The organism is Serratia sp. CC22-02, assembly GCF_900182895.1.
Classification (GTDB): Bacteria; Pseudomonadota; Gammaproteobacteria; order Enterobacterales; family Enterobacteriaceae; genus Serratia; species Serratia nevei.
Map to the genome: position 1 here is coordinate 160222 of NZ_FXUD01000003.1, position 228623 is coordinate 388844.

214 protein-coding genes, 4 tRNA genes and 1 other annotated feature (1 of these 219 running past the window's edge) are annotated in these 228623 nt (G+C 60.6%); of the genes, 121 read left to right on the top strand and 97 right to left on the bottom strand.

Annotation, left to right across the window (positions count from 1 at the left end):
* Nucleotides 1–6 precede the first annotated feature (6 nt).
* From potE to speFL, 3 genes are all read right to left on the bottom strand, one after another.
* Complete coding sequence (potE, locus tag QOL81_RS12710) at nt 7–1323, bottom strand: putrescine-ornithine antiporter (protein WP_047571695.1); 1317 nt, start codon at nt 1321–1323, stop codon at nt 7–9.
* Nucleotides 1324–1385: 62 nt separating this feature from the next.
* Entirely contained in the window at nt 1386–3548 is a 2163-nt protein-coding gene (gene speF / locus QOL81_RS12715) for an ornithine decarboxylase SpeF (RefSeq protein ID WP_048232506.1), read from the bottom strand.
* A gap of 273 nt (nt 3549–3821) precedes the next feature.
* Complete coding sequence (gene speFL, locus QOL81_RS12720; protein WP_004933443.1) at nt 3822–3926, bottom strand: leader peptide SpeFL; 105 nt, start codon at nt 3924–3926, stop codon at nt 3822–3824.
* A gap of 433 nt (nt 3927–4359) precedes the next feature.
* On the opposite strand from speFL, the gene QOL81_RS12725 reads away from it, so the two are divergent.
* The gene (locus tag QOL81_RS12725; RefSeq protein WP_015376428.1) at nt 4360–4800 is read left to right on the top strand and encodes a YhbP family protein; all 441 of its coding nucleotides are present in this window, start codon (nt 4360–4362) and stop codon (nt 4798–4800) included.
* A gap of 30 nt (nt 4801–4830) precedes the next feature.
* Nucleotides 4831–5463, top strand: a complete 633-nt coding sequence (locus QOL81_RS12730; RefSeq protein ID WP_197658043.1) for an NAD(P)H-binding protein — start codon at nt 4831–4833, stop codon at nt 5461–5463.
* Here QOL81_RS12730 and phnP read toward each other — a convergent pair.
* The 11 genes from phnP to phnF are packed head-to-tail and all read right to left on the bottom strand — an operon-like array spanning nt 5420 to nt 13724.
* Nucleotides 5420–6202 (bottom strand): phosphonate metabolism protein PhnP, encoded by a 783-nt coding sequence (gene phnP / locus QOL81_RS12735; protein ID WP_033636842.1) that lies wholly within the window; start codon nt 6200–6202, stop codon nt 5420–5422. The two genes, QOL81_RS12730 and phnP, sit on opposite strands and share 44 nt — an antisense overlap.
* Nucleotides 6203–6215: 13 nt before the next feature.
* On the bottom strand, nt 6216–6818 hold the full coding sequence (locus QOL81_RS12740; protein ID WP_187321960.1) for a DapH/DapD/GlmU-related protein: 603 nt from the start codon (nt 6816–6818) through the stop codon (nt 6216–6218).
* Nucleotides 6815–7384: a ribose 1,5-bisphosphokinase gene (phnN, locus tag QOL81_RS12745; protein WP_197658042.1), complete on the bottom strand. Its 570-nt coding sequence runs from the start codon at nt 7382–7384 to the stop codon at nt 6815–6817. Before phnN ends, QOL81_RS12740 begins: the two co-directional genes overlap by 4 nt.
* The gene (gene phnM, locus QOL81_RS12750) at nt 7384–8520 is read right to left on the bottom strand and encodes an alpha-D-ribose 1-methylphosphonate 5-triphosphate diphosphatase (RefSeq protein WP_015376433.1); all 1137 of its coding nucleotides are present in this window, start codon (nt 8518–8520) and stop codon (nt 7384–7386) included. Before phnM ends, phnN begins: the two co-directional genes overlap by 1 nt.
* Nucleotides 8520–9224, bottom strand: a complete 705-nt coding sequence (phnL, locus tag QOL81_RS12755; protein WP_197658041.1) for a phosphonate C-P lyase system protein PhnL — start codon at nt 9222–9224, stop codon at nt 8520–8522. Before phnL ends, phnM begins: the two co-directional genes overlap by 1 nt.
* A gap of 16 nt (nt 9225–9240) precedes the next feature.
* A complete protein-coding gene (phnK, locus tag QOL81_RS12760; protein WP_197658040.1) occupies nt 9241–10029 on the bottom strand; it encodes a phosphonate C-P lyase system protein PhnK in 789 nt (262 codons plus the stop codon).
* Nucleotides 10029–10889, bottom strand: a complete 861-nt coding sequence (locus QOL81_RS12765; protein WP_016929301.1) for an alpha-D-ribose 1-methylphosphonate 5-phosphate C-P-lyase PhnJ — start codon at nt 10887–10889, stop codon at nt 10029–10031. Before QOL81_RS12765 ends, phnK begins: the two co-directional genes overlap by 1 nt.
* Nucleotides 10882–11967, bottom strand: coding sequence for a carbon-phosphorus lyase complex subunit (locus tag QOL81_RS12770; RefSeq protein WP_283439859.1), 1086 nt, complete (start codon nt 11965–11967; stop codon nt 10882–10884). The genes QOL81_RS12765 and QOL81_RS12770 overlap by 8 nt, the downstream gene beginning before the upstream one ends.
* Nucleotides 11967–12548: a phosphonate C-P lyase system protein PhnH gene (gene phnH, locus QOL81_RS12775; RefSeq protein ID WP_101427679.1), complete on the bottom strand. Its 582-nt coding sequence runs from the start codon at nt 12546–12548 to the stop codon at nt 11967–11969. Before phnH ends, QOL81_RS12770 begins: the two co-directional genes overlap by 1 nt.
* Nucleotides 12549–12551: 3 nt before the next feature.
* Nucleotides 12552–12995, bottom strand: coding sequence for a phosphonate C-P lyase system protein PhnG (gene phnG / locus QOL81_RS12780; protein ID WP_019453314.1), 444 nt, complete (start codon nt 12993–12995; stop codon nt 12552–12554).
* Entirely contained in the window at nt 12996–13724 is a 729-nt protein-coding gene (phnF, locus tag QOL81_RS12785; protein ID WP_015376439.1) for a phosphonate metabolism transcriptional regulator PhnF, read from the bottom strand.
* Between the two features lie 227 nt (nt 13725–13951).
* Between phnF and QOL81_RS12790 the strand changes: the two genes are divergently transcribed.
* Nucleotides 13952–15007 carry a permease gene (locus QOL81_RS12790; RefSeq protein WP_197757307.1) on the top strand — a complete coding sequence of 352 codons (1056 nt, stop codon included), beginning with the start codon at nt 13952–13954 and terminating at the stop codon, nt 15005–15007.
* A gap of 68 nt (nt 15008–15075) precedes the next feature.
* On the opposite strand, the gene QOL81_RS12795 is transcribed toward QOL81_RS12790, so the two are convergent.
* The 4 genes from QOL81_RS12795 to QOL81_RS12810 form a co-directional block, all read right to left on the bottom strand.
* Nucleotides 15076–16788, bottom strand: a complete 1713-nt coding sequence (locus QOL81_RS12795) for an HNH endonuclease (RefSeq protein ID WP_197757305.1) — start codon at nt 16786–16788, stop codon at nt 15076–15078.
* Nucleotides 16789–17269: 481 nt separating this feature from the next.
* Nucleotides 17270–17734, bottom strand: coding sequence for an anaerobic ribonucleoside-triphosphate reductase-activating protein (gene nrdG, locus QOL81_RS12800; RefSeq protein ID WP_197757303.1), 465 nt, complete (start codon nt 17732–17734; stop codon nt 17270–17272).
* 168 nt (nt 17735–17902) lie between these two features.
* Nucleotides 17903–20041 (bottom strand): anaerobic ribonucleoside-triphosphate reductase, encoded by a 2139-nt coding sequence (nrdD, locus tag QOL81_RS12805; protein WP_015376445.1) that lies wholly within the window; start codon nt 20039–20041, stop codon nt 17903–17905.
* A 244-nt stretch (nt 20042–20285) separates the two neighbouring features.
* Entirely contained in the window at nt 20286–21200 is a 915-nt protein-coding gene (locus tag QOL81_RS12810; RefSeq protein WP_049198755.1) for a LysR family transcriptional regulator, read from the bottom strand.
* 106 nt (nt 21201–21306) lie between these two features.
* Between QOL81_RS12810 and QOL81_RS12815 the strand changes: the two genes are divergently transcribed.
* A complete protein-coding gene (locus QOL81_RS12815; protein WP_047729213.1) occupies nt 21307–21831 on the top strand; it encodes an NAD(P)H-dependent oxidoreductase in 525 nt (174 codons plus the stop codon).
* A gap of 28 nt (nt 21832–21859) precedes the next feature.
* Here QOL81_RS12815 and treC read toward each other — a convergent pair whose 3' ends face one another.
* From treC to treR, 3 genes are all read right to left on the bottom strand, one after another.
* Entirely contained in the window at nt 21860–23524 is a 1665-nt protein-coding gene (gene treC, locus QOL81_RS12820; RefSeq protein WP_197757301.1) for an alpha,alpha-phosphotrehalase, read from the bottom strand.
* Nucleotides 23525–23591: 67 nt separating this feature from the next.
* The gene (treB, locus tag QOL81_RS12825; RefSeq protein ID WP_019453304.1) at nt 23592–25007 is read right to left on the bottom strand and encodes a PTS trehalose transporter subunit IIBC; all 1416 of its coding nucleotides are present in this window, start codon (nt 25005–25007) and stop codon (nt 23592–23594) included.
* 137 nt (nt 25008–25144) lie between these two features.
* Nucleotides 25145–26092 carry a trehalose operon repressor TreR gene (treR, locus tag QOL81_RS12830; protein ID WP_038879034.1) on the bottom strand — a complete coding sequence of 316 codons (948 nt, stop codon included), beginning with the start codon at nt 26090–26092 and terminating at the stop codon, nt 25145–25147.
* Nucleotides 26093–26514: 422 nt separating this feature from the next.
* On the opposite strand from treR, the gene mgtA reads away from it, so the two are divergent.
* Both mgtA and QOL81_RS12840 read left to right on the top strand, forming a co-directional pair.
* A complete protein-coding gene (gene mgtA / locus QOL81_RS12835; protein WP_197658037.1) occupies nt 26515–29223 on the top strand; it encodes a magnesium-translocating P-type ATPase in 2709 nt (902 codons plus the stop codon).
* A gap of 267 nt (nt 29224–29490) precedes the next feature.
* Nucleotides 29491–31881 carry a beta-N-acetylhexosaminidase gene (locus QOL81_RS12840; RefSeq protein WP_283439860.1) on the top strand — a complete coding sequence of 797 codons (2391 nt, stop codon included), beginning with the start codon at nt 29491–29493 and terminating at the stop codon, nt 31879–31881.
* 52 nt (nt 31882–31933) lie between these two features.
* Here the strand turns inward: QOL81_RS12840 and ridA are convergent, their stop codons facing one another.
* The 5 genes from ridA to argF all read right to left on the bottom strand — a co-directional run bounded on the left by ridA (nt 31934) and on the right by argF (nt 36971).
* On the bottom strand, nt 31934–32320 hold the full coding sequence (gene ridA, locus QOL81_RS12845) for a 2-iminobutanoate/2-iminopropanoate deaminase (protein ID WP_004933379.1): 387 nt from the start codon (nt 32318–32320) through the stop codon (nt 31934–31936).
* A 157-nt stretch (nt 32321–32477) separates the two neighbouring features.
* Nucleotides 32478–32942: an aspartate carbamoyltransferase regulatory subunit gene (gene pyrI, locus QOL81_RS12850; protein ID WP_038879023.1), complete on the bottom strand. Its 465-nt coding sequence runs from the start codon at nt 32940–32942 to the stop codon at nt 32478–32480.
* A 12-nt stretch (nt 32943–32954) separates the two neighbouring features.
* Nucleotides 32955–33890 carry an aspartate carbamoyltransferase gene (gene pyrB, locus QOL81_RS12855; protein ID WP_038879020.1) on the bottom strand — a complete coding sequence of 312 codons (936 nt, stop codon included), beginning with the start codon at nt 33888–33890 and terminating at the stop codon, nt 32955–32957.
* Nucleotides 33891–34188: 298 nt separating this feature from the next.
* On the bottom strand, nt 34189–35757 hold the full coding sequence (locus QOL81_RS12860; protein ID WP_283439861.1) for an ABC transporter substrate-binding protein: 1569 nt from the start codon (nt 35755–35757) through the stop codon (nt 34189–34191).
* A gap of 194 nt (nt 35758–35951) precedes the next feature.
* A complete protein-coding gene (argF, locus tag QOL81_RS12865) occupies nt 35952–36971 on the bottom strand; it encodes an ornithine carbamoyltransferase (RefSeq protein WP_197658034.1) in 1020 nt (339 codons plus the stop codon).
* Nucleotides 36972–37133: 162 nt separating this feature from the next.
* Between argF and rraB the strand changes: the two genes are divergently transcribed.
* Nucleotides 37134–37559, top strand: coding sequence for a ribonuclease E inhibitor RraB (gene rraB / locus QOL81_RS12870; protein WP_025305115.1), 426 nt, complete (start codon nt 37134–37136; stop codon nt 37557–37559).
* Nucleotides 37560–37736: 177 nt separating this feature from the next.
* Entirely contained in the window at nt 37737–38501 is a 765-nt protein-coding gene (gene miaE / locus QOL81_RS12875) for a tRNA isopentenyl-2-thiomethyl-A-37 hydroxylase MiaE (protein ID WP_015376459.1), read from the top strand.
* Between the two features lie 83 nt (nt 38502–38584).
* Here the strand turns inward: miaE and QOL81_RS12880 are convergent, their stop codons facing one another.
* The 6 genes from QOL81_RS12880 to pepA all read right to left on the bottom strand — a co-directional run bounded on the left by QOL81_RS12880 (nt 38585) and on the right by pepA (nt 47420).
* Entirely contained in the window at nt 38585–39706 is a 1122-nt protein-coding gene (locus tag QOL81_RS12880; protein ID WP_197658033.1) for a hypothetical protein, read from the bottom strand.
* A 96-nt stretch (nt 39707–39802) separates the two neighbouring features.
* Nucleotides 39803–41407 carry a GMC family oxidoreductase gene (locus QOL81_RS12885; protein WP_197658032.1) on the bottom strand — a complete coding sequence of 535 codons (1605 nt, stop codon included), beginning with the start codon at nt 41405–41407 and terminating at the stop codon, nt 39803–39805.
* Between the two features lie 226 nt (nt 41408–41633).
* Nucleotides 41634–42137: a GNAT family N-acetyltransferase gene (locus QOL81_RS12890; protein ID WP_004933360.1), complete on the bottom strand. Its 504-nt coding sequence runs from the start codon at nt 42135–42137 to the stop codon at nt 41634–41636.
* A gap of 200 nt (nt 42138–42337) precedes the next feature.
* On the bottom strand, nt 42338–45214 hold the full coding sequence (locus QOL81_RS12895; protein WP_060440856.1) for a valine--tRNA ligase: 2877 nt from the start codon (nt 45212–45214) through the stop codon (nt 42338–42340).
* Nucleotides 45215–45226: 12 nt separating this feature from the next.
* A complete protein-coding gene (locus QOL81_RS12900; protein WP_019453292.1) occupies nt 45227–45676 on the bottom strand; it encodes a DNA polymerase III subunit chi in 450 nt (149 codons plus the stop codon).
* A gap of 232 nt (nt 45677–45908) precedes the next feature.
* Nucleotides 45909–47420: a leucyl aminopeptidase gene (pepA, locus tag QOL81_RS12905; RefSeq protein WP_004933352.1), complete on the bottom strand. Its 1512-nt coding sequence runs from the start codon at nt 47418–47420 to the stop codon at nt 45909–45911.
* A 282-nt stretch (nt 47421–47702) separates the two neighbouring features.
* Between pepA and lptF the strand changes: the two genes are divergently transcribed.
* Nucleotides 47703–48797 (top strand): LPS export ABC transporter permease LptF, encoded by a 1095-nt coding sequence (lptF, locus tag QOL81_RS12910; protein WP_019453291.1) that lies wholly within the window; start codon nt 47703–47705, stop codon nt 48795–48797.
* Nucleotides 48797–49867: an LPS export ABC transporter permease LptG gene (gene lptG, locus QOL81_RS12915; protein ID WP_019453290.1), complete on the top strand. Its 1071-nt coding sequence runs from the start codon at nt 48797–48799 to the stop codon at nt 49865–49867. Before lptF ends, lptG begins: the two co-directional genes overlap by 1 nt.
* 61 nt (nt 49868–49928) lie before the next feature.
* On the opposite strand, the gene QOL81_RS12920 is transcribed toward lptG, so the two are convergent.
* Entirely contained in the window at nt 49929–50687 is a 759-nt protein-coding gene (locus QOL81_RS12920; RefSeq protein WP_049271167.1) for a DeoR/GlpR family DNA-binding transcription regulator, read from the bottom strand.
* Between the two features lie 214 nt (nt 50688–50901).
* On the opposite strand from QOL81_RS12920, the gene QOL81_RS12925 reads away from it, so the two are divergent.
* Nucleotides 50902–51618, top strand: a complete 717-nt coding sequence (locus QOL81_RS12925) for a helix-turn-helix transcriptional regulator (protein ID WP_060422019.1) — start codon at nt 50902–50904, stop codon at nt 51616–51618.
* Here the strand turns inward: QOL81_RS12925 and QOL81_RS12930 are convergent, their stop codons facing one another.
* From QOL81_RS12930 to deoC (QOL81_RS12950), 5 genes are all read right to left on the bottom strand, one after another.
* On the bottom strand, nt 51619–52263 hold the full coding sequence (locus QOL81_RS12930) for an acyl-homoserine-lactone synthase (protein WP_283439862.1): 645 nt from the start codon (nt 52261–52263) through the stop codon (nt 51619–51621).
* A 1250-nt stretch (nt 52264–53513) separates the two neighbouring features.
* On the bottom strand, nt 53514–53906 hold the full coding sequence (locus QOL81_RS12935) for a VOC family protein (RefSeq protein ID WP_283439863.1): 393 nt from the start codon (nt 53904–53906) through the stop codon (nt 53514–53516).
* A 1-nt stretch (nt 53907) separates the two neighbouring features.
* Nucleotides 53908–55239: an L-fucose:H+ symporter permease gene (gene fucP, locus QOL81_RS12940; protein WP_283439864.1), complete on the bottom strand. Its 1332-nt coding sequence runs from the start codon at nt 55237–55239 to the stop codon at nt 53908–53910.
* Nucleotides 55236–56765: a xylulokinase gene (locus tag QOL81_RS12945; protein ID WP_283439865.1), complete on the bottom strand. Its 1530-nt coding sequence runs from the start codon at nt 56763–56765 to the stop codon at nt 55236–55238. The genes fucP (QOL81_RS12940) and QOL81_RS12945 overlap by 4 nt, the downstream gene beginning before the upstream one ends.
* A 65-nt stretch (nt 56766–56830) precedes the next feature.
* Nucleotides 56831–57544: a deoxyribose-phosphate aldolase gene (deoC, locus tag QOL81_RS12950; protein WP_502950664.1), complete on the bottom strand. Its 714-nt coding sequence runs from the start codon at nt 57542–57544 to the stop codon at nt 56831–56833.
* Between the two features lie 279 nt (nt 57545–57823).
* On the opposite strand from deoC (QOL81_RS12950), the gene QOL81_RS12955 reads away from it, so the two are divergent.
* From QOL81_RS12955 to QOL81_RS12965, 3 genes are all read left to right on the top strand, one after another.
* Nucleotides 57824–57908, top strand: a tRNA-Leu gene (locus QOL81_RS12955).
* A gap of 213 nt (nt 57909–58121) precedes the next feature.
* Complete coding sequence (locus QOL81_RS12960; protein WP_060422040.1) at nt 58122–58646, top strand: hypothetical protein; 525 nt, start codon at nt 58122–58124, stop codon at nt 58644–58646.
* A complete protein-coding gene (locus QOL81_RS12965) occupies nt 58643–59023 on the top strand; it encodes a putative T6SS immunity periplasmic lipoprotein (RefSeq protein WP_283439866.1) in 381 nt (126 codons plus the stop codon). The genes QOL81_RS12960 and QOL81_RS12965 overlap by 4 nt, the downstream gene beginning before the upstream one ends.
* A 276-nt stretch (nt 59024–59299) precedes the next feature.
* On the opposite strand, the gene QOL81_RS12970 is transcribed toward QOL81_RS12965, so the two are convergent.
* The 3 genes from QOL81_RS12970 to QOL81_RS12980 all read right to left on the bottom strand — a co-directional run bounded on the left by QOL81_RS12970 (nt 59300) and on the right by QOL81_RS12980 (nt 61094).
* Nucleotides 59300–60418: an HNH endonuclease gene (locus QOL81_RS12970; protein ID WP_283439867.1), complete on the bottom strand. Its 1119-nt coding sequence runs from the start codon at nt 60416–60418 to the stop codon at nt 59300–59302.
* A 230-nt stretch (nt 60419–60648) separates the two neighbouring features.
* Nucleotides 60649–60957: a hypothetical protein gene (locus tag QOL81_RS12975; protein ID WP_283439868.1), complete on the bottom strand. Its 309-nt coding sequence runs from the start codon at nt 60955–60957 to the stop codon at nt 60649–60651.
* On the bottom strand, nt 60852–61094 hold the full coding sequence (locus QOL81_RS12980; protein WP_283439869.1) for an ash family protein: 243 nt from the start codon (nt 61092–61094) through the stop codon (nt 60852–60854). Before QOL81_RS12980 ends, QOL81_RS12975 begins: the two co-directional genes overlap by 106 nt.
* A gap of 401 nt (nt 61095–61495) precedes the next feature.
* On the opposite strand from QOL81_RS12980, the gene QOL81_RS12985 reads away from it, so the two are divergent.
* The 3 genes from QOL81_RS12985 to QOL81_RS12995 are packed head-to-tail and all read left to right on the top strand — an operon-like array spanning nt 61496 to nt 62898.
* On the top strand, nt 61496–62029 hold the full coding sequence (locus tag QOL81_RS12985; protein ID WP_048232555.1) for a hypothetical protein: 534 nt from the start codon (nt 61496–61498) through the stop codon (nt 62027–62029).
* An 11-nt stretch (nt 62030–62040) separates the two neighbouring features.
* Nucleotides 62041–62466, top strand: coding sequence for a putative T6SS immunity periplasmic lipoprotein (locus QOL81_RS12990; RefSeq protein WP_283439870.1), 426 nt, complete (start codon nt 62041–62043; stop codon nt 62464–62466).
* A 12-nt stretch (nt 62467–62478) separates the two neighbouring features.
* Complete coding sequence (locus QOL81_RS12995) at nt 62479–62898, top strand: putative T6SS immunity periplasmic lipoprotein (protein WP_283439871.1); 420 nt, start codon at nt 62479–62481, stop codon at nt 62896–62898.
* A gap of 54 nt (nt 62899–62952) precedes the next feature.
* Here the strand turns inward: QOL81_RS12995 and yjiA are convergent, their stop codons facing one another.
* From yjiA to QOL81_RS13010, 3 genes are all read right to left on the bottom strand, one after another.
* Nucleotides 62953–63915, bottom strand: a complete 963-nt coding sequence (gene yjiA, locus QOL81_RS13000) for a GTPase (RefSeq protein ID WP_283439872.1) — start codon at nt 63913–63915, stop codon at nt 62953–62955.
* A gap of 21 nt (nt 63916–63936) precedes the next feature.
* Nucleotides 63937–64140 carry a YbdD/YjiX family protein gene (locus tag QOL81_RS13005; RefSeq protein WP_004953088.1) on the bottom strand — a complete coding sequence of 68 codons (204 nt, stop codon included), beginning with the start codon at nt 64138–64140 and terminating at the stop codon, nt 63937–63939.
* 218 nt (nt 64141–64358) lie between these two features.
* Entirely contained in the window at nt 64359–66539 is a 2181-nt protein-coding gene (locus tag QOL81_RS13010) for a carbon starvation CstA family protein (RefSeq protein WP_060426423.1), read from the bottom strand.
* A gap of 311 nt (nt 66540–66850) precedes the next feature.
* Between QOL81_RS13010 and QOL81_RS13015 the strand changes: the two genes are divergently transcribed.
* Nucleotides 66851–67642 carry a nucleotidyltransferase domain-containing protein gene (locus tag QOL81_RS13015; RefSeq protein ID WP_060422081.1) on the top strand — a complete coding sequence of 264 codons (792 nt, stop codon included), beginning with the start codon at nt 66851–66853 and terminating at the stop codon, nt 67640–67642.
* A 186-nt stretch (nt 67643–67828) separates the two neighbouring features.
* Here the strand turns inward: QOL81_RS13015 and QOL81_RS13020 are convergent, their stop codons facing one another.
* The 9 genes from QOL81_RS13020 to QOL81_RS13060 all read right to left on the bottom strand — a co-directional run bounded on the left by QOL81_RS13020 (nt 67829) and on the right by QOL81_RS13060 (nt 77552).
* Nucleotides 67829–68713 (bottom strand): LysR family transcriptional regulator, encoded by an 885-nt coding sequence (locus QOL81_RS13020; RefSeq protein ID WP_038878288.1) that lies wholly within the window; start codon nt 68711–68713, stop codon nt 67829–67831.
* A gap of 27 nt (nt 68714–68740) precedes the next feature.
* On the bottom strand, nt 68741–69433 hold the full coding sequence (locus tag QOL81_RS13025; protein ID WP_019453282.1) for an MgtC/SapB family protein: 693 nt from the start codon (nt 69431–69433) through the stop codon (nt 68741–68743).
* A gap of 112 nt (nt 69434–69545) precedes the next feature.
* Nucleotides 69546–70325 (bottom strand): ABC transporter ATP-binding protein, encoded by a 780-nt coding sequence (locus tag QOL81_RS13030; RefSeq protein WP_084826908.1) that lies wholly within the window; start codon nt 70323–70325, stop codon nt 69546–69548.
* A gap of 585 nt (nt 70326–70910) precedes the next feature.
* Entirely contained in the window at nt 70911–71993 is a 1083-nt protein-coding gene (locus QOL81_RS13035; protein ID WP_283439873.1) for a porin, read from the bottom strand.
* Between the two features lie 32 nt (nt 71994–72025).
* A complete protein-coding gene (locus tag QOL81_RS13040; RefSeq protein WP_283439874.1) occupies nt 72026–72817 on the bottom strand; it encodes an ABC transporter ATP-binding protein in 792 nt (263 codons plus the stop codon).
* A 15-nt stretch (nt 72818–72832) separates the two neighbouring features.
* The gene (locus QOL81_RS13045; protein WP_232734406.1) at nt 72833–74443 is read right to left on the bottom strand and encodes an ABC transporter permease; all 1611 of its coding nucleotides are present in this window, start codon (nt 74441–74443) and stop codon (nt 72833–72835) included.
* Nucleotides 74444–75038: 595 nt separating this feature from the next.
* Entirely contained in the window at nt 75039–75728 is a 690-nt protein-coding gene (locus tag QOL81_RS13050) for a trehalose-6-phosphate synthase (protein WP_060422105.1), read from the bottom strand.
* A gap of 13 nt (nt 75729–75741) precedes the next feature.
* Nucleotides 75742–76152: a GNAT family N-acetyltransferase gene (locus QOL81_RS13055; RefSeq protein WP_060440842.1), complete on the bottom strand. Its 411-nt coding sequence runs from the start codon at nt 76150–76152 to the stop codon at nt 75742–75744.
* 29 nt (nt 76153–76181) lie between these two features.
* Nucleotides 76182–77552, bottom strand: a complete 1371-nt coding sequence (locus QOL81_RS13060) for a glutamine synthetase family protein (RefSeq protein ID WP_060440841.1) — start codon at nt 77550–77552, stop codon at nt 76182–76184.
* 245 nt (nt 77553–77797) lie between these two features.
* Between QOL81_RS13060 and QOL81_RS13065 the strand changes: the two genes are divergently transcribed.
* Nucleotides 77798–78115 carry a hypothetical protein gene (locus tag QOL81_RS13065; RefSeq protein ID WP_041037744.1) on the top strand — a complete coding sequence of 106 codons (318 nt, stop codon included), beginning with the start codon at nt 77798–77800 and terminating at the stop codon, nt 78113–78115.
* On the opposite strand, the gene QOL81_RS13070 is transcribed toward QOL81_RS13065, so the two are convergent.
* The 4 genes from QOL81_RS13070 to QOL81_RS13085 all read right to left on the bottom strand — a co-directional run bounded on the left by QOL81_RS13070 (nt 78106) and on the right by QOL81_RS13085 (nt 80923).
* Nucleotides 78106–78501: a hypothetical protein gene (locus QOL81_RS13070; protein ID WP_070915072.1), complete on the bottom strand. Its 396-nt coding sequence runs from the start codon at nt 78499–78501 to the stop codon at nt 78106–78108. The two genes, QOL81_RS13065 and QOL81_RS13070, sit on opposite strands and share 10 nt — an antisense overlap.
* A 13-nt stretch (nt 78502–78514) precedes the next feature.
* Nucleotides 78515–78907: a hypothetical protein gene (locus QOL81_RS13075; RefSeq protein ID WP_141957856.1), complete on the bottom strand. Its 393-nt coding sequence runs from the start codon at nt 78905–78907 to the stop codon at nt 78515–78517.
* A gap of 3 nt (nt 78908–78910) precedes the next feature.
* Nucleotides 78911–79915 (bottom strand): hypothetical protein, encoded by a 1005-nt coding sequence (locus QOL81_RS13080; RefSeq protein ID WP_283439875.1) that lies wholly within the window; start codon nt 79913–79915, stop codon nt 78911–78913.
* Between the two features lie 108 nt (nt 79916–80023).
* A complete protein-coding gene (locus QOL81_RS13085) occupies nt 80024–80923 on the bottom strand; it encodes a LysR family transcriptional regulator (RefSeq protein ID WP_038878327.1) in 900 nt (299 codons plus the stop codon).
* A 168-nt stretch (nt 80924–81091) separates the two neighbouring features.
* On the opposite strand from QOL81_RS13085, the gene QOL81_RS13090 reads away from it, so the two are divergent.
* The 8 genes from QOL81_RS13090 (at nt 81092) to QOL81_RS13125 (ending at nt 88321) form a co-directional block, all read left to right on the top strand.
* Nucleotides 81092–81790, top strand: coding sequence for a CoA transferase subunit A (locus QOL81_RS13090; protein ID WP_197786104.1), 699 nt, complete (start codon nt 81092–81094; stop codon nt 81788–81790).
* A gap of 11 nt (nt 81791–81801) precedes the next feature.
* Nucleotides 81802–82455, top strand: a complete 654-nt coding sequence (locus tag QOL81_RS13095; RefSeq protein WP_019453268.1) for a CoA transferase subunit B — start codon at nt 81802–81804, stop codon at nt 82453–82455.
* Between the two features lie 13 nt (nt 82456–82468).
* Nucleotides 82469–83653, top strand: a complete 1185-nt coding sequence (locus QOL81_RS13100; protein ID WP_197827138.1) for an acetyl-CoA C-acetyltransferase — start codon at nt 82469–82471, stop codon at nt 83651–83653.
* Between the two features lie 18 nt (nt 83654–83671).
* Nucleotides 83672–84595 carry a 3-hydroxyacyl-CoA dehydrogenase family protein gene (locus QOL81_RS13105; protein WP_197827139.1) on the top strand — a complete coding sequence of 308 codons (924 nt, stop codon included), beginning with the start codon at nt 83672–83674 and terminating at the stop codon, nt 84593–84595.
* 45 nt (nt 84596–84640) lie between these two features.
* Complete coding sequence (locus QOL81_RS13110) at nt 84641–86032, top strand: GntP family permease (RefSeq protein WP_089186807.1); 1392 nt, start codon at nt 84641–84643, stop codon at nt 86030–86032.
* Between the two features lie 12 nt (nt 86033–86044).
* Nucleotides 86045–86815, top strand: a complete 771-nt coding sequence (locus tag QOL81_RS13115; RefSeq protein WP_169318019.1) for a 3-hydroxybutyrate dehydrogenase — start codon at nt 86045–86047, stop codon at nt 86813–86815.
* Nucleotides 86800–87066 carry a hypothetical protein gene (locus QOL81_RS13120; RefSeq protein ID WP_197658017.1) on the top strand — a complete coding sequence of 89 codons (267 nt, stop codon included), beginning with the start codon at nt 86800–86802 and terminating at the stop codon, nt 87064–87066. The genes QOL81_RS13115 and QOL81_RS13120 overlap by 16 nt, the downstream gene beginning before the upstream one ends.
* Nucleotides 87067–87184: 118 nt before the next feature.
* Nucleotides 87185–88321 (top strand): porin, encoded by a 1137-nt coding sequence (locus QOL81_RS13125; protein WP_038878347.1) that lies wholly within the window; start codon nt 87185–87187, stop codon nt 88319–88321.
* Nucleotides 88322–88359: 38 nt separating this feature from the next.
* On the opposite strand, the gene QOL81_RS13130 is transcribed toward QOL81_RS13125, so the two are convergent.
* Nucleotides 88360–89181: an AraC family transcriptional regulator gene (locus tag QOL81_RS13130; RefSeq protein ID WP_019453262.1), complete on the bottom strand. Its 822-nt coding sequence runs from the start codon at nt 89179–89181 to the stop codon at nt 88360–88362.
* Between the two features lie 120 nt (nt 89182–89301).
* Here QOL81_RS13130 and QOL81_RS13135 point away from each other — a divergent pair, with 120 nt between their 5' ends.
* From QOL81_RS13135 to QOL81_RS13145, 3 genes are all read left to right on the top strand, one after another.
* Nucleotides 89302–89679: a hypothetical protein gene (locus QOL81_RS13135; protein WP_084826896.1), complete on the top strand. Its 378-nt coding sequence runs from the start codon at nt 89302–89304 to the stop codon at nt 89677–89679.
* A gap of 10 nt (nt 89680–89689) precedes the next feature.
* The gene (locus QOL81_RS13140) at nt 89690–90565 is read left to right on the top strand and encodes a helix-turn-helix domain-containing protein (RefSeq protein ID WP_033652832.1); all 876 of its coding nucleotides are present in this window, start codon (nt 89690–89692) and stop codon (nt 90563–90565) included.
* A gap of 233 nt (nt 90566–90798) precedes the next feature.
* Nucleotides 90799–91719 (top strand): L,D-transpeptidase family protein, encoded by a 921-nt coding sequence (locus QOL81_RS13145; RefSeq protein ID WP_038878352.1) that lies wholly within the window; start codon nt 90799–90801, stop codon nt 91717–91719.
* Between the two features lie 92 nt (nt 91720–91811).
* Here QOL81_RS13145 and QOL81_RS13150 read toward each other — a convergent pair whose 3' ends face one another.
* The gene (locus QOL81_RS13150) at nt 91812–92228 is read right to left on the bottom strand and encodes a MarR family winged helix-turn-helix transcriptional regulator (RefSeq protein WP_060422158.1); all 417 of its coding nucleotides are present in this window, start codon (nt 92226–92228) and stop codon (nt 91812–91814) included.
* A 183-nt stretch (nt 92229–92411) separates the two neighbouring features.
* On the opposite strand from QOL81_RS13150, the gene QOL81_RS13155 reads away from it, so the two are divergent.
* The 4 genes from QOL81_RS13155 to idi are packed head-to-tail and all read left to right on the top strand — an operon-like array spanning nt 92412 to nt 95302.
* Nucleotides 92412–92999, top strand: coding sequence for a non-oxidative hydroxyarylic acid decarboxylases subunit B (locus tag QOL81_RS13155; protein WP_070915065.1), 588 nt, complete (start codon nt 92412–92414; stop codon nt 92997–92999).
* Nucleotides 93000–93001: 2 nt separating this feature from the next.
* Complete coding sequence (locus tag QOL81_RS13160; protein WP_060422164.1) at nt 93002–94429, top strand: non-oxidative hydroxyarylic acid decarboxylases subunit C; 1428 nt, start codon at nt 93002–93004, stop codon at nt 94427–94429.
* 9 nt (nt 94430–94438) lie between these two features.
* A complete protein-coding gene (locus tag QOL81_RS13165; RefSeq protein ID WP_072265380.1) occupies nt 94439–94666 on the top strand; it encodes a non-oxidative hydroxyarylic acid decarboxylases subunit D in 228 nt (75 codons plus the stop codon).
* A 42-nt stretch (nt 94667–94708) separates the two neighbouring features.
* Nucleotides 94709–95302 carry an isopentenyl-diphosphate Delta-isomerase gene (idi, locus tag QOL81_RS13170; RefSeq protein WP_060422167.1) on the top strand — a complete coding sequence of 198 codons (594 nt, stop codon included), beginning with the start codon at nt 94709–94711 and terminating at the stop codon, nt 95300–95302.
* A 38-nt stretch (nt 95303–95340) separates the two neighbouring features.
* Here the strand turns inward: idi and QOL81_RS13175 are convergent, their stop codons facing one another.
* Nucleotides 95341–95643, bottom strand: a complete 303-nt coding sequence (locus QOL81_RS13175; RefSeq protein ID WP_060422170.1) for a DUF5862 family protein — start codon at nt 95641–95643, stop codon at nt 95341–95343.
* A 529-nt stretch (nt 95644–96172) separates the two neighbouring features.
* On the opposite strand from QOL81_RS13175, the gene QOL81_RS13180 reads away from it, so the two are divergent.
* Genes QOL81_RS13180 through QOL81_RS13200 form a run of 5 tightly spaced genes read left to right on the top strand, consistent with a single transcriptional unit; the run spans nt 96173 to nt 101551 of the window.
* Nucleotides 96173–96580 carry an ExbD/TolR family protein gene (locus QOL81_RS13180; protein ID WP_038878355.1) on the top strand — a complete coding sequence of 136 codons (408 nt, stop codon included), beginning with the start codon at nt 96173–96175 and terminating at the stop codon, nt 96578–96580.
* 1 nt (nt 96581) lies between these two features.
* The gene (locus QOL81_RS13185; RefSeq protein ID WP_060422172.1) at nt 96582–97328 is read left to right on the top strand and encodes an energy transducer TonB family protein; all 747 of its coding nucleotides are present in this window, start codon (nt 96582–96584) and stop codon (nt 97326–97328) included.
* 39 nt (nt 97329–97367) lie between these two features.
* A complete protein-coding gene (locus QOL81_RS13190) occupies nt 97368–99611 on the top strand; it encodes a TonB-dependent receptor family protein (RefSeq protein WP_060422175.1) in 2244 nt (747 codons plus the stop codon).
* Between the two features lie 46 nt (nt 99612–99657).
* A complete protein-coding gene (locus QOL81_RS13195; RefSeq protein ID WP_019454931.1) occupies nt 99658–100308 on the top strand; it encodes a MotA/TolQ/ExbB proton channel family protein in 651 nt (216 codons plus the stop codon).
* Nucleotides 100301–101551 carry a phospholipase D-like domain-containing protein gene (locus QOL81_RS13200; protein WP_060422178.1) on the top strand — a complete coding sequence of 417 codons (1251 nt, stop codon included), beginning with the start codon at nt 100301–100303 and terminating at the stop codon, nt 101549–101551. Before QOL81_RS13195 ends, QOL81_RS13200 begins: the two co-directional genes overlap by 8 nt.
* A gap of 36 nt (nt 101552–101587) precedes the next feature.
* Here the strand turns inward: QOL81_RS13200 and QOL81_RS13205 are convergent, their stop codons facing one another.
* The 4 genes from QOL81_RS13205 to aptA all read right to left on the bottom strand — a co-directional run bounded on the left by QOL81_RS13205 (nt 101588) and on the right by aptA (nt 107063).
* Entirely contained in the window at nt 101588–102697 is a 1110-nt protein-coding gene (locus QOL81_RS13205; protein WP_060422181.1) for a DmpA family aminopeptidase, read from the bottom strand.
* Nucleotides 102698–102699: 2 nt separating this feature from the next.
* On the bottom strand, nt 102700–104076 hold the full coding sequence (locus tag QOL81_RS13210; RefSeq protein ID WP_197827142.1) for an APC family permease: 1377 nt from the start codon (nt 104074–104076) through the stop codon (nt 102700–102702).
* A gap of 127 nt (nt 104077–104203) precedes the next feature.
* Complete coding sequence (locus QOL81_RS13215; RefSeq protein WP_060422187.1) at nt 104204–105712, bottom strand: CoA-acylating methylmalonate-semialdehyde dehydrogenase; 1509 nt, start codon at nt 105710–105712, stop codon at nt 104204–104206.
* A 10-nt stretch (nt 105713–105722) separates the two neighbouring features.
* A complete protein-coding gene (aptA, locus tag QOL81_RS13220) occupies nt 105723–107063 on the bottom strand; it encodes an omega-aminotransferase AptA (RefSeq protein ID WP_047729079.1) in 1341 nt (446 codons plus the stop codon).
* A gap of 135 nt (nt 107064–107198) precedes the next feature.
* Here aptA and QOL81_RS13225 point away from each other — a divergent pair, with 135 nt between their 5' ends.
* A complete protein-coding gene (locus tag QOL81_RS13225) occupies nt 107199–108128 on the top strand; it encodes a LysR family transcriptional regulator (RefSeq protein WP_038878382.1) in 930 nt (309 codons plus the stop codon).
* 259 nt (nt 108129–108387) lie between these two features.
* Here the strand turns inward: QOL81_RS13225 and QOL81_RS13230 are convergent, their stop codons facing one another.
* Nucleotides 108388–109515 (bottom strand): iron-containing alcohol dehydrogenase, encoded by a 1128-nt coding sequence (locus QOL81_RS13230; protein ID WP_142109222.1) that lies wholly within the window; start codon nt 109513–109515, stop codon nt 108388–108390.
* Between the two features lie 386 nt (nt 109516–109901).
* Here QOL81_RS13230 and QOL81_RS13235 point away from each other — a divergent pair, with 386 nt between their 5' ends.
* Nucleotides 109902–111680: a colicin-like pore-forming protein gene (locus tag QOL81_RS13235; RefSeq protein WP_060422193.1), complete on the top strand. Its 1779-nt coding sequence runs from the start codon at nt 109902–109904 to the stop codon at nt 111678–111680.
* An 18-nt stretch (nt 111681–111698) separates the two neighbouring features.
* Here QOL81_RS13235 and QOL81_RS13240 read toward each other — a convergent pair whose 3' ends face one another.
* On the bottom strand, nt 111699–112202 hold the full coding sequence (locus QOL81_RS13240) for a colicin E1 family microcin immunity protein (protein ID WP_169318020.1): 504 nt from the start codon (nt 112200–112202) through the stop codon (nt 111699–111701).
* A 123-nt stretch (nt 112203–112325) separates the two neighbouring features.
* Here QOL81_RS13240 and QOL81_RS13245 point away from each other — a divergent pair, with 123 nt between their 5' ends.
* The 3 genes from QOL81_RS13245 (at nt 112326) to QOL81_RS13255 (ending at nt 114871) form a co-directional block, all read left to right on the top strand.
* Nucleotides 112326–113084, top strand: a complete 759-nt coding sequence (locus QOL81_RS13245; protein WP_047729076.1) for a helix-turn-helix transcriptional regulator — start codon at nt 112326–112328, stop codon at nt 113082–113084.
* A 101-nt stretch (nt 113085–113185) separates the two neighbouring features.
* Entirely contained in the window at nt 113186–114487 is a 1302-nt protein-coding gene (locus QOL81_RS13250; protein WP_033636959.1) for an NAD(P)/FAD-dependent oxidoreductase, read from the top strand.
* Nucleotides 114488–114505: 18 nt separating this feature from the next.
* Complete coding sequence (locus tag QOL81_RS13255; protein ID WP_015376517.1) at nt 114506–114871, top strand: cupin domain-containing protein; 366 nt, start codon at nt 114506–114508, stop codon at nt 114869–114871.
* 39 nt (nt 114872–114910) lie between these two features.
* On the opposite strand, the gene QOL81_RS13260 is transcribed toward QOL81_RS13255, so the two are convergent.
* The 4 genes from QOL81_RS13260 to QOL81_RS13275 all read right to left on the bottom strand — a co-directional run bounded on the left by QOL81_RS13260 (nt 114911) and on the right by QOL81_RS13275 (nt 118896).
* The gene (locus QOL81_RS13260; RefSeq protein ID WP_283439876.1) at nt 114911–115717 is read right to left on the bottom strand and encodes an alpha/beta hydrolase; all 807 of its coding nucleotides are present in this window, start codon (nt 115715–115717) and stop codon (nt 114911–114913) included.
* Nucleotides 115718–115812: 95 nt separating this feature from the next.
* Nucleotides 115813–116925, bottom strand: coding sequence for a histone deacetylase-like amidohydrolase (locus QOL81_RS13265; RefSeq protein WP_283439877.1), 1113 nt, complete (start codon nt 116923–116925; stop codon nt 115813–115815).
* Nucleotides 116922–118109, bottom strand: coding sequence for an MFS transporter (locus tag QOL81_RS13270; protein ID WP_283439878.1), 1188 nt, complete (start codon nt 118107–118109; stop codon nt 116922–116924). Before QOL81_RS13270 ends, QOL81_RS13265 begins: the two co-directional genes overlap by 4 nt.
* 139 nt (nt 118110–118248) lie before the next feature.
* A complete protein-coding gene (locus QOL81_RS13275; protein WP_038878402.1) occupies nt 118249–118896 on the bottom strand; it encodes a helix-turn-helix transcriptional regulator in 648 nt (215 codons plus the stop codon).
* Nucleotides 118897–119378: 482 nt separating this feature from the next.
* Between QOL81_RS13275 and QOL81_RS13280 the strand changes: the two genes are divergently transcribed.
* The 7 genes from QOL81_RS13280 (at nt 119379) to QOL81_RS13310 (ending at nt 126840) form a co-directional block, all read left to right on the top strand.
* The gene (locus QOL81_RS13280) at nt 119379–121091 is read left to right on the top strand and encodes an arylsulfatase (RefSeq protein ID WP_283439879.1); all 1713 of its coding nucleotides are present in this window, start codon (nt 119379–119381) and stop codon (nt 121089–121091) included.
* On the top strand, nt 121088–122272 hold the full coding sequence (locus QOL81_RS13285; RefSeq protein ID WP_283439880.1) for an anaerobic sulfatase maturase: 1185 nt from the start codon (nt 121088–121090) through the stop codon (nt 122270–122272). Before QOL81_RS13280 ends, QOL81_RS13285 begins: the two co-directional genes overlap by 4 nt.
* A gap of 129 nt (nt 122273–122401) precedes the next feature.
* On the top strand, nt 122402–123895 hold the full coding sequence (locus QOL81_RS13290) for an APC family permease (RefSeq protein WP_033648536.1): 1494 nt from the start codon (nt 122402–122404) through the stop codon (nt 123893–123895).
* On the top strand, nt 123870–124460 hold the full coding sequence (locus QOL81_RS13295) for a DUF3156 family protein (RefSeq protein WP_060422218.1): 591 nt from the start codon (nt 123870–123872) through the stop codon (nt 124458–124460). The genes QOL81_RS13290 and QOL81_RS13295 overlap by 26 nt, the downstream gene beginning before the upstream one ends.
* Nucleotides 124453–125235 carry an SDR family NAD(P)-dependent oxidoreductase gene (locus tag QOL81_RS13300; RefSeq protein ID WP_070915046.1) on the top strand — a complete coding sequence of 261 codons (783 nt, stop codon included), beginning with the start codon at nt 124453–124455 and terminating at the stop codon, nt 125233–125235. The genes QOL81_RS13295 and QOL81_RS13300 overlap by 8 nt, the downstream gene beginning before the upstream one ends.
* An 11-nt stretch (nt 125236–125246) precedes the next feature.
* Nucleotides 125247–126044 (top strand): molybdenum cofactor biosynthesis F family protein, encoded by a 798-nt coding sequence (locus QOL81_RS13305; protein WP_038878408.1) that lies wholly within the window; start codon nt 125247–125249, stop codon nt 126042–126044.
* 4 nt (nt 126045–126048) lie between these two features.
* Nucleotides 126049–126840: an SDR family oxidoreductase gene (locus QOL81_RS13310; RefSeq protein WP_283439881.1), complete on the top strand. Its 792-nt coding sequence runs from the start codon at nt 126049–126051 to the stop codon at nt 126838–126840.
* 56 nt (nt 126841–126896) lie between these two features.
* Here the strand turns inward: QOL81_RS13310 and hpaR are convergent, their stop codons facing one another.
* Nucleotides 126897–127349, bottom strand: a complete 453-nt coding sequence (gene hpaR, locus QOL81_RS13315) for a homoprotocatechuate degradation operon regulator HpaR (RefSeq protein WP_004933183.1) — start codon at nt 127347–127349, stop codon at nt 126897–126899.
* 327 nt (nt 127350–127676) lie between these two features.
* Between hpaR and QOL81_RS13320 the strand changes: the two genes are divergently transcribed.
* The 11 genes from QOL81_RS13320 (at nt 127677) to hpaC (ending at nt 138336) form a co-directional block, all read left to right on the top strand.
* Nucleotides 127677–128309, top strand: coding sequence for a fumarylacetoacetate hydrolase family protein (locus QOL81_RS13320; RefSeq protein ID WP_087762957.1), 633 nt, complete (start codon nt 127677–127679; stop codon nt 128307–128309).
* A complete protein-coding gene (locus QOL81_RS13325; protein WP_049202355.1) occupies nt 128306–129070 on the top strand; it encodes a fumarylacetoacetate hydrolase family protein in 765 nt (254 codons plus the stop codon). Before QOL81_RS13320 ends, QOL81_RS13325 begins: the two co-directional genes overlap by 4 nt.
* Nucleotides 129067–130521, top strand: a complete 1455-nt coding sequence (hpaE, locus tag QOL81_RS13330; RefSeq protein WP_033636981.1) for a 5-carboxymethyl-2-hydroxymuconate semialdehyde dehydrogenase — start codon at nt 129067–129069, stop codon at nt 130519–130521. Before QOL81_RS13325 ends, hpaE begins: the two co-directional genes overlap by 4 nt.
* 37 nt (nt 130522–130558) lie before the next feature.
* Nucleotides 130559–131632, top strand: a complete 1074-nt coding sequence (hpaD, locus tag QOL81_RS13335; RefSeq protein ID WP_087762955.1) for a 3,4-dihydroxyphenylacetate 2,3-dioxygenase — start codon at nt 130559–130561, stop codon at nt 131630–131632.
* 50 nt (nt 131633–131682) lie between these two features.
* Nucleotides 131683–132069, top strand: a complete 387-nt coding sequence (locus QOL81_RS13340; RefSeq protein WP_004933172.1) for a 5-carboxymethyl-2-hydroxymuconate Delta-isomerase — start codon at nt 131683–131685, stop codon at nt 132067–132069.
* A 14-nt stretch (nt 132070–132083) separates the two neighbouring features.
* A complete protein-coding gene (gene hpaH, locus QOL81_RS13345) occupies nt 132084–132887 on the top strand; it encodes a 2-oxo-hept-4-ene-1,7-dioate hydratase (RefSeq protein ID WP_004933170.1) in 804 nt (267 codons plus the stop codon).
* A 76-nt stretch (nt 132888–132963) separates the two neighbouring features.
* Nucleotides 132964–133758 (top strand): 4-hydroxy-2-oxoheptanedioate aldolase, encoded by a 795-nt coding sequence (gene hpaI, locus QOL81_RS13350; RefSeq protein WP_283439882.1) that lies wholly within the window; start codon nt 132964–132966, stop codon nt 133756–133758.
* Between the two features lie 3 nt (nt 133759–133761).
* Nucleotides 133762–135132: a 4-hydroxyphenylacetate permease gene (hpaX, locus tag QOL81_RS13355; protein WP_038878424.1), complete on the top strand. Its 1371-nt coding sequence runs from the start codon at nt 133762–133764 to the stop codon at nt 135130–135132.
* 34 nt (nt 135133–135166) lie between these two features.
* Nucleotides 135167–136063 carry a 4-hydroxyphenylacetate catabolism regulatory protein HpaA gene (gene hpaA / locus QOL81_RS13360; protein WP_060422240.1) on the top strand — a complete coding sequence of 299 codons (897 nt, stop codon included), beginning with the start codon at nt 135167–135169 and terminating at the stop codon, nt 136061–136063.
* A gap of 178 nt (nt 136064–136241) precedes the next feature.
* Complete coding sequence (gene hpaB, locus QOL81_RS13365; RefSeq protein WP_019454961.1) at nt 136242–137804, top strand: 4-hydroxyphenylacetate 3-monooxygenase, oxygenase component; 1563 nt, start codon at nt 136242–136244, stop codon at nt 137802–137804.
* 16 nt (nt 137805–137820) lie between these two features.
* Entirely contained in the window at nt 137821–138336 is a 516-nt protein-coding gene (hpaC, locus tag QOL81_RS13370) for a 4-hydroxyphenylacetate 3-monooxygenase, reductase component (protein ID WP_033636989.1), read from the top strand.
* Nucleotides 138337–138369: 33 nt separating this feature from the next.
* Here hpaC and ampH read toward each other — a convergent pair whose 3' ends face one another.
* Together ampH and QOL81_RS13380 are read right to left on the bottom strand one after the other, a co-directional pair.
* Nucleotides 138370–139512, bottom strand: coding sequence for a D-alanyl-D-alanine-carboxypeptidase/endopeptidase AmpH (ampH, locus tag QOL81_RS13375; RefSeq protein ID WP_060440812.1), 1143 nt, complete (start codon nt 139510–139512; stop codon nt 138370–138372).
* 126 nt (nt 139513–139638) lie between these two features.
* Nucleotides 139639–140397: a FadR/GntR family transcriptional regulator gene (locus QOL81_RS13380; RefSeq protein ID WP_060422250.1), complete on the bottom strand. Its 759-nt coding sequence runs from the start codon at nt 140395–140397 to the stop codon at nt 139639–139641.
* 235 nt (nt 140398–140632) lie between these two features.
* On the opposite strand from QOL81_RS13380, the gene QOL81_RS13385 reads away from it, so the two are divergent.
* From QOL81_RS13385 to fucP (QOL81_RS13415), 7 genes are read left to right on the top strand one after another with little or no spacing between them, the layout of a single operon-like run.
* Nucleotides 140633–141373, top strand: a complete 741-nt coding sequence (locus QOL81_RS13385; RefSeq protein WP_283439883.1) for an SDR family oxidoreductase — start codon at nt 140633–140635, stop codon at nt 141371–141373.
* A 25-nt stretch (nt 141374–141398) separates the two neighbouring features.
* On the top strand, nt 141399–142244 hold the full coding sequence (locus tag QOL81_RS13390; protein ID WP_049202360.1) for a fumarylacetoacetate hydrolase family protein: 846 nt from the start codon (nt 141399–141401) through the stop codon (nt 142242–142244).
* 14 nt (nt 142245–142258) lie between these two features.
* Complete coding sequence (locus tag QOL81_RS13395) at nt 142259–143536, top strand: L-fuconate dehydratase (RefSeq protein WP_060440810.1); 1278 nt, start codon at nt 142259–142261, stop codon at nt 143534–143536.
* A 14-nt stretch (nt 143537–143550) separates the two neighbouring features.
* Nucleotides 143551–144414, top strand: a complete 864-nt coding sequence (locus QOL81_RS13400) for an amidohydrolase family protein (RefSeq protein WP_169318029.1) — start codon at nt 143551–143553, stop codon at nt 144412–144414.
* Nucleotides 144392–145168, top strand: a complete 777-nt coding sequence (locus QOL81_RS13405; protein WP_033636997.1) for an L-fucose dehydrogenase — start codon at nt 144392–144394, stop codon at nt 145166–145168. The genes QOL81_RS13400 and QOL81_RS13405 overlap by 23 nt, the downstream gene beginning before the upstream one ends.
* The gene (locus tag QOL81_RS13410) at nt 145165–145524 is read left to right on the top strand and encodes an L-rhamnose mutarotase (protein WP_015376547.1); all 360 of its coding nucleotides are present in this window, start codon (nt 145165–145167) and stop codon (nt 145522–145524) included. The genes QOL81_RS13405 and QOL81_RS13410 overlap by 4 nt, the downstream gene beginning before the upstream one ends.
* Before the next feature lie 40 nt (nt 145525–145564).
* A complete protein-coding gene (gene fucP, locus QOL81_RS13415) occupies nt 145565–146794 on the top strand; it encodes an L-fucose:H+ symporter permease (protein WP_159318924.1) in 1230 nt (409 codons plus the stop codon).
* Between the two features lies 1 nt (nt 146795).
* Here the strand turns inward: fucP (QOL81_RS13415) and QOL81_RS13420 are convergent, their stop codons facing one another.
* Nucleotides 146796–147998 carry an MFS transporter gene (locus QOL81_RS13420; RefSeq protein WP_283439884.1) on the bottom strand — a complete coding sequence of 401 codons (1203 nt, stop codon included), beginning with the start codon at nt 147996–147998 and terminating at the stop codon, nt 146796–146798.
* A 108-nt stretch (nt 147999–148106) separates the two neighbouring features.
* On the opposite strand from QOL81_RS13420, the gene QOL81_RS13425 reads away from it, so the two are divergent.
* Nucleotides 148107–149018: a LysR family transcriptional regulator gene (locus QOL81_RS13425; protein WP_349361517.1), complete on the top strand. Its 912-nt coding sequence runs from the start codon at nt 148107–148109 to the stop codon at nt 149016–149018.
* A 10-nt stretch (nt 149019–149028) separates the two neighbouring features.
* On the opposite strand, the gene QOL81_RS13430 is transcribed toward QOL81_RS13425, so the two are convergent.
* The gene (locus tag QOL81_RS13430; protein WP_060422285.1) at nt 149029–150225 is read right to left on the bottom strand and encodes an MFS transporter; all 1197 of its coding nucleotides are present in this window, start codon (nt 150223–150225) and stop codon (nt 149029–149031) included.
* 136 nt (nt 150226–150361) lie between these two features.
* Here QOL81_RS13430 and QOL81_RS13435 point away from each other — a divergent pair, with 136 nt between their 5' ends.
* On the top strand, nt 150362–150958 hold the full coding sequence (locus QOL81_RS13435) for a TetR/AcrR family transcriptional regulator (RefSeq protein WP_060422288.1): 597 nt from the start codon (nt 150362–150364) through the stop codon (nt 150956–150958).
* 13 nt (nt 150959–150971) lie between these two features.
* On the opposite strand, the gene QOL81_RS13440 is transcribed toward QOL81_RS13435, so the two are convergent.
* A complete protein-coding gene (locus tag QOL81_RS13440) occupies nt 150972–152057 on the bottom strand; it encodes a GGDEF domain-containing protein (RefSeq protein WP_060422291.1) in 1086 nt (361 codons plus the stop codon).
* A 261-nt stretch (nt 152058–152318) separates the two neighbouring features.
* Here QOL81_RS13440 and QOL81_RS13445 point away from each other — a divergent pair, with 261 nt between their 5' ends.
* A complete protein-coding gene (locus QOL81_RS13445) occupies nt 152319–152603 on the top strand; it encodes a DUF1435 domain-containing protein (protein WP_048233751.1) in 285 nt (94 codons plus the stop codon).
* Nucleotides 152604–152691: 88 nt separating this feature from the next.
* Here the strand turns inward: QOL81_RS13445 and QOL81_RS13450 are convergent.
* From QOL81_RS13450 to QOL81_RS13465, 4 genes are all read right to left on the bottom strand, one after another.
* Nucleotides 152692–152778: transfer RNA gene (locus QOL81_RS13450), tRNA-Leu, on the bottom strand.
* Nucleotides 152779–152820: 42 nt separating this feature from the next.
* Nucleotides 152821–152907 (bottom strand) — tRNA-Leu (locus tag QOL81_RS13455).
* A 36-nt stretch (nt 152908–152943) separates the two neighbouring features.
* A tRNA-Leu gene (locus tag QOL81_RS13460) sits at nt 152944–153030 on the bottom strand.
* A 72-nt stretch (nt 153031–153102) separates the two neighbouring features.
* Nucleotides 153103–154047: a LysR family transcriptional regulator gene (locus tag QOL81_RS13465; RefSeq protein WP_102985477.1), complete on the bottom strand. Its 945-nt coding sequence runs from the start codon at nt 154045–154047 to the stop codon at nt 153103–153105.
* A gap of 118 nt (nt 154048–154165) precedes the next feature.
* Between QOL81_RS13465 and QOL81_RS13470 the strand changes: the two genes are divergently transcribed.
* The gene (locus QOL81_RS13470) at nt 154166–155158 is read left to right on the top strand and encodes an aldo/keto reductase (RefSeq protein ID WP_049272812.1); all 993 of its coding nucleotides are present in this window, start codon (nt 154166–154168) and stop codon (nt 155156–155158) included.
* 50 nt (nt 155159–155208) lie between these two features.
* On the opposite strand, the gene rsmC is transcribed toward QOL81_RS13470, so the two are convergent.
* The gene (gene rsmC / locus QOL81_RS13475; RefSeq protein WP_049198058.1) at nt 155209–156249 is read right to left on the bottom strand and encodes a 16S rRNA (guanine(1207)-N(2))-methyltransferase RsmC; all 1041 of its coding nucleotides are present in this window, start codon (nt 156247–156249) and stop codon (nt 155209–155211) included.
* A 146-nt stretch (nt 156250–156395) separates the two neighbouring features.
* Here rsmC and QOL81_RS13480 point away from each other — a divergent pair, with 146 nt between their 5' ends.
* The 14 genes from QOL81_RS13480 (at nt 156396) to yjjJ (ending at nt 170253) form a co-directional block, all read left to right on the top strand.
* The gene (locus tag QOL81_RS13480) at nt 156396–156833 is read left to right on the top strand and encodes a DNA polymerase III subunit psi (RefSeq protein WP_283439886.1); all 438 of its coding nucleotides are present in this window, start codon (nt 156396–156398) and stop codon (nt 156831–156833) included.
* Nucleotides 156778–157221, top strand: a complete 444-nt coding sequence (gene rimI, locus QOL81_RS13485) for a ribosomal protein S18-alanine N-acetyltransferase (RefSeq protein ID WP_060422302.1) — start codon at nt 156778–156780, stop codon at nt 157219–157221. Before QOL81_RS13480 ends, rimI begins: the two co-directional genes overlap by 56 nt.
* Before the next feature lie 151 nt (nt 157222–157372).
* The gene (gene prfC, locus QOL81_RS13490) at nt 157373–158962 is read left to right on the top strand and encodes a peptide chain release factor 3 (RefSeq protein ID WP_038878480.1); all 1590 of its coding nucleotides are present in this window, start codon (nt 157373–157375) and stop codon (nt 158960–158962) included.
* Between the two features lie 517 nt (nt 158963–159479).
* Nucleotides 159480–160094 (top strand): molecular chaperone OsmY, encoded by a 615-nt coding sequence (gene osmY, locus QOL81_RS13495; protein WP_060440799.1) that lies wholly within the window; start codon nt 159480–159482, stop codon nt 160092–160094.
* Between the two features lie 161 nt (nt 160095–160255).
* Entirely contained in the window at nt 160256–160417 is a 162-nt protein-coding gene (locus QOL81_RS13500; RefSeq protein WP_004857650.1) for a DUF1328 domain-containing protein, read from the top strand.
* Between the two features lie 68 nt (nt 160418–160485).
* Nucleotides 160486–160671: a CsbD family protein gene (locus tag QOL81_RS13505; protein ID WP_060422311.1), complete on the top strand. Its 186-nt coding sequence runs from the start codon at nt 160486–160488 to the stop codon at nt 160669–160671.
* Between the two features lie 10 nt (nt 160672–160681).
* Entirely contained in the window at nt 160682–161800 is a 1119-nt protein-coding gene (locus QOL81_RS13510; RefSeq protein ID WP_060422316.1) for a patatin-like phospholipase family protein, read from the top strand.
* Nucleotides 161797–162579, top strand: a complete 783-nt coding sequence (locus QOL81_RS13515; protein ID WP_142109244.1) for a TatD family hydrolase — start codon at nt 161797–161799, stop codon at nt 162577–162579. The genes QOL81_RS13510 and QOL81_RS13515 overlap by 4 nt, the downstream gene beginning before the upstream one ends.
* A 184-nt stretch (nt 162580–162763) precedes the next feature.
* Entirely contained in the window at nt 162764–164041 is a 1278-nt protein-coding gene (locus tag QOL81_RS13520; RefSeq protein WP_055312699.1) for a NupC/NupG family nucleoside CNT transporter, read from the top strand.
* Between the two features lie 370 nt (nt 164042–164411).
* On the top strand, nt 164412–165191 hold the full coding sequence (deoC, locus tag QOL81_RS13525) for a deoxyribose-phosphate aldolase (protein ID WP_283439887.1): 780 nt from the start codon (nt 164412–164414) through the stop codon (nt 165189–165191).
* A gap of 66 nt (nt 165192–165257) precedes the next feature.
* Nucleotides 165258–166580: a thymidine phosphorylase gene (gene deoA / locus QOL81_RS13530; protein WP_019454991.1), complete on the top strand. Its 1323-nt coding sequence runs from the start codon at nt 165258–165260 to the stop codon at nt 166578–166580.
* Between the two features lie 70 nt (nt 166581–166650).
* Complete coding sequence (gene deoB, locus QOL81_RS13535; RefSeq protein WP_049198074.1) at nt 166651–167874, top strand: phosphopentomutase; 1224 nt, start codon at nt 166651–166653, stop codon at nt 167872–167874.
* Between the two features lie 166 nt (nt 167875–168040).
* Nucleotides 168041–168772: a purine-nucleoside phosphorylase gene (gene deoD / locus QOL81_RS13540; protein ID WP_004933059.1), complete on the top strand. Its 732-nt coding sequence runs from the start codon at nt 168041–168043 to the stop codon at nt 168770–168772.
* A 137-nt stretch (nt 168773–168909) separates the two neighbouring features.
* Complete coding sequence (gene yjjJ / locus QOL81_RS13545; RefSeq protein WP_060422325.1) at nt 168910–170253, top strand: type II toxin-antitoxin system HipA family toxin YjjJ; 1344 nt, start codon at nt 168910–168912, stop codon at nt 170251–170253.
* A gap of 1 nt (nt 170254) precedes the next feature.
* On the opposite strand, the gene QOL81_RS13550 is transcribed toward yjjJ, so the two are convergent.
* Nucleotides 170255–170938 carry a YtjB family periplasmic protein gene (locus tag QOL81_RS13550; RefSeq protein WP_060422328.1) on the bottom strand — a complete coding sequence of 228 codons (684 nt, stop codon included), beginning with the start codon at nt 170936–170938 and terminating at the stop codon, nt 170255–170257.
* A gap of 110 nt (nt 170939–171048) precedes the next feature.
* On the opposite strand from QOL81_RS13550, the gene serB reads away from it, so the two are divergent.
* The 4 genes from serB (at nt 171049) to QOL81_RS13570 (ending at nt 176328) form a co-directional block, all read left to right on the top strand.
* Nucleotides 171049–172026 (top strand): phosphoserine phosphatase, encoded by a 978-nt coding sequence (gene serB / locus QOL81_RS13555; RefSeq protein WP_016929162.1) that lies wholly within the window; start codon nt 171049–171051, stop codon nt 172024–172026.
* 19 nt (nt 172027–172045) lie between these two features.
* Nucleotides 172046–173431: a DNA repair protein RadA gene (radA, locus tag QOL81_RS13560; RefSeq protein WP_025159617.1), complete on the top strand. Its 1386-nt coding sequence runs from the start codon at nt 172046–172048 to the stop codon at nt 173429–173431.
* Nucleotides 173432–173489: 58 nt separating this feature from the next.
* Complete coding sequence (gene nadR / locus QOL81_RS13565; protein ID WP_049198077.1) at nt 173490–174761, top strand: multifunctional transcriptional regulator/nicotinamide-nucleotide adenylyltransferase/ribosylnicotinamide kinase NadR; 1272 nt, start codon at nt 173490–173492, stop codon at nt 174759–174761.
* 133 nt (nt 174762–174894) lie between these two features.
* Nucleotides 174895–176328: a glycosyltransferase family 39 protein gene (locus QOL81_RS13570; RefSeq protein ID WP_197757219.1), complete on the top strand. Its 1434-nt coding sequence runs from the start codon at nt 174895–174897 to the stop codon at nt 176326–176328.
* 31 nt (nt 176329–176359) lie between these two features.
* On the opposite strand, the gene QOL81_RS13575 is transcribed toward QOL81_RS13570, so the two are convergent.
* Nucleotides 176360–177361 (bottom strand): zinc-binding alcohol dehydrogenase family protein, encoded by a 1002-nt coding sequence (locus QOL81_RS13575; protein WP_283439888.1) that lies wholly within the window; start codon nt 177359–177361, stop codon nt 176360–176362.
* 97 nt (nt 177362–177458) lie between these two features.
* Between QOL81_RS13575 and QOL81_RS13580 the strand changes: the two genes are divergently transcribed.
* On the top strand, nt 177459–178370 hold the full coding sequence (locus QOL81_RS13580) for a LysR family transcriptional regulator (RefSeq protein WP_070915040.1): 912 nt from the start codon (nt 177459–177461) through the stop codon (nt 178368–178370).
* Between the two features lie 28 nt (nt 178371–178398).
* Here the strand turns inward: QOL81_RS13580 and QOL81_RS13585 are convergent, their stop codons facing one another.
* Together QOL81_RS13585 and QOL81_RS13590 are read right to left on the bottom strand one after the other, a co-directional pair.
* A complete protein-coding gene (locus QOL81_RS13585; RefSeq protein WP_070915039.1) occupies nt 178399–179406 on the bottom strand; it encodes an NADP-dependent oxidoreductase in 1008 nt (335 codons plus the stop codon).
* Nucleotides 179407–179420: 14 nt separating this feature from the next.
* Complete coding sequence (locus QOL81_RS13590; protein ID WP_070915037.1) at nt 179421–180389, bottom strand: SDR family NAD(P)-dependent oxidoreductase; 969 nt, start codon at nt 180387–180389, stop codon at nt 179421–179423.
* Between the two features lie 162 nt (nt 180390–180551).
* Here QOL81_RS13590 and QOL81_RS13595 point away from each other — a divergent pair, with 162 nt between their 5' ends.
* Nucleotides 180552–181457, top strand: coding sequence for an AraC family transcriptional regulator (locus tag QOL81_RS13595; protein WP_060422351.1), 906 nt, complete (start codon nt 180552–180554; stop codon nt 181455–181457).
* Nucleotides 181458–181488: 31 nt separating this feature from the next.
* On the opposite strand, the gene ettA is transcribed toward QOL81_RS13595, so the two are convergent.
* The 4 genes from ettA to yfiR all read right to left on the bottom strand — a co-directional run bounded on the left by ettA (nt 181489) and on the right by yfiR (nt 185690).
* On the bottom strand, nt 181489–183156 hold the full coding sequence (gene ettA / locus QOL81_RS13600; protein ID WP_025159620.1) for an energy-dependent translational throttle protein EttA: 1668 nt from the start codon (nt 183154–183156) through the stop codon (nt 181489–181491).
* Nucleotides 183157–183298: 142 nt separating this feature from the next.
* Nucleotides 183299–183796, bottom strand: a complete 498-nt coding sequence (yfiB, locus tag QOL81_RS13605; protein WP_033649136.1) for an outer membrane lipoprotein YfiB — start codon at nt 183794–183796, stop codon at nt 183299–183301.
* 38 nt (nt 183797–183834) lie between these two features.
* Nucleotides 183835–185082, bottom strand: a complete 1248-nt coding sequence (dgcN, locus tag QOL81_RS13610; protein WP_038878524.1) for a diguanylate cyclase DgcN/YfiN — start codon at nt 185080–185082, stop codon at nt 183835–183837.
* Nucleotides 185079–185690: a regulatory sequestration protein YfiR gene (yfiR, locus tag QOL81_RS13615; protein ID WP_373270222.1), complete on the bottom strand. Its 612-nt coding sequence runs from the start codon at nt 185688–185690 to the stop codon at nt 185079–185081. The genes dgcN and yfiR overlap by 4 nt, the downstream gene beginning before the upstream one ends.
* Before the next feature lie 633 nt (nt 185691–186323).
* Here yfiR and sltY point away from each other — a divergent pair.
* Nucleotides 186324–188252: a murein transglycosylase gene (gene sltY / locus QOL81_RS13620; protein ID WP_060440795.1), complete on the top strand. Its 1929-nt coding sequence runs from the start codon at nt 186324–186326 to the stop codon at nt 188250–188252.
* 54 nt (nt 188253–188306) lie between these two features.
* Entirely contained in the window at nt 188307–188636 is a 330-nt protein-coding gene (trpR, locus tag QOL81_RS13625) for a trp operon repressor (RefSeq protein ID WP_016929152.1), read from the top strand.
* Nucleotides 188637–188647: 11 nt separating this feature from the next.
* Here the strand turns inward: trpR and yjjX are convergent, their stop codons facing one another.
* On the bottom strand, nt 188648–189166 hold the full coding sequence (gene yjjX / locus QOL81_RS13630; RefSeq protein WP_060422361.1) for an inosine/xanthosine triphosphatase: 519 nt from the start codon (nt 189164–189166) through the stop codon (nt 188648–188650).
* 101 nt (nt 189167–189267) lie between these two features.
* Between yjjX and gpmB the strand changes: the two genes are divergently transcribed.
* Nucleotides 189268–189915 (top strand): 2,3-diphosphoglycerate-dependent phosphoglycerate mutase GpmB, encoded by a 648-nt coding sequence (gpmB, locus tag QOL81_RS13635; RefSeq protein WP_060422364.1) that lies wholly within the window; start codon nt 189268–189270, stop codon nt 189913–189915.
* Here gpmB and robA read toward each other — a convergent pair.
* On the bottom strand, nt 189912–190781 hold the full coding sequence (gene robA, locus QOL81_RS13640) for an MDR efflux pump AcrAB transcriptional activator RobA (protein WP_038878537.1): 870 nt from the start codon (nt 190779–190781) through the stop codon (nt 189912–189914). The two genes, gpmB and robA, sit on opposite strands and share 4 nt — an antisense overlap.
* A gap of 342 nt (nt 190782–191123) precedes the next feature.
* Between robA and creA the strand changes: the two genes are divergently transcribed.
* Nucleotides 191124–191603, top strand: coding sequence for a protein CreA (gene creA, locus QOL81_RS13645; RefSeq protein WP_038878540.1), 480 nt, complete (start codon nt 191124–191126; stop codon nt 191601–191603).
* Nucleotides 191604–191655: 52 nt separating this feature from the next.
* Here creA and arcA read toward each other — a convergent pair whose 3' ends face one another.
* Nucleotides 191656–192372: a two-component system response regulator ArcA gene (arcA, locus tag QOL81_RS13650; RefSeq protein WP_004933003.1), complete on the bottom strand. Its 717-nt coding sequence runs from the start codon at nt 192370–192372 to the stop codon at nt 191656–191658.
* Nucleotides 192373–193002: 630 nt separating this feature from the next.
* On the opposite strand from arcA, the gene QOL81_RS13655 reads away from it, so the two are divergent.
* The 5 genes from QOL81_RS13655 to thrC all read left to right on the top strand — a co-directional run bounded on the left by QOL81_RS13655 (nt 193003) and on the right by thrC (nt 198734).
* Nucleotides 193003–193689 (top strand): tRNA/rRNA methyltransferase, encoded by a 687-nt coding sequence (locus QOL81_RS13655; RefSeq protein WP_060422374.1) that lies wholly within the window; start codon nt 193003–193005, stop codon nt 193687–193689.
* A 212-nt stretch (nt 193690–193901) separates the two neighbouring features.
* Nucleotides 193902–193970 (top strand): thr operon leader peptide, encoded by a 69-nt coding sequence (thrL, locus tag QOL81_RS13660; protein ID WP_071998276.1) that lies wholly within the window; start codon nt 193902–193904, stop codon nt 193968–193970.
* Nucleotides 193909–194026 (top strand) — a sequence feature (Thr leader region). It overlaps the preceding gene by 62 nt.
* A 24-nt stretch (nt 194027–194050) precedes the next feature.
* Nucleotides 194051–196510 carry a bifunctional aspartate kinase/homoserine dehydrogenase I gene (thrA, locus tag QOL81_RS13665; protein ID WP_060422379.1) on the top strand — a complete coding sequence of 820 codons (2460 nt, stop codon included), beginning with the start codon at nt 194051–194053 and terminating at the stop codon, nt 196508–196510.
* Between the two features lies 1 nt (nt 196511).
* Entirely contained in the window at nt 196512–197441 is a 930-nt protein-coding gene (thrB, locus tag QOL81_RS13670) for a homoserine kinase (RefSeq protein ID WP_070915031.1), read from the top strand.
* Between the two features lie 3 nt (nt 197442–197444).
* On the top strand, nt 197445–198734 hold the full coding sequence (gene thrC / locus QOL81_RS13675; RefSeq protein ID WP_070915029.1) for a threonine synthase: 1290 nt from the start codon (nt 197445–197447) through the stop codon (nt 198732–198734).
* Nucleotides 198735–198780: 46 nt separating this feature from the next.
* Here thrC and yaaA read toward each other — a convergent pair whose 3' ends face one another.
* Both yaaA and QOL81_RS13685 read right to left on the bottom strand, forming a co-directional pair.
* Nucleotides 198781–199557 carry a peroxide stress protein YaaA gene (gene yaaA / locus QOL81_RS13680; RefSeq protein ID WP_064290779.1) on the bottom strand — a complete coding sequence of 259 codons (777 nt, stop codon included), beginning with the start codon at nt 199555–199557 and terminating at the stop codon, nt 198781–198783.
* Between the two features lie 106 nt (nt 199558–199663).
* Entirely contained in the window at nt 199664–201100 is a 1437-nt protein-coding gene (locus QOL81_RS13685) for an alanine/glycine:cation symporter family protein (RefSeq protein WP_060422389.1), read from the bottom strand.
* A 383-nt stretch (nt 201101–201483) separates the two neighbouring features.
* On the opposite strand from QOL81_RS13685, the gene tal reads away from it, so the two are divergent.
* The 3 genes from tal to QOL81_RS13700 all read left to right on the top strand — a co-directional run bounded on the left by tal (nt 201484) and on the right by QOL81_RS13700 (nt 204608).
* Nucleotides 201484–202437 carry a transaldolase gene (gene tal, locus QOL81_RS13690; RefSeq protein ID WP_004932982.1) on the top strand — a complete coding sequence of 318 codons (954 nt, stop codon included), beginning with the start codon at nt 201484–201486 and terminating at the stop codon, nt 202435–202437.
* A gap of 151 nt (nt 202438–202588) precedes the next feature.
* On the top strand, nt 202589–203176 hold the full coding sequence (mog, locus tag QOL81_RS13695) for a molybdopterin adenylyltransferase (RefSeq protein WP_004932980.1): 588 nt from the start codon (nt 202589–202591) through the stop codon (nt 203174–203176).
* 124 nt (nt 203177–203300) lie between these two features.
* Nucleotides 203301–204608, top strand: a complete 1308-nt coding sequence (locus tag QOL81_RS13700) for an MFS transporter (RefSeq protein ID WP_060422391.1) — start codon at nt 203301–203303, stop codon at nt 204606–204608.
* Nucleotides 204609–204652: 44 nt separating this feature from the next.
* Here QOL81_RS13700 and satP read toward each other — a convergent pair whose 3' ends face one another.
* On the bottom strand, nt 204653–205252 hold the full coding sequence (gene satP / locus QOL81_RS13705) for an acetate uptake transporter (RefSeq protein WP_070915133.1): 600 nt from the start codon (nt 205250–205252) through the stop codon (nt 204653–204655).
* A gap of 324 nt (nt 205253–205576) precedes the next feature.
* On the opposite strand from satP, the gene dnaK reads away from it, so the two are divergent.
* The 4 genes from dnaK (at nt 205577) to nhaR (ending at nt 211216) form a co-directional block, all read left to right on the top strand.
* Nucleotides 205577–207490, top strand: coding sequence for a molecular chaperone DnaK (gene dnaK / locus QOL81_RS13710; RefSeq protein WP_004932972.1), 1914 nt, complete (start codon nt 205577–205579; stop codon nt 207488–207490).
* Nucleotides 207491–207596: 106 nt separating this feature from the next.
* Nucleotides 207597–208721: a molecular chaperone DnaJ gene (gene dnaJ / locus QOL81_RS13715; RefSeq protein WP_004932969.1), complete on the top strand. Its 1125-nt coding sequence runs from the start codon at nt 207597–207599 to the stop codon at nt 208719–208721.
* A 236-nt stretch (nt 208722–208957) separates the two neighbouring features.
* A complete protein-coding gene (gene nhaA / locus QOL81_RS13720) occupies nt 208958–210124 on the top strand; it encodes a Na+/H+ antiporter NhaA (RefSeq protein ID WP_038873350.1) in 1167 nt (388 codons plus the stop codon).
* 192 nt (nt 210125–210316) lie between these two features.
* The gene (nhaR, locus tag QOL81_RS13725; RefSeq protein ID WP_004932962.1) at nt 210317–211216 is read left to right on the top strand and encodes a transcriptional activator NhaR; all 900 of its coding nucleotides are present in this window, start codon (nt 210317–210319) and stop codon (nt 211214–211216) included.
* Nucleotides 211217–211287: 71 nt separating this feature from the next.
* Here nhaR and rpsT read toward each other — a convergent pair whose 3' ends face one another.
* Nucleotides 211288–211551 (bottom strand): 30S ribosomal protein S20, encoded by a 264-nt coding sequence (rpsT, locus tag QOL81_RS13730; protein ID WP_033637053.1) that lies wholly within the window; start codon nt 211549–211551, stop codon nt 211288–211290.
* A 390-nt stretch (nt 211552–211941) separates the two neighbouring features.
* On the opposite strand from rpsT, the gene ribF reads away from it, so the two are divergent.
* Genes ribF through ispH form a run of 5 tightly spaced genes read left to right on the top strand, consistent with a single transcriptional unit; the run spans nt 211942 to nt 217658 of the window.
* Nucleotides 211942–212880, top strand: a complete 939-nt coding sequence (gene ribF, locus QOL81_RS13735) for a bifunctional riboflavin kinase/FAD synthetase (protein WP_033637054.1) — start codon at nt 211942–211944, stop codon at nt 212878–212880.
* 32 nt (nt 212881–212912) lie between these two features.
* On the top strand, nt 212913–215729 hold the full coding sequence (ileS, locus tag QOL81_RS13740; RefSeq protein ID WP_060422395.1) for an isoleucine--tRNA ligase: 2817 nt from the start codon (nt 212913–212915) through the stop codon (nt 215727–215729).
* A 13-nt stretch (nt 215730–215742) separates the two neighbouring features.
* A complete protein-coding gene (gene lspA / locus QOL81_RS13745) occupies nt 215743–216252 on the top strand; it encodes a signal peptidase II (protein WP_038873364.1) in 510 nt (169 codons plus the stop codon).
* 1 nt (nt 216253) lies between these two features.
* The gene (fkpB, locus tag QOL81_RS13750) at nt 216254–216724 is read left to right on the top strand and encodes an FKBP-type peptidyl-prolyl cis-trans isomerase (protein ID WP_033637057.1); all 471 of its coding nucleotides are present in this window, start codon (nt 216254–216256) and stop codon (nt 216722–216724) included.
* Nucleotides 216705–217658: a 4-hydroxy-3-methylbut-2-enyl diphosphate reductase gene (gene ispH / locus QOL81_RS13755; RefSeq protein ID WP_038873368.1), complete on the top strand. Its 954-nt coding sequence runs from the start codon at nt 216705–216707 to the stop codon at nt 217656–217658. The genes fkpB and ispH overlap by 20 nt, the downstream gene beginning before the upstream one ends.
* A gap of 274 nt (nt 217659–217932) precedes the next feature.
* Here ispH and QOL81_RS13760 read toward each other — a convergent pair whose 3' ends face one another.
* Nucleotides 217933–218859 (bottom strand): LysR family transcriptional regulator, encoded by a 927-nt coding sequence (locus QOL81_RS13760; protein ID WP_060422398.1) that lies wholly within the window; start codon nt 218857–218859, stop codon nt 217933–217935.
* Between the two features lie 191 nt (nt 218860–219050).
* Here QOL81_RS13760 and pvcA point away from each other — a divergent pair, with 191 nt between their 5' ends.
* From pvcA to kefF, 7 genes are all read left to right on the top strand, one after another.
* The gene (pvcA, locus tag QOL81_RS13765) at nt 219051–220016 is read left to right on the top strand and encodes an L-tyrosine isonitrile synthase (RefSeq protein ID WP_060422401.1); all 966 of its coding nucleotides are present in this window, start codon (nt 219051–219053) and stop codon (nt 220014–220016) included.
* Nucleotides 220017–220112: 96 nt separating this feature from the next.
* Nucleotides 220113–220976, top strand: coding sequence for a TauD/TfdA dioxygenase family protein (locus tag QOL81_RS13770; protein ID WP_049272798.1), 864 nt, complete (start codon nt 220113–220115; stop codon nt 220974–220976).
* 24 nt (nt 220977–221000) lie between these two features.
* Nucleotides 221001–222260 carry a glycosyltransferase gene (locus QOL81_RS13775; RefSeq protein WP_060440791.1) on the top strand — a complete coding sequence of 420 codons (1260 nt, stop codon included), beginning with the start codon at nt 221001–221003 and terminating at the stop codon, nt 222258–222260.
* Nucleotides 222261–222523: 263 nt separating this feature from the next.
* Nucleotides 222524–223345, top strand: coding sequence for a 4-hydroxy-tetrahydrodipicolinate reductase (gene dapB / locus QOL81_RS13780; protein WP_060440790.1), 822 nt, complete (start codon nt 222524–222526; stop codon nt 223343–223345).
* A 470-nt stretch (nt 223346–223815) separates the two neighbouring features.
* Complete coding sequence (gene carA, locus QOL81_RS13785; RefSeq protein ID WP_048232622.1) at nt 223816–224964, top strand: glutamine-hydrolyzing carbamoyl-phosphate synthase small subunit; 1149 nt, start codon at nt 223816–223818, stop codon at nt 224962–224964.
* A gap of 16 nt (nt 224965–224980) precedes the next feature.
* Complete coding sequence (gene carB, locus QOL81_RS13790; protein WP_033649161.1) at nt 224981–228205, top strand: carbamoyl-phosphate synthase large subunit; 3225 nt, start codon at nt 224981–224983, stop codon at nt 228203–228205.
* A 171-nt stretch (nt 228206–228376) separates the two neighbouring features.
* Nucleotides 228377–228623 carry the beginning of a glutathione-regulated potassium-efflux system oxidoreductase KefF gene (gene kefF / locus QOL81_RS13795; protein ID WP_060422413.1) on the top strand. Its footprint extends 311 nt past the window's final position, so only the first 247 of its 558 coding nucleotides appear in the window; its start codon is at nt 228377–228379; its stop codon lies beyond the right edge, outside the window.

Consider the following 228623-nt stretch of genomic DNA (forward strand, 5'->3'; position numbering starts at 1 on the left):
ACCGCTTTACCCCTTTTTTCCCGCCAGCTCGAAGCGCGGCGAGACGATGCCGTACAGCGTCCAGCCGAGGAAGGTGGCGATGGCGCCCCACATCATCGCTTCCTCACCGGAGCTGTAGAGCGCATAGAAGCTGTACAGCGCGCCGATACCTGCGATGATATTGGCGATACGCGCCTTGTTGTCCGGCACCTTCGCCACTTTCTGAATAATGACCAGCGCCGCCATCGACAGGATGTAAGGAATGATGTTGGTCACCACCGCCAGGTTCACCAGCACGTTGAACTGCTTGTTCAGCGACGGGCTGATGGTCATCAGCGACAGGCCGCTCTGGATGACGACGATGGTCAGCATGCCTTTAACCGGCGCGTCGGCCTTGCTCAGCTTGGAGAAGATTTTCGGGAAGAATCCGCTGTCGGCGGAGGATTTGAACACCTGAGCGATGGTGAACTGCCAGCCGAGCAGCGAGCCGACGCAGGACATCACCATCAACGCCATGATGATCTTGCCGACCGTTGGGTTGAACATGTGGGAGAACGCCAGCCCGAACGGGGCGGTGGAGTTGGCCAGATCCATGTTCGGCACGATGCCGGCGATCACGTTGGTCGAAATGATATAGATCACCGCCGCGCTGAGGGTGCCGCCCAGTACGGCGATCGGCACGTTGCGCTCCGGATTTTCCACCACGTCGGTGTTGGCGCAGGCGGATTCCAGCCCCAGAAACGCCCACAGGGTCATTGAGATGGAGGCGCCGATGGCTTCGAAGGTCGGCACCTGATGCGGGTTCCAGGCGGCGACGTAGGCGCTGCCGCTGAACCAGTACCAGCCGATGACCGAGATGCCCACCACCGGAATGATCACGCCCCAGACGGTGATGCCGCTGATTTTACCGGTGATGCGCGCACCGCCGAAGTTGGCGACGGTCGCAAGCCACAGCACGCCGATGGTGGCGATACAGATCCCGAGCGGGCTGAGCGTAGCGCCAAATAGCTCGGTGCCGTAGCCGACGGCGGAAATGGCGATGGCGATGTTGGCGATCAGCAGCGAAACGCCGTAGGTGTAGTTCGCCATAAAGTTGCCCGATTTGCCGAAGGCGTATTCGGCGTAGCCGCCCATGCCGCCGGATTTACGGCTGAACATGCCGCATTTGGCGAACGCGTAGGCCAGCGCCATCGAGCCGACGGCGGTCACCAGCCAGGAAACGATCGAAATCGTGCCCACTTCGGCCAGCTTGGTTGGCAGCATAATTATGCCGGAACCCATCATATTCACGGCGGTCAGGATCGTTAATTGTACGACCCCCATTTTATTATTGGACTTACTCATGATCATTTTCTCTTTTAGGATGCGATCCGGGCGGCGAGAATCATCGCCGCCCCGTAAGGTGATTAATTTTTCATGACGTAGCCGTAAGCGCGGTTCCAGCCATCCTCATCCTGTTGGATATAAACGCCCTGCAATTCCGGCGCGAATCCCGGCAATAAGTTGATGCCTTCTTCCAATGCCAGGAAATAACGCTGCGCGGCGCCGCCCCAAATTTCACCGGGCACCACGCACAGCACGCCCGGCGGGTAAGGCAGGGCGCCTTCGGCGGCGATGCGGCCCTCGGCTTTAGCCAGCGAGACCAATTCCACATTGCCGCGTACGAACTCGGTATTGGCGTCCTGCGGATTCATCACCACGCGCGGGAAATAACTTTTGCGGAACATCTCTTTTTGCAGCTCTTTAACGTCGTAGCTGACGTAAAGGTCGTGCATTTCCTGGCACAGCTGGCGGATGGTGTAGTTTTTGTAGCGCTGCTGGTGGTTTTTATAGACCGCAGGCAGCACCTCGCTGAGCAGGGAGTTCTGCTCGATGTGCTTCTCGAAGCGGGCGATCAGGGCCACCAGATGCTGCATCTTGGCGATGTCTTCCGCCGGCGTCAGCAGGAACAGGATCGAGTTGAGATCGCATTTTTCCGGCACGATACCGTTTTCGCGCAGGTAGTTGGCCAGAATGGTCGCCGGGATGCCGAATTCGCTGTAGCTGCCGGTGGCGGTATCGATGCCCGGCGTGGTGAGCAGCAGTTTGCACGGATCGACGAAGTACTGCGATTCGGCATAGCCCTCAAAGGCGTGCCATTTTTCGCCGGGCACGAAGTTGAAGAAGCGCAGATCGTTGGCCATCGCCGCGGTGTCATAGGCCTGCCACGGTTTGCCGTCGATCTGATCCGGCACGAACGGTTTGATCATCGTGCAGGTGTCCAGCAGCATTTTGCGCGCTTCGATCCCCACGCGCACACACTCCTGCCACAGGCGCTGGCCGCTTTTGCCCTCATGCATCTTGGCATTGACGTCCAGCGCGGCGAACAGCGGATAGAACGGGCTGGTGGAGGCGTGCAGCATAAAGGCGTTGTTGAAGCGCTTGTGGTTGCAGTAGCGGCTCTGGCCCTTGATGTGCTTATCTTTTTTGTGGATCTGCGAGGTCTGCGAGAAACCGGCCTGCTGTTTGTGCACCGACTGGGTGACGATGATGCCGGGATCGTTTTCGTTCAGCTCCAGCAGCAGCGGCGAGCAGTCTTTCATCATCGGAATGAACTGCTCATAGCCTACCCAGGCGGAGTCGAACAGGATGTAGTCGCACAGGTGGCCAATCTTGTCGACCACCTGGCGGGCGTTGTAGATGGTGCCGTCGTAGGTGCCGAGCTGGATGATCGCCAGGCGGAACGGGCGGGCTTCGTTGGCGCGTTCCGGCGCCACTTCGCGGATCTGTTGGCGCAGGTAGCGTTCGTCGAAGCAGTGCGCGTCGATGCCGCCGATAAAGCCGAACGGGTTGCGGGCGGTCTCCAGATACACCGGCGTGGCACCGGCCTGGATCAACGCGCCGTGGTGGTTGGATTTATGGTTGTTGCGGTCGAACAGCACCAGATCGCCGCGCGTCAGCAGGGCGTTGGTCGCCACCTTGTTCGAGGCCGAGGTGCCGTTGAGCACGAAGTAGGTCTTGTCGGCGTTGAACACCTTGGCGGCGTGCTGCTGCGCGGCGCAAGGCGCGCCTTCGTGGATCAACAGATCGCCCAGTTTGACGTCGGCGTTGCACATGTCGGAGCGGAAAAGCGTTTCGCCGTAGAAGTCGAAGAACTGGCGGCCCGCCGGGTGTTTGCGGAAGAACTCGCCGCCCTGGTGGCCGGGGCAGGCAAAGGTGGCGTTGCCCATTTCTACGTATTGCGTCAGCGTGTTGAAGAACGGTGGCAGCAGCTCGCTCTCATATTTGGCGGCGGCGGCCTCCAGCTGTTTGCCGTAGAACTGGGTATTCTTGCCGCACAGCTCAAACACGCCGTGCAGCGCCGGCAATACGGCGTTATCCAGCTCTTCTTCGCAGCAGACGGCGACGAACAGCGGAATGTTCAGACCGTGCTCTTCGATGCGCGCCAACATACCTTGCGTGACGTCGTCTACCGACAGCACGATGGCGGCGACGTCATTGAAATCGCTGTGATGCACATCGACGATGTCGCGTTCAGTTTCAAAGCAGCCGAGGGTTTGGGTGTTGGCGGCAATTTTTAATTTTTTCATTTTTCTCATTCTTCAGGCAAAGGCAGTCCGCCGGCAAATAATTCCATTTGCCGTTAACGCCTTCACGAAAATAAAGGTGTGCGAGAACCCAGCGATGCCGAAAGGCATTAACTGTGTTCGCTGTTTTATTTAGCTTGGATGCGCTTGGCCGAAATTAAAAATGAATTGCGTGTCCTTCCCGGTTAGCGAGAAAGCGATATTATCACCGGCGTGCGGAGAATAAATAAAAACGCAATGACACTCTTATCAACGGCGTAAGAGCGAGGGGGAGGGTTATCTGTAGTTGAAGAATGCGAAGCTAAAGCAGCTGCGATGAGCCATCATCATAATATGGGTTGTGCGCCTGATATGCGCCATTTTTCGGTTATTGTTTTCCATTTTCTAATCCACCTTGCTGAGTGAAAAGATGGCGCTATTTTAACGCAAGGCGGGCTAAAAATCGTGATGAAAGTCACATAAATGCCGGTGTTTATAAATAACTATTCACCTGTTATGCAGTAGATTGCATAAACAGCGTTCAGGCGAGCTAACGGGCATGTAAACGAATTGCTAATCGGTACCGGGGCGGTGCGTTAATTTTGCATGCCGTCAGGATAGGAAAAATAAAATCGCGCGATTAACCGGTTGCATAACGATCAAATAAATCCGTCTTGTATTTTTTATGTTATAAATCCGCTTCGGGCTTAAATTAATAAAAATGCATTTATTGTGTTTTTATATTCACTTTTGGTTTTTGATGATTATCGTTATTTGTGACTCGCCTCAACAACGCAGGGTAAGATGAAGTGAGTGAACAGGGAGGCGAGTAACCTTGAATACCCCAGAACAACGGCAGCAGATTGCGGATTTCATCGGCAAACAACACGTCTTGACGCTGTGCGCCGGCGACGGCCTCGACATGTGGTGCGCCAACTGTTTTTACGTGTTCGACGCCGCGACGATGGCGCTGTGGCTGATGACCGAACCGCACACCCGCCACGGCGGGCTGATGCTGAACAACGGCCGGGTGGTTGGCACCATCGCGCCGAAGCCGAAAAGCATCGCGCTGATCCGCGGCGTGCAGTATCGCGCCGAGGCGGTGCTGCTGAGCGGCGAAGAAGCCGAGGCGGCGCGCGCGCGTTACTGCAAGCGCTTCCCGATCGCCAGGGCGATGAAGGCCTCGGTTTGGCGGCTGGATCTGCACGAGGTGAAGATGACCGACAACACCCTCGGCTTCGGCAAGAAGCTGCACTGGGCGCGGTCTATACTTTAAGTCGACGTATTGATTACAACGGGAGATTGCATGGCGCGAGCACTGTTAGTCGGCGCAACCGGGCTGGTGGGGCGCGAGTTGCTGCAGCTGTTGCAAAGCGATCCGCAGGTAACGGCCATCGTGGCGCCGACGCGCACGCCGCTGCCGCCGCACGGCAAGCTGACCAACCCGGTCGGCGATGCGTTGTTCGAGCTGCTGAGTAGCCTGCAGCAGCCGGTCGATCTGGTGTTCTGCTGCCTGGGCACCACCCGCCGGGCGGCGGGCAGCGCCGATGCCTTCCGCTACGTCGATTATCAACTGGTGGTGGAGAGCGCGCTGACCGGCCGCCGCTTGGGGGCGCAGCACTGTCTGGTGGTAAGCGCGCTGGGCGCCAACGCGGATTCCACCTTCCTGTATAACCGCACCAAAGGCGAGATGGAGCAGGCGCTGCGCGAACAGCACTGGCCGCGCCTGACGCTGGTGCGGCCTTCTATGCTGGTGGGGAATCGCCCTGCGCCGCGCCTGATGGAGCGCCTCACGCTGCCGCTGTTCAGGCTGCTGCCCGGCAAATGGCGCGCCGTCTCCGCCAAAGACGTGGCGCAAACGCTGCTGCAGCAGGCGTTCACGCCGGGCGAAGGGGTCAGGGTGCTGGAGTCGGATCGGCTGCACTGCTACCGAGGCTGACGCTGAGGTGATCGAACGCCAGCTCCAGCTCGGCGGGCAGTTCGTTGTCCAGCAGCCACAGATCGAGATGATGGCTGATGTGCGTCAGCAGCGTGCGTTTGGGCTGCAGCAACCGCTGCGTCTCCTGCGCGCGGGTCAGATCGTTGTGGTTGCGCGGCGCCTGCGGCTGCGGCGGCAGGCTGCAATCGAGCACCAGCAGATCCAGCGCCACGTTTTGCAGATAGTCGGCGGTGGCCGGCGGCAGGCCGACGGTGTCGGTCAGGTAGGCCAGCGCAGCGCCCGCCGCCTGGATCAGATAGCCGTGGGTCAGCTTGGAGTGTTGCAGCGGCAGCGGGGTGATGCGCATGCCGCCCAGCTCGACGGTGGCAAAGGGCGCCAGCGGCGGCTGAAACGCCAGAATGCCGGGGTGTTTGAACAGATCGTCGCAGCCCTGTTCATCCGGCGGGCCATACACCGGAATAGAATTTCCGCACCCCCAACGCAAAGGAAATAACCCCTGAACGTGATCCATGTGGTAATGTGTCAGTAAAAAACGTTGAATTTGCCCCGCCGAAAATCGCCGCTCCAAAGCCGGTAATCCCGCATCCAATAAGGTCGTTTCCCCCTGATAGTTAAGCATGGCGCTGCACGCTCGCCGTCGAAATGCCGGCTCGCGCCGCGCCCGTTGGCAGATCAGGCAGTCGCAGCCGAACACCGGCACCTGCTGCGCGCCGCCGGTGCCGAGAAAGGTCAGTTGCATCGCTCCCCCTCCGTTAAAGGTATTTCTCCGCGAAGCGGTTGATGTCGCGAAAATCCGCCAGCCGCGCCTGCAGCGTGGCGTGATCCCAGTGCCACCACTGGCTGCGTTCGATGCGTTCTATCAGCGCGTCGTCAAAGCGCATGCCGATCTTCTTGGCCGCCACGCCGGCGACGATGCTGTAAGGCTCCACGTCCTTGGTGACCACCGCCGCGCTGCCGATCACCGCGCCGTTGCCGACGCTGACGCCCGGCATCAGAATGGCGTTATGGCCGATCCACACGTCGTGGCCGACGGTGACGTGGTGCTCGCGCCGCCAGTCGAAGAACGCCGCGTCGTCTTCCCCCAGCCCGTATTCAGAGGCGCGGTAGGTAAAGTGGTGCTGCGCGATGCGCTGGTAGGTCGGGTGGTTGCCGGGATTGATGCGCGCATAGGAGGCGATGGAGACGAACTTGCCGATGGTGGCGTAAAAGATCTGGTTGTGCCCGGCGGTGTAGGAGTAGTCCCCCATGTCCACCTCTTCCAGGATCGCATCGTCGGCCAGATGCACATATTGGCCGAGCCGGGTGCGGTTAAGGGTCACGTTGTCGCCGATTTTCGGCTGGGCAAAGTCGTTCATGGCGTCGCGTCCTGAGCTTGTCGGGTAGGGGTGGGCAGCAGCGCCAGCAGCGCCGCCAAAGTGTCGTCGAGTGGGCCGTCGTTGTGCAGCACCCGGCAGCCGGCGGGCAGACTCTGCTGATATTCTGCCGCCCGCGCCAGCCGCTGCTCGATCTGTTCGGCGCTTTCTCGCCCGCGATCCTGCAGGCGCCGGCGCAGGATCCCGGTGCTGACCTGCAGGCACACCGGCAGCAGCTGCGCACCATAGCGCTGCTGCGCCTGCGGCAGGTGGGCGCGCGAACCGTTGACCGCCACGTCGATCCCCTGCAGCAGCCAAAGATCCACTTCGATCCCGAACGCGTAGTGCTGCTGATGCGCCTGCCAGTCGAGCGCGAACAGCCCCTTGGCGCGGCGGCGCAGAAATTCCGGTTCGCTCAGCGCGATATGATTCTCGCAGCCGGCGTCCGCCGGCCGGGTGATGTAACGGTGCGCCACCAGCGGCGCGCGGTCGGAGTCGGCCCGCAGCGCGGCCAGCAGGCTGTCCTTGCCTGCGCCGGAAGGCCCCATCAGATAGATGAGCCGCGCCATCAGAACACCTGCCTGCCCTGGCGCCACACGTTCTGCACGTAAACGTGCTCGCCGTGCGGCCGCGCCAGCACCAGATCCGCCCGCAGCCCTTCGGCGAGGGTGCCGCGATCCTGCAGATCCAGCGCCCGCGCCGGGTTGCGGGTGATCATGCGCACCGCCTGGGGCAGATCGTAGGCGTTGCGCTCGTCCGCCGCGAGGCGAAACGCCGCGTCCAGCAGGCTGGCCGGGTAATAATCGGAAGAGAGAATATCCAGCACCCCCAGCGCCGCCAGGTGGTGCGCCGCCACGTTGCCGGAGTGAGAACCGCCGCGCACGATGTTCGGCGCGCCCATCAGCACCTGCAGGCCCTGCTGGTGCGAGGCGCGGGCGGCCGCCTCGGTGGTGGGAAACTCGGCAATGGCGCTGCCCAGCGCGCAGGACTCGGCCACGTGTGCGGCGGTGGCGTCGTCATGGCTGGCCAGCGAGATGCGGCGCGCGCGGCAGTGGGCGGCGATCGCCTCGCGGTTCGGCGCTGCCCAGCGGGCGGACAGGGCGACCTGCTGCTCCTCGTACTCGCTCATCTGCTGGTCGTTGAGGTGGTATTTACCCTGATAATATTCGCGGTATTTTTCGCGCGAGGCGAACTGGCGCTGGCCCGGCGAGTGGTCCATCAGCGACACCAGCGACACGCCCGGCTTGTCCATCAGCTGTTCGAACAGCGGCAGGGTGCTCTCGTGCGGCAGCTCGCAGCGCAGGTGCAGCCGGTGCTCGGCGCGGTTCACCCCGGCGCGCTGGCTGTGGATCACCGCGTCGATCATCTTCTGCAGGTTTTCCAGCCGGTGGCCGCCGTCGCGCACGTCGCCGATCGCCACCGCGTCCAATACCGTGGTGATGCCGTTGGCCACCATCAGCGCGTCGTGGCTGCTCATCGCCGAATGGGCCGGCCAGTCGACGTTCGGGCGCGGGGTGAAGAACTTGTCCAGGTTGTCAGTATGCAGCTCGATCAGCCCCGGCAGCAGCCAGCCGCCGTCGCCGTCCAGCGCCTGCGGCAGCCGGCTCGGGCCGTCGGCGAAGCTGCGGATCACGCCGTCCTGCATCTCCAGCGAGCCTTGCACCACCTGGTCATCCAGCACCAGCTTAACGTTATTGACGATCATCAGAGGGCCTCCAGCGCCTGCGGCGCCTGCATGTCATAAAGCCGGTCGGCGACCTGTTGGCGGACGCCTTCATCGTGAAAAATGCCAACGATCGCTGCGCCGCGCGCCTTGGCGCGTTCGATAAGCTGCACCACCGCCGCGCTGTTGCGGCTGTCGAGCGAGGCGGTCGGTTCGTCCAGCAACAGAATGGGGTAATCGACGATAAAGCCGCGCGCGATGTTCACCCGCTGCTGCTCGCCGCCGGAGAAGGTGGACGGCGCCAGCGGCCACAGGCGCTGCGGCACGTTGAGCGCAGCGAGCAGCGCTTCGGCGCGTTCACGGCACTCGGCGCGCTCGACGCCCTGTTCCAGCAACGGCTGCATCACCACCTCCAGCGCGCTGATGCGCGGGATCACCCGCAGGAACTGGCTGACCCAGCCCAGCGTATGGCGGCGCACCGCCAGAATCTGACGCGCATCGGCGCTGACCATGTCCAGCCAGTCGCCCTGGTGGTTGATCCAGATATGGCCGCTGTCCGGCAGGTAGTTGGCGTACAGCGAGCGCAGCAGGGTGGATTTGCCGCTGCCGGAGTGGCCGTGCAGCACCACGCATTCACCGCCACCGACCGTCAGGTTGGCGTCGTGCAGCACCGGCAGGCGGGTGCCGTACTGCTGGTGCAGCACAAAGGTTTTACTGAGATGTTCAACTCGGATTTGCATAGTCATCTGTTATCGCCTTGGGTTACGACAGCACCGAAGAAACCAGCAGCTGGGTGTAGGGATGGTGCGGATCGTCCAGCACCCGGTCGGTCAGGCCGCTCTCCACCACTTCGCCCTGTTTCATCACCAGCAGGCGGTGGGCCAGCAGCCGCGCCACGCCGAGATCGTGGGTGACGATCACCGCCGCCAGCTGCATTTCCACCACCAGATTGCGCAGCAGATCGAGCAGGCGCGCCTGCACCGACACGTCCAGCCCGCCGGTCGGCTCATCCATAAACACCAGTTTTGGGTGGGTGACCAGGTTGCGGGCGATCTGCAGCCGCTGCTGCATGCCGCCGGAGAAGGTGGTCGGCAGATCGTCGAGGCGCGACAGCGGGATTTCGACGTCTTCCAGCCACTGGCCGGCCTGGCGGCGAATGTCGCCATAGTGGTGCTGGCCGATGGCCATCAGCCGCTCGCCGATGTTGCCGCCGGCGGAGACCTGCGGCCGCAGCCCGTCGAGCGGGTGCTGGTGCACCACGCCCCAGTCGGTGCGCAGCAGGCGGCGGCGATCGCTCTCCGCCATGGCGTACAGATCCTGTTCCTGGCCCGCCTGCGGGCGGTAAAGGATCTGCCCGCGCTGCGGCGCCAGCCGCGCCGAGATCGACTTCAGCAGCGTGGTTTTACCGGAGCCGGATTCGCCGACGATGCCCAGCACTTCGCCGGGGTAGATGTCGAACGACACATCGCTGAAACCCTTGCCGGGGGCGTACAGGTGGGTGAGCCGGTTCACCGACAGCAGCGGAGTGGTGCTCAAAGGGGTGGAAGTCATCAGTGCTGCGCCTCTTGCGAAGATTGCGCCAGCTGCTGCCGGCAGTAGTCGGTGTCCGAACAGACGAACATGCGGTTGCCCCGATCGTCGAGCACCACCTCGTCCAGGTAGCTGTGGCGCGAGCCGCACAGTGCGCAGGGTTCGTCCCACTGCTGCACGCTGAACGGATGGTCGTCGAAGTCCAGGCTCTCCACCTTGGTGAACGGCGGCAGGGCGTAGATGCGTTTCTCGCGCCCGGCGCCGAACAGCTGCAGCGCTGGCATCATGTGCATTTTCGGGTTGTCGAATTTCGGGATCGGCGACGGATCCATCACGTAGCGATCGTTGACCTTCACTGGGTAGGCGTAGGTGGTGGCGATATGGCCGTAGCGCGCGATGTCTTCATACAGCTTCACCTGCATCACGCCGTACTCCTCCAGCGCGTGCATCTTGCGGGTCTCGGTTTCGCGCGGTTCGATAAAGCGCAGCGGCTCCGGGATCGGCACCTGATAGATCAGGATCTGGTCTTCGCGCAGCGCGGTTTCCGGAATGCGGTGACGGGTTTGGATCAGCGTGGCCTCCGGCGTGCGCTCGGTGGTGGCCACCCCGGCGACGCGCTGGAAGAAGCGGCGGATCGACACCGCGTTGGTGGTGTCGTCGGCGCCCTGGTCGATCACCTTCAGCACGTCGGCGCGGCCGATGACGCTGGCGGTGAGTTGAATGCCGCCGGTGCCCCAGCCGTAGGGCATCGGCATCTCGCGGCCGCCGAACGGCACCTGATAGCCGGGGATCGCCACCGCTTTGAGGATAGCGCGGCGGATCATGCGCTTGGTCTGCTCGTCCAGATAACCGAGGTTATAGCCGGTCAATACTTCACTCATCGCGGGCCTCCTGGCGCTCGCTGTATTCCTGCCGCAGCCGCTTGAGCAGTTCCAGTTCAGCCTGGAAGTCGACGTAGTGCGGCAGCTTGAGATGGGAGACGAAGCCGGCGGCCTCGACGTTGTCGGCGTGGGCCAGCACGAACTCTTCGTCCTGCGCCGGGCCGGCGACGCCTTCGCCGTAGTCCGGGCTCTGCAATGCGCGATCCACCAACGCCATCGCCATCGCCTTGCGTTCGGCGCGGCCGAACACCAGCCCGTAACCGCGGGTGAAGTGCGGCGGGTGGTCCTTGGGATCGACGAAGCCGTTGACCATTTCGCACTCGGTCAGCAGGATTTCGCCGATGTCGATGGCGAAACCGAGCTCTTCAGGCACGATCTCCACCGAAACGTGGCCGGTGCGGATCTCGCCGGCGAACGGGTGGTTGCGGCCGTAGCCGCGCTGGGTGGCGTAGCCGAGCGCCAGCAGAAAACCTTCGTCGCCGCGCACCAGCTGCTGCAGGCGCGCCGAGCGCGAGCAGGGGTAAACCGGCGGGTTGCGGGTGATGTCGTCCGGCGCGCTGCCGTCGTCCTGTTCCTCGCGCGCCAGCTGCTGGCGACACAACAGATCGAACACGTGGCTGCAGTTGTCCGGCAGCGGTTCGTCGGCCTGCGGCGCACGCGGCGCCTCGCCTTCCGCCAGCAGCGCGAAGTCCAGCAGCCGGTGGGTGTAGTCGTAGGTCGGCCCCAGCACCTGCCCGCCGGGCAAGTCCTTGTAAACCGCCGAAATGCGCCGCTCCAGCCGCATGTTTTCGCTGGCCAGCGGCTCGCTGACCGCCAGGCGCGGCAGGGTGGTGCGGTAGGCGCGCAGCAGGAAGATCGCCTCCACCAGATCGCCGCTGGCCTGTTTGATGGCCAGCGCCGCCAGCTCACGATCGTAGATGCCGCCTTCGGTCATCACCCGATCCACCGCCAGCCCCAGCTGCTGTTCGATTTGTTCTGCGCCGATCGCCGACAGCGCGTCGTCGCCGCGCCGCAGCTGTTCCTGCAGCTGATGGGCGGCCTCAATGGCTTTTTCGCCCCCTTTTACCGCTACGTACATCAGCACACCTCCACGCGGGTGGTCCGCGGGATCGCCAGCAGGCGATCGCCGCAGGTCAGTAAAATATCCAGCCCCAGCGGGAAGCGCTGTGGGCGGTTGACCAGGTAATCCAGCAGCGCCGGCGGCAGGCGCGGCGCTATCAGGCGTTGGCTCTCGATGCCGGGGCCGGTCAGGCGCAGCGCGGCGCCGTTCTCCAGTTCGGCGAGCTGCACGATGACCGTGGCGCCGAACTCCGGCGAGATTTCAGTGCCGTGCGGCAACGCCTGCAGATCGGCGGCTTGCAGCTGCTCATCGAACAGGGCAAAACAGACCTCCTGCGCCGTGGCGGCCAGCGGCGCACCGCTGTGAAAACGAATGTTTGTTAGCACTTGCTCACTTTTAAGCGAAGCGCACAGCTGCAGCGGTGTTTCTTGATCGGCCAGCGTCAGCAGCGCGGCGGTGCTGGCGGCGTTCAGCGGCGCCCAGGCCGGGCCGTTCGGCAGCGTCACCCGGTGGCCCGGTTCGCTCAAGGCTTTAAGAATCAAACGGAAAGCGTGCTGCGATTGGTCTATCGGTTGTTCAAAACCGGTCAATAAACTCATGGCTTAATCCCCTCGCACCAGCGTAAAGAAGTCTACCCGGCTGGCGGCGATCGCCCGGGCGCGCAGCTGGCGCTGTTCGTGCTGCAGCGCGGCCAGCGGCGCGATCAGCTGTTGTTGCAGGCGTTCGCCGTGTTCAGGCTGTTGCAGCAGCGCATCGGCCAGCGCGCACAGCTCGGCGTGCGCCTTGTCGCGCCCGGCGATATAGCTGTAGCCGTAGCCGCCGTTGTCCAGCTGCACCACCGCGCGGGTGACCGTCATGTCCCCCAGCACGAAGCGGCGGCCGGTGGCGCCCATGCGCCCCTGCAGCTGGGCCAGGCCGATCTCCGGCGCGCGGATGCTGCGGTAACCCGGGCTGAGGTTCAGCGCCTGCCAGTGGCTGCGCAGCTGCTCGGGCCGGCTGTGCGCCAGCACCGACATCCAGCGTTGTCTCGACTCTAAGGCTTGCATTCAGTGCTCCATCGTCAGTTCAATCATGTCGGCGCGGGCCAGGCTGACGGAGTATTCCGCCACGTCTTCGCCGCCGCTGCGGACGTTAAGGGTGCGCACGCACAGCAGCGGCGCGTGGGTGGCGATCTCCAGCAGCCGGCTCTCTTTGGCCTGCGCGCGGCGCGCGCTGATGCGCGTCTGGCGGCGGGTCAGCGGCTGCTGGAGGTGCTGTTCGATAAACTGGTGCAGCGAACCGCTGTGGAACTGCTGCAGCGCCGGCCACCAGTCCAGATCGGGCAGATAATGGTCGATCACGCTCATCGGCACGCCGTTGACCCGGCGCAGGGTGCGCAGGTGGATCACCATTTCGCCTTCTTCACGCGAGAGTGCGCTGGCTACATGCCCATTGCACGGGCGCAAGACAGCGAGTAAGCGCTCACTGGTGGGATGGCTGCCCTGCTCGAACAGGTTCTGGCTGAAGCGGGTATTGGCGTGTAGCGGGTAGTCGTAAGGCCGCATCAGCACCAGAATGCCGACGCCGTGGCGGCGCTGCAGCCAGCCGCGCTCCACCAGCTGATCCACCGCGCGGCGCAGGGTGTGGCGATTGACCTGGTAACGCTCGGCCAGCTGCTGTTCCGAAGGCAGGTAGTCGCCGCAGCGGTACTGCGTGCGCAGCTCCTGTTCCAGCTGCGCGGCGATCTGCTGATAGCGGGTGGGGTAAGTGGTCGGATGTCTAGATAACTCCATCATAATAAAAACCTCGTCATACCGATGGCTGTGCGATGAAGGCGGAAGCGGTGCGTTTCATCGGGCGTCTACCCTGTGGTTTTCAAGTTGGCATCATGGTGCCGGGCGCAGATGACAATCGCGTTACGCCTCGGTGGCGAACAGATGAACTATTTAGGACAGCCCGGGCGTGCACGGGCGGCGGCGGCGCGCTATGCTGGCGCCACTGTTGACTGACTCTGGCCGCTACCATGCCGCAACCTCTGAACGCCCATGAACCCGCCCCACGCGCCTGGCCGCTGTGGAAACCGATCCTGTTTCTGCTGGTGGTGGCCGTCGGCCTCTACTACGTCAAATGGCAGCCTTACTACGGCAAGGCCTTCGTGGCGGCGGACAGCCATTCGATCGGCAAATCGATCCTGGCCGACGGCGCTGCGAGCCCCTGGCTGGCGGCCTGGCAGTACGCGCTGGTCTACTTCACCGCGGTGTGGAAGGCGGCGCTGCTCGGCGTGCTGCTAGGTTCGCTGGTGCAGGTGCTGATCCCGCGCGACTGGCTGGCGCGCACGCTCGGCCACCGGCGTTTTTCCGGCACCGTGCTGGGGGCGCTGATCGCGCTGCCGGGCATGATGTGCACCTGCTGCGCCGCGCCGGTCGCCGCCGGCATGCGCCGCCAGTCGGTGTCCAGCGGCGCCGCGCTGGCCTTTTGGCTCGCCAACCCGGTGTTGAACCCGGCGACGCTGGTATTCATGGGGTTTGTGCTCGGTTGGCCGTTCGCCGCCATCCGCCTGGTGGCGGGCGTGGTGATGGTGCTGGGCATCGCCTGGCTGGTGCAGCGCGTGACCGCCAACGACCCGCAGCCCGTCGCGCCGCAGCCTTTGGTGCTGACGGCGCAGAGCGAGGAACAGCCGTTCCTTGCGCGCTGGGGCAAAGCGCTGTGGGCGCTGTTTTGGTCGACCATTCCGATCTACGTGTTGGCGGTGCTGGCGTTGGGCGCGGCGCGGGTCTGGCTGTTCCCGCACGCCGACGGCGCCGTCGACAATAGCCTGCTGTGGATCATCGGCCTGGCGATCGTCGGCTGCCTGTTTGTTATCCCCACCGCGGCGGAAATCCCGATCGTGCAGACCATGATGCTGGCGGGCATGGGCGCAGGCCCGGCGCTGGCGCTGCTGATGACCCTGCCGGCGGTCAGCCTGCCTTCGCTGTTGATGCTCAACAAGGCCTTCTCCGCCCGGGCGCTGTGCCTGACGGCGGCGCTGGTGGCGCTGTGCGGCGTGCTGACTGGCGTGGTGGGGATGGGGTTGTTGTAACTTGCCGCTGCTGGTGCGTGGCCTGAGGCTGTCTCAAGGGGGTAAGTTTAGGCAAAGGGTTTGCGGCGTTAAGGTTTGATGTCTGCCTCTTTAAAACGCTCGAAGTGGTGTGCGAGCGCGCTACGGTCAAGTGGCCAGATTTTCCCGTCGACCAACTGTAAGCCATCAATATTAAGCCATTGGCGCGCGTGCGGGGCTACGTGAATGGTTAACCCTGCTGGTTCGATGGAAAATGCCAACGCGTCAAAGGCAGCGTGTAGCCAACTAACGAGTGCTAAGCCATTACCCGGCCGCATGTCTTCCACCATCGCCACGGGCAAGATATGTGCCGCTTCTACACAATCTTTAAGTCCGGTAATTGAACATCCGTTATGGTTGGCCAGCACTGCCGTACGAAAGCGCCCTTGCCCTTCACGGACGGTTACACGGCGTAATGCTTTAATCCGATTGGCACGGTTATGCCGATACGCGAAAACGTGCGCGTCATGAAAAATAACCGATTCGGCAATGGGCTCCAGCTCATCACTCAAAACGATTTCCCAATCTTCCGCTTTGCCGCCTACTAAAAAAGCTTCAATCTGAGCACTCAGGGGGGCGCTTTTAAATAGCCCGCGCAAGCCCTTCGCCCACCTGCGAAATGCTGGCACTTGTTCTGGTAATAAACCCGCTCGCACCTCAGGAGTTTTCGAATAAGTTTTATTGGCTATCGGAGCACCCGTTATTGGTTCGACGGGTTGCTCTGTTTGGGGTTCCTGTTTATTTGCAACTGCAGTTGCTAAGACCAGGTTCTTTGATACAGTCAGCGCTTTTTTCTCTTCTGGCACTATACCGCCTGCAGCCTTTTCCGGCGTTACAGCAACCAGATCAGCAATTGGCTTTTTACTAACAAATGCTTTATTCGCATTAAGAAGCGGCTTGCGTAACTTGCCGGTAGTTTTACTATGCTGTTTGCGGATATGTATGGCTGCTCCCCAAGTCTCGCCCAAGCGTTCTACACTGGACACCATTGCCGGTTGTTCTGTCGCAGTCTTAGCTACTAGTTCCGCTATTGGTTCCATTGCGGATGTTACGATGGTAACTGCAGCCTCTGACGCGGCAGTAGTCTCCGTACGATACGTCGCAATGGCGTCGATCATTTTCACACCAATTAATTTTGAATGATTCTCAGAAGACCAAGCACGATAGTTGGCAAGTTCCCATGTTTCTAACCCACGTTTTAGCTCTGGTGCTACGTTTACCTGTTCGGCTATCGGCAATGTCTTCAAAGATTCAACGGGGGATAACATCGCAACCGTTCCTGCAATCGGATCGGAATTGGCCATTAGCTTTTGCGTCCGGGCAACGGCTGCGGCGCGCCTGGCCGCTTTAGCCTCCTCCTTCGACTTCGGTAATTCTTTACCTCGCGTTTTGGCGAGACGCTCAAGTGCCCCACGTACTTGTCGCCGCCCTACGTCATCACCCTTAACAACAATTTTCTGTCCGTTGTTATCGAAAAAATAAACCTGTAATTCGCCAATATGAAGTGTGAACATCAGGGCATCACTTGCGGAAACAAGTTCCAGCCATTCGGCGTCTGTGTAACCGGTTAACTTTGTCCCCCACAAATCGGCCGTGGCGCGGTAGCCGCTGCCGTTCGCGGAGTACATGCCGGAATATTTCGTTACCCAGCAACCGCCAGCGTAATGACCGAAAGCGTAATGGTTGGTTTTCCATACCTGATAGGAATAGCGGCCGTTTGCTGTGGTGCTAAAACGGGTCCCGTTACGTTCATATTCGATCATGCTTGCTTCCTCACTCAAAGTAACGTTGCCGGTTGAGCGTCCAACTGTAAAATAAGTTGGTGCATTAAGTTACGGGATCGTAATTTCAAAGCCAGATAGTACGGAGACGACGCTTAGTCTTGCTTCGAAAGCAAGTAATTGTTATGCGAAGTAATCTGACAAGAGCTTTTATAGAAAAATTTTCAATCTTGCTAAGTGCTTCAACGTCCGTGTGATATAACTCAAAAAATCCTCATCAGTACCAAATATGACACACCAGCCCTGCGTCGAACCGAAGGAACCAATTCATAGCAAGCCTGAACAATCAATTTAGGATTGTTTCCTGTTATATCTATAGTGTCAATGTCGCACAAATTTTAGTATTTAAGTGGGGGTATGGAATGTCTGCCCCTAGCACAAACCCGCCCTTATCAGATGGTCACCATGCCGTAGCTGTGTCAGCCCGACTCAGGATTAACACATGTTGTGCCGTGTTGTCAGCTCATCGCAACCTATGCACCACCTGGTTGCTGCTGCCGCGCCAGATCAGCGCCGGGTCTTTCAAATCCTGCACGAACTTGCCGTCGATCAACACGTTGATCCTGTCCACCACCTGCATTTGCTGCGCGTCCAGTTCCGCCAGCCGGTAGCCGGTCCACAGCCAGATATCCTTGCCGGGGCACTCGGCGCGCACCCGTTTCACCAGCGTTAAGATGCTCGGCACGTTGGCCGGATGCAGCGGATCGCCGCCGGAGAGTGACAGCCCCTGGCGCGGCACGCGCGAATCGTTCAGATCGGTGATGATGCGGTCTTCCAGCGCCGGGGTAAACGGCTGGCCGGAGTTGAGCCGCCAGGTGCTTTTGTTGTAGCAACCGGGGCACTGGTGCACGCAGCCGGCGACAAACAGCGTGCAGCGGGTGCCGGGGCCGTTGACGACGTCAATCGGGTAGTACTGGTGATAATTCATGTGAGGCCTGCCCATCAGGCTATTTTACTGGCCATTTTGCCTCCGGGCAGTGCTGCCAATCCTCACGTACTGCGTGTACGCTCCGGTTGGTGCGCGCTGGCCGAAGGCAAACTGGCTGCGACAATCACGCCTGATGAACAGGCTTCTGCATAGGTTGCACGGCGCTTTTCAGCCGAGCTGCCCGTTGCCGAGGTGTTTCACCCGGCGTTTCACCTCTTCCTGCTTGCCGGCGTTGAACGGCCGGGCATCGGGGCTGCCGAGGTAGCCGCACACCCGGCGGGTGACCGAGACCTTGGCCGAGTCGTGGTTGCCGCATTTCGGGCAGGTGAAGCCCTTGCTGGTGCAGGAGAATTCACCGGTGAAGCCGCACTCGTAGCACTCGTCGATCGGCGTGTTGGTGCCGTAGTAAGGCACCCGGCTGTAGCTGTAGTCCCACACGTCTTCCAGCGCCTTCAGGTTATGCTGCAGGTTCGGGTATTCGCCGTAGCAGATGAAGCCGCCGCTGGCCAACGGCGGGTAGGGCGCTTCGAAGTCCAGCTTGTCGTACGGATTGACCTTCTTCTCCACGTCAAGGTGGAAGCTGTTGGTGTAATAGCCCTTATCGGTGACGCCCGGCACCACGCCGAAATCGGCGGTGTCCAGCCGGCAGAAGCGATCGCACAGGTTCTCGCTCGGCGTGCTGTAGAGGCTGAAGCCGTAGCCGGTCTCGTCTTTCCAGGCATCGACGGCGGCGCGCAGCCGTGCGACGATCGCCACCGCTTTGGCGCGCAGCGCCTCGTCGTCATACACGTGATTTTCGCCGCCGAACAGCGCGTTGATGGTCTCGTGCAGGCCGATATAGCCCAGCGAAATTGAAGCGCGGCCGTTTTTGAAGATATCGGCGATGTTGTCGTCGGCCTTGAGCCGCACGCCGCAGGCGCCTTCCATGTACAAGATTGGCGCCACCCGCGCTTTGATGCCTTCCAGCCGGGCGATACGCGTCATCAGGGCCTTTTTCGCCAGCTGCAGGCGCTGATCCAGCAGCGTCCAGAAGCGCGACTCATCGCCCATCGCCTCCAGCGCGATGCGCGGCAGGTTGAGGCTGATGACGCCGATGTTGTTGCGGCCGTCGTGCACCAGTTCGCCGTCCTGCTCGTAGGTGCCGAGGAAGCTGCGGCAGCCCATCGGCGTTTTGAACGAGCCGGTGACTTTCACCACCTGATCGTAGTTGAGGATATCCGGGTACATGCGCTTGCTGGCGCACTCCAGCGCCAGCTGCTTGATGTCGTAGTTCGGATCGCCGTACTGGTGGTTGAGACCGTCGCGGATGGCGAACACCAGCTTGGGGAACACGGCGGTCTTGCGGTTTTTGCCCAGCCCGGCGATGCGGTTTTTCAATATCGAGCGCTGGATCAGGCGCGATTCCCAACTGGTGCCGAGGCCGAAACCGAAGGTGACGAACGGCGTCTGGCCGTTGGCGGTGTGCAGGGTGTTGACCTCGTACTCCAGCGACTGGAAGGCGTCGTAACACTCTTTCTCGGTGCGCGCCATGGCATAGCCTTTGGCATCCGGGATCTGCCACTCTTCCGCCACCTGCAGGTGTTTGCGGAAGCTCTCGTCGACGAACGGCGCCAGGATTTCATCGATGCGGTTGATGGTGGTGCCGCCATAGATATGGCTGGCGACCTGGGCGATGATCTGCGCGGTCACGGCGGTGGCGGTGGAGATCGACTTCGGCGGCTCGATTTCGGCGTTGCCCATCTTGAAGCCGTTGGTCAGCATGCCTTTCAGATCGATCAGCATGCAGTTGAACATCGGGAAGAACGGCGAGTAGTCGAGATCGTGGTAGTGAATTTCGCCGCGTTCATGGGCCAGCACCACGTCGCGCGGCAGGATGTGCTGCTTGGCGTAGTGCTTGGCGACGATGCCCGCCAGCAGGTCGCGCTGGGTGGGGATCACCTTGCTGTCCTTGTTGGCGTTTTCGTTCAGCAGCGCGCGGTTGCTCTGCTCGACCAGGCCGCGAATTTCCTGGTTCAGGCGGCCGCGCAGCTCGCGCGCCACGTCGCGATCGTGGCGGTATTCGATATAGGCGCGCGCCAGCTGTTTGTACTCGCCGGCCATCAGCTGGTTTTCCACCGCCTGCTGGATCTCGTGGATATCGACGCGCGGCTGCTGCTCCATGCGCTGAGCGACCACGCGGGCGACGGTGGCGCAGTAGTCGGCGTCGACCACGCCCACCGCCAGCGCGGCGCGCTCGATGGCCTGCGCGATGCGCGCTTCGTCAAAAGGTACCTGGCAACCGTCCCGCTTAATCACTACTGGTTTCACGTTGTACTCCTTGTTCCCCGAGGGAGCGTTCATACCCGCCTGGCGTGGCGAGCAACCGTCAAATTTCGCTTATCCACAGGGCAAAGCCGCAGCGCGTAAGGGCTGTGGCGGCGTGTGGATGATTTTGTGGATAACTACTATATATAGGTGTTCGCAATTCTTAATGCACTATATATAGATATTGACGCGATTCTTTTGATGTAGAACAAGGAAAACGGAAGAGCGTGCGCAAGCTGAACAGTCGTCAATCGCTCACTGGCCGATCGCGAAAATGCGCCAGCAGAAAATCGACCCAGACGCGCACCCGCGGCGGTAGATCCGCCGAGGCGTAATAGAGCCACAGCTGCACCGGGCGCGGCCAGCACTCCGCCAGCACCGGCCGCAGCGTGCCCTGCTCAAAGTGCTTTTCGAGGTACCAGCGCGCCAGGTTGACGATGCCCAGCCCGGCCAGCGCTGCATCCAGCAACATTTCCGGGCGGCTCACCACCAATCGGCCGTTCAGATCCAGCGCCAGCGTTTCGCCCTGATGGCGCAGCTGCCATTTGACGTGGCGGCCGTTGCTGGGGTTGCGGTGCAGCAGGCAGTCGTGCCGCAGCAGGTCGTGCGGCGTTTGCGGTTCACCGCGCCGCGCCAGATAGTCGGGCGACGCCGCCAGCACCATGTGCATCGGGTAGAGCGGGCGCGCCACCAGCCGGCTGTCGGGATCGACCCGGCTGCCGATGCCGACGTCGAAGCCTTCGCCCACCAGATTCACCACCCGGGCATCCAGCGACAGATCGAGATCGATCTGCGGGTAGCGCGCCAGAAATTGCGGGATCAATGGCATCAGCATCTGGCGGCCGAAGCCGGGGATCATGCTGACGCGCACCACCCCGGCCGGCGCCTGCCGCTCGCCGCCGGCGCTTTCCAGCGTCGCCGCCAACGCCTGCCACAGCGGCGCCACCTGCGCCAGCAGCGCTTTGCCTTCGTCGGTCAGCAGCACGTTATGGGTGTTGCGCTGAAACAGCCGCAGCGCCAGCTTCTCTTCCAGCGCGCGGATATTTTTGCTGACCGCCGCCGGCGTGACGCCCAGCTGGCGGGCGGCGGCGGAGAAATTTTGCGCCTGCGCGGCGGCGAGGAAGGCCGGCAGCAGGCGGTGCACGTCAAAGGGCAGCGACATAGTGGTTGATACTTTCGGTTGAAATTGAAGTGACCTTGAACAGCCTACACCCGAAGCGGCAGAAATGGAAAAATGCCTCATCTTCTTTACGTTCAAGGAATCCTTTATGTCACGCATTTTAGTGTTAACCGCCCACCGCACCCCCGACGAGTCACGCATCAACCAGGCGCTGATCGAGGCCGTGCGCCCGCTGCCTAACGTGACCGTGCACGAACTGATCCGCGCTTACCCGGATTACCGCATCGACGTGGCGCGCGAACAGGCACTGCTGGAAAGCCACGATGCGGTGGTGATGATGTTCCCGTTTTTCTGGTACAGCTCGCCGGCGATCCTGCGCGAATGGCAGGACGCGGTATTAACCTATGGTTTCGCCTACGGCAGCGAGGGCACCAAACTGCACGGCAAGCCGCTGCAGCTGGTGGTGAGCACCGGCGGCAACGCACAGGCCTACACGCCGGCAGGCTACAACCGCTATCCGGTGCAGGATCTGCTGCTGCCGTTCCACGCGCTGGCTAACCTGACCGGCATGGATTATCTGCCGCCGCATCTGGTGCAGGGCGTGACCGACATGAGCGATGAGCAGTTGGCGCAAGCGGCCGCCGGGGTGGTGGCGCTGATGGGGACATTGTAGGGCGCAGCGCTCGCCGCGCCCTGCGGGATCAGTCTTCGAGCAGCCACCACACCGCTTCGAACGGCCGCAGCGTCAGAGCCTGCGGCTGATCCGCCGAGTCGCTGTAGTTGCTCATCAGCGGGCGCCACTGGGCGGAGGCTTCCACGCCTTCCGCCGCCCAGGCCAGCGGTTCGCGGCTCAGGTTGGCTACCACCAGCAGGCGCTGGCCGTTCCAGCTGCGCTGATAGCACCACAGCGCCGGGTGATCCGGCGCCAGATCCTGATAGTCGCCGTGGGTTAGCAGCGGATACTGCTTGCGCAGGATGATCAGCTGGCGGTAGGCGTAAAACACCGAGTCGAGATCGGCCAGCGCCGCGTCGGCGTTGATCTGCGGGTAGTTCTCGGCGCAGCCGATCCACGGCGTGCCGGTGGTGAAACCGGCGTGCGGCGCGGCGCTCCACTGCATCGGCGTGCGGCCGTTGTCGCGCGATTTGTCCGCCAGGATCGCCAGCAGTTCGGCGTCGCCGCGGCCCTGGGCGCTCAGTTCGGCGTACATGTTCAGGCTTTCCACGTCGCGGTACTGCTCGATGGTGCGGAAGCCGGGGTTGGTCATGCCGATCTCTTCACCCTGGTAGATATAAGGCGTGCCCTGCATGCCGTGCAGCACCATCGCCAGCATTTTGGCGGCCGGCACCCGCAGTGCGCCTTCATCGCCGAAGCGCGACACGATGCGCGGCTGATCGTGGTTACACCAGAACAGCGCGTTCCAGGCGCGGTTATGCATCCCTTGCTGCCAGTGGCGGAAGATCTGCTTTAACTCCACGTAATCCGGCGCCGCCCGCGTCCATTTTTCGCCGTTGGCGTAGTCCACTTTCAGGTGGTGGAAGTTGAAGGTCATCGACAGCTCTTCGCCGCTCTGCGCCGCGTACTGCTGGCAATGCTCAAGCGTGGTGGAAGACATCTCGCCCACCGTCATCAGGCCGCGTGGCTGGAACACGTCGCGGCTCATTTCCTGCAGGAACTCGTGAATGCGCGGGCCGTCGGTGTAGAAGCGGCGGCCGTCGCCCTGGCTGTCGGACGGGAAGTCCTGCTGCTTGGACACCAGGTTGATCACGTCGAGGCGCAGGCCGTCGACGCCTTTGTCCGCCCAAAACTGACACACTTTCTTCAGCTCTTCGCGCACCGGTGGGTGCTCCCAATTGAGATCCGCCTGCTCGACGGCAAACAGGTGCAGATAGTACTGGCCGCTGTCGGCGTGCCACTGCCAGGCGTTGCCGCCGAATTTGGAGCGCCAGTTGTTCGGCGGCGTATCCCCCTCGCCGTCGCGCCAGACGTAAAACTGGCGATACGGGCTGTGGCGATCCTGCGCGGCCTTGAACCACGGATGCTCGGTTGAGGTGTGGTTGAACACCATGTCCATCACGATGCGGATGCCGCGCCGGTGGGCGGCGGCGATCAACTGCTCGAAGTCCGCCATGGTGCCGTAAGCCGGATCGATGGCGCAGTAGTCCGCCACGTCATAGCCGTTGTCCACCTGGGGTGAGACGTAGACCGGCGTCAGCCAGATGGCGTCGACGCCCAGCTCCTGCAGATAGTCCAGCCGCCGGGTCACGCCGGCCAAATCGCCGTAGCCGTTGCCGGTGCTGTCTTGAAAACTCTTCGGATAAATTTGATAGATGACGCCGTTCTGCCACCAGGGGGTTGGGTTGCTCATAGATCAATACCTTTGAATCGTGACAACGGGCCTGCGTAAGCAGGCCCCTACATTCATTTTGCGTCAATTAAACCGGCAGCTCGCCGCGGGCGGCCTTGCGTTTGTAGACCATGATGGTCAGCACCAGCGGGATGACGATCGCCACCAGAATTGCCAGCGAGTAAATCAGCCAGAACTGCGGCTTGATAGACAGGATGCCCGGCAGGCCGCCGACGCCGATGCCGTTGGCCATCACGCCGTCCAGGCCGCAGATAAGGCCTGCGATCGCGGAGCCGATCATCGCGCACAGCATCGGGAAGCGGTATTTGAGGTTGATGCCGTACATCGCCGGTTCGGTCACGCCGAGGTAGGCGGAGATCGCCGCCGGCACCGAGATTTCACGCTCGTTGGCCTTGCGGCTGATGATGATGATGCCGAGCACCGCCGAGGCCTGCGCGATGTTGGACAGCGCAATCAGCGGCCATACCGGGGTGCCGCCCATGCTCTGGATCATCTGCATGTCGATGGCCAGCGTGGTCTGGTGCACGCCGGTGATCACCAGCGGTGCATACAGGAAGCCGAACAGCGCGGCGCCCACCGGGGCGAAGCTGCCGGTCATCACCGCTTTCACCGCCCAGGCGACGCCGTCGCCGATCATGCGGCCGAACGGCCCGATCAGCGCGTGCGCCAGGAACACCGCCAGCAGCAGCGAAACTACCGGCACCACCACCAGATAGAGATAGTCGGGGACGATCTTTTTCAGCCGGGTTTCGATCCAGCCCAGCGCCATGCCCGCCAGGATCGACGGGATCACCTGCGCCTGATAGCCGACTTTCTGGATCACGAACCAGCCGAAGTTCCACACTTCCGGCGTTTGCTGGCCGAGCAGGTAGGAGTTCATCAGCTGCGGCGACACCAGGGTGACGCCCAGCACGATGCCGAGCACCGGCGTGCCGCCCATCTTTTTCACCGTCGACCAGCAAATGGCCACCGGCAGGAACATGAAGATCGCTTCACCCAGCAGCCACAGGAAGTCGTAAACGGTTTTCCACGCCGGGTGCATCTGCGCCAGCGTTTGGCCGCCGGACATCGGGATGTCGCCGATCACGTTGCGGAAGCCGAGGATCAGACCGCCGCTGATCAGCGCCGGCAGCAGCGGGAAGAAGATCTCGGCGAAGTGGGAGATGGTGCGCTCGGTCCAGGTCATGTTCTGGCGCGCGGCTACCTTGGCCTGTTCTTTGTCGGCTTCGTTGACGCCGGTGCTGGCGATCAGCGCCTGATAGTAGTCGCCGACGTCGGTGCCGATCACCACCTGGAACTGCCCGGCGTTGGTGAAGCAACCTTTGACCATCGGCAGCTCTTCGATTTCTTTGGGGCTGGCCTTGCTGGGGTCATTGAGGACGAAACGCAGCCGGGTAATGCAATGGCTGACGGTGGCGATGTTCTCGCGGCCGCCGACCAAAACAATCAGGCGATCAATATCCTGCTGTTTTACTTTGCTCATTATGGGATACCTGCAGAGGTGTTGACTGAGTAATGATCAAAGCTTAGCCACTCGGCTTTTTGAATGAAATGGGAACGTTCCCGGTTTGGGGCGAGGATCACAAAATGACAAAAAATGGTCAACTTCTCAGCAGATCGTCAGGAAAGTTTGCTGGGCACCACCAGGCGGCGGATCCCCTGTTCGCCGCTGAGCTGTGCCAGCAGCTGCTGCGCCGCCAGCAGGCCGGCGCTGCCGTAGCCGAACTCGACCGACAGGGTATCGGGGAACAGGAAGCTGAGCAGCGGGGTGTTGCCGATGGCGCACACCTGAATGGCGTGCGCCGGCTGCTGCTGCAGGTATTTAATCGCCCCCAGGGCGATGCTGTCGGAGGCGCAGATCAGCGCGCTGGTGTGCGAGTCGATCACCTCGGCGGCGTGCTGGAAACCGCTCTGGTAGCTCAGCTCGCCCAGCGTGGCGCGCGGCGTGAGCTTGAGGCGTTCACAGGCGTCGAGATAGGCCTGGTAGCGGCGCTGGCCGGTGGTGGCGTCGCTGAGCTGCACCCCCAGATAGCCGATATGCCGGTGCCCTTGCCGGTGCAGGCGATCCATCAGCAGGTTCACCGCGCCGGCGTCGTCGTAACATACGGACGAGAAGCCGTCGTATTCACGCACCATCACCACCATTTTTTCCTGCCACGGTTTGAGCATCGCCGCGGTCAGGCCGGTGAAGCCGAACAGGATCACCCCGTCGACGTTGCGCTGGCGCAGCACGTGCAGATGCTCCTGCACCAGGCGGGTTTCGAACTGGCTCTCCATCACGATCGGGTCGAAGCCCTGCTGATACAGCAGCGGCAGCATGGTGCGCACCGCCTGGTTTTCCGACGGCGAATCGAGACGGGAAACGATGATGCCCACCACCTTGTCGCTCTGGCCGCGCATGGCGCGCGCCGACTTGGAGGGGGTAAACCCTTGCTGACGGATCACCGCTTCCACCCGTTCGCGGGTTTGCGGGCTCACGCTGCCTTCATTGTTCAGCACGCGTGAGACGGTGGATTTGCCTACGCCGCTCAGGCGTGCGATGTCCTTGATGGTCAGCCGGTTTTGCATGGTTTACTTGTCGTTTAGGTTGTAAGGCGTAAATTGACGGCCAATAATGAATGCCCGTCAGCATAGCTCATTTTCCGACGCGGATCTTGATGCAAAACGGGATTGTGACATTGCGATGAACGGCCGCTCCTGCCGCTCTGTTTTTCCCTTTACCGGAGGTTATACCCCATATGGACCCCGACCCGACTGCTTTAGACACTCACTCGGTTCTCCGGTAAAACCTCTCCGCCTGGCGCTGCTGTTTTACCGGTGAAGTACATCACGGTAACCGGTGGCGCGCGCTTCGTCGTTCGCTCCTGCTGCTGAAAAAAAGAATAAGGATCTGCATTGGCAGAGGCTTTTTGGCGTGCCCGCCATCCGCCCGGCCGATGACGATCCCCGTTTACCCGCTGCCGTGAGGCACCGGGCGACGAGGTGCGACCATGAAACTGAAAAAACTCCCCCGTCAGCTGCTGGGCCTGTTCGCCCGCGGCCTCCCGCGCCGTTTGGTGCGGCGCGACAGCCTGCTGGACAGCGTCGGCGGCGCTGCGCGCGATATGCCGGCCGGCCTGGCGCAGCAGCGGCTGGAATGCGCCGCCGCAGAGACGATGCAGCTGTTTGAGCGCTTCCACAGCCACCCGGAAGGCATCACCGCCCATGAGGCGGAGCAGGTGCGCCAGCGCTGCGGCGAGAACGTCATCGACGATCAGCAGAAAGAGGCCTGGTGGCAGCACCTCTGGCACTGCTACCGCAACCCGTTCAACCTGCTGCTGACCGCGCTCGGCATGATTTCTTATGCCACCGAGGATCTGACCGGCGCCTTGGTGATCGCGCTGATGGTGCTGATCTCCACGCTGCTGAACTTCATCCAGGAGGCGCGCTCCAACCGGGCGGCCGACGCGCTGAAGGCCATGGTGAGCAACACCGCCACGGTGATCCGCAGCGATGCGCTCACCGGCAGGAGCGAGCACGTGGAGCTGCCGATCGCGCAGCTGGTGCCGGGCGATATCATCAAGCTGGCGGCCGGCGACATGATCCCGGCGGATCTGCGCGTGCTGTCGGCCAAGGATCTGTTCATCAGCCAGGCGGCGCTGACCGGTGAATCGCTGCCGGTGGAGAAATCCGCGGCGCCGCAGGCGTTGGCGGCCGATCCGCTCGACTGCCAGAACCTGTGCTTCATGGGCACCAACGTGGTCAGCGGCACCGCGCTGGCGATGGTGATCGGCACCGGCGGCAACACCTATTTTGGCCAGCTGGCGCAGCGCGTCACCAGCCAGGATGAGCAGCCGAACGCCTTCCAGAGCGGCATCAGCAAGGTCAGCTGGCTGCTGATCCGCTTTATGCTGGTGATGACGCCGATCGTGCTGCTGATCAACGGCTACACCAAGGGCGACTGGTGGGAGGCGGCGCTGTTTGCGCTGTCGGTGGCGGTGGGGCTGACGCCGGAAATGCTGCCGATGATCGTCACCTCGACGCTGGCCAAAGGGGCGGTGAAACTGTCGCGCCAGAAGGTGATCGTCAAACGCCTGGACGCCATCCAGAACTTCGGCGCCATGGACATTTTGTGCACCGACAAGACCGGCACCCTGACCCAGGACAAGATCGTGCTGGAGCGCCACACCGACGTGTTCGGCGCCAGCAGCGAGCGGGTGCTGCGCTACGCCTGGCTGAACAGCTTCTACCAGACCGGGCTGAAAAACCTGCTCGACGTGGCGGTGCTGAGCTGCGCGGAACAAAATCAGCAGCCGGAAGCGCTGCAGCACTACCGCAAGGTGGATGAGATCCCGTTCGACTTTGTGCGCCGCCGCATGTCGGTGGTGGTGGCCAAGGACAACGAGTACCACGAGCTGGTGTGCAAGGGCGCGCTGGAAGAGATGCTGGCGATTTGCAGCCACGTGCGCCACGAAGACGAGGTGATCCCGCTCAGCGAGGCGCTGCTGGCGCGCATTCGCCGCATCACCGACGATCTCAACCAGCAGGGGCTGCGGGTGGTGGCGGTGGCCAACAAGATCCTGCCGGCGCAAACCCATGAATACGGCGTGGCGGACGAGTCGGATCTGATCCTCGAAGGCTACGTCGCCTTCCTCGATCCGCCGAAGGAGAGCACCGCGCCGGCGCTGGCGGCGCTGAAACAGAACGGCGTCACGGTGAAGATCCTCACCGGCGACAACGAGCTGGTGGCCGCCAAAGTATGCCGGGACGTCGGGCTGGCGGCCGAGCACCTGCTGCGCGGCAGCGAGATCGAGCAGATGGACGACGAGCAGCTGGCGCAGGCGGCGGCGCGCACCACGGTGTTCGCCAAGCTCACGCCGCTGCACAAAGAGCGCATCGTCAAACTGCTGCGCCGCCAGGGGCACGTGGTGGGCTTTATGGGCGACGGCATCAACGACGCGCCGGCGCTGCGCGCGGCCGATATCGGCATCTCCGTCGATTCGGCGGTGGACATCGCCAAGGAAGCGGCGGACATCATCCTGCTGGAAAAAAGCCTGATGGTGCTGGAGCAGGGGGTGATCGAAGGGCGCCGTACCTTCGCCAACATGCTGAAATACATCAAGATGACCGCCAGCTCCAACTTCGGTAACGTGTTCAGCGTGCTGATCGCCAGCGCCTTCCTGCCGTTCCTGCCGATGTTGCCGCTGCACCTGTTGATTCAGAACCTGATGTACGACATCTCGCAGATCGCCATCCCGTTCGATAACGTCGACGACGATCAGATCACCCAGCCGCAGCGCTGGAACTCCGCCGATCTGGGGCGGTTTATGGTGTTCTTCGGGCCGATCAGCTCGATCTTCGACGTGCTGACCTTCTGCCTGATGTGGTGGGTGTTCAAGGCCAATACGCCGGAAATGCAGACGCTGTTCCAGTCCGGCTGGTTCGTGGAAGGGCTGCTGTCGCAAACGCTGATCGTGCACATGATCCGCACGCGCAAAATTCCGTTTATCCAGAGCCGCCCGTCCTGGCCGCTGTGCATCATGACGCTGGCGGTGATCGCCACCGGCATCGGCCTGGTGTTCTCGCCGCTGGCCGGCTTCCTGCAACTGCAGGCGCTGCCTCTCGGCTACTTCCCATGGCTGGTGCTGATCCTCGCTGGTTACATGGTGCTGACCCAGTGCGTGAAAGGCTGGTTCGTGCGCCGCTACGGCTGGCAATAACCCGTTCGCCCCCTCCGGCCGGGAGGGGGCAACTGTGATCCCGTCCGCTTTTTCACCGCAACGGTTGGACATCTGTTCTGTGCTGAGTCTTTATCTACAGCGTTGGCTGTTTTCCCCTGCGCCTTTCAAGCCACCGCGTTGTTGGCTGTACGCCCGCCCCCCAGTGACTTAGCAGACCTAAGCGCCTGGGGATGCGGGCGCTTGCCGCCTAGCGGTGGTTTGAAATTCATTGGGGATATTTTGTTTTTTTCCTCTGAGGAATTTCCGATGCACAGACCTTTCCGTTATACGCTACTGGCTTCATCGTTATGGTTTTCTTGCGGCGCGCTGGCGCAGCCGGCCGGCGATCTGCCGCTGATGCCCTGGCCGCAGCAGGTGGAAGTGACGCAACCGGCGGGCAAGCTGGTTTTGGATCACCGTTTGTCCCTGACGCTGCAGGGTGACGACTTGGGCGATGCGCTGCCGCGCTGGCGCCAGCGCATCGAACTGCAGACCGGCTGGACGCTGGCGCCGATGGAAGAAGCGAACGGCGCGGCGATCAAGGTGGTGATCAAGGACCGGGTGGCGGCGCAGCCGCTGCCGGGCAGCGACGAAAGTTACCGGCTGGCGGTCACGCCGCAGGGCGCCACGCTGACCGCCAACACCCGCTTCGGCGCGCTGCGCGGCATGGAAACCCTGCTGCAGCTGCTGCAGACCGACGGGCAAAACACCTTCCTGTCGCTGGTGGATATCCGCGATGTGCCGCGCTTCCCGTGGCGCGGCGTCTTGTTGGATTCGGCGCGCCATTTCCTGCCGCTGCCGGACATTCTCCGCCAGCTCGACGGTATGGCGGCGGCCAAGCTTAACGTGTTCCACTGGCACCTGACCGACGATCAGGGCTGGCGCTTTGCCTCCGAGCATTACCCAAAACTGCAACAGCAGGCCAGCGACGGCCAGTTCTATACCCGCGAGCAGATGCGGCAGGTGGTGGCTTACGCCACGGCGCGCGGCATTCGCGTGGTGCCGGAGATCGACATGCCGGGGCACGCCTCCAGCATCGCGGTGGCCTATCCCGACCTGATGAGCGCGCCGGGGCCATATCGCATGGAGCGCGAGTGGGGCGTGCATAAGCCGACGCTCGATCCGACCCGCGACGAGGTATATCAGTTTGTCGATACGATCGTCGGCGAGCTGGCGGCGATCTTCCCCGATCCCTATCTGCACATCGGCGGCGATGAGGTGGACGCCAGCCAGTGGCGGGCGTCGTCGTCGATTCAGGCGTTTATGCAGCAGAACGGGCTGGCGGATACCCATGCGCTGCAGGCCTACTTCAACCAGAAGCTGGAAAAGATCCTCGAGAAACACCAGCGGCAGATGGTCGGCTGGGACGAGATCTACCACCCGTCGCTGCCGCGTTCGATCGTCATTCAGTCCTGGCAGGGGCAAGACTCGCTGGGTGCCAGCGCGCAGGACGGCTATCAGGGCATTCTCTCCACCGGTTTCTACCTCGATCAGCCGCAAAGCACCGCCTATCACTACCGCAATGAAATTCTGCCGCAGCCGCTGGGGATCGAGACGGCGGTGCAGCCCGGCGAGCAGGCACAAAGCTGGCGCTTCAGCATGCCGCGCCTGAAGGGCAGCGCGGTGGAGGGTAGCTTCACGCTGATCGAGGGCAAGCAGGGCTGGCGCGGCTTTATCGATTTCAACGGCAAATCGCGCCGCGCGGTGCACGACATCGTCTGGCGCACGCCGCAGCAGGTGACGTTCCGCGTCGATACCTGGATGGGCGACACGCGGCCGGTGTTCACGCTGCGGCAGGACAAGCTCAGCGGCTATACGCTGGTCGGCAACGTGCGTTACCCCACCCGCGGCGACAAGCTGGCGGCGGTGCCGGCGGGCAAGATGCCGGTGGTGCCGGACGAGAAAGGGCAGGCCAACATTCTCGGCGGTGAAGCGGCGCTGTGGGCGGAAAACGTGCGCGCGCCGCTTCTCGATCTTAAGCTGTGGCCGCGAGCCTTCGCGGTGGCGGAGCGGCTGTGGTCGGCGCAGGACGTTACCGACGAAAGCAACATGTACCGGCGGCTGGCGGCGATCGACGCCTGGTCGGTGGTGTCGGTCGGCCTGCAGCAGCACGCGGAAACGGCGCGCGAATTCACCCGCCTGAGCAACAGCGTGCAGATCGCGCCGCTGCAGATCCTGGCCGAGGCGGTGGAGCCGGCGCAGTATTACACCCGTCAGCACCTGAAGTTCCAGGCCGGCAACTATCACCAGTTCGAACCGCTGAACCGCTTTGCCGATGCGCTGCCGCCGGAGAGCGGCGCGGTGCGCGACATGCATGCCCAGGTCGCGGCCTTGTTGCAGGATAAGCGCGATAAGGCGGCGGCGCAGGCGCTGCGCGAACGGCTGCAGCGCTGGCAGGCGAACGGCGCGGCACTGCAGACGGCGATCGCGGGCAACCGTACGCTGCGCGATCTGGCGCCGGTGGCGCAGGACGTTGGCGCCTTGGCCACGCTGGGCTTAACGCTGCTGGATCGCCATCAGCAGGGCAAACCGCTGAGTCGGGCCGAGGCCGAGCAAGCGCAGCGCCGGCTGGATGCGGCGGCGCAGACGCGCGACGAAGTGGTGATTGCGACGGTGTACCCGCTGGAGGCGCTGCTGCGCGGCCTTAAAATGGAGTGAGGACAAATAAAAACGGCCAGTCTGCACTGGCCGTGATTCGCGTGAGCGTCGATTAACGGCGCACGGCGATGGCTTCGATTTCGATCTTCACGTCTTTTGGCAGACGCGCCACTTCCACGCAGGAGCGGGCCGGGAACGGCGCGCTGTGCTCGGTGAAGAAGGCTTCGTACGCGGCGTTGACGGTGGCGAAGTCGTTCAGGTCTTTCACGAACACGGTGGTTTTCACGATGTCGGCAACGATCAGGCCGGCGGCTTCGACGATCGCTTTGACGTTTTCCAGCGACTGGCGCGCCTGAGCGGCCACGTCGTCGGCAACGGCGCCGGTTTTCGGATCGACCGGGATCTGGCCGGAAGTGATGATCATGCTGCCCAGATCAACGCCCTGCACGTAAGGACCAATGGCTGCCGGGGCGAGTTCAGTGCTGATATTACGTGACATGTTTTCTCCTGATAGACCCGTTGTCTTTCACGCCGCCGCGCGGTCGGCCGCAGCGTAAAATTCGGTGGGTAGCAACGTGGGTAGAGTTATTTTCAGGCATCCATTATAGGGAGTGACGCGCAGATTAACAGCGCCGCTCCCGCTAAAAGGGCAGAATTCAGTCGGCCTGCAGCACCACCTGATGCTCGAACTCTTTCTCGCAGTAGCGGCACTTCAGGTGCACTTCGCCGTCGCGCGGCTTCACGCTGAAGCTCGACGCCACCGGCTCGCTGCGGCTGATGCAGTTGCTGTTCGGGCAGGTCAGCACGCCGTCGATGTGATCCGGCAGGCTGAGGGTCAGTTTGCGCACCACTTCATAGTTATCGATGCGGTTTACCGTGGCCTTCGGCGCGTACATCGCCAGCTGGTTGGCCTGCTGCTCGGTCAGGAAGGTGTTCTCGATCTTGATCAGATCCTTGCGGCCCAGCTCGTTGGAGGGCAGGTTCAGGCCGATGGTGATGCGCTGGTCGGTGGCGGTCAGCTTGAACAGCGTCAGCAGTTTGAAACCGATCTGCGCCGGAATGTGGTCGATCACCGTGCCGCATTTGATCGCTTCGACCTGCAGTTTGTTGTCGTGAGTCATGGCGGTTCCCCCTTAAAGAGCCAAATCTGCGTTGAGCACCAGCGCCAGCAGCGCCTGGCGGGCGAAGATGCCGTTGCCCGCCTGCTGGAAGTAGTAAGCGTACGGCGTTTTATCCACGTCGGTGGCGATCTCGTCGATGCGCGGCAGCGGATGCAGCACCTTGAGGTTGGCGCGCGCGCCGGCCAGATCCGCAGCGCGCAGCACGAACTGCGCCTTCACGTTGGCGTACTCGGAAGGATCGAGACGCTCTTTCTGTACCCGGGTCATGTAGAGAATATCCAGCTCCGGCACCACTTCTTCAATGCTGCTGTGCAGGCTGTACTCGATGCCTTTCTCTTCCAGCATTTTCAGGATGTAGGCCGGCATCGCCAGCGCGTCCGGGGCGATGAAGTAGAAGCGGTTGCCTTCGAACTTGGCCAGCGCCTGGGTGAGCGAGTGCACGGTGCGGCCGTACTTCAGGTCGCCGACCATGGCGATGCTGAGGTTGCTCAGGCGGCCCTGGGTTTCCTGAATGGTGAACAGATCCAGCAGGGTCTGGGTCGGGTGCTGGTTGGCGCCGTCGCCGGCGTTGAGCACCGGTACGTTGCCGGAGAATTCAGCGGCCATGCGCGCCGCGCCTTCCTGCGGGTGGCGCATCACGATGGCGTCCACGTAGGTGCTGATCACCGAGATGGTGTCGGCCAGGGTTTCGCCTTTCTTGCCGAGCGAGGTGTTGCTGCCGTCGGCGAAGCCCACCACCGAGGCGCCGAGGCGGTGCATCGAGGTTTCGAACGACAGGCGGGTACGGGTCGAGGCTTCGAAGAAGCAGCTGGCGATCACCTTGTGTTTCAACAGTTCCGGCTGCGGGTTGGCTTTCAGACCGGCGGCGGTGCGCAGCACCAGCTCCAGATCCTCGCGGCTGAGATCGTTAATAGAGATGATGTGTTTGTGATACAGCGGGTTGGCCATTTTTCACTCCTCCTCGACGCGTGCCCGTGGCGCGGGACTTTGGGATATTCTCAAGGCAAAAAAAAGCCCCTCAATGAGGGGCTTGAAACGATCGGTTTAGCAACAGGAGAAACAACGGCAGCTGGCCGCCGATAGGCAGTCGGTTTTGTCGATTGTGGCTAACAAAACAAACGTCGTTTTTCATGCTTTCTCCTGGCAAATTGTGGCGCATTATACTCGCGCTTTTCTCTACTGCAAGCGCTAAAACGCCGTTTTTTGCCGCCCCGCAATCGATTGGCCGGCGATGGCCGCCCGCCGGCTATTTGCTGACGCGATCGTAGTAGACCATGTCGGCGTTCAGCCCCTGCTGGTAGCCTTTGACGTTGTCGCGCAGCACCACTTCGGTTTTGGCCTGATCGATAAACACGTAAGGCGAACTGCGCTGCAGCTCCTGCTGCATGGCGGTGTACAGCGCGCGGCGCTTGGCCGGATCGGCTTCGGCCAGCGCCGCCAGCGTCTGCTGGTTCAACTGCGGGATCTGCCAGCCGTTCAGTCCGGCTACCGTGCTGCTTTTGCCGTCGTTATAGGCGAAGGCGCTGGCGTTGGAGTGGGCGTCGAAGTAATCCGGGATCCACAGGCGGATCGCCGCCTGATGCTGCCTGGCGCGCACGCGGGAGTAAACCTGGCTGCCCGCCGCCGGCAGCAGCTCTACCTTCACGCCGGCGGCGGCGAAGCTGCCCTGCAGCGCCTGCGCGATGGTGATGAACGGCGGCTTGTTCTCTACGTCCAGCGTAAAGGCGGCGTGGGTGATGCCCGCCTTGGCCAGAATGGCTTTTGCCTTGGCCGGATCGTAGCTGAACGGGTTGGTCTCCAGCGCGCCCGGCAGCCCGACCGGCAGGAAGCTCTGGTGCACGAAGTATTGGCCCTTCAGCAGATCCTTCGTGATGCCTTGATAATCCACCAGGTAGCGCGCCGCTTCCCAGAAGGCCGGGTTGTTCAGCAGCGGATTGGCGCCGTTGCCGGTGTTGAACACCAGGTAGTTTTGCTCGGCGGACGGGATCTCCAGCACCTTGACGCCCGGCTGGTTTTTCAGCGTGTCGGTCTGATCGGCGCCCAGTTCGCGGGCGATATCGGCGTCGCCCTGCTGGATCAGCAGGCGGCGGGTGGCCGGATCCGGCACGTTTTTAATGATGATGTTTTTCAGCTGCGGCTTGTCGCCCGGCGAGGTGGGGTTGGCGTCCAGCACGATCGCCTGATGCGGCTGATAGACGCGCATCTTGAACGGGCCGCTGCCGGCGGAGTGCATTTTCAGCCAGGCGTTGCCGAAGTCGCCGTCTTTAACGTTGGCCAGCGCCGCCTTGCTGTCGACGATCGAGGCGATCGGCGTCGAGAGGATATTCAGCGCCACCGCCGGGCTGACGTCCGCCGTCCAGCGCAGCTGCACGGTATGTTCGTCAATCTTCTTCAGCTGCGCGTCGATGTTGTCCGGCTGCCAGCCGAGCACGTTGAGGATGAACGCCGGCGATTTGTTCATCTTGACCGCGCGGCTGTAGGAGAAGATCACGTCGTCGGCGGTCAGCGGGTTGCCGGAGGCGAACGCCGCCTGCAGCCGCAGTTTCACCGTCAGCGTTTTGGCCGCCGCATCGGCCTGCCAGCTTTCCGCCAGCACCGGCGCCACCTTGGCCGGATCGTCGCGATCCGCCTGCACCAGCCGCTGATACAGGCTGGGCACCGTCTGGATGCTGGAGAGTTCGTTGGCTTCCGCCGGATCGAGGCTGACGATGTCATCCAGCGATTGCACCACCACCAGCGTATTCGGCGGCGTGGCGGCTAACGCGGCGGCGGGCAGGGCGGCGAGCAGGAACAGCGGCAAGAGTTTGGCTTTCATCGGTGTGTATCCCCTGAAGGCGCCGCCAGGCGGCGCTGAGAACGGTTTGTTATCGTTGGTTTTTACGGCGCGGGTGCCGTCGGCCTGTCACGGTAGAACCTTTGCCCGCGGCGGGCAAAGGTCAATCCGCTATTTGATATTCCAGGAATATATTAGCCGCCCTGGCCGGGGGCGCCAGGGCGGAGGGGGGATTGTCAGAGGGTTTCGCTCAGCGTGGCGACCAGCACCGCTTTGATGGTGTGCAGCCGGTTTTCCGCCTGATCGAACACCACGCTGTGCGCCGATTCGAACACCTCGTCGGTCACTTCCATGCCGCCGTGCAGGTCGTACTGCTGCGCCATCTGCTTGCCGAGCGTGGTTTGATCGTCGTGGAACGCCGGCAGGCAGTGCAGGAACTTCACGTTCGGGTTGCCGGTCAGCTTCAGCATCGCCATGTTGACCTGATACGGCCGCAGCAGCGCGATACGCTCCTGCCAGGTCTCTTTCGGTTCGCCCATCGACACCCAGACGTCGGTGTAGAGGAAGTCAGCGTCTTGCACCCCTTCGGCGATGTCTTCGGTCAGGGTGAGTTTCGCGCCGGTTTGCTGCGCCAGCGCCTGGCATTCGGCCACCAGCTCCGGCTGCGGCCAGCAGGCCTTTGGCGCCACCAGCCGCAGATCCATGCCCGCCAGCGCGGCGGCTTCCAGCAGCGTGTTGCCCATGTTGTTGCGCGCGTCGCCGACGTACGCCAGTTTCACTTCGCTCAGCGCCTTGCCCGGTAAGTGCTCCTGCACGGTGAGCAGATCCGCCAGCAGTTGGGTGGGGTGGAACTCGTCGGTCAGGCCGTTCCATACCGGCACGCCGGCGTATTCCGCCAGGGTTTCCACCAGCGCCTGGCCGTAGCCGCGATACTGAATACCGTCGTACAGGCGGCCCAGCACCCGGGCGGTGTCTTTCATCGACTCTTTATGGCCGATCTGGCTGCCGCTCGGGCCGAGGTAAGTGACCTGGGCGCCCTGATCGAATGCGGCAACTTCGAAAGAGCATCGCGTGCGGGTCGAGTCTTTTTCGAAGATGAGCGCAATGTTTTTGCCCTGCAGCCGGCGCTGTTCCTGCCCCTGCTTCTTGGCCTGCTTCAGATCGGCTGAAAGCCGCAGCAGCGCCTGCAGCTCGGCGGGGGTGAAATCCATTAACCTCAGAAAGTGACGTTGGTAGAACGCATTGCCGGTGCTCATAGTCCGATTCCCTGATTGCTTAATTGAATTAAAATTCACTTTATATGTATGAATATTCAATTTCAACCCCGGCGAGGAAATCTTTCACGTTTATCGTGGAAGCAATGTCGGCGGTGTGTGAAAATAGAAGGAATGAAGGCCATTTGACTTGAGGATATAGGCATGGCAAACCGCGAATTGCTGGAAGAACAACGTGAAGAGACCCGCCTGATCATCGAAGAACTGCTGGAAGACGGCAGCGATCCGGACGCGCTCTACACCATCGAGCACCATCTGTCCGCCGAGAAATTTGAGGTTCTGGAGCAGGCCGCCGTTGAAGCCTTCAAGCTGGGCTACGAAGTGACCGACGCCGAAGAGCTGGAAGTGGAAGACGGCTCGATGGTGATGTGCTGCGACGTGATCAGCGAAGTCGGCCTGAACGCCGAGCTGATCGACGCTCAGGTCGAGCAGCTGGTGGCGCTGGCGGAACGCTGCGGCGTCAATTACGACGGCTGGGGCACCTACTTCGAAGATCCGAACGGTGAAGACGGTGAGGATGACGAAGACGGCGACTACATCGACGAAGACGACGACGGCAAACGCCACTGATTAACCCCGCTTATTCACATGGGCCGGTTCTCGCCGGCCCCTGATATCCCCGTCGTCTTTCAAGCTGCAGCGTTGTTGGCTGCACTCTCTCACCCCAGTCACTTACCTGAGTAAGCTCCTGGGGATGAGTGAGCTGGCCGCCTAGCTGCAACTTGAAATACATAGGGCAATGACGCCATGACATACCAATCCCTGTTAGCCCCGATTTTAAGCTTCCTGCACTGTGAAACGCCCGACGCCTGGATCGACGCCGCGCGCCGTCCGGAAAACCTGCAGCTGTTGCTGACCGACCACCTGGTGTGCGAGCTGAAGGCCGCGCAGACCGGCATGTGGCTGATCCGCCGCTACGTGGCGGACAAAGAGAGCGGCGACGCGCTGTTGGCGCTGCTGCGGCCCTACGAGGCGTTTCTGCACGAGGCGCAGGGCGCGCCGGACACGCTGTTTCGTCAGGGCCAGTTCACCCGCAAGATCCTGCCGAAAAACGGCTCGGCCTACGGCCAGGATTTGGCGGATCGCATGGTGCTGTTGATCAAGGAAGAGTTGCATCACTTCTCGCAGGTGCTGGAGATCATGCAGGCGCGCGGGATCCCCTATCGCAAAATCACCGCCAGCCGCTACGCCAAGGGCATGATCCGCGAGATCCGCACCCACGATCCGGCGACGCTGATCGACAAACTGATCTGCGGCGCCTACATCGAAGCGCGATCCTGTGAACGCTTCGCCAAACTGGCGCCGCACCTGGACGACGAGCTGAACCGCTTTTACGTCTCGCTGCTGCGATCCGAAGCGCGGCACTATCAGGACTACCTGACGCTGGCGGAACAGATCGCCGGCGGCGACATCAGCGAACGGGTGGCGCATTTCGGCCGTCTCGAAGCTGAGCTGATCCTGTCGCCGGACAGCGAACTGCGCTTCCACAGCGGCGTGCCCGCCGCCGCCTGAGATTTTTCTTTAGTTTGCATCTCTACAAAAATGAGAGATGCAAACCAAGAAAAATAGTTTTCCTAATCTTTTATCTAAAATACTCAGTTGCATAAATGATGAAGTTGTTTAAACATAGCTTGGTGTAATCCAATAGGAATATTCTTTTTATTATTTATGTTCTTTGTTTTTTTAGTCGTTAGCTCTATATTTAATTTCACATTTTCCGGTATTTCTACCATATTGTAGCTTACTCCCGGTAACATCCCCCCATTTTGGAAAGCTATATTTTCTATAGTGAATAGTTTTGCTAGTGATTGTAGCTTTTTTTCTTGTGTAGATACATATGCAATACAAATTTCTTCTGGGTTATTGTGGAACATAATTTCTGGCATTCGTAAAAGAAATATATCCCATGCAGTTGATTTTATAATTGAAGTGGCTTTTTCGATAGGCGTATTCGATTGAATTCCTAATAGTCGACCTGCTTTATCGAAAAAATAATGAAGTGACAAGTGCGCTTCTCTAGCAAGCATGATTTCTAGATCATATTCTAAGAAACGTATAAACTCGTTATACTGCTCAATAGGCGATGAGTTTTTCATTTCATATTTTCTTATAAGAACCATTTTTATGAGAGCAATCTCTATAGTTTCTATCATCTGAGTTAAACTTTCTTTATTATAGGATATTATGAAGTCGTCTACTCGTTTTTCTGCTACCTCTCTTAGAGAGCTGGAGTTTGATGAAAGAAGGTAATGAGCTATAGCTTCGTCATTTGGAGTGATAGTGCCAGTTTTAACATAAATCTCATCATTCATGGAATGAAGAGTTAATAATGATTCTGTTCGACGAATGGCATTTTTCCTAAATGTCTCTACTGAGGATTTTGAGAAATGCTCGAGGTAATAAAACATAGCACTTGAGTCCCATTGTCTTCTGGACAAAAAATGCAAGAATTCTATTAGGCCATCAGTTTTTTTTTCATGTTGAATTAGCCCATCTATTTTATTAATAACGTTTGAGTCAAGTAACGCGCTTGGGAACATATTGAAGCTAATATTACCTTTATCAATAAACTCTTGATTAATTATTATAGGCCTTTTTCCATTAAATTGGTCTATTAAAAATATGGGTTCATTAATGCCGAAGGTCATGCTTTCTTCTAAGAAATCTGACTTGTAAGGTGAGTTTGATATATCCCAATAAAATGATTCATCTTTCATATCTACATCCTCCTGATGGTGCTATCCGTGGTAAATATTATCATATTGGTATCTTTAAATTATAAAGTTACCACAAAATGATTGTGGCAACTTTATTTACATTGGCTCCAGCAACAGATCCACCGCCTTTTCCGCCAGCATGATGGTCGGCGCATTGGTGTTGCCGCTGGTGAGTTGCGGCATCACCGAGCAGTCGATCACCCGCAGCCGTTCAAAACCGTGCACCCGCAGCTGCGGATCGGTCACCGCGTCCTGCGGCGACGGCCCCATACGGCAGCTGCCCACCGGGTGATACACCGTCTTGCAGAAGTTGCGCACGAAGGCTTCCAGCTGCGCTTCGTCGCGCGTCCATTCCGGCTGCGGCATCAGCAGATCTTTGATCAGCGGCTTCAGCGCCGCAGTTTGCAGGAAGCCCAGGCCGAACTTCACCGCGCGCACGCTGCCGGCCAGATCGTCCGGGTGGCCGAGGTAGTTGGCGTGCAGCTTGACCGGATCGCGCGGGTTGCTGCTGCGCAGCAGCACTTCGCCGCGCGCCTTCGGCTGCAGGTAGCCGACCTTGAGCGTGAAGCCGTGAATGTTCGGCAGCGGCTCGCCGGGCACGTCGTCCCAGCTGTCCAGCAGCGGCAGGAAGTGGATTTGCACGTCCGGCCGGCCGTCGCCCTGGCTGTCGGTGAAGGCGGCGCCTTCCAGCACGTTGGACGAGAGCACGCCGCTGCGAAACGCCAGCCACTGCGCGCCGTGGCTCAGCGCCTGCAGGCCGCGATCGGCGCCGAACAGGCTGATCGGCTCGCGGGTGCTGACGTTGATCGACATGTGCAGGTGGTCGTGGAAGTTTTTGCCCACCGGCAGATCCGCCCGCACCTCAATGCCCAGCTGTTGCAGGTGGTCGCGCGGGCCGATGCCGGAGAGCATCAGCAGCTTCGGCGAACCGACCGCGCCGGCGCTGACGATCACCTCTTTGGTGGCGCGCGCGGTGACTTCCGCGCCGCCGTTCTGGCTGTAGACTACGCCGGTGGCGACGTTGCCCTCGAAGGTCAGCCGGTGCGCCAGGGCGTTCAGTTTCACCACCAGCCGCCGTTCGTCGCGCACCGCCTTCAGGTAGGTGCGGGCGGTGCTGGCGCGTTCGCCGTTGTGGGTGGTGGTTTGGTAGAAACCGACGCCGTGCTGGCTGTCGCCGTTGAAGTCGTTGCGATAGGGCAGGTTCAGCTCCTGGCCGGCGCGGATAAACGCCATGCTGAGCGGGTGGCGGTAGCGGTTTTCGCTGACCGGCAGCAGCCCGTCGGTGCCGTGGTAGTCGTCCGACAGGCTTTCGTTGGCCTCGGCGCGTTTGAAGTAGGGCAGCACCTCGCGGTAGCTCCAGCCGGTGCAGCCGTAGCGTTCGGCCCAGTCGTCGTAGTCCTGCGGCTGGCCGCGCAGGTAGATCATGCCGTTGACCGAGCTGCTGCCGCCCAGCACCTTGCCCTGTGCGATCTGCATGCGGCGGTTGTTGGCGTGCGGCTCCGGTTCCGTCTCGTAGGGCCAGCTCTTTTTGGCGATGATCTTGGCCACCCCGGCCGGCATCTTGATGAACAGGTTATTGTCGTCGCCGCCGGCTTCCAGCAGCAGCACCCGTGCCTGGGTGCGGCGGATCAGCTGCGCCGCCAGCACGCAGCCGGCGGAACCGGCGCCGACGATGATGTAATCAAAGGTATTTTCCGACATGACAGCTCTCCGTGCGCGATTGGGATACTGGCAGAGTAACGCGGGGGAAAAAGCGGTCAATTTGCGATCGTTAATTTATTAACGAACTTCACATTAAATTTACATTGTGGTTTTTAACGTCAGTTTATCTGCTTGAAAAACGGCGTTATAGCGAGTTTTACTGATTGATTGCGATATTAATAAAATGGCGCAGCAAGCTACGCCATGATAGAGAGGCGGGGGACGATTACAGCGTTTTCAGCATGGTGACTTCGCAATCGACGTGGCCGGTGGCGCCCATCGCGTGGTCGATGTGTTCGAAGCCCAGGTGTTCGTACAGCGCAACGGCCTGCGTCAGGCTGGCGGTGGTCTCGAGGTAACAACAGCGGAAGCCGTGCTGGCGGGCGAAATCCAGCGCCTGCAGCGCAAGGCGCTTCGCCAATCCCTTGCCGCGCAACACCGGCAGGAAATACATCTTCTGCAATTCGCAAATATCGTCTGCGCCGCCCTGCAGCGGCGCGATGCCGCCGCCGCCGGCGACCTGGCCGTCCACCTCGATCACCCAGTAAGCGCTGCGCGGCAGGCTGTAGAGCTGATACAGGGCGTCCAGATTGGGGTCGGAGACGGTATAGCCTTTATCCGCCGTCAGGCCGTGCTCGGCGGAGACTTCGCGAATGACGTGAGCAATGGCGGGATTGTCTTCCGCCGTGATGGGGCGCACCAGCAGGCGCGCCGGGGTTGCTGTTGTCATGTTTACACTCGCCATTGAAAGAGACCACGTTCGTTTTTCGTTTTTATCGCAGCACGAAACGCGCCGGGGGTTATTTCCCGGCGGCGTCCCTGCAGCAGTAATATCTTGTAATAACATCTAACCCGGCCCGGATGCAACGGCGATAAAAAAACAGCGGGGAAGACCCCGCTGTTTTTCAGGCGTTGGCGTGAGCCGGTGGATTACAGCGCGGCGATGGTCGCCTGCTGTTCCTGCAGCTTCACTTTGCCTTCTTTGCAGGCTGCCAGGCGATCGCGCTCTTTGGCGACTACCGCTTCCGGCGCGCGCGCCACGAAGCCTTCGTTCGCCAGCTTGCCTTCGATCGCGGCGATTTCCGCATCCAGCTTGCCCATCTCTTTCGCCAGACGCGCGATCTCGGCGTCCTTGTCGATGAAACCGGCCATCGGGATCAGCAGCTCGGCGCCGTCCACCAGCTTGGTGACGGAGACCGGGCCTTTATCACCGGCCGGCAGCAGCGCGATAGATTCCAGGCGCGCCAGACGGGCGATAAAGCTTTGGTTCTCCTGCACGCGGCGCTGGGCGTCGGCGCTGCAGTTGCGCAGCAGCACGTCGAGCGCTTTGCTTGGCGCGATGTTCATCTCGGCGCGGATGTTGCGCACGGCGATGATGGTTTGTTTGATCCACTCCAGATCGTTCAGCGCCTGCTCGTCTTCCAGCGCGGCGTCGTAGGCCGGGAACGGCTGCAGCATGATGGTGTCTGCGGTCGTGCCGGTCAGCGGCTTCACGCGCTGCCAGATGGTTTCGGTGATGAACGGAATGATCGGGTGCGCCAGGCGCAGCAGCGCTTCCAGCACGGTGATCAGCGTGTGGCGGGTGCCGCGCTGTTCCGCTTCGCTGCCGTTGCTCACCACCGGCTTGGTCAGTTCCAGATACCAGTCGCAGAACTGGTTCCAGGTGAATTCGTACAGGATGTTGGCCGCCAGATCGAAGCGGTAGGTGTCCAGCGCTTCGCGGTAGGCTTTCACCGTGCGATTGAATTCGGCCAGGATCCAGCGATCCGCCAGCGACAGCACTTTCTCGCCGCCGTTGAAGCCGCAGTCGTGCGCTTCGGTGTTCATCAGCACGAAGCGGCTGGCGTTCCACAGCTTGTTACAGAAGTTGCGGTAGCCTTCCAGGCGCTTCATGTCCCAGTTGATGTCGCGGCCGGTCGAGGCCAGCGCCGCCAGAGTGAAGCGCAGGGCGTCGGTGCCGTGCGGCTCGATGCCGTTCGGGAACTGCTTCTCGGTGCGCTTGCGGATTTTCTCCGCCAGCTGCGGCTGCATCATGTTGCCGGTGCGTTTTTCCAGCAGATCTTCCAGCGAGATGCCGTCGACCATGTCCAGCGGATCGATCACGTTGCCTTTCGACTTGGACATCTTCTGGCCTTCGTCGTCGCGGATCAGACCGGTCATGTAGACGGTCTTGAACGGCACCTGCGGCTTGCCGTTTTCATCCTTGATGAAGTGCATGGTCAGCATGATCATGCGCGCGATCCAGAAGAAGATGATGTCGAAGCCGCTGACCATCACGCTGGTCGGGTGGAAGGTTTTCAGCGCGTCGGTCTGCTCCGGCCAGCCCAGGGTAGAGAAGGTCCACAGGCCGGACGAGAACCAGGTGTCTAGCACGTCTTCGTCCTGGGTCAGCACCACGTCGGCGCCCAGGTTGTTCTCGCTGCGCACTTCTTCTTCGCTGCGGCCCACGTAGACTTTGCCGTTCACGTCATACCAGGCCGGGATGCGGTGGCCCCACCACAGCTGACGCGAGATGCACCAGTCCTGAATGTCACGCATCCAGCTGAAGTACATGTTTTCGTACTGCTTCGGCACGAACTCGATTTGGCCCTGTTCGACCGCTTCCACCGCCACTTTGGCCAGCGGCGCGGTGCGCACGTACCATTGGTCGGTCAGCATCGGCTCGATCACCACGCCGCCGCGGTCGCCGTAAGGCACCGTCAGGTCGTGCGGTTTGATCTCGTCCAGCAGGCCCAACTGATCGAAGGCGGCAACCACCGCTTTACGCGCCGCGAAGCGCTCCAGGCCGCGGAACTCGGCCGGGATCTCGTTGCAGTAGTCGGTGCAGACTTCGCCCAGGGTGTTGAACACTTCCGCTTCCTGGCGGATGTCGCCGTCGAAGGTCAGAATGTTGATCATCGGCAGGCCGTGGCGTTTGCCGACTTCGTAGTCGTTGAAATCGTGCGCCGGGGTGATCTTCACGCAGCCGGTGCCTTTTTCCATATCGGCGTGTTCGTCGCCGACGATGCGGATGCGGCGGCCGACCAGCGGCAGAATGATCTCTTTGCCGATCAGATCTTTATAGCGCGGATCTTCCGGGTTGACCGCCACGCCGGTATCGCCCAGCACGGTTTCCGGACGGGTGGTGGCGACCACCAGATAGTCTTTGCCCTCGGCGGTTTTCGCGCCGTCGGCCAGCGGGTAGCGCAGGTGCCACATGGAGCCTTTGGATTCGCGGTTTTCCACTTCCAGATCGGAGATGGCGGTGCGCAGCTTCGGATCCCAGTTCACCAGGCGCTTGCCGCGGTAGATCAGGTCTTCTTTGTGCAGACGGACAAACACTTCGCGCACCGCGTTCGACAGGCCTTCGTCCATGGTGAAGCGCTCGCGCTCCCAGTCCACGGAGTTGCCCAGACGGCGCATCTGGCGGGTGATGGTGCCGCCGGACTCCGCCTTCCACTGCCAGATTTTGTCGATGAACGCGTCACGGCCGTAGTCGTGGCGGGTTTTGCCTTCTTCCGCGGCGATCTTGCGCTCCACCACCATCTGGGTGGCGATGCCGGCGTGGTCGGTGCCCGCCTGCCACAGGGTGTTTTTACCCTGCATGCGCTGATAGCGAATCATGGTATCCATGATGGTCTGCTGGAACGCGTGGCCCATATGCAGGCTGCCGGTGACGTTCGGCGGCGGGATCATGATGCAGAAGCTTTCCTGGCTGGTGTCGCCGTTCGGCTTGAAGTAACCCTGATTCTCCCAGTGATCGTACAGCTTCTGTTCGATCTGTTTTGGGTCGTATGCGGTGTCGAGCTGACTGTTTGTCTTTTCCATTCTTTATCGTATTCAGTGAGTTGGCGGCGTAGCCGTGGTCAAATGGAAGCCGACGCTGCGATAGGCCTTGTAACGGTCGCGCGCCAACTGTTTCAGAGTGTCTTCGTAAGGAACGAAGTCTACCACTTCATGGAAAGCGGTAGCAAAATCGGCAAACTGCGGCAGCAGGGCGATCAGCAGATCGCGCGGGGCGTTGCCGCGCTTGCCGGGCCAGCACAGTTCCACCGGCGCGCCGTAGTGCGGCCCTTCGCCGGCCAGGTTGTGCGGCACGAATTCATGCGGCTCGCGCTGCCACAGCGCTTCGTCCAGCCGCTGGGCCTGCTCCTGGCTCTCGCAGGCGATCAGCACCCGCTTGCCGGCACGCCAGCGTTCGGCGGCAACGGCGCAGGCCACGGCCTCATGGGCGCTGAGCGCGCCAGACGGTTCCGCGTTGTCGAGCAAATAAAACGTCGCCTGTTTCATTAAGGATCCACCGCTGCCGATAAAAAAAACAGGGCACAACATGTAGGTTGCGCCCTTTTAGGGAACGGAGCAGATAACTCTACCCCTTCGCTGCTGAGAGGATTATATACCCAATAGATTTCAAGTTGCAGCTAGGCGGCAAGTTCGTTCATCCCCAGGAGCTGACATCAAGTCAGTGACTGGGGTGAACGAATGCGGCCAACAACGCTGCGGCTTGAAAGATGAAGGGTATTTAATCGTCGCCGTTCAGGCCTGCACGGTTGAGCAGGAACTGCGACAGCAGCGCCACCGGGCGGCCGGTCGCGCCCTTGGCTTTACCGGAACGCCAGGCGGTGCCGGCGATATCCAGGTGCGCCCAGGTGTACTTGCGGGTGAAGCGCGACAGGAAGCAGGCAGCGGTGATGGCGCCGCCAGGGCGGCCACCGATGTTTGCCATATCGGCGAAGTTGGAGTCCAGCTGCTCGTAGTACTCGTCGGCCATCGGCAGGCGCCAGGCGCGGTCGCCGGCCTGCTCGGAAGCGCCCAGCAGCTCGTGCGCCAGCGGATTGTGGTTCGACATCAGGCCGGTGATGTGGTGGCCCAAGGCGATCACGCAGGCGCCGGTCAGGGTGGCGATGTCGATCACCAGCTCCGGCTCGAAACGCTCGACGTAGGTCAGGGTGTCGCACAGCACCAGACGGCCTTCGGCGTCGGTGTTGAGTACCTCGACGGTCTGGCCAGACATGGTGGTCAGCACGTCGCCCGGACGATACGCCCGGCCGCCCGGCATGTTTTCACAGCCGGCCAGCACGCCGATCACGTTCAGCGGCAGGTTAAGCTCCGCCACCACGCGCATCACGCCGTACACGGTCGCCGCGCCGCACATGTCGTATTTCATCTCGTCCATGCCGTCGGCCGGTTTGATCGAGATGCCGCCGGAGTCGAAGGTCAGCCCTTTACCTACCAGCACGATCGGCTTAGCGTCCGGATTTGGGTTGCCCTTATATTCCATCACCGACATCAATGATTCGTTCTGCGAACCGGCGCCGACCGCCAGGTAGGCGTTCATGCCCAACTCTTTCATCTGCTGTTCGCCGATGACGCGGGTGGTGATATTGGTGCTGAAGGCGTCCGCCAGCTGGCGAGCCTGCGAGGCCAGGTAGCCGGCGTTACAGATGTTCGGCGGCATGTTGCCGAGATCTTTGGCCGCCTTGATGCCGGAAGCCACCGCCAGACCGTGCTGAATGGCGCGCTCGCCGCTGGTGAGCTCACGGCGGGTCGGCACGTTGAACACCATTTTGCGCAGCGGACGGCGCGGCTCCACCTTGTTGCTTTTCAACTGATCGAAGGTGTAGAGCGTCTCTTTGGCCGTTTCTACCGCCTGACGCACTTTCCAGTAGGTATTGCGGCCTTTCACGTGCAGCTCGGTCAGGAAGCAGACCGCTTCCATCGAGCCGGTGTCGTTGAGGGTATTGATGGTTTTCTGGATCACCTGCTTGTATTGGCGCTCATCGAGCTCGCGCTCTTTGCCGCAGCCGATCAGCAGGATGCGCTCGGAGAGAATGTTGGGCACATGGTGCAGTAGCAGCGTCTGCCCGACCTTGCCTTCCAGTTCGCCACGGCGCAGCAATGCGCTGATATAACCATCACTGATTTTGTCGAGTTGTTCTGCGATAGGGGACAGGCGGCGCGGTTCGAAAACGCCGACTACAATACAGGCACTGCGCTGTTTTTCCGGGCTACCGCTTTTTACACTGAACTCCATGCACTCTCCTGAATCTTAAAGACAAAGGCGGACGCTACGGCTAGAATAACCGACTCCGTAACGATCTCCTGCCATTTGAGTTAACGGATTATGTTAACCTGAACGGCATAAATTGCTCTGTTTTGGCGACTATAAGCAAGTTCCTATAGGACACCCAAACGGCTTGATGTTGTAATACTATTTTAGCTGTGAAGGTTGCCATATGATGAGAATAAATGGCGGATTAACGATGAAATTATCGATTTTCCTGCAAAAAGACAAGTTTTCACAGGCGTAATAAGCGTGATCATCATAAGATATCTGGTACGGGAAACGCTCAAGAGCCAAATCGCCATCCTGTTCATCCTGCTTCTGATCTTCTTTTGTCAGAACCTGGTCAGGGTGTTGGGCGACGCGGTGGACGGCAATATCCCGACAAACTTAGTACTCTCCCTGCTCGCGTTGGGCGTGCCGAAAATGGCGCAGCTCATCCTGCCTTTGAGCCTGTTTCTCGGCTTGCTGATGACGCTTGGGCGGTTGTATACCGAGAGCGAAATCACCGTTATGCACGCCTGCGGGCTGGGTAAACGCACCCTGATTATCGCCGCCATGATCCTGGCGCTGCTCACCTCTGCGGTCGCGGCGGTGAACGTGTTTTGGGCCGGCCCCTGGGCCTCGCGCTATCAGGACGTGGTGGTGAACGAAGCCAAGGCCAACCCGAGCATCGCCGGGCTGGCGGAAGGGCAGTTCAAACCCTCGCAGGACGGCAACGCGGTGCTGTTTATCGGCAACGTGAAGGGCAGCACCTTCAACGACGTGTTCCTGGCGCAGCTGCGGCCGAACGGCAACCAACGCCCGTCGGTGGTGGTGGCCGAGCACGGCAACATCGTGCAGCAGAAAGACGGCTCGCAGGTGGTGACGCTCGACAAGGGCACCCGCTTTGAAGGCACCGCGCTGCTGCGCGACTTCCGCATTACCGACTTCACCGACTACAAGGCGGTGATTGGCCACCGCACCGTGGCGGCGGACAACACCGAATCCGAACAGATGTCGATGCAGACGCTGTGGGAGTCCGACGATCCGGACGCGCGCGCCGAGCTGCATTGGCGCCTGACGCTGGTGGTGTCGGTGGCGCTGATGGCGCTGCTGGTGGTGCCGCTCAGCGTGGTGAACCCGCGCCAGGGCCGCGTGCTGAGCATGCTGCCGGCCATCCTGCTGTATCTGATCTTCTTCCTGCTGCAGACCTCGCTGCGCTCCAACGCCGGCAAGGGCAAGCTGGATCCGATGCTGTGGCTGTGGTTGGTTAACGGCGTTTACTTCGCGATCGCGCTGGCGCTGAACCTGTGGGATACCGTGCCGATGCGCAAGCTGCGCGCACGCCTGAGAGGAGCGGCCTGATGTTTGGCGTATTAGACCGGTATATCGGTAAAACGATTTTCAACACCATCATTATGACGCTGTTCATGCTGGTGTCGCTGTCCGGCATCATCAAGTTCGTCGATCAGCTGCGCAAGGTCGGCCAGGGCGAATACACCGCGCTGAGCGCCGGCATGTACACCCTGCTGAGCGTGCCGAAAGACATCGAGATCTTCTTCCCGATGGCGGCGCTGCTCGGTGCGCTGCTCGGCCTGGGCCAATTGGCGACGCGCAGCGAACTGGTGGTGATGCAGGCTTCCGGCTTCACCCGCCTGCAGATCGCCGGCTCGGTGATGAAAACCGCCATTCCGCTGGTGCTGCTGACCATGGCGATCGGCGAGTGGGTGGCGCCGCAGGGTGAGCAGATGGCGCGCAACTACCGCGCCCAGCAGATGTACGGCGGCTCGCTGCTCTCCACCAAGAGCGGGCTGTGGGCGAAGGACGGCAACGACTTCATCTACATCGAGCGCGTCTCCGGCGATAAAGAACTCTCCGGCGTGAACATCTACCACTTCAACGACCAACGTCGCCTCGAGACGGTGCGCTATGCCGCTACCGCCAGCTTCGAGAACGGCCTGTGGCAGCTTTCGCAGGTGGACACCTCGGATCTGACCAACCCGAAACAGGTGACCGGCACCCAGACGCTGACCGGCGAATGGAAAACCAACCTGACCCCGGACAAGCTGGGCGTGGTGGCGCTGGATCCGGATTCGCTTTCCATCAGCGGGCTGCACAACTACGTGAAGTACCTGAAGCAGAGTGGCCAGGAATCCAACCGTTACCAGCTCAACATGTGGAGCAAAATCTTCTCGCCGCTGTCGGTGGCGGTGATGATGCTGATGGCGCTGTCGTTCATCTTCGGCCCGCTGCGCAGCGTGCCGATGGGTATCCGCGTGGTGACCGGCATCAGTTTCGGCTTCCTGTTCTATGTGCTGGATCAGATCTTCGGCCCGCTGAGCATGGTCTACAGCATGCCGCCGGTGCTGGGCGCGCTGCTGCCGAGCATGCTGTTCCTGCTGATCAGCGTGTATATGCTGCTCAAACGCAAGTAGCGGGGCGATCGGTAGTGAAGAAAGGCGTGGCCGTGGGGCCGCGCCTTTTTTGTTGGGGGGATCAGCCGACGCTTAGTAGCGCAATGCCGGCATCCTGATAGGCCTGCGCGTCTTCCGGCAGGCGATCCAGCACGAGAGTGTCGATCTGGGCAGGGGAGGCGAACTGCGCCAGCGAGGTGTTGCTCAGCTTGGAGTGATCGCACACCACGATCACCTGATTGGCATGTTCCACCATCGCGCGCTTGGTTTCTGCCAGCATGATGTCGGCCACGCAGGCGCCCTGTTTCAGCGACAATGCGTTGGTACCCATAAACGCCTTGTCGATGTTCAGCGTATCCAGCAGCGAACGGCCGTTGATGGCGACCGCGCAGTGATAACCCTTTTTGACGATGCCGCCCAGCAGGATGATCTGGATAGATTCGACGTCTTCCAGACTCTTGGCGATCATGAAATCGTTGGTGACCACGGTCAGGTTGCGGCGCTGGCGCAGATGGCGGGCGATCTGCAGGGTGGTGGTGCCGGTGTCCAATACGATGATGTCGCCGTCTTCCACCAGGCCAGCGGCCAATTGACCGATTTGCTCCTTGGCGCTGAGGTTCACCTCTTCACGCTGATCGGAACCGACCTCGAAGCTGGCGCGGGTGCGCAGAATGGCGCCGCCGTGGGTGCGTGTCAGCATACCGGCGTCTTCCAGAATGCGCAGATCGGTGCGGATGGTGGCGCCGGAGACGTTAAAGCGCGAGCTCATTTCCCCTACGGAGAGCTTGCGCTTCTCCTTGAGAATGGCGAGGAGTTTTTCCTGGCGCTCTTCTGCGAACATGCTCACTCATTCACTCCTGACAGGCACAATGGACGTGCGGCTAATATACCCCGCGTATCGGCGGCAGGCAAAGCGCTTGCCGGCCGCCGCTGGTAATATTCCACCAGGCGTTATCCCACCAGGTGTTATCCGTGCAAGATGCGAAGGTTACGGTCCGCCGGTCCTTTTTGATATAGTCTACCCAGCGGCGTATTGGGTAGGGGGCAGGCAGTTAATGGAATATGAAGAGAATATCAGTCACATTATCAGCAAGCATCTAGAAGCGGCATTAGGTGATTTCGGCGAGCTTATCTGGGCCTACGTGGTGTTATCCAAGAAAGATATGTCATGTATCTTTGGCGTCACCAATTATCCCGGTGAATGGGTAAAGCAATATAAAGAGCAAGGGCTGCAATATACCGATCCGGTAGTCATTACGGCGCTCAATCGCCTGACGCCTTTTGCCTGGGATGAGAATCTCATGGCCGGCGCCGGCTTCCGTTTTTCTGAGTTGTTCGAGCAAGCACGCGAATTCGGCGTAGCCGACGGCTATACCTTCGTGTTACATGATTTTAATAATAATCTGGTGACCCTTTCCTTTACCCTCGCAGCCGAGCGCAAGGCGGAAATCATGCAGATGCTGAACCAGCATAAAGGCGATATCTCGTTGCTGCTGGCATCGACCCATGAGATGTATTTAACGCTGACTTCACTGTCGGAAAAAAACACCGCACGCCAGGAAAAAAATGCCCGTTTTACAGAGAGAGAAAACGAGATCCTCTATTGGGCCAGCGTGGGGAAAACTTACCAGGAAATGGGCATAATCCTGGGGATCAAAACCTGCACCATCAAGTTTCATATGGGTAACATTGTCAAAAAGTTGGGGGTGGCGAATGCCCGGCATGCTATCCGTTTAGGGATGGAACTTCAGCTGATTAAACCGGTGGGGTAATTAGAACGCAGGCTCGTCGCTCAACGGCCAGGCGTTTAGCATGTGCTCGTCTTGCGTATTCAACTTTTTGAATATTCTGCTTTTTAATGTCTCCTGACTCTGACGATCAACGTGGCCCAACAGCAAATGAACGGGCTCGTTCTTTTCCGACATGCCTGTCTTCAGCAGCGTGACATTCCAGCCGGAGCTTTTGATGATATGCAACATCGGATGGCTGGAGACGGCCAGTATGCCGTCATAGCCGTGTTGCCGCGCATAGTTGATCAGGGACAAGAACAGCGCCAGAGTCACAGGGAACCGGCGGCCCAGCAGTGACTGGGTTCTTTCTTTATCGACGAAAAAGCGTGTGGACTCGATGAAATTCCCCTCTGGAATGACGACGTCATGAAAGAAAGAGGAAAATGCGCTGTTCAGCATATTCTTGTGTTTCATATCAATCATCCTGGTACCACAAACTATCATGTTGTTCTTTACGCCAAATATATAGTTTGTCTTATCATTATCAAACTCATCCAGCTCCTTGCCGTCTGAACAGTTCACGGCCCATTGCAGTCTATCTTTAAAGACGTTTTTCCTTAAAACATAAAGATCTGCTGATTTTTCGGTGCTCATTGATGCGTAGTTGGTGCTGTAAATATTAAACATAATGTTACCTTTGAATAAATTAAGAGAAATAACTTTATCCAGTAACATCAGAGAAGTTTCACTACGAGCATGCCGGTGCGTGAGAATGATAAGGCTTTTTAAGCGATCGGCGCTAACCTTATTATGCCGTGTGGCGAGACAGTTTCAGGGCAATGGGACGGTGAACAAAGCAAGTCAGCGAGATTGAACGCCCTGGCCTATAAGGCAAGAGAGGATTTCAATTTGCTCCTTGGCTGCCCGGCGTTATCTTTCGTGGCGAAATATTAACCGGTTATTTTATAATGAATGGTGTTTTCATTATTTTAATAGTGAATTGGTGATATTTTATTACTGGAGATTTCCCGATAAGGCATGACTTTGTCATCCGGCAGAGGAATAAGCGTGTAAAGGGCAGCTGGAGTGATGTCCCAGGGCCTGAACTTCTACAGAAGTTAAATTCATCTTAAAAAATATCTGATAGAGATCACATTATTTTGATGACAGAAACGGTGCTATTTCGTGATGGTTCTGCGGGTATTTTGGGTTTTTGTGTGAAATGAGCAGCGTGTGGTGGTCGTGGTAGAACGCCGTGGCGGCTGAGATACAGAGTGAAAAATAGTGCTGGCAGCCGATTTCCGCTATGTGAAATAATAACCTAACTGACCTAATGAAGGTCTAGCAAGGTACTATACTTTAGTCTAACTAGCTTCTAACTCCCTAAGGCGATACACTTTTCTGGTCAGTTCTCGACGAAAAAAACATAAAAAAAACCTGACCTCGTAGGGTCAGGCTGCCAAGATCGGCCAACACCAGGGAAAATTTTCTTACACCATCTTAAAGCTATCAACTCAGCAGAGGCAAGTGTTCTCTGCTGGTTTTTAGCTTTGGGTTGCTGTTTTGTTACGTATGCACGCTATTTTCTGTTGGTTCCAGATAAAATCCCCTCTCAACAAATAACATCTCTCTCCTGACAACCCCGTTCCCATTGGCTTATTCCAGCCATGACTGCCATAAATGAAAAAATATTGTTCCTGGAATGTTGCGCAAACTCATTCTTTATTGGCTGACACATTGTTATGCAATTATTTGCAGTGTTGTCATTGCGGCTGGGGATTATTTGGCTCTGCCCGGTAGGGCGATTGAGGAAATGTAGGCGATGGCCGATAAGGTGCATGGCTATGGCGGTGAAGGCTCGTGAGCTGACAAAAAAAGCGAATGAGGCCCGATGGGTTATAACCGCCATCGGGCCTTGTGTTATGTGGGAAGAAACATTACAGCGGTTGGCTGAACTCCACCCGTTCGCCGTCCGGCCCGGCGATCATCAGATAGCGCACGCCGTTGGCGCCGCTGGGTTGCAGTGTCGGCCCTTCAATCACCTGATACCCCAGATCCGCCAGCCAACGCTGCGTGGCCGCCAGATCGGTGACCCGCAAAGCGATGTGGTCGATACCATAGGTGCTGGCGGGGCGAATCAGCCCTTCGGCGGGCAGCTGGTATAACTCCAGCGTTAGCTCACCCAACTGCAAAAACTGTACGGCGACGGGGCCGCCGAGCGCCAGCGTTTGTCGGGGTTCGAAACCGAGTGAACGATAGAAGCCGGCGGCGCGTTCGATATCGGCGCAGCGCAGACCGACGTGCATCAACCCGTTAATCCGGTGTGCCATATCAAATCCCCTTGCGCGCGCAGTAGAAGCCATAGAAGGCGACGTAGGCGAAGCAGACCAGCGGTACGGCGAAGGCGATCTGCATATCGCCGCCGTTGAGATCGGAGATGATGCCCATGATTAACGGCACCACCGCGCCGCCGATGATCGACATCACCACGATCGAACCGGCCACCTGAGTTTCTTCGCCCAGCCCTTTGATCGTCAGGCCAAAGTTGGTTGGCCAGCACAGCGCCATGCAGAAGTTGACGCCCATGATCGCCACTACCGCCAGCAGGCTTTGGATGTTGACGGCCAGCAGCAACAGCAGCACGCATACCGAACAGAACACGCCGAGCAACCGCGCCGGGCTGAACTTTTTCATCAGCGCGGTGGTGACCACCTTGCCGGCCGAGTAACAGACCAGCGTGGCCAGCAGCCAGTAGGTGGCCGAATGCTCGGTTGCCCCCTGTTCAATCATTTGCACAAAACGAATGGTGAAACTCCACAGCCCTACCTGCGCGCCGACATACAGGAACTGCGACAGCACCCCCAATCGGAAGCGCGGCAGTGCCAGCAGGATCTTCAGCGATTGCATCAGCGGCTTGCCCGCTCCCTGGTGCGAGCGTTGGGTTTTGCAGGCGGGGAATTTCGCCGCCACGAAGATCAGTGCCAACACGATCAGCACGCTGCCGATGATCAGATAAGGTGTGACCACCTGCGACACCATCTGGGTGCGTGCCGCTTCGGCCGCCGCCGGTGCCATCTGCAGCAGCTCGGCGTGGCTGGGATCGTTTTTGCCGAATACCAGCTGCTGGCCGATCAATACGCCAAAAATGATCCCCAGCGAGTTGAATATCTGCGAGAAGTTGATGCGCTGGGTGGAGGTTTCCAGCGGCCCCAGCAGGCTGGAGTAAGTATTGGCGGAGGTTTCCAGGAACGACAGCCCGGTGGCGATCACCCCCAGGCAGGCCAGGAAGGCACCGTAGGTCATGATCTGCGCTGCCGGGATAAACAGGAAGCAGCCGAGCGCGTACAGGCACAGGCCGATTACGATCGCCACCTTGTACGAGTAGCGTTTGATCACCGCTGCGGCGGGCAGCGCCATCACGAAGTAGCCGAGGAAGAAGATCGACTGCACCAGTGCGGTTTGGGTATCCGACAGATCGAACCCCTTTTTGAACTGGGCGATCAGAATATCGTTCAGGTTGCCGGCCATGCCCCACAGGGCGAACAGGCAGCAGACCAGCATCAGCTGCAGCCAGGGCGTAGCGGGCAGATAGGCGCTGCGGTCGATACTTTCGGCCGCGGCGTGCTGCGCGATGTCGCCCTTGTTAATCAGAGAGTCGCTCATTGCGGTGTTCCTTCATCCGGAGAAAAAGAGAACGAGCTAATAACGTCAAGCTGTTCGTAGAGGGGTTGCGCCTGGCGGTAGAGCTGTTCGAACAGCTCGAAGCAGCGCAGGTAGTGTTCGTGCTGGCGCGGATCGGGAGTAAATTCGCGCTCGATGCTGACGGTGCGGCTCACCCCCTGGGCAAAACTGCTGAACAGCCCGACGCCGACCCCGGCGACGATCGCGCAGCCGGTGGTGCCGTTCTCCTGATTGCGCGTCTGCAGCAGCGGCAGGTTATAGACCGAGGCTTTGATCTGCAGCCACAGCGGGCTGCGTGCGCCACCACCGGAGGCAATCATTGCCTCCGGCTCCTGTGCGTGGCGCCTGAGCTGCTGGAGATTACGCAGGGAGGCCAGCGCTACGCCTTCCAGCACCGCGCGGTAGAGATGCGGCTGCCTATGCTTGCGCTGCAGGCCGAAGAACTGCGCGCGCGAGTTGGTGTGTTCCGCCAGCCGCTCGCCGGTCAGGTAGGGCAGGAACAGCAGCCCCTCGGCACCCGGCGGCACCTCGGCCGCCATATCGAGCATCTGCTGATGGCTGAGTTGGCCGGCGCTCAGCGCCGAACGCGCCCAGCGCATGGCGTCGCCACCGGCATCGAGCAGGGTAAAACCGCCCCAGGCCGAGTTGGCCAGGTGCAGGTTGTTGACGCCGGCGGAGAGCAGCGGGTGTTCCGAGACCACGGTGAGCAGCGTGGAGGTGCCGGTGCTGTCGGAGGCGATGCCGGCCTGATAGACGCCTGAGCCGAGCAGGGTAGCGGCCATATCTGCCGTGCCCGCTACCACCGGCACCCCCGGCGGCAGACCGGTCACGCGTGCCGCTGCGGGCGTAATGTGGCCAATCACCTCGCTGGAAAGATGGATGGCGGGCAGCTGATCGGCGCGCAGCCTGAACTGCCGCAGCGCCTCTGGCGACCACTGCAGCGTGGCGCTGTCCATCAGGTAATAGCAGGAGGCTTCGCTGTAATCGGTGGCGCGTACGCCGCAGAGCCGGAAATTGACGTAATCCTTCGGCATCAACACCGTAGCGATGCGCTCCCACTGCGATGGGTGATGCTCGCGCAGCCAGGCCAGCTTGAACGCCGGCCAGGCGGCGGTGGGGGGATTGTTCAACAGTTCAAGCCAGGGCTGCGGCGGCTGTTGGTGGCTAAAGCGCGCCACCTGCGGCTGCGCGCGTTTGTCGTTCCACAGCATGGCGCGATCGACGACCAGCTCGCCGTCGGCATCGAGCAAGACCGTGCCGTGCATTTGCCCGCAGGCGCCGACGGCGGCGATACGCGGCCAGTATTCGGCGTAGCGCGCGTACAGCTCCTGCGTACACTGGCAGACACTCTGCCACCACAGTGAAGGCGGTTGTTCCGACCAGCCGGCCTGCGGCGTGATCTGCTCGTACTCGCGCTGCGCGAAGCCAAGGATTTCCCCGGTGTTGGTGACCAGCCCGGCGCGGGTGCTGCCGGTGCCGATATCAAGGGTAAGAAGTAAATCTTTCATTGTTATCACTCCCGTGGCGGATGGCGCGGGCCACCCGCAGAAGCGTGCGCTGGGATCGCGCAAGATTAGTTATCGTTCAGTTCTGGGAACAGGCCTGGATCCTGTTCGAGCTGCTCCAGCACACGCTGAGTGGCCGCCGCGCTCATGCCAAAGCGGCGCACGCCCAGCCGATATAGCGCGCGCACCGTGTCCAGATCGCGAATGCCGCCGGCCCCTTTGATCTGGATGCGACCACGCAGCTGATCGGCGATGATCGCCACTTTCTCTACCGTGGCGCCGGTCGGTGCCCAGCCGGTGGAGGTTTTCACCCAGGCCATGCCGACCTCGACGGCGATATCGCACACCCGACGGATCTGCTGCTCGTTCAGATAGTGCGTCTCCAGAATGACTTTGGCCGGTACCGGCGCGGCGGCCTCGACTACCCGGCGCAGATCTTCGCGCACATAGTCGTAATCCCCCGACAACACCTTGCCGATGTTCACCACCATATCGACCTCGCGTGCGCCCTCGGCGATCAGCTGGCGCACCTCCTGCACCTTGAGGTCGGTAGTCTGCCCGCCGCCGGGAAAGCCGATCGGCCCGCCAATCATCACGTCCGCCTGGCCGCGCTCCGGCAGCAGGGTGCTGAGGAAACGCGTCCAGCACGGCAGCACGTGTACCGAGATGATGCGATAGCGGCTGGCCAGCGCGGCGCAGTGGCGCACGTCTTCCTCGGTATTGGTGGCCTGCACCGCGCTCAGATCGATCAACCTGGCCATGCGTTTGGTTGTTTCATTCATTGCGTTTATCCTTTTTTTATTTTCATTTGATTTTATTTATTCACCTTATTCTCTTTCATATGGCTTTAAAATCAGCATTTGGTGAAATTGTGATCGGATCTGCGGTTTTGCTGTGAGGGGCGTGAAAGTGCGGGAGGAAGATGCGGTAAACGCCGCAATAAGAGGGTAAGCGGGGATTGTGACGCTTTTTTCAACATTTAACTCATTGAATGCCTGATAACTCTTGCGCACCGATCGCGGGAAGGTATAATGCACCCGTTTTCCGCATACTACTTCAGTGCCGAAGTGGCGAAATCGGTAGACGCAGTTGATTCAAAATCAACCGTAGAGATACGTGCCGGTTCGAGTCCGGCCTTCGGCACCATTAAGTACCGCGCGAACAAGAAGCCACCGAAAGGTGGTTTTTTTGTGCCTGGAATCTTCCTACCGCAATTACCTACCCACTTTACACTGTATTGACGTATTTCCCATTTCATTAAAAACCGGATCTTCCTGATGCTTTCCTAAGGCCTATCTGATTGACCTTAAAGGCTAAAATGGCGTTTCATTGAACCCTTTCGGATCAAGGAGTTCCAGGATGGAGCCACAACAGGAAGGTATCACGCGGGCGTTAACGCCGGGCGAAGTCAATCTGGCACGCTCGGTGTTTGGCAGCACCATTTTCTATCAGAGCGTGTTGGTTCACTGCGACAGCTACCTGCCGTTTGGGCTGCAGAATCAGTACACGGCGATGAGCCCGAATGGGGAGTTGTACTTTCGTAGGTCACTCTATGAAAGAGATTATGCGAACCAGGATCCTGAAGCTCAGCATCTTTTTATTCATGAGATGGCACACGTTTGGCAGCACCAGAAGGGCATGTGGGTACGTACCCGTGGGCTTCTCAGTTGGGCGGTAAGTTATCAATATCGGCTTGATCAACCTTTGCTGCGCCACTACAGCATGGAACAGCAGGCATCGATAATTGCGGACTATTTCATTCTCAAGAGATATGGGACGAATACCTTCTTCCGCTTGCCAAACAGGAAACTCATCGGGATAGTGGACAGACGGACATTGTCACAATTTCAACCCATCATCAGAAGCGCAGGGCTGCCGCTATGAGAAAATATTTATTCCTTCTTCTTCCTCTTTTTATCTCAGGTTGCCCAACCGGTGACAGGTTTAATCTCTATCAAGTACAAAGTAAGATCGTAGACGGTAAAGTCTGCGTCTTTTTTAATGAGAACGATATCGTAAAAAATGAATCCATACTGAATATCGCCATCTGGAAGCAAGGGGGCGATACCTACGTATACGAAAAATCATATGCTTACAGCCCGATAACGTTGGAGGCTAACAAGTGTGTTCCAGGTATCGGTGAGTTTAGTTTTATCGCTGGTGAAGGATACACTGTGTTGGTAAGAACACCGCTGAATTCATATCGAACCAGTTTTGTTGTGTGGAGGAAAGGTGAAAGCATGATGCTGAAGCCCGATTAGAGTTTAACGATATGTTTTAGCTAATTATTGTCATGAGAATAATTTATTAATTCTATAGGAATTCAATCGGTAACTGGAAGCGCAGGGCTGTCACTATGAAAAAATTACTCTTACTCTTTATTCCTATTTTTATCTCTGATTGCTCGATGTATGATAGGTCTATTCTCTATTAAGCGAAAAATAATGCTTCAGAAGACAAAATGGTTTTTTTAATGAAAAATAACCCTCCTATATCCATGTAAGTGACATAGGAGAATTATTGTCTATGAATTTAATCTATATGAAATCGGCCTCTTTCAACTCCAACTTCACCATCAGCTTCTTGTTCACCTCTTTCCCATCCATCCCACTATGAATCCGGCGATGGCAAGTTGGGCAGATGGCGCCCACCCACTGCGGGTGATCGGGGCCTTCGTCGGCTAGGCGCTTTGTGTGGTGGGGTTCGAGGTAGGGCTCGCCGTTCCTTTTCTTGAACGGTGCTGGCTGATCGCAGGCTTCGCAGATGCCATTGGCGCGCTTGAGCACGTATTTTTTTACGTCTTCGCTGCGTTTGAACCAGGATTTTTTGCTGTCGCTCTGTTGGCGCTGGCCTGATTGCTTTGAGGACTGCAGTGCCTTCTTGCGCAACTGTTCGAGCGTTTCTGTCTGCGTATCGGCTTCATCGGTTTCTGCTTCTTCTTCAACGGCGTGCAGTGATGAGACTTTAAACAAGTTAAAGGTAATGCCTTGGCGCATGTTATTTTCGAAATCTAAGCACTGAATATGATCCCAAGAATCGCACTCAAACATGCCAAGATAGCGAACGCCTTTTTCTTTCTTGTTGTCTTCGAATAGGAAGATGTCTTTGCCGTCTTTTTTATGATCGCGGATGGATTTATTGCCTCGAATAAATTCCATATCACCTTTTTGGCCTTCTCCCGTATAAGAGAAGCTGCCTTCGGGTGTCCATCCATCTTTATAGCCGTAGGTTTCGCCGCTTTCTCCGGTGAAGATAAAGATCACCGGAAATTCCCGTGGGGTCCAGATACCGCCTTGCAGCTGCCCGCCGTAGAGCTCGATAAGTGCTTTGCGTGTGTAGAGTTTACCTTCGGTTAAATAGTCAAAAGGATGTGGCGTTTCGGCGATCTCAAAACCGAGGCCTTTGAGAAATTGGATGGCTTTTTCCGTTCCTCTATCGGCGTTGATTCCCTTAAACGGATAACCATGCTGCTCACTGTATGCCCTAGCGGCAATGCCTCGTATATCGTACTTCTCGCCATTATAAAGAAGGGTGTTTTTTTTAAATCTCTTAATTTTATGTTGTTTTAAGAATTCATCTCGGCCAATTTTTTTATATTCTTCGATGGCTTTTAAAACGGATTCTTTTGAAGATAACGCCTCTATTGCAGTTGCCAAAACCACGTCCTCACATTACCGAGCAGACTCTGAGCAATGTGCTTGCTGACGGGAGCAGTATGCATCAATACCCAGCAGTTAACTCATCGATTTACCGAATGCGTTAACTATGCCAGGTAGGGGAGGAAATGCCTACCTTGATGAATGCTTTTGTTGTGATACGTCAGTCAGATCTATTGGAAAAACGTGAGTGGGAAGGGCGATGAGCATCGCCCTAATTGCCATTTACGTTAGCCGCAGGCTTCCATCTCCCGCAACGCCCGCCCATAAAGGTTACACAGCGCAGGAACCAGATGTGCCGTAGCGTTGAGATATCGATTCATCTGCTCCCAGCCTTCGGCATCCAACTGTGGGTGCTTTTGCAGTAAATGGCCGAACAGCATCAGCCCGTGGCACAGCCCTTCCGCCTGTTCGGCAGAGAGTGCTGCTAAGTCTAAAAGTTCTGAGGGATTGAAAGCGCTAAGCTCGAGGTGGTTAAACAGTCGGCGGTAGAGGGTGAGGGTACTTGTGGTGTTTTCGGTGATGGCGACATTTTCCATGTGTCTTTATCCTTAGTGTGTAGTATGTGTACTACCACATGAGACGCTAAACCCATGGTGGTAGCCCAAGCGGAGTTAGCGTTACCGGACACGAAGGAAACCGGCGCTTCTTGCGAAGCCCCCACTTGGGCCACCATAATTCTGGATGTTTAAAGCCCCAACATTATATACATAATGCTGCCTTGTGTAAGTGTTCGGAACGCTAACTCCGGCTGCGGATTTTGCCGCAGCGAAAAAACTATAACGTTATCAGTAAAAGGATAAAATAAGCTGTATGGAATTACAGGCTGTTTAATCATGAGATTGGAATGTTGATCGCAGTTTTTAATTTGTAATTCAGACCAATCAGTTGGGGTAATTCATTTTCTAAGTGAATTATTAAATGTGTGAATTTAGTTGTCACGAAAAACATTGAAGTGAATGAATGTAAAAAAGAATGGTTGAATATTTATCCTGTGTGCCTAGGGTGCTATTATCAACCTCTTTGTTAATACTCACGGTAGTGAGTTTCTTAAAATAATGACAGGGATGCACCACGATGGAAAAGAAAGAGGGAGCCTTAAGACTATTAACCTCTGGGGAGATCGGCCTTGCGAAGTCGGTATTTGGTGGTTCAATTATTTATGGGAAAGTCTGGGTTCATCACGATAGCTATTTCCCCTTTGGATTGCAAAATCGAAATACTGCGATGTCACCCAATGGTGAGCTGTATTTTAGAGACTGGTACGTGTCTGATTTCTCAAAGGAAGGTTATAGTCATAAACATCTTTTCATCCATGAAATGGTTCATGTTTGGCAATACCAGCGTGGTATGTGGGTTAAGGCCCGGGGCCTCTACAGTTGGTTGGCAAATTACAGTTATGAACTGGATGGCTCCAAGCTCCTAAAGAACTACGCTATGGAGCAACAGGCTCAGATCGTTGCTGATTATCATTTGTTGACCTCTTCAGGTTATGCTATTTGGAGAAACCGCTTCGGCAAGGAAGTGACTTACAGCGGCAATGACTATGCCGATGTGAGAAAAGTAAAAGAAAAATATGAGAAAGTATTAGTCGGTTTTCCTTACAAGTAAGAGGGTTGGTTATGAAGGCGAGAGTGTTCTGTGTCGTTGTTGGTGTGTCCTTGCTAAGCGCTTGTATAGGCGATCGTCTCGATCAGCGCTATGCGCCGGATATCCCTATCACCGCCCATGCTAAAGCGAATGGCGACATCTGCATCTATCCGTCACCAAAGGAAAACGAAAGGCAAGATACGCTCTATCTCACTGGTGATACGGATGAGAAATTGATTGAGGTGGCGAATCAGGATCTGAAGAATGGCATTTGTGTTAGCCAAGAAGATTACCCGTTTCAGGAAAATCATATCTACAGCATGAGGCTGAATTTTGTGCCGATTGAGAAGCGCAGAAATCTGCAGGATGTTTCCGGCAGGGCCTTTATTGCTCACATCAAAGTGACAAAGCTCAACGGCGCTTACGAAGTTGAAAATATCACACAGGGCAGCAGGTAACGCAGAGACAAAATGAAACGGATCTTCCCCCTCACATTCCCCTTCCTGCTCGCCGGTTGTCCGTCGATAGGTGATCGTATCCCCGTAGACTACCCCGCAACCGCCAGCCTGCGTGAGGGCAAAGTATGCATCACCGTTCAGCCGCAGGTAGACGAAAAGCTCGCGGGTATTTCGATATACCGATTGGATGAGGCGCAGAACCGCACATTCAAATTCTTCGATCCGCTGCGGGATGTTGCCCCCAATCAGTGCGTCCCTGATGAAGGCTACGTATTTACGCCGGGGCAGCAGTACCATTTCTCCGTGAAGCTGGTCTCCCAGAAGAAACAACAGGCAGGTGAGTTTCCCTCTGCACGTGAGTTCGTCGCTGAATTTGCCCTACAGCAAGTAGCAACGGAACTACGGCTAATGCCACTCTCTCCACCCCATTAGCACCATAAGACCATAAAGGAGCCCACCCACAGGCTCCCATATCCAACCCCCCGCTTACCCCAACCCCCCAATCCTTCCCCGAATCTCCTCCTCCGGCAGATCCACGCCGATAAACACCAGCGTACTCTTGCGCTCTTCCTCCGGCAGCCACTCCCGATCCCAGTCGGCGTTATACAGTCGCTGCACGCCCTGGAACAGCAGGCGGCGCGGCTCGTCTTCGATAGACAGAATGCCTTTGTAACGCAGCAGGTTGTCGGCGTATTCCAGCAGCAGGCCTTCCATCACGTCGGAGATTTGCATCAGCGGCAGCGGGCGTTCCAGCGTCACGACAATTGAGCGGATGTCGCTCTGCGGCTGCGGGATGCGGCGGAACAGCGGGGTGGCTGGCGTCAGGTTGAGCTTGTCGTTCAGCGTAAAGCCTTCGATGTCGAACAGCACGCTCAAATCGATGTCGCCGTGCGTCACCTTGTAGACCGGCGCGCGGGCGTTCATCCGCTGCAGCCGCTGGATCAGCGCCTCGCAGTCCGGCGCCACGTCGGTTTTGGTCAGCAGGATGCGGTCGGCGTAGCCCACCTGCGCCTGGGCGATGCTGAACTGGCTCAGCTGCTGGTCGGCGTGCGCCGCGTCCACCAGGGTGATGATGCCGTCCAGCAGGAAGCGCTCGCACAGGATCTCGTGCGAGAAAAAGGTCTGGGTAATCGGGCCGGGATCGGCCATGCCGGTGCATTCGATGATCAGCCGGTCGAACGCCAGCTGGCCGCTGTCGACGCCGTCCAGCAGATCCAGCAGCGCGTCCGCCAGTTCGTTGGACTTGCTGCAGCAGATGCAGCCGTTGCTCAGGGTGGTAATGCGGCTGGCGCGATCGCCGATCAGCGCGTCGTCGATCGGCACTTCGCCGAACTCGTTCTCGATGACCGCGATTTTATAGCCGTGTTCGGCGTTCAGGATGTGGCGCAGCAGGGTGGTTTTGCCGGCGCCCAAAAAGCCGGTCAGGATGGTGACTGCAATGGGTTTCATACGGGTCCTTGTGACTGCGGGTTAACAGCAGCGCATGCCGCCTTTGCCGTCGCCGCCGTAGCGCGCTTGCTGGCGCTCGCGGAAAAATTCTTTATAGGTCATCACCGGCTTGTCCGGGTGGTTGTCTTTCATGTGCTGGACGTAGGTATCGTAGTCAGGCACGCCCACCAACATGCGCGCCGCCTGCCCGAGATATTTCCCCGCCTGGCCGAGATTTCCGAACATAAGCCTTCTCCAACTTTACCCTGCATCACTACAGCGCTTGCTTAAGCCTGATATTAGGGGAAGCCGGGGGATGGGGTTCCCGCAGGGATGCCCCACCTCCGGGTCGCCCCGGGTATCTCGATTGCATCGCGCCGCACGCCTGGCATCTTGTGATGCACAGGCCGTGCGGCTTTGGGTACTACTTAACGTTTATTATGCAGGGTATCCGTTAAATCACATCAATGCTGGGTCGAAACTTTGACCTCCCCCTCAGTTACGCCGTCGGCGGGCGCGGCCTGCGGCACCGGTACGTAAGGCGTTTCCTGGTCGGTGCGTTTCGGGTTTTTGTGCGCCGCCAGCGCGGTTTTCACCCCGTAGAAGATGATGCTGTACACCACCAGCAGGAACAGAATGCTCAGCCCGGCGTTGGTGTAGTTGTTCACCACGATGTGGTTCATGTTGGCGATCTGCTGGGCGCTCAGCTCGGCGCCGCCTTCGGCGATCTTGCGCTTGTACTCGCCGGCCAGGAAGAAGAAGCCTTCCAGCTGCGGGTTGTCGCTGAACAGCTTCAGCCCCAGCGCGTAGGTGGTGCAGATCAGCAGCCACACCGCCGGCAGCACGGTCACCCAGATGTATTGGGTGCGCTTCATCTTAATCAGCACCACGGTGCCCAGCACCAGCGCCACGGCGGCCAGCATCTGGTTGGAGATGCCGAACAGCGGCCACAGGCTCTTCACGCCGCCGAGCGGATCCACCACGCCCTGATACAGCAGGTAGCCCCACAGCCCGACGCAGCCGGCGGTACCGACGATGCCGGCCACCAGCGAGTCGGTTTTCTTCAGGAACGGCACGAAGTTGCCCAGCAGATCCTGCAGCATGAAGCGGCCGGAGCGGGTGCCGGCGTCCAGCGCGGTCAGGATGAACAGCGCCTCGAACAGAATGCCGAAGTGGTACCAGAAGCCCATGTTGGCGCCCGGAATGATCTGGTGGAACACGTGGGCGATGCCCACCGCCAGCGTTGGCGCGCCGCCGGCGCGGTTCAGCACCGAAGGTTCGCCGATGTCGGTGGCGGTCTGCAGGATCTGTTCCGGGCTGATGACGAAGCCCCAGGAGCTGACCGCCGCCGCCGCGTGCACGGTCACGTCCTTCAGCGAAGCCATGATCATCGGCGCGTCTTCGGTGCCTAAGCGGTGCAGATCCGGCATGGTGATGCCCAGCGCCGCCGGCGGGGTGTTCATGGCGAAGTACAGGCCCGGCTCGATGATGGAAGCCGCCACCAGCGCCATGATGGCGACGAAGGACTCCATCAGCATCGCGCCGTAGCCGATAAAGCGCGCGTCGGTCTCATTGGCCAACAGCTTCGGCGTGGTGCCGGAGGCGATCAGCGCATGGAAGCCGGAGACCGCGCCGCAGGCGATGGTGATGAACAGGAACGGGAACAGGGTGCCTTTCCACACCGGGCCGGTGCCGTCGACGAACTGGGTGACCGCCGGCATTTTCAGCTCAGGGTTGAGGATCACGATGCCGATCGCCAGCCCGACGATCACGCCGATTTTCAGGAAGGTGGCCAGGTAGTCGCGCGGCGCCAGGATCAGCCACACCGGCAGCAGGGCGGAGACGAACGCGTAGCCGATCAGCGTGAAGGTGATGGTGGTGTCTTTAAAGGTCAGCGCCGGGCCCCAGTACGGGTCGTGCGCCACCACGCCGCCGAACCAGATGGCGGCCACCAGCAGCACGATGCCGATGATTGACACTTCACCCACGCGGCCGGGGCGCAGATAGCGCATGTAGATGCCCATAAACAGCGCGATCGGCACGGTGGAGCAGACGGTGAACACGCCCCACGGGCTTTCCGCCAGCGCTTTCACCACGATCAGCGCCAGCACCGCCAGGATGATGATCATGATCAGGAAGCAGCCGAACAGCGCGATGGTGCCCGGTATCGGCCCCATCTCTTTTTTGATGATCTCACCGAGCGAGGCGCCGTTGCGGCGCGAGGAGATGAACAGCACCATAAAGTCCTGCACCGCCCCCGCCAGCACCACGCCGCCCAGCAGCCACAGCGTGCCGGGCAGGTAGCCGACCTGCGCGGCCAGCACCGGCCCCACCAGCGGCCCGGCGCCGGCGATGGCGGCGAAGTGGTGGCCGAACAGCACGTTCTTGTTGGTCGGCACGTAGTTCAGGCCGTCGTTGTTGACCACCGCCGGGGTGGCGCGGCCGGCGTCCAGCTTCATCACCTTGGTGGCGATGTACAGGCTGTAGTAGCGGTAGGCCACCAGATACACCGCCACCGAAGCGACGACGATCCACAGCGCGCTGATGTGTTCGCCGCGGCGCAGCGCCACCACGCCGAGGCAGGCTGCGCCGAGTATCCCCAGCAGCATCCACGGAATGTGCTTTAAAATCCCCTCTCGTTTCATGAGGTATCCTTAATTCCAGTCTGCAAAATATGAATGAACTCATCCGCTTGTAAGAGATGTCAGAGTGGCGCGGTGAGCCGTAGCGTCTTTCCCGAGGTAAGGCGGGTTTAGGAACAGCTCATCATCGCCGGGGGTAAGGGGGGAAGACAGGCGTATTTCGGTCAGCGGTCAGATCCGCCGGGTGAACGGTTGGATTGGCGGGGTGAGCGGTTGGCGGCTGGTTTCATCATGTTTTGAATATAGTGGCGGAGTTGTGTCGGGTGAGAATCGTATATACCCTGCGTAGGCAACGTATGGAAAAGGATAAAGACATGGAAGAACAAACAGAAGGCGTCAGCAGTGAAATGCGCGTCAAAATAAAAAAGGTGTTGCGTGAAATAGAAGCGCGATATGACGTAAGAGTGTTATATGCCTGCGAGTCCGGCAGCCGTGGATGGGGATTCGCCTCGCCGGACAGTGATTACGACGTGCGTTTCTTGTATGTGCATCGGCCTGAATGGTATTTGCGCGTTGAGACGCAGCGTGACGTGATCGAGCTGCCGATAGATGATGAGCTCGACGTCTGCGGGTGGGAATGGCGCAAGTCGCTCGGCCTGTTAAAGCGAGCTAACCCGACGTTGATCGAATGGCTGGATTCACCGGTGGTTTATCGGCAGGATGCTGAAAGTGTAGAGGCGCTGAAAGGCGTCGTACCTGAGTGGTTTTCCGCAACGCGAGCACGCTGGCATTATCTTTCCATGGCGCGTAAAAATTTCCGCGGCTACTTACAAGGCGAGGAAGTTCGCCTAAAAAAATATTTCTACGTTCTGCGGCCACTGCTGGCCGTCCTTTGGATAGAAGCGGGCAAAGGGGTGCCGCCAATGCGTTTCGATCACCTGCTGGCTGGAACGGTGAGCGATCCATTGTTGTTAGCGGAAATTCATGCCTTGTTGACGGTCAAAAAAAGAGCCGGAGAAGCAGAATACGGTCCCCGTAGGGAGCTGATACACGCGTTTATTCTGCAAGCGCTTAAGGCTCATGAACAACCGGCTGAATTACCTGATAGCTGCGCGCGCAGTGATTTCTCGCTCGACGAATTGCTTTATAAAACCGTCATGGCGTAATGGTCGTGTGGGTTGCCGATGAGGGGGCATAGGAGGGCGTAATAATCCCTTTCTGTGCTGTTGCATTGGCAATCACCGCCAGGCTGCCGCTGTTGCCAATGCAGACCCCGGAATAACCGGCCGGCTTTAACCCCCTGTTTTTCAGTTCGCTTACCGGGTGCCGAACGTTTCCGGCAGCCTGTCTCCTCAAACCGTCTGCATGGCCTGCAGCAGGTGGATAAACGCGGCGCTGAGCGGCGGCGTGGCCGGCTCATGGCGGGTAAAGACGTAAAAGCGCGCGCTGATGTCGATCTCGTGCGTCGGGATTTTCTGCAGGTGCAGCTGCGGGGCGTAGTGTGCGACCACCCGATCGCTCAGCAGTGCGATATAGCCTTGCTGCCTGACCAGGCACCAGGTCGCCAGAAAGGAGTCGGTCTCGACGATCTGGCCGTGCGGCGTATAGCGTTCGGCGATCTCGCGGATGGCGGCATGCCCCACCGAGCAGGAGCGCGGCACCACCCATTTGGCCTCGGCCGGCGGCTGCCCGGCTGCGGTAAGATCGCCTCCCTGATAGAGCGAGAAGCGCTCGCTCTTCAGCGCCTGCATGGCCAGATCGGCGCCGCCCGCCGCGCCGTTCAGGCTGCTGACCGCCAAATCCAGCTCGCAGTTTCGCAGCCGGGCCAGCAGGCCTTCCGGGCCGTCTTCCACCACCGTCACCCGGGTATGCGGGTAGCGGCGGTTGAAGCCTTCGAGCACCTGAGGCAGATAGCAGAGCAGCGGATCGACGCTCATCCCCACCCGCAGGCGCTTCTCGCCGTCAGCGCTCAGGCCGCGCAGCTCGTCAAACGCGTTGAGCAACTGATTGGTGGCGGCGTCTATCCGCCGGTAAAACAGCTCACCGACCGCCGTCAGGCGCACGCCGCGGTTGCTGCGCTCCAGCAGCCGCGCGCCAATGGTCATTTCCAGCTCTTTAAGCACCCGGCTGAGCGTCGGCTGCGAGATGGCCAGCTTTTTCGCGGCCTCGTGCAAGCTTCCACAGTGGACAATGTCTTTGAACATCGTCAGATGCGCCAGCTTTGGCATGGTTTTCATGGTTGATCTCCCTGGAAGTGAACGGCATCAGCCGGAGCCGGCGATGCGGCTGTAATAGGCCTGTTTCATCATGCTGTCGTTCAGCAATTTATTGATGGTCTGGTCGAGCACCGGCGTGGTGACGGAGGCCGGCATCAGCGTGGCAGTGATCTCCACGTCGTCGTCGCCAAAGGGTTCGATATCCAGATGCGAGATAAAGCAGTTTTCCCCTTGCAGCACCTGTTTGAATTTGGCCAGCGCTTCACGCTGCTCATGTTCGAAGGCAATGACGCAAATCTGGTAGGTAGACTCACCGTTAACGTCATTGAAGGGCTGTTTGTTGACCATATTGACCAGCGGGCGCAACAGGGTGTTGGCGGCGAGCACGAACAGCGTGGCGGCCAGCGCATCGCCGTACAGGCCGCAGCCGGCGCAGGCGCCGACCGCCGCGGAGCCCCAGAGCGTGGCGGCGGTGTTCAGGCCGCGGATGTTCATCCCTTCCTTCATGATGGCTCCGGCACCGAGAAAGCCGACGCCGGAGACCACGTAGGAGATGACGCGCACCGCGCCGCCGCTGCCGTCGATGGTCATGGCCAGATGGACGAAGATCGCCGCGCTGGTGGCCACCAGCGTGTTGGTGCGCAGCCCGGCGGTGCGCTGGCGGAACTGTCTTTCGTAGCCGATGGCCGCGCCCAGGACGGATGCGGTCAGCAGCGTTAGCAGTGTATGAATGAAATGCATGATAATAACTCGATGTATTATCCGCTTATCATGAGCCACCCGTAGTGGGGTAACTCTTGATAAACAGGTAGTTAAGTTGGCGGGGTTCCGCCCCGCCAGTCCAGGGCGGCGCTCAGTGCGCGGCGGCGATCTGCCGGCTGAGCGTCTCGCTGATTTTGTCCGTCAGCGGCTGCATCCCCTCGCGGGTGCGCGCCTCGCGGCGCTGCGTGATGTGATAGCAGCCGTCGAGGGTGCCGGCGCCCAGCAGGAGGATGCGGTCAGACATCATCACCGCCTCCTCTACGCTGTGGGTGACCAGCACGATGGAGCGGGTTTTGATCTGGCGCGTGCTCCAGATACGCAGCAGATCGCTGCGCAGGTGTTCGCCGGTATAGACGTCCAGCGCGGAAAAGGGTTCGTCCAGCAACAGCAGCATCGGTTCTACCGCCAGCGCGCGCGCGAAGCCGACCCGCTGGCGCATGCCGCCGGAAAGCTCGCGCGGGTAGGCGTCGCGGTAGGGCGTGAGCCCGACCAGATCGAGCATTTTCAGCGTCTGGGCTTCGACCACCTGCGGCGGCAGATCCTGCGCCTGCAGCCCGAAGGCGATATTTTGGTAGACGTTCAGCCACGGGAAAATGGCGAAGGTCTGGAACACCATGTTGATCTGCGGATTCGGCCCCGAGACTTTTTTATCCCCCAGCATCACGCTGCCCAGATCCGGCGCGATCAGGCCGGAAAGCATGCGCAGCAGGGTGGATTTACCCGAGCCGGACTGCCCCAAAATGCTGACGACCTCGTTGTCGTAAAGGCGCAAATTGATTTCATTCAGCACCAGACGTTTTTCTTTACCGGTAGGCTGAACGCTTTTGCTGACGTTATTGACCGTCAGAAGCGTGGTTTTTTTTACCATCATGATCCGTCTCCACCCAATTAAAAATATGAGCATGGAAAAAGGGCCGATATTTCTCGCCGGGCAGGCGTAAAATAAATGCGGGTGCAAATAAGCCTGACCGTTATCGGACTGTTAATACGCTTATGCTGGAGGGGTTAGCCCATCGGGCGTGCCGGTGCGGCATGCGCGCAGGCCAGAGGCTGAAGGGTAAAGCGAAGGGATGCTATAACTGACTCATATCCTGACACTTTCAGGATGCAATGGGATGACTATTGCTCCTGTGACCTCAGCGATTCCAACAATAAAATAAACAACCAACTGTCGCCGTCCATATCATTCTCCCGTTATTTTTCGTGTGGCCATAATACGCGTGCCATAGCCTGTTATTCAATGTGGTTACGCCGAATTATGGCGGCAAAATGTAATTTAATATGAATGCGGGGAAAATTTTCTTTATTCATTAAACGGGGCGTAAACAGAAAGTGCCAGAATGAATATAGGCATCATTTTATGGAAATATAAACCTGAGTTAAACGAGAGAATAAGGGGGCGGACGAAAGTTAAATCATGAACCGGCCGGAGAGCGCCCTCCGGCCGGGATGGGGATCAGAACTGATACATGATGCCGGTTTCGACGATGTCGTCGACGCCGGCGCCGACGGCGTTCTGCCGTTGCAGCAGGTTGAGTTTGTACTCTACGTAGGTCGACATGTTGGCGTTGAAGCTGTAATTCAGTGCCAGATCCAGGTATTTGACCAGATCGGCGTCGCCAATGCCGGGCAGGTTGCGACCGCGCGTTTGCAGGTAGGCCAGCGAGGGCGTGACGCCGGAATCGAAGTGATACTGCGCGACCGCCTCAATAGCGTCCGCGCGAGGGGCGAAGCCGGCGTAGCGATCGCCGTCGACGTAGGTCATGTTCTCGGTGCGCGCGTAGCTTGCCGCCAGGTAGAGGTTGTCCTGGTCGTATTTCAGCCCCAGCGTCCAGGCCCGGGCGCGATCGCCGTCAGCCAGGCCGAAGCGCTGTTGCGCCAGCGTGCGCGCAGAGTTGGCGTAGGCGGCGCCAACGTTGAGCCCCACGCCGGTGTCGTAGGTGGCGGAAAAGGCGTAGCCATCGCCGTTTTGCGTCTGGATATCCTTCGCCCGTTGAGCGTCGTCCCCCCGATTCTTCCCCTGATATTGCAGGCCGAGATCCAGGCCGTCGACCAGACCGCCCAGGCTGCGGTTGTGGTAGGTCAGCAGGCCGTTGGCGCGGCCGGTCATAAAGTTGTCGGCCGCTTCGTAGCTGTCGTTGCCGAATTCAGGCAGCACGTCCGTCCAACCGGCCACGTCATACAGCAGGCCGTAGTTGCGGCCGTAATCCAGGCTGCCCCAAGGGCCGAACGTCAATCCGGCAAAGCCCAGGCGGGTATAGCTGTCGCCTGGCCCGGCGCTTTCCGGCTGATCGAGCCCTGCCTGATATTCCCACTGCCCATACCCCGTCAGCGCGTCGCCGATCTGCGTTTCGCCTTTGAAACCGAAGCGGGTATAGGAGCGGTCGCCGTTATTGTCGGCGTCGCTGCTGAAGTAATGCACGCCGTTCAGCTGGCCGTACAGATCCAGTTTATTGCCGTCTTTATTGACGATTTCCGCGCCGCTGGCGGCGGCTGGCAGCAGGATGAGCAGCGTCATCAGCACGCTTTTATGGTTCATTTCAGTTCCCCAAGTGGATGAAAACAGGGCCGTTAACCGGCCGATTGCGCTTGCGCGATTTTTTTGTACAGGCAGCTGCGGATCCGATCGGTGAGGTGCCGCAGGCTTTCCCGGTTGCGCGCCGCACGCGGGAGGTTGACGCTGAATTCGTCGTCGATCCGTTTGCTGGTTGCGTCCAGGATCAGCACCCGATCGGACATCAGCACCGCTTCTTCGACGTCGTGCGTCACCATCACCATGGCGCGCGTGCGCAGCCGGTTGTCTCCCCACAGCGCCAGCAGGTCGCCCCGCAGTTTTTGCGCGGTAAAGATATCGAGGGCGGAGAAGGGTTCGTCCAGCAGCAAGAGGTCGGGCTCTACCGCCAGCGCCCGGGCGAAGCCCACCCGTTGACGCATGCCGCCCGAGAGCTCGCGCGGCCAGGCGTGCTCATAGCCGGTCAGGCCCACCAGGCGCAGCAGCGCTCCCAGCCGCTCGGCGATCGTCTGCGGCGGCAGCCGTTGCGCCAGCAGCCCGAAGGCGATGTTGTCGTACACCGTTAGCCAGGGATAGAGCGCGTAGGACTGAAACACCATGCCGACGTTGGCGCTCGGGCCGTTGACCGGTTTGCCCGCCAGCGTGAGCGTGCCGTTGTCCGCTGGGATCAGCCCGGCCAGCATGCGCAGCAGCGTGGACTTGCCCGAGCCGGATTGCCCCAGAATGGTGACGAACTCGCCGGCGTGTACGGTCAGCGATACGTCGCGCAGCACGGGTTTGGGGCGTTTGTTTTCGCCGATAAACGTCTTGTTCAGCCGGCGGGCGCTGATAATTGCCTCTTGAGTCACCATGTGGTTCCCCCTTGATCAGTCATATTTGAATTTGGTTTCCGCGATGCGATACAGCGGTTGCCAGACGAAGATGATGCACAGCGCCACCAGCGCGCACATGGCGGCGCAGCCCAGCGCGGACTCCGGGTTCTTGCCGGCGTCGGTGACCACGGAAATGAACGCGCCCAGCCCGGTGGCGCTGAGGGTGGTGCTGCCCCACTGGATCACCTCGGCGGCGATGGCGCTGTTCCAGGCGCCGCCGGCGGCGGAGATGATGCCCGTCACGATGTAGGGGAAAATTGCCGGCAGCATGTAGTAGCGCCACCAGCGGAAGCGGCGCATGCCGAAGGTTTCGCTGACTTCGGTGATCTGCGTTGGAATGGCGGAAACGCCGGCGATCACGTTAAACAACACGTACCACTGGGTGCCCAGCATGATCATCGGGATGGCCCACCAGCCGAGATCCTGATGATAAATGGCGATGAAGGCGGCGATCAGCGGGTAGAAAATGTTGGGCGGAATGGCCGCCAGGATCTGGATGATCGGCTGGAAGATCTTCACCAGCCGCGGATTCATGCCGATCCACACCCCCAGAGGCGTGAAGATCGCCACGCTGAGCAGCATGGCCGCGGCCACGCGCGCGGTGGTGAGCAGCATCCATTCCGGCAGCATCGCGAAGTACTGTTTGGGGAAGTATTCCCACAGCCGGTAACCGAACCAGACGCAGGCCAGCACCACGCCGAGATACCACAGGCTGCGCCACAGCCAGTTCCCCTTGGCGGCGAGCCTGAACAGGCGGTGCAGGCCGAGGGCGTACCACAGCCGCGGCAGCTTGAACAGCCACAGGTCAGCCAGCGCGCGCAGCGTGCGGCCGAGCGCCGCGCCGACGTGCGAGAAGGCCAGGCTGTTGTAGAACCACGGATTGCCGAGCGGCCGGCTGGCGGTGACGTCTTCGTATTTGAAGCGCGCGGTATAGCGCACCAGCGGGCGGAAAACCAGCTGATCGAGCAGCACGATGTTGGCGGCCAGCGCGACGATCGCATACAGGATCGCCGGCACGTTCTGCTGCGCCAGCGCTTCGGCGATGTAGGAGCCAACGCCGGGCAGTTCGACCGAGCGATCGCCGACCGGAATGGCTTCGGAGGCCACCAGGGCGAACCAGGCGGCGGATTGCGACACCATGGCGTTCCACAGCAGGCCCGGCACCGAATAGATGAACTCCAGCCGCCAGAAGCGTTGCCACGGGTTGTAATTGAAGCTGCGGGCGGCTTCATCCAGCTCCTTGGGCACGATGCGCAGCGTCTGATACAGCGTCAGCATCATGTTCCAGGCTTGGCCGGTAAACACCGCGAAGATGGCGGTGCACTCCAGCCCCATTACGCTGTGCGGGTAGAGGTTGAGAAAATACACGGTCGTGAAGGTCAGGAACCCCACCAGCGGCACCGACTCCATAAAGTTGACGAAGGGCAGGATCACCCGGCGCAGCGGCGTATAGCGCGCGGCCAGCACGGCGAATACCACAGAAAACAGCAGCGACCAGGCCATGCCGAGGAGAAAGCGCATGCTGGTTCTGAGCGAATAATAAAGCAGGTTCCAGGCATCAAGACTGATGGCAGAGACGTTTTGTTCATTGAAGTCACCGTGCATGTCACCCCAGGCACGAATAAAAAAGGCAATGAAAAAAACACCGATGGCGATAACGATAAAGTCGTTTAAATAAGACTTTCTGAAAATAGATGTACCCCGTTTATTTTGCATAACGCAATACCTTATTTTTCCCATAAGAAATCCGTCGGCGCTCGGGGAATATGCCCGGCGACACCAGATAAATACCGCCGTAGCGGTTGAGACAGACGTTGTTTTCGCAGCGGGGCGATGGGTGGGCCGGCAGAGCGGGAAAGGCCGTCAGAAGGGGAGCAGTTGCCGCATTCCGTGTCTTTCAGAATGCAACCTGGATGGCATTACTGAAAGACGCCCAATAGCATTAGCGTAAAACTAAAACTTTCATCGCCCATGGGGCCCTCCTCGGTTTAAATATGGCAGGGAGAGGGTAATGTGTTTCACTAATAAAAAGCAATTGGTGGAATAGGGTTTTTACGGTTGATATGTAACAGGATGAATATTCATTTTTTAATCGCTATATCCGGAAAATGAAATAACGCATGGTGATGGCAATAAAGGCGGTAAAAATAAATCGCGGCGAAATAAAACGGCGCGCCTGAAGGGGGCGCGCCGCCGTAAATCAATAAACCTGCCTGCCGTTGATGCCGGCGGGGAAAATGCCGGTGGCGAACAGATGCCCGTTGGCCTGGATCTGATCGTCGGGCAGCATCTCCAGCGGGAACTCGGCCGCCAGGCAGCTGAGAAAGGCGTTGCGATCGTCCGTGGTGGTAAAGCCGATCAGATCGTAGAACAGCAGCGAAGCGATCAGCTGGCGATGTTCCGGGATGCGCCGCAGCAGCGCCGCCGACGGGAACGGCAGGTGGAAGAAGAACGCGCAGGCGTTCAGCAGCCCTTGCTCCTTCAGCGCCTGGGCGCAGGGCAGCAGCTGATAGTCGTCGATGCAGACGATGTCGCCGGGGCACAGGTGCTCGCAGGCGATATCGGCAAAACGGCGGTTCAGCTGCCGGTAGGCGCGGTAGTTTTCCGGCGTGAAATGCGCCTTCTCCGGCTGGTTGTGGAACACCGGCCACAGGCCGTCGTGGTAATAGCCCTGATAGTGGCGGCGGAACTCCTCGATCGACAGCGGAAAGGTCACCTGATCGTAACCGGCGCGCTGCCGGCAGCTGATCGGGCGCTGCGCGAAATTCTGCACGTCGCCGTTCCAGCCGAGCCACAGCCCCGGCTCGGCGTCGGCCGCCAGCGTCTGGCCGGCGCAGGCCAGATCCTTACCGTCGCACTGCTTGTTGGAAATCAGCACCAAACGAGACATGGGGGCCTCCTTATCAGTGAAGGGCGCGCAGGGCGTGCGCCGAACCATCGGCGCGCCAGGGCGCCTGCAGCGCGGGCAGCGTGACGCGCAGGCCGCGCAAGGCCGGATGCGCCAGGCAGCAGCGCGTCAGCCAGCTTCCCAGCCCGACGCCGCGGTACTCGGCGCTGACGAACAGTTCGCTCACCGACGCGAAGGTGGCGTAATCGGTCACCATGCGGGCGAAGCCGAGCAGGTGGCGCTTGCGGTACAGCCCGAAGCACAGGCCGTGGTGCACGAGACGCTCGGCCGCCGCCCGATCCGGCAGGCTGAGGAAACGTTGGATCGCCTCGATATCCAACAGCTGCCGATCGGTGCTGATATGAAAAACGCCTTTGCGCCAGCAGAGCAGCGGCTGTACGGGCGCCCGTTGCGATTGCATATTCATGATTATCCTTAGGTTAATGAACCGGATGGTTACAGCATCCAGCCGAGTTCGGCGGCGGTGACCTGTTCCTCGAAGCGGCGCAGTTCGGCGCTTTTGCAGGTGTGCCACAGGGTGCAGAATGCCGGGCCGAGCAGCTCACGCAGCGGATCGCTGTGGCGGAACAGCGCCAGCGCCTCCTGTTGGCCGAGCGGCAAGGGCGCGGCGTTGTCGCTCTCGCAGCCGTTGGCGGCGGGCGGCAGCGGCAGCGGGTGTTCTAGCCCGTGCAGCAGGCCGCCGAGCATCACCGCCAGCGCCAGGTAGGGGTTGGCGTCGGCGCCGGCCAGGCGGTATTCGATGCGCTGGTTGGCGCTGTCGGCGCAGGGCAGGCGCAGCGCCACCGTGCGGTTGTTGTGGCCCCAGGAAGCGCGCAGCGGCACGTGCATGCCAGGGCGGAAGCGGCGAAACGCGTTGATGTTGGGCGCCAGGATCGCCATCGAGGCCGGCATCAGCGCCAGCATGCCCGCCATCGCCTGCTGCATGTTGTCGCTCAGTTCGCCCGGCGCGCCGGTCAGCAGGTTCTCGCCGTGCTCGTCCTGCAAACTGATGTGGAAATGCAGCCCGCTGCCGGCGGCGTGGGCGCAGGGCTTGGCCATAAAGCAGGCGTGCTGGTGATGTTGCTCGGCAATCTGCCGCGTCAGGCGTTTCAGCGCCATGATCTGGTCGCAGGCTTCCAGCACGCGCCGGCTGTGATGCAGATTCAGCTCGTACTGGCCGGAGGCGGCTTCGGCCACCACGCCGGTCAACGGCAGGTTTTGCAGGCGGGCGTGCCGTTCGATGTCGCTCAGCAGCGCATGGTGGCGCTCGGGCGCATCCACCGCGAAGCTCTGCGTTGGGCAGGTTTCCGCCTCGGCGGGGTGCTGCGGATCCTGCAGGTAGAACTCCAGTTCGGCCGCCACCACCGGGAAGCAGTTACGCTCGTGCAGGCGCTTCAGCACCCGTTGCAGCACCACGCGCGGCTCCAGCTCGCAGGCGCCGCCGTCGGCGTTTTGCATCGTCAGCAGCAGCTGGGCGTGGCGTTCGGGATCGCGCGCGCAGGGGCGCAGCGTGCCGGGCACCGGCAGGCACAAGCGGTCCGGCTCGCCCGCCCGTTGCCCCAGCCCGCTTTCTTCAATCACTCGGCCGTGCAGATCCAGGGCGTAGATCGACAGCGGAAAGTAGCAGCCTTTCTCCAGCCCAAAGGCTTCGGCGATCGGCAGTCGCTTGCCGCGCAGCTGGCCGTTCAGATCGTGCAGATAAATATCCAGCTGTTCGGTCTGCGGATAGCGCTGCAGGTAGTGTTCCAGCTCTTTGTGGAAGGCGCGCGTTGGCGAAGCGGGCAGCTCCGCCAACAGCGGATTGAAGCCGATGATATTAGAATGCATGGCGCGCTCCAGAACGGCGACCGATCACGGCCAGAGGCAGGGATAAACGCATGGGACAACTCTCTTGTAAGGCCATAGCGGCGATGTGAGAAGGGTATCTGCGGCGGCAAAAACTGTCTGTAAAAACGCCGTAACGTTAACGGGGCGCGGAATAAAAATGCCGTAAAGAGTACGGCGGCGTTGGCGGGTTGGCCGCGCCGGCACGGTCTATACTGGCGAGACGGGCCGTTGAAGGAGAGATAACGATGAAGAGAATAGGGCTGCTTATCGCCGCGCTGGCCGCGTTCAACGCCACCGCGTCTTCCCCACAGGCGTGGGCCGAGAGCGAAAGGGCGATGCGCGCCGCCTGCCTGAAAGCCAGCGGGCTAAAAAACGCCAGGGTAGAAGGGGCGATCGTTCACTACGGTGATGACGTCGGCTATTCGGCGCTGTTTATCGGCGGGCGCTACCCGCAGCCGTTTATGAAAAACAAGCCGGGCAGGGAGCTGTGCTTATATCAGCGCGCCACGCAGAAGGCGGCGGTGCAGGCGGTGGAGGGGAGCAACGCGTCTGCTCAACCTTGATGCTTGATGAGGTAAATAAAAATACAACCCACGGCGATAATAACGGCCTCTACGAGCAAAAGTATAAAATCCATCACCAGCCACTTCTGTAGCTCAAGAGAGGTGGTTTTTTGCATGAAGTCGTAGGTTTTCGCATCGAGCCAAACCTGATCCCTAATCTTGATTTTTTTCCTCTTCAGGATCCAAAGAAACCACTGTGCCTTTAATGAGATTCCTAGCATGCCGAGTCCGTCGGCAAAGGCGACGTAGGGCGGAATAAAATGTCCGCTGCCGGCGTAACGCTGATAGAACGCGTCAAACTCTTTTTTATGGCGCCGGTAGCCAATGAACTGGATGAAGGCGCTTAAAACCAGCAGCGTTAAGCATAATATGACAAGGGTTTTCATTGAGTAGCCTGAATCACGACATTCTCGCTATTATCATAAAGATCAATGCCATGATGAAGAGCACGCCTTCCAGCGCCAAAAGCGTGCCGTTGTTTTTCATCCAGGTCTGCAAGCGTTCAGATGATGAAAGACGAACAAATTCATAGGTCTTGGCGGAAAGATATTGGTTTTTCTTCACCTTGATTTTCTTGCCGCAAAGGATCCATCTGAACCATTGGGCTTTAATGGAAGTACCTAAAGAGCCAAGGCCATCGGCAATCGCGACGTGAGCAGGGACAAAGTGGCCCTGTTGGGTATAGCGTTGATAAAAAACATCGAACTCACGTTTATAGCGACGAGAGTAAATATATTGAACAAGCCAACAAAGTAAGAGCAGCACGGCTGCAATAAGTGATGCTGTTTTCATGAGTCAGTCACCAAAAATAAAACCTGTAGCCGTATCAGATAAAGAACCACCGAGCCAACCACCGGCGGCCCCACCAGCAGCCGCACCCGCTATGCCACATGCTAACGACCCAACGCCACCAGTGGCGACGCCTAATACAACTCCGCATAGTAACATTCCCCCAGCGGCACCTAATTCGCCGCCTTTGATACCGAAGGCAGTACTTGTCGCAAAATGACTGTATCCCTTCACCGCGATCTTGGCGCACTCCTGTTCGCGGCCGGTGGTGCAGGCATTGTAGACGTCGTTGGTGGTATTCAGCCCGCTCAATCCGATGCCGATCCAGCCGCCGGCTTTCATAAACTTGGCCGCACGGCTGGCGCTGTCGACGTAGTTCGAATAGCCCTTGATGGCACCGACGCCAGCGGTACTCCATTCATGCACCAGCGATTTACTGGAGAGCCCCAGCGCGTGTTTGATTTGCGCATACTCTTTCATATTGAGTTGAGCACGAGTAAGGCGATTCAGTAACGGTTTTAATGTACCGAACAGCCGCGCTCGTTCCACCTGAAACTGAGTGCCAATCAAAGCGCCACTCGTGCGGAACTGATTTTGGTAGGTTTTTTCAATCTCGACCAGGATATTTTTGATCTGGCTGAAGTAGCGTTCTCCGGCATCCGAAGCCAGCCCGACGACCGTTTCCCCATAGCTGGTGAAGGCGGCGATAGCGGCGTAATTGCGGTGCAAGAAGGTGGAGAAATCGCTGTCACCGGCTTTCACCGCTTTGCTGGTGCGGCTCTTGGCCTGCATCAGGGCGGCGATCTGCGTAGATTGATGATGATTGCGCGGATCGGCGACGATCAGCATTTGCCCCGGTTGAACCAGAGGCGTATCGGCATTGAGCTGCATAAAAAAGCGTGCCGCTTCGGATGGCTTGCCACCGAACAGGTAGTTGGCGTGGAAGGCGAGCGGGCCTGCTTGTTGGGCGATGCAATAGCCCGGTGCGATGTTGCTGGACTTCTGTTCCATGTCGAAAAGCCTCCTTATTTTTAGGAAACTTAACATTTTCTACAGGGTGGTAACAGGTTCTGGCTCACGCTCTCGATCGGAGAATCATCTGAAAATGCTGGTGCCGCTTTACCCACCACTCCCCGCCATTTCCCGTTCGATCACCGTCGCCAGCGCCTGCGCGGCGGAAGAGAGTTGGTGCTGCGCCAGGCGGATCAGGCCCACGCGCCGTTCGATGATCGGGCCGATCAGCGGCACGCAGACCGCCCCCAGCTCATCCATCTGTTTCTCGCACAGCGCCGGCACCGCGCTGGCGCCGAGGCCGTTGGCTACCATGCGCCCGACCGTCACCAACTGGTGGCTTTCAAACGCCACCTCCAGCGTTCGCCCGCTGCGGGCCAGCTCCTGCTCCAGCAGCAGCCGCACCGCCGATGGCCGCTGCAGGGTGATGAAATCCAGCGTCAGCAGCTCCTTCCAGCTCACCTGCGCCTTGCGCGCCAGCGCCGAATCCTTCGGCACCACCGCCAGAAAGCGATCGCGGCACAGCGGGGTGAAGTGCAGGGTGTCGCTCGGCTCCGGCTCGAAGGCGATGCCCATCTCCACCCGCCCTTCGCGGATCATTTCAAATACCTGCTCGTTGATGACGTCGTGCACCGCCACGTTGATGCCGGCGTAGCGATCGCGAAACGCCTTGAGGATCGGCGGCAGCGGGTTGCCGGCGAACGACGGCATGGCGGCGATCGCCACCTTGCCCATCTGCAGGGTGAAGCGCTGGCGCATTGCCTCTTCCGCGTTATCCCAATCCGCCAGCAGCTGGCGCGCCATCGGGAAGAAGGTTTCCCCCTCCGGCGTCAGCGTCACCCGGCGGGTGGTGCGTAGCAGCAGCGGCCCGCCCAGCGCGTCTTCCAGCCCACGGATCGCCAGGCTGAGCGCCGGCTGAGAAATATTCAGCCGCTCGCTGGCCTGGGCGAAGTTCAGAGTGTGAGCTACCGCTAAAAACGCGCGTAACTGTTTGATGCTCATTTTCATTTTGGCTGGCGTTAACTCTTTGTTAATCGTCGGTTGACGATTGATTAATAAAAATTCTAAATGAATGCGGCATAAAAACAAAATTAACAAATCATTTTTGTGACCTGAAGATGCCCTCACGCAAGCCAGGGCATTTCGCCCTGCGCCGCAACATGCAGGGGCAACGATATGGCAGGGCTCGACAAACGCGTCGGCAGCTACCAGGAAGCGCTGGCAGGCCTGACGGACAACATGACGGTGCTGGCGGGCGGCTTTGGCCTATGCGGCATCCCGGAAAACCTGATCGAAGAGATCCGCCGGCGCGGCGTGCGCGGGTTGACGGTGGTCTCCAACAACTGCGGCGTCGACGGGTTCGGCCTCGGGCGGCTGCTGGAAACCCAGCAGATCCGCAAGGTGGTGGGATCTTACGTCGGCGAAAACGCGCTGTTCGAGCAGCAGGCGCTCAGCGGCGAGCTGGAGGTGGATCTCACGCCGCAGGGCACGCTGGCGGAGAAGATCCGCGCCGGCGGCGCCGGTATCCCGGCGTTCTTCACCGCCACCGGTTACGGCACGCCGATCGCCGAAGGCAAAGAGGTGCGCGAGTTCAACGGCCGCCCTTACATCATGGAAACCGCCATCACCGGCGATTTCGCCATCATCAAAGGCTGGAAGGCCGATCACTTCGGCAACGTCATCTACCGCCACACCGCACAGAACTTCAATCCGCTGATGGCGACCGCCGGGCGTATCACGGTGGTGGAAGTGGAAGAGATCGTCGCGCCGGGCGAGCTGGATCCGGCGGCGATCCACACCCCCGGCATCTACGTTGATCGGCTGATCCAGGGCACCTTCGAGAAGCGTATCGAACAACGCACCCTGCGGGCATAAGGAGAATTCGCATGCTTACCCGTGAACAAATGGCGCAGCGCGTGGCGCAAGAGCTGCGGGACGGTTACTACGTCAACCTGGGCATCGGCATCCCGACGCTGGTGGCCAACTACGTGCCGGCGGGCATGGACGTGATGCTGCAGTCGGAAAACGGCCTGCTGGGGATGGGCGAGTTCCCGACCGAGCAGCAGCTGGACGCCGACATGATCAATGCCGGCAAGCAGACGGTCACCGCACGCCTCGGCGCGTCGATCTTCGATTCGGCGCAGTCGTTCGCCATGATCCGTGGCGGCCATGTCGATCTGACCGTGCTGGGGGCGTTTGAAGTGGACGTCGAGGGCAACATCGCCTCGTGGATGATCCCCGGCAAGATGGTCAAGGGCATGGGCGGTGCGATGGATCTGGTGGCGGGGGCGGAGAACATCATCGTGGTGATGACCCACGCCTCGAAGGGCGGCGAGTCCAAGCTGCTGCCGCGCTGCACGCTGCCGCTGACCGGCGCCAACTGCATCCGCAAAGTATTGACCGATCTGGCCTATCTGGAAATTGAAGACGGCGCCTTCGTGCTGCGCGAGCGCGCGCCGGGCGTCAGCGTGGCGGAGATTGTCGCCAAAACCGCCGGCCGGCTGATCGTGCCGGAGCAAGTGCCGGAAATGCGTTTCTGAGACGGAGGTGAATGTGCAACAACGTGAAGTGGTGATCGTGGCGGCAACGCGCACGCCGGTCGGCAGTTTTCACGGCGCGTTGGCGCCGTTGACGGCGGTGGAACTGGGCACGGTGGCGGTGCAGGGGCTGCTGGTGCAAAGCGGCGTGGCGCCGCAGCAGATCGATGAAGTGATCCTCGGCCAGGTGCTGACCGCTGGCTGCGGGCAGAACCCGGCGCGCCAGACCGCGCTGAATGCCGGGCTGCCCGTGACGACGCCGGCGCTGACCATCAACAAGGTGTGCGGCTCTGGTTTGAAGGCGGTGCATCTGGCGGTGCAGGCGATCCGCAGCGGCGACGCCGAGGCGGTGATTGCCGGCGGCCAGGAGAGCATGAGCCAGTCGCCTTACCTGATGGCCGGTGCGCGCGCCGGTTTGCGCCTCGGTCACGCGCAGATGGTGGACAGCGTGATCCACGATGGCCTGTGGGACGCCTTCAACGACTACCACATGGGCATCACCGCCGAGAACCTGGCGGAGAAATACGCCATCAGTAGAGAAGAACAAGACAGGTTCGCGCTGCGCTCGCAGCAGAAGGCGCAGGCGGCGCAGCAGGCCGGGCGTTTCGCGCAGGAGATCACGTCGGTGACGGTGCCGAAGCCGAAGGGTGAGGCGCTGAGTGTGGGGCACGACGAACAGCCGCGCGACACCAGCCTGGAAGCGCTGGCGCGGCTGCGCCCGGCGTTTCGCAAGGAGGGCACGGTGACCGCCGGCAACGCCTCGTCGCTCAACGACGGCGCCGCCGTGGTGCTGCTGATGAGCGCGGAAAAAGCCGCCGCGCTGCGCTTGCCGGTGCTGGCGCGCATCGCCGGTTACGCTTCGTCGGGCGTCGATCCGGCGATCATGGGCATCGGCCCGGCGCCGGCCGCGCGGCGCTGCCTGGAGAAAGCCGGCTGGCGGCTGGAGGAGGTCGATCTGATCGAAGCTAACGAAGCCTTTGCCGCGCAGGCGCTGGCGGTGGGCAAAGAACTGGGCTGGGAGGCGGAGCGGGTCAACGTCAACGGCGGAGCGATCGCGCTGGGGCATCCGATCGGCGCGTCCGGCTGTCGCATTTTGGTGTCGCTGCTGTACGAAATGCAGCGCCGCGGGGTGAACAAGGGGCTGGCGATGCTGTGCATCGGCGGCGGGCAGGGCGTGGCGCTGGCGGTAGAGCGCCCGTAAACAACCGAGGAGGGCACGATGCAGTCATCTGATTATGCGGTACTGGGCGCCGGATTGATGGGGGTGGGCATCGCCACCCACTTTATTCGCCACGGCCATGAGGTGCTGCTGTATGACCCGGATCCGCAGCGCCGGGTGGAGGCGCCGGCGGTGGCGAGCGGCATTCTGGCCGAGCTGAGCGACGTCGGGCAGTTTGATAACGATGAGCGCGACGCGGCGCTGGCGCGCCTGCGCGTGACCGGTGAGCTGAATGACGTGGCGCCCGCCCGGCTGCTTATCGAGGCGATCCCGGAACGGCTCGAGCTGAAGCACGCGCTGTATGAGCAGTTGGAAGGGCTGATCGCCGACGACGCGGTGATTGCCAGCAACACCAGCGGCCTGCCGCCGGACGAGCTGGCGGCGCGCATGACCCACCCGCAGCGCCTGCTGATCGCCCACTTCTGGCACCCGCCGCACCTGATCCCGCTGGTGGAGATCGTGCCCGGCCGCGCCACCGAGCCGCGCCATCTGGCGGCGGTGCAGGCGCTGCTCGGCGGGATGGCGCTGGAGGCGGTGCTGCTGGAGCGCGCCGCGCCGGGGTTTGTCGGCAACCGGCTGCAGTTTGCGGTGCTGCGCGAGGCGCTGCACATCGTCCACAGCGGCATCGCCAGCGCCGAGGTGGTGGATCAGGTGATGCGCGCCTCGCTGGGGCGGCGCTACGCCATGGTCGGCCCGCTGGAGGCCGCCGACATGACCGGGCTGCCGACGGTGGCGGACATCGCCCGCCACCTGTTCCCGGAACTGGCGACCGGCGACGAGATGATGGCGCTGGTGGAACAGCGGCTGCAGCGCGGCGATACCGGCCAGCGCAGCGGCCGGGGATTTTATCTTTGGGATGACGCACGCAGGGAACGCATTCAACGGCGACGGGCGCATCAGCTGCGCTTTGCGCTGAAACCGTAATTTCGCACTCCGTACCTGACAATAACAACGATACTGAGGTGACCGATGAGCGTTTTGATTGCCCTGGCAGCACTGGGATTACTGATGCTGGCCGCCTACCGCGGCTACAGCGTGATTTTGTTCGCCCCGATCGCCGCGCTGGGCGCGGTGCTGTTGACCGATCCCGGCGCGGTGGCGCCGACCTTCACCGGGCTGTTTATGGAGAAGATGGTCGGCTTCGTGAAGCTCTACTTCCCGGTGTTCCTGCTGGGGGCGGTGTTCGGCAAGCTGATCGAGCTGTCCGGCTTCTCCCGTTCGATCGTCGCGGCGGCGATCCGCATTCTCGGCCGGCGTCACGCCATTCCGGTGATCGTGCTGGTGTGCGCGCTGCTGACCTACGGCGGGGTGTCGCTGTTCGTGGTGGCGTTCGCGGTCTATCCGTTTGCCGCCGAGCTGTTCCGCCAGAGCGGTATCCCCAAGCGGCTGATCCCGGCCACCGTGGCGCTCGGCGCCTTCTCCTTCACCATGGACGCCTTGCCCGGCACGCCGCAGATCCAAAACATCATCCCGACCAGCTTCTTCGGCACCAATGCCTGGGCCGCGCCCTGGCTGGGGCTGATCGGCTCGCTGTTCATCATCGCGGTCGGTCTGCTGTATCTTGAACGCCAGCGGCGCAAGGCGCAGCTGAAGGGAGAAGGGTACGGCTCCGATCTGCTGAACGAGCCGGAAACCCCGGACGACATCAACCTGCCGAACCCGCTGATCGCCATCCTGCCGTTGATTTTGGTCGGGGTATTCAACCTTGGCTTCACCCATTGGATCCCGCAGTGGTACGGCGCCAGCCACGAGCTGACGCTGCCGGGGCTGGCCAAGCCGATCGCCACCGACGTGGCGAAGATCACCGCCATCTGGGCGGTGGAAGCGGCGCTGGTGTCGGGTATTCTGCTGGTGGTGGTGTTCGGCTTTCGCAATATTCGCGGCCGGCTGGCGGAAGGCAGCAAGACGGCGGTCGGCGGCGCGATCCTGGCGGCGATGAACACCGCCTCCGAATACGGCTTCGGTGCGGTGATCGCCGCGCTGCCGGGCTTTTTGGTGCTGTCGCAGGCGCTGTCGGCGATCCCCAACCCGCTGCTGAACGAAGCGATCAGCGTCACCCTGTTGGCCGGCATCACCGGATCGGCCTCCGGCGGTATGAGCATCGCGCTGGCGGCGATGTCCGACAGCTTTATCGCCGCCGCCCATGCGGCACAGATTCCGCTGGAGGTGCTGCACCGGGTGGCCTCGATGGCCAGCGGCGGCATGGACACCTTGCCGCACAACGGTGCGGTGATCACCCTGCTGGCGATCACCGGCCTCAGCCACCGGCAGGCCTATGGCGGCATCTTCGCCATCACCCTGATCAAGAGCGCCGCGGTGCTGTTCGTGATCGGCGTGTTCTACCTGACCGGCATTGTTTAAAGGAGCGATACCATGAGTGTACAAGGCAAAACCGCGCTGGTGACCGGCTCGACCAGCGGCATCGGCCTCGGGATAGCGTCTGTGTTGGCCGCAGCCGGCGCGCGCGTGATCCTCAACGGCTTCGGCGACGTGGAGCAGGCACAAGCGCAGGTCGCGCGGCTGGGCGCCGCGCCGGGGTATCACGGCGCCGATCTCGGCGATGCGGCCCAGATAGCGGACATGATGCAGTATGCCGAACGTGAGTTCGGCGGCGTGGACATTCTGGTGAACAACGCCGGCATTCAGTATGTGGCGCCGCTGGATCAGTTCCCGGTGGAGAAATGGAACGCCATCCTCGCCATCAACCTGTCGGCGGTGTTCCACACCTGCCGATTGGCGCTGCCGGGGATGCGCGAGCGCCACTGGGGGCGCATCATCAACGTGGCGTCGGTGCACGGGCTGGTGGCGTCGAAAGACAAGTCGGCCTATGTGGCAGCCAAGCACGGCGTGGTGGGGCTGACCAAGACGCTGGCGCTGGAGACTGCGCGCACGCCCGTCACCTGCAACGCCATTTGCCCCGGCTGGGTGCTGACGCCGTTGGTGCAGCAGCAGATCGACAAACGCATTGCTGCCGGGATCGACCCGCAGCGGGCGCGCGATGAGCTGTTGGCGGAGAAGCAGCCTTCGCAAGCGTTCGTTACGCCTGAGCAGCTCGGCGAGCTGGCGCTGTTCCTGTGCAGCGATGCGGCGGCGCAGGTGCGCGGCGCCGCCTGGAACATGGACGGCGGTTGGCTGGCACAGTAGTGAATTCTCTCTCGGAGCGCGCAACGCGCTCCGTCGTTATTTCCCGCCATGAGTTAATTCCTCTGCGTGACGGTTTACCTGCGGCAATAATATTTATTTGTTATTTGCTATTTTTATTCCCGGATAATCACGCCGGTTTATTTTGGGTGAAACGTGCGGATTGGTTTATTTCGTGCTGCGGTTATTACACTATTTTTCTTCGCGTTACAGATGAACACGTTTTTGCTGAAATTAAACCCAACCTGAAATAATGACAGGTTATGGCGTGAATTTTTATATCTTGCGTGCGCTGTTCACATCGGTTAATTATTTCTGCGTGGCTTAAGACCACCGTGTTTATAACAATAATTTTTTCGGGCAGGGGTAATAATGAGAAAAAATACAACGCCAATATTCATTGGCGGCGTCTTGCTGTCGGCGTTATCCGCCGGCGCACAGGCCGAGATCACCATTCTGGATAAAAACCCGCAGAGCAATGTGTTGCTGGCGCCGCTCAGTATAAAAGTGGGCGGCAGCATTCGCCCCGAGTGGATCTTCAATAACGGCCCTGAGCCGGGCTATGACAAAAACGGCCACGACGGCGGCACGCGTTTTCGCTTCAGCGGCGACTATGCGCTGACGCAGGACACTTCGATCATCGGCTATTACGAGTGGGGCGTCGATCTGGCGCACGCGCTCAGCTGGGACGGGCACTATAACGAAGACGGCAAGCGCGACTATCAGCGCCAGCTGTACGCCGGTTTCAAAGACGATCGTTACGGCACCCTGACCTACGGCCATCAATACGGCATCTATTATTCGGTGGTCGGCATCAAAAGCGACGTCTGGGATAACGATGGCCATGCGGGCGGCACCGGCATCGGTATTTCCGGCGACTACGACGGCGGCAATAAACCGAAAAACAGCATCAAGTACACCAATGATTTCGGGCCGGTAACGTTGTATGCCAACTATTTATTGCCGGAAGACGATCTGCACACCGCGGATAACCTGATTTATCGCCGCAAGGGCGGGGGCGGGTTGGGCTTCGATTACAAGGTGACGAAAGATTTCACCTTCAGCGCGGCCTACAGTTATACCGACGCGAAGATCAAAGACAATCTGTACAGCGAAAAGGATTATCACCAGCAGCTGTCCGGCACCGCGTTAACCTGGCAGCCGAACAACTGGTACATCGTCGGCACCGCCAGCTACTACAAAGACTATGTGCCGAGCACCCGCCAGCGCACGCTGTCGCACTTCTTCGCCGGTGACGGCTACGGGCTGGAAGGCTTCGTCGGTTACACCTTCAATATCGACAAGCCATTCCTCAAATCGATCCAGCCTTACGTGGCGGCGGACTCGCTGCGGCTGAAGGGTGACGAGGCGTATCACGCCAACCACGTTTACCTCGGCGCGGGCACCACCATCGGTTACGGTCTGTCGGTGTATGTGGAGCGCACGCTGGCCAACAGCAGCGACAACGAGCCGGACTCCACCTGGATTACGGTGTTCTACGACTTCTGATTCTCACCTGCTTCAAGCCGGCGCCTGCGCCGGCTTTTTCACATGGTAATTGCGCCGCCCAGGGTCTCTCCAGAGGCGTTTCGCTCCGCCAGGTAGCGCGCCGGCGGTTTGCCTACCGCCTTTCTGAACATGGTGACGAAGCCGCTGGCGCTCTCGTAGCCCAGATCCAGCGCCACCGTCTGTACGCTCTCGCCCTGCGTCAGGCGCTGCAGCGCCAGCATCACGTGCAGCTGGCGCCGCCAGTGGCCGAAGCTCATGCCCATCTGCTGTTGCAAGGTGCGGCTGAGGGAGCGCTCGCTCATGCCGATGCGCTGCGCCCACTGCCCGAGGGTGGATTTGTCCGCCGGGCTGCTCAGCATGCCTTCGGTCAATTGCCGAATGCGCGCGTCGTCGGACACCGGCAGATGCAGGTTCTCGATCGGCGCGGCCGCCAGCTGGTCCAGCAATACCGCCGTCAGGCGCCCCTCGGCGCCCTGTTCGTCGTAGAGCGGCTCGAAGGTGCTGGCCTGCAGCAGCAGCTCGCGCAGCAGCGGCGAGACCGACAGCGTGCAGCAGTTTTGCGGCAGACCGGCGGCGGCATGTTGATCGACGAACAGGCAGTAGGCCTCGGTGGAGCCGGCGCCCTGGGCGTTGTGCAACACGTTGCCCGGCATCCACAGCGCGCACTGCGGCGGCACCAGCCACAGCCCGTTTTCCACTTCGCAGCGGATCATGCCGCGTACCGTGTAGATCAGCTGCGCCTTCTGATGGCGGTGCGGCTCGACTTCCCAGTCCTGCTCGAGGGTTGAACCTTGCAGGGCAAACAGCGGGCGCGGTACCTGATCGATATCCAGGCAGTGGCGGGGGATCTGTACTTTCATGAGAATAATTCTCAATTTGGCGGAATTGAAAAGTATTATGTCCTGATTGCGCAATGTGGTCTAGCGCCGGTGCCGATAAAGTAAGCGCCAGTCCTAAACCATTTCCTGAGGAAACTGATTATGTCATTGGATACCGCCGATTTTCCGCTGGTCTGGATGCGTCAAAACGGGCGCGATACCCAGGCCGAACTGGCCGAATTCAGCGCGCTGCTGGCGCGCGCCGAACCCTTTGTCCTGATGACCGACCGCAGCGTTGGCGATGAAGAACCAGAACATGACCGCGATGCCCGCACCCAGGTCGCGCTGTGGAAGCGCGATAACCGTGAGGCGCTGAAGCTGTGGGTGAAAGGCATGATCATGCTGGAACCGGACGACGCCAAACGCGCGGCGGCGGAAGAATTCGCCGAATACGGCGCCAAGTTCTGGGGCTATCCGGTGCTGGTGGCCGCCGATGAAGCCGCAGGGCGGGTATTGGCGCAGACGTTATTGTTAAAATAAGGGGAATACCATGCACCAGCAACAGGTGATTGAACAGCTGCTGGCCTGGATCGAGCAGAGCCTGGATCAGCCGCTGACGCTGGACGACATTGCCGCCAAGTCCGGCTACTCCAAGTGGCATTTGCAGCGGATGTTCAAGCAACATACCGGCCATATTCTCGGCACTTACGCCCGCCGCAGAAGGCTGACCGCCGCCGCGCGCGAACTGCGCCTGACTGGCACCAGCGTGGCCTGCATCGCCGATACTTACCAGTTCGATTCGCAGCAGACCTTCACCCGTTGCTTCCGCAAACAGTTCGGTCTGCCGCCGGCCAGCTATCGCCGCAGCCAGGATTGGTCGAGCTACGGCCTGCAGCCGCCGCTGCGGCTGACCGAAACGCCGTTGCCGCAGGCCGACATCGTGACGCTGCCCGCCATGCAGCTGGTGGGCAACACCCAGCGCCGCAGCTTTACGCTGGGGCAGCTGGCGGCCTCCAAGTGCGAGCTGCGCCGCCACGCCTGGCGGCAGCTGCTGCAGCCGCAGGCGCTGCCGGAGGTGGTATACGGCCTCACCAGTCTGGAGGTCGACAGGCAACGCCGGGGTAATCCGCGCATGGCCTATACCGCCGCTCTGCCGGACGAAGGGGCGATGGGGGAGCGGGTGACTATCGAACAGGGGGAGTATGCCCGTTTCACCTATCAAGGGCAGGCGGAAGGGTTACAAAACTTTATCGTGCGGCTGTACGACACCGCGATGCCGCAGATGAACGCCGTCCGCCGGCCGGGGCAGGATATTGAGCGTTTCTACCCGGCGCAGGAGGGCAGCTGCCCGCTCGGCGGCGCGGCGATCCGCTGCGAATATCTGATCCCTATTCGGCGGGTGGAAGCGTTGGCCGCCGCCGGTTAGGCGGCGGTTCTCGCAAAAAGTCGCCTTCGTGGCGCGTCAGGTTACAAAAAATTGCGATATTACATCGGTAATGGTTCACACTTTGATTGATGTGCACATATAATGCGCATCCGGTCAAATCCCCCCTGGTTTTTCAGGCCGCAGCGCCGTTGGCTGCCGGCTGAAATGCAACGGGGTAAAGTGGCCGTAGAAACCGATACCCATAATCGCCAGTGGCCTTGACCAACACGAAGATGAAAATGAGCATTCGCGCGTTATTAACCCTGTTTACGGCACTGGTTGCATTCAGCCAGGCTGCCTTCGCCGTCGTCTACCCGCTGCCGCCAAAAGACAGCCGTTTGGTGGGCGAGAATATCCAAATCACCGTACCGGAAGACAGCAAACTGCCGCTGGAAAGCTTCGCCGCCCAGTATCAGATGGGGCTGAGCAACATGCTGGAGGCCAACCCGGGCGTGGATCCGTTCCTGCCGAAGGCCGGCAGCACCCTGACCATCCCGCAGCAGCTGATCCTGCCGGACGCGCCGCGTGAAGGCATCATCATCAACAGCGCCGAGATGCGTCTGTACTACTACCCGAAAGGGTCCAACACCGTGGTGGTGCTGCCGATCGGTATCGGCCAGCTGGGTAAAGACACCCCGCTGAACTGGACCACTACCGTACAGCGCAAGAAAGACGGCCCGACCTGGACGCCGACCGCCAAGATGCGCGCCGAATATGCGGCCGACGGTGAAATCCTGCCTGCGGTGTTCCCGGCCGGCCCGGATAACCCGATGGGGCTGTATGCGCTGTATGTTGGCCGCCTGTATGCCATTCACGGCACCAACGCCAACTTCGGCATCGGCCTGCGCGTGAGCCACGGCTGCGTGCGTCTGCGCGCCGACGACATCAAGTACCTGTTCGAGAAAGTGCCGGTCGGCACCCGCGTGCAGTTCATCAACGAACCGATGAAAGCCACCGTCGAGCCGGACGGCTCGCGCTACGTGGAAGTGCACAACCCGCTGTCGGCCAACGAAGAGCAGCTGCAATCGAAAGATCCGGTGCCGCTGACCATTTCCGCGCCGGTCGGCAAAGTGCTGATGGACGCCGGCGTCAACCAGAGCGAAGTGGACGCGGCGATCAAGGCCCGTTCCGGTATGCCGGTGAAAGTGAACTGATTGCCTCGGGCTTCAGTGAACGCGATAAAAAGACGCCTGCGGGCGTCTTTTTTTATGGCTGTTGAATCTTTATCTCTGCCGAGAGGGTTAATTTATTTTTTTCCCACCATCGTCTGTAAAGCGAAAAGCGCCGACTCATATTGCTCTTTATTGACCCGTTCAAGGTACCTGTTATCAATCGCGTCGGCGATTGGGCGGCTGGCTTCGAACAGCGCCTGTCCCGCAGGCGTCAGGTAAATAAATCGGCGGCGCTTGTCCTGCTCGCCTGCTTCACGCTTTAACAGACCTTTCCCTTCCATTCGGCTGAGTAATTCAGCCAGCGCGGCTTTACTGCTGATTGCCGCCTCCATTAACTCGACTTGCTCAATACCCGGAGTTTCTGAAACGGTGGCCAGAATGGAATATTGCTGTTTACTGAGTTCAGGGAGCGATTTCTGCCATTGAGAACTATGATCCTGAAGCAACTCGCGGATGAGATGGAAAAAAGTATTGGCCAGCGTTCTGTTCATACGTTTATTCCTTAAGAGGAAAAAAGCGAGCAATAATATCAATATAACAAAACTGACCGCTGAGAGATACTTGCCCTGGCAGGTCGTTCGTTTACGAACGGTTACATCTTGCCCGCTTGTTTTATCTCGATCCCAGGACTAGATTTGGCATATTGTTCGTATACGAACTTTGTCGAGGTAGGCATGAGATTAACGATCGCGATGACGGGCGCTACCGGGGCTCCGCTCGGTACGGCGCTTCTCCAGGCCCTGAAAGATATCGAAGGTATAGAGACGCATTTGATCTTGAGCCGGTGGGCCAAAAAGACTATTGAACTTGAAACAACCCACAGCGTACGTGACGTGATGGCGATGGCTGATGTCACACACAGTGCGGCCGACCAGGCCGCCACGATCTCCTCGGGTTCATTTCGCATGGATGGCATGATCATTATTCCCTGCAGCATGAAAACGTTGGCGGGAATTCGCGCGGGTTATGCCGAGGGGCTTATTGGCCGAGCGGCGGATGTCATGATTAAAGAAGGGCGGAAGCTGGTGTTGGTTCCAAGGGAAACGCCGCTGAGCGCCATCCATCTGGAAAATATGCTGGCGCTCTCGAAGCTGGGCGTTTCATTGGTCCCCCCGATGCCCGCTTATTATAACCATCCCACTCATATTGATGACGTCACCGATCATATTGTCGCACGGGTTCTGGACCAGTTTGGCCTTGATTACAGCCGGGCAAAACGCTGGGCTGGATTAAAAAAAGAGGTTTACAGTCAGGAGGGTTAAATATGGCTTATGACGATCTTCGAAGTTATTTGGCGGCATTGGATAAGGCCGGGCAATTACTTGACATTGCCGAGGAGGTGCAGGCGGAGCCGGATATCGCCGCGGCGGCTAACGCCACCGGAAGAATCGGTGAGGGCGCCCCCGCCATTGCATTCAGGAACATTAAAGGCTTTGAACATGCGCATGTGGTGATGAACACCCTCGGCTCATGGCAGAATCACGCCATCGCGCTGGGCCTGCCGCCGACCACGCCGGTGAAACAGCAAATCGATGAGTATATTCGCCGCTGGGATCATTTCCCTGTCTCTGCAGAGCGCCGCGATAATCCGCCCTGGGCGCAGAATGAGGTCAACGGCGAGGAGATTAATCTGTTTGAAATCCTGCCGTTGTTTCGCCTAAACGACGGCGACGGCGGTTTTTACCTGGATAAGGCCTGCATCGTTTCCCGTGATCCTGAAGATCCCGTTCATTTCGGCAAGCAAAACGTCGGCATTTACCGTATGGAGGTGAAGGGCAAACGCAAGCTGGGTTTGCAACCGGTGCCGATGCATGATATCGCGCTGCATCTGCATAAAGCCGAAGAGCGCGGAGAGGATCTGCCGATTGCCATTACGCTGGGCAACGATCCCATCATTACGCTGATGGGGGCGACGCCGTTGAAATACGATCAGTCGGAGTATGAGATGGCCGGCGCCCTGCGCGAAAGCCCCTATCCGATAGCGACGGCCCCTTTGACCGGCTTCGATGTGCCGTGGGGGTCTGAAGTGATCATCGAAGGGGTGATTGAAGGCCGCAAGCGCGAGATTGAAGGCCCGTTCGGCGAATTTACGGGCCATTATTCCGGCGGCCGCAACATGACGGTGGTGCGTATCGATAAGGTTTCTTACCGAACACGGCCGATTTTTGAATCCCTGTATCTGGGCATGCCCTGGACAGAAATCGACTATCTGATGGGGCCGGCCACCTGCGTGCCGTTGTATCAGCAGCTGAAAGCCGAGTTTCCGGAAGTGCAGGCGGTCAATGCGATGTATACCCACGGGCTGCTCGTCATCATTTCCACCAAAAAGCGTTACGGCGGCTTCGCGCGCGCGGTGGGGATGCGGGCAATGACCACGCCGCACGGATTGGGCTATGTGAAAATGGTGATCATGGTCGATGAGGATGTCGATCCCTTCAATCTGCCGCAGGTCATGTGGGCGCTGTCCGCCAAGGTCAACCCGGCCGGCGATCTGGTGCAATTGCCGAACATGTCCGTGCTGGAACTGGATCCCGGCTCCAGCCCTGCGGGGATTACCGACAAATTGATCATCGACGCGACAACGCCGGTGGCTCCGGATGCGCGTGGCCACTACAGTCAGCCGGTCAAGGATTTACCTGAGACCGCCCTGTGGGTGGATAAATTAACCGCCATGTTGGCTAACCGTCCCTAAGGAGCTCCTATGATTTGTCCTCGTTGTGCCGATAAACAGATAGACGTCATGGCGCATTCACCGGTCAAGGGCGTATGGACGGTATACCAGTGCCAGCACTGTCTTTATACCTGGCGGAATACCGAACCCGCCCGCAGAACGGAACGGGAGCATTATCCGCCTGAGTTTCGCATGACTCAGCAGGATATCGATAATGCGCCGGAAGTGCCGGCCATTCCTCCTCTTTTGACGAAATGAACCCAAAGACGGGCAAGAGCCCGTCTTTAGATGGAAATCGCAATGATGAATAACGAAGACGTCGTTTTGCTCGATGCCGCCTGGCAGCCTTGCGGAACGATGCCGAAAAATCAGGTGCACACGCACCATACGCCGCTGCATTTGGCCTTTTCATGCTATCTCTTTACCCCAGAGGGCAACGTGCTGGCCACAAGACGTGCGTTGAGTAAAACCGCCTGGCCGGGGGTTTGGACCAATTCCTTTTGCGGCCATCCCTTGCCGCAAGAGGCGCTGGCACAGGCGGTGATGCGCCGTGCCCAGGTTGAACTGGGCACGGAGGTGGAGCAGATAACGCTGCTGAGCGAAGCTTTCAGCTATCAGGCTACCGATGCGTCCGGCGTAATGGAAAATGAAGTTTGCCCGGTATTTGCCGCGCAAATAAAAGGCGCGCTCCATCGCAATCCGGATGAGGTCGCGGATTATGCCTGGGTCGAGCTCAACCATTTAATGGCGGCGGTAAAATTAACGCCTTTCGGTTTTAGCCCGTGGATGGTTTCGCAATTAAATACCGACGCGATAGCGGCAGGTTTGAAAGAATACCTGGATGCGATAATGATCAAGCGTTCAGCGGGCGGCGTAGGGGGAGGGCGGCAATAAAATAAATAGCCACCGCGGGGGTGACTATCTATTCGTGCTTACAGGCTGCCGCCGACCGAGGTTGAGGTGGAGCCGATAGTTTCGCGGAAATGTTTTGCGTAGTCCGCCACTTCCTGCTGCGTATGGGTCAGGCCATACAGCCCCAGCCCCACACCGCCTGCGACGCCGCCGATGATGGTACCGACCAGTTGGCCGACGGCGCCGGCAATAAAGCCGCCGGCCCCTGCGGATTTGCCTGCAATCAGCGCGCCGGTCATAGCGCCGTCCAGCAACCCATCCCAGGCCGCGTTCAGATCGCCACCGCTAATGTACTGCTCTTCATATTGACTAAGTACTTTCATATACAATCCTTATAAATAAAAGGGTGACTTAGTGGGGTTAATTAATACCGAGAATAACGCTGTGGCGCTATTCCACTTTAAAAATATAACAGCTGATAATCTGTTGGCAATAATATATCCAATGAGGAATATTGTTTGGTTATATATGCGACTATTTATTTTCTGTCGATATTTTTATGACAGGGGTTGAGAATATTCTTGGTTAAAAAAGGCGATATCACTGGAAATCCCATCATGCCCTTATTGCGGACGGGCTGCGGCGATTTCTTCTTGTCGTTGCCGTGGGCCCGCTGTGGCTGTCACTATTTTCACATTTCAGGCTCTGCTACCCGTTAGGCGAGTGCGTCCGCCCTGTGATTATTCCATTAAAAACTATATCTAATTAATGGGTTATATCTCCACGCTCGCCTCCCGTCATTGAAAGAATTCTCGCAAAAAATCCACACTGTGAAAATAAGATCACACAAGCGTAACAAAAGGTAAACAAACCCCTCCTATATTGGCTGCTTCGCTTTTGGGAGGGAGTGTCATGCGTAACTGGAACGAACCGAAAAAAAACAAAGCGCACATCGAGCTGATCCCGATGATCGACGTGATGATGTTTTTATTGGTGTTTTTCGTCTTGATTAGCCTGAACGTCATTCCGGCGCTCGGGTTGAAAACGCAGCTGCCGTCCGCTGGCAGCGCGCAGCAGCTGAAACCGCAGAAGAAAGCGATCGTCACGCTGGGGGCCGACGAACAGCTGCAGCTGGATGGCCAGCCGATCGCGCTCGACGCGTTGGTCAACACGCTGAAGCAACAGCAGCAGGCCAACCAGACCACCACCATCATCGTCAACAGCGACAAGGGCGTGGCGGTCGAGCGGCTGGTGGCGGTCATGGACAACCTGCGCCAGGGCGGTTTCCTCTCCGTCTCCATCGCGACACGGAAGCTGTGACATGTATCTGCTCTATCGCTCACGTCATCTTTTCAGCTGGCTGCCGGCGCTGATTGTCGCCGGTTGCCTGCTGTTCGCCAGCCAGCAGGCGGCGCTGAAGATCCAGCCGCGCTACGACGAAACCGCCATCGAACTGGCGCTGGTGGAGCCTGAACCGGCGCCGGAACCCCAACCGGAAACGCCGCCGGAACCCCAGCCCGAACCGCCGCTGCCCGAGCCGGAGCCGATCCCCGAACCGGTGGTGCCGGCGCCGGAACCGATCGTGGAAGCCAAGCCGGTGCCGAAACCGCAGCCGAAGCCCAAACCCAAACCGGTGAAGGAGAAAGCCAAACCGGTAGAGAAGCCTAAAGCGACGCCGGCGCCTGCCGCCCCGCGCGCGCTGGTCAGCAAACCGGCGGCGCAGCCCGCACCGGCCGCCCCGGCGGCGCCGAAAGTGAACGCGCAGGCGATTGAAAACGGCTATCTGCTGGCCTTGCGCCGCGAGCTGGAACAGCGCAAGCGCTACCCGAGCGGGCGCCAGGCCTCGCTTGAGCGCCCGCAGGGCAACGTCGAAGTGTGGCTGGAGGTCGATCGCAGCGGGCGGGTGCTCTCTTCCGGCATCGCCAACAAAGCCGCCAGCATGCTGCTGAACCGCGCGGCGATGAGCAGCCTGCAAAGCATCAGTTCAGTGAAGCCGTTCCCGAGCGAGGCGTTCGCCGGGCAAACAACCAAAAGATTTACCGCAACGTTCAATTATCAGGCGCCTTAGCGCAAGGGTTAATCGTTTGATTTTTATGGGATGCACACAATGAAATCGTTTAATCGTTCTGGGATCTATCTGGCGGTGATGTCGGCGATGCTGCCGGGCGCCGCGCTGGCGGCCGACGCCACCGATGTCGGTACCATCAGCGTCAAGGGGCAGTCGCTCGGCGGCGGCATGATGGTGCAGGATGACAGCGCCAAGGCGCGTTCTACCGTCACCAAAGAGGCGATGGACAAAATGCCGTCGGCGGCCAACGCCATCGACAAGCTGAAATACACGCCGGGCCTGAACGTCAACAGCAACGACGCCAGCGGCCTGAGCGGCGTGGACTACACCATGCGCGGCATGAACTCGGATCAGATCGGCCTGTCGATGGACGGCATTCCGATCAACGACTCCGGCAACTACGCGGTGTACCCGAACCTGCTGGGCGACGCGGAAAACCTGGAGGAGGTGTTCGTCACCCAGGGGTCTTCCGAAGCGGACGGCCCGCACATCGGCTCCAGCGGCGGCAACATCGGCCTGGTGACGCGCCGCCCGGCGAAAGACTTCGGCGGTTTCGTCAAGCAGACGCTGGGCAGCAACAGCCTGAGCAAAACCTTCGCCCGCCTGGACACCGGCGAGTACAACGGCTTCAGCAACTGGCTCTCCTATTCACACACCGAAGCGAAGAAGTGGCGCGGCGAAGGGCGACTGTACTCCGACAAGTTCGAGATGAACTCGCTGTATGAAGACGGCAACGGCAACAGCAGCAATCTGGTGATGAAGTACAACCGCCAGAACAACACCAACTACAACACCCTGAGCAAGGCGCAGTTCCAAAACGACGGCCGTGATACCGACTACGCCACCACGCCGGAGTACAACAACAAAGGGCAGTTGAACAAGTATTACAAGATTGAACGCAACCCGTTCGAAAACTTCACGCTGTCGTTCACCCAGAAGCTGCAGCTGCGCGATAACCTGTCGCTGACCCTGCAGCCGTATTACTACTGGGGCAACGGCGGCAGCTTCAACGGCCAGACGGCGTCGGTGTTGTCCAACACCTCCAGCAAGGCCGGGCAGTACGATCTCAGCAACCTGAAATCCAACACCTACTACCGCCCATCGTGGACCCAAACCTGGCGGCCGGGCATCACCACCAAGCTGAAGTGGGACATCAACGAGCAGCACAGCCTGGACGTCGGCTACTGGTATGAGCGCGCACGTCAGCTGCAGACTCAGCCGTTCATCAGCATCAAGGGCGACGGCAACCCGTCGCAGATTTGGGGCCAGCCGGGCGGATCCGATCAGGTGAAGGACGCCAACGGCAACACCGTTCAGGGGCGCAACCAGTACACCATCACCCCGGCGCAGAAGGTGTGGCTGCAGGACACCTGGTTCGCCACGCCGGACTGGACCTTCGTCGGCGGCCTGGCCTATCAGTACGTGGAGCGCAAAGGGGACAACCGCGGCAGCCTGTACAACGTGCCGGAGAAGCGCAAAGCCACCTATCATGAATTCCTGCCGAACTTCAGCGCCAGCTATAAGGTGAATCAGGAAAACCAGGTGTTCTACAACCTGACGCGCAACATGCGCACGCCGCCAAACTACGTGCTGTACAACGTCGGCGACTCGCTCAGCACCAAGCCGGAACTGAGCTGGAACCACGAACTGGGTTGGCGTTTCCAGCAGGAAGACATGCTGCTGAGCGCCACGCTGTTTTACATGCGCTACAGCGATCGCCAAATCTCCACCACCAACTCGGCCGGCGACTACGAGATGATGAACATCGGCAACGTGGAGAACAAAGGGCTGGAGCTGGAGTGGAGCGGCCAACTGCCGCATAACTTCAACTACTACACCTCTTATACCTACACCGAGTCGAAGCAGAAGAGCGACATTGTCAGCAACGGCGGGCTGCCGCTGCCGACCTCCGGCAAAGAGGTGCCGAACGTGCCGAAAAATCTGCTGAACATGACGCTGGGTTATGACGACGGGCTGTATTACGGCAGCGTCAGCGGCAAGTACGTCAGTTCGTTCTACGGCGATCTGACCAACGACGAGAAGATCGGCGGCCGCACGGTGTTCGATCTGGCGGCGGGGGTGCATCTGCCGGTGGACAAGAAAATCGTCAAAAGCGCTGCGCTGCGCTTTGGCATCAGCAACCTGTTTGACAAGGAATACCTGACCTCGGTGCGCACCACCACCTTCAACGCGGCACCTTACGGCGGCGTGAAAGCCAGCACGCCGTATTACAACGTCGGCGAAGAACGCACCTTCAGCGTCTCGCTGGAAGCCACCTTTTAACTGAATACCCCGCCGCCTGCCGGGCGGCGGGAAAGAGGAGCCCTGTATGGACGCCAATCTGTTGCACGACATTATTTTCTACGTGATGTACGCCGCGCTGGCGATCGCGCTGGTGATCATCATCGAACGCACGCTGTACTTCGCCTATACCCAGCGCCAGGCGCGCCGGCTGGAGCAGGCGCTGACGCCGGACGTACGCCGCGCCGCCGATCTGCCGGACGAGCTGACCCAGCGTAACAGCCTGCCGATGGCGGTGATCGCGCCGGTATTGGCGCAGAAGCACCGCGCCGGCGACCGCGAGGCGATCGGCGATCTGATCGACGCCCAGTACCTGCTGAGCAAGCCACCGATGGCGCGCGGCCTGTGGCTGCTGGAAACCGTAGTCACCGCCGCGCCGCTGCTGGGGCTGCTGGGCACCGTGATGGGGATCATCGAAACCTTCAAGGCGCTGGCCGCCTCGGGGGTGTCCGAGCCGAGCCTGGTGTCGGCCGGGATGGGCACCGCGCTGTACGCCACCGGCCTCGGCATCGCCATCGCGCTGTTGTGCCTGGTGGCCAATAACTTCCTGCAGAGCCGCATGGAGCGCATCAACGAACTGCTGAAGGTGCTGTTGATCCGCGCCGGCCAACCGGCCAGCCGCCCGGAGAGCGGCAGCGGCGAACAATGGGTTGACAGCGGAGCGCCGCGCTATGCCTAATGGCCATCCAGTACGGCGGCCGCTCGGCCGCCTTTATACGGCATTGTGGGGCGGTTGTTTGTTGATGTTGAGCCAGAGCGCTGCGGCGCGTTTTGCGATTCCCGGCTACGAGCTGGTGTACACCGCGCCGGTGGAAACCGCGCTGCAGGCCGACGACCTGCGCAACACCGCCGAGGTGTGGCGCGAGATGTTCGACGCGGCGAAAACCCGCATCGATCTGGGGCAGTTTTATGTGGCGAATCAGGACGGTTCGCTGCTGGATGGCGTGCTGCAGCACCTGAAGGCGGCCGGCGAACGCGGGGTGAAAATCCGCTTTTTGGTGGAAGATAAGGGCATTCGCATTTCTACCGCCGAGACGCTGGAACAGCTGAAGGCGATCCCCAATCTGGAGCTGCGCATCATTCCTTACCAGAAGCTGAGCGGCGGCATCCTGCACGCCAAATATCTGCTGGTGGACGGCGAGCAGGCGTTCGTCGGCAGCCAGAACTTCGACTGGCGCGCGTTGGAGCACATTCACGAAACCGGGCTGCGCATCAGCGACGCCAAGGTGGTGGGGCAGATCCAGGCGATCTTCGAACAGGACTGGCAGGCGCAGGCGCTGCTGGCGCAGGATAAACCGGTGCCGCCGCTGCCCGATTCGCCGATGACGGCGCCGACGCAGGGCAACTATCTGGTGGCCAGCCCGCGCGCCTACAACCCGGCGGGGGTGATTGACTCGCAGGCCGAGCTGCCGCGCTTGCTGGCCGGCGCCAAGCGGCGGGTGCGGGTGCAGGTGATGGATTACGCGCCGCTGTCGTTCGGCCCCGAACGCAGCCGCCCCTTCTACGCGGTGATCGACAACGCGCTGCGCAGCGCGGCGGCGCGCGGGGTGCAGATCGAGCTGATGGTGGCCAACTGGAACACCAAAAAGCCGGATATCGCCTGGCTGAAGAGCCTGGCGCTGGTGCCGAACGTGCAGATCAAAGTGGTGACCATACCACCGGCCAGCAGCGGCTTCATTCCGTTTGCCCGCGTGATCCACAGTAAGCTGATGACCATCGACGATGAGATTGCCTGGATGGGCACCAGCAACTGGACCGGCGGCTATCTGGACAACTCGCGCAATCTGGAGCTGGTGATGCACAGTGCGGCGATGAGCGGGCGGTTGGACAAGCTGTACCAACAGCTGTGGAACAGCGTCTACGCCGAACCGTTGCGGCTGGATTACGACTACCCGACGCCCAAGCCGGGCGGCGAATCCTGATAGGCAGGGCGCGGTTAATCCCCGCGCCCTGTGTTTTTACCGTCGCCAGCCGGCCTGCTCCAGCGCCGTCACCAGCTGCTCGGCGCTCAACCCTTCCGCCCGGTGGCCGTTGCCGCTGACGGTATTGGCCGCCAGCAACGCATTCACGATCGCTTCCTCCACCGCTTCCGCCGCTGCGGCGAACAGCGCCGAAATGTAGTCGTTGTTCACCATGCGCAGCGGCGTGGTGAAGGCGCCTTTGTTGGCGTAGTCGGCGGGCGGCAGGCCGTCGTTGCCGGTGGCGAAGGCGATGAAAATGTCGCCGCTCGAGTCCTCGGTGCCGCCGCCGGTGCGGGCGATGCCGATGCTGGCGCGCTGCGCCAGCCGCGCACACTGGTGCGGCAGCAGCGGCGCGTCGGTCGCCAGTGCCACCACGATGGAGCCCATGCCGGGATGCGGCAACTGCGGCGTGAACGGCGAGGGGAGATGCCCCAGATGCCGGCCTACCGGGTAACCGCCGACCAGCAATGATTCGCGCTTGCCGTGGTTGGCCTGCACGATGGCGCCCACCGTCCAGCCGCCCTGATCGGCGGGCAGGCGGCGCGACGCGGTGCCGCTGCCGCCTTTGAATTCATGGCAGATCATGCCGCTGCCGCCGCCGACCGCGCCTTCCTGCGGCAAGCCGCCCCGGGCCGCCTGCTGCGCCTGGCGCACGTGCTCGGCCTTGACGTGAAAGCCGTTGATGTCGTTGAGCAGGCCGTCGAAGGTTTCCATCACCACTGGCATATTCCAATATACCGCGTTGTCGCCCGCGGGCAGCGTTTCACGCTCCAGCGCGATCAGCGCATCGCGCACCACGCCCACGCTGTGGGTGTTGGTGAAGGCGATCGGGCTGGTCAGCAGGCCCGCTTCGCGCACCCATTCCAGGCCGGTGGCGTCGCCGTTGCCGTTCAGCACGTGCACGCCGGCAAAGCAGGGGGCGTGGCGGGCGGAGCCGGGGCGCGGTTCGATCACCGTCACGCCGGTGCGCACGCTGCGCCCGTCCGCCAAATCGGCATGAATGCTGGCATGGCCAACGCGCACGCCGGGCACGTCGGTGATGGCGTTAAGCGGGCCGGGCGTGCCCTGTCCGATGATAATGCCCAGATCCTGAGCGCGCTGCGTCATGGTTATTCTCCTTCTATTGAGGGGGCGGCGAGGGGCGCCGTCTGGCGGCCGCGCAGATGGTTCAGCGCCAGCCCGAAGCCGATAATGCCGGCAATGATAATAAAGTCTTTCAGGCTGCTGGCGATCAAAATCGTCCACAGTACGTACAGGCAGCACAGCAGCGCCACCACCACCGGCAGCGGCCACAGCGGCATCAGGTACGGGTGGTGGAAGTGGCGGCGACGGCGGCTGATCAGCGCCGCCACCGCCATGATGATGTACACCAGCAGCAGCAGGATCACGGTGAACGAGGTCAGCGATTCGAGATCGGAGCAAAACGCCAGCAGCGCCGACGGCACGCCGAACAGCAGGGTGGCGATCCAGGGGGTGCCGAAGCGCGGGTGGATGATTTTCAGCACCCGGTTAAACGTCGGCAGCCAGAAGCCATCGCGCCCGCTGGCGAACATCATGCGGCTGAACTGCGCCACGATGGCGATGATGGCGTTGAACACCGACAGATAAATCGCGCCGCTTACCACCCGCGCCAGCGTCGGGCCGCCGAGCTGGGTGACCACGTAGCCGACCGGATCGGCCTGTTTGGCCATCTCGGTCAGCGACGGCGAGCCGATCAGCAGGGCGGTGAACGGCACCAGCTCCACCAGCACCACGATGACCAGCGTCAGTATGATCGCGATCGCCATCGGCCTGCCCTGTTCGCGCATGTCTTCCGCCATGTACACCGCCGCGCCGTAGCCGTTGTAGGAGAACAGCGCGACCCCGACCATGGCGACGATCAGCGGCAGCGACACCGGCGCCAGGCTGCCCTGCGCGTCCAGCATCACCGGCGCGGTGAGGATCTCCGTGCTCTGATGCGGATGGCTGAAGCCGAGCCAGGCGATCAGCGCCAGCACCGCCACTTCCACCACCAGAAAGGCGCCGGTCAGCAGGGCGTTGGCCTTGATGTTGAAAATGGCGCAGATGCCGCCGACCAGCACGGTGAGCATGCCGGCGGTCGAGGCGTCGAACTGAGTGCCCAGCGCGGTGTTCAGGTAGGGTACCGCGCCGGTGGCCAGCACCGCCGGCACGAACAGCGAGGCGCTGAGGATAAACAGGTAGGTCTGCAACCCGCACAGGGTGCCGAACAGGCGCTTGATGATGCTGTACTCACCGCCGGCGCTGGGGTGTGCGGCGCCGAGCTCGGCATAGCACAGCGCGATGGCGGCGGCGACGCAGGCGGCGATCAGAAACGACAGAAAGGCGCCGCTGCCGGCGCTGGCGATCGCCAGCGGGGCGATGACGAAAATCGAACTGGCCGGCGTCACGCCGGACGCGGTGATCATCACCACGTCGAGGACGCTGAGATTGCCTTTGAAGGTGTGTTCAGGGGCGGACTCTTTCATGGGATAACGACTCCATTAACGTGTGAGTGAATTATTGTTTTGCTGCACAGGCTGTACGCAGGAATCAAATGGAGCGCGCGGAAATGCCGGGGAGCGTTGCTCCCCGGAAGTTTATTGTTCTTATGTGTTACCCCTGCCCCGACGGGAAGCTGAAGCTGGCGCGCCGGCCATCGCCGGAGGCCGGCCAGCGCTGGGTCACGGTCTTGCGTTTGGTGTAGAACCTGACGGCGTCCGGGCCGTAGGCGTGCAGATCGCCGAACAGCGAGCGCTTCCAGCCGCCGAACGAGTGGTAGGCCACCGGCACCGGCAGCGCAACGTTGATCCCCACCATGCCGACCTGAATGCGGCTGGAGAAATAGCGCGCCGCTTCGCCGTCGCGGGTGAACAGACAGGTGCCGTTGCCGTATTCGTGGGCGTCGATCAAGGCCATCGCCTCCGGCAGCGACGCCGCGCGCACCACGCCGAGCACCGGGCCGAAGATCTCCTCCTGATAGATGCGCATGCCGGGCGTCACGCGATCGAACAGCGTCGGGCCGAGGAAATACCCCTGGCTGGGGCGGCCGTCTGCGCCGATCACGCTCAGTTCGCGGCCGTCCACCAGCAGCTCGGCGCCTTCGGCCACGCCCTGATCGATATAGCCTTTTACCTTCTGATAATGCTGTTGGGTCACCAGCGGCCCCATGTCGTTGCGGTTGTCGCTGCCGGGGCCGACGCGCATGGCGGCCATCTGTTGCCGCAGCCCGGCGATCAGCGCTTCGGCGGTGCCGTCGCCCACCGCCACCACCAGCGGGATGGCCATGCAACGCTGGCCGCAGGAGCCGAAGGCGGCGCCCATCAGCGCGCCGACCGCGCCGGGGATATCGGCGTCCGGCAGCACCACCGCGTGGTTCTTGGCGCCGCCCAGCGCCTGCACCCGTTTGTTCTGCCCGCAGCCGGTGTGATAGATGTGCTCCGCCACCGGCGTCGAACCGACGAAGCTGATCGCTTTGACGCGCCCGTCATGCAGCAGCGTCTCCACCGCTTCGCGATCGCCGTTGACCACGTTGAGCACCCCGGGCGGCAGCCCGGCTTCCGCCGCCAGCCGTGCGATATACAGCGCGGCGGAAGGCACGCGCTCGGAAGGCTTCAGCACGAAAGTGTTGCCGCACGCCACCGCCATCGGCCACATCCACAGCGGCACCATCGCCGGGAAGTTGAACGGCGTGATGCCCGCCACCACCCCCAGCGGTTGAAACTCGCTCCAGCTGTCGATGCCCGGACCGGCCTCTTTGCTGTGTTCGCCCTTCAGCAGTTCCGGCACATAGCCGGCATATTCGATATTCTCGATGCCGCGCTGCAGTTCGCCCAGGGCGTCGCTGAGCACCTTGCCGTGCTCGGCGGTGATCAGTTGGCAGATGGCGTCGGCGTGCTGCTCCAGCAGATCCTTGAGCTTCATCATGATGCGCGCGCGCTTCAGCGGCGGGGTGTCGCGCCAGGCGGGATAGGCCTGTTCGGCGGCGGCGATGGCGCGCTCCACCGTGGCGCGGTCGGCCAGCTGCACCTCCTGCGCCGATTGGCCGGTGGCCGGGTCGTAAACCGGCTGGCTGCGTTCGCCGCCGGCGGCGGGCTCGCCGTTGATCCAATGGGTAATGGTCATGGTTCTCTCCTTATTCGGTGGCGTTGAGGGCGTCGCCCACGGCGTTGATCAGCGCATCGATCTGCGCTTCGCTGCTGATGAACGGCGGCGCCAGCTGCAGGGTGTCGCCGCCGTAGCGCACGTAAAATCCGCTTTCCCAGCAGCGCATCGCCGCCTCGAAGGGGCGCCGTGCCGGTTCGCCCGGCCGCGCCGCCAGCGTAATGCCGGCCGCCAGGCCGATGTTGCGAATGTCGGCGACGTGTTTGGCTCCCTGCAGGCTGTGCACCGCGCGCTCGAAGTAGGGCGCCAGCGCCTGTACGCGCTCCACCATCTGTTCGCGCTGCAGGATGTCCAGCGTCGCCAGCGCGACCGCGCAGCTGACCGGGTGGGCGGAGTAGGTGTAGCCGTGCGGGAATTCGAGCTGGTAGTCCGGCTCGCCGCCGTTCATGAAGGTGTGGTAGATCTCCGGCCGCACCACCACCGCGCCCATCGGCTGCGCGCCGTTGGTCACCTGTTTGGCGATGTTCATGATGTCCGGCGTGACGCCGAACGCCTCGGCGCCGGTCATCGCGCCGCAGCGGCCGAAGGCGGTGATCACTTCGTCGAAGATCAGCAGGATGTCATGCTGAGTACAGATTTCGCGCAGGCGCTGCAGGTAGCCGACCGGCGGCACGATCACCCCGGCGGAGCCGGAGAAGGGTTCGACGATCACCGCGGCGATCGTTGAGGCGTCGCGCAGCGCGATGATGCGGTTGAGCTCTTCCGCCAGCTCTGCCCCCTGTTGCGGCATGCCGCGCGAAAAGGCGTTGCCGGCCAGCAGAGTGTGCGGCAGGTGGTCCGCTTCGGCGCCGGCGCCGAACGTCTTGCGGTTGCCGGCAATGCCGCCGACCGAGATACCGCCGAAGTTAACGCCGTGATAGCCCTTTTCCCGGCCGATAAAGCAGGTTTTGCCCGCCTGGCCTTTGGCGCGCCAGTAAGCGCGCGCCATTTTCAGCGAGGTGTCCGCCGCTTCCGATCCGGAGCCGGTGAAGAACACGTAATCCAGCCCCGCCGGCGTCAGTGCCTTGATCTTGTTGGCCAGTTCGAACGACAGCGGGTGGCCGAACTGAAACGCCGGCGAGTAATCCAGCGTCGCCAGCTGGCGCTGGGCGGCGTCGGTGATTTCCTGCCGGCCGTGCCCCAATCCGCAACACCATAATCCGGACAGGCCGTCGAAAATCTTTCTGCCGTCATGGCTGGTGTAATACGCCCCCGCGGCTTGAGTAATGATGCGCGGCTGCGCTTTAAAATTACGGTTACCGGTAAAAGGCATCCAATGGGCCTCTAACCCTTCGGCATCGAGACTATTTAGCGGGTGATTTTCAGCGGCCATGTTTTCCTCCGAACAGGAAAATAAGAGCGATTAATGAAATAAACCGAGTTGTTAACGAATTGTTGTGCGAAATTGACTATGTACCGCTTGTTCTCTACTGTGAATAATCATATGTCGAAACTTACTTAAGGTTTTATGCAAGTAAAAAAGCGCGCGCTGTTAGGGCAATTGTCGGATATGGATCTGCGTTTGCTGCGGGTATTCAAGGCCGTGGTCGACTGCGGCGGCATGAGCGCCGCCGAACTGGAGCTGAACATCAGCCTGTCGACCATCAGCAAGCACATCAAGGATCTGGAGCAGCGGCTGGGCCTGACGCTGTGCCAGCGCGGGCGCGAGGGCTTTGCGGTCACCGACGAGGGGCTGCTTATCTACCAGGAAACGGTCAACCTGCTGGCGGCCACCGAGGCGTTCCGGCGCGGGGTGGACGAGGTGCACCAGCGCATGGGCGGGCAGCTGCACGTGGCGATATTCGATCATACGGTCAGCAATCCGCAGGCGCAGATCGGCCGGGCCATCGCATTATTCAGCGAGCGTGCGCCGGAGGTTTCTTTGCAAATGTACGTGGAGCCGATTAATACCATTGAACGCGGCGTCATTGACGGGCAATTTCAGGTTGGCGTTATTCCCATGCACCGCAGCGCGGAAAGTTTATCTTATCATTCGTTATTCAGTGAGAGGATGTTCTTATATTGCGGCGCGCAGCATGAATTATTTTCCGCCCCCCATGAAACATTAAATTGGGATCTGCTGCACAATTATGCCTTCGCCGGATTAGGCTACCATTCGCCGAATATGGAACTGAGCCTGCAGCAACATTTGCATCGCAAGGCGACGGGGTTCGCGCAGGAGTCGATCGCCACGCTGATCCTGTCCGGCAAATACGTCGGCTTTTTGCCGGATCACTACGCGGCGTTTTTCGTGGCGCAGAATATGATGCGGGCGATCAAACCGGCGCTGTTCCGCTATCACTGCGAATACTCCAGCGTGCTGCGCCGCTCGCCGGTGCCGCAGCGGGTGGTGAAGCTGTTCCATGAGTGCCTGCTGGCGGCCCACGGAACAGCGTGACGCTTACTGCTCTTTCTTCTTGCCGAAGATTCTGATCAGCGCGCCGACCAGGATGCCGACCGCGATGCCGGCGAAGATCCAGCCGATGATGCCCATTTCCTTAACTCCTGCTAGTGCGTTGATCTGATTATACCCGTCATACTTGAAACTGCATCTGTGTTGGCTGCGAGTGCGTACGCCAGTCACTGACTTGAGTAAGCTCCTGGCGAGCCACCTCTTGCCGCCGGGATGCCGCTCCAACTCTTTAGGGTAGAAATAATCATTCGACGCGAAACGCCTCTTCGATCATCCGTTGCCGCTGTGCCGGCGCATAGTCGATCCAGGAATTCTTGCTGTTGGATTTCTCCAGCGCCACCGCCAGTTCCTGGCCGGAAATCGGCAAATCGTCCTGCCAGAACGGCGCGATGGCGTGGCGGGTGATGAAATCGGTCAGGTAGCTCTCTGGGCTGCCCTGCCAGTGCGGGTACAGGCGCGCGGCCAGCTCGGCCATCAGCGCGCGTTGCTGCGGCTGTTCGCTGCTTTCCAGCAGGGCAAGGAATGGCAGCAGCAGGCGGCCGCAGACCTGGCCGTGGTGGTAGTCGCGCAGCGCGCCGATCTCGCCGGCGATGCCGTGGATCACCCCCAGCCCGGCGGCGCTCAGCGTCAGCCCCCCAAGGTACGAAGCTTGCATAATCGCTTCGCGCGCCGCGTCGCTGCGGTTGAGCGCCGGCCAGGCCGCAAGGAAGTGGCGGATGCCGCTCAGCGACATGTCGCGCGTCATGGCGCCGGCGGTTTTCGACAGATAGGCCTCGAACAGGTGGGTGAAGGCGTCGATGGCGCAGTAGGCCAGCACCTTGTCCGGCGCGCCGGCCAGCAGCTGCGGATCGAGAATGGCGGTGTGCGGCACGAAGTTATTGTGGCGCAGCGAGGCCTTCACTTTGCTGACCTGGGTGTCGGTGATCACCGCGTTCTGCGTCACCTCGCTGCCGGTGCCGGCGGTGGTAGGAATGGCGATCAGCGGCAGGGTGGCGCCGCTGATTTTGCTGTCGCCCACTTTTTCCATATAGCGCAGCGTTGGCAGCGGATGCTCCACCAGCGCGGAGAACGCCTTGGCGGCATCCAGCACGCTGCCGCCGCCGATGGCCACCACGCGCCGTGCCTGGCCGCGCCAGCGCGCCACCCAGGCGTCTATTTCCTGCGGCGACGCCTCGTGGCTGACGATTTCGGTGCCGATGAGCAGCGGCGTCAGCGATGCGCGCAGGCCGGCGTACACCGGGCCGTTGAGAAAAGATCGGCAGCTGAACAGCAGCGTCGGCTGCGGATCGGCAAGCAGCAGCGGCGGCAGTTGCTGGATGCTGCCGTGACCGAACCAGGTCTGGCGGTTGGCGATGATGTGGCTGACGGACATGAGGTCTCCTTGACGGCGTTGCAGGGCGCGATGCCACAGCATAAGCCAGCGGGCGCGGAGCGGCTACATACATTGGTTAATGGAATTTTATCTCCGCGTATGCTTTGCATTTCTTGGCTTGTGTTTGCGCCTGCAGGCAGGGGACTCCTGGCTGCAGGCACCAGATAAATAACATCGTATTAAATAGTTTTTTTTTATATTTAACGAATTGATTTTAAAAAATATTTTTAATTGCGGTGAGGTGTGCTTCATATAAGAGTTGTGCCATTTCTCCCACAAATGAGAATGATAATTATTTGATTGAAGTAAAGCCAAGGACGGCATAGAGTATTTTTACTGTATGTATAAACAGTTAACGACATAAACAATAATAAGGGAACGCTATTATGGCTCGATATGAAGATACTACTCAGTATGAACGCGACGTTATGACTTCTTTGGGGTACCACTGGCGGGGAGAAGGCTGGCAACGCGGTTTTGATCTTTCTGATGGCGATATGGTTGTTGAGGCGTGGGTGGGTGACCGATTGCCGGACAGGCAAAAGGAACTCAGTAATATTACGCATTTGTGGGATCAAAAAATTAGCGATATTAATAAACCGATTAGCGCTTTTGATCAGGAAGATGATGACATTATTCCATTCAGTGAGAAGGCAAAGAACAGTTTTCGAGCCGATTCCGACAAGGCGATTAAATTTTCAGCAGATAAAGAAAACGATCTGACGAACCAAATTAGTGAGATGCAAAAAGATATTGATGACCTAAGTAGTAAACTCAAAAATAAATCGCAAACGCCGCTAGAAAAAGCGAGCCTTGAAGCGATTATCGCGAAGATTAAAGTGGGTAAGGAGCGTTTAGACGTTCTGCGTAATGAAGCAAAAAAAAGAAAAGTGCATCAGGAGTATTTAAAACTAAATAATGAGAATTGGTTTTTATCCAGAGAAAAACCAACGTCGGGGGTTAAACAACAACAAAATTCAAATAGAATTAAAATGGGGGTGCAGCTAGATGAGGAAAAAAAGATACAGTCTGCCATCGATGCCAATATGAGAAATACGCAACAATATGAAAATGAGCTGCGGAATAAAGAGAGTGAAGTCAATCGCCTCAAGAATTTAGATCTTTCTACCGAAGAAGGGATCAATCGTGTGGAGAATGAGGCGCGCAAAAATGAACAAAGCGCTCAGCATGCACTGAACGATGCGAAAAATCGGATTAATCAGGCGAACGACGACAAAACAAGGGCGGAGAATGTCGGCAGAGAGCATGAAAGAAAAGCCGCTCAGGCTGAAGAAAAAAGGAAAAAACACAGTCAGCTGCTTGATGATTTTGTAAGATGGAATTCGGAAGTCGATTATGGAAAAAAAGCCTGGTGGAATGAGTTCAATGCCGCTAGTGACTTGATCTCGAAGCTGGAAAAAGAGCGCGATGATGCATTAAGCGTCATGAATGCATCGAGAGAGTCGGCGAGCCGGGCCGCAAACCGCCAGCAACAAGCGACCCGAGATCAGACCAACGCCGAAAGTGCGCTTAACAGCGCGCGTAAAACTCTGGCGGATGTGCAGGCGAAAAAAGCGATGATTGCCAAAGAGAAAAAAGAGGCGGAAACTAAGGCTGAAGAGGAGCGTGTAAAAGATGCAATCAAGTTCACAGCGGATTTCTACAAAACGGTAACTGAAAAGTTCGGCGAACATTCGTCAAAGGTCGCTAAAGAGCTTGCTGAAGCGGCTAAAGGAAAGTCGATTAAAAATGTGGACGATGCATTAAAAGCCTTTGAGAAACATAACAACGTTTTGAACAAGAAGTTTGGCGTGAAAGATCGAGAGGCTATTGCAAAAGCCATGGAGTCGGTCAATCGCGATCAGATGGCCAAGAGCTTGGCAAAATTCAGCAAAGCATTTAATTATATTGGGAAGACAATAGATCGTTACGATACCGTAGTGGCTATTGGAAAAGCTATTGAAACTAACAACTGGCGGCCGGTATTTATTCAAATGGAGGCGTTAGCGGCAGGAAGAGCTGCAACGGCGCTCACGGCTTTTTCCTTCAGTATCATCCTTGGCACGCCGATGGGGTTTTTAGGTTTTGCGATAATTACAACACTTGTGGGCGCTTTTATCGATGAAGCGTTAGTCGAAAAAATAAACAAGGAACTGGGGATTTAACAGTTTAACATAAGAGCCCTAATTTCTTTTTAGGGCTTTTAAAATAGATAAAGAAAAATAAATAACTGATACGGGAATGGCGAATGCGAAACAAAATAATTCATAAACCACTTCAATGCTGCCACCCACAGAGCTGACAAAAAAGTCATGCTGCCAAAATTTCTTATGGGAATAACGTAGTGCTGTTTTCTCGATAGCAAATTTTGCAAAAGGATAGAGAACGCAACTGGCAACAGAAAGCGAGAGAATTAACGTTAATCGGCTATCTTCAGGATTTTTACTCCATGCATAGTAAGCGACAGCAGTGATAACAAGCCCCCATAGAATATGCTTTAAGTAATATTTTAAAGTCATCCAACATATCCCTTTTTTCATATGGTTATATCCATTGCTATTGATGCAGTGTACCACAGAATTTTTATTGGGACATGGGGGGCTGTTATAGCTCGGGAATGCAGCGACCCCCTTACCTTGCAAAGCCACCGCTTTCCCCGCTGCGGCAACTTGTGAGTTGTTTAACATGTAAACGATCGCGTTCTTGCATTTCGGCGCGCCGGATGCTTTTTTTAACAGTACTGGCCGCCATGCGGCTAACCCCATCCGAAATCGGTAGATTGTTAATGTATTAATAATGGCGAGGCGGGTATGGATATTCAGGTTGAACGCTTGTCTGCGGTGATCGATGCGGTGGCCAGCCCGCGCTTTTATCCCAGCCTGTTGAATTGGCTGGAAGGGTTTTTCGCCTTCGACAACGCCATCGTCTATGCCTTCGAACGCGGCCGGCCGCCGCGCTGCCTGATCAAAACCGAGCGGGAAAACAGCGATGCGGTTAACCAGATCTACCAACAGGGCGCCTATCTGCAGGATCCGTTTTACCGCGCGCTGAACGACGGCGGCGAAGGCGAGGTGCTCACGCTGCGCCAGCTGGCGCCCTGCGGGTTTTATCACAGCGACTATTACCGTAATTTTTATCGCAAGACCGGCTGGCACGATGAGGCCGGCGTGCTGCTGCAGCTGACGCCGGAGCGCGGGCTGGGGGTGTTCTTCGGTTCGGCGCGCCGCACGGTGGCGGTGCGCTACCCGCAGCGGGCGGATCTGCGCAGCGCGCTGACGCTGGTGAAAAGCGTGGCGCGGCTGCACGGCGAAGTGGTGGCAGCACCGGCCGAGGCCGACACGGGGAACGACGATGGCGCGCAGGCGCGTTATCTGCTGACGCCGCGCGAGCGCGAGATCGTCGATCTGATCCTCGCCGGCTGCGGTTCGCAGCAGATTGCCGACCGGCTGTTCATCAGCCTCGGCACGGTAAAAAATCACCGCAAGAACATCTACGGCAAGCTGAACATCGGCTCGCAGGCCGAACTGTTCAGCCTGTTGCTGACCGCCCCGCAGCGCCGCAGCGCGTGAATGTTAATTTTTTGTAGCGAATGTCCCTAAGGGGACATAGCGGCACGGCTGCCGCCTCCCGATAATCCGATGTCATGGCATAGGCAATCGGGAGTGCGGCAGTGAACAACGAAATCGAGTCCTTAACCTACTACGCGGCGACCAAAAAATACGATCTGCGCTTCCCGACGCTGGAAGAGGATCTGGACGTCGACGTGGTGATCATCGGCGGCGGCTTCTCCGGCATCAACACCGCGCTGGAGCTGGCGGAGAAGGGCATCACCAACATCGCCATTCTCGAAGGCCGCTATCTGGGCTACGGCGGCACCGGGCGCAACGGCGGCCAGGTGATGGCCGGCATCGGCCACGATCTGGAGAAGATCAAGCGCCACGTTGGCCCGGCCGGGCTGGAAACCATCTTCAAAATCAGCAATCTCGGCGCCGGCATTATCCGCGAGCGCATCAAGAAATATGACATCGACGCCGACTTCTGCTTCGGCTACGGCTATCTCGGCAGCAACGCGCGCCAGGAGAAGACCCTGCGCGGCTGGCTGAAGGAGTTCAAGGCGGTAGCGCCGCAGGAGGAGATTGAACTTTACACCGGGGCGGAGGTGAAGCAGGTGGTGGGCTCCGACGCTTACACCTGCGCGCTGAAACACATGGGCGGCGGCCACGTGCATTCGCTCAACCTGCTGCTGGGCGAGGCCAAGGCGCTGAGCGGCTACGGGGTGAAAATCTTCGAGAACAGCAGCGTGCTCAACGTGGAGTATGGCCCGCGCATCACGGTGCGCACCGCCATGGGCTCGGTGCGCGCCAACAAGATGCTGTGGGCCTGCAACGGCTTCCTCAACGGCATGGAGCCGCAGATCTACCGCAAGACCATCAATACCTACGCCTTCCAGCTGGCCACCGAGCCGCTGTCTGACGATCTGATCCGCCAGATCAGCCCGATCCGCGGCGCCTACAGCGACATCCGCCCGGTGATCGACTATTACCGGGTGACCAACGAAAACCGGCTGCTGTTCGGCAGCGCCACCCGCCTGATCGAATATTTCCCGTCGGATCTCAAGGCCTGGAACCGCAACCTGATGCTGAAGGTGTTCCCGTACCTGAAAGACGTGAAGATCGATCTGGCCTGGGGCGGCCCGCTGTGCTGCAGCGCCAACCTGTTCCCGCAGATTGGCACGCTGCCGGATCGCGACAATGTGTTTTACGTGCAGGGCTACTCCGGCTTCGGCGTAACGCCGAGCCACATCGTGTGCAAGGTGCTGGCGGAGGGCATGAGCGAAGGATCCGATCGTTACGATCTGATGAGCTCGATCCCGCACGTCAACATCTTCGGCAAGGACAAGCTGCGGCGGGTGATGACCACCGCCGGTAAGGTTTGGCACCAGACATCCGGCTACTGGAAAGGCCGCCGTTAACCCTCAGAGGAGAATCTCATGAAACCGTTACTGCTTAAACAACCGCTGCCGGAACTGCTGGAGATCGGCAGCGTCAGCAACCTGGGCGCCACGGTGATCGCTGGCACGCCAAACGTCGGCGTGGCCAGCATCTTCGGCGAACCGACCGACAACCTGAACTGCGGCGTGTTCAGCTGCACCCGCGGCAGCTTCGTGATGGAGTATCCGTTCGCCGAGCACGCCACGGTGTGGGAAGGCAGCGCGACCCTGACCAACGAACGCACCGGCGAATCGGTGCAGTATCAGGCCGGCGATTCCTGGTTCGTCGAGAAGGGCACCCCGGTGCGCTGGGACATCACCTCGGATCGCTTCGTCAAACACTACCTCGCCATCGTCGAAGGCTGACGCCGTCATGCCCCCCTCGGCCCGCTGAGGGGGAGCGCCTTAGCCTAACGCCCGCGCAATAAAATCGGTCACCCGCTTGAGGATCTGATCCTTATTGGTTTCGTTAAAGCTCTCGTGCCGCCCGCCCGCATTGATCATCCGTTCGAAATCGTCGCCGCGCAGACTATCGAGCGCGGTTTGCGTTTCGCTCATCAGCACCAGCCGATCGTCGTCGCCGTGGATCCACAGCGTGGGCAGCGCGCCGAAGCCCGGCCCGGCGTTGATGGCGGCGAGGATCCGCTGCATGGCGCGCAGGGTGGGGCGCTTGAACGGCCCGTGCCACACCAGCGGATCTTCCTGATAGGCCGCGCCGACCGCCGGATCGCGCGCCAGGGTGGCGGTATCCAGCGGCGCGTCGGGGATCGTCGGCAGTTCGGCCAGATCGGAGATCGCCGTTCTGTCGCCAAGCAGCGGGCCAGACAGCACCAGCGCACGCACCTCCTCGCCGTAGCGCTGCACGTAGCGGGTGGCGATCATGCCGCCCATCGAGTGGCCGATCACCACCAGCGGCAAGGTGGGGTATCGCTGCCGGAAATGGCTGACCACGCGCTGCACGTCGTCGACCACGGCGTCATAATCCTCGATCAGCACGCGTTCGCCCTGCGACAGGCCGTGGCCGAGATGGTCGGGGCCGAACACCCGCGCGCCCTGTGCCTGCAGCGTGCGCGCCACGTATTGGTAACGGCCGAGGTGCTCGCCGTAGCCGTGTATCAGCAGCGCCAGATAGCGCGGCTGGTCGTTTCCCCAGTCGTGCACGGCGATGTCGCCGTGACGGCCTTTGATAAAGCTGACGGTTTGTTCGGGCATGTTATTGTTCTCATGGTGGGTAGGGTTGCCCTTCAGCGTAGCGGCTGGCGGCGAGGTTGTCAGGGGCGCCGGGTGCGGCGCCCGCAAAGAGGGGATTACAGGTCGAACTGGCGCTCCAGCTCGTCGAGCGCTTCGCGCTGGAAGCGGTTGAAGGCTTCGCGCGGCTGCTGTTGCTGGATAAACGCCAGCAGCGGATCCTGCACTTCAGTGCGCACGCCGCTCAGTTGTTCCATCACCGCCAGCCCGCAGAACGGCACGTAGGATTCGGCATAGCCGCCTTCGTGCACCATCACCAGCTTGCCGCCGCACAGCCGGTCGGCGGCGTCCTGCACCAGCGCGGTCATGGCGCGGAAGCTGTCGCTGTGCAGCTGCATGCGCGCCAGCGGATCGAGGGCGTTGGCGTCGTAGCCGCAGGCGACGATGATCAGCTCCGGCTCGAATTTTTCCAGCGCCGGGATAATGATGTGCCGCATGGCGTGCAGGTAGCCGTCGTCGCCGGCGCCGGCCAGCATCGGCACGTTAACGTTGTAGCCCGCCCCGTCGCCTTCGCCGCGATCCCGTTCGCCGGAATAGCCCGCCGGGAAGCAGCCGTCCTGATGCAGCGACAGCGTCAGCACGTCGCCGCGCTGCCAATAGATGTGCTGGGTGCCGTTGCCGTGGTGCACGTCCCAGTCGAGCACCGCCACCTTGCCGAGGCCATGGCGAGCCTTGGCGCGCTCGATGGCGATGGGAATATTGGCCAGGAAGCAGAAGCCCATCGATTGATCCGGCAGGCAGTGGTGGCCCGGCGGGCGCGACAGCGCATAGGCGTTATCCAGCTCGCCCTGCAGCACCGCTTCCACCGCCGCGCAGGCCAGCCCGGCGGAGAGCTTGGCGATTTCATAGCTGCCCGGCCCCAGCGGCGCTTCCTCCCCCAGCAGGCCGCCGCCGCTGTCGCTCACCTGTTTGAAACGCTGCAGGTAGTGGGCGGGGTGAATGCGCAGCAGATCTTCTTCCGTCGCCGGTTCGGCGCTCAGCAGGGTGAGCTGGCGCGACAGGCCGGACACGTCCATCAGGTTCTTCATGCGCCGTTTAGTTTCCGGCGACTCGGCGTGGCCGGCACCCGAAGGCGGTTGCACCCAACCGCCGACCGGCAGGGTAGTGGCGTGCAGGCCGGTGCTGTGCCAGAAACAGCGTTCATCAAACAAGAAACCGGTTGTTCTTTTCACCTTTCTCCTCCTGTTATACGGCGCGGTGCGCGCGGTGAAGCCAGCGAAATCAACAGCAGCGACAGCAGCGCGCAGCCCAGCGCGCCGAACAGCAAGGCGTTGAAACCGCCGAAAGATTCGATCAGAGAGCCGGCCAGCGTCGGGCCGATGGCCATACCGCCGCCGATCACCAGGTTGATGCCGTTCATCAGCTTGCCGTCGTTATCCAACCCGGCGACCCGCGCCAGAATGAACGGCAGCACGAAGGTCCAGGTGAATTTGAACAGTAGAGCGGCCAGGGCGAAGCGCAGCAGCAGGGGCTGGCCCGTCAGCAGCGCCACGCTGGCCAGCAGCAGGGCGTACCCCAGCACGATCAGGCGTCCACCGCCGAAGCGCGCGCCGATCAGCGCCGCGGCCCCCGCGCCGACGATGCCGAGCAAGGTGGCGACGGCCAGCACCTGGCCGCTGTGGGCCGGCGACAGCCCGGCGCCGGCGGCGATGCCGCCGATAAAGGTCCAGACCGCGCTCAGGCTGATGTAAAAGGTCAGCACCGCCAGCACGGCGCACAGCTTGCGCGCCAGCGAGGCGGCGGGGCCGCTGCGGGCGGCGCGGGCGGCGGTGAAACCGTTGGGGAATGCCGGGATGAGCGGCAGGCAGCACAGCATGATGGCCGCCAGAATCAGGTAGACCGCCATCAGGCCGAAGTGCGCGAACAGCGGCGGCAGCACCAGCAGCCCGACCGCGCCCAGCACCAGTTGGCCGAGCACCCAGAAGGCATAGACCCGGCTGGGATTGGCGGTGCCGGCGGCGCAGGTGATGCACAGGATCATCAGGGTGCCGCCCGCCAGCGAGGCGATAAAGCGCAGCGGCAGCAGCAGGGTAAAGTCCTGCACCAGCGCCGAAGCCAGGTTGCCGACGATAAACACCAGCGCCGACAGTGTAGCGACCCGTCGCCAGTTGATGCGCCCGCTCCACCACCACGCTGGCAGCGTGGCCAGGCTCATGGCGCCGAGTTCGGTGGAGAACAGGTGGCCGATCTGCGCCGGGCCGAGCTGCCATTGTGCGGCGAGCTGGGCGGCCACGGCGGGGGCGGTCATCAGAATGCCCGGCGCGATGGCGGCGAAGACGATAATGGCGGTCAGCAGCCGCGGCGGGCAGGGGAGCGCCGCGCCGACGGCGGGCGCGGAAACTGAATCACTGGACATAAACCTTTTCCCCAAGCGTTGAGTGACGATGAAATATCCCGCCCGGCCCGATTGCGGGCAGGGGGAGGCCGCGCCATAAATGGCGAATACGTTTTGGCGTTATTTTCCGGCCGTCGGCAGCGGCGGCCGTTATCGGGCGTTAACCGTGGGCGAGAAAGCCGCCGGCGACCAGTTCGGTGCGGTTCACCACGTCGGTTTTGGCGAAAATATTGCGCATATGGGTTTTCACCGTGGACAGCGAAATGCCCAGCTTCAGGGCGATGCGCTTATTGCTGGCGCCTTCGCGCACCATGTTGACGATCTCTTGCTCTTTGGCGGTCAGCAGCTGCGCCTCGCCGTCGGGCAACAGATCGCGCGTCGCCAGCTCGATCAGCGGCAGCACCGCGCGCAGGCGGCCGCGCTCCACTTCAGTGAACGGCGTATCGCGGATCAGCGATACCCCGGCGACGATGCGCTTGCGCTGGCGGATGAAGATCTCCGTCATGTCGCGCATGTCGTTCGGCAGCATAAAGTCGTGGTAATAGCGGCGGTTGCCGGCGATCGCCGCCGGGCTCATGCCGACCATGGTGATGTCCTGGCGATGGAAATTGGCCGGCTGCAGCGGATCTATCTGCTGGAAGTGGTTCAGATACTGCTGATGCGTTTTATCGGGCATGCCGTGCAGGATGTAGTGATCCGGCCGCAGGTCGCGATCGACCAGATAAAACACCCCGGCGGACACCGGGATCAGGTGCGTGATTGTCGCCAAACAACTGTTGATAAAGGCATCGGATGCGGTGCTGTGCATGATTCGTGTTCCTCCCTTTATCATTCAATCTGGAGAAGGTTGGTGGTCAATATATGAACGATACAAGCATAGTTGTAGCAATTTGGCAACACAATAAAAACATATTAACAACGTGAGGCCGATTGCAATAAAACACATAAATAACAAGATGACACTGCGTTAATCAGGGCTTTTCAGTTCGGATTTATCGCGATTTTCATTAATAGGTTAATGAAATAATTCACCGCTTTTCCCGCTGAATTTACAGCGCTTTTCAATGTTTGCCCAGGTGAAGCCCTCGCCGCCCTGCGCGTGCTACAACCGGCACGACTGGAGCCGTTTCTCGTTCTTAAGAACGATAGCCAGGCTTTTCCGCCGCTTCCTACACTGCGAATTGAAGATAGCGCCAGGCGGCGCCAAACGTATAAGACGAAAAAATGATGACCTTTCTCGGGCTGAGGCGTCGGGTTGTTCAGTCCGCATGACCATACGGGGAACGAACGATGCAGAAAAAAACGTTGGCGGTGGCGTTGAGCGGCGCCTTATCGGGCCTGGCGCAGGGGGCGGATGCCGATCGCCCCAATGTGCTGATCATTCTGGTGGACGACATGGGCTACTCCGACATCAGCCCGTTCGGCGGCGAGATACCGACGCCCAACCTGCAGGCGCTGGCCGAACGGGGCGTGCGCATGAGCCAGTACTACACCTCGCCGATGTCGGCGCCGGCGCGGTCGATGCTGATGACCGGCAACACCAACCAGCAGGCCGGCATGGGCGGCATGTGGTGGTATGAGAGCACCGCCGCGCAGCCGGGCTATGAAATGCGGCTGACCGACCGCGTGACCACATTGCCGGAGCGTTTTCGCGACGCGGGTTACGCCACCATGATGGCGGGCAAATGGCACCTGGGCTACGTCGACGGCGCCAAACCGACCGATCGCGGCTTCGAGCGCGCCTTCGCCTTTATGGGGGGCGGCACCAGCCATTTCGACGACGCGAAACCGCTGGGCACCGTGGAGGCGTTCCATACCTTCTACACCCTGAACGGCAAACGCGTGTCGTTGCCCAAAGATTTCTATTCCAGCAAGGCCTATGCCGATCAGCTGGAACAGTGGATCCGCGATACGCCGCAGAGCAAACCCGTCTTCGCCTATCTGGCGTTTACCGCGCCGCACGATCCGCTGCAGGCGCCGGATGACTGGATCGCCAAATTCGACGGCAAATACGACGCCGGTTACCAGCAGGCCTATCAGCGGCGCATTCAGCGCCTGAAGGCGCTGGGGTTGATTTCCGACCGCACGCCGATGCCGACGCTGACGCTGGATAAGGCCTGGAATGCGCTGACGCCCGAGCAGCAAAAATATGAAGCCAAGACCATGCAGGTGTACGCGGCGATGATCGCTTACATGGACGATCAGGTCGGCGCGGTGCTGAATACCCTCAAGCAGACCGGCCGCGACCAAAATACGGTGATTGTGTTCGCCACCGACAACGGCGCCAACCCGGCCAGCGGCTTCTACTACGGCTCGAAGCCGGAGTATTGGCGGCAGTTCGACAACAGCTACGCCAACCTCGGCCGCAAGGGATCGTTCATTTCCTACGGGCCGCACTGGGCCAACGTCAGCAATGCGCCGTACGCCAACTACCACAAAACCACCAGCGCGCAGGGCGGCATCAATACCGATTTCATCATCTCCGCGCCGCGGCTGAAGGGGCGCGGCGGCATCGACCGCACGCCGATGGCGGTGTATGACATCGCCCCGACGCTGTATGACTATGCCGGCATCGACGCCAATAAACCGCTGAAGGCCAAACCGACGCTGCCGATGGTCGGCGTCAGCTTCAAGCGCTATTTCAGCGGCGAGGCCGACGGCGTGCCGCGCGCGACCTACGGCGTGGAGCTGCATAACCAGGCCGCCTATGTGGACGGCGTCTGGAAGCTGCGACGGTTGGTGAAGGCCGGGCCGACGGCGCAGATGGCGCCGTGGGGGCTGTTCAATCTGCATGACGATCCGCTGGAGACGCGCGATCTGGCCGCCGCCGACCCGGAGCGGGTCAAACGGCTGAGCGAGGCGTATCGCCGTTTTGCGCAGCAGAGCATGGTTATTGAAGCCAAAGGTGCAGCGATCGACTATCTCGGCGTCGACGCCAACACCGGCGACTACATCGGCCTGGATCCGCAGACCCACAAACCGTTGCCGCAGGCGGCGCCATGAACCTGGCCCAGCTGCGCGCGCAGCAGATCCCGGTAGAGAGCGAACCGCGCGCGGCGGCGCCTTTTCATTTGCTGGTGAAACCGATCGGCGCCGGCTGCAACCTGGGTTGCTGCTACTGCTACTACCCGCAGCGCCAGGAAGAACGGACGCGCAAGATGGACGACGACCTGCTGGCGGAATTTATCCGCGGCTACATCGCCGCCCAGCCGCGTTACAGCCGCGAGATCAACTTCGTCTGGCAGGGCGGTGAGCCGCTGCTGGCGGGGATCGGTTTTTACAAGCGGGCGCTGGCGTTGCAACGCCGCTACGCGCCGCCGGGCGTGCGGATCAGCAACAGCCTGCAGACCAACGGTACCCTGCTGAACGACGCCTGGTGCCGGCTGTTCCGGCAGCATCACTTTATCCTCGGCGTCAGCCTGGACGGCGACCGCGAGGTGCAGGACGCCCACCGGCCGGACAAGCGCGGCGGCGCCAGCTATGACGCGGCGCTGCGCGGCATTGCGCTGTTGCAGCGCCATCAGATCGACTTCAACCTGCTGATGGTGGTGCACGACGGCGTCGCGGATCGCGCCGAGGCGATCTACGATCATGCGGTGGCGATCGGGGCGCGCTATCTACAGTTCCAGCCGCTGATGCTGGAAGGGGACGCGCCCACCGCCGGCTATGGGTTGAGCGCCGCCAACTGGGGGCGCTTCATGCTGGCGGTATACCGCCGCTGGCGCAGCCGCGGGCACGTCGGCCAGGTCTTCGTGATGAACATCGAGCAGGTCTACGCGCAGTATTTCACCCACGTCAGCCCCAGCTGCGTACATGCCGAACGCTGCGGCGGCAATCTGGTGATGGAGCCGGACGGGCGGCTTTACGCCTGCGATCATCTGATCAACGCGCAGCACCTGCTCGGCCATGCCGATCGCCACACGCCGCTCGCCACGCTGGCGGCAAGGGCGGCGGAGATGCCGTTCGGTAAAAACAAGAGCCTGCGCCGCGAGTGCCAACGCTGCAGCGTGAAAAGCGTCTGCCAGGGCGGCTGCCCGGCGCATGTGGGCGAAGATCGCTACAACCGGCTGTGCGCCGGCTATTACGCCTTCTTTTCCGCGCTGCTGGCACCGCTGCGCGTCTACCCGCGCAGCCCGCAGGGGGCGATGCAGTGGCGCGCCGCCGTGAGCGCGGCCGCAGGTTGAAAGCGTCTCGTCCTTAAGGACGATAGTCAGCATTTTCCTTTCCTCTCTATAGTGAGATTACCGCCGCTGGCGGTGAAAAACCTGCAAGCACCTGCATGCATCAGGCCAAAACTATAAGAGGAAATAACCATGAACCTGTCGTCGCGGTTGCACGCCCACCTGGCTCGAGGCAAGGTCGGCTTTCCCACCACCCTGGCCAGTTCGGTCGGGGTGATCATGGCCAGCCCGGTGATCCTGACGGTCACCAGCGGCTTCGGCATCGGCGGCGACACCTTCGCGCTGGCGATGCTGATCGCCTTCATCATGATGCAGGCGCAGCTCACCACCTTCTCCGAAGCGGCGGCGCTGCTGCCGACCTCCGGTTCGGTTTACGACTACATCTCCTGCGGCATGGGGCGCTTTTTCGCCATCACCGGCGCGCTGTCGGCCTACCTGATCGTGCACATCTTCGCCGGCACCGCCGAGACCATTCTCTCCGGCATCATGGCGCTGGTGAACTTCGAGCACCTCAACACCCTGATGGAAAGCCACAACGCCTCCTGGATGGTCGGCGTCGGGCTAGTAATCGTGTTCGGTCTGCTCAACGCGTTCGGCATCGAGGCCTTCGGCAAGGCGGAGATCGTGCTGACCTTCGCCATGTGGAGCACGCTGGTGATTTTCGGCATCGTCGGGCTGCTGTCGCCGCATGCGGTGCCGCTCGAGGGCTGGTTCGGCAGCACGCTGAGCCTGAACGATCCCTTCGCGGTGTTCAGCCTGATCGGCATGGCGATGTTCATGTTCGTTGGCTGTGAGCTGGTGACGCCGATGGCGCCGGAGATCAAACGCTGCGATCGGGTGATCCCGCGCGCGATGGCGCTGGGGCTGTGCGGCGTGGCGGTGTGCATGGCGCTGTATGGCGCGGCGCTCAGCCACCAGGTGGAAAACGTGGTGATCGACGCCGCCAGCGGCACGCGCCTGCTGGAAACGCCGATGGCCATCCCGGCGTTCGCCGGCCAGGTGATGGGCCAGTTCGGCAAATATTGGCTCGGCGTCGGCCTGCTGCTGGCGGGCGCCGCGACCATCAATACGCTGATGGCGGCGGTGCCGCGCATTCTGTACGGCATGGCGCTGGACGGCGCGCTGCCGCGCATGTTCGCTTATCTGCACCCGCGCTTTAAAACGCCGGTGGTCGGCATTCTGGTGGCGGTATTGATCCCCTGCGTACACGCCTTCGCCATTCAGGGCAACCTCGACAGGATCATTCCGCTGGTGCTGGCGGCGGTGTGCGCCTGGGGCGTGGCCTACCTGCTGGTGACCTGCTCGGTGGTGATCCTGCGCGTACGCCGCCCCGATCTGCCGCGCGCCTATAAATCGCCGTGGTTCCCGCTGCCGCAGATCGTTTCCAGCGTTGGCATCGTGCTGGCTATCGTTTACATCACGCCGCCGGGAATGAACCCGAGCGATATCTACATTCCCTTCGGCTGGATGATCGGCCTGACCGCCGCCTATGCGCTGTTCTGGACGCTGTGCGTGCAGAAAGTGAATCCGTTCAAGCCGGTGCCGGTCGAGCAGGTGCTGGAGAACGCGTTCGCCAAGGGTGAAAATGAGGAGGCGCAGTTTGATCGGCTTACTTCCCTCACTTAATCGCGCCTGGCGGCGAGCGCCGTCGGGCTATCGGCCGGGCGCCGCGCTGGATCGTCTGGCGCGCAACCTGGAACCCTACGCGTGCGAACGCCTGGCGCCGGGCCTGCTGCGGCTGACGCTGCCGCAGGGGCCGCAGATCGAGGTCAGCGAACAGGTGCAGGGGCTGTTTATGGCGCATATCGTCAGCCACCGCTTTCGGTTGCAGGGCCCGTGCGCGATGCAGCTTCCGCTGACGCTGGACGTGGTGACCGGCGGCTGGCTGCGGCGGCGCGGGGTGCGTTATCTGCTGCGCCAGCGCCATGCGGCCGCGCAGCGGGTGCTGGACGGCCTGCAGCGTTACCCGCAGATCGGCGAGACGCTGGCGCAGCTGGATTTTCGCCGCGTGCGGCTGACGGTGAACGACGGGCGCTGGCAGGTGGAGATTGAGCATTTCGCCGCGTCGGAGGTGGTCAGCCGTTTGCCGGCCGGCCGCCGCTATCTGCGGCTGGATGCCGAACAGCGGCGGCTGCTGTTGAGCAGCCTGCTGATGATCGGCCAACTGATGGAGAAGCTGAATCATGAATAGAGTGGTTGTGATTACCGGCGGCGGCACCGGCGTCGGCGCCGCCTGCGCCCGTCTGCTGGCGGCGCAGGGCGATCGGGTGTTCATCATCGGCCGCCGCCCGGAACCGCTGGCGGCGCTGGCGCAAGAGATAGGCGCGCAGGCGCTGGTGGGCGATGCCGCCAGCGGCGAGAGCTGGAACCACGCGCTGCTGCCGGCCATTCTGCGCGAAGCCGGGCGCATCGACTGCCTGATCGGCAGCGCCGGCGGCATGGGCTTCAAGCGCATCACCGAGATGACCGACGCGCAGTGGCAAGGGGCGATGGACAGCAACCTCAACAGCGCTTTCGCCAGCGCGCGCGCCTGCCTGCCGGAGCTGATTAAAAGCGGCGGCAACCTGCTGTTCGTGGCCTCGATCGCCTCGCTGGCCGCCGGGCCGGAGGTCTGCGGCTACGTCACCGCCAAGCACGCGCTGATCGGGCTGATGCGCTCCATCGCCCGCGACTATGGCCCGCTGGGCGTGCGTGCCAACGCGGTGTGCCCGGGCTGGGTGACCACGCCGATGGCGGACGAAGAGATGCAACTGCTGATGGACGCCCATCAGATTTCGCTGGAGCAGGCTTACCAGATGGTCTGCCGCGACGTGCCGCTGCGCCGCCCGGCCAGCGCCGAGGAGATCGCCCGCGCGTGCCGTTTCCTGTGTTCCAGCGAGGCTTCAATCATTACCGGCGCGGCGCTGGTGGCCGACGGCGGCTCCACCATCGTCGATGTGCCGACCCTGGCTTTCACTTCCCTGTAAGGAGCATTTCCATGAGTTCAGAAGCGGTATTCATTCAGGTTGGCGCGCTGGCGGAAGGCTTTGCGCCGCACAGCAATACGCTGGAACGGCAGCACGGGCTGGCGGGCACCACGCTGACGCTGCGCTTTAGCGACGGCGCGACGCAGCGCTGCCGGTTTACCGACGAGCAGACGCTGGAGTGGGGCGAACGGCGCAGCGTCGCCTATCGCGCCACCAGCATTCGCCCCGGCGTGCTGTTCATCGATTTTCTCGATCCTGCCCGCGCCAACGCCAGCATTACGCTGGTATGCGACCGCAATCAGGGCAACTTCACTGCGGTATACGGCCAGCTGCCGGACGAAGCGCAGGCGCGGCTCGACGCCTTCAGCCGGGTGGAGCAGGGGCTGCCGCTGACCGCGGTCGAGGCCGAATTCCGCTTCGGCACGCTGGATGACGCCGACGTGGCGCCACCGGGCTTTACCGATGAGCTGATCGGCATGCGCAACATGTACACCTACAGCCCGACCGAACGGTACGAGCACATCTACCTGAACGATAACTTCTACGCCTGGCAGTGTCTGGACGGGGTGGAAAAAGGGCTGGCGGACGTCGATCGCTGCCACTACGTGAAGGTGGCGGAGCAGCTTTATCTGTTCGTCTGGCGCGAGAAGATCATCCCGACGTTGGGCGTGGTGATGATCGATCTGCAGGGCATGCGCACCGACGGCAAGATCCTCGGTTATCAGGGCAGCGATTTCAGCGCGCTGAGCAACTTTGCGGTCGGCGCCCATGCGCAGGTGCTGAACACCACGCGTCACCCACGAGGATAGGGCGATGAGCGCAACCTATGCGGCCGACGCCTTCGCGGGGCAGGCGGTGCTGGTGACCGGCGGCGCTCAGGGCATTGGGCTGGCGATCGTCAGCGCCTTTGCCCGCCTGGGCGCCGAGGTGACGATCGCGGACGTGCAGCTGCCGCAGGCGCAGGCGGCGGCGCAGGCGCTGCGGGACGAAGGGCTGAGCGTGCAGGCGCTGGCTTGCGATCTGGCCGAACCGGGGCAGATCGCTGAGCTGGTGACGGCGGTAGGTGAGCGGCATCAACGGCTGGACGTGGTGATCCACAATGCCGCTTACTTTCCGCTGACGCCGTTCGCCGCCATCGACGCGGCTCTGCTGCAACGCACGCTGAGCGTCAATCTGATGGCGCCGTTCTTTCTGGCGCAGGCGGCGCTGCCGTGGATGCGCCGCCGGGGCGGCGGCTGCCTTCTGGTGACCTCGTCGGTGACCGGCCCGCGGGTGGCCTACCCGGGGCTGGCGCACTACGCCGCCTCCAAGGCTGGGGTGAACGGGTTTATTCGCGCGGCGGCGCTGGAGCTGGCGGCGGAGAACATTCGCGTCAACGGCGTGGAGCCGGGGATGATCCGCACGCTGGCGATGGCCAACCTGGGCGACGCGCAGGTGAATCAGGCGATCGCCGCCTCGGTGCCGCTCGGGCGGCTGGGGGAACCGGAAGACATCGCCGCGGCGATGGTGTTTCTCGCCTCGCCGGCGGCGGCCTACATCACCGGCCAGACGCTGGTGGTGGACGGCGGCGCGCTGCTGCCGGAAACGAATTCTCTGCTTACCTGACGCTGCAGCGTTGTTGGCTGCAACGTCAATTAATTTGAGAATTCCGGTTGGTTAAATCACTGCTTGGCAGGATGCGCGGTGACGTTGGCGGGCAGGCTGTCGCCCAGGGTGATCAGCTCGTCCAGCAGCGTCATCAATTGGTCCATTTTCTGTCGCGAGAAAGCGGCTTCAATCTCGGCGTAGCCCTGTTCCACCTGGTGGCGCGCCACTTCATACAGATCCTGGCCCTGCTGGGTCAGCGACACGTACAGCTTGCGCTGATCGTTGACCGGCTTCAGGCGGAAGATCAGCTTGTCACGCTCCATGCGCGACAGAATGCCGGTCAGGCTGGGGCGCAGAATGCAGGTTTCCGCCGCCAGCTCGTGGAATTCGATCGAGCGGCTGTTGGCCAGCACGCGGATGATGCGCCACTGCTGTTCGGTCAAATTGTGGCTTTTCAGGATCGGGCGGAAGAACCCCATGGCGGTTTCACGCGCCTGCAGCAGGGCGATGGTTAACGATTCATGCATAAGTTTGGCCTTAGCTATCAAGGTGTTCGTTGTTACGGCGCTCGTTATGGGGGCGCCTGCCCCGCAAAGCCCGATTTTGTTAATAACTTAATAGTAGCCAAAGTTACCCGTAGGGATAAAGCAAAAATGCAGGGCGCAGCGAAAAATGGCGCGAAAAATGATTAATGCATTGAATAATCACGCTAATGTTCGTTATTTGTGAATATTTTGTTATCGCGATCACAAATCACTCCAAGCGCGTTGCGTAAAAGCTGCACAGCGTATAAAAGTAATCATTAATATATTAATGAATGCCGGTTGTCATGTTTTGCCATTGGAGGAGTTCGCATGAAAGGCACCGTATTTTCCGTTGCGCTGAATCACCGCAGCCAACTGGACGCCTGGGATCAGGCGTTTCACCAGCCGCCGTATCAGACCCCGCCCAAAACCCCGGTCTGGTTTATCAAACCGCGCAACACCCACCTCGCCAACGGCGGGGCGATCCCGTTTCCGGCCGGTGAAACCGTGCACAGCGGCGGCACGCTGGCGGTGATCATCGGCGATACCGCGCGCAAGGTGCCGGTGGCGCAGGTGGGCCGTTATCTGGCCGGCTACGCGTTGGCCAACGACGTCAGCCTACCGGAGAGCAGCTTCTACCGCCCGGCGATCAAGGCTAAATGCCGCGACGGGTTCTGCCCGTTGGGGGAGATCGGCCAGCTGGCGAATGCCGATCGGCTGGAGATCGTCACCGAGATCAACGGCGTGGAGCAGGATCGCTGGTCCACCGCCGATCTGGTGCGCTCGGTGCCGGAGCTGATCGCCGCCATCAGCGACTTTATCACCCTGCAGCCGGGCGATGCGGTGCTGATCGGCACCCCGCACCAGCGGGTGGAGATCAAACCGGGGGATGAGGTGACGGTGCGCGCCGCCGGCCTGCCCACGCTGACCAACCGCGTCACCCAGGCAGGAGCCGCATCATGAAACATGCCCGTATTCGTCATCATGGCCAGATCTTCAACGTGCAGGTGGACGAGCAGCTGCGCGTCACGCTGCCGAACGGCGAGGTGCTGCAGGAGCGCGAAGTGGAATGGCTGCCGCCGGCGCAGGGCACGGTGTTCGCCCTGGGGCTGAACTATGCCGACCACGCCAGCGAGTTGGAATTCAAGGCGCCGGAAGAGCCGCTGGTGTTCCTCAAGGCACCGAACACCCTGACCGGTCACCGCCAGGTGTCGGTGCGCCCGGCCGGCGTGGAGTACATGCATTACGAAGCCGAGCTGGTGGCGGTGATCGGCAAGACCGCGCGCAACGTCAGCCGCGAGCACGCCATGGAGTATGTGGCGGGCTACACCCTGTGCAACGACTACGCCATCCGCGATTACCTGGAAAACTACTACCGGCCGAATCTGCGGGTGAAGAGCCGCGACACCCTGACGCCGATCGGGCCTTACATCGTCGATCGCGACGACGTCGCCGATCCGCACCGGCTGGCGCTCAGCACTTACGTCAACGGCGAGCTGCGCCAGCGCGGCAGCACCGCCGACATGATTTTCGACATTCCGTTCCTGGTCGCCTACCTGAGCGAATTCATGACGCTGCAGCCGGGCGACATGATCGCCACCGGCACGCCGAAAGGGCTGGCCGACGTGCAGCCGGGCGACGAAGTGGTGGTGGAGATCGAGGGCATCGGCCGTCTGGTTAACCACATTATCAGTGAAAAAGATTACGAGGAGAGCCTGCGATGAAAACCATCAACCACTGGATCAACGGCAAGAACGTCGCCAGCAAAGAGTACTTCACCACCACCAACCCGGCGAACGGCGAGGTGCTGGCGGAGGTGGCCTCTGGCGGCCAGCTGGAGATAGACCAGGCGGTGGCGGCGGCGAAAGAGGCGTTCCCCAAGTGGGCCAACACGCCGATGAAAGAGCGCGCGCGCCTGATGCGCCGCCTGGGTGAGCTGATCGACCAGAACGTGCCGCAGATCGCCGAACTGGAAACCGCCGACACCGGCCTGCCGATCCACCAGACCAAAAACGTGCTGATCCCGCGCGCTTCGCACAACTTCGAGTTCTTCGCCGAGGTGTGCCAGCAGATGAACGGCAAGACCTACCCGGTGGACGACAAGATGCTCAACTACACGCTGGTGCAGCCGGTGGGGGTGTGCGCGCTGGTGTCGCCGTGGAACGTGCCGTTCATGACCGCCACCTGGAAGACCGCGCCTTGCCTGGCGCTGGGCAACACCGCGGTGCTGAAGATGTCCGAACTGTCGCCGCTGACCGCCGATCGCCTGGGCGAGTTGGCGCTGGAAGCCGGCATTCCGGCCGGGGTGCTGAACGTGGTGCAGGGCTACGGCGCCACCGCCGGCGACGCGCTGGTGCGCCATAAAGACGTGCGCGCGGTCTCCTTCACCGGCGGCACCGCCACCGGCCGCCGCATCATCGAAAGCGCCGGGCTGAAAAAATTCTCCATGGAACTGGGCGGCAAGTCGCCGGTGCTGATCTTTGAAGACGCCGACATCGAGCGGGCGCTCGACGCCGCGCTGTTCACCATCTTCTCGATCAACGGCGAACGCTGCACCGCCGGTTCGCGCATCTTCATTCAGGAGAGCATCTACCCGGAATTCGTCAAACGTTTCGCCGAGCGCGCCAACCGCCTGCGCGTGGGCGATCCGCAAGATCCCAATACCCAGGTGGGGGCGCTGATCAGCCCGCAGCACTGGGAAAAAGTCTCCGGCTATATCCGCCTCGGGGTGGAAGAAGGGGCGACCCTGCTGGCCGGCGGCCCGGACAAACCGGCCGGCTTGAGCCACGGCAACTTCCTGCGCCCGACGGTGCTGGCGGATGTCGACAACCGGATGCGCGTGGCGCAGGAGGAGATCTTCGGGCCGGTGGCCTGCCTGTTGCCGTTCAAATCAGAAGAAGATGGCCTGCGCATGGCCAACGACGTGGAGTACGGCCTGGCGTCGTACATCTGGACGCAGGATGTGAGCAAGGTTCTGCGCCTGGCCCGCGGCATTGAAGCGGGCATGGTTTTCGTCAACACCCAAAACGTACGCGATCTGCGCCAACCGTTCGGCGGCGTGAAAGCCTCCGGCACCGGCCGCGAAGGCGGCGAATACAGCTTCGAAGTGTTCGCCGAAATGAAGAACGTGTGCATTTCTATGGGCGACCACCCGATCCCGAAATGGGGCGTTTGAGCCTCAGGCCACAATAATAACGAAAGAGATGAGAACAATGACGACAAAACTGACCACTGATGCTGTCCCTGCTCCCGACGTCGTGCGCTGTGCCTACATGGAAATTCAGGTCACGAACCTTAAAGCCGCACGCGAATTTTACGTCGATATCCTCGGCCTGGTCGTGACCGCCGAAGATGACAAAACCCTCTACCTGCGTTCGATGGAAGAGTTTATTCACCATAACCTGGTGCTGCGCGAAGGCCCGGTCGCCGCCGTGGCGGCGTTTGCTTTCCGCGTGCGCACGCCGGAAGACGTCGATCGCGCCGAAGCGTATTTCAAGGCGCTTGGCTGCCGTACCGAGCGGCGGGTGAACGGGTTCGCCAAAGGCATCGGCGATGCGGTGCGGGTAGAGGATCCGCTCGGTTTCCCGTATGAGTTTTTCTACGACGTGCAGCACGTCGAGCGCCTGGCCTGGCGCTACGATCTGTATACGCCGGGCGCGCTGGTGCGCCTCGATCACTTTAACCAAATCACCCCTGACGTGCCGCGCGCCGTGGAATACATCCAGGGGCTGGGCTTCCGCGTAACGGAAGACATCCGCGATGAAGACGGCGTGGTTTACGCCGCCTGGATGCGCCGCAAGGCGACGGTGCACGATACCGCGATGACCGGCGGCGCCGGGCCGCGCATGCACCACATCGCCTTCGCCACCCATGAAAAGCACAATATTTTGGCCATCTGCGACAAGCTCGGCGCGCTGCGCAAATCCGATTTGATCGAACGCGGCCCCGGCCGGCACGGCGTCTCCAACGCGTTCTACCTCTACCTGCGCGATCCCGATGGCCACCGCGTGGAAATCTACACGCAGGATTACTACACCGGCGATCCGGACAACCCGACCGTGACCTGGGACGTGCATGACAACCAGCGCCGCGACTGGTGGGGCAATCCGGTGGTGCCGAGCTGGTATACCGAAGGATCGCTGGTGCTGGATCTCGATGGGCAGCCACAGCCGGTCATCGAGCGCAGTGCGCCCAGCGAAATGGCCGTCACCATCGGCGCAGACGGTTTTTCCTATACCCGCGAGGGCGATACGGAAAAAGGTTTCAAACTTGGCAATACGCTGTAAATGCCGCTGCGCGGGCGGCGCCCGCGCATATTTGCCGTTTGGAGAACGCAATGCCCCATTTTTACGCTGAATGTACCGACAACATCCGCCGCGAGGCGGATTTGCCCACCCTGTTCGCCAAGGTCAACGAGGCGCTGGCGGCGACCGGCATCTTTCCGCTGGCCGGCGTGCGCAGCCGCGCCATCTGGCTCGACACCTGGCAGATGGCCGACGGCAAGCAGGACTACGCCTTCGTGCACATGACGCTGAAGATCGGCCACGGCCGCAGTCTGGAAAGCCGGCAGCAGGTGGGCGAGATGCTGTTTGCGCTGATCAAGGAACACTTCGCCGCGCTGATGGCGCAGCGTTACCTGGCGCTCTCTTTCACCATGGAAGAGCTGGATCCGGTGCTGAATTACAAACAGAACAATGTCCACGCGCTGTTCAACAAGGCGTGAATAAGGGGTCGTAAATGCTGGATAAAGAGCAGGTTAACCGCGCCGTACAGCGCCTGCATCAGGCGGAAAAGAGTCGTGAACAGATCCGCGCGCTGTCGCTCGATCATCCCGAGATCACCATCGAAGACGCCTATGCCATTCAACGGCAGTGGGTGGAGCTGAAGATCGCCGAGGGGCGTACGCTCAAAGGCCACAAGATCGGCCTGACCTCGCGCGCCATGCAGGTGAGTTCGCAGATTACCGAGCCGGACTATGGCGCGCTGCTGGACGACATGTTCTTCAACGACGGCAGCGACATTCCGATCGATCGCTTTATCGTGCCGCGGGTGGAGGTGGAGCTGGCGTTCGTGTTGGCCAAGCCGCTGCGCGGGCCGAACTGCACGCTGTTCGACGTCTATAACGCCACCGACTACGTCATTCCCGCGCTGGAGATCATCGACGCGCGCAGCCACAACGTCGATCCCGAGACTCAGCGGCCGCGCAAGGTGTTCGACACCATCTCCGACAACGCCGCCAACGCCGGGGTGGTGATGGGCGGGCGGCCGATCAAGCCGGATGCGCTGGATCTGCGCTGGATCTCCGCGCTGCTGTACCGCAACGGCGTGATTGAAGAATCCGGCGTGGCGGCGGCGGTGCTCAACCACCCGGCCAACGGCGTGGCCTGGCTGGCCAACAAGCTGGCGCCGTATGAGGTGGAGCTGGAAGCGGGGCAAGTGATCCTCGGCGGCTCCTTCACCCGGCCGGTGCCGGCGCGGCGCGGCGATACCTTCCACGTCGACTACGGCCCGATGGGCTGCATCAGCTGCCGCTTCGTCTAAAAAGCAGGCTCGGCGAACCGGGCCGCAATAAACCGGGCGGGGCCATGCGCTACGCCCGCTTGTCAGGGAGAATGCGATGTTAACCAACCACTTCAAGCGTGCGCTGCAGGAAAAACGCCCGCAGATCGGGCTGTGGCTCGGGCTGTGCAGCAGCTACAGCGCCGAGCTGCTGGCCGGCGCCGGTTTCGACTGGCTGCTGATCGACGGCGAACATGCGCCCAACAACGTGCAAACGGTGCTGGGGCAGCTGCAGGCGGTCGCGCCTTACCCGAGCCAGCCGGTGGTGCGGCCACCGTGGAACGACGCGGTGATCATCAAGCAGCTGCTGGACGTCGGCGCGCAAACCTTGCTTATCCCGATGATTCAAAACGCCGAACAGGCGCGCGACGCGGTGCGCGCTACGCGCTATCCGCCGCACGGCGTGCGCGGCGTCGGCAGCGCCCTAGCGCGCGCTTCGCGGTGGAACCGGGTGCCCGATTACCTGCAGCAGGCCGATGAGCAGATGTGCGTGCTGGTGCAGATTGAAACCCGCGAAGCGGTGAAAAACCTCGACGCCATTTTGCAGGTGGATGGGGTGGACGGCGTGTTTATCGGCCCGGCGGATCTCAGCGCCGACATGGGCTTTGCCGGTAATCCGCAGCACCCGGAGGTGCAGCGCACCATCGACGACGCCATCGCGCGCATCCGCACCGCCGGCAAGGCGCCGGGCATTTTGATGGCCAACAAGGCACTGGCGCAGCGCTATCTGGAGGCCGGCGCGCTGTTCGTTGCGGTGGGGGTGGACACCACCCTGCTGGCACGGGCGGCGGAAGCCCTGGCGGACGAATTCAAACGGGGCGGGGCGCAAGCGCCTTCATCGGGAGTCTACTGAACCATGAACCACGTCGATTCGCTGCAGCCGGCCAACCCGGCGCAGCAACATAAAGCGTTAACCGCCGCCGAGCAATCGGTGATTAAAAAGTTGTTTCGGCGCCTGATCATTTTCCTGTTCGTGTTGTTTGTTTTCTCTTTCCTCGATCGTATCAACATCGGCTTCGCCGGGCTGACGATGGGCAAAGATCTCGGCCTCAGCTCGACCATGTTCGGGCTGGCGGCGACGTTGTTCTATGTCACCTACGTGATCTTCGGCATTCCGAGCAACATGATGCTGAGCCGGGTCGGCGCGCGGCGCTGGATCGCCACCATCATGGTGCTGTGGGGCATCGCCTCCACCTGCACCATGTTCGCCACCGGGCCGACCAGCCTGTACGTGCTGCGCATGATCGTCGGCATCACCGAGGCCGGTTTCCTGCCGGGCATTCTGGTGTACCTCACCTACTGGTTCCCGGCGTTCTACCGCGCCCGCGCCAACGCGCTGTTCATGATCGCCATGCCGGTGACCATGGCGATCGGCTCGCTGGTCTCCGGCTATATCCTGGCGCTGGACGGGGTGATGAACCTGAAGGGCTGGCAGTGGCTGTTCCTGCTGGAAGGCATTCCGTCGGTGCTGCTGGGCGTGGTGGTGTGGTTCTACCTCGACGATACGCCGGCCAAGGCCAAGTGGCTGACCGACGAGGAGAAAGCCAGCCTGCAGGCGATGATGGAAGCCGATAAGCTGCAGCTGGTGCAGCCCAACGGGCCGAGCAGCCACCGCGCGCTGCAACAGCGCAGCCTGTGGCGCGAGATCTGCACGCCGATTGTGCTGATGTATACGCTGGCCTATTTCTGCCTGACCAACACCCTGAGCGCGATCAACATCTGGACGCCGCAGATCCTGCAAAGCTTCAACCAGGGCAGCAGCAACGTGACGATCGGCATTTTGGCGGCGATCCCGCAGATCTGCACCATCGCCGGCATGGTGTGGTGGAGCAAACGATCCGACAGGCTGCAGGAGCGCAAGCACCACACCGCGCTGCCGTACCTGTTCGCCGCCGCCGGCTGGCTGCTGGCGTCCGCCACCGATCACAGCCTGATCCAGTTGCTCGGGATCGTGATGGCCTCGGTCGGCTCCTTTACCGCCATGGCGATCTTCTGGACCACGCCGGATCAGTCGATCAGTCTGGAAGCGCGCGCGGTGGGGATCGCGGTGATCAACGCCACCGGCAACATCGGATCGGCGCTCAGCCCGCTGTTGATCGGCTGGTTCAAGGATCTGACCGGCAGCTTTAACTCCGGGCTGTATTTCGTCTCGGCGCTGTTGATCGTCGGCGCCGTGCTGGTGTGGCGCATTCCGATGAAGGATTCGCGCCCGAGAGCGACGCCTTGATGCGCAAGTGGGCATGATTGCAGGAGGTCATGAGGTGCGGAAAAGTACCGGCTTTATCGCCAACATCGATATTTGCAAAGAGTATGACGCGCGCTACGCCGCCGACGAGGTGCACTACGAAACCTTCGCCGGGCTGGCGGCGTTCTTCGGCCGCGACATGCAGGTGCATTGGCACGACTGCTTCTTCCAGGTGCATTTCCTGGAGACCGGCAAGATAGAGCTGCAGCTCGACGATCAGCACTATTCGGTGCAGGCGCCGCTGTTCATCCTCACGCCGCCGTCGGTGCCGCATGCGTTCTTCACCGAACCGGACAGCGACGGCCATGTGCTGACGGTGCGCCAGGAGCTGATTTGGCCGCTGCTGGAGCATCTTTATCCCGGCAGCAACCTGGCGCTGGACATGCCGGGCATCTGCCTGTCGCTGGCCGACGCGCCGCAGGAGCTGACGGCGCTCAGCCACTACTGGGCGCTGATCCGCCGCGAGTTCGGGCAGAACCTGGCCGGGCGCGAACAGACGCTGGCGCTGCTGGCGCAGGCGGTGTTCACGCTGCTGCTGCGCAACACCGCGCTGGAAGACAGCGCCAACAGCGGCGTGCGTGGCGAACTGCAGCTGTTTCAGCGGTTCAACAAGATGGTGGACGAGCGTTTTCGTGAGCACCTGCCGGTGCCGGAGTACGCGCAGGCGTTGGGGGTGACCGAATCGCGGCTCAACGACCTGTGCCGGCGTTTCGCCAACCGGCCGCCCAAGCGGCTGATCTTCGATCGGCTGCTGCGCGAGGCCAAACGCATGCTGCTGTTCAGCGCCTGTACGGTGCATGAAACCGCCTACAGCCTCGGCTTCAAGGATCCGGCCTATTTCGCCCGTTTTTTCAATCGGCTGGAAGGCTGTTCCCCCTCGACCTACCGCGCGGCGCAACATGCCCTTTCGTAACCGCGATCACAGTTTGCCGCGAAAGCGGCAAACTGACCTGAAAAGTACCGGCGATTGCCGCAAAAGTCTCTTCTCGAAACCGGCTTTGGCAGCTTCAATTAAGCAACCAAAAGAAAACATTATTTTAACAAATGGCCGGATCCACGGCCTGAAAAATGCCGATGACGAGGAAGACCCGATGAAACCAGAAGACTTTCGTGCCGACAGCAAACGCCCGTTCACCGGCGCCGAATACCTGAAAAGTTTGCAGGACAGCCGCGAAATCTACATTTACGGCGAGCGCGTGAAAGACGTCACCACGCACCCGGCGTTCCGCAACGCGGCGGCGTCAGTCGGCCAGCTGTACGACGCGTTGCACGATCCGGCCAGCCAGGATCGCCTGTGCTGGAATACCGACACCGGCAACGGCGGCTATACCCACAAATTCTTCCGCTACGCCCGCAGCCCGGAAGAGATGCGCCAGCAGCGCGATGCCATCGCCGACTGGTCGCGCCAAAGCTACGGCTGGATGGGGCGTACGCCGGACTACAAGGCCGCCTTCGGCTGCGCGCTGGGCGCTTATCCGGAGTTCTACGGCCAGTTTGCCGACAACGCGCGCCACTGGTACAAACGCATTCAGGAAACCGGGCTCTATTTCAACCACGCCATCGTCAACCCGCCGATCGACCGCCACAAGCCGGTCAACGAGGTGAAGGACGTCTACATTCAGGTGGAGAAAGAGACCGACGCCGGCATCATCGTCAGCGGCGCCAAAGTGGTGGCCACCAACTCGGCGTTGACCCACTACAACTTCATCGGCTTCGGTTCGGCGCAGGTGATGGGCGATAACCCGGACTTCGCGCTGATGTTCGTGGCGCCGATGGACGCCGAAGGGGTGAAGCTGATTTCGCGCGCCTCCTACGAGCTGGTGGCCGGCGCCACCGGATCGCCGTTCGACTACCCGCTCACCAGCCGCTTCGACGAGAACGACGCGATCCTGATCATGGATCATGTGCTTATCCCGTGGGAAAACGTGCTGATCTACCGCGATTTCGACCGCTGCCGCCGCTGGAGCACCCAGGGCGGTTTCGCCCGGTTGTTCCCGCTGCAGGCCTGCGTGCGCCTGGCGGTGAAGATGGACTTTATCACCGCGCTGCTGCAAAAGAGCCTCTCGTGCACCGGCGTGCTGGAGTTCCGCGGCGTGCAGGCCGATCTGGGCGAAGTGGTGGCCTGGCGCAACCTGTTCTGGTCGCTGAGCGACGCGATGTGCGCCGAAGCCACAAAATGGGAAAACGGCGCCTACCTGCCGGATTCCGCCGCGCTGCAAACCTACCGCGTGATGGCGCCGATGGCCTACACCAAGGTGAAACACATCATCGAGAAGAACGTCACCAGCGGCCTGATCTACCTGCCGTCCAGCGTGCGCGACATGAACAACCCGGAGATCGACAAGTACCTGGCGCGCTACGTGCGCGGATCGGACGGTATGGATCACGTCGAACGCATCAAGATCCTCAAGCTGATGTGGGATGCGATCGGCAGCGAATTCGGCGGCCGCCACGAGCTGTATGAGATCAACTACGCCGGCAGCCAGGATGAAATCCGCCTGCAGTGCCTGCGTCACGCGCAGGGATCCGGCAACATGGATCGCATGATGCAGATGGTCGACAAGTGCCTGGCCGATTACGATCAGCACGGCTGGAAGGTGCCGCACCTGCGGAACAATGACGATATTAATCAGTTGGATAATCTGCTGAAGTAATTCAGGAGGAGGTGGTATGTCTCAGGAAAATGAACAGCGCCTGCGCTTTCGCGACGCCATGGCCAGCCTGTCGGCGGCGGTGAATATCGTCACCACCGACGGCCCGGCGGGGCGCTGCGGCATCACCGCCACGGCGGTGTGCTCGGTAACCGATACGCCGCCGACGCTGCTGGTGTGCATCAACCGCAACAGCGCGATGAACCCGGTGTTTCAGGAAAACCGCAGGCTGTGCGTCAACGTGCTCAACCACGAGCAGGAGCTGATGGCGCGCCACTTCGCCGGCATGACCGGCGTCAGCATGGAAGATCGCTTCCGGCTGGAAGAGTGGCAGCTCGGTGCGCTGGGGCAGCCGGTGCTGCGCAATACCCTGGCCAGCCTGGAAGGGGAGATCGAGCAGATCCAGAGCATCGGCACCCACCAGATGTACCTGGTGCAGATCAAGCAGATCGCGCTGAGCGAAGCCGGCAACGGGCTGATCTACTTCAAGCGCAATTTCCATTCGGTGATCCACCCGATGGCGGTGCCGGCCTGAGGCGTTGGGGCGCAGCAGGCTGCGCCCCGCGTTTCAACTCTTGTTAGCCGCCAGATCGCTCACCAGGCGGTTAACCGGATCGCTCATGTTGGTGAATTTGCTCAGTTCCGAGCGGGTCACCACCACGAACACCCCGACGTTTTTCGCCGGGATCATCGCCATGTAGGTAATGAACCCGCCGCCGCCGCCGGTCTTCTGAATGATGCCCGGCAGCCCGTCCTTCGGCGCCATATACACCCAACCCAACCCCAGCGCATCCGCTTGCCCCGGCACGTCCATGCCCTTCAGCGACACCAGATCGTGACGCTGGAAGTACATGGTTTGCTCGCTGGCGGCGGTGGTTTTGCGCGGGCCGCTGGCGCTGGAGGAGAGGAATTGTTGCATCCAGCGCTGCATGTCGCGCGGGGTGGAGTAGACGCCGCCGCTGCCGGCCGCGGCGGTGGTGTCGCGGCAGGCGCTCGGGCCGGCCGCCGCCACCATCAGGCGCGAGCACTGCTCGGGGCTCGGCGTCAGCGTGGTGTCGACCATGCCGAGCGGCGCGGTGATTTTCTCTTTCAGCAGCGCGTTGTAGGGCTTGCCCGCAGCGCGCGACAGCGCGTCGGCCAGCAGGTCATACGCCAGGTTGGAGTAGGCGGCGCGTACGCCCGGCGGTACCGTGACGTTGGCATGGGCCAGCCACTGCCAGCGCTGAGCCTTGGTCGGCCAGGTGAACACCGGCGTTTTCGGCGGCTTCTTGCCCGGCTGCTCGCGCGGCAGCGAGCTGGTGTGCGTCGCCAGGTTCAGCAGGGTGATCGGCTGCCCGGCGTTGTAAGCCGGCACATAGGCGCCTTTGGGGGCGTACTTGCGCAGCGGATCGGTCAGTTTGACCTGGCCTGCCGCCGCCATTTTCACCATCACTTCGCTGGTCATCAGCTTGGTGATCGAAGCGATGCGGATCAGCGAATCCGGGCGCGGGCGCAGGTTGTTGCCGGGTTTGGTATCGCCAAAGCTGCGGTTAACCACCTGATTGCCGTCGATCACCACCAGCGCCATGCCGGTGGCGCCGCTGTTGTAGAAAATATGTTCGGCATACTGGTCGACGATTTGCGAAGCCAGCTGCGGGGGCGCGGCCTGCACGGCCAGCGGCGCGGCGCACAGGCCCAGCGCCAGCAATAAAGCGGAGACAGAGTTCTTCAACGGTCGTTATCCATTTAACAATGCAGCGGGGAAAGGGCTCATCCGTCGCCCAGTGTAATGCGCCCGGGCCCCGGCTGCATGTAGAAAAAAGAGCGGTGGCGATAAAATTTTTTCACCGCCGGCGAGCTACTGCGCGCGGGCGAAAATGGCGATCACTTCATCGAGGTGCGCCTTCATCGCCTTGCGGGCGCCGCGCACGTCGCGCGCTTCGATCGCCGCCAGGATCGCCCGGTGTTCCAGTTCGGAACGGTGCGGCATGTCGTCCGGCGTATAGTGGCGTTGCAGCACGCGGAACATGCTGCCGTAACGGTGGCCGAGCAGGTGGCCGATGATGAACGCATAGGCCGGGTTGCCGCTGGCCTGGGCGATGCGGATGTGGAACAGCCGATCGCCGGGGTGGGTGGCGGAACCGGCGCGGTTATCGCGGCAGTTCTGCTCGTAGGCGGCGCGGATGCCCGCCAGCTCTTCGTCGGTGGCGTGGCGCGCGGCCAGCGCGGCGGTCTCCGGTTCGATCAGCAGACGGGTTTGCAGCAGAGAAAACGGCGGCAGCTCGGCGTTGAAATCCAGCTCGATGTTCAGTTCGTCGTCGATCTCCGCCCACTGGTTGCGGCCGGCCTGGGTCATCACCGGCTCCTGCGACGGCGCCAGCGGCGTTGGCGAGCGCACGATCACCCCGTTACCGACCTTGACGTCCACCAGGCCGATCACTTCCAGCGCGATAAGCGCCTCGCGCACCGACGCGCGGCTGACCTGCAACTGCTGGGCGAGATCCCGCTCCGAGGGCAGGCGGCTGCCCGGCGGAAATTCGTTATTTTCGATAAGACGTTTGAGCTGGTCAGCTATCTGTCTGTAAATTCTTGGGTTTTCCAGTCGGGTAATCGGCATTTTTGACCTTTGACGATTCGGCGTTCAGTGATTTGGCGCACAATTATGCGACAAGGCGCTTGAGTAATCGTTATTCAAGTGTAAAAAAATGGTTAATTTAAATGCGGTTTCAAGGCTGTTTTATTAACTTCTTCCCCCAACGATAACGCGTAAAGCGTCTTTTGTCATGTTAGAGGCCTGACCTTTAACCGCCTTTATTGGCCTGACCATTAGACCTTTAGGCCGAGGAGTCAAGATGGATTTAACCGGGAAACGCGTACTGATCACCGCCGCCGGGCAAGGGATCGGTTTTACCACCGCCAGGCTGTTCGCCGCCGCCGGCGCTGAAGTGATCGCCAGCGACATCAACCTCGAGCGCCTGCAGGGCTCTGCCGGGATCCGCGCGCTGACGCTAAACGTCACCGATCCGGCCGCCATCGTGGCGGCGGCGGAAGCGATCGGCCCGATCGACGTTCTGTTCAACTGCGCCGGCGTGGTGCACAGCGGATCGATCCTCGATTGCAGCGAAGATCAGTGGGCGTTCGCGCTCGATCTCAACGTCACCGCGATGTTTCGCATGATCCGCGCTTTCCTGCCGGGCATGTTGGCGCGCGGCAAAGGCTCGATCATCAACATGTCTTCGGTGGCCTCGAGCGTGAAAGGGGTGCCGAACCGCTTCGCTTACAGCGCCAGCAAGGCGGCGGTGATCGGCCTGACGCGCTCGGTGGCGGCGGACTACGTCACGCAGGGCATCCGCTGCAACGCCATCTGCCCCGGCACGGTGGAGTCGCCGTCGCTGCGCCAGCGTATTGCCGAGCAGGCGCGCGAGCAGGGGCGCAGCGAGCAAGAGGTGTATCAGGCGTTCGTCGCCCGTCAGCCGATCGGGCGCATCGGCACCACCGAGGAAATCGCCCAATTGGCGCTGTATCTGGCCTCTGACGCCAGTTCATACACCACCGGCACGGTGCAGATCATCGACGGCGGCTGGAGCAACTGAGCCGCCATTTTTGAGAGAGGAAGGCATGAAACTTTTACGTTACGGGCAACCTGGGCAAGAGCGCCCCGGCATGTTGGATGCGCAAGGCCGCCTGCGCGATTTGTCGCAGCATATCGCCGACGTGGGGGGCGCCGCGTTATTGCCGGCGTCGCTCGCCAAACTGCGTGCGCTGGACAGCGCCACGCTGCCGCTGGTCGAAGGGCAGCCGCGCCTCGGCGCCTGCGTCGGCGGCATCGGCAAGTTTATCTGCATCGGCCTGAACTACGCCGATCACGCGGCAGAGACCGGTGCCGCCATTCCTGAGGAACCGGTGGTGTTCAACAAATGGACCAGCGCGGTGATCGGCCCCCACGATCGGGTGGAGATCCCGCGCGGCTCGCAGAAAACCGACTGGGAAGTGGAGCTGGGCGTGGTGATCGGCCAGGGCGGACGCTACATCAGCGAAGCAGACGCGATGCGCCACGTCGCCGGCTACTGCGTGATCAACGACGTCTCAGAACGCGAATATCAAATTGAGCGCGGCGGCACCTGGGACAAGGGCAAAGGCTGCGACACCTTCGGGCCGATCGGCCCCTGGCTGGTGACCGCCGACGAGATCGCCGATCCGCACAGCCTGAACCTGTGGCTGGAGGTGGACGGCAAGCGCTATCAGGACGGCAACACCAGCACCATGATCTTCCGCATTCCGCAGATCGTCAGCTACCTCAGCCGCTTCATGAGCCTGCAGCCGGGCGATGTGATCTCCACCGGCACGCCGCCGGGCGTCGGGATGGGGCAGAAACCGCAGCCTATCTATCTGCGGGCGGGCCAGACGATGCGTCTGGGCATCGAAGGGCTGGGCGAACAGCGCCAGCAAACCGTACAGGCCTAACCGGGAGCGCCGCCATGACCACCATTACCGCACTGCGGGTTGAAGACATTCGTTTCCCCACGTCGCTGGGGCTGGACGGATCCGACGCCATGAATCCGGATCCCGACTATTCCGCCGCCTACGTGATCCTGGAGACCGATCGCGCGGATCTCAGCGGCCACGGGCTGACGTTCACCATCGGCCGCGGCAACGAGATCTGCTGCGCGGCGATCCGCGCGCTGGAACACCAGATCGTCGGCGAGCGGCTGGAGGATATCGCCGCCGACATGGGCGCCTTCTGGCGGCGCTTCACCAGCGACAGCCAGCTGCGCTGGATCGGGCCGGACAAGGGGGCCATTCACCTGGCGACCGGCGCGGTGGTCAACGCGGTGTGGGATCTGTGGGCCAAATCGGTCGGCAAGCCGGTGTGGCGGCTGGTGGCGGAGATGACGCCGGAGGAGCTGGTGCGCTGCATCGACTTCCGTTACATCACCGACTGCATCACGCCGCAGGAGGCGCTGGCGCTGCTGAAACAGCGGGCCGAGGGCAAAGAGCAGCGCCTGGCGCGGCTGCTGCAGGAAGGCTATCCCTGCTACACCACCTCCGCCGGCTGGCTGGGGTATCCGGACGACAAGCTGCGCCGCCTGTGCCAGGAAGCGGTCGACGCCGGTTTCTCCTACCTGAAGCTGAAGGTTGGGCGCGATCTGGAAGACGACATCCGCCGGGTGCGCATCGCCCGCGAGGTGATCGGCCCGGATCGCCGGCTGATGATCGACGCCAACCAGGTGTGGGAGGTGGACGAAGCCATTCCGTGGGTGAAGCATCTGGCGTTCGCCAAACCCTGGTTTATCGAAGAGCCGACCAGCCCGGATGACGTGGAAGGGCACCGCCGCATCCGCGAAGGGGTGGCGCCGGTCAAGGTGGCCACCGGTGAGATGTGCCAGAACCGCATCATGTTCAAGCAATTCATCATGCGCGGCGCGGTAGACGTGGTGCAGATCGACGCCTGCCGCCTTGGCGGCGTCAACGAAGTGCTGGCGGTGATGCTGATGGCGGCCAAATACCAGCTGCCGGTCTGCCCACACGCCGGCGGCGTCGGGCTGTGCGAGTACGTGCAGCACCTGTCGATGATCGACTACCTGTGCATTGCCGGCACCCACGAAGGCCGGGTGATCGAGTATGTCGATCATTTGCATGAACACTTTGTCGATCCCTGCGTGATCAAAGGCGCGGCCTACATGCCGCCGAGCCGTCCCGGCTATTCGATCGAGATGCATCCATCGTCGATCGCGCAGTATCGATTCCGCGGGTGAGGCGGGAGGATCGCATGCCGCGCATCGACGCTCACCAGCACTACTGGCGCTATCACCCCCAGCACTACCCGTGGATTGACGAGCGGATGAGCGTGCTGCGGCAGGATTTCGATCCGCCCCGGCTGCGGCCGCTGTTGCAGGAACAAGGGTTCGACGGCGCGCTGGCGGTGCAGGCGCGCCCCAGCGAGGAAGAGACACTGGCCCTGCTGGCGCTGGCTGAACAGGGCGAGGGCGTATGCGGCGTGGTGGGCTGGCTGGATATCGCCGCGCCGCAGCTGGCGCAGCGTCTGGAGGCCTTGCGGCCTTACAGCGCGCTGCGCGGGGTGCGCCATCAGGTGCAGGACGAAGCGGATCCGGCGGCCTGGCTGGCGCGGCCGGAGGTGGAACGCGGCATGCAAACGCTGCAGCGCGCCGGGTATGTGTACGAGATCCTGGTGACGCACCGGCATCTGGCGGCAGCGGCGGCGTTCGCCGCCCGCCACGATGAACACTGGCTGGTGTTGGATCATCTCGGCAAGCCGGACATCGCGCGCGGCGCGCGGCACTGGGCGCAGCAAATCCGGCCGCTGGCGGCGCTGCCGCACGTGGTCTGCAAGCTGTCGGGGCTGATCACCGAGGCGCCGGGTGGCCGGTGGCGGGCGGAAGAACTGCTGCCGTTCTTCGACGCCGCGCTGGAGGCGTTCGGCCCGCAGCGGCTGATGTTCGGCTCCGACTGGCCGGTGTGCCTGCTGGCCGGCGACTACCGCCAGGTGGTGCAACTGTGCGAACGGGCGCTATCGGCGCTGGGGGCCGCCGAGCAGGCGGCGATTTGGGGCGACACCGCCTGGCGAATTTACGGTTTAACGGAGTCTGGTTATGGATCTGTATCTGCAAGATAAGGTGGTGCTGGTCACCGGCGGCGGTGCCGGCATCGGCGCGGCGATTGCTCATGTGCTGGCCGAAGAAGGCGCGATCCCGGTGCTGGTCACCAACGCCGCGCCGGAGGCGGCGCTGCTGGCCGATTTGCAGCGGCTGCAGCCGCGCACCGAGGTGATCCTCACCGAACTGTGCGACGAGGCGGCTTGCCGCCGCGCGGTCAGCCAGACGCTGGCGGCCTTCGGCCGCATCGACGGGCTGGTGAATAACGCCGGGGTCAACGACGGCGTCGGGCTGGAGGCAGGGCGCGAAGCGTTCGTCGGCTCGCTGGAAAAGAACCTGGTGCACTACTACCTGATGGCGCACCTGTGCCAGGCGGCGCTGCAGGAGAGCCGGGGCGCCATCGTCAACATCGCCTCCAAGACCGCGCTCAGCGGCCAGGGTGGCACCAGCGGCTATACCGCCGCCAAGGGCGCGGTGCTGGCGCTGACGCGCGAATGGGCGGTGTCGCTGCGCCATGACGGCGTGCGGGTGAACGCGGTGGTGCCGGCGGAGGTGATCACCCCACAGTACCAGCGCTGGCTCAACACCTTCGCCGAGCCGCAGCGGCAGATGGCGAAAATCACCGCGCGCATTCCGCTCGGGCAGCGCATGACCACGCCGCAAGAGATCGCCGACACCGTGGCGTTTCTGCTGTCGTCGCGGTCGTCGCATACCACCGGGCAATGGCTGTCGGTGGACGGCGGCTATCTGCATCTCGATCGGGCGCTGACGTGAGCGGCGCGGCGGCAGGGCGGCGCCGTTTCTGCCAGGCGCTCGATCTGATTGACTCACCGGCGCTGATTGCGGAGTACCAGCAGCATCATCAGCGCATCTGGCCGGGCATCGCCGCGCATTTGCGTGAGCACGGCATTCTGGACATGGAGATTTACCGGTTGGGCACCCGGCTGTTCATGATCGTGGAGGTCAGCGCCGATTTCGACGCCGCGCGTTTTGACGCCGCCAGCCTGAACAACCCCGAAGTACAGCGATGGGAAGCGCTGATGTGGCACTACCAGGCCGCCACCCCCTGGACGCCGCAGGGCGAAAAATGGGTGGAAATGGCGCGGATATTTTCTCTGCAACAGCAATAACGCCAACATCATCATCGCCAGACGATACGAGGGTATCACCATGCTTGCTGAAAAAAGTGCGGCCTCGGCGCAGCCGGGCGTCGCCGTGACCGCCAATCTGCGCTGGGCCTTTATCCTGGTCACCAGCCTGTTCTTTATGTGGGGGCTGTCCTATGGCCTGCTGGACGTATTAAACAAACATTTTCAGGAGACGTTGCACGTTACCAAGGCGCAGTCGGGGCTGTTGCAGGCGGCCTATTTCGGCGCCTATTTCCTGGTGGCGCTGCCCGCCGGATACTTTATGGACCGCAAGGGCTATAAAGCGGGCATTCTGGTCGGGCTGTGCCTGTATGCGCTGGGGGCGCTGCTGTTCGTGCCGGCGGCGTCGGCCAACAGCTTCGGCGTGTTCCTGTTTGCGCTGTTCGTTATCGCCAGCGGTTTGGGCTGCCTGGAAACGGCCGCCAACCCGTACGCCACGGTGCTGGGCGACGCGCAGGGCGCCGAACGGCGGCTCAACCTGGCCCAGTCGTTCAACGGCCTCGGGCAGTTTATCGGCCCGTTGATCGGCGGCACGCTGTTCTTCTCCGCCAGCCAGTCCGCCGGCGGCGGCGATCAGAGCGCGGTGAAGATGACCTATGTGGCGATCGCCGTGCTGGTGCTGCTGATCGCGCTGTTGTTCAGCCGCACCCGGCTGCCGGCGATCCGCGAAGAGGAAAAACCGGTGCACGGCGTAATAGCGCAGGGATTGTGGCAGCATCCGCATTTCGTCGGCGGGGTTATCACGCAGTTCTTTTACGTGGCGGCGCAGGTGGGCGTAGGGGCGTTCTTCATCAACTATGCCACCGAACACTGGCGCGAGGTGTCTAACCAGAGCGCCTCTTACCTGCTGTCGATCGCCATGATCTGCTTTATGGTCGGGCGCTTCTTCAGCACCTGGTTGATGGGGCGAGTCAAACCGGCGACGCTGTTGGCGGCCTATGCGCTGATCAACATCGCGCTGTGCGGCGTGGTGATGCTGAGCATCGACGGCGTGTCGGTGGTGGCGCTGATCGCGGTGTTCTTCTTTATGTCGATCATGTTCCCGACCATTTTCGCCCTGGGGGTGAAAAACCTGGGTAAACACACCAAGCGCGCCAGCTCCTTTATGATCATGGCGATCGTCGGCGGCGCCATCATGCCGTACTTTATGGGGGCGCTGGCCGATCGTTACAGCACCGCGCTCTCTTATCTGCTGCCGCTGCTGTGCTTCGCGGTGGTGCTGGTTTACGGCCTGCGGCAGCGCCGCGCCTGATTCAACCCGGCGGCGAATCGGCCTTCGCCGCCGTTGTCAGCGCCTGTGGGCGGGTTCGCATCAGGATCGCCAACGCCAGCAGCAGCACGATGCCGGACAGCACGCCGTTTAGCGTCAAGCCTCCGGCATCCACCACCAGCCCGCCCGCCAGTGAACCGCAGGAAATCGCCAGATTAAACAGCGCGATATACAGTGAAGAGGCGACCTCGACCGCGTCGGGGGCCGCCTTGAGCATCCATGCCATCAGCGAAACGGAAACGCCGCCGTAGGCGATGCCCCACAGCAGGAGGAAGGCGCTGCCGCTCAGCGGCGCGTGGCCCAGCAGCGGCAGCAGCAGGACGGCGAGCGCCAGCCCGAGGGCGATCAGCGCCAGGGTGCGGCGCAGCCGTTTGGCGGCGGCCTGGCCGGCGATGAAATTCCCGATGATACCGGCGGCGCCGTAGGCGAACAGTAGCGGACCCACCCAGCGGCCCTCGATGCCGGCGACCGTCTGCAGCAGCGGGCGGACAAAGGTGTAAGCCATAAAGTGGCCGGCGACCAGCAGAAACGTCAGCAGCAGCCCGGTCATCAGCCGACGATTCGCGCGCTGCACGGTGAACGACCGCCAGCTTATCGCCTGCGTGACCGGTAGCGGCGGCAGCACGCACAGCAGCAGGAGCAGGGTCAGCGCCGCCAGGACGGCGACGGCCAGAAACGCCATGCGCCAGCCCAGCGCTTCGCCGAGGAATACGCCGAGCGGCACGCCGAACACCGAGGCCGCCGCTACGCCGCCGAAGATGACGGACAGCGCCAATCCGACGGAAGTCGGCGGCACCAGACGTTCCGCCAACCCACCCGCGATGGCCCAGATGCCGCCGATGCAAAAGCCCAGCAGGATGCGCGCAGCAAACAGCAGCGCCATGGAGGTGGCGGCGGCGGCCAGCAGGTTGGCGGCGAGCAGCAGCAGTAGAAAGGCGATCAGCAGGCTGCGGCGATCCGTGCGCCGGGCACCCAGCACCACCAGCGGGGCGAACAGCGCGGCAAACAGGGCGGGCAGGGAAATCAGCAGCCCGGCGCGGCCTATCGATGCGTTCAAGGTGCTGACGATCGGAGTCAGCAGCCCGACGGGCAGCATTTCTGCCGTGACGACGGTAAAGGTGGACAGGGCGATAGCGAAAGTCGCCAGCCAGGGTTTTGCGCCGCCGCCGGCGTGTAAGGCACTCATAATGACTCTCCCAACAGATGAAGAGCCTCAGTGTATCCGCGCCAAAATGGCTGATAAACTGGCCTGAATGCGCAACATTGGGGATAAATCGTGGCTAATTTACCGTCTATGCCGTTGGATAACCTGACCGACCTGCTGGTGTTCATTCGCGTCGCCGACGCCCGCAGCTTCACGCTGGCGGCCGAGAGACTGGGCATTTCCCGATCGGCGGCGGGCAAATGCGTGAACCGATTGGAGGAGCGATTGGCCACTCGGCTGCTGCAGCGCACCACGCGCAGCGTCAGCCTGACCGAAGACGGCGCGGTGTTTTACGAGTATGCGCAGCGCATCCTGTCGCAGGCCGAAGAGGCGGAAACGGCGCTGAATACGCGGCGGCAAACGCCGCGCGGGCGGCTGCGGCTGGATCTGCCGGTCTCGTTGGGGCGATTGCATATCCTGCCGATTCTGCGGGAGTTTTTGGCGCAGTGGCCGGAGGTGGACGCCGACGTCAGCTTCTCCGACGATTACAGCGATCTGGTGCGCGACGGCATCGACGTGGCTGTCCGCGTTGGCGGCAGCGACGACAGCCGGCTGGTGCGGCGGGTGCTCGCGCCGCATCGCCTGATCACCTGCGCGGCGCCGGATTATCTGGCGCGGCACGGTACGCCTGCAAAACCGGAGGCGTTGGGCGATCACGAGACGCTGGTCTTCAGCCATCAGGGACTGCCGGCGCCCTGGCGCTATTTGGTCAACGGCCAACTGCACGAACAGCCGGTGCGTGGCCGGATGCGTTTCAACAACGTCGAAGCCTTGCGGGATACGGCCGTCGCCGGAGCCGGCCTGTGCCAGGTGGGGGCGTTTCTGGTCGGCGAGCAGATTGCGGCCGGCACGCTGGTGCCGGTGCTGGAGCGCTATTGTCGCCCGGGGCCGCCGATCTGCGCCGTCTATCCCAGCCGACGCCATCTCTCCCCCAAGGTGAAACTGTTTCTGGCGGCGATCGAACGGCGCTGGCAGGGCAGGGCGATTTGGGAAACCGCTTAGCGCGGGCGATTCACGCCGCTTTCAAGGCCAGCGTTCGCCGCATTAAGCGGTAGCCGCCTGCCGCCACCAGCAGCACGATCAGCCCGGCGGTGAGCGTGACGCTGAAGCCGGCCGTTATCCCTATGGCATCGATCGCCAGGCCCGCCAATGCGGCGCCGAGCGCCACGCCTATCCCCAGGCCGGTGACCATCCAGGTCAACCCCTCCGTCAGTCTGGAGGGCGGCACGATGTTTTCAACCAGCCCCATGGCAACGATCATGGTCGGCGCAAAAAACAATCCCGCGACAAACATCGCCGCCGCCAGCGTCAAGACATTGTGCACCCACAGCAGCGGCAGGGTGGTGAAGGCGGTGGCGAATGCCGCGTATAAGAACAGACGAGGCAAGGGGACGGGGATCTTCATTGCGCCGAAAATCAGCCCGGCCAGGCAGGAGCCGAACGCGTAAACCGACAGCACGATGCTGGCGGCGGCCGGCTGCCCTTGCTGCTCGGCGAAGGCCACGCTGATAACGTCCACGGTGCCGACGATGGTACCCAGAGCGATCAGCGCCAGCACCAGGATCTGCATCGACGGCATGGCCAGGATGGCGCGCTGCCGCTGGTTATTGTGGGCGTAAACCGGAGGCTGAGTGCTTTTTTGCGAGGCGAATGCCGCAACGCCCGCCACCAGAAGCAGCGCGGCCACCAGAGGGCCGGCCTCTGGGAAGAGTGAAACGCTAAGCCCCACGGCGATCGGTGGGCCGACGATAAAGGCCACCTCGTCCAATACGGACTCGAATGAAAATGCCGTGTGCAGCTGTGGCGTGCTGCGATAAATTTCGCTCCAGCGGGCCCTGACCATCGCAGAGATGCTGGGCATACTGCCCGCGAGCGCGGCGAAGACAAACAGCGTCCAGTCCGGCGCCCGATAGTGGGTGCAGAGCAACAGCAGCAGCAGGGCGATCGTGCTGACCCCGGTGGCGTAGGGCAACACGCGGCTTTGGCCGTGACGATCCGCCGCGCGCGCGATTTGCGGCGCAAGCAGCGCCATGGAAAAGGCGAACGTCGCCGCCACCGCGCCCGCCAACCAATAGGAGCCGCGTACCTGCGAGAGCATGGTGATGATGCCGATACCGGTCATCGAGACCGGCAGACGCGCGATCAGCCCGGCAGAGGAAAACGCCTTGCTGCCCGGGGCGTTGAACAGTTTGAAATAAGGATTTGCCATGGAAAGGGCTCCGGAATGTTGGCGGCTCGGTATTCGCTCAATGTCCATCATTGACATACGCCACGTATGTTAAGTTAATTGACATACATGGCGTATGTCAATTATAACGTCATCAATAACGAGGCGGAGTGGACCCATGGCACGTAAAGCGCGCGCAGAAATGATTGAAGAAACGCGACAAAAACTGGTGGCGGCCGCCCGTCAGCAGTTTGGCAGCGTGGGGTATGCTGAGACGGTGATGGATGAACTCACCGCGCAAGCCGGTATGACGCGCGGTGCGCTCTATCACCACTTTGGCGACAAGAAAGGTTTGTTTTTGGCCGTCGTGCAAGAAATCGACGCCGAGATGGATGCGCGTCTGGCGGCAATTTCCGCCAACGCGCCCGACGAGTGGAGCGCTTTTGCCGGGCGCTGTCGCGCCTATCTGGCGATGACGATTGAACCGCAAGTGCAGCGCATTTTATTGCGTGACTCACCTTCTGTATTGGGGGCGGAACATCTTCAGGCTAGCCGGTTACAATGTATCGCCTCCATGACGAATATGCTGCAAAAGCTGATGGAACAGCGGACGATCGCGACGACCGCACCTGAGGTATTGGCGCATTTAATCAATGGCGGCCTGATGGATGCCGCGCTTTGGATCGCGAATCAGCAGGATGAGAAGATCGCTTTGGAGCAGGCGTTGGCCGGTTTGACGCTGTTGCTGAACGGCTTGCGGCCAACGGCCGCTTAACCGGACAGGGTATTTACTCCTGCGGCTGCAGCAGAGCGGGCTGGACGTTTTGCGCCAGCTGGATATTGTTGCGGCCGCTGTGCTTCGCCAGATAGAGCGCGGCGTCGGCCGCGCCGATCGCCGATTCGACGTCCAGCTTTTCCAGCGCGGAGATGCCGGCGCTGAGCGTCAGCGTGCCGCTGTGCTGCGGGCTGGCGCCGTGTGGGATGTTCAGTTCCGCCACCCGTTGGCGCACCCGCTCGGCCAGCTGCGCCGCGTAGCCTTCGTGCACGTTGGTCAGCAGCACCAAAAACTCTTCCCCGCCGTAGCGCACCACGATGTCGCGTGAACGTACCGCATCGCGGATGGCGATCGCCACCTGCACCAGCGCCCGGTCGCCCATCGCGTGGCCGTAGCTGTCGTTGTAGACCTTGAAGTGGTCGATATCCAGCAGCAGCACGTAGTGGCGGCCGGTTTGCGGTTCCAGCAGCATGTTGATCTTATTCTCCAGCCCGCGGCGGTTATAAAGACCGGTCAGGGGATCGAGCATGCTTAAATTATTGAATTTGTCCCGTTCGTTATACAGGTTGGCCACCAGCGCGTGGGTAAAGATTTCACTGCGTTTCAACATCAGGTGGTGGATGGAGAAAGCGATAATAGGTAATAGCGTGGTGAATAATATCCGCAGGGTATTATGCATACCGTCTAAAGCCAGGATCACCATTGCGGAAGGCACAGCGTGTAAACAAAAGGCGGTAAAGTTATCCGTCAGAGAAATAGCGCTGATAAAAAAGATGCTGAACAAACTAATTAATAAAAAATCTTGGTTATTCGGTAGGCAATATTGACTTTTAACGTAAATATGGGCGGCCCACAGCAGGCCGAGCAAGCTGGCGAACAGGTTGAGTTTGCACAGGTATTTCCGCGGCGTTTGCAGGGAGAATAGCGCCGCCGCCAGACAAAATAGCGGTATACATAATAAAGGTAGGGTAAATGAGGGCGTATCCCTAAAAGGGAACAATAACGTAAATACGGAAGAGGCGGCATTCATCACCAGAAAAAGAAATAATGCCAGGCGCTGCTTGCTGTTCAGTAATTCCTGATAAGAACGGGCGTTCATACGGAGGTCACTCTTTGCAAAGTCGTTCTGTCGAATAATTAAGGTTGAGAAGCATTCCCTCGGCGCGAAATATCCACGGAAGTTGCATGGTTGATGATTGTGATTATTATCATGCAAACAGGACTAGGAATTTTCTTATGTCAAATTATCATTTTTTCATGCTGGTGTCATCTGGGTTTGGTCACCGCAGTGAAAATGATGCGGCGGCCAAAAAAGTGTTATATGATATTGGTTATCATTATCACTTAAAGGGGGGTTATCATGCTCACCGCCATGATTGCCGCGTGTGGACTGTGGGGCGTCAGCTGGTGCCTCGGCGATCGCCTGGCCAGCGCCTGGGGCGTTTTGCTGCCGTGCGCGCTGATGCCGCTGCTGGCCTTGATCGATCTGAATATGATGCAGCTGCGCACCCTGATTGTGATAGCGATGCTGGCGACGCTGGTGATGCTGTTCAACAGCCGGCTGCGTCACTATCTGCTGCTGCCTTCCTGCATGGCGCTGGCGGGCGGCCTGGCGGCAATCAGCCTCAACTTCAGCTTCGCGTAAACGCCGGAAACGGCAAAACCACGCTTAGGCGTGTTTATCATCAATGCGTTGGGATTTTTTCGAAGGAACTACCGGATAGATCATCAATTGGTGCGAAGAGAGGGACTTGAACCCTCACGTCCGTAAGGACACTAACACCTGAAGCTAGCGCGTCTACCAATTCCGCCACCTTCGCACAGTCGATGTTGTTGCTTTGATTTATATTACGTCGCCAGCTTGGTGCGAAGAGAGGGACTTGAACCCTCACGTCCGTAAGAACACTAACACCTGAAGCTAGCGCGTCTACCAATTCCGCCACCTTCGCATCGATGCTGAGTGCAATATAAATCATGTGGTTATTTGGTGCGAAGAGAGGGACTTGAACCCTCACGTCCGTAAGGACACTAACACCTGAAGCTAGCGCGTCTACCAATTCCGCCACCTTCGCGTACCAGAAACATTACCGGAGTAACGTTACCACGGAGGCGAATTCTAGAGATTTTGGCGGGCACGTCAACAGTTATTTCCCCGCTTTGCGGGCGTTTGCTGGAAAAACAGCCATATCGCCGCTTTTCTGCTGGTCAAACAGCCAAATCAGCCAATCAATCAACACCCTGACCCGTGGCGCCAGGAAACGGCCGGGCGGATACATGATGTAAATCGGCATCGGCGGAGGCGGCGTGTCCGCCAACACTTCCACCAGTTCGCCCCGTTCCAGCCAGGAAGCAAGTGAATAGCGCGCCGCCTGAATCAACCCCATGCCGGCACGCGCGCCGGCGATGTAAGCGTCGGCGCCGCTGACGCTCAGCCGGGCAGGGAGTTCGCGCAGTTCCACCTTGCCGCCACGGCAGAATTCCAGCGGATAATCGCGGTTGCTGGCCAGGGAAAAATACCCTACCGCGCGGTGCGGCGCCAGGCTATCGATGTCGAGCGGGGTGCCGCTGGCCTGCAGGTAAGCGGGGGAAGCGCAGGTGATCTGCGGCAGCTGGGCGATGCGCCGCGCCACCAGGCTGTCGTCTTCGGTTTCCCAGGCGCGCAGCACGCAGTCTACGCCTTCGCGCAACAGATCGACGTGGGTGTCGTTGGCACCCAGCGCCAGCGTGATGTCGGGATAGCGCCGGTAAAAGTCGCCCAGCGCCGGAATGACGATCTGGCGCGCCAGCGAATGGGGCATGTCGATACGCACCTTGCCGGATGGCTGCAGCTTATGGTGGCTGAACAGCGTGTCCGCTTCCTCAAGCGCCCCCAGCAGCTGTACGCAGCGTTGATAGTAAAGGCTGCCTTCGCTGGTCACCTGTACCTGGCGGGTGGTGCGGATCAGCAGGCGCACGCCCAGCCGCTGCTCCAGCCGTTTCAGCGCGTTGCTGACCGTGGCGCGCGGCAGCTGCAGGCGCTCGGCCGCCCGGCTGAAGCTGCCCAGTTCGACGATGCGGGTAAAAATGCGCATGGCTTGAACCTGATCCATGTCCACTCCGGATTGTTGGTGATTTTTGAACAGTGATGTGCGATCTGCATTATTTATCTTTGTAGCGTAAACAACCAGACTTTGCTGCGTTATCCGTTCATCGCATGAGGGCTGCACAATGCAACAACGTAAACTGGGTTCCCACGGTCCCGTCGTCTCCGCCCTGGGGCTGGGATGCATGGGCATGAGCGACTTCTACTCCACCGGCGCCGATCGGCAGGAGGCCATCGCCACGCTGCACCGGGCGCTGGAGCTGGGCGTCACGCTGCTCGACACCGCCGACATGTATGGCCCGCACACCAACGAAGAGTTGGTGGGGGAAGCGATCAAGGGCAAACGGCAACAGGTGTTCCTGGCTACCAAGTTCGGCATCCTGCGCGATCCGGCGGATCCTTCGGCGCGCGGCGTCAGCAGCCGGCCCGAGTATATCCGGCGCTCGGTGGAAGGCAGCCTGCGGCGCTTGGGCGTAGAGGAGATCGATCTTTATTATCAGCATCGGGTCGATCCGCAGGTGCCGATCGAAGACGTCGTCGGCACGATGGCGGATCTGATCCGCGAAGGCAAGATCCGCCATATCGGCCTGAGCGAGGCGTCGGTCGCCACGCTGGAGCGGGCGCACAAGGTGCATCCGATCACGGCGTTGCAGACCGAGTATTCGCTGTGGACGCGCGATGCTGAACAGGGCGTGCTGGCCGCCTGTGAGCGCCTGGGGATCGGCTTTGTGCCTTACAGCCCGTTAGGGCGCGGTTTCCTTACCGGCGCTATCCGGCGGCCGGAGGATCTGGCCGAGGACGATTTCCGCCGCGGCAACCCGCGCTTCCAGGGCGAAAACTTCGCCCGCAACCTGGCGCTGGTGGAGAAGGTGGGTGAGCTGGCGGCGCAGAAGGGCGTCAAGCCTTCACAGCTGGCGCTGGCCTGGGTGTTGGCGCAGGGCGAGCACATCGTGCCGATCCCCGGCACCAAACGCCGTCGCTATCTGGAAGAGAACGTCGCGGCGGCGGAGATAACGCTGAGCGCGGCCGAACTGGCGGCGATCGAAGCGGTGTTTCCGCTGAGTGCAGCGGCCGGCGATCGCTACGGCGCCGAGTCGATGGCCTATATCAACGGCTAAAAAAAAGCGCGGCCTCAGGCCGCGCTCTGTCGTTTTCCGCCAACGGCGAATTATTTCTTCTTCGGCGCGCGCGGTGGGCGGCCGACGGTGGCCTGATACACCTTGAAGCGGCCGTTCTGCGCCAGCACTTCGTGGCTGCCGAAGGTGGCGTCCAGAATGTCCGGGTACGGCAGGAAGGCGTTGGCGACGATGCGCAGCTGGCCGCCGATCGGCAGGTGTTTCACCGCGCCGCGGATCAGGGTTTCGGCGGCGGTCAGGCTGGTCTGCAGCCCGTCGTGGAACGGCGGGTTGGAGATGATCATGTCGAAACGGCCGGTGATGTCGGAGTAAACGTTGCTGACGATCACTTCGCCTTCGATGCCGTTGGCGGCCAGCGTCGCGCGGCTGGATTCCACCGCGGCGGCGTTGACGTCGCTGAGGGTCAGTTTCACCTTCGGCGACAGCTTGGCCATCACCGAGGCCATCACGCCGGCGCCGCAGCCGATGTCCAGCACCTTGCCTTTCATGTGTTTTTCCAGCGTCGACAGCAGCAGTGAGCTGCCGACGTCCAGGCCGTCGCGGCTGAACACGCCCGGCAGCGTTTTCACTTCCAGATCGTGCAGCTGATAGCTGTCCCACCAGTCGTTCAGGTCGAATTCGGTCTGCGCGTCCAGGCGGCCGTGATACAGGCCGCAGCGGCGCGCGCTGTCGATTTTCACCAGTGCAACGTGGCCTTCCAGCGTTGGCTCGGCGCTGCGCACGCCGCTGCGGTTTTCACCGACCACGAACACGTCTACGCCCACCGGCAGCAGCGCCAGGATGTTGCACAGCTGGAATTGCGCTTCCTGCTTGCTCTTCGGCCAGTAGTAAACCAGCGTGTCGCAGTCGGCGACGAAAGCGGGATCGACGGTCAAACCGAACTGCACGTTATCGCCCATCGTCCGGTTCAGTAACTGCCAGTGATGGTATTGCTGAGTGTGGACGCGCACGTCCGCGGCCTCGAATTGGGCCGGCAGGCTGTCCTGCAGGTCGCCGGCAAACAGCACGCGGCGTTCGATAAATTCATCACTGTGGCGCAGCATGACTTCACTGGCGGGGGTTAATGCAGACATCAGATATTGGCTCCTGGAAATGAGACCGGGGATTATAGAGCTTTGTGGCGATATGTTCGACGGGTTTGTTGGCGCGGGCTGCGCGGGTTTGTTAGCATAGCGCGGCGCATGGCAGGCATGGCGCACCACAACGGGTAGGAATCGGCATGGCATCAAAACGCGACTGGCTGTTACAACAACTGGGTATTACGCAGTGGACATTGCGCCGCCCGAGCGTGTTGCAGGGCGAAGTGGCGGTCAGTCTGCCGCCCGAGGCGCGCCTGCTGGTGGTGGCGCAGACGCTGCCCGCGCCCGACGATCCGCTGTTTTGCGACGTGCTGCTCAGCCTGGGGCTGACGCCGGCGCAAACCTACAGCCTGACGCCGGAACAGGCGGCGATGCTGCCTGAAGAGACCGCATGCAACAGTTGGCGGCTGGGCGTGGCGGAACCGCTTGCGGTCGCCGGCGCGCAGCTATACAGCCCGGCGCTGGCCGAGCTTTCCCAAGACGCGGGGGCCAAACGCGCCCTCTGGCAGCAGATTTGTCATCATGAACACGATTTCTACCCTGACGGCGGCCGACCTGGCCACGGCCTTCACCATTGAGCAAGCCAGCCACGCTTTCCCCTGGACGGAAACCACCTTCGCCAGCAATCAGGGCGATCGCTACCTTAACCTGAAGCTGAACGCCGATGGGGAAATGGCGGGATTCGCCATCACGCAGATCGTGCTGGACGAAGCCACGCTGTTCAACATCGCCATTCATCCGCGGTGGCAGCGCCGGGGCTTTGGCCGCCTGCTGCTCAACGCGGTGATCGAACAGCTGGAGAGCCGTGGCGTGGTGACGCTGTGGCTGGAGGTGCGTGCCTCCAACCAGGCGGCGATCGCACTGTATGAAGATCTCGGTTTCAACGAGGTCACCGTGCGCCGCAATTATTACCCGAGCGCCCACGGCCGCGAAGACGCGATCGTGATGGCGCTGCCGCTGGCGTAATCCGCCCGGCCGGTAAAAGCATTGATTGTCACCGGTTGGCAAATCGGCGAAAATGCCCGGCTGTTATCTTTTATTCACCGCTTTGCCCGGCGCCGCGATCGGCGCGTTCTGATGATGTCGCAGGGCGGACTAACCGTAGAACCTGAAAACCATGTCTCCTAGTGAATTTGCCCGCGAAGTCTCCAAAAGAAGAACTTTCGCCATCATCTCGCACCCCGATGCCGGTAAAACCACCATTACCGAAAAAGTGCTGCTGTTCGGACAGGCGATCCAGACCGCCGGTACGGTAAAAGGCCGTGGCTCCAGCCAGCACGCCAAATCCGACTGGATGGAAATGGAAAAGCAGCGTGGGATCTCGATCACCACCTCCGTGATGCAGTTCCCGTACCGCGACAGCCTGGTTAACCTGCTGGATACCCCGGGGCACGAAGACTTCTCTGAAGATACTTACCGTACCCTGACCGCCGTCGACTGCTGTCTGATGGTGATCGACGCCGCCAAGGGCGTTGAGGATCGTACCCGTAAGCTGATGGAAGTCACCCGTCTGCGCGACACGCCGATCCTGACCTTCATGAACAAACTGGACCGCGACATCCGCGATCCGATGGAAGTGATGGATGAAGTCGAGCGCGAACTGAAGATCGCCTGCTCGCCTATCACCTGGCCGATCGGCTGCGGCAAGCTGTTCAAGGGCGTTTACCACCTGTACAAGGATGAAACCTACCTGTATCAGACCGGTAAAGGCCACACCATCCAGGAAGTGCGCATCGTCAAAGGCCTGGACAACCCGGAGCTGGATGCGGCGGTGGGCGAAGATCTGGCGGCGCAGCTGCGCGATGAGCTGGAGCTGGTGCAAGGCGCTTCCCACGAGTTCGATCAGGAGGCTTTCCTGAGCGGCGAGCTGACCCCGGTGTTCTTCGGTACCGCACTCGGTAACTTCGGCGTGGATCACATGCTGGACGGTCTGGTGGCCTGGGCGCCGGCGCCGATGCCGCGCAAAACCGACACCCGCGAAGTGACGGCGGCGGAGGAGAAATTCACCGGCTTCGTCTTCAAGATCCAGGCCAACATGGATCCGAAACACCGCGACCGCGTGGCCTTCATGCGCGTGGTGTCCGGCCGCTACGAGAAGGGCATGAAGCTGCGCCAGGTGCGCACCGGCAAAGACGTGGTGATCTCCGACGCGCTGACCTTTATGGCCGGCGACCGTTCGCACGTGGAAGAAGCCTACCCGGGCGACATCATCGGCCTGCACAACCACGGCACCATTCAGATCGGCGATACCTTCACCCAGGGTGAAGACATGAAGTTCACCGGTATTCCGAACTTCGCGCCGGAGCTGTTCCGCCGCATTCGCCTGCGCGATCCGCTGAAGCAGAAACAGCTGCTGAAGGGACTGGTGCAGCTGTCCGAAGAGGGCGCAGTACAGGTGTTCCGTCCGATCGCCAACAACGATCTGATCGTCGGCGCGGTCGGTGTGCTGCAGTTCGACGTGGTGGTGGCGCGTTTGAAGAGCGAGTACAACGTGGAAGCGCTGTACGAATCGGTCAACGTGTCGACCGCGCGCTGGGTCGAGTGCGACGACGTGAAGAAGTTCGAAGAGTTCAAGCGCAAAAACGAGATCAACCTGGCGCTGGACGGCGGGGACAACCTGTCCTACATCGCGCCGACCATGGTGAACCTCAACCTGACGCAGGAACGCTATCCTGACGTGACCTTCCGCAAAACCCGCGAACACTGATCGCTCGGCAGGGCGCCCAGTGCGCCCTGCACGCTTTTCCTATCCTCACTGCGCTAATTAATAAATCTTCCTCATATTTTATCCTGCGAACCGCTATCGCCAGGCGATGTTCGTTTGGCCTGCGTTTTCCGTCTGATGGTCTATCTTTAACGAGATGTCCGCACATTGCTTGAGAGTAAATCACTGTAATATGCTATTTGTTTGGTGAGTTATTCTGATGTGTTGCCGATAGGAGACAGTTAGTGTCTTTAAATATCAATGAGATAGCTATATTTCAGTTTTGTGTAACTTAGCCTGTCGCCAATAGACGACAGTTTTTTGGCTAAAAATTCGACTTCTGAATTTTTTTCTTTGATTTTTAAGGTGTTTTTTGAGTTGGCACGGCCGTTGCAACACTCCTGTCGTGAACGCTTAATCGTATAGCGATGATGAAGTATTTACCGAGAAGGCCGCGTGAAGGTGGCCGCAGGGTTCCGGCGCTTTGGCGTCGAGAGCCCCCAACAAAAGGAAGAGATCGATGAAAAAGACCAAATTTGCACACTCGCTGATGGCTGTCGTATTGGGTTCTGCTTTGGTAAGCGGCAGTGCGCTGGCCGAAGACAGTCTGCTCAACAAGGCGTCTAACGCCGCGGATAGTGCCGGTGCCAAAATCGATAGCTCCATGAAAAAAGTTGACGGTTACATGGATGACAGCGCGATAACGGCTAAAGTTAAAAGTGCGTTGGTGGAAGATAAGACCATCAAAAGTTCTGACATTTCGGTAAAAACCGAAAAAGGCACCGTGACCCTGAGCGGGTTCGTCGGCAGCCAGGCGCAGGCGGAGCATGCGGTCGCGGTCGCCGGCAAGGTGGAAGGCGTCAAGACCGTCAGCGACAAGCTGCACGTGAAAGATGAAGCCAACCAGTCGATCAAATCGTATGCCGGCGACACCGCCACTACCAGCGAGCTGAAAGCCAAGCTGTTGGCCGATGACATTGTGCCGTCGCGCAATGTGAAAGTGGAAACCACCGATGGTGTGGTGCAGCTTTCCGGTGAGGTGAAAACGCAGGCGCAGTCTGAGCGTGCGGAAAGCATCGCCAAGGCCATCGACGGCGTGAAAAGCGTGAAAAACGACCTGGTGGTCAAGCAGTAATTCCGCCAGGCGCCCGTAACAAGCAACAACAAGCCGCATCTGTCGGGCCGTGAAGGCGGCCCGGCATGTAACACCAAAAAAAGAAACTGATTTGCCGTCGACGTCCCGTTGTCGGGGTGGTAGATGGCAGCGAATTTTTTCACAATGGTAAGGAGAAGCTTATGTTTCGTTGGGGCATTATCTTTTTAGTCATCGCGCTTATCGCTGCGGCGCTGGGGTTCGGTTCGTTGGCGGGCACCGCTGCCTGGGCGGCTAAAATCGTGTTCGTTGTCGGCATCATCCTGTTCCTGGTCAGCCTGTTCACCGGCCGCCGTCGCCCTTAGCCGGCGGGCATTTTCCCGTAAACTGTAACAAAGCTTAACTCCTTTTCTCACGTCGGGGAGGGCCGGCCATGAACAGCGACATCATCGTCGGGCGCTGGAAACAGCTGAAAGGCCAGGTATGGCAGGCGTGGGCAGAATGGTCAGGCAGCGATTATGCCTGGCTGGCCGGCAGCAACGATTTCCTCGCTGGCGTACTGCAAGAGGATTACGGAAGAGAGCGAGACGCGGTATCCTCGGAGAAAACGTCTCACTGAGGATGCCAAGTTGGGATACAGAATACCCATCACGCTCGGCAATATAGAACCGCTGGCGTCTAAACCCTTTCGGCCAGGCAAGATGGCGCTGGTCTGCGAAGGCGGCGGCCAGCGCGGCATTTTCACCGCCGGCGTGCTGGACGAGTTTCAGCGTGCGGGCTTTAACCCTTTCGATCTGCTGATCGGCACGTCGGCCGGCGCCCAGAATCTGTCCGCCTATATCTGCGGGCAGGTGGGCTACGCGCGTCGGGTGATCACCCGCTACACCACCTCGGCCCAGTTCTTCAATCCGCTGCGCTTCGTGCGCGGCGGGCATCTGATCGATCTCGATTGGCTGGTCGATACGGCGGCGGCGCAGATGCCGTTGGCGATGGACGTGGCGGAACAGCACTTTACCGACGGGCGCGAGTTCCTGCTGTGCGCCTGCCGCAGCGATGACTTTGAGCCGACCTACCTGCCGGCGCAGCGCGAACGCTGGCTGCCGGCCATCAAGGCGTCCAGCGCCATTCCCGGTTTTTATCGCCAGGGCGTGGAGCTGGACGGCGTCAGCTATCAGGACGGCGGCATCAGCGATGCGATCCCGGTGGAAGAGGCCTATCGTCGCGGCGCCGACACCATCGTGGTGATCCGCACCGTGCCCTCGCAGATGTACTACACCCCGCAGTGGATGAAGCGCATGGAGCACTGGCTGAGCGACAGCAGCCTGCAGCAGATGGTGCGTATCCTGCAGCATCATGAGCAAAGCTATCACCGCATCCAGCGCTTTATCGAGAAGCCGCCGGGCAAGCTGCGCATCTTCGAAATCTTTCCGCCGAAGCCGCTGGCCAGCAATGCGCTGGGCAGCCGACTGGGGTCGCTCAATCAGGATTATCACCTGGGGCGCCGCTGCGGCCGTTACTTCCTGGCCACCGTCGGCCAGTGGATGGCGCAGCCGGAGCCGGACGGCATGAAGGTGAAAAAAGCGCTGTCGCGCCGCCTGATCCAGCCGGAGAACGTCAGAATGCCTTCGCCGATCGTGACCGATATCGTCATGCCGTCCGAGCTGGGCGCGCAGCCGGAGGCCGCGGTAGCGGCGCCGAAGATCATTCTGCCGGGTGATTTGCCGCCGGGTGAAGGGGGGGCGCTGTGAGTTACGCCTTTACCGATACTCACTGCCATTTCGATTTTCCGCCCTTTACCGGGCATGAGGCCGAGAGCCTGACGCGGGCGGCAAGCGCCGGCGTGCAGCGCATCATCGTCCCGACGGTCACCGCCGATCGCTTTGCCCGGGTGCTGCGACTGGCGCAAGATCATGCGCCGCTGTTCGCCGCGCTGGGGCTGCACCCGCTGTATATCGCGCAGCATCATGAGCCGCAGTTGGAGCAGCTGGCAACGCTGCTGGCCGAACGGCCGCGCAAGCTGGTGGCGGTGGGGGAGATCGGGCTCGATCTGTATATGGACAACCCGCAGTTCGAGCGCCAGCAAAGCGTGCTGCTGGCCCAGTTGAAGCTGGCGAAACAGCATGACCTGCCGGTGATCCTCCATTCGCGCCGCACCCACGATCAGCTGGCCGCGGCGCTGCGGCGCATGCAGTTGCCGCGTCGCGGCGTGGTGCACGGCTTCGCCGGCAGCCTGTCGCAGGCGCAGGCCTTTATCCGCCTCGGCTATTACATCGGCGTGGGCGGCACCATCACCTATGAGCGGGCGCAGAAAACGCGCGGCGTGATGGCGCAGCTGCCGCTCGAGGCGCTGCTGCTGGAGACCGATGCGCCGGACATGCCGCTGGCCGGCTATCAGGGGCAGCCGAATCGCCCCGAACGCGCCGCCGAGGTGTTTCAAACGCTGTGCGAGCTGCGGCCGGAACCGGCCGACGAGATCGCCGCCCACCTGCAACGCAATACTCAGGCACTGTTCGCCATGCCGGATTGATGGGTTTATAACGTGACTTGCGTCACGTTATAAGATTTTCATTTGCGTCTCGTTGTATACATTTGTGACATAAATCGGTGCGAGGGTGACCTCGCTCAGTATAATCCCCCCCGAAACACTCCAATAGCAGACCTCTCTTCATGAGCAGGGATGTACTTTATTTTTTGCAACAGGGAAACTTTGCATGCAACTCATCATGAGTCTGGTCGGTATGGCGGTGCTGATCGCCATTGCGGTGCTGCTCTCCAGCAACCGCCGGGCCATTAAACTGCGCACCGTCGTATGGGCGTTCATCATCCAGATCGGCATCGGCGCGCTGGTGCTGTACGTGCCGCTGGGCCGCAGCATCCTCGGCAGTATGTCTAACGGCGTGGCAAACGTTATCGCCTACGGCAATCAGGGCATTTCGTTCATTTTCGGCGGACTGGTGTCCGACAAGATGTTCGAGGTGTTCGGCGGCGGCGGCTTCGTGTTCGCGCTGCGCGTTCTGCCGGTGATCGTGTTCTTCTCCTCGCTGATTGCGGTGCTGTACTACCTCGGCATCATGCAGTTGGTGATCCGCGTGCTGGGCGGCGGCCTGCACAAGCTGCTGGGCACCTCGCGCACCGAATCGCTGTCGGCGACCGCCAACATTTTCGTTGGCCAGACCGAAGCGCCGCTGGTGGTGCGCCCGTATATCGCCACCATGAGCCAGTCAGAGCTGTTCGCCGTGATGTGCGGCGGCCTGGCCTCGGTAGCCGGTTCGGTGCTGGCAGGGTACGCGCAGATGGGCGTGCCGCTGGAATACCTGATCGCCGCGTCCTTCATGGCCGCGCCGGGCGGGCTGCTGTTCGCCAAGCTGATGGTGCCGGAAACCGAGCAGACCCACGATAAAGACGATGCGATGAAGCTGATCGCCGAAGAAGATCGTCCGGCCAACGTGATCGACGCGGCGGCTTCCGGCGCGGCTTCCGGCATGCAGCTGGCGCTGAACGTCGGTGCGATGCTGCTGGCGTTTATCGCGCTGATCGCCTTGCTTAACGGCATTCTCGGCGGTATCGGCGGCTGGTTCGATTATCCGCAGCTGTCGCTTGAACTGATCCTCGGCTGGGTGTTCTCGCCGATCGCCTTCCTGATCGGCGTGCCGTGGAGCGAGGCGATGACCGCCGGTTCGTTTATCGGCCAGAAGATCATCGTCAACGAGTTCGTCGCCTACATGAACTTCGGCGCCTATCTGCGTCCGGACGACGTGGTGGCGGCGGAAGGCCTGCAGGTGCTGTCGACCCACACCAAGGCGATCATCTCCTTCGCGCTGTGCGGCTTCGCCAACCTCTCCTCGGTGGCGATCCTGCTGGGCGGTCTGGGCAGCATGGCGCCTAACCGTCGCCACGACATCGCGCGTTTCGGTCTGAAGGCCGTGGCGGCGGGCACGCTGTCCAACCTGATGAGCGCCACCATCGCCGGTTTCTTCCTGGCGCTGTAAGCCATCCCGGAGCCCGCGACGGCGCGACCGATCGCGGGACTCGGCCTATACTCTAAGCAACGCGGGTGCTTGCCGCACCCGCGATCTTCAGCCGCTTCTTTAGCGAATTTGTGAACGATATCGCGTTATTTTGTGATGCTCTTCACATATAATTCCGGTCTGTTACAGTGCTATTTCATATAGTGTGACGATGAACGCGAATCGCCCTTGGCATTCGTGTTCAAATAGCTATTACTGGCCGGCCGCAAGGCGGGTGGCCATGTGCGGTGAGAAGGATCTCAGTTGCCGCCGCGGGAACGCCGTTCCCCTGCGCTATCTTCATGGAACCAAGTCCGCTCGCCAACACCCAGGTACTCAGTTGGAGAGTTTTATGACCGAATTAACCGCAGCAGCGCAACGTGCGCTGAACCTGATGGATTTAACCACGCTGAATGATGATGACACCGACGAGAAAGTGATCGCCCTCTGTCGTCAGGCCAACAGCCCGGCCGGCCACACGGCGGCCATCTGCATCTACCCGCGTTTTATCCCGGTAGCGCGCAAGGCGCTGCGTGAGCAAGGCACGCCGGATATCCGTATCGCCACCGTGACCAATTTCCCGCATGGCAACGACGATATCGACATCGCGCTGGCGGAAACCCGCGCGGCCATCGCCTATGGCGCGGATGAAGTGGACGTGGTGTTCCCTTACCGCGCGCTGCTCGCCGGCAACGAACAGGTCGGCTTCGAGCTGGTGAAACAGTGCAAGCAGGCTTGTCAGGCGGCCAACGTGCTGCTGAAAGTGATTATCGAAACCGGTGAGCTGAAGCAGGCCGACCTGATCCGCAAGGCGTCCGAGATCGCCATCAAGGCCGGGGCGGACTTTATCAAGACCTCCACCGGCAAGGTGCCGGTCAACGCCACGCTGGAAAGCGCCGAGCTGATGATGTCGGTGATCCGCGATCTGGGCGTGGCGAAGACGGTGGGCTTCAAGCCGGCCGGCGGCGTGCGCACCGCAGAGGATGCGCTGCATTATCTGCAACTTGCCGATCGTATTCTGGGCGAAGGCTGGGCCGATGCGCGGCATTTCCGCTTTGGCGCTTCCAGCCTGCTGGCCAGCTTGCTGACCGCGCTGGGCCACCAGACCCAGACCGCCGGCGGCGGCTACTGATCGATTTCGTTGGCGGGCGCCAGGCGCGCCCGTCTGCACCGACTCTCGGCGACACAGGGGGATGCTTTGTTCCTGGCTCAAGAAATTATTCGTAAAAAACGCGACGGCCAGCCGTTAAGCGAAGCGGAAATCCGCTTTTTCATCAACGGCATTCGCGACAACGTGGTGTCGGAAGGGCAGATCGCCGCGCTGGCGATGACCATTTATTTCCATGACATGAGCATGCCGGAGCGCGTGGCGCTTACCATGGCGATGCGCGATTCCGGCACCGTGCTGGATTGGAAGAGTCTGGCGCTGAACGGCCCGATCGTCGACAAGCATTCGACCGGCGGCGTGGGCGACGTGACCTCGCTGATGCTTGGCCCGATGGTGGCGGCCTGCGGCGGCTATGTGCCGATGATCTCCGGCCGCGGCCTGGGGCATACCGGCGGCACGCTGGACAAGCTGGAAGCCATTCCGGGCTTCAATATTTTCCCGGACGATAACGCCTTCCGCAAAATCATTCAGGACGTCGGCGTGGCGATCATCGGCCAGACCAGCTCGCTGGCGCCGGCGGACAAACGTTTCTACGCCACCCGCGACATTACCGCTACCGTGGATTCGATCCCGCTGATCACCGCCTCCATTCTGGCCAAGAAGCTGGCGGAAGGGCTGGATGCGCTGGTGATGGACGTGAAGGTCGGCTCCGGCGCCTTTATGCCGACCTATGCGCTGTCGCAAGATTTGGCGCAGGCGATCGTCGGCGTGGCCAACGGCGCGGGCTGCAAGACCACCGCGCTGCTGACTGACATGAACCAGGTGCTGGCCTCCAGCGCCGGCAACGCGGTGGAAGTGCGCGAAGCGGTGCGCTTCCTGACCGGCGAATACCGCAACCCGCGCCTGCTGGAAGTGACGCTGGCGCTGTGCGTGGAAATGCTGCTGTCCGGCGGCCTGGCGCAAGACGAGGCCGACGCGCGCGCCAAACTGCAGGCGGTGCTGGACAACGGCAAGGCGGCGGAGGTGTTTGGCCGCATGGTGGCGGCGCAGCAGGGGCCGATAGACTTCGTCGAACGCTACGATAGCTATCTGCCGGCGGCAACGCTGAGCAAGCCGGTGTATGCTGAAAAGCCGGGCATCATCAGCGCCATGGATACCCGCGCGCTGGGCATGGCGGTGGTTTCGCTGGGCGGCGGCCGTCGCCGGGCGAGCGACGCCATCGACTACAGCGTTGGGCTGACCGAAGTGGCGCGCCTGGGTGATAAAGTGGATGCCCAGCAGCCGTTGGCGATGATCCACGCCAACGATGAAGAGAGCTGGCAGCAGGCGGCCGATGCGGTGCGCAGCGCAATGACGCTGAGCGACAAGGCGCCGGAAGCGACGCCGGTGGTGTATAAGCGCATCACGGAATAACCCAAGAATCAGGAACGGCCGCGGCTTTTTCGCGGCCGTCCAAAGCGTGAGAACACGCAGGAGAGCACAGATGAAACGCACATTTATTATGGTATTGGACTCCTTCGGCATCGGCGCCAGCGAAGACGCCGAACGTTTTGGCGACCAGGGTTCCGACACCCTGGGCCACATCGCCGAGGTTTGCGCGCGCGGTGAGGCCAACGTGGGCCGCCAGGGGCCGCTGACGCTGCCTAACCTGAGCCGTCTGGGCCTCGGTAAAGCGGCGGAAGAGTCCACCGGCAACTTCCCGCAGGGGCTGGACCGCAACGCCGACATCATCGGCGCTTACGCTTACGCCAGCGAGCTCTCTTCCGGTAAAGACACGCCGTCGGGCCACTGGGAAATCGCCGGTGTGCCGGTGCTGTTCGACTGGGGCTACTTCACGGACGAGCACAACAGCTTCCCGCAGGCACTGCTGGACAAGCTGGTCGAGCGCGCCAAGCTGCCGGGTTACCTGGGCAACTGCCACTCGTCCGGCACCGTGATCCTCGATCAGCTGGGCGAAGAGCACATGAAAACCGGCAAGCCGATTTTCTACACCTCCGCCGACTCGGTGTTCCAGATCGCCTGCCATGAAGAAACCTTCGGCCTGGATCGCCTGTATGAGCTGTGCGAAATCGCGCGTGAAGAGTTGACCGAAGGCGGCTACAACATCGGCCGCGTGATCGCGCGTCCGTTCGTCGGCGATAAGCCGGGCCACTTCCAGCGCACCGGCAACCGTCACGATCTGGCGGTAGAGCCGCCGGCGCCGACCGTGCTGAAAAAGCTGGTGGACGAGAAAGGCGGTGAAGTGGTGTCGATCGGTAAAATCGCCGACATCTACGCCAACGTCGGCATCACCAAGAAGGTGAAGGCGACCGGCATCGACGCGCTGTTCGACGCGACCCTGATCGAAATGGAAAAGGCCGGCGATAACACCATCGTGTTCACCAACTTCGTGGACTTCGACTCCTCCTATGGCCACCGCCGCGACGTGGCGGGCTACGCCGCCGCGCTGGAGCTGTTCGACCGCCGCCTGCCGGAGCTGCTGAAGCTGGTGAAAGACGAAGACATCATCATCTTCACCGCCGACCACGGCTGCGACCCGACCTGGCCGGGCACCGACCACACCCGCGAGCACATCCCGGTGCTGGTTTACGGCCCGAAAGTGAAGCCGGGCTCGCTGGGCCACCGCGAGACCTTTGCCGACATCGGCCAGACCGTCGCCAATTACTTTGGCCTGTCGCCGATGGATTACGGTAAGAGCATGTTCTAAGCCCTGTCTTTCAAGCCGCAGCGTTGTTAGCTTCACGCGTGAACCCCAGTCACTTACTCAAGTAAGCTCCTGGGGATTCACCCGCTAGCTGCCTAGCTGCAACTCGACATTCAAGGCTTAGATGTTTGACGTTTTTATTAAATAAGATTTCTAAAGGAAGAAAATTATGGCTACGCCGCACATTAATGCTGAGATGGGTGATTTCGCTGACGTAGTACTGATGCCGGGCGATCCGCTGCGTGCAAAATACATCGCCGAAACCTTCCTGGAAGGCGCGGTGGAAGTGAACAACGTGCGCGGCATGTTGGGCTTCACCGGCACCTACAAAGGCCGCCGCATCTCCGTAATGGGCCACGGCATGGGCATCCCGTCCTGCTCCATCTATGCGCGCGAGCTGATCGCCGAATTCGGCGTGAAGAAGATCATTCGCGTGGGTTCCTGCGGCGCGGTGCGTGACGATATCAAACTGCGTGACGTGGTGATCGGCATGGGCGCGTGCACCGACTCCAAGGTGAACCGTCTGCGCTTCAAGGACAACGACTACGCGGCGATCGCCGACTTCGACATGGTGCGCAACGCGGTCGACGCGGCGGCGGCGCAGGGCATCCCGGCGCGCGTGGGCAACATCTTCTCCGCCGATCTGTTCTACACGCCGGATCCGGACATGTTCCAGGTGATGAAGAAGTACGGCATCCTGGGCGTGGAAATGGAAGCGGCCGGTATCTACGGCGTGGCGGCGGAGCTGTACGAAGAGTTCGGCTGCAAGGCGCTGACCATCTGCACCGTGTCCGACCACATCCTGCGTCACGAAGCGACCACGGCGGCGGAACGCCAGACCACCTTTAACGAAATGATCGTTATCGCGCTGGAATCCGTGCTGCTGGGCGACAAAGCGTAATACGCCGGCGGGCGTCATCATGGCGCCCGCCCGTCAATCTATTCATTCCGCTTGGCCAGTTTTGGCTAACGCTTTACCTTTCTGCCGTTTAACGCTATTACTTCCTCTATCAATCTATTCACCAATCTATTCATCTGATGATCACCGTTGAACAAGTTTTGCGTCATGGGCCAGCTACGGCTCGTCAACTGACAGAAGCGTTAGGCATCAGCCAGCCGACGCTATCGCGCCGTATCCGCGAACTGGCGGGCGCAGTATTGATCCTCGGTAAAGGTAAGGCGACGCGCTATGTATTGCGGCGCGGGATCGGCGGTGAGAGGCAGTTTCCGCTGTATCGGGTTGATGAACGGGGTAAGGCGCACCTGTTTGCCACACTTTGCCCGCTGTATCCTGCCGATAACTGTGCGGTGTGCGATGAGCGCAGCGGAGAGTGGCAGCTCTATGACGGCATACCATGGTATTTGAACGACCTACGGCCGATTGGCTTTCTCGGGCGAGCCTGGGGAAAAGCAGCGGCGCGCGAGTTGAATTTGCCGGAGGATGTGCGGCGATGGGATGAAGGCCAACGCTTGTTGGCGCTCTGCCGTTATGGCGAAGACATGACCGGCGATCTGCTGCCTGGTGCCGACAGCTATCAGCGTTGGTTAATGCGGGACACTGCCGTCGCCATCACGGTGGAAGATAAAACCGAGCGTTACGCCGCATTGTCTGTCCAGGCGCTGGCCGGGGAACTGGTGGGCTCTTCCGCCGGTGGCGAGCAACCCAAATTTGCCGCCTATACTGAGCTGGCGCCTGGGCGCCGTGCGCATGTGTTGGTGAAGTTCAGCCTGGCGCCGACGCATGTCATTGCACAGCGCTGGAGCGATTTGCTGATCGCCGAGTCGCTGGCGTTGCAGACGGTCGCCGCTGCGGGATTGCCTGCCGCATCGGCGCAAATCCTGTTCGGCGCCGACCGGCAATGTTTTTTAGAGATTGAGCGCTTTGATCGCATCGGTGAAGAAGGGCGGGTAGCGATGGTGTCGCTGGAGGCACTGGATGCTGAGTTCAGCGGCAGCGGCCACGCCAACTGGGTCGTGGCCGCCGAGCGGCTATTGCAGCAAGGGGTGATCAATCACTCAGTCTACCAACGGATTGCCCTGTATTGGGCCTTTGGCCGGTTGATCGCCAACAGTGATATGCACCAAGGCAACCTGTCGTTCTTGCGAATAACCCAGCGGCCGGTCATGTTGGCGCCTTTGTACGATATGCTGCCGATGGCTTTTGCCCCGGCAAGCAGCGGCAATCTGCGCCATGACGCGGTGGAGATCCGTTTGAGCAATGAGGTGGGCGGTGCTGTCTGGCGGCAAGCTGAGCTATTGGCTCTCGAGTTCTGGCGGCGAACGGCGCAACATGACGACATCAGCGATGCCTTCCGCGCGATTGCCGAGCAAATGCTGGCGCAACTGCAGAAGCTGCACGAACGCATTCAGCACCTGGCCTGAGTTACCCCTGCTTCGGCGCTTCCTGTTTTTTCTCCGGCGCATCCTCTTCGTCGTCTTCCACCGTATTGCCTTCTGCCAACGGCGTGTTGGCGGTCAACAGGTACGGCGACTGCTGCCAGCGGCTGCGGCGGTGTTGCAGCAGGGTGCGCGCCAGAATGATGCCGATCGCCAGCGCCAGCAGGATCATCAGGCGCAGCAGGTTGGTGGTGTTGTCTACCTGCTTGGATTCGGTCGCCAACACGTGGGTGTCGAGGGTGATGCGGATAAAGCCGATCGGGCCGTCTTTGCCCTGAATGGATTCGACCAACTGGTGGTTGAAGTAGCTGCCGGCGCGTTTGCCGTCGAGCGACAGGCGATCGCGTATACTTATCTGTTCCCCGGCGTGGGAGACCAGCGTGCCGTCCAGCTGATACACGCTGACGTCGAGAATGCGGCTGTGATCGGTGAGCTGTTTGAGGATGGCGTCGATACGCGGGGTGTTGCCGTCGTCGTCCAGCAGCGGTGCCAGGCTGTAGGCGACCTGTTTGGTCAGCGTCTGCGCCAGTTCTTCAACCTGCTCGGATCGCGCCATTTGGTGACTCAGGCTAAAATAAGAGGCGCCCTGCATCAGCAGCACCAGCAAAGCCAGGCAAATCAGGATAATAGCGGTGCGGTGCAGGCGAAATTTCAGTTTAGCGCGAGCCATGCAGGTTCCTTGGGCATCGGGGACACTTTATGTTGCCAGAACCGCTGGCGATAGGATAGCTTGATGCGTCGTTTTATCATGCAGCGTTTTTGTCCATTCAGGAGTCAATGATGTCAAACAGTCTGACCTATTGCGATCTTCCGGCGGAGATCTCTCAATGGCCGGGTCTTCCCCTTTCGCTCAGCGGCGACGAAGTGATGCCGCTGGACTACCGGGCGGGCAATACCGGGTGGCTGTTATACGGCAGAAAGCTGGACAAGGCGCGCATTACGCAATTCCAACGCAAGCTCGGCGCGGCGATGGTGATCGTCACCGCCTGGGGCGTGGACGACTATCAGGTGGTGCGGTTGGCGGGCACGTTGACGCCGCGCGCCAAGCTGTTGGCGGCGGAGAGCGGGCTGGACGTGGCGCCGCTCGGCAAGATCCCACACCTGCGCACGCCGGGGCTGCTGGTGATGGACATGGATTCGACGGCGATCGAGATCGAATGCATCGACGAGATCGCCAAGCTGGCGGGCGTCGGCGAGCAGGTGGCGGAAGTCACCGAACGCGCGATGCGCGGCGAGCTGGACTTTACCGCCAGCCTGCGCCAGCGCGTCGGCACGCTGAAAGGGGCCGACGCCAACATCCTCAAGCAGGTGCGCGACGAGCTGCCGCTGATGCCGGGGCTGACCAGCCTGGTGGGCAAGCTGCAGGCGATGGGCTGGCATGTGGCGATCGCCTCCGGCGGCTTCACCTACTATGCCGAATACCTGCGCAACCGGCTGCGGCTGGTGGCGGCAGCGGCCAATGAGCTGGAGATCCGCGACGGCAAGCTGACCGGCGAAGTGCTGGGGCCGGTGGTGGACGCACAGTTCAAAGCCGACACGCTGCTGCGGCTGGCGGAGAAGCTTGAGATCCCGCTGGCGCAGACCGTGGCCATCGGCGACGGCGCCAACGATTTGAAAATGATGCAGGCGGCGGGGTTGGGCATCGCCTACCACGCCAAACCGAAAGTGTATGAAAAAGCGCAGGTGGCGATCCGGCATGCGGATCTGATGGGCGTGCTGTGTATTCTCACCGGCAGCCTGAAACACGAAGTGCGATAACGAAAGATTGAGGTAAGACGTGGCAAAAGCGGCAAAACGGGCATTTGTGTGCAATGAGTGCGGGGCGGACTATCCGCGTTGGCAGGGGCAGTGCAGCGCCTGTCATGCCTGGAACACCATCACGGAAGTGCGTTTGGCCGCGTCGCCCGCAGCGGCGCGCAACGATCGCCTCAGCGGTTATGCCGGCGACGCCGGCGTCAGCAAGGTACAGAAGCTGTCGGAAATCAGCCTTGAGGCGCTGCCGCGCTTCACCACCGGCTTTCTCGAGTTCGACCGCGTGCTGGGCGGCGGCGTGGTGCCCGGCAGCGCCATTCTGATCGGCGGCAACCCCGGCGCCGGCAAGAGCACCCTGTTGCTGCAGGTGCTGTGCAAACTGTCCGAACAGATGAAAACCCTGTACGTCACCGGCGAGGAGTCGCTGCAGCAGGTGGCGATGCGCGCTCACCGTCTGGGGCTGCCGACCGGCGGCCTGAACATGCTGTCTGAAACCAGCATCGAGCAGATCTGCCTGATCGCCGAGCAGGAGCAGCCGAAGCTGATGGTGATCGACTCGATCCAGGTGATGCACATGGCGGACATTCAGTCTTCGCCGGGCAGCGTGGCGCAGGTGCGGGAAACCGCCGCCTATCTGACGCGCTTCGCCAAGACGCGCGGCGTGGCGATCGTCATGGTCGGCCACGTCACCAAAGACGGCTCGCTGGCCGGGCCGAAAGTGCTGGAACACTGTATCGACTGTTCGGTGCTGCTGGATGGCGACGCCGATTCCCGCTTCCGCACCCTGCGCAGCCACAAGAACCGCTTCGGCGCGGTCAACGAGCTGGGCGTGTTTGCCATGACCGAACAGGGGCTGCGCGAAGTCAGCAACCCTTCGGCGATCTTCCTCAGCCGCGGCGACGAAGTCACCTCCGGTAGCTCGGTGATGGTGGTGTGGGAAGGTACCCGGCCGCTGCTGGTGGAGATCCAGGCGCTGGTGGATCACTCGATGATGTCCAACCCGCGCCGCGTGGCGGTGGGCCTGGAGCAGAACCGGTTGGCGATCCTGCTGGCGGTGCTGCACCGGCACGGCGGGCTGCAGATGTCGGATCAGGACGTGTTCGTCAACGTGGTCGGCGGGGTAAAGGTCAGCGAGACCAGCGCCGATCTGGCGCTGCTGATGTCGCTGGTTTCGAGCCTGCGCGATCGGCCGCTGCCGAACGATCTGGTGGTGTTCGGCGAAGTGGGGTTGGCGGGGGAGATCCGCCCGGTGCCGAGTGGCCAAGAGCGCATCTCCGAAGCGGCCAAGCACGGCTTCAAGCGCGCCATCGTGCCGCACGGCAACATGCCGAAGAAGCCGCCGGCCAACATGCAGGTGTTCGGGGTCAAGAAGCTGGCGGACGCGCTGGACGTGCTGGAAGAGTTTTATTAATGTCGCCGACGGCGAGAAAGATATGCTATTTTGTTTAGCATACTAAACGGAGGTGGCCATGCCGCAATTTGATTACCTGAAGACGTCCATTAAGCAAAAGGGCTGTACTTTGCAGCAGGTGGCGGATGCCAGCGGCATGACCAAAGGCTATCTCAGCCAGCTGTTGAACGACAAGATCAAAAGCCCGAGCGCGCAAAAGCTCGAGGCTCTGCACCGTTTTCTCGGGCTGGAGTTCCCGCGTAAAGAGGTTAAAGTCGGCGTGGTGTTTGGTAAATTTTACCCGCTGCACACCGGCCACATCTACCTGATCCAGCGCGCCTGCAGCCAGGTGGACGAGCTGCACGTTATCTTGTGCCATGACGAGCCGCGCGATCGCGAGCTGTTCGAGAACAGTTCGATGTCGCAACAGCCGACGGTCAGCGATCGCCTGCGCTGGCTGCTGCAAACCTTCAAGTACCAGAAAAACATCCATATCCATTCGTTCGACGAGCAGGGCATCGAACCCTATCCGCACGGCTGGAACGTGTGGAGCGACGGCATGAAGGCCTTTATGGAACAGAAGGGCATCGTGCCGAGCTTCATCTATTCCAGCGAAGCGCAGGATGCGCCGCGCTACCGCGAGCATCTGGGCATCGAAACCATTTTGGTCGACCCCGAGCGTTCGTTCATGAACATCAGCGGCAATCAGATCCGCCAGGATCCGTTCCGCTATTGGGACTACATCCCGACCGAGGTGAAGCCGTTCTTCGTGCGCACCGTAGCGATCCTCGGCGGCGAATCGAGCGGCAAGTCGACGTTGGTCAACAAGTTGGCCAACATCTTCAACACCACCAGCGCCTGGGAATATGGCCGCGATTACGTGTTTTCGCACCTGGGCGGCGACGAGATGGCGCTGCAGTATTCCGACTACGACAAAATTGCCCTCGGGCAGGCGCAATACGTGGATTTCGCGGTCAAGTACGCCAACAAGGTGGCGTTTATCGATACCGATTTCGTGACTACGCAGGCATTTTGCAAAAAGTACGAAGGGCGTGAGCACCCCTTCGTGCAGGCGCTGATCGACGAATACCGTTTCGATCTGGTGATCCTGCTGGAAAACAACACGCCGTGGGTGGCGGACGGCCTGCGCAGCCTCGGCAGCACCGCCGATCGCCTGGCGTTCCAGCGCCTGCTGGAGGAGATGCTGCGCGCCAACAACATCGAGTACGTGCACGTTGAGTCCAGCGATTATGAAGAGCGTTTCCTGCGCTGCGTCGAGCTGGTGCAACAGCTGCTGGCGGCGGACGCCGGCCGGTTGAGCGCGCCCGCCCATCGTCACGCGGCAGGCTGAGTAAAATTAGCGTAATGTGCGGTCGCGGCGGCATAAACCCCTCCTGGGCGCACATTTAACGGCTTGTTTAAACATGGTTCATTCGACAGCGACTAAGTTAAGATTTTCTTTACAATAACGCTCAGAAGAAGACATGTCTTATCGCTTACTCGCTCTCTGGTTGGTCTGCTATGCCGCAGCCTGGACGCTGCTGACTGTTCATCTCGATCCTACCCTGCCTTACGACGCCGTCGAGGCGCTCAACTGGGGCCTCAACGGCGAGTGGGGCTCACCGAAAAATCCGTGGCTGGTCGGTGCGGCGATGCATCCGGCGATCTGGCTGTCGTGGCTGCCGCTGAACGTTTACTGGTATGGCGGGCACTTCATCGCCATCGCCATCGGCATGTTGGGCGTCTGGCTGTTGGCGCGGCGCCTGAGCGGCAGCACCTCGCTGGCCTGGATGGCGCTGCTGACGCTCAACCTGTCCGGCGTCATCAATTTCGACATTATTCCCTACAACGACAACTACCTATTGGTGATGCTGTGGCCGTGGATGGCGCTGTTCTTCCACCTGGCGATCTCGCGTTCGGCCAACTGGTGGCCGGCCTTCGCGTTGGTGGCCGGTCTGGCGATGATGGCGAAATACTCGACCTTCGCCTTCGTCTATTTTGTGGCGCTGTCGACGCTGTTCGTACCGCAGGTCCGTCGCTGCTATCGGCAGCCGCAGTTCTATCTGGCGGTGGCGATCTGGCTGGCGTTGGTGTTGCCGAACGTGTTCTGGCTGTGGAACCACGACTTTGCCGCCTTCAAATGGGTGGATTCGCAGATCAAGATGCAGCTCAACCTCGACATGCTGCAGTCGCTGCTGCTGGTGTTCTATCCGTCGCTGGTGCTGTGGGCGATCCTGCGGCGCAGCGGGGCGGTGCTGGCCTGGCCATCGGCGTTGCCGATGCGGGTGCTGTTGTGGATCTATCTGTTGCCGCTCGGCATTATCACTTTCTGGTTCTCCTTCAATGTCGGCGGCCGGTTGACCGAGTGGCTGCAGCCGTTCTTCATGCTGGCGCCCGCGCTGCTGGTCGGCTGCGTGCGTCAGCCGCCGGTGCGTTCACTGCGCGCGGCGACCCTCGGGCTGATGTGCGCAGCGCTGGCGGTCTATCTGGGGTATGCCGCGGTGATGCTGGGCAACGTGCGCAACGCCGGCCAGAAAATGGTGGGTATCAAGGCGTTCAGCGCCGGGGTGGAGCGGCAGTGGCAGGAGCGGTATGGCGTCGATCTACGCTACGTTGGCGGCGAATACCTGTCGCAGTGGATGACGGTGTACGCCGGTTCCCGGCCGCAGACCATTACGCGCTGGTCCAATCATACGCGCCCGAATATCTACAACGTCAACATCAGCTATCCGCAGATTGCGCAGCACGGCGTCGCCCTGTTCGGCCGGTTGGGCGAAGACTGCGCGCACAGCGACTTCGGCGGTGAGTTGGCCCACTGGCCGAAGATGCGCCTCGATTGGCAGCAGACGCTGACGTTCCGCGCCGATCCGCATGCCGACGAGCAGACGCTGTGCGTCGGCTTCGTTCGTCCGCAGTAACGGCGGCGCAGGGCGCCGCCGCGATTCAGGCTTAGTAAGCGATAACCAGCTTGCCTTGCATATGGCCGCCGAGCAACTGTCGATGCGCGGCGGTCAGCGTGTCTACCGACAGCCCGTGCAGGGTTTCACTCAGCGTGGTGCTCAGCTTGCCCTCGTCCAGCAACTGCGCCATCTGCTGCAGGATGCGCCCCTGCTGCGCGATGTCCGGGGTGGTGAACATGCTGCGGGTGAACATGAATTCCCAGTGCAGCGCGGCGCTTTTCAGCTTCAGCGCGTTTTGATCCAACGGCTGCGCGTTCTCGACGATGGTGCAGATATGGCCCAGCGGCGCGACCAGCTCGGCCATCGCCGGCCAGTGGCCGTCGGTATCGTTCAGGCACAGGATGTAATCCACCTGCTCGATGCCGTGCTGCGCCAGGTTGCCTTTCAGATCGCGGTAGTCCACTACCAGATCGGCGCCGCGTTCACGGCACCAGGCGGCGGATTCCGGCCTTGAGGCGGTGGCGATCACTTTCACCTTGCTGCGCAATGCGGCCAGCGGAATGGCCAGCGAGCCGACTCCGCCGGCGCCGCCGATGATCAACAGCGTCTTGTGCTCCGGCGCATTGTGAATGTTCAGGTGTTCGAACAGCGCCTCCCAGGCGGTGAGGGCGGTGAGCGGTAGGGCGGCGGACTCGGCCCAGTTCAGGCTGCGCGGCTTGTGCGCGGCGATGCGTGAGTCGATCAGCTGGTGGCTGCTGTTGCTGCCGGGACGGGTGATGTCGCCGGCGTACCAGACTTCATCGCCGGGCTTGAAGCCGCTGACGCCGCTGCCCACGCCCACCACGATGCCGCTGGCGTCCCAGCCGAGAATGCGCGGCTGCTGCAGGCCGCTTTTCTGCAGACCGGCGTGCACTTTGGTGTCCACCGGGTTGACCGACACGGCTTTCACCTCCACCAGCAGATCGTACTGGCCGGGAACCGGCATCTCCGGTGAAATTTCGATGAAACCGGCGGGGTTCTGCGGGTCTACGGCAATGGCTTTTATCGACATGATTGTACTCCTTTCAAATGATGCCCCCAGTGTAGACCCGCGGCAGTGGGGTGATAAGATGGACAATATCTAACTGAGTGTTCGTTTAAGGTGAACAATGGAATTCAAACAGCTGCAGGACATGGCGCTGTTCGCGCTGGTGGCGGAGTGCGGCAGCTTCACCGCCGCCGCACAGCGCGTGGGATTGCCGAAATCCAGCGTCAGCCAGCGCATCAGCCAGCTCGAACAGACGCTGGGGCTGCGCTTGCTCAACCGCACCACGCGCCAGCTGAACCTGACCTTCGCCGGTGAGCGTTATCTGGAACATTGTCAGGCGATGATGTCCGCCGCCGAACGCGCCGATCTGGCGCTGCAGCGGCTGCGCGATAACCCGAGCGGCCGCCTGCGCATCTCGACGCCCGCCGGGCTGGGGGCGACCCTGGTGGCGCGGCTGGCGGCGGATTTTCAGCGCCAGTACCCGGACGTTTCGCTGGAGGTGTCGGTGTCCGATGCCATGGTGGATCTGGTACAGGAAGGCTTCGATGCCGCGTTGCGCACCGGCAAGCCGCAGGATTCTTCGCTGATCGGTCGCCGTCTCGGGTATGCGCCGCGCTATCTGTTGGCGGCGCCGTCCTATCTGGCGCAGCATCCGCCGATCGAACACCCGCAGCAGCTGCAACAGCATCGCTGCATTGCCCACCGCGCCTGGACGGCCTGGAACCTGCGCTGTGGCGACGACTACTACCGTTGGCAGCTGCCGCTGGCGCACACCACCGACAACCTGCTGTATGCGCGTGAATGCGCTATCGCCGGTGCGGGGATCACGCTGTTGCCGGCGTTTCTCAGCCGCGAGGTGGTGGCGCAGAAGCTGTTGGTGGAAGTCTTGCCGGCGTGGCGCGCGGAGGGTAATGAGCTGTATCTGGTCTACCCGAGCCGCAAGCTGAATTCCCCGGCGCTGGCCTGTTTTATCGCTGTGGTGCTGCAGCACCCGGCGTTTGACGACTACGCGCGCGAGCTGGCGCGGGAATGATGGCCGGGGCACGCAGAGCTTTCTCGGTTCAGGCGGAGGGCCGTGCCACCTGAACGATGCGTTTCCCTCTATTTTTGCCCGCCAGCAGGCCGACCAGCGCAGCGGGCAGCAGCTCAAAACCGGTGATCAGGTCTTCGATGACCGCGAGTTTTCCCTCAGCGATCCAGACCGTGAGCGCCGCCAGCGCCTGTTCTTGGCGGTGAAGGAAATCGGCCAACAGGAAACCCCGCATCGTCAAGCTGTTGACGATCAACAAACCGGGTATCCCGGCAGGTGCTGCCGGCGGGGAGGCCGTATCGTACTGCGATACTGCGCCGCAGCAAACGATGCGCCCCTGTTTTGCCATGTGCGGCAGGCTGGTCGCCAAAACATCGCCGCCGACGTTGTCGAACAGCACATCGATGCCGTTGGGGCATGAGCGGCTCAGGGCGTCATGCAGATTTTCCGCCTTATAATCTATCGCCGCGTCGAACCCCAGCCTGTCCGTCAGCAGAGCCGTTTTGGCGCTGCCGCCGGCAATGCCCACCGTGCGGCAGCCTTGAAGCCGGGCGATTTGTCCTGCGAACATGCCTACCGCCCCTGCGGCGGCGGATACGACGACGGTTTCACCGGCCTTGGGGTGTCCGCATTCCAGCAGGCCGAAGTAAGCAGTGAGTCCTGGCACGCCGTAAACGCTGAGCAAGTGCGTATGCGGAACGGTATCCGACTGCTTGAGCGCGCCTGCCACCGGTACGACTGCGAAGGTTTGCCAGCCGGTTTCTGCCAGCACTAAATCTCCGGTGGCCAGCAGGGGAGAGCGCGACTCGACGACTTCGGCCAGCACGGTCGCGGCCATGACCTCTCCCGCCTGCAATCCGGAACGATAGGTGGCGCCCTGCATCCAGGCTCTGCTGGCCGCATCCAGAGGCACGTAAAGCGTGCGTAACAGAACCTCTCCAGGGCCGGGGATTGGCATGGGAGCCTTCCGAGTCTGAAAACAATCGACGGTCAGTTTTCCTTGTGGGAGTTTGACGAGGATGATTTGTCGATTCTGCATAGGTGGGCTCCTGTTTAAATCTTGCCGAAGGCATTGACGCCGGTGAGTTGCGCCGACAGTTTCCATAGGCGTTGAGCCTGTTCAGGATCGACGGCGTAGCTTTTTACGCCGCTGAAGGAAAAGCCGTTGTCATCGTTGCGCCGGGCGACATCGCAATCTTCGCAATACAATCCGCCAAGGCCATTGAGCTGAGGCGATGTTGCCGCCCAAACCTGGGTTGCCGCTCCTTGTTGCGGGGTTTTCAGCATTTCCGGGTGGGCGGGTTTGCCGTTGGCGTCGATCCAGCCCAATGCGAGCATCTCTTCCTGCGAGAGATAGCGCTGCAGCGGCGTTTGGATCATGCCGGGATGCAGCGAGAAGGCGCGCACGCCGGTGTTTTTCCCCAGCTTGTCTAGCTGGAGGGCGAAGAGCGCGTTAGCGGTTTTCGATTGGCCATAGGCCAGCCACTTGTCATAGCCGCTGTGAAACTGGACGTCATTCCAGCGTATGGCGCTGGCATGGTGACCGGAAGATGAGATGACGACAACGCGGGCGCCGCCCGCCAGCGCTGGCCAGAGGTGGTTCACCAGTGCGTAATGCCCCAGGTGGTTGATCGCGAATTGTGCCTCCCAGCCTGGGCCGATACGGGTTTCTGGACAGGCCATAATGCCGGCGCCGCAGATCAACAAATCGAGGTGGACGCCGGTCGCCAGAAGTTGTTGTGTGAACTTTCTGATGTTGCTCAGATCGGCCAAATCAAGCTCATAAATGTCGACGTTGCTGATACCGATGATGGCCAGACGAGTGCGGGCGATGACGGGATCGCGGGCGGCGACGATCACCTGTGCTCCCGCCTGCGTCAATGCGCGAGTCGTTTCCAATCCCAGGCCGGAATGACCGCCTGTTACCAGCGCCGTCATGCCGGCCAGTTGACGATCTTTGAGTACGTCGGCGGCGGTGGTGGTGGCGTTAAAGCTGGAGTTGAGGGGCACTTGTCGGTTCATTGGACGTTCCTCGCTGCGGTTGGCTGTGACACTGGGAGTGTAAGTCGGCTCTATCAGCGGCTGAATGCAACAAAAACCTAATTTCTGTCGCCATCGTCCTAAAGCCTTTGGCTGGAGCATCGCACGGGTTATGCTCTTGAAAGGACCTCGGGGGGAGAGGGTATGGATCCTTTATCGGAAGTGCTGGCACCATTGAACAGCCAAAATGCGTTTTTCGGCGGCCTGAAGGCCGGCGGCGACTGGGCCGTTCATTTTCCCGCTCCGCAAGGCGGGAAGTTCAACGCGGTGGTGCGTGGCGGCTGTTGGCTGGCGGCGGAAGGGCTGGCTGAACCGCTGTGGCTGGCGGCCGGCGACTGTTTACTGCTGACTCGCAGCCTGCCGCTGACCGTCGGCAGTGACTTGTCACTGCCGGCGCTCGACGCAGACGCGCTCTATCTGCAGGCGAAAAACGGCATGGCGAGCTGCGGCGAGGGGGAAACGTGCCTGTTTATCGGCGGTCGTTTTAGCTTTGGCCAAGAAGTGGAGCGGTTGTTTGGCAGCCTGCCCGCGCTAATGGTGATTCGCGGGGGTACGGAAGAGGCGGCCGTGCTGCAATGGGCGCTGCAACGGCTGGCGGATGAGCTGGTTAGGCCTTCACCGGGCAGTACGTTGATGACGCATCATCTGGGGCAAATCATGTTGACCCAGGCGCTGCGGATATACCTGATGGGGGAGGAGAGCGCGGCGTCGGGTTGGCTGCCCGCCTTGTTCGATCCGCGCATCGGCGCCGCGATGCAGGCCGTGCACGCCGATCCCGCCCGGCGCTGGACGGTGGCGTCGCTGGCCGCCGCTGCTAGCGTTTCTCGCTCGACGCTGGCGTTGCGCTTCAAGCAGAAGGCCGGTATGGCTCCGCTGGAGTATGTGTCGCGATGGCGCATGCTGCTGGCGGCGCGGGCTTTGCGTACCGGCAGCGAACCGGTGTCCACCATTGCGCAGCGTTTGGGATATGATTCGGACAGCGCGTTCAGCCACGCCTTTAAGCGCATGATGGCATGCTCGCCGCGCGACTATCGCCGGACACGGGAATAAAAAAAAGGCGCCGCATGCGGCGCCTGGGGTATTACTTGGCGATCTTCTTGTACTTGATGCGGTGCGGCTCGAGCGCGTCGGCGCCCAGCGTACGCTTCTTGTATTCTTCGTACTCGGTGAAGTTGCCTTCGAAGAATTCCACCTTGCCCTCGTCCTGGTAGTCCAGGATGTGGGTGGCGATACGGTCGAGGAACCAACGGTCGTGCGAGATCACCATGGCGCAGCCAGGGAATTCCAGCAGGGCGTTTTCCAGCGCGCGCAGGGTTTCGATATCCAGGTCGTTGGTCGGTTCATCGAGCAGCAGCACGTTGCCGCCAACCTGCAGCAGCTTGGCCAGGTGCAGACGGCCACGCTCACCGCCGGACAGCTCGCCCACGCGTTTGCCCTGATCGACGCCCTTGAAGTTGAAGCGGCCGACATAGGCGCGGCTCGGCATCTCGGTGTTGCCGATGCGCATGATGTCCTGCCCGCCGGAGACTTCTTCCCACACGGTTTTCGAGCCATCCATGCTGTCGCGGAACTGATCGACGGACGCCAGCTTGACGGTATCGCCCAGCACGATGCTGCCGGAGTCAGGCTGTTCCTGACCGGACATCATGCGGAACAGCGTGGATTTACCCGCGCCGTTCGGGCCGATGATGCCGACGATTGCCCCTTTCGGCACCGAGAACGACAGGTCGTCGATCAGCAGGCGGTCGCCGTAGGACTTGCGCAGGTTGCTGACTTCGACCACTTTATCGCCCAGGCGTGCGCCAGGTGGAATGAACAGTTCGTTGGTTTCGTTGCGTTTCTGGTATTCGGTGTTGTTCAGCTCTTCGAAGCGGGCCAAACGGGCCTTGCCTTTGGACTGACGGCCTTTGGCACCCTGACGCACCCACTCCAGCTCTTTCTCGATCGACTTGCGACGAGCGGCTTCGGCGGACGCCTCCTGCGCCAGACGCGCGTCTTTCTGCTCCAGCCAGGAAGAGTAGTTGCCTTCCCATGGAATGCCCTCGCCGCGGTCCAGTTCGAGGATCCAGCCGGCCACGTTATCCAGGAAGTAACGGTCGTGGGTGATCGCCACCACGGTGCCTTCGAAGTCGTGCAGGAAGCGTTCCAGCCAGGCCACGGACTCGGCGTCCAGGTGGTTGGTCGGTTCGTCCAGCAGCAGCATGTCCGGTTTTTCGAGCAGCAGGCGGCACAGCGCTACGCGGCGGCGCTCACCCCCGGACAGGTGGGCGATTTTGGCGTCCCAGTCCGGCAGGCGCAGCGCATCGGCGGCGCGTTCCAGTTGGGCGTTGAGGTTGTGACCGTCGTGCGCCTGAATGATCTCTTCCAGGCGGCCCTGTTCGGCGGCCAGCTTGTCGAAGTCTGCGCCTTCTTCCGCGTACAGCGCGTACACTTCGTCCAGGCGTTTCAGCGCGCCGACCACTTCCGCCAGCGCTTCTTCCACCGATTCACGCACGGTGTGTTCGAGGTTAAGCTGCGGCTCCTGCGGCAGGTAACCGATCTTGATGCCCGGCTGCGGGCGCGCTTCCCCTTCGATATCGGTATCGATGCCGGCCATGATGCGCAGCAGGGTGGACTTACCGGCGCCGTTCAGGCCCAGTACGCCGATTTTGGCCCCAGGGAAGAAGCTCAGGGAGATGTTTTTCAAAATATGACGCTTCGGCGGTACGACCTTGCCGACGCGGTGCATGGTATAGACGTATTGAGCCACGTTGCTCTAAGCCTCTCTATATCAGTATTTATAGGATGTCTGGCGGCATGAGTGTAGCCCGTTTCGATCTCGGATCCCAGACATCGCTCAGCGATCGCTAAGTATAACCGTTTATGCGCCGATAAAGGCGCATATTGGTGGCTTATGGCGTGACGACGATCGCGACGCGGCGGTTTTCCGCGCGGCCGCTGGAGGTGCGGTTATCGGCAACGGGATCGCGCTTGCCCATGCCGCGGGTTTCGATATTGGCGCGCGGAATGCCGACGCTGGCCAGCAGATCGGCCACCGCATCGGCGCGGCGCAGGGAGAGCTGATCGTTATAGCTGTCTTCACCGTAGTTGTCGGTATGGCCGTCCAGGCGGAACTTGGTGATGCCGACGCTCAGCAGCGCACGGCCCATCTTCTGCACCGTCTCGGTGCTTTCCGGGTTCAGCTTGCCGATGTTGTTGCCGAACAGCACCTTATCCGACAGGCCAAACTCCCAGCCGTTATCGGTCAGCTTGAAGCCCTGCGATTGCAGCAGCGCGATCTGCTCGGGCGTCAGGCCCTGCGGCTTGCTCTGGCAGCCGGCGAGCGCCAGCAGGGCGACGAACACCATCGTCAGCAGTGAAAAACGACCTTTAAACAGTTGCTGTATCATAGTCAAAATCCCTAGTTCAAGTGTTATAGCCGGGGCTCTTATTTATGTATAGCCAGCCGCCAGCCTCCGTTATAACGATGCTTTGCCTGATACATCGCATCGTCAGCTTCGTGCAAAAGACCCTGAGGCGTCGAGGCGTGATCAGGGTACAGCGCAATACCGATACTCAGAGAGGTAATGACCGCCTCGTCGTTCGGCAAAATGACCGGTTGCGTCATGCAGTCGATGATGTTGTCAGCGATCTGCAGGACATCTTCCGTGCCGTGTACCGGCGCCAGCAGCACGGCGAATTCATCCCCGCCCAGACGCGCGACCAGATCGGTCTCGCGCAGCTGCGCGCGAATGCGTCCGGCAATGGTGGTCAGCACCGCATCGCCTGCGGCGTGGCCGTAACTGTCGTTCACTTCCTTGAAGCGATCGCCGTCGATAAACAGCACCGCCAATTTTGCCGGCGGCTCGATATCGCCCAGGGCGCGGCTCAGCCGCCCTTCGAAGAAGGCGCGATTCGGCAAGCCGGTCAGGCTGTCGTGCGTCGCCCGGTGGGCCAGCGAGTCGTTCTCCTGCTTCAGGTGGGCCTGCCAGGCCTCCAGCTCGTCGAGCAAGCCGTTGAAATCGTTGCTGAGCTCATGCAGCTCGGCGATCGGCGCCGACGGCACCCGCAGGCCGAAGGTGCGATCGCGGCGCACCGCGTGCGCCACGTTGGCGATGTCGTCCAGCGAACTGACGATGCCGACCAGCATACGGCGCGACAACACCAGGGCGCACAAGGTACTGAGCACCAGGCAGGCGATCATGCCGACCATGCCGCGCAACAGGAAACGCAGCAGGCTGCCGCCGTTGCCGCTCAGCCAGACCTGGCCGACCTGCTTACCCTCGTGGGTGATGGGCAGGATGACCGGTTCGGGCAGCGCCCAGTGTGCGACGATCTGCTCCAGGCCGTGCAGCGGCCCATCGGTGGGATGGCGCCAGTTGGCCAGCATCTTGCCGTTGTTGTCGAGGATCCGCGCGTCCGATACTTCTTCGTTGGAGGCGATCAGCATCAGCGCCTCGCGCGCGGCGGTGCGGTCTTCAAACACCACGGCGGCCTCGACGGTATAACTGATGGAGCGCGCGATCAGGTGCAGGTTGTGGTTGGCATAGGCGCGCAGTGCAAACAGCGCCACCAGCGTCAAAAAGATGCCGGCGGTGCCGACGGCGATCAGCGCCAGCCCAAGATGCACCCGCTGCAGCACTCGGCCCAGCGTCGGGCGCGCATTGCCGGAACGGTTTTTACGCAACAGCCTCATAGCGGCGGCGCCTGTTTGCGTGCCAGCTGCAGCACGTTGGGGTGGACGCGCACGCCGCTGCGCGCCAGGGCGTCCAGGTTGACCTTGAAGCTGGCCTGATCCCCATCGATCTGCAGGCAAAATGCGCTGCCGGCGGAGCATTCGCTATCGTTCTCGCTGATGCTGAGAATGGAGTTGCCGGAAATGCGCTGCATGAAATTTTGTCTCTGCGCGGCGGTGATGTTCCCTAAGTAGATAACATCGCAGCCGGTACTCAGCGTTGGGCTGTCGAACGGCACGCGCTCGGCTTTAATCGGACGCGGGGCGCTGAGCAGGATCGGATCGAACAACCCTTCGGCATACTGGGTGGGTGCGGTCACGCACAACCGGATCGGATTGGGTTCACGCGACCAGCGGGCATAGCTGATGATGCCGACCACCACGGTCGTCACGGCGTGCGTGCGCTTTTGATAGGGATCATCGGCGGCGCGCGCAGGCCCGGGCAACGTCAGCAGCACCAACAAAACGATCAGCAACAGGCGAGCGATATTCAGGCGTGCGGCATGGAAGCCCGGCACGGGGCTTTTTGCGCAACGCATCGCTATCGCGGTCTTACTTGCCATTTTCACCCGCCATTCCGGCCTGATCCACCGCCCGCAGGCCGTGGCCTGGCAAGGAAAAATCCGGCCCGCTTGAAGGGACAATCGTTTTGCTGAAAGCTGTCAGTCGCACTGCCTAATGAACACTATCTAACCCATAATTGGCGCGGATTGTATTATAAGATGCCTTCGTTGGGCGCTTTATGTGCTGTTTTCTCGGAATTATCCTACTTATTTTTGATAGTATAAAAATGCCTACCCGGGTTTGCCACCGCTTTTCTGCAAAGTTGGCGCGTTTGGCCAGCTGTCAGGCGATTTGCGCAACGGCTGCGTCATTTCGAAAATGTAATAATGTGATAGCTAATAATTAAAAAGTATTTTACTTCTCCAATGAGCACCGGGGCGGCTAATAAAAATCCGGTGGCTGGAAATATCCCGCCGGCCTGATTTGTCAGCCAAAGTAAACGTTTTTTACCTGGCTCCCGCCATGGCGATACACTTCTTCTTCTACAGTATTGAATGGATAAGCGATTGCGCTGTCTATGGTAGATATCTGCGTCCGGGCCGTGCGCCCGGCTTTATTTTGTCCCGCGGCGCCGTGGCGCGGCGGTCACCGGGGAGCTGGGCGGCTCCTGCGGTATAACCAGTGAGGAAAGAGCGAGGATGGTCAAGGTGGACAAGCGACGGCTGTTGGCGATGGGGCTGTGCCTGACGGCGTTTTCCGGCGCGGCGCTGGCGGATTCTCTGGATGCGCAACGTCAGCGTTACCAGCAGATCAAACAGGCGTGGGACGGCAATCAGATGGACGTGGTGGCGCAGCTGATGCCGACGCTGCGCGATTACCCGCTTTATCCTTACCTGGAATACCGCGAGCTGACGCAGGATCTGAGTCAGGCGGGGTTCTCCGAGGTGAACGACTTTATCAAACGCAACCCGACGCTGCCGCCGGCGAAATCACTGGCGCCGCGCTTCGTCAATGAGCTGGCGCGTCGCGAAGACTGGCGCACCCTGTTGGCCTTCAGCCCGCAGCCGCCCAAACCGGTGGCGGCGCGCTGCAACTATTACTACGCCAAGTGGGCCACCGGCGATCAGCAGGCGGCCTGGAGCGGCGCCGACGAACTGTGGCTGAACGGCAAAACGCTGCCGAGCGCCTGCGATCGGCTGTTCAGCGTCTGGCGCGGCGCGGGCAAGCAGACGCCGCTCGATATTCTGGCGCGCATGAAGCTGGCGCTGAAAGAGGGCAACAGTTCACTGGTCAGCAACCTCTACAGCCAACTGCCGGCCGACTACCAGACCATGGGCAACGCCCTGGTGCGCTTGCAAAACGATCCGACCACCGTGGAAGCCTTCGCCCGCAGCGTGGGGCCGACCGACTTTACCCGCGCCGCCACCGGCATCGCCTTTGAGCGCCTGGCGCGGCAGGATGTGGAAAACGCGCGGGCGATGATCCCGACGCTTGCGCGGCTGCAGAAAATGAGCGACGACGAGCGGCTGGGGCTGGAAGAGGCGGTGGCCTGGCGCCTGATGGGCAGCGATGCCACCTTTGAACAGGCGCAGTGGCGTGATCAGGTGATCCTGCGCAGCCGTTCGCCTTCGTTGCTGGAGCGCCGGGTGCGCATGGCGCTGGGCAACGGCGATCGGCAGGGCGTGGCGACCTGGCTGGCGCGCCTGCCGGAAGAGTCGCGCAACAAGGATGAGTGGCGCTACTGGCGCGCCAGTCAACTGATGGACGAAGGGAAACGCGCCGAAGGCGAGGAGATATTGCGTAACCTGATGACCGAACGCGGCTTCTATCCGATGGTGGCGGCGCAGAAGCTGAACGCCACTTATCCGGTGATGGTGGCGGTGGCGGCCAAGCCGCGCGCGTCGCTGACCGACGGGCCGGAAGTCGCCCGGGTGCGCGAGCTGATGTACTGGAATATGGACAACCTGGCCCGCAGCGAGTGGGGCTCCTACGTCGCCAGCCGCAGCCGGCCGGAACAAGAGGCGCTGGCGCGTTACGCCTTTGAGCAAAAATGGGCCGATCTGAGCGTGCAGGCGACCATCGTCGGCAAGCTGTGGGATCACCTGGAGGAACGCTTCCCGGTCGCCTGGCCGCAGGAGTTCCGCCGCGCCACCGATGACAAGGGGATCACCACCAGCTATGCGATGGCGATAGCGCGTCAGGAGAGCGCCTGGAATCCGAAGGCACAGTCGCCGGTTGGCGCTTCCGGCCTGATGCAGGTGATGCCGCGCACCGCGCAGCATACGGTGCAGATGTTCAACATCCCCGGTTACGTCGGCCCGAGCCAGCTGTTCGATCCGCAGACCAACATCACCATCGGCACCAGCTATCTGGAGTCGGTCTATCAGCAGTTCGGCCGCAACCGCATTCTGTCGACCGCCGCCTATAACGCCGGCCCGTCGCGGGTGAACACCTGGCTGGGCAACAGCGCAGGGCGGATCGATCCGGTAGCGTTTATCGAAAGCATTCCGTTCTCGGAAACCCGCGGCTACGTCAAGAACGTGTTGGCCTATGACGCGTTTTACCGCTATCTGACGCACCGGCCGGCCAAGGTGCTGACCGACGCCGAGTGGCAGAGACGTTATTGATTTTGACGGCCCTATGGTATGCTGCTGTACTAGTTAAATAGTATGGTGGCTGCCATGACGCAATTATCGTTAAACGACCCCGCTCTTTCAGAACAAGGCAATGAGGATTGGCTGCGCTTCGTCGCGCTGCTGCAGAATTCGTTTGCGCAAGAACTGCATCAACCGCTGCTGCAGCTGATGCTGACGCCGGACGAGCGCACCGCGCTGGGCACTCGGGTGCGGATCATTCAGGAACTGATGCGCGGCGAGATGAGCCAGCGTGAGCTGAAAAATGAACTGGGCGCGGGGATTGCCACCATCACCCGCGGATCGAACAGCCTGAAAGCGGCTTCACCGGCGCTGAAACAGTGGCTTGAGCAGCAGTTGCTGCACGACGCGCCCTAACAGGCTCGGGGTTATTGCTGATAGATGGCGTTGTGGAACGGCACCAGCGCCAGCAGCAGCGCCTGATGATAAACGCTGGTGCGGCTCAGCCGGCCGTCGGTGAAGACGCCGATGGCGCCGCCCTGACGCTTCACCTCGGGGTTGCCGGTGATTGCCGCCATTTCGCTGCCCAATTCGCGACCGTCGCGAATACCTTGTAAGATGACTTCCGGCAGCATCAGGCTCGCCGAGCGGGATTCGCCGCGGATGTGCGGGTTCTCGATGGTCATCCAGGCGAAGGTCATATTCTCTTCAATCCCGGCTTCTACGCCGACCCAAAAATCGGCCTCGGGCCTGACCTGGCGCGCTTCCATGACGCGTTGGCGCGAGCCGGTGCGCGTTTCGTGATTGCCTATCGGCTGCAGCGAGACGCCGCTGGCGACGTCGACGGCTTCAATGCGATAGTGGCCCGCGCCGAAGACGTCGTCGAAGGCCAGTTGAATAGCCTTGATCTTTGCCGGGTTGGTAGTTGCAGCGACAACATGGTACATAACGGGTTTGATATCCTTCTGGCCGATACGCCGGGCAGCGGCAAAAGCGCCGCCGGGCCGGGGATAAACGCAAATTTCACGCAGTATAACGGAAAACAAAAATGTTACAGGTATACCTCGTTCGCCATGGCGAAACGGAATGGAACGCGGCTCGCCGCATCCAGGGTCAGTCCGACAGCCCGTTAACCGCCATGGGTGAACACCAGGCCCGTCTGGTCGCCAGGCGCGTCAGCAAAGAAGGCGTTACGCATATCATTACCAGCGATCTGGGGCGCACGCGCCGCACCGCGCAGATCATCGCCGAAGCCTGTGGCTGCGAAGTGATTTGCGATCCGCGTTTGCGTGAGCTGCACATGGGGGTTCTGGAAGAACGCCTGATCGACAGTTTGACGCCGCAGGAAGAGCAGTGGCGCAAACAGATGGTCGATGGTACTCCTGACGGCCGTATCCCTCAAGGCGAATCCATGGAGGAGCTGGGCGAGCGCATGCGCGCCGCGCTGGAGAGCTGCCTGATGCTGCCGGAAGGCAGCAAGCCGCTGCTCGTCAGCCATGGCATCGCGTTGGGGTGTTTGATCAGTACGGTGCTCGGGCTGCCGGCCTATGCGGAACGTCGCCTGCGCTTGCGCAACTGCTCACTGTCGCGCGTCGATCACCAGCAGAGCCCGTGGCTGGCTTCCGGCTGGATCGTGGAAACGGCGGGCGATGTCACGCATCTGGACATGCCCGCGTTGGACGAACTGCAGCGTTAACGTCGAATCGGGATCAGGTAATCGCACTTGATCTCGATAGGCGCCTGATGCGGACGGCGCTCGCCTTTCGGATAGAAACGCTCGATGTCGTGCCCCTTGCGGCGCGTCAGCTGGAGCGCCGGCAGGCAGGTGCCGTACACCGTCAGGATGAAGTCTTGCAGCCCCTCGGTGGGCCCTTCATAGCTGAACATCGCGAATTCACCGCCCGGCAACACCAGCGGCTGGCCTTCCTGTACTTTGTCAGGCACCTGATCCGGCTCCAGCGCCGTGGTGTACAGCACTTCCTGTTCGTCGTCCTTCTCCTGGCTCGGGCGCGAGTGGTGCAGCCCGTACAACACCGGCGGCAGGGTATCGACGTCACCGAGGAACTGGCGCCAGAACTGCGAGCGCAGTTCGGTGCGCACGGTGGTGATCTGTTCCAGCGTACAGGAGTAGCTTTGGGTCAGGCCAACCAGATGCTTATCCGGCAACGAAACGAATTCCGGCTGCGGCAGGGTAAAGGCCCCCAGACGGATCGGCGGACAGATGCCGAACGCGTTCCAGTCTTCGGCACGGCGGTACAGCGCCGGCGTTTGCGCAAACTGTTTTTTGAAGGCGCGGGTGAAGGTCTGCTGCGAGTCGAAACGGTATTGCAGGGCGATATCCAAAATCGGCCGGCCGGTCAGACGCAGCGCGACGGCGGCTTTGGACAGCCTCCTTGCCCGGATGTAAGCACCGATGGCGTTACCGGTAATATCTTTGAACATCCGTTGCAGATGCCATTTGGAGTAGCCGGCCTTGGCCGCCACGTTATCCAGCGACAAGGGTTGGTCCAAATGGCTTTCCAGCCAGCTAAGCAGATCACGAATGATACCGGCTTGATCCATAGATCTTCCTCGTAAAGCTTGGGGGTAGGAACCCGAACTGTTGATTCGTCACGCTGGTGCTGCGCTATCAGACCGATCCATGAGCCATTATGCGTTGCACTCTTTGCCTCTGCTGCGCATGCCGCGCCAGAGTTGGATTGGGGTACACCGTAGTGGGCGCAAAGAAATAACGACGCCGCATCATAGCAATTTTTTTACTCCGCGACTCTCAAAGATTTTTGTCACGCTCTGTGCTAAAACGGACGGTGCGGACCCGTAAAAAACCGATTCCGTGAGCTTAGACATAAATAATGGCGATCGCCGAACCTATTTTTGCGGCAAGGTTATATCGGAGTTAAGTAAATGAAAAAAGGCTGGATATTTTTATTCGGTTTGGTTTGCGCAACCGTTGGCAGCGCGCAGGCGGAGCAGGTAGGTTCCGTTGATACGGTGTTTAAATTGTTGGGGCCAGACCACAAAATCGTGGTGGAAGCGTTCGACGATCCGGATGTTAAAAATGTAACTTGTTATATCAGCCGCGCCAAAACCGGCGGCATCAAAGGCGGCCTGGGGCTGGCGGAAGACACCGCCGACGCGGCCATTTCCTGCCAGCAGGTGGGGCCTATCGAGCTGAGCGACAAGATCAAAAACGGCAAGGCGGAAGGCGATGTGGTGTTCCAGAAACGCACCTCGCTGGTGTTCAAGAAGCTGCAGGTGGTGCGCTTCTACGACGCCAAGCGCAATTCGCTGATTTACCTCAGCTACTCCGACAAGGTGATCGACGGCTCGCCGAAGAACGCGCTGAGCGCGGTGCCGATCATGCCGTGGGCCGAGACGAAATAAAAAAAACGGGGTTCAGCATGCTGAACCCCGTTTTCATGACGGCAGGCCGGAATTACTCTTCCAGATCGCCGCAGAAGCGGTAGCCTTCGCCGTGAATGGTGGCGATGATTTCCGGCGTGTCCGGCGTCGATTCGAAGTGTTTGCGAATGCGACGGATGGTGACGTCCACGGTACGGTCATGCGGCTTCAGCTCGCGGCCGGTCATTTTCTTCAGCAGTTCGCCACGGGACTGGATCTTGCCCGGGTTTTCGCAGAAGTGCAGCATGGCGCGGAATTCGCTGCGCGGCAGCTTGTACTGTTCGCCGGCCGGGCTGATCAGCGAGCGGCTGTTGATGTCCAGCTCCCAACCGTTGAACTTGTAGCTCTCGACCAGGCGGCGCTCTTCGCCCAGGCTGCCCAAGTTCATGGTACGCGACAGCAGGTTGCGTGCGCGGATGGTCAGCTCACGCGGGTTGAACGGTTTGGTGATGTAATCGTCGGCGCCGATTTCCAGGCCGAGGATTTTATCCACTTCGTTATCGCGACCGGTCAGGAACATCAAGGCGACGCTGGCCTGTTCGCGCAGTTCGCGCGCCAACAGCAGGCCATTTTTGCCTGGCAGGTTGATGTCCATGATGACCAGATTGATATCATTTTCAGACAGGATATTGTGCATCTCTGCACCATCATTGGCTTCATGAACAATGTAGCCTTCCGCCTCGAAAATGCTCTTCAGGGTGTTACGAGTGACTAACTCGTCTTCGACAATCAGAATGTGCGGGGTCTGCATATTTGCTACCTAAAATTGCCAACAAAATAGAAAATCGGAAGTACAGAAGTCTCTGTTTTCTTAGAGGAGGGCAGAGATAGCGCCACGTTCCCTCTCAGCAAATGACTAAAGTACGTAAACTCGTTCTTGATGCACTTTCCATCTCATGTCAACAAGATCGCTAGCCTGGTGGGGATGCTGTTCCCTACAACCCCTTGGGGTGCCAAATCGGCGCATATCCTAACCCCATTAACAGCAATATAACAGCGCGTGCCGAATTCATCACCCAACAAAACTACGCTTTGTTGACATATATCAAATTCAATTGTAGCACGTTAACAGATTTGTGAAAAACACTTACAGAAATGCCAGTTTAAGTCACAGAACCTCAAATTCTGTGAACGATTCAGCATTATCCGGCCCGATAGGATACAATTATTCGCTTATTGATCATCGTCTTGTTTTAACTCATTGATAAATAAATGCAGTAAAACATAAGCACGAATAATGACTATTACGACGGGTTTATTAGCTCAACGAGCCGTTTAATCTTGTTTGTTGCTATTAACGCGTTTATTGTTACGCAATTGTAAATATAAGCGGGCGCTGCGCCACCGTCAAAAACGCAGGCCCGCCTTCGGTGGAAGAGTGATGCAGCTTCATATTGTTTTAGTGGCTCCGGCGCGGCCGGAAAACGTTGGCGCGGCGGCGCGCGCGATGAAAACCATGGGCTTCACGTCGTTGCGCATCGTCGACAGCGAGGCGCACCTGCAGCCGGCGGCGCGCTGGGTGGCACACGGGGCCGGCGAGATCCTCGACGGCGTGCAAACGTTCGCCACGCTGGAGCAGGCGCTGGCGGACGTGGATTTCACCGTCGCCACTACCGCCCGCAGCCGCGCGCGTTTTCACTACTACTGCACGCCGCCTGAGCTGCTGGAACAGTTGAGCGAGCGTAAGCAGTGGGTCGGCCAGGCCGCGCTGGTGTTCGGCCGTGAAGATTCCGGCCTGACCAACGAAGAGCTGGCGCTGGCGGATTTGCTGACCGGCGTGCCGATGCAGGCGGACTATCCGTCGCTTAATCTGGGGCAAGCGGTGATGGTGTACTGCTACCAGTTGGCGAGCTTGATGGGCGTCAGCACGCCGCAGGAAACGGCGGCGTCGGAAGGGCAGCTCAAGGCGCTGCGCCGCCGTGCCGATGCCTTGTTGAACGCATTGGAGGTCGGCGATGACCAAAAATTGCGCGACTGGCTGCACCAGAGGCTCGGCGTGCTGCAACAGCGAGATACGGCGATGTTGCATACGTTGCTGCACGACATCGAAAAAAAACTCGCCAAGTGATAGCGGCTTCATCAAGCGGTTACCCAGAGTGATCCACTATTAAACCGGCTTTAAGTTGTTTTTTTGTTCTGTCATTTTGCTTTTTACCTCCGGTATCGCGCAATGTCGCCGCTGAACGGAAAATAAGCAAAAAAAAGAAATCGTTTGACTTGGGATAGCGATTGCTTTAACCAATAGAGGGGACAGAGTATTTCATGAGACAGACAGACAACATGCGCAATATCAGCCTGAATACCACAATTATTACCACCACCGATACCACAGGTAACGGGGCGGGCTGACGCGCACAGGAAACACAGAAAAAAGCCCGCACCTAATCAGTGCGGGCTTTTTTTTCGGCTTAAATTCGGAGAGATCACACATGCGAGTGCTGAAATTTGGCGGAACCTCGGTGGCGAATGCAGAACGTTTTCTGCGCGTTGCCGACATCATGGAGAGTAACGCGCGTCAGGGACAGGTAGCCACGGTCTTGTCCGCCCCCGCAAAGATCACCAACCATCTGGTGGCGATGATCGACAAAACGGTGGCAGGCCAGGACATTCTGCCGAATATCAGCGACGCCGAGCGGATCTTTGCCGATCTGCTGAGCGGCCTGGCGCAGGCGCTGCCGGGCTTTGAATACGACAGGCTGAAGGGCGTGGTCGATCAGGAGTTCGCGCAGCTCAAGCAGGTGCTGCACGGCGTTTCGCTGCTGGGGCAGTGCCCGGACAGCGTGAACGCGGCTATTATCTGCCGCGGTGAAAAGCTCTCCATCGCCATCATGGAAGGGGTATTCCGCGCCAAGGGCTACCCGGTTACGGTGATCAACCCGGTGGAGAAACTGCTGGCGCAGGGCCACTACCTGGAGTCCACCGTGGACATCGCCGAGTCCACGTTGCGCATCGCCGCGGCGGCGATCCCGGCCGACCACATCGTGCTGATGGCCGGTTTCACCGCCGGTAACGACAAGGGCGAGCTGGTGGTGCTGGGCCGCAACGGCTCCGACTATTCCGCCGCCGTGCTGGCCGCCTGCCTGCGCGCCGACTGTTGCGAAATCTGGACCGACGTCGACGGCGTGTATACCTGCGATCCGCGCACCGTGCCGGACGCCAGGCTGCTGAAATCGATGTCGTACCAGGAGGCGATGGAGCTCTCCTACTTCGGCGCCAAAGTGCTGCACCCTCGCACCATCACGCCGATTGCCCAGTTCCAAATCCCTTGCCTGATTAAAAACACTTCCAACCCGCAGGCCCCCGGCACGCTGATCGGCAAAGACAGCACCGATGACGCGATGCCGGTGAAAGGCATCACCAACCTGAACAACATGGCGATGATCAACGTCTCCGGCCCGGGCATGAAAGGCATGGTCGGCATGGCCGCGCGGGTGTTCGCCGTGATGTCGCGCGCCGGCATTTCGGTGGTGCTGATCACCCAATCCTCTTCCGAATACAGCATCAGCTTCTGCGTGCCGCAGGGCGAACTGCAGCGCGCCCGCCGCGCGCTGGAGGAGGAATTCTATCTGGAGTTGAAAGACGGCGTGCTGGATCCGCTGGACGTCATGGAACGCCTGGCGATCATCTCGGTGGTCGGCGACGGCATGCGCACCCTGCGTGGTATCTCCGCGCGCTTCTTCTCCGCGCTGGCGCGCGCCAACATCAATATCGTCGCCATCGCCCAGGGCTCTTCCGAGCGTTCAATTTCGGTCGTGGTCAGCAATGATTCCGCCACCACCGGCGTGCGCGTCAGCCACCAGATGCTGTTCAACACCGATCAGGTGATCGAAGTGTTCGTCATCGGCGTCGGCGGCGTCGGCGGGGCGCTGATTGAGCAGATCTACCGCCAGCAGCCGTGGCTGAAGCAAAAACATATCGACCTGCGGGTGTGCGGCATCGCCAACTCGCGCGTGATGCTGACCAACGTGCACGGCATCGCGCTGGACAGCTGGCGCGACGAGCTGGCCGGCGCGCAGGAGCCGTTCAATCTCGGCCGCCTGATCCGGCTGGTGAAGGAGTATCACCTGCTGAACCCGGTGATCGTCGACTGTACCTCCAGCCAGGCGGTGGCCGATCAGTATGTGGACTTCCTGGCGGACGGTTTCCACGTGGTGACGCCGAACAAAAAGGCCAACACCTCGTCGATGAACTATTATCAGCAACTGCGTGCGGCCGCCGCCGGTTCGCACCGCAAGTTCCTCTATGACACCAATGTCGGTGCCGGTTTACCGGTGATTGAGAACCTGCAAAACCTGCTGAACGCCGGCGATGAGCTGGTGCGCTTCTCCGGCATCCTGTCCGGTTCGCTGTCCTTTATCTTCGGCAAGCTGGACGAAGGGCTGTCGCTGTCGGCGGCGACCCTGCAGGCCCGGGCCAACGGCTACACCGAGCCGGATCCGCGCGACGATCTGTCCGGTATGGACGTGGCGCGCAAGCTGCTGATCCTGGCGCGCGAGGCCGGTTACAAGCTGGAGCTGAGCGATATCGAGGTCGAGCCGGTGCTGCCGCCGTCCTTCGACGCATCGGGCGACGTGGATCAGTTCCTGGCGCGGCTGCCGGAGCTGGATAAAGAGTTCGCGCGCAACGTGGCCAACGCCGCCGAGCAAGGCAAGGTGCTGCGCTATGTCGGCCTGATCGACGAAGGGCGCTGCAAGGTGCGCATCGAGGCGGTGGACGGCAACGATCCGTTGTATAAAGTGAAGAACGGCGAGAACGCGCTGGCCTTCTACAGCCGCTATTATCAGCCGCTGCCGCTGGTGCTGCGCGGCTACGGCGCCGGTAACGATGTGACCGCAGCGGGCGTGTTCGCCGATCTGCTGCGCACACTGTCATGGAAGTTGGGAGTTTAATATGGTTAAGGTGTATGCACCGGCCTCGATCGGTAACGTCAGCGTCGGTTTCGATGTGCTGGGCGCGGCGGTTTCGCCGATCGACGGTACGCTGCTGGGCGACTGCGTCAGCGTCGAAGCCGCCGAGACGTTCAGTCTGCAGAATGCCGGGCGCTTCGTCAGCAAGCTGCCGGCCGAGCCGAAAGAGAACATCGTTTATCAATGCTGGGAGCGTTTTTGCCAGGAGATCGGCCGCGAAGTGCCGGTGGCGATGCGGTTGGAAAAGAACATGCCGATCGGTTCGGGGCTGGGCTCCAGCGCCTGTTCGGTGGTCGCCGGGTTGATGGCGATGAACGAATTCTGCGATCGGCCGCTGGATAAGACGACGCTGCTCGGCCTGATGGGCGAGCTGGAAGGCCGCATTTCCGGCAGCGTGCATTACGACAACGTGGCGCCTTGTTACCTTGGCGGCCTGCAGCTGATGCTGGAAGAAGAAGGCATCATCAGCCAGGAGGTGCCGTGCTTCGACGATTGGCTGTGGGTCATGGCCTATCCGGGCATCAAGGTCTCCACCGCCGAAGCGCGCGCCATTTTACCCGCGCAATACCGTCGTCAGGATTGCATCAGCCACGGTCGCTATCTGGCTGGCTTTATCCATGCCTGCCACTCCCGTCAGCCGCAGCTGGCCGCCAAATTGATGCAGGACGTGATCGCCGAACCGTACCGCACCCGGCTGCTGCCGGGCTTCGCCGAAGCGCGCAAGGCGGCGCAGGAGATCGGCGCGCTGGCCTGCGGCATCTCCGGTTCCGGCCCGACGCTGTTCGCCGTCTGCAACGACGGCGCCACCGCGCAACGCATGGCCGCCTGGCTGCAACAACACTATCTGCAAAACGACGAAGGTTTTGTTCATATTTGCCGTCTGGATACCGCAGGCGCTCGACTACTGGGATAACGCATGAAACTGTACAACCTTAAGGATCACAACGAGCAGGTCAGCTTCGCGCAGGCGATCAAACAAGGCCTGGGCAAGCAGCAGGGGCTGTTCTTCCCGCTGGAGTTGCCGGAGTTCGAACTGACCGAGATCGACCAGCTGCTGGAGCAGGACTTTGTCACCCGCAGCAGCCGCATTCTGTCGGCCTTTATCGGCGAAGAGGTACCGGAAGCGGCGCTGAAGAAACGCGTGCAGGCCGCCTTTGAGTTCCCGGCTCCGGTGGCGAAAGTGACCGAAGACGTCTCTTGCCTGGAGCTGTTCCACGGCCCGACGCTGGCGTTCAAAGACTTCGGCGGCCGCTTTATGGCGCAGATGCTGGCGGAAGTGGCCGGCGATCAGCCGGTGACCATTTTGACCGCCACCTCCGGCGACACCGGCGCCGCCGTGGCGCACGCCTTCTACGGCCTGAAAAACGTCCGGGTGGTGATCCTCTATCCGCAGGGCAAAATCAGTCCGCTGCAGGAGAAGCTGTTCTGTACCCTGGGCGGCAACATTCACACCGTAGCGATCGACGGCGACTTCGATGCTTGCCAGGCGCTGGTAAAGCAGGCGTTCGACGATCAAGAATTGAAAGACGCGTTGCACCTGAACTCGGCTAACTCGATCAACATCAGCCGCTTGCTGGCGCAGATCTGCTACTACTTCGAAGCGGTGGCGCAGCTGCCGCAGGAAGCGCGCAATCAGCTGGTCATCTCGGTGCCGAGCGGCAACTTCGGCGATCTGACCGCCGGGCTGCTGGCCAAGTCGCTGGGCCTGCCGGTGAAGCGCTTTATTGCCGCCACCAACGCCAACGACACCGTGCCGCGCTTCCTGACCAGCGGCCAGTGGCAGCCGCACGCCACGGTCGCGACGCTGTCCAACGCCATGGACGTCAGCCAGCCAAACAACTGGCCGCGCGTGGAAGAGCTGTTCCGTCGTAAGGTCTGGCAGCTGAAAGAGCTGGGCCACGCGGCGGTCAGCGATGAGACCACCAAGGAAACGATGCGTGAACTGGCCGAGTTGGGTTATATCTCAGAACCGCACGCGGCCATTGCCTATCGCGTGCTGCGCGATCAGCTGCAGGAAGGGGAGTTCGGTCTGTTCCTCGGCACGGCGCATCCCGCCAAGTTTAAAGAGAGCGTAGAAGCGATCCTCGGCCAGGAACTGCCGTTGCCGAAAGCGCTGGCGCTGCGGGCCGATCTGCCGCTGCTGTCGCACACGCTGCCGGCCGGCTTTGCCGAACTGCGCAAATTCCTGATGGCGCTGCCGGCCTGAAGTTCGGCAGGCTAGAATGCGAAAAGCCGTCTTGCGACGGCTTTTTTTATGCCTGCTCCGGGCGTTTGAACACCAGTTCATTGCCCTGCGAGGCGGCTTCGTCGAAGGCGTAGCCTTCCAGGTTGAAGTCCACCAGCTGCTCGCTGCGCGTCAGGCGGTTCTTGATGATAAAGCGGCTCATCAACCCGCGCGCTTTCTTGGCGTAGAAGCTGATGACCTTGAACTTGCCGTTCTTCTCGTCGAGGAACACCGGTTTGATCAGCGCGCCGTGGAGTTTGGCCGGTTTCACCGCCTTGAAATACTCGTCGGACGCCAGGTTGACCACCACGTCGTCGCCCTGCTGCTCCAGCGCTTCATTGAGTTTCTGGGTGATCTGATCGCCCCAGAAGCTGTACAGATCTTTGCCTTTCGGGTTTTCCAGCTTGATGCCCATCTCCAGCCGGTACGGCATCATCAGATCGAGCGGGCGCAGCACGCCATACAGGCCGGACAGCATACGCAGATGCTGCTGGGCAAAGTCGAAATCGGCCTCGTTGAAATCCTGCGCCTGCAGGCCGGTGTAAACGTCGCCCTTGAACGCCAGCAGCGCCTGACGGGCATTGTCTGGGGTAAATTTGGGCTGCCACTCGCTAAAGCGCGCGGCGTTCAGCCCGGCCAGCTTGTCGCTGATGCTCATCAGGCTGGCGATTTGCGCCGGCGTCAGCTCGCGGCAAATTTTGATAAGCCGCTGAGACTTGTCCAGCAGTTCGGGCTGCGTGAAACGTTCTGTCGCCAGCGGGCTGTCGTAATCGAGAGTTTTTGCAGGGGAAATAATAACGAGCATGGCCAGATCCTGTTTATCCAAGTGCGGATACTGTAGCAAAAAGCGCGGGAAAAAGGGGCAATCGGTCCAATAGGCCGGGGCGCGCACCGCACGCGCCCCGGAAAACTCAGTGCGGTGGTTGATGACCGTCCCACACGCCCGGCTCCAGCTGCGACTTCAGCTCCGGATAACGGTTGGCGTCAAAAGTCGGCAGCTTGCCCAGGCGGCGCTGGCGATGGTAGTCGTCGGCCAGCTTCAGCGCCACCCGCGACAGCAGCAGGATGGCCGTCAGATTGGTGATGGCCATCAGCGCCATGGAAGTATCCGCCATTTTCCACACCAGCGGCAGCTCCGCCAGTGCGCCGAACATCACCATGCCCAACGCCACGCAGCGGAAAATGATCAGGCCGCCCGGGTGGTTGTGCTCGAGGAATACCAGGTTGCTCTCGGCATAGGCGTAGTTGGCGATGATCGAGGTAAAGGCGAAGAAGAAGATGGCGATGGCGACGAACGGCGCCCCCCAACTGCCGACGGCGGTCGACAGCGCGCGCTGGGTCAGATCGATGCCGCTGATGCTGTCGGTCGGCTGATCGAGAATGCCGGAGGAGAGGATGATCGCCGCGGTGGCGCTGCAGATGACGATGGTATCGATAAATACCCCGAGCATTTGCACGTAGCCTTGCGAAGCCGGATGCGGCGGATAAGGCGAGGCGGACGCCGCCGCATTGGGCGCCGAACCCATGCCGGCTTCGTTGGAGAACAGGCCGCGCTGCACGCCTTGGGTCATCGCCTGGGAGATGCCGTAACCGACGGCACCGGCCGCAGCTTCCTGTAGGCCGAAGGCGCTTTTGAAGATCAGCGCCAGGATCGCCGGCATGTGTTCGATGTTATGGCCAATTACCCAGAGGGCCAACAGCAGGTAGGCGCCCGCCATCAGCGGCACCACCAGTTCGGCCACTTTGGCAATGGAGCGAATGCCGCCGAAGATCACTACCCCGCTCAACACCACCAGGCCGATGCCGACGTGCAGCGGCTGCAAATGGAAGGCGACGGCGGAGGCCTGGGCTATGGAGTTGGCCTGCACGGCGTTGAATACCAGGCCGAACGCGATGATCAGGAAGATGGAGAACAGCACGCCCATCCAGCGCATGCCGAGGCCCTTTTCCATGTAATAGGCCGGGCCGCCGCGGTAGTTGCCGTTATCGTCTTTGGTTTTGTAGAGCTGCGCCAGCGAGCTTTCCACAAAGGAGGTGGCCATGCCGATAAACGCCACCACCCACATCCAGAAGATGGCACCGGGGCCGCCGGCGGTCAGGGCGATGGCGACGCCGGTCAGGTTGCCGGTGCCGACGCGCGCCGCCAGCGTGGTACACAGCGCCTGGAAAGAGGAGATGCCGGCGCTGTCGCTTTTATTGCTGTTTTTCAACACCGAGAACATGTGGCTGAAGTGGCGGAGCTGGATAAAGCGGGTGCGCAACGTGAAGTAGATGCCGGTGCCGAGCAGCAGATAAATCAGCACCGACCCCCACAAAATATTGTTTATAAAGTTCATCAGGTCCGTCAAGGGATCCCTCCTCTTATCGAAATTTAATGCGCACCTTGCAGCATCCACCGCAGGTGAAAAACATTGGCCTATTTTTTACAAGAGCTTAGCTGGAATTGGTCCGGCGTCAGTCGATTAAGATTTTTCGCAGATTAGCGGACGAATTGCATCAATTTTTTCGAATTTAACATAATTTATTCGGACAATAGCACGTTATTGCCTTTCCATCCGCTCGGTTATGGCGAAAGATATCGGCGTAAACGGTTGCTCGCCCAAGGATAAAACAGATGCTTGCGCGCCGCGGTTTTCCAGCCTTGCACCGGGCTTGGCGCATGTTATTATCAGGGTAGGGCATGGTTGAACAATGCCAAAAGTTCATGCACAAACGATGAGATAATGCCAACATGACCGACAAATTAACTTCCCTGCGCCAGCTGACCACGGTGGTTGCAGATACGGGTGATATCGCGGCAATGAAGCTGTATCAACCGCAGGACGCTACAACCAACCCTTCGCTGATCCTCAATGCAGCCCAAATTCCTGAATACCGCAAACTGATTGACGAAGCCATCGCCTGGGCGCGCGGCCAGAGCAGCGATCGCGAGCAGCAGATCGCCGACGCCGCCGACAAGCTGGCGGTCAACATCGGTCTGGAAATCCTCAAACTGGTTCCGGGCCGTATCTCCACCGAAGTGGATGCGCGTCTGTCTTACGACACCGTCGCCAGCGTGGCCAAGGCCAAACGCCTGATCAAACTGTACAACGAAGCCGGCATCAGCAACGATCGCATCCTGATCAAACTGGCCTCGACCTGGCAGGGCATCCGCGCGGCGGAGCAGCTGGAGAAAGAAGGCATCAACTGTAACCTGACGCTGCTGTTCTCCTTCGCTCAGGCTCGCGCCTGTGCCGAAGCCGGCGTTTACCTGATCTCGCCGTTCGTCGGCCGTATCCTCGACTGGTACAAAGCCAACGGCGACAAGAAAGAGTTCGCCCCGCACGAAGATCCGGGCGTGATCTCCGTGACCGAAATTTACCAGTACTACAAACAGCACGGTTACAACACCGTGGTGATGGGCGCCAGCTTCCGTAACGTCGGCGAAATCATCGAACTGGCCGGCTGTGACCGCCTGACCATCGCCCCTGCGCTGCTGAAAGAGCTGGCGGAGAGCGAAGGCGCGCTGGAGCGCAAACTGTCTTACACCGGTGAAGTGAAGGCGCGTCCTGCCGCACTGACCGAACCTGAGTTCTACTGGCAGCACAACCAGGATCCGATGGCGGTTGAGAAACTGACCGACGGTATCCGCAAGTTCGCCGTAGACCAGGGCAAACTGGAAAAAATGATCGCCGACCTGCTGTAATTCCCGCAGATCGCGCAGTAAAAAGGTGGCTCAGGCCACCTTTTTTTATGCCCGACGCTCCCGCTGGCGGGGGAAGCCCTTATACTCTCGGCAATGACAACAGAACGGGAGACGAACCCGTTCGGACCCCATCAGGCTGTAGAGGTTACGCATGGATATTTTACGTATTGGTTTGGTTTCCGTTTCCGATCGCGCTTCCGGCGGCGTTTATCAGGATAAAGGCATCCCGGCGCTGGAAGAGTGGCTGAGCGGCGCGCTGGCGACGCCGTTCAAGCTGGAAACCCGGCTGATCCCCGATGAGCAGACGCAAATTGAACAGACGCTGTGCGAGCTGGTGGACGAAATGGGCTGCCATCTGGTGCTGACCACCGGCGGCACCGGGCCGGCGCGCCGCGACGTCACCCCCGACGCCACGCTGGCGATCGCCGATCGCGTGATGCCCGGCTTCGGCGAGCAAATGCGTCAGATCAGCCTACACTATGTGCCAACGGCAATTCTTTCTCGCCAGGTGGGGGCGATCCGCAAACAGGCGCTGATCATCAACCTGCCCGGCCAACCGAAGTCGATCAAGGAAACGCTGGAAGGGGTAAAGGATGAGCAGGGCAATGCGGTGGTACACGGCATCTTCGCCAGCGTGCCTTATTGCATTCAGCTGCTCGACGGGCCTTACGTCGAAACGCACGCCGCGGTGGTAGCAGCATTTCGGCCAAAGAGCGCGCGTCGCGAGATAAACCTCTAAATTTCAGCATTCTGCTAGATCGGCTTCAGCCCGTCTGGTGTGAAAATAATTTGCCGCTATAGTAAGGATTCTTTTACAGAAAGCCTGCGGCTTTTATTTTTACAGCCTTTACCGACGGTGCCCTATGCCTCACGACACTAATCGCCGGCTGAACCGGCAAGACTACAAAACGCTGACGTTGGCCGCGTTGGGCGGCGCGCTGGAGTTTTACGACTTCATCATCTTCGTGTTCTTCGCCGCCGTGGTCGGCGATCTGTTCTTCCCGGCGGACATGCCGGAGTGGCTACGTCTGGTGCAAACCTTCGGCATCTTCGCCGCCGGCTATCTGGCCCGCCCGCTGGGCGGCATCGTGATGGCGCACTTCGGCGATCTGGTCGGCCGCAAGAAGATGTTTACCCTGAGCATTCTGCTGATGGCGTTGCCGACGCTGGCGATGGGCCTGCTGCCGACCTACGCCAGCATCGGCATTGCTGCGCCGCTGCTGCTGCTGTTGATGCGCGTGCTGCAGGGGGCGGCGATCGGCGGTGAGGTGCCGGGCGCCTGGGTCTTCGTTGCCGAACACGTGCCGCGCCGGCGCATCGGCTTCGCCTGCGGCACGCTGACCGCCGGGTTGACGGTGGGCATCCTGCTGGGCTCGGTGGTGGCGACGGTGATCAACACTACGCTCAGCCCGCAGAGCATCGCCGGCGGCGGCTGGCGCATTCCTTTCCTCTTGGGCGGCATGTTCGGCCTGGTGGCGATGTACCTGCGCCGCTGGCTGCAGGAAACGCCGATCTTCATCGAGATGCAGGCGCGTAAAGCGCTGGCCGAGGAGCTGCCGCTGAAGTCGGTGGTGCTCAACCACAAGCGGGAAGTGGTGGTATCGATGCTGCTGACCTGGCTGCTCTCCGCCGGCATCGTGGTGGTGATCCTGATGACCCCGACCTATCTGCAAAAGCAGTTCGGCATTGCGCCGGCCTTGACGCTGCAGGCCAACAGCATCGCCACCATCATGCTGATCGCCGGCTGCATCGTCGCCGGTTTATCGGCCGATCGCTTTGGCGCCAGCAAAACGCTGGTGGTCGGCAGTGTGCTGCTGGCCGGCTGCAGCTGGCTGTTCTATCAGACGGTGGGCGTGCACCCGGAAATGCTATTCGCCTGCTATGCGCTGGTGGGGTTCAGCGTAGGCGTGGTGGGGGCCGTGCCGTACGTGATGGTGCGGGCGTTCCCGGCGGAAGTACGGTTTACCGGCATCTCGTTCTCATATAACGTCTCGTACGCTATTTTTGGCGGTTTAACACCTATTTTTGTGACGCTGATCATGAAATTGACCCCGTTAGCGCCCGCTTACTACGTGTTGGCGCTGTCGCTCATCGGGCTGCTGCTCGGTTTCTACCTGCATCGCGATCTGAACAGCGAAGCCGGGGAGCGGCGAGCTGATTCCTACAGCTAAAAAAAAGCCCTGCACTGCAGGGCTTTTTCATCAGGGAAGGGCGATTACGCCGCCACCGGTGAGGCCGCGACGCGGGCCGGAGCCGGCTCGCCAATCGGCAGCACGGTGCGGCCGTATTGTTCGTTGAGCACTTCGGCCATCGCCAGGTAAATGGCGCTGGCGCCACAGATGATGCCTTCATAGCCGGCGAAGGTCAGCAGCGCATGATTGCCGGTGATGTTGCCGACGGCCAGCAGGGCGAACAGCAGCGTGAGGCTGGCGAACACGAACTGCAGCACGCGGTTGGCGGCCAGGGTGCCGAAGAACATGAACAGGGTGAAGACGCCCCACAGTGCCAGGTAGATGCCCAGCACGTGCGCCTCGGTGGCCTCAGCCAGGCCCAGACGCGGCAGCAGCAGCAGGCCGACCAGGCTCAGCCAGAAGCTGCCGTAGGCGGTGAAAGCGGTCATGCCGAAGGTGTTGCCCTTCTTGTATTCCAGCAGACCGGCCAGGATCTGGGCCAGGCCACCGAAGAAAATCCCCATGCTGATGATGGCGGAGTTCAGTGGGAAAAAGCCCGCGTTGTGCAGGTTCAGCAAGACGGTGGTCATCCCGAAGCCCATCAGGCCGAGAGGGCCGGGATTCGCCAACTTGTTGGTGTGCATAAGTCCTCTGCGATAACAGAAAATTAACGGAAACAGCGAAGTAAAATAATAAATGGTCTGAATGGCCAAAAAATCGAAGTTTTCCACCAGAGCGCGCGCATCATAATGATCCCCGCAGCCGGAAACAATGATCTGAATGACGATAAAAAAAGAAATTTTTTTCGCCTTGCCCCTTGATGCCGGATTGGATGGCCCCATCTTATTTGCAACCGCAGTTGCTAACCGCGGGTCGCACTGAGATATCGGGCAGTTGAAAAGCAAAAAATCGCCCGCATATAGGTTAGCAACCTGACTGATTATGAATTTTTTAGTGGAGACGTTTAGATGGGTAAAATTATTGGTATCGACCTGGGTACTACCAACTCTTGCGTAGCAATTATGGATGGTGCCAAGGCACGCGTGCTGGAAAACGCCGAGGGCGACCGCACCACTCCTTCTATTATCGCATATACCCAGGACGGTGAAACTCTGGTTGGCCAGCCGGCTAAGCGTCAGGCAGTGACCAACCCTGAAAACACCTTGTTCGCCATCAAGCGCCTGATCGGTCGCCGCTTCCAGGATGAAGAAGCGCAGCGCGACAAAGCGATCATGCCGTACAAAATCGTCGAAGCCGACAACGGCGACGCTTGGCTGGAAGTGAAAGGCCAGAAAATGGCTCCGCCGCAGATCTCTGCGGAAGTGCTGAAGAAAATGAAGAAAACGGCGGAAGATTACCTGGGCGAACCGGTAACTGAAGCGGTTATCACCGTACCGGCTTACTTCAACGACGCCCAGCGTCAGGCGACCAAAGACGCCGGCCGCATCGCGGGTCTGGAAGTCAAGCGCATCATCAACGAACCAACCGCTGCGGCCCTGGCCTACGGTCTGGACAAAGAAGTTGGCAACCGCACCATCGCGGTTTATGACCTGGGCGGCGGTACTTTCGATATCTCCATCATCGAAATCGACGACGTTGACGGCGAAAAAACCTTCGAAGTGCTGGCGACCAACGGTGACACCCACCTGGGTGGCGAAGACTTCGACAGCCGTCTGATCAACTACCTGGTGGAAGAGTTCAAGAAAGATCAGGGTATCGATCTGCGCAACGATCCGCTGGCGATGCAGCGTCTGAAAGAAGCCGCTGAGAAAGCGAAGATCGAACTGTCTTCCGCTCAGCAGACCGACGTTAACCTGCCGTACATCACTGCAGACGCGACCGGTCCAAAACACATGAACATCAAAGTGACTCGCGCCAAACTCGAGTCGCTGGTTGAAGATCTGGTTGCACGTTCTATCGAGCCGCTGAAAGTGGCGCTGAAAGACGCAGGCCTGTCGGTTTCCGACATCCAGGACGTGATCCTGGTGGGCGGCCAGACCCGTATGCCAATGGTGCAGAAGAAAGTCGCAGACTTCTTCGGCAAAGAGCCGCGTAAAGACGTGAACCCGGACGAAGCGGTTGCCGTGGGCGCTGCGGTACAGGGCGGCGTGTTGGCCGGTGATGTGAAGGACGTTCTGCTGCTGGACGTGACCCCGCTGTCGCTGGGTATCGAAACCATGGGCAGCGTGATGACGCCGCTGATCACCAAAAACACCACGATCCCGACCAAGCACAGCCAGGTGTTCTCTACCGCTGAAGACAACCAGTCTGCGGTAACCATCCACGTGCTGCAGGGTGAGCGTAAGCGCGCCAGCGATAACAAATCTCTGGGCCAGTTCAACCTGGACGGCATTCAGGCGGCACCGCGCGGCATGGCGCAGATCGAAGTCACCTTCGATATCGATGCCGACGGCATCCTGCACGTGTCTGCCAAAGACAAGAACACCGGTCGTGAGCAGAAGATCACCATCAAGGCATCTTCTGGCCTGAACGAAGACGAAATCCAGAAAATGGTGCGCGACGCCGAGCTGAACGCTGAAGCCGACCGCAAGTTCGAAGAGCTGGTACAGACACGTAACCAGGCCGATCACCTGATCCACGGCACTCGCAAGCAGCTGGAAGAAGCGGGCGACAAACTGCCGGCGGAAGACAAAACGGCGATCGAAGCGGCGCTGAAAGATCTGGAAGCGGCGGTGAAAGGCGAAGATAAAGCCGAGATCGAAGCGAAGACTCAGGCTCTGGTGCAGGTTTCCGGCAAACTGCTGGAAATGGCCCAGGCGCAGCAGGCTCAGCAGGGTGCTGACGCCGGCGCGGACAACGCGGCGCAGAAAGACGACGACGTGGTTGACGCTGAGTTCGAAGAAGTTAAAGACAAAAAATAATCGCCCTTAAGCGGGCACGGGGCGGCCGAGATGCCGCTCCCGGAAACCAGCACGGGCGTCGAGGCAACTCTGCGCCCGTGCACGCATGTTAAGGGTAAGCGAAAGAATGGCGAAGAAAGACTATTACGAGATTCTCGGCGTCAGCAAGACGGCGGATGAACGTGAGATCAAAAAGGCGTACAAACGCCTGGCGATGAAATACCATCCTGACCGCAACCAGGAACAAGACGCCGAAACCAAGTTTAAAGAAGTTAAAGAAGCTTACGAAGTCCTGACCGACGACCAGAAACGCGCGGCCTACGATCAGTACGGGCACGCGGCCTTTGAACAGGGAGGCATGGGCGGCGGCGGCTTTGGCGGCGGTGCCGACTTCAGCGATATCTTTGGCGACGTGTTTGGCGACATCTTCGGCGGAGGCCGCCGTCAGCGCGCCAGCCGCGGTTCCGATCTGCGCTATAACATGGAGCTGACCCTCGAGGAAGCGGTACGTGGCGTCACCAAAGAGATCCGCATCCCGACGCTGGAAGAGTGCGACGTCTGCCACGGCAGCGGCGCCAAGCCGGGCAGCTCGCCGGTGACCTGTCCAACCTGTCACGGCCAGGGCCAGGTGCAGATGCGTCAGGGCTTCTTCACCGTGCAGCAGGCGTGTCCGCACTGCCATGGCCGCGGTCAGATCATCAAAGATCCGTGCAACAAGTGCCACGGCCACGGCCGGGTAGAAAAATCCAAAACGCTGTCGGTGAAAATTCCGGCCGGCGTCGATACCGGTGACCGCATCCGCCTGGCGGGTGAAGGCGAAGCCGGCGAGCACGGCGCACCGGCGGGCGATCTGTACGTTCAGGTGCAGGTGAAGGCGCACCCGATCTTCGAGCGCGAAGGCAACAACCTGTACTGTGAAGTGCCGATCAACTTCGCCATGGCGGCGCTGGGCGGTGAGATTGAAGTGCCGACGCTGGACGGCCGGGTGAAACTGAAGGTGCCTTCGGAGACCCAAACCGGCAAACTGTTCCGCATGCGCGGCAAGGGCGTGAAATCGGTGCGTGGTGGCAGCCAGGGCGACCTGCTGTGCCGCGTAGTGGTGGAAACCCCGGTCAATCTGAACGACAAGCAGAAGCAATTGCTGCGCGAGCTGGAAGAGAGCCTGGGCGGCCCGTCCGGTGACAAGAACAGCCCGCGTTCGAAGAGCTTCTTCGACGGGGTGAAAAAGTTCTTTGACGACCTGACTCGCTAACCTGCTGTTTCTGCTGGTTTATATTAGAACCCCGGGCGTCTGTCCCGGGGTTTTTATTTGCATGTCGCACCCCTAATCCCCTATAAATAATGTGACTTATTCGTGCTTTTAATCGGTTTTATCGAGTTATTTAGCATTTATAAACTTATTTTTTCGAACTAAAACGCCCTCTATACTCACTTCATGACTGTGGTTCGCAGGGCGCTACGCCCTGCACAGATTTGGAGAGACGTATTGTGACCAACATCATTCGTCAATTTTTACGTCAGGAAGCCGCGGGCGGCATCATTCTGATCGCGGCGGCGATCGTCGCCCTGATCATGGCCAACACCCCGGCACAGGGGATCTATCAGGCATTCCTTAACCTGCCGGTGATGGTGAAGATTGCTTCGCTGGAGATCGCCAAGCCGCTGCTGCTGTGGATCAACGACGGCCTGATGGCCATCTTCTTCCTGGTGGTGGGGCTCGAGGTCAAGCGCGAGCTGATGCAGGGCTCGCTGTCCGGGCGCGACAAGGCGGTGTTTCCGGCGATCGCCGCGCTGGGCGGCATGCTGGCGCCGGCGCTGATTTACCTGCTGTTCAACGGCGCGGATGAAGTCACCCGCCAGGGCTGGGCGATCCCGGCCGCGACCGATATCGCCTTCGCGCTGGGCGTAATGGCGCTGCTGGGCAACCGCGTACCGACCAGCCTGAAAGTGTTCCTGCTGGCGTTGGCGATCATCGATGACCTGGGCGTGATTATCATCATCGCGCTGTTCTACACCCATGAAGTGTCGATGGTGGCGCTGGGCGTGGCGGCGGCGGCGACGGTGCTGCTGGCGGTGATGAACTGGCGCGGCGTGGGTAAAACCTCGCTGTACATGATGGTCGGCCTGGTGTTGTGGGTCGCGATCCTCAAGTCCGGGGTGCACGCGACGCTGGCCGGGGTGATCGTCGGCTTTATGATCCCGCTGAACGTCAAGAAGGGGCCGTCGCCGTCGGAGACGCTGGAACATGAGCTGCACCCTTGGGTCGCGTTTATGATCCTGCCGCTGTTCGCATTCGCCAACGCCGGGGTTTCTTTGCAGGGCGTATCGCTGGAAGGGTTGACGTCGCTGTTGCCGGTCGGGATTGCGGCCGGGCTGTTTATCGGCAAGCCGCTGGGGATTTTCCTCTTCAGCCTGCTGGCGGTGAAAATGGGCATCGCCCGCTTGCCTGAGGGGATCGGTTTTAAACAGGTGTTTGCCGTTTCGGTGCTCTGTGGTATTGGTTTCACCATGTCGATTTTTATCGCCTCGCTGGCGTTCGGCGATGCGGATGCGGCACTCAGCACCTATTCCCGCCTGGGGATCCTGCTGGGCTCCACTGCGGCGGCGGTGGCAGGGTATGGGTTGCTGCGTCTGGCGTTGCCGCGGGTGCGTTAATCCTGCGTGTGCCCGATAAGGGCACACAATAAAATGGCTGGTCGGAGCTGCGCGGTATAAAATATGTGCAGCTTCGGCCGTTCTTCGTTGGGACTAATGGGGCTATACGTTGTCTGAAGCAGGGAAAGGAAGTTTGTCGCTCGTCACGGCACACCGTTTGCCGCTGCGAAACGTTGTTAAGGAGAGCCGCTCGTGAGGATGTCGCATATCAACTTTAATCACCTTTATTATTTCTGGCAGGTCTGCAAGGCCGGTTCCGTGGTCGGTGCCGCCGAAGCGTTGTTTTTGACGCCGCAGACCATCACCGGCCAGATCAAAGCGCTGGAGGAGCGGTTGGACGGCAAGCTGTTCAAACGCCAGGGGCGCGGGTTGGTACCTTCGGAGCTGGGGCAGCTGGTGTTCCGCTATGCCGACAAGATGTTTATGCTCAGCCAGGAAATGCTGGATATCGTCAACTACCGCAAAGAGTCGAACCTGCTGTTCGACGTTGGCGTGGCGGACGCGCTGTCGAAGCGCCTGGTCAGCCAGGTGTTGGAAACGGCGGTAGTGGTGGATAACGAACAGATCCACCTGCGCTGTTTTGAATCGACGCACGAGATGCTGTTGGAGCAGCTCAGCCAGCACAAGCTGGATATGATCCTGTCGGATTGCCCGGTGGATTCCAGCCAGCAGGAAGGGCTGTTCTCGCTGAAGCTGGGCGAGTGCGGCATCAGCTTCTTCTGCCGCCAGCCGGCGCCGGAGTTGCCGTTCCCGGCCTGCCTGGAGCAGCGCAAGCTGCTGATCCCCGGCCGCCGCTCGATGCTGGGGCGCAAGCTGCTCAACTGGTTCAATACGCAGGGCATTCAGGTGGAGATCCTGGGTGAGTTCGACGATGCGGCGCTGATGAAGGCCTTCGGCATGTATCACAATGCGATTTTCGTGGCGCCGACGCTGTATGCGCAGGATACCTATAACGATGACAACGTGGTGGAGATTGGGCGCATCGACAGCGTGCAGGAGGAGTATTACATCATCTTCGCCGAGCGCATGATCCAGCATCCGGCGGTGCAGCGCGTGTGCAACAAAGACTTCTCGGCGCTGTTTTCCTGCTAGTGGTTCACTGAACGCAGGGCGTAAAAAAACCGGCCTGAGCCGGTTTTTTTATCAAGCAGATAACGAAATGCTTATTGCATTGCGTTGATGCGTGCAGTCAGGTTTGACTTATGACGCGCTGCTTTGTTTTTGTGGATCAGGCCTTTAGCTGCCTGACGGTCCACCAGTGGCTGCATTACCAGGAATGCAGTTTGTGCTGCTTCTTTGTCGCCAGCTGCGATAGCTGCGTCTACCTTCTTGATGAAGGTACGCACCATTGAGCGACGGCTAGCGTTATGCTTGCGGCGTTTCTCAGACTGTACGGCGCGTTTCTTAGCTGATTTGATATTAGCCAAGGTCCAACTCCCAAATATATTCTATTGAGGACAATTCAAAGGCCGAGGAATATGCCCTTTTAGCCTTCGTTTGTCAATGGATTTGTGCAAATAAGCGCCGTTTGTACAGGCGGCACTCGCTACGTTGTGATGGCGCAGGATTTTACCAGCTTCGCTCTTGGGAATACAGTGTTTCGCGAGAAAATTCGCCAATGTTTTGCCGCGGCGGACGCAAGCCGTTGGCCGTGGTCGAGAATCGGCCCGGCAGTGCCGGATAAACTGCGGCGAAGCCGTTTCACGCGCAGATTATCTCCGGTATGGTATGTCTATTACATAAAGGCACCAATCGCGGGTTAACCTTACCGGCTGTACAAGGTATAATCCGCCGATTTCCACTGTTTTGAGCCAGCTATGGAGCTAATTCGCGGCATTCACAATATCCGGGCGCGCCACCATGGTTGCGTGCTCACCATCGGCAACTTTGACGGCGTACACCGCGGTCATCAGGCGCTGCTGGAGCAGTTGAAGCAACAAGGGCAACGCCTCGGGCTGCCGGTGATGGTCATGATCTTTGAGCCGCAGCCGCTGGAGATGTTCGCCGCAGACAAGGCGCCGGCCCGCTTGACGCGCCTGCGCGACAAGGCCAACTACCTGGCGCAGGCGGGCGTCGATTACCTGCTGTGCGTCAAGTTCGATCCGCGTTTTGCCGCCAACACCGCGCAGGCGTTCGTCGCCGAGCTGCTGGTGGAAAAACTGGGCGTCAAATTCCTGATGGTGGGGGATGATTTTCGCTTTGGCGCCGGGCGTCAGGGCGATTTTCCGCTATTGCAGCAGGCCGGAAAAGAGTACGGCTTCGAGGTGGTCAGCACCCCGACCTTCCGCGAAGGCGAGCGGCGCATCAGCAGCACCGCGATCCGCACCGCGCTGAGCGAGGACGATCTGCCGCTGGCGGAGACACTGCTGGGCCACCCATACAGCATTTCCGGGCGCGTGGTGCACGGCGACGAGCTGGGCCGCACCATCGGCTTCCCGACCGCCAACCTGCCGCTCAAGCGCCTGGTGGCGCCGGTGAAAGGGGTGTATGCGGTAGAAGTGTACGGCCTGGGGCCGCAGCCGCTGCCGGGCGTGGCCAATATCGGTACGCGCCCGACCGTCGCCGGCGTGCGTCAGCAGCTGGAAGTGCATCTGCTGGATGTCACAATGGATCTTTACGGGCGCCATATTGAGGTGGTGCTCCGCGCAAAATTGCGCAATGAACAACGGTTTGCTTCGCTCGATGCCCTGAAGCAGCAAATCGCCAATGATGTGGTGACGGCCCGGAAGTTCTTCGGGCTACAGACACCGGTTTAATCTCTATAGCCGAAAACGGAACCGAGAATCTAATGAGTGACTACAAGAATACCCTGAACTTGCCGGAAACAGGGTTCCCGATGCGCGGCGACCTCGCCAAGCGCGAACCTGGCATGCTGCAACGTTGGTATGAACAGGATCTGTACGGGATTATTCGTACTGCCAAAAAGGGCAAAAAAACCTTCATTTTGCATGACGGCCCTCCGTATGCGAACGGCAGCATTCACATTGGTCACTCGGTTAACAAGATTCTCAAAGACATTATCATCAAGTCGAAAGGGATGGCCGGCTTCGACTCGCCTTATGTGCCGGGTTGGGACTGCCACGGCCTGCCTATCGAACTGAAGGTTGAACAGCTGTACGGCAAACCGGGCGAGAAGCTGACGGCGGCCGAGTTCCGCCAGAAGTGCCGCGAGTACGCGGCCGAGCAGGTTGAAGGCCAGAAGAAGGACTTCATCCGCCTGGGCGTGCTGGGCGACTGGGATCGCCCATACCTGACCATGGACTTCAAAACCGAAGCCAACATCATCCGCGCGCTGGGCAAGATCATCAGCAACGGCCACCTGCTGAAAGGCGCCAAGCCGGTTCACTGGTGCACCGACTGCGGATCGTCGCTGGCGGAAGCGGAAGTGGAGTACTACGACAAGACTTCGCCGTCGATCGACGTGACCTTCCATGCGGCCGACGCGGCTGCCGTGGCGGCCAAGTTCGGCGTGAGCCACTTCAACGGGACTATCTCCCTGGTTATCTGGACCACCACCCCGTGGACCCTGCCGGCCAACCGCGCGATCTCGCTGCATCCGGACTTCACCTATCAGCTGGTGCAGGTTGACGGCCAGTGCCTGATCCTGGCGGCCGAGCTGGTGGAAAGCGTGATGAAACGCGCCGGCATCACCGAATGGACGGTGCTGGGCAACTGCAAAGGCGCCGATCTGGAGCTGCTGCGCTTCAAACACCCGTTCATGGACTTCGACGTGCCGGCGATCCTCGGCGAGCACGTGACGCTGGACGCCGGTACCGGTGCGGTGCATACCGCAGGCGGTCATGGCCCGGATGACTTCGTCATCAGCCAAAAATACGGTCTGGAGATCGCCAACCCGGTAGGGCCGAACGGCTGCTACCTGACCGGCACTCACCCGCTGCTGGACGGCAAGTTCGTCTTCAAGGCCAACGATCTGATCGTCGACCTGCTGCGTGAGAAAGGCGCGCTGCTGCACGTCGAGAAGTTCCTGCACAGCTATCCGTGCTGCTGGCGGCACAAGACGCCGATCATCTTCCGCGCCACGCCGCAATGGTTCGTCAGCATGGATCAGAAAGGCCTGCGTCAGCAGTCGCTGGAAGAGATCAAAGGCGTGCAGTGGATCCCGGATTGGGGCCAGGCGCGCATCGAAATGATGGTGGCCAACCGCCCGGACTGGTGCATCTCGCGTCAGCGCACCTGGGGCGTGCCGATGTCGCTGTTCGTGCACAAAGAAACCGAGCAGCTGCACCCGCGCACCGTTGAGCTGATGGAAGAAGTGGCCAAGCGCGTCGAGCAAGACGGCATTCAGGCCTGGTGGGATCTGGACGCGGCCGATATCCTCGGCGCGGAAGCCGCCGACTACGTGAAAGTGCCGGATACGCTGGACGTGTGGTTCGACTCCGGTTCCACCCACGCTTCGGTGGTCGACGTGCGCCCTGAGTTCCAGGGACACAGCGCCGACATGTATCTGGAAGGCTCCGACCAACACCGCGGCTGGTTCATGTCATCGCTGATGATCTCCACCGCGATGAAAGGCAAGGCGCCTTATAAAGAAGTGCTGACCCACGGCTTCACCGTCGACGGCCAGGGCCGCAAGATGTCCAAGTCGATCGGCAACACCGTCAGCCCGCAGGACGTGATGAACAAGCTGGGCGGCGACATTCTGCGTCTGTGGGTGGCATCGACCGATTACACCGGCGAAATCGCGGTCTCCGACGAGATCCTCAAGCGCTCCGCAGACTCTTATCGCCGCATCCGCAACACCGCGCGCTTCCTGCTGGCCAACCTGAACGGGTTCGAGCCGAGCACCGATTGCGTGGCGCCGGAAGACATGGTGGTGCTGGATCGCTGGGCGGTCGGCCGTGCGCTGGCGGCGCAGCAGGATATCGAGCAGGCTTACGCTAACTATGATTTCCACGAAGTGGTGCAGCGTCTGATGCAGTTCTGCTCGGTCGAGATGGGCTCCTTCTATCTGGATATCATCAAGGATCGTCAGTACACCGCGAAGAGCGACAGCGTCGCCCGCCGCAGCTGCCAGACCGCGCTGTATCACATCGTGGAAGCGCTGGTGCGCTGGATGGCGCCGATCATGTCGTTCACTGCGGACGAGATCTGGGGCTTCATGCCGGGCAAACGCGCGCAGTACGTGTTTACCGAAGAGTGGTACGACGGCCTGTTCGGGCTGGCGGAAGGCGAGCCGATGAACGACGCTTTCTGGGCCGAGCTGCTGAAAGTGCGCGGCGAAGTGAACAAGGTGCTGGAGCAGGCGCGTGCCGACAAACGCCTCGGCGGCTCGCTGGAAGCGGCGGTAACGCTGTATGCCGACAGCGAGCTGGCGGCGCGCCTGAACAGCCTGCAGGATGAGCTGCGCTTCGTGCTGCTGACCTCTGCGGCAAGCGTTGCGCCATTGGCGGATGCGCCGGCCGACGCGCAGGCTTCCGAGCTGCTGAAAGGGCTGAAGATCGCCTTCAGCACGGCACCGGGTGAGAAGTGCCCGCGCTGCTGGCATTACACCACCGATATCGGCCTGGTGGCGGAACACGCAGACATCTGCGGCCGCTGTGTGAGCAACGTCGCCGGTGACGGCGAGAAGCGTAACTTTGCCTGAGAACTCGCGCCTGATGAGTAAATCAATTTGTTCGACCGGCCTGCGTTGGCTGTGGGTTGTGGTGGCGGTGCTGGCGCTGGATTTTGGCAGCAAGCAGTGGATCCTCGCTAACTTTACGCTGGGCCAGTCCCAGCCGTTGATCCCGTCGTTCAACCTGTTTTACGCGCGCAACTACGGCGCTGCGTTCAGCTTCCTGGCCGACCATGGCGGCTGGCAGCGCTGGTTCTTCGCCGGCATCGCCATCGCCATCGTTGCGGTGCTGCTGGTGATGATGTACCGCAGCACCGCGCAGCAGAAGCTGAACAACATCGCCTACGCCTTTATTATCGGCGGGGCGTTGGGCAATCTGTTCGATCGCCTGTGGCACGGTTTCGTGGTCGATTTCATCGACTTCTACGTCGGTGACTGGCACTACCCGACCTTCAATCTGGCGGACAGCTTCATCTGCGTGGGCGCGGCGATGATCGTGCTGGAAGGTTTCCTGTCGCCGGCGAACAAAGACGCAAAGAGTAAAGGTGAGTAATATGACGGCTCAGGTTATCAGTGACAGCGCGGTGCTGGTTCACTTTACGCTGAAACTGGAAGACGGTTCGACCGCCGAATCCACCCGCAGCAGCGGCAAGCCGGCGCTGTTCCGCCTGGGTGACGGCAGCCTGTCGGCACCGCTGGAAGCGCAGCTGCTTGGCCTGCGCGCGGGCGACAAATGCGCCTTTACCCTGCAGCCGGAAGCGGCGTTCGGCGCGGAGAACCCGGATCTGGTCCAGTTCTTCTCGCGCCGCGACTTCGCGGAAACCGGCGTGCCGGACGTGGGCACCATCATGCTGTTTACCGCCATCGACGGCAGTGAAATGCCGGGCGTGGTGCGCGCGGTGGCGGAAGATTCGATCACCGTCGATTTCAACCATCCGCTGGCGGGCCATCCGGTGACCTTCGATATCGAAGTGCTGGAGATCGATCCGCAGCAGGAGGAGATGCATGCAAATATTGCTGGCTAACCCGCGCGGCTTCTGCGCCGGGGTTGATCGTGCGATCAGCATCGTGGAACGCGCGCTGGAACTGTATGGCGCACCGATCTACGTGCGGCATGAAGTGGTGCACAACCGCTACGTGGTCGACAGCCTGCGTGAGCGCGGCGCGGTGTTTATCGAAGAGATCGCGGAAGTGCCGGACGGCTCTATCCTGATCTTCTCGGCGCACGGCGTTTCTCAGGCGGTGCGCGCCGAAGCCAAGGCGCGCGATCTGACCATGCTGTTCGACGCCACTTGCCCGCTGGTGACCAAGGTGCATATGGAAGTGGCGCGCGCCAGCCGCCGCGGCACCGAAGCGATTCTGATTGGCCACGCCGGGCACCCGGAAGTGGAAGGCACCATGGGCCAGTACAGCAACCCGCAGGGCGGCATGTACCTGGTCGAGTCGCCGGAAGACGTGTGGAAGCTGCAGGTGAAAGATGAAAGCAACCTGTGCTTCATGACGCAGACCACGCTGTCGGTAGATGATACCTCGGACGTGATCGACGCCCTGCGCCAGCGTTTCCCGAGCATTATCGGCCCGCGCAAGGATGACATTTGCTACGCCACCACCAACCGTCAGGAAGCGGTGCGTAACCTGGCCGGCGATGCGGACGTGGTGCTGGTGGTGGGGTCAAAAAACTCCTCCAACTCCAACCGACTGGCGGAACTGGCGCAGCGCGTCGGCAAACCGGCTTATCTTATCGATTCGGCGGCGGATATTCAGGAGAGCTGGCTGAGCGGGGCGCGCCATATCGGCGTTACCGCCGGTGCCTCAGCGCCGGACGTGCTGGTGCAGGAGGTGATCTCTCGCCTCAAAGCGCTGGGCGGTATGGACGTGCATGAAATCAGCGGGCGTGAAGAGAACATCGTGTTCGAAGTGCCGAAAGAGCTGCGCGTGGACGTTCGTCAGATAGACTGACAGGCGCCGGCGGATGACAACGGGGAGCCCAGGCTTCCCGTTTTTTTTGGGCATTCGCATGGCATTGAAAATAAAACGCTGCGCATATTCAAATTTTCTGCTAACTAAAGTCAAATTTATTCTGAGTATTTGAAATAGCGTCGGTGTCATTAATTATATAAGCTGACGAAAAGTCATTAATCAAGGTATCATTAGTCTGCAATCTAAATAAGGCCTGGCGTTGGCAAGGTGATTACAATAATTACAATAATGGGTGTTGCAGATGTTTCTTATTTTATTCCTGCCGAATATGTTCTAAGGCGTTTAATCCTTTCTCCTTTAAATAGAGCTTCATATGCTCCAGCAATCGTCGGACTTTTAATGGCTGAATCTCCCGACGCGGCATAATGGCATAGCAATTTATTTCCGGTAATCGCCAGTCGGGCAATATTTCAATCAGCTCGCCGCTGAGCAACTCACGCTCAACGTTGGCGAAGAAATTGCGAATGATACCCTTGCCGGTCAGCGCCAACTCCTTCATCGCCATACCGCTGTTGGTGAACAAGCGCCCGGTCATGCGCATGCGGTGTTCACCGCCGTCGCGATGGATCAGACGAACAAACTGCGGGTTGCCGAGCGGTGTAAAGGTCACCCAGTGGTGATGCGTCAGCGCCTGCGGCGAATCCGGCACGCCGTGGTGCGCCAGGTAGGCCGGCGAGGCGCACAGCACTTCGCGGCAGCGCGCCAGCCGCGTGGAAACGTAGCTGGAGTCGGCCAGCACGCCGCCGCGTATCGCCAGATCGATGCGTTGCGTGATGAGGTCTATCTTCTCATCGTGGATTTCCAGCCGCAGCGTGAGCCGCGGGTGCTCGTCGAGGAAGCTCTGCAGCGCCGGCACCAGATAGTGGGTGGCGAATTCGGTCGAGGTGGCGACGCGCAGTTCACCCACCAGTTCGCCACGCAGCGCGGCGATCCGTTGTTGGCCGCGTTCGGCGGCGTGGATCATCAGCAGGCAATCTTCATAAAAGCACAATCCGGCTTCGGTCAGACTCAATGAACGCGTCGACCGCAACAGTAATTGAATGCCCAGATGTTCCTCCAACTGGCGAATATGTTGGCTGACGGCCGAGGTCGTCATGCCCAATTCTTTTGCCGCCATGCTGAATGCGCCGCAATCGACCACTTTTGAGAAAATGGCCATGCGTTTTAAAATATTGCTCATAGTTTGTTAAGCACAACTTAACCAAGATTGTGAATTATACGGGCTAATAATATAGCACCATCTCTTCTATATTGCCTGAAGCATATAAACGCCGGGCTAATTATTATCTCGCAGAGGTTTTTTCTCTTTTTGATAAATCTTATTGCGCTTTTCAATAATACACCCGCGCCGCATCGCAACAGGAGCACATTGTGGACAGCGTTCAGAAAGATGAAATAGCGTTAAAAATCCTACGTGAATTATTGCAATACCGCCGCCGTTTCCCCGGTGGCGACACCTCAATTGCCGAAGAAGAACAACGGGTCACTCAGGTGCAATTGCCACGCATTCGGGCATTCATTGAAAACGAGCAGCGCATCGAATTCGTGCTGCCGGCCTTTCCGACCAAGTCGCCCAACACCAACAAGGTGATCGGCGCGGTGCCGGACATGGCGGAGCGGCTGTCGCTGATCTTCCTCAACTCGCTGTGCCAGCGTATTCAACTCTATTACCCGCCGGGTGCGCATATCGTTATCTGCTCCGACGGCCACGTGTTCGGCGATCTGATCCGCGTCAGCGACGAAGCGATCAACCACTATCAGCGCGAGATTGAAGGCCTGCTGCATGAAGTGGGTGCGACGCACCTGAGTGTGTTCAACCTCGGCGACGTCAAAGGCCTGGCGGAGCATACCGACGATTACGATCTGCTGCGCCGGCTGTTGGTGGACGGCTACGCCGAGTCGGAAGAGGCGATCAAGCAACAGCTGATGCAGGACGAACAGGGCCTCTTGCTGTACCGCGCCATCACGCGTTTCCTGTATGAAGACAGCCAACTGCCGGGCTACAGCGGTTCCAACGCCGCGCTGCAGAAGGACGCCAAGCAGCGCGCCTGCGGCGTGATCCAACGCAGCTGGGCCTGGGGCAACCTGCTGGCGCAACATTTCCCGGCGGCGATCCGCCTGTCGATTCACCCGCAGCCGGTCGACAGCCTGAAAATGGGCATCCACATGATGCCGACCAAAGACGACTGGCTGACGCCGTGGCACGGCGTGGCGGCGAACGTGAACGGCCAGTTCGTGCTGATGAAGCGTAAAGACGCGCAGAGCCTGGACGGCGAACTGGTGGAGATCCGCGGCACGCCGAGCCATTACCTGATCGAGCAGCCACAGATGGCCTGAGGCCGCCGCAGGCTTTTGCGCCCGAAATCCTGGCGGGCGCGTTTTTGACGGCACGTTGCCGTGTGAGCAGCACATTCGATGCAAGGAGAATCACCGATGAACAACCAACCGCTTAATTGCCATATCCAACCGAATACCCCGTTCGGCGCGATCCTGACGCCGCAGCATCCGGGGCAAAAGATCGGCGAGCTGCCGGTGGCGGCGCTGCGAGCGCTGGCGCAGGAACACCACTTGCTGGTGCTGCGCGGATTCGACTCCGGTTTCAGCGAGGCGGAAGTCCTGACTCGCTATGCCGAACAGTGGGGCGAAATCATGATGTGGCCGTTCGGTGCGGTGCTGGACGTGAAGGAACATCCGGACGCCAAGGATCATATCTTCGACAGCAGCTACGTCCCGCTGCATTGGGATGGCATGTATAAGCCGACCATCCCCGAGTTCCAGCTGTTCCACTGCGTGGCGGCACCCTCTCAGGACGAAGGCGGATGCACCACCTTCGTCGATACCACACGGCTGTTGGCCAATGCGGACGAAGCGCTGCTGGATCAGTGGCTGTCGGTCTCGATCACCTACCGCATCAAGCAGGTGGTGCATTACGGCGGTGAAGTCTGTTCGCCGCTGGTGGTGCAGCACCCGAACGGCAGGGGGTTAATCATGCGCTACAATGAACCGCCGACGGAGGGGAAAAAATTCCTCAACCAGCATGCGCTGGAATATCACGGCGTGCCGGAACAGCAGCAGGAACAGTTCCACCACACCCTGCAGCAGCACCTGTACGATCCGCGTCACTATTATGCTCACCAATGGCAACAGGGTGACGTGGTGGTGGCGGACAACTTCTCGCTGCTGCACGGCCGTGAGGGCTTTACCGCCCGTTCCGCGCGTCATTTGCAGCGCGTGCATATTCAGAGCAACCCGGTGTGCGCCAATCTGGCGCTGAAGCCGGCCAACGCAGAAGCGTAAAGGAGCATTATGGCAAGGATACTGATGGCGGCGGTCGCCACTCCGGGGCACGTTTACCCGATGTTAGCCATCGCTCGCCACCTGATTGCCCAAGGGCATCAGGTGCGGGTGATGACCGGCGCGCTGTTTCGCGAACGCGCCGAGGCGGCGGGCGCGAACTTCGTGCCGTTCGACGCGCAGGTAGATTTCGACTATCGCCACCTGGAAGAGCACTTTCCGGCGCGCGCCGCGCTGCCGCCGGGCAATGCGCAGATGGCGCTGGCGCTGAAGGATTTCTTCGCCGCACCGATCCCGCTGCTGGATCGGCAGCTGCGGGCGGCGATCGCCGCCGAAAAGACCGATCTGCTGATGGTGGAGAACTGCTTCTACGGCGTGCTGCCGCTGCTGCAGTCCGCCGAGCGGCCGCCGGTCTTCGGTATCGGCGTTACGCCGCTGTCGTATTCTTCGCGCGATGCTATTTTTTATGGCCCGCGTATCCCGCCGGCGCTGCTGCCACAGGCGTTGACCCGTGAGCAGCTGGTGGATGAAGAAACGCGCGTGCTGCTCGATGAAGTACAGCAGAGCTTCGATACCGCGCTGGTGCAGGCGGGCGGGCGGGCGCTGGATCGCCCATTCACCGACGCGCTGATCGGCGGCTGCGAGCGTTTCCTGCAGCTGGCTACCACGGCGCTGGAATATGAGCGTGACGATCTGCCGAGCGGCGTGCGCTTCGTCGGCCCGCTGCGCAGCGGCGGCCAGCCGGCGGCGGAAGAGACGCTGTGGGAGACGGATGACCGTCGGCCGTTGGTGATTGTGACACAGGGCACGCTGGCCAATGTCGATCTGCATCAGCTGATCGTACCGACGCTGCAAGCGCTGGCGCATTTGCCGGTGCGAGTGCTGGCCACGACCGGCGGACGGGCGACGGAAGGGCTGATGGAGGCACTGCCGGGCAATGCCAGAGTGCGGGAGTTCATCTCCTTCGAACGCTGGCTGCCGGAGACGGCGCTGCTGATCACCAACGGCGGTTACGGCTCGATCAACTATGCGCTGGACAGCGGCGTGCCGCTGATCGTCGCCGGCACCGGCGAGGACAAGCTGGAGGCGGCCGCGCGCGTGGTGGCCGCCGGCTGCGGCATCAGCCTGCACACCAGCACGCCGACCGCCGAACAGATCCTGGCGGCGGCGACGCGCATTCTGCAACAGCCGATCTATCGGCAACGCGCGGCGCTGGTGCGTGAGGACTATGCCCGCCACGACGCGCTGACGGCGATCGCCAACGAAGTGGCCGCCATTACCGCCTGACCTCGCCGTTCTTCCTTCCTCTGGCGCCGTTTTCGGCGCCTTTTTTCTGCATTTTTTTGCCATGGAAACTGCATGATTATGTACAATCGTCGCAGGCCGCCAAATCGGTTGAATGTTAATCTCACGACAGCGCCGCTGATGAGAACGGAGGAATATCATAATTTTCTAATTATGAAATGAATCCTCTGGCGACGCTGAGGCGGGGCGGTTACCCTGAATCGATAGCCTAATGGGATAGGCGTCAAATCAAGAAGAGAGCAAGTATGAGTGATTCACAAATCCGCATTGCGATTGCGGGCGCCGGCGGCCGGATGGGCCGTCAATTGATCCAGGCGGTGCAGCAGGCGGAAGGCGTGGTGTTGGGGGCGGCGTTGTCGCGCCCGGGTTCCAGCCTGGTCGGCGTCGACGCCGGCGAACTGGCGGGCATCGGCGCGCTGGGCGTCAAGGTGAGCGACAGTCTGGAGAAGGTGGTGAACGAGTTCGATATTTTGATCGACTTCACCCGCCCGGAAAGCACCCGGGGTTACCTGGATTTTTGCGTGGCGCACCACAAGGCGATGGTGATTGGCACTACCGGCTTCGATGACGCCGGCAAACAGGCGATCCGCGATGCGGCGCAGCATATCGGCATCGTGTTCGCCGCCAACTTCAGCGTCGGCGTCAACCTGGTGTTGAAACTGCTGGAGAAGGCCGCGCAGGTGATGGGCGACTATACCGATATCGAAATCGTTGAGGCGCACCACCGCCACAAAGTGGATGCGCCGTCGGGCACGGCGTTGGCCATGGGCGAAGCGATCGCCGGCGCGCTGGGGCGCGACCTGAAAAGCTGCGCGGTCTATGCGCGCGAAGGCCATACCGGCGAACGCGATCCGAAAAGCATCGGCTTTGCCACCATTCGCGCCGGCGACATCGTCGGCGAGCACACCGCGATGTTCGCCGACATCGGTGAACGGGTGGAAATTACCCATAAGGCCTCCAGCCGGATGACTTTTGCCAGCGGCGCGGTGCGTGCGGCTGCCTGGTTGCATAACCGGGATAAAGGTCTGTTTGATATGCGTGATGTGCTGAATCTGGACCAATTATAATTAATTTGCATACCATCGTGATGTGGTTGTATTGATCATAATGCTATGATAATCGGACAATAATTTTATTGTCCTTTTTTTTAACATGAAAAATGAAGTGTTGGTGTGTTTTTGTTTCATTGGTTGTTATTTATTGGTGTTTACCTTGCTGATCATCCCGTTTTTATCCACCAGATCTTATTTCAGCGTCTTTTGGAGCCCATTCTGGCGCCATTTTTCGTCATTCAGCCTCGCAACCGTTTTCTAGCCCCGGTTTTCTGTGTTTTTATCGCCGCTCAAGCCGCATGAGCGGCGAGAACTGCAAAAATAAAACAAAAAACGGCAGTTTGGGTAGACAAGCCGGACACTCATCATTAAAATGCGCCCAATTTGCCAAAAATTGGCCTCGCGGACGGTTTTTGCATTGATTTAGATCGCGATATCTGAATTAATATGCAAATATTGTGATTGATTATTCCTCGGAGGATGTTTTGATAAAGTCAGCGCTATTGGTTCTGGAAGACGGAACCCAATTCCACGGTCGGGCCATCGGGGCAGAGGGAACGGCAGTGGGGGAAGTGGTCTTCAATACGTCGATGACCGGTTATCAAGAAATCCTCACTGATCCTTCCTATTCCCGCCAGATCGTTACTCTTACTTATCCTCATATCGGCAATGTCGGCACCAATGCTTCCGACGAAGAATCCTCCGCAGTACACGCCCAAGGCCTCGTCATTCGTGACCTCCCGCTGATCGCCAGCAACTACCGCAACGAAGAAAGCCTGTCCGACTACCTCAAGCGTCACAACATCGTGGCAATCGCCGATATCGATACCCGTAAATTAACCCGCCTGCTGCGCGAGAAGGGCGCCCAGAACGGCTGCATCATCGCCGCCGACTCGCCGGACGCCGCGCTGGCCCTGGCCAAGGCGCAAGGTTTCCCGGGGTTGAAGGGCATGGATCTGGCGAAAGAGGTCACCACCCAAGAAGCCTACAGCTGGCAGCAAGGCAGCTGGACGCTTGAAGGCGACCTGCCTGAAGCCAAAACCGCCGCGGAACTGCCGTTCCACGTGGTGGCTTACGACTACGGCGCCAAGCGCAACATCCTGCGCATGCTGGTGGATCGCGGCTGCCGCCTGACCGTGGTGCCGGCGCAGACCCCGGCCGACGAGGTGCTGAAAATGAATCCGGACGGCATCTTCCTGTCCAACGGCCCGGGCGATCCGGAGCCATGCGACTACGCCATCGCCGCCATCAAACAGTTCCTGGAAACCGACATTCCGGTGTTCGGCATCTGCCTGGGCCACCAGCTGCTGGCGCTGGCCAGCGGGGCGAAAACCATGAAGATGAAGCTCGGCCACCACGGCGGCAACCACCCGGTGAAGGATCTGGATAACAACACCGTGATGATCACCGCGCAGAACCACGGCTTCGCCGTCGATGAAAACAACCTGCCGGCGAACCTGCGCGTCACGCACAAATCGCTGTTCGACCACACGGTGCAGGGCATTCACCGCACCGACAAAGCGGCGTTCAGCTTCCAGGGTCACCCGGAAGCCAGCCCAGGCCCGCACGATGCCGCGCCGCTGTTCGATCACTTCATCGAACTGATTGAGACTTACCGTTCTAACGCCAAATAATCAGGAGCAGTAAAAAATGCCAAAACGTACAGACATAAAAAGCATCCTGATCCTCGGCGCTGGCCCGATCGTTATCGGCCAGGCGTGTGAGTTCGACTACTCGGGTGCCCAGGCGTGTAAAGCGCTGCGCGAAGAGGGTTACCGCGTCATTCTGGTCAACTCCAACCCGGCGACCATCATGACCGACCCGGAAATGGCCGATGCGACCTATATCGAGCCGATCCACTGGGAAGTGGTGCGCAAGATCATCGAAAAAGAGCGCCCGGATGCGGTGCTGCCGACCATGGGCGGCCAGACGGCGCTGAACTGCGCGCTGGAGCTGGAGCGTCAGGGTGTGCTGGCCGAGTTCGGCGTTACCATGATCGGCGCGACGGCCGATGCGATCGACAAGGCTGAAGACCGTCGCCGTTTCGACGTGGCGATGAAGAAAATCGGTCTGGACACCGCGCGTTCCGGCATTGCGCACACCATGGAAGAAGCGCTGGCGGTAGCCGCTGACGTCGGCTTCCCGTGCATCATCCGCCCTTCCTTTACCATGGGCGGCACCGGCGGCGGCATCGCCTACAACCGTGAAGAGTTCGAAGAGATCTGCGAACGCGGTCTGGACCTGTCGCCGACCAACGAGCTGCTGATCGATGAATCGTTGATCGGTTGGAAAGAGTACGAGATGGAGGTGGTGCGTGATAAGAACGACAACTGCATCATCGTCTGCTCCATCGAAAACTTCGACGCGATGGGCATCCACACCGGCGACTCGATCACCGTCGCACCGGCCCAGACCTTGACCGACAAGGAATACCAAATCATGCGCAACGCTTCGATGGCGGTGCTGCGTGAGATCGGCGTCGAAACCGGCGGCTCCAACGTGCAGTTCTCGGTCAACCCGAAAACCGGCCGCCTGATCGTTATCGAAATGAACCCGCGCGTGTCGCGCTCTTCGGCGCTGGCGTCGAAAGCCACCGGCTTCCCTATCGCCAAGATCGCCGCCAAGCTGGCGGTGGGCTACACCCTCGATGAGCTGATGAACGACATCACCGGCGGCCGCACCCCGGCATCGTTCGAACCGTCCATCGACTACGTCGTGACCAAGATCCCGCGCTTCAACTTCGAGAAGTTCGCCGGCGCCAACGATCGCCTGACCACCCAGATGAAGTCGGTCGGCGAAGTGATGGCCATCGGCCGCACCCAGCAGGAGTCGCTGCAAAAAGCGCTGCGCGGCCTGGAAGTGGGCGCTACCGGCTTCGACCCGAAAGTCAGCCTGGACGATCCGGAAGCGCTGACCAAGATCCGCCGCGAGCTGAAAGACGCCGGCTCTGACCGCATCTGGTACATCGCCGACGCCTTCCGCGCCGGTTTGTCGGTTGACGGCGTCTTCAACCTGACCAACGTCGACCGCTGGTTCCTGGTGCAGATTGAAGAGCTGGTGCGCTTGGAAGAGCAGGTGGCCGACGCGGGCATCAACGGCCTGAACAAAGCGTTCCTGCGCACCCTGAAACGCAAGGGCTTCGCCGATGCGCGTCTGGCCAAGCTGGCCGGCGTCGCCGAGAGCGAAATTCGCAAGCTGCGCCACAGCCACGGCCTGCATCCGGTGTACAAGCGCGTGGATACCTGCGCGGCGGAATTCGCCACCGACACCGCCTACATGTACTCCACCTATGAAGAAGAGTGCGAGTCCAACCCGACCAACGACCGGCCGAAAGTGATGGTGCTGGGCGGCGGGCCGAACCGTATCGGCCAGGGCATCGAGTTCGACTACTGCTGCGTGCACGCCTCGCTGGCGCTGCGCGAAGACGGCTACGAGACCATCATGGTCAACTGTAACCCGGAAACCGTCTCCACCGACTACGACACCTCCGACCGTCTGTACTTTGAGCCGGTGACCCTGGAAGACGTGCTGGAAATCGTGCGCATCGAGAAGCCGAAGGGCGTGATCGTGCAGTACGGCGGCCAGACCCCGCTGAAGCTGGCGCGCGAGCTGGAAGCTGCGGGCGTGCCGATCATCGGCACCAGCCCGGATGCCATTGACCGCGCCGAAGACCGCGAGCGCTTCCAGCAGGCGGTCAACCGTCTGGGCCTGAAGCAGCCGGCCAACGCCACCGTCACCGCCATCGAGCAGGCGGTGGAGAAGGCGGCGGGCATCGGCTATCCGCTGGTGGTGCGCCCTTCCTACGTGCTGGGCGGCCGGGCGATGGAGATCGTCTATGACGAAACCGACCTGCGCCGTTACTTCCAGACTGCGGTCAGCGTGTCCAACGATGCGCCGGTGCTGCTGGACCGCTTCCTGGACGACGCGGTGGAAGTGGACGTCGACGCCATCTGCGACGGCGAGCGCGTGCTGATTGGCGGCATCATGGAGCACATCGAGCAGGCGGGCGTGCACTCCGGCGACTCCGCGTGTTCGCTGCCGGCGTACACCCTGAGCCAGGAAATTCAGGACGTGATGCGTCGCCAGGTGGAAAAACTGGCGTTCGAGCTGCAGGTACGCGGCCTGATGAACGTGCAGTTCGCGGTGAAAGACAACGAAGTCTACCTGATTGAAGTGAACCCGCGCGCCGCGCGTACCGTGCCGTTCGTGTCCAAAGCGACCGGCGTGCCGTTGGCCAAAGTGGCCGCGCGCGTGATGGCGGGCAAAACGCTGGTTGAGCAGGGCGTGACCGAAGAAATTATCCCGCCGTACTACTCGGTAAAAGAGGTGGTGCTGCCGTTCAACAAATTCCCGGGCGTCGACCCGATTCTGGGGCCGGAAATGCGCTCTACCGGGGAAGTGATGGGCGTGGGCCGCACTTTCGCGGAAGCCTTCTCCAAAGCGATGCTGGGCAGTAACTCGGGCATGAAAAAGCAGGGCCGCGCGCTGCTGTCGGTGCGTGAAGGCGACAAGGCTCGCGTGGTCGATTTGGCCGCCAGCCTGCTGAAGCAGGGCTTCGAGCTGGACGCCACCCACGGCACCGCGGTGGTGCTGGGCGAAGCGGGCATCAACCCGCGCCTGGTCAACAAGGTGCACGAAGGGCGTCCGCACATTCAGGACCGTATCAAGAACGGCGAGTACACCTACATTGTCAACACCACGGCCGGCCGTCAGGCGATTGAAGACTCCAAGCTGATTCGCCGCAGCGCCCTGCAGTACAAGGTGCACTACGACACCACGCTGAACGGCGGCTTTGCCACCGCGATGGCGCTGAAAGCGGATCCGACCGAGCAGGTCACGTCGGTGCAGGAAATGCACGCGCGCATCGGCAAATAACCGCGCGATAACGCTACGCCAGGGGCGCTGCAGATGCAGCGCCCTTTTTTATTCAGCGAATTTGTCGGCTGGCGTTAAAAATTTCCGCTATCAATCAGTGGGCAAACTGTCACCCTGTGTGATTGGTATATGCTTGGTGTATTGGCAAGGAACGAAGGAACGACGATAACAATGATTCTGATAATTTATGCTCACCCGTATCCCCGGCATTCGCATGCCAACCAGCGCCTGCTGCAGGCGGTGAGGGATCTCCCCGAGGTAGAGGTGCGCTCGCTGTATGAGCTGTACCCCGATTTCAATATCGACATCAACGCCGAGCAGCGGGCGCTGGAGCGCGCCGACCTGGTGGTGCTGCAGCATCCGATGCAGTGGTACAGCTTCCCGCCGCTGTTGAAGCTGTGGATCGACAAAGTGCTGG

Bases quoted from the DNA above. Each gene is read 5' to 3' on its own strand.
- potE (WP_047571695.1), bottom strand. From the start codon at position 1,323: ATGAGTAAGTCCAATAATAAAATGGGGGTCGTACAATTAACGATCCTG.
- speF (WP_048232506.1), bottom strand. From the start codon at position 3,548: ATGAAAAAATTAAAAATTGCCGCCAACACCCAAACCCTCGGCTGCTTT.
- speFL (WP_004933443.1), bottom strand. From the start codon at position 3,926: ATGGAAAACAATAACCGAAAAATGGCGCATATCAGGCGCACAACCCAT.
- QOL81_RS12730 (WP_197658043.1), top strand. From the start codon at position 4,831: ATGGCGCGAGCACTGTTAGTCGGCGCAACCGGGCTGGTGGGGCGCGAG.
- phnP (WP_033636842.1), bottom strand. From the start codon at position 6,202: ATGCAACTGACCTTTCTCGGCACCGGCGGCGCGCAGCAGGTGCCGGTG.
- QOL81_RS12740 (WP_187321960.1), bottom strand. From the start codon at position 6,818: ATGAACGACTTTGCCCAGCCGAAAATCGGCGACAACGTGACCCTTAAC.
- phnN (WP_197658042.1), bottom strand. From the start codon at position 7,384: ATGGCGCGGCTCATCTATCTGATGGGGCCTTCCGGCGCAGGCAAGGAC.
- phnM (WP_015376433.1), bottom strand. From the start codon at position 8,520: ATGATCGTCAATAACGTTAAGCTGGTGCTGGATGACCAGGTGGTGCAA.
- phnL (WP_197658041.1), bottom strand. From the start codon at position 9,224: ATGACTATGCAAATCCGAGTTGAACATCTCAGTAAAACCTTTGTGCTG.
- phnK (WP_197658040.1), bottom strand. From the start codon at position 10,029: ATGACTTCCACCCCTTTGAGCACCACTCCGCTGCTGTCGGTGAACCGG.
- QOL81_RS12765 (WP_016929301.1), bottom strand. From the start codon at position 10,889: ATGAGTGAAGTATTGACCGGCTATAACCTCGGTTATCTGGACGAGCAG.
- QOL81_RS12770 (WP_283439859.1), bottom strand. From the start codon at position 11,967: ATGTACGTAGCGGTAAAAGGGGGCGAAAAAGCCATTGAGGCCGCCCAT.
- phnH (WP_101427679.1), bottom strand. From the start codon at position 12,548: ATGAGTTTATTGACCGGTTTTGAACAACCGATAGACCAATCGCAGCAC.
- phnG (WP_019453314.1), bottom strand. From the start codon at position 12,995: ATGCAAGCCTTAGAGTCGAGACAACGCTGGATGTCGGTGCTGGCGCAC.
- phnF (WP_015376439.1), bottom strand. From the start codon at position 13,724: ATGATGGAGTTATCTAGACATCCGACCACTTACCCCACCCGCTATCAG.
- QOL81_RS12790 (WP_197757307.1), top strand. From the start codon at position 13,952: ATGCCGCAACCTCTGAACGCCCATGAACCCGCCCCACGCGCCTGGCCG.
- QOL81_RS12795 (WP_197757305.1), bottom strand. From the start codon at position 16,788: ATGATCGAATATGAACGTAACGGGACCCGTTTTAGCACCACAGCAAAC.
- nrdG (WP_197757303.1), bottom strand. From the start codon at position 17,734: ATGAATTATCACCAGTACTACCCGATTGACGTCGTCAACGGCCCCGGC.
- QOL81_RS12810 (WP_049198755.1), bottom strand. From the start codon at position 21,200: ATGTCGCTGCCCTTTGACGTGCACCGCCTGCTGCCGGCCTTCCTCGCC.
- QOL81_RS12815 (WP_047729213.1), top strand. From the start codon at position 21,307: ATGTCACGCATTTTAGTGTTAACCGCCCACCGCACCCCCGACGAGTCA.
- treC (WP_197757301.1), bottom strand. From the start codon at position 23,524: ATGAGCAACCCAACCCCCTGGTGGCAGAACGGCGTCATCTATCAAATT.
- treB (WP_019453304.1), bottom strand. From the start codon at position 25,007: ATGAGCAAAGTAAAACAGCAGGATATTGATCGCCTGATTGTTTTGGTC.
- treR (WP_038879034.1), bottom strand. From the start codon at position 26,092: ATGCAAAACCGGCTGACCATCAAGGACATCGCACGCCTGAGCGGCGTA.
- mgtA (WP_197658037.1), top strand. From the start codon at position 26,515: ATGAAACTGAAAAAACTCCCCCGTCAGCTGCTGGGCCTGTTCGCCCGC.
- QOL81_RS12840 (WP_283439860.1), top strand. From the start codon at position 29,491: ATGCACAGACCTTTCCGTTATACGCTACTGGCTTCATCGTTATGGTTT.
- ridA (WP_004933379.1), bottom strand. From the start codon at position 32,320: ATGTCACGTAATATCAGCACTGAACTCGCCCCGGCAGCCATTGGTCCT.
- pyrI (WP_038879023.1), bottom strand. From the start codon at position 32,942: ATGACTCACGACAACAAACTGCAGGTCGAAGCGATCAAATGCGGCACG.
- pyrB (WP_038879020.1), bottom strand. From the start codon at position 33,890: ATGGCCAACCCGCTGTATCACAAACACATCATCTCTATTAACGATCTC.
- QOL81_RS12860 (WP_283439861.1), bottom strand. From the start codon at position 35,757: ATGAAAGCCAAACTCTTGCCGCTGTTCCTGCTCGCCGCCCTGCCCGCC.
- argF (WP_197658034.1), bottom strand. From the start codon at position 36,971: ATGAGCACCGGCAATGCGTTCTACCAACGTCACTTTCTGAGGTTAATG.
- rraB (WP_025305115.1), top strand. From the start codon at position 37,134: ATGGCAAACCGCGAATTGCTGGAAGAACAACGTGAAGAGACCCGCCTG.
- miaE (WP_015376459.1), top strand. From the start codon at position 37,737: ATGACATACCAATCCCTGTTAGCCCCGATTTTAAGCTTCCTGCACTGT.
- QOL81_RS12880 (WP_197658033.1), bottom strand. From the start codon at position 39,706: ATGAAAGATGAATCATTTTATTGGGATATATCAAACTCACCTTACAAG.
- QOL81_RS12885 (WP_197658032.1), bottom strand. From the start codon at position 41,407: ATGTCGGAAAATACCTTTGATTACATCATCGTCGGCGCCGGTTCCGCC.
- QOL81_RS12890 (WP_004933360.1), bottom strand. From the start codon at position 42,137: ATGACAACAGCAACCCCGGCGCGCCTGCTGGTGCGCCCCATCACGGCG.
- QOL81_RS12895 (WP_060440856.1), bottom strand. From the start codon at position 45,214: ATGGAAAAGACAAACAGTCAGCTCGACACCGCATACGACCCAAAACAG.
- QOL81_RS12900 (WP_019453292.1), bottom strand. From the start codon at position 45,676: ATGAAACAGGCGACGTTTTATTTGCTCGACAACGCGGAACCGTCTGGC.
- pepA (WP_004933352.1), bottom strand. From the start codon at position 47,420: ATGGAGTTCAGTGTAAAAAGCGGTAGCCCGGAAAAACAGCGCAGTGCC.
- lptG (WP_019453290.1), top strand. From the start codon at position 48,797: ATGTTTGGCGTATTAGACCGGTATATCGGTAAAACGATTTTCAACACC.
- QOL81_RS12920 (WP_049271167.1), bottom strand. From the start codon at position 50,687: ATGTTCGCAGAAGAGCGCCAGGAAAAACTCCTCGCCATTCTCAAGGAG.
- QOL81_RS12925 (WP_060422019.1), top strand. From the start codon at position 50,902: ATGGAATATGAAGAGAATATCAGTCACATTATCAGCAAGCATCTAGAA.
- QOL81_RS12930 (WP_283439862.1), bottom strand. From the start codon at position 52,263: ATGTTTAATATTTACAGCACCAACTACGCATCAATGAGCACCGAAAAA.
- QOL81_RS12935 (WP_283439863.1), bottom strand. From the start codon at position 53,906: ATGGCACACCGGATTAACGGGTTGATGCACGTCGGTCTGCGCTGCGCC.
- fucP (WP_283439864.1), bottom strand. From the start codon at position 55,239: ATGAGCGACTCTCTGATTAACAAGGGCGACATCGCGCAGCACGCCGCG.
- QOL81_RS12945 (WP_283439865.1), bottom strand. From the start codon at position 56,765: ATGAAAGATTTACTTCTTACCCTTGATATCGGCACCGGCAGCACCCGC.
- deoC (WP_502950664.1), bottom strand. From the start codon at position 57,544: ATGAATGAAACAACCAAACGCATGGCCAGGTTGATCGATCTGAGCGCG.
- QOL81_RS12960 (WP_060422040.1), top strand. From the start codon at position 58,122: ATGGAGCCACAACAGGAAGGTATCACGCGGGCGTTAACGCCGGGCGAA.
- QOL81_RS12965 (WP_283439866.1), top strand. From the start codon at position 58,643: ATGAGAAAATATTTATTCCTTCTTCTTCCTCTTTTTATCTCAGGTTGC.
- QOL81_RS12975 (WP_283439868.1), bottom strand. From the start codon at position 60,957: ATGGAAAATGTCGCCATCACCGAAAACACCACAAGTACCCTCACCCTC.
- QOL81_RS12980 (WP_283439869.1), bottom strand. From the start codon at position 61,094: ATGGTGGCCCAAGTGGGGGCTTCGCAAGAAGCGCCGGTTTCCTTCGTG.
- QOL81_RS12985 (WP_048232555.1), top strand. From the start codon at position 61,496: ATGGAAAAGAAAGAGGGAGCCTTAAGACTATTAACCTCTGGGGAGATC.
- QOL81_RS12990 (WP_283439870.1), top strand. From the start codon at position 62,041: ATGAAGGCGAGAGTGTTCTGTGTCGTTGTTGGTGTGTCCTTGCTAAGC.
- QOL81_RS12995 (WP_283439871.1), top strand. From the start codon at position 62,479: ATGAAACGGATCTTCCCCCTCACATTCCCCTTCCTGCTCGCCGGTTGT.
- yjiA (WP_283439872.1), bottom strand. From the start codon at position 63,915: ATGAAACCCATTGCAGTCACCATCCTGACCGGCTTTTTGGGCGCCGGC.
- QOL81_RS13005 (WP_004953088.1), bottom strand. From the start codon at position 64,140: ATGTTCGGAAATCTCGGCCAGGCGGGGAAATATCTCGGGCAGGCGGCG.
- QOL81_RS13010 (WP_060426423.1), bottom strand. From the start codon at position 66,539: ATGAAACGAGAGGGGATTTTAAAGCACATTCCGTGGATGCTGCTGGGG.
- QOL81_RS13015 (WP_060422081.1), top strand. From the start codon at position 66,851: ATGGAAGAACAAACAGAAGGCGTCAGCAGTGAAATGCGCGTCAAAATA.
- QOL81_RS13020 (WP_038878288.1), bottom strand. From the start codon at position 68,713: ATGAAAACCATGCCAAAGCTGGCGCATCTGACGATGTTCAAAGACATT.
- QOL81_RS13025 (WP_019453282.1), bottom strand. From the start codon at position 69,433: ATGCATTTCATTCATACACTGCTAACGCTGCTGACCGCATCCGTCCTG.
- QOL81_RS13030 (WP_084826908.1), bottom strand. From the start codon at position 70,325: ATGATGGTAAAAAAAACCACGCTTCTGACGGTCAATAACGTCAGCAAA.
- QOL81_RS13035 (WP_283439873.1), bottom strand. From the start codon at position 71,993: ATGAACCATAAAAGCGTGCTGATGACGCTGCTCATCCTGCTGCCAGCC.
- QOL81_RS13040 (WP_283439874.1), bottom strand. From the start codon at position 72,817: ATGGTGACTCAAGAGGCAATTATCAGCGCCCGCCGGCTGAACAAGACG.
- QOL81_RS13045 (WP_232734406.1), bottom strand. From the start codon at position 74,443: ATGCACGGTGACTTCAATGAACAAAACGTCTCTGCCATCAGTCTTGAT.
- QOL81_RS13050 (WP_060422105.1), bottom strand. From the start codon at position 75,728: ATGTCTCGTTTGGTGCTGATTTCCAACAAGCAGTGCGACGGTAAGGAT.
- QOL81_RS13055 (WP_060440842.1), bottom strand. From the start codon at position 76,152: ATGAATATGCAATCGCAACGGGCGCCCGTACAGCCGCTGCTCTGCTGG.
- QOL81_RS13060 (WP_060440841.1), bottom strand. From the start codon at position 77,552: ATGCATTCTAATATCATCGGCTTCAATCCGCTGTTGGCGGAGCTGCCC.
- QOL81_RS13065 (WP_041037744.1), top strand. From the start codon at position 77,798: ATGAAGAGAATAGGGCTGCTTATCGCCGCGCTGGCCGCGTTCAACGCC.
- QOL81_RS13070 (WP_070915072.1), bottom strand. From the start codon at position 78,501: ATGAAAACCCTTGTCATATTATGCTTAACGCTGCTGGTTTTAAGCGCC.
- QOL81_RS13075 (WP_141957856.1), bottom strand. From the start codon at position 78,907: ATGAAAACAGCATCACTTATTGCAGCCGTGCTGCTCTTACTTTGTTGG.
- QOL81_RS13080 (WP_283439875.1), bottom strand. From the start codon at position 79,915: ATGGAACAGAAGTCCAGCAACATCGCACCGGGCTATTGCATCGCCCAA.
- QOL81_RS13085 (WP_038878327.1), bottom strand. From the start codon at position 80,923: ATGAAAATGAGCATCAAACAGTTACGCGCGTTTTTAGCGGTAGCTCAC.
- QOL81_RS13090 (WP_197786104.1), top strand. From the start codon at position 81,092: ATGGCAGGGCTCGACAAACGCGTCGGCAGCTACCAGGAAGCGCTGGCA.
- QOL81_RS13095 (WP_019453268.1), top strand. From the start codon at position 81,802: ATGCTTACCCGTGAACAAATGGCGCAGCGCGTGGCGCAAGAGCTGCGG.
- QOL81_RS13105 (WP_197827139.1), top strand. From the start codon at position 83,672: ATGCAGTCATCTGATTATGCGGTACTGGGCGCCGGATTGATGGGGGTG.
- QOL81_RS13110 (WP_089186807.1), top strand. From the start codon at position 84,641: ATGAGCGTTTTGATTGCCCTGGCAGCACTGGGATTACTGATGCTGGCC.
- QOL81_RS13115 (WP_169318019.1), top strand. From the start codon at position 86,045: ATGAGTGTACAAGGCAAAACCGCGCTGGTGACCGGCTCGACCAGCGGC.
- QOL81_RS13125 (WP_038878347.1), top strand. From the start codon at position 87,185: ATGAGAAAAAATACAACGCCAATATTCATTGGCGGCGTCTTGCTGTCG.
- QOL81_RS13130 (WP_019453262.1), bottom strand. From the start codon at position 89,181: ATGAAAGTACAGATCCCCCGCCACTGCCTGGATATCGATCAGGTACCG.
- QOL81_RS13135 (WP_084826896.1), top strand. From the start codon at position 89,302: ATGTCATTGGATACCGCCGATTTTCCGCTGGTCTGGATGCGTCAAAAC.
- QOL81_RS13140 (WP_033652832.1), top strand. From the start codon at position 89,690: ATGCACCAGCAACAGGTGATTGAACAGCTGCTGGCCTGGATCGAGCAG.
- QOL81_RS13145 (WP_038878352.1), top strand. From the start codon at position 90,799: ATGAAAATGAGCATTCGCGCGTTATTAACCCTGTTTACGGCACTGGTT.
- QOL81_RS13150 (WP_060422158.1), bottom strand. From the start codon at position 92,228: ATGAACAGAACGCTGGCCAATACTTTTTTCCATCTCATCCGCGAGTTG.
- QOL81_RS13155 (WP_070915065.1), top strand. From the start codon at position 92,412: ATGAGATTAACGATCGCGATGACGGGCGCTACCGGGGCTCCGCTCGGT.
- QOL81_RS13160 (WP_060422164.1), top strand. From the start codon at position 93,002: ATGGCTTATGACGATCTTCGAAGTTATTTGGCGGCATTGGATAAGGCC.
- QOL81_RS13165 (WP_072265380.1), top strand. From the start codon at position 94,439: ATGATTTGTCCTCGTTGTGCCGATAAACAGATAGACGTCATGGCGCAT.
- idi (WP_060422167.1), top strand. From the start codon at position 94,709: ATGATGAATAACGAAGACGTCGTTTTGCTCGATGCCGCCTGGCAGCCT.
- QOL81_RS13175 (WP_060422170.1), bottom strand. From the start codon at position 95,643: ATGAAAGTACTTAGTCAATATGAAGAGCAGTACATTAGCGGTGGCGAT.
- QOL81_RS13180 (WP_038878355.1), top strand. From the start codon at position 96,173: ATGCGTAACTGGAACGAACCGAAAAAAAACAAAGCGCACATCGAGCTG.
- QOL81_RS13185 (WP_060422172.1), top strand. From the start codon at position 96,582: ATGTATCTGCTCTATCGCTCACGTCATCTTTTCAGCTGGCTGCCGGCG.
- QOL81_RS13190 (WP_060422175.1), top strand. From the start codon at position 97,368: ATGAAATCGTTTAATCGTTCTGGGATCTATCTGGCGGTGATGTCGGCG.
- QOL81_RS13195 (WP_019454931.1), top strand. From the start codon at position 99,658: ATGGACGCCAATCTGTTGCACGACATTATTTTCTACGTGATGTACGCC.
- QOL81_RS13200 (WP_060422178.1), top strand. From the start codon at position 100,301: ATGCCTAATGGCCATCCAGTACGGCGGCCGCTCGGCCGCCTTTATACG.
- QOL81_RS13205 (WP_060422181.1), bottom strand. From the start codon at position 102,697: ATGACGCAGCGCGCTCAGGATCTGGGCATTATCATCGGACAGGGCACG.
- QOL81_RS13210 (WP_197827142.1), bottom strand. From the start codon at position 104,076: ATGAAAGAGTCCGCCCCTGAACACACCTTCAAAGGCAATCTCAGCGTC.
- QOL81_RS13215 (WP_060422187.1), bottom strand. From the start codon at position 105,712: ATGACCATTACCCATTGGATCAACGGCGAGCCCGCCGCCGGCGGCGAA.
- aptA (WP_047729079.1), bottom strand. From the start codon at position 107,063: ATGGCCGCTGAAAATCACCCGCTAAATAGTCTCGATGCCGAAGGGTTA.
- QOL81_RS13225 (WP_038878382.1), top strand. From the start codon at position 107,199: ATGCAAGTAAAAAAGCGCGCGCTGTTAGGGCAATTGTCGGATATGGAT.
- QOL81_RS13230 (WP_142109222.1), bottom strand. From the start codon at position 109,515: ATGTCCGTCAGCCACATCATCGCCAACCGCCAGACCTGGTTCGGTCAC.
- QOL81_RS13235 (WP_060422193.1), top strand. From the start codon at position 109,902: ATGGCTCGATATGAAGATACTACTCAGTATGAACGCGACGTTATGACT.
- QOL81_RS13240 (WP_169318020.1), bottom strand. From the start codon at position 112,202: ATGTTAAACAACTCACAAGTTGCCGCAGCGGGGAAAGCGGTGGCTTTG.
- QOL81_RS13245 (WP_047729076.1), top strand. From the start codon at position 112,326: ATGGATATTCAGGTTGAACGCTTGTCTGCGGTGATCGATGCGGTGGCC.
- QOL81_RS13255 (WP_015376517.1), top strand. From the start codon at position 114,506: ATGAAACCGTTACTGCTTAAACAACCGCTGCCGGAACTGCTGGAGATC.
- QOL81_RS13260 (WP_283439876.1), bottom strand. From the start codon at position 115,717: ATGCCCGAACAAACCGTCAGCTTTATCAAAGGCCGTCACGGCGACATC.
- QOL81_RS13270 (WP_283439878.1), bottom strand. From the start codon at position 118,109: ATGTCCAGTGATTCAGTTTCCGCGCCCGCCGTCGGCGCGGCGCTCCCC.
- QOL81_RS13275 (WP_038878402.1), bottom strand. From the start codon at position 118,896: ATGCACAGCACCGCATCCGATGCCTTTATCAACAGTTGTTTGGCGACA.
- QOL81_RS13280 (WP_283439879.1), top strand. From the start codon at position 119,379: ATGCAGAAAAAAACGTTGGCGGTGGCGTTGAGCGGCGCCTTATCGGGC.
- QOL81_RS13285 (WP_283439880.1), top strand. From the start codon at position 121,088: ATGAACCTGGCCCAGCTGCGCGCGCAGCAGATCCCGGTAGAGAGCGAA.
- QOL81_RS13290 (WP_033648536.1), top strand. From the start codon at position 122,402: ATGAACCTGTCGTCGCGGTTGCACGCCCACCTGGCTCGAGGCAAGGTC.
- QOL81_RS13300 (WP_070915046.1), top strand. From the start codon at position 124,453: ATGAATAGAGTGGTTGTGATTACCGGCGGCGGCACCGGCGTCGGCGCC.
- QOL81_RS13305 (WP_038878408.1), top strand. From the start codon at position 125,247: ATGAGTTCAGAAGCGGTATTCATTCAGGTTGGCGCGCTGGCGGAAGGC.
- QOL81_RS13310 (WP_283439881.1), top strand. From the start codon at position 126,049: ATGAGCGCAACCTATGCGGCCGACGCCTTCGCGGGGCAGGCGGTGCTG.
- hpaR (WP_004933183.1), bottom strand. From the start codon at position 127,349: ATGCATGAATCGTTAACCATCGCCCTGCTGCAGGCGCGTGAAACCGCC.
- QOL81_RS13320 (WP_087762957.1), top strand. From the start codon at position 127,677: ATGAAAGGCACCGTATTTTCCGTTGCGCTGAATCACCGCAGCCAACTG.
- QOL81_RS13325 (WP_049202355.1), top strand. From the start codon at position 128,306: ATGAAACATGCCCGTATTCGTCATCATGGCCAGATCTTCAACGTGCAG.
- hpaE (WP_033636981.1), top strand. From the start codon at position 129,067: ATGAAAACCATCAACCACTGGATCAACGGCAAGAACGTCGCCAGCAAA.
- hpaD (WP_087762955.1), top strand. From the start codon at position 130,559: ATGACGACAAAACTGACCACTGATGCTGTCCCTGCTCCCGACGTCGTG.
- QOL81_RS13340 (WP_004933172.1), top strand. From the start codon at position 131,683: ATGCCCCATTTTTACGCTGAATGTACCGACAACATCCGCCGCGAGGCG.
- hpaH (WP_004933170.1), top strand. From the start codon at position 132,084: ATGCTGGATAAAGAGCAGGTTAACCGCGCCGTACAGCGCCTGCATCAG.
- hpaI (WP_283439882.1), top strand. From the start codon at position 132,964: ATGTTAACCAACCACTTCAAGCGTGCGCTGCAGGAAAAACGCCCGCAG.
- hpaX (WP_038878424.1), top strand. From the start codon at position 133,762: ATGAACCACGTCGATTCGCTGCAGCCGGCCAACCCGGCGCAGCAACAT.
- hpaB (WP_019454961.1), top strand. From the start codon at position 136,242: ATGAAACCAGAAGACTTTCGTGCCGACAGCAAACGCCCGTTCACCGGC.
- hpaC (WP_033636989.1), top strand. From the start codon at position 137,821: ATGTCTCAGGAAAATGAACAGCGCCTGCGCTTTCGCGACGCCATGGCC.
- QOL81_RS13380 (WP_060422250.1), bottom strand. From the start codon at position 140,397: ATGCCGATTACCCGACTGGAAAACCCAAGAATTTACAGACAGATAGCT.
- QOL81_RS13385 (WP_283439883.1), top strand. From the start codon at position 140,633: ATGGATTTAACCGGGAAACGCGTACTGATCACCGCCGCCGGGCAAGGG.
- QOL81_RS13390 (WP_049202360.1), top strand. From the start codon at position 141,399: ATGAAACTTTTACGTTACGGGCAACCTGGGCAAGAGCGCCCCGGCATG.
- QOL81_RS13395 (WP_060440810.1), top strand. From the start codon at position 142,259: ATGACCACCATTACCGCACTGCGGGTTGAAGACATTCGTTTCCCCACG.
- QOL81_RS13400 (WP_169318029.1), top strand. From the start codon at position 143,551: ATGCCGCGCATCGACGCTCACCAGCACTACTGGCGCTATCACCCCCAG.
- QOL81_RS13405 (WP_033636997.1), top strand. From the start codon at position 144,392: ATGGATCTGTATCTGCAAGATAAGGTGGTGCTGGTCACCGGCGGCGGT.
- fucP (WP_159318924.1), top strand. From the start codon at position 145,565: ATGCTTGCTGAAAAAAGTGCGGCCTCGGCGCAGCCGGGCGTCGCCGTG.
- QOL81_RS13420 (WP_283439884.1), bottom strand. From the start codon at position 147,998: ATGAGTGCCTTACACGCCGGCGGCGGCGCAAAACCCTGGCTGGCGACT.
- QOL81_RS13425 (WP_349361517.1), top strand. From the start codon at position 148,107: ATGCCGTTGGATAACCTGACCGACCTGCTGGTGTTCATTCGCGTCGCC.
- QOL81_RS13430 (WP_060422285.1), bottom strand. From the start codon at position 150,225: ATGGCAAATCCTTATTTCAAACTGTTCAACGCCCCGGGCAGCAAGGCG.
- QOL81_RS13435 (WP_060422288.1), top strand. From the start codon at position 150,362: ATGGCACGTAAAGCGCGCGCAGAAATGATTGAAGAAACGCGACAAAAA.
- QOL81_RS13440 (WP_060422291.1), bottom strand. From the start codon at position 152,057: ATGAACGCCCGTTCTTATCAGGAATTACTGAACAGCAAGCAGCGCCTG.
- QOL81_RS13445 (WP_048233751.1), top strand. From the start codon at position 152,319: ATGCTCACCGCCATGATTGCCGCGTGTGGACTGTGGGGCGTCAGCTGG.
- QOL81_RS13465 (WP_102985477.1), bottom strand. From the start codon at position 154,047: ATGGATCAGGTTCAAGCCATGCGCATTTTTACCCGCATCGTCGAACTG.
- QOL81_RS13470 (WP_049272812.1), top strand. From the start codon at position 154,166: ATGCAACAACGTAAACTGGGTTCCCACGGTCCCGTCGTCTCCGCCCTG.
- rsmC (WP_049198058.1), bottom strand. From the start codon at position 156,249: ATGTCTGCATTAACCCCCGCCAGTGAAGTCATGCTGCGCCACAGTGAT.
- QOL81_RS13480 (WP_283439886.1), top strand. From the start codon at position 156,396: ATGGCATCAAAACGCGACTGGCTGTTACAACAACTGGGTATTACGCAG.
- rimI (WP_060422302.1), top strand. From the start codon at position 156,778: ATGAACACGATTTCTACCCTGACGGCGGCCGACCTGGCCACGGCCTTC.
- prfC (WP_038878480.1), top strand. From the start codon at position 157,373: ATGTCTCCTAGTGAATTTGCCCGCGAAGTCTCCAAAAGAAGAACTTTC.
- osmY (WP_060440799.1), top strand. From the start codon at position 159,480: ATGAAAAAGACCAAATTTGCACACTCGCTGATGGCTGTCGTATTGGGT.
- QOL81_RS13500 (WP_004857650.1), top strand. From the start codon at position 160,256: ATGTTTCGTTGGGGCATTATCTTTTTAGTCATCGCGCTTATCGCTGCG.
- QOL81_RS13505 (WP_060422311.1), top strand. From the start codon at position 160,486: ATGAACAGCGACATCATCGTCGGGCGCTGGAAACAGCTGAAAGGCCAG.
- QOL81_RS13520 (WP_055312699.1), top strand. From the start codon at position 162,764: ATGCAACTCATCATGAGTCTGGTCGGTATGGCGGTGCTGATCGCCATT.
- deoC (WP_283439887.1), top strand. From the start codon at position 164,412: ATGACCGAATTAACCGCAGCAGCGCAACGTGCGCTGAACCTGATGGAT.
- deoB (WP_049198074.1), top strand. From the start codon at position 166,651: ATGAAACGCACATTTATTATGGTATTGGACTCCTTCGGCATCGGCGCC.
- deoD (WP_004933059.1), top strand. From the start codon at position 168,041: ATGGCTACGCCGCACATTAATGCTGAGATGGGTGATTTCGCTGACGTA.
- yjjJ (WP_060422325.1), top strand. From the start codon at position 168,910: ATGATCACCGTTGAACAAGTTTTGCGTCATGGGCCAGCTACGGCTCGT.
- QOL81_RS13550 (WP_060422328.1), bottom strand. From the start codon at position 170,938: ATGGCTCGCGCTAAACTGAAATTTCGCCTGCACCGCACCGCTATTATC.
- serB (WP_016929162.1), top strand. From the start codon at position 171,049: ATGTCAAACAGTCTGACCTATTGCGATCTTCCGGCGGAGATCTCTCAA.
- nadR (WP_049198077.1), top strand. From the start codon at position 173,490: ATGCCGCAATTTGATTACCTGAAGACGTCCATTAAGCAAAAGGGCTGT.
- QOL81_RS13570 (WP_197757219.1), top strand. From the start codon at position 174,895: ATGTCTTATCGCTTACTCGCTCTCTGGTTGGTCTGCTATGCCGCAGCC.
- QOL81_RS13575 (WP_283439888.1), bottom strand. From the start codon at position 177,361: ATGTCGATAAAAGCCATTGCCGTAGACCCGCAGAACCCCGCCGGTTTC.
- QOL81_RS13580 (WP_070915040.1), top strand. From the start codon at position 177,459: ATGGAATTCAAACAGCTGCAGGACATGGCGCTGTTCGCGCTGGTGGCG.
- QOL81_RS13585 (WP_070915039.1), bottom strand. From the start codon at position 179,406: ATGCAGAATCGACAAATCATCCTCGTCAAACTCCCACAAGGAAAACTG.
- QOL81_RS13590 (WP_070915037.1), bottom strand. From the start codon at position 180,389: ATGAACCGACAAGTGCCCCTCAACTCCAGCTTTAACGCCACCACCACC.
- QOL81_RS13595 (WP_060422351.1), top strand. From the start codon at position 180,552: ATGGATCCTTTATCGGAAGTGCTGGCACCATTGAACAGCCAAAATGCG.
- yfiB (WP_033649136.1), bottom strand. From the start codon at position 183,796: ATGATACAGCAACTGTTTAAAGGTCGTTTTTCACTGCTGACGATGGTG.
- dgcN (WP_038878524.1), bottom strand. From the start codon at position 185,082: ATGAGGCTGTTGCGTAAAAACCGTTCCGGCAATGCGCGCCCGACGCTG.
- sltY (WP_060440795.1), top strand. From the start codon at position 186,324: ATGGTCAAGGTGGACAAGCGACGGCTGTTGGCGATGGGGCTGTGCCTG.
- trpR (WP_016929152.1), top strand. From the start codon at position 188,307: ATGACGCAATTATCGTTAAACGACCCCGCTCTTTCAGAACAAGGCAAT.
- yjjX (WP_060422361.1), bottom strand. From the start codon at position 189,166: ATGTACCATGTTGTCGCTGCAACTACCAACCCGGCAAAGATCAAGGCT.
- gpmB (WP_060422364.1), top strand. From the start codon at position 189,268: ATGTTACAGGTATACCTCGTTCGCCATGGCGAAACGGAATGGAACGCG.
- robA (WP_038878537.1), bottom strand. From the start codon at position 190,781: ATGGATCAAGCCGGTATCATTCGTGATCTGCTTAGCTGGCTGGAAAGC.
- creA (WP_038878540.1), top strand. From the start codon at position 191,124: ATGAAAAAAGGCTGGATATTTTTATTCGGTTTGGTTTGCGCAACCGTT.
- arcA (WP_004933003.1), bottom strand. From the start codon at position 192,372: ATGCAGACCCCGCACATTCTGATTGTCGAAGACGAGTTAGTCACTCGT.
- QOL81_RS13655 (WP_060422374.1), top strand. From the start codon at position 193,003: ATGCAGCTTCATATTGTTTTAGTGGCTCCGGCGCGGCCGGAAAACGTT.
- thrA (WP_060422379.1), top strand. From the start codon at position 194,051: ATGCGAGTGCTGAAATTTGGCGGAACCTCGGTGGCGAATGCAGAACGT.
- thrB (WP_070915031.1), top strand. From the start codon at position 196,512: ATGGTTAAGGTGTATGCACCGGCCTCGATCGGTAACGTCAGCGTCGGT.
- thrC (WP_070915029.1), top strand. From the start codon at position 197,445: ATGAAACTGTACAACCTTAAGGATCACAACGAGCAGGTCAGCTTCGCG.
- yaaA (WP_064290779.1), bottom strand. From the start codon at position 199,557: ATGCTCGTTATTATTTCCCCTGCAAAAACTCTCGATTACGACAGCCCG.
- tal (WP_004932982.1), top strand. From the start codon at position 201,484: ATGACCGACAAATTAACTTCCCTGCGCCAGCTGACCACGGTGGTTGCA.
- mog (WP_004932980.1), top strand. From the start codon at position 202,589: ATGGATATTTTACGTATTGGTTTGGTTTCCGTTTCCGATCGCGCTTCC.
- QOL81_RS13700 (WP_060422391.1), top strand. From the start codon at position 203,301: ATGCCTCACGACACTAATCGCCGGCTGAACCGGCAAGACTACAAAACG.
- satP (WP_070915133.1), bottom strand. From the start codon at position 205,252: ATGCACACCAACAAGTTGGCGAATCCCGGCCCTCTCGGCCTGATGGGC.
- dnaK (WP_004932972.1), top strand. From the start codon at position 205,577: ATGGGTAAAATTATTGGTATCGACCTGGGTACTACCAACTCTTGCGTA.
- dnaJ (WP_004932969.1), top strand. From the start codon at position 207,597: ATGGCGAAGAAAGACTATTACGAGATTCTCGGCGTCAGCAAGACGGCG.
- ribF (WP_033637054.1), top strand. From the start codon at position 211,942: ATGGAGCTAATTCGCGGCATTCACAATATCCGGGCGCGCCACCATGGT.
- ileS (WP_060422395.1), top strand. From the start codon at position 212,913: ATGAGTGACTACAAGAATACCCTGAACTTGCCGGAAACAGGGTTCCCG.
- lspA (WP_038873364.1), top strand. From the start codon at position 215,743: ATGAGTAAATCAATTTGTTCGACCGGCCTGCGTTGGCTGTGGGTTGTG.
- fkpB (WP_033637057.1), top strand. From the start codon at position 216,254: ATGACGGCTCAGGTTATCAGTGACAGCGCGGTGCTGGTTCACTTTACG.
- ispH (WP_038873368.1), top strand. From the start codon at position 216,705: ATGCAAATATTGCTGGCTAACCCGCGCGGCTTCTGCGCCGGGGTTGAT.
- QOL81_RS13760 (WP_060422398.1), bottom strand. From the start codon at position 218,859: ATGAGCAATATTTTAAAACGCATGGCCATTTTCTCAAAAGTGGTCGAT.
- QOL81_RS13770 (WP_049272798.1), top strand. From the start codon at position 220,113: ATGAACAACCAACCGCTTAATTGCCATATCCAACCGAATACCCCGTTC.
- QOL81_RS13775 (WP_060440791.1), top strand. From the start codon at position 221,001: ATGGCGGCGGTCGCCACTCCGGGGCACGTTTACCCGATGTTAGCCATC.
- dapB (WP_060440790.1), top strand. From the start codon at position 222,524: ATGAGTGATTCACAAATCCGCATTGCGATTGCGGGCGCCGGCGGCCGG.
- carB (WP_033649161.1), top strand. From the start codon at position 224,981: ATGCCAAAACGTACAGACATAAAAAGCATCCTGATCCTCGGCGCTGGC.